Here is a 230,686-nt window from a genome sequence, read left to right on the forward strand (position 1 = left end):
CTTGAGATATCAAGGCAGCAAGTTCAAAAGTTTCTCTCGAAAAAAACAACCAAAGAAAAAGCGGTGCAAGCTGAAAAAGGCGAAACACCGAAAGTGAGTTTAGAGGATAAGTTCAAAGGATTCCTCTAGGGCAAAAGATAAGTAATGCAACCTCGTGCCACCGTAATGCTACCGAAAGCAATCGTATGCAACCACTTGCTACTCAATGCTATCGAAAAGCTACCGTGTGCCACCAAAGAGCCACTCAAAGGCAACCGAGAAAACATTCACACCCAACGCCACGTTAATGGCACAAGGTGAAAAAAAGATAAAAAAGAGGCAAAAATGCTATCAATTGCCAATATGAATAGTGCCCAAGCAGCTCATTATCATGCAAAGGATCAAAACTATTATCAGCAAGATAAAGAGACAAGCGTTTGGGCTGGCAAAGGTGCTGAACATTTAGGCTTGAGCGGTGCAATTGATATTAAACAGTTTGAACGATTGTGTTACGGTATTCATCCAAGTGAAGAACGCACTCTTGTAGATATTAGTGAAAGAGCGGGAACGGATCTAACTTTTTCCGCTCCAAAATCCGCATCGATCTTATGTGAATTAGGTGATGAGCATACCAATCAGCTCATACGTGCAGCACATGATCAAGCGGTGCAAACCACACTAGCATTTGTGGAAGATCATTATGCGCAAACAAGAGAACAAAAAGATGGGCATAGAGAAGCAATCTCAACCGGTAATCTAATCATCGCTAAATTTCAGCACGATACCAGTCGTGAAAATGATCCGTCATTGCATACGCATTGCTTTATCGTCAATGCAACGCAAAAAGAGAACGGTGAATGGCGTGCATTACTCAATGATCAGCTCTTTACTCACAAGATGTTTCTAGGCCAGACGTATCGCAATGAATTGGCCAAAAATCTTCGAGAGCAAGGATTTGCTATTGAGATTACTAATGCTAAAGAAGGATTCTTTGAGATTGAAGGTGTATCTAAAGAGTTGATCCGTGAATTTTCACAACGCCGTGAGCAAGTGCTTGAGAAATACGAGGAGCTAAGACAGCAATATCCTGGGCTCGAGGAAGAGAAGCTCAAAGAGATGGCTACAACCGGTAGCCGAAGCGTCAAAGATAAAAATGCTGATCGCAGTGTCATCAAATCTAACAATATCGAAAGAGCCAAAACCATTCTAGCCGGTAAAGATTTAACCTATCTCAATCAGCTTAATAGTACGCAGCTTCATCCAGAGCAGCAAAAATTGACAGCTAAAGATGCGGTGGATCTTTCGATTCGTATTCAAAGCGAAAAGACAAGTGTATTTAATCGTGAAGATGTGATGAAAAACGCAATGAAGCTTTCGTTAGGTGAGCATTCACTTAGTGCTATGCAGAGTGCTTTTGATGATCATGTCAATGAGCGATCGATCGTGCAACTGGATAAAAATGCTTATTCGACACCGGAGCTTTTGCAAAAGGAGTTCGAGATTGTTGAAATGGCAAAAAACCGCACAGCTCCTTTGATCTCTGTGCAACACGTGGAGCAATATTTAAGCCATACGCCTTATAACCTCACAAAAGGACAACAAGAAGCGTATACGCACATTCTCACAAGTGATGAGGCTATTTCAGTGATCCAGGGCGATGCTGGCACGGGTAAAACGTTTATGCTTAAGGCAGTCAGAGAAACGCTCGAGAGTCAAAAGCAAAGTAGCAATCTAAGAGGACTTGCTTTTACTGGAAAAGCCAGTGAAGAGCTGGAGCGTGAAAGTGGTATCCCCTCTACAACGTTACATGCGTTTTTTGTCAATCCACCGGCAGAAAAAAATATGGTTTATATCGTTGATGAGGCTTCAATGGTCAGTTCGTTACAGATGCACCATTTATGTGAAATTGCCCGTGAAAACCATTCAAAAATCGTGTTTATCGGTGATCAAAAGCAGTTCCAATCTTTAGGTGCTGGCAATATGTTCTCGCAGCTTCAAAAGCAAAGTAATATCCGTATCGTTGAGATGACGGAAAATAAACGTGCGCAAACAGAATTAATGCGATCGCTGTATTCATCTATCAAGAGCAAAGATTTGGAAGAGGCGTTTAGTATTTTGGAAAAGCACCAACGACTTCATGAAACGACAGATCTCGAGAGGATCAAAAACGAATATCTCAAAGATCGTCATGATACGTTACTTCTCGTTGACACGAACGCGAATCGTAGAGCTTTAAACGAGTTAATCAGAGCGGATATCGTCACTCAAAATGAAGTCACACAGTCCCAACTGTTATCTATTAAAGAGGCAATCAATCTAAACGAGATTGAAAAACACTACTCGAGCAATTATCAAGTAGGTCAAATTGTTGTCGCGCAAAACGCGTTTCAAGGATTTAGTGCTGGGCAAGAAGCGATGATCACCGAGATCGATCATCCATCCAATACGATCACTGTTACCAAAGATGATCAAAGGATCAAAATTGATCTAAGTAAAGCTCACGCTCAAGCGATTCAAACCTTTGCTATCAAAGAAAAAGCGTTTGGTATCGGAGACAAGATCGTTTTTACAAAAAACAATCGAAACCTCAAGTTTAGAAATGGTGAGACCGCCGTGATCCAAGCGATTCATGGGAATATCATCAAAGTGCAAAAGGGAAATAAAGAGTTGGCGTTTGATGCTTCCAAATATCCTTATATCGATCATGGATACGTGATTACAGCGCATAAAAGCCAAGGGCAAACAACCAGTAAGGTTATCGCTTTCACGAATGCACAAATGGCCAATTTAAACCGCTTCTACGTGCAAATTACCAGGGCAAAACGTGATGCCTTGATCTATACCAACAGCATAGCAACACTCAAGGAGAATACACAAAAAACGCAAATTAAAACCAGTACCCTAGATTATTTTAGGTCGGCAATGCAGCATGAGGCACATACAAATCATAACTACGAAAGGACATTCAATGAGCAAAAAGAACGAAGAATATCAAGAGGATCAACTCTTTCAATACTGGGAGACTATTGCACAAAGCTCAAAATTGCACTCGCAGATCTTAGCCGACATTTTGGCTTATTTAAAAGAGATCGACGAGAGATTGAAAGCACTCGAGGCAAAGATCAAATGAAAAATATCTTACTTAAAAATGAGCGCGAAAAAGCAGCTCAATCCATAACACAATCACGAGAAAGGAAATAGTAATGTCAACGATTTTATTATGTTTATTGTTTAATGCCGGTGCTTTATGGGTATTTCAAAAGAACCTTCCAATACCATGTGGTGCAGTCTTTGTGCTACTTTGTATTGTAGAGTATCTCGTATGGGCATTTATTTTCAAAAGACAAGAATCGATCAATGGTCGTATCTTTGATGATAAGGCGTGGGTAATGGGAAGTTATCCCAATTACTATGAGCAAACAGAAGGCAATCGATGGACGGCTTCAAAGCGTGTTAAAGAAATTATGTCAAAAGGTGAATTGTTCCTGGATCAGTTCCGGTTTGATCGTATCGTTTTATATCGTTTGTCGCCAGTATATGGATTGGCTAGTAAATTTAATGATTTTGACTGTTATGCGGATCCGGTAGATTTTACGCAATCAGGAATTATATTTGGTGGTATGGGATCAGGTAAAACAGAATTTTACCACTCCATTATTGCACAAGATAAGTTCGATCGTGTAGTCGCGTATGATACCAAAGGTGATCTTGTGCAAAAGCATTATAGTGTGTTGAAAGATATTATCTTAAATCCGTATGATCAACGAAGCCATATTTGGAATCCTTTCGAAGAGGCTAAAACGAGTCCTTTCGTTACGGAGATATTTTTAACCAATCTTTTCAATGCGTTAAGTGGCACACAAAAAGACTTTTTTAGCGCAAGCTCCAAACAACGCTATATGAAGCTTTTTAACGATATCCTTTACAACAACAGTGAGCTTTCATCGAATGAGCAGTTTGATCTTTTTATTCAACAGCTCAAGGAGTATTTCGAAGAAAATAAAAATCATGAAAGACGTAGTGAAGCGGATGTTGCCAGTACGATGCATTTGACGTTTGAATTTTTTGATTATATGAACTTTTGTATTCAAAATGGCAGCCCTACTTTTACGATTAAAGAGTATCTCTCTCGTAAGAGCTGCAAGCTCTTCTTACTCTCAAGGGATGATCAGCGCTCAAAGCTTACACCATTCTTTACTGGCTTTTTGGCCGCTTTGACGGCCGTCATGTTAAGCCAAGAAGATCAAAAAACCTCTCTCACTCTCTTTGCTCTTGATGAATACCTCTCTTTTGCTCAAAACCTCGATAGTGAAACGATCGAGGGGTTACATACCAGGATCAGAAGTAAAGGCGGTTGTTTGCTTCCTGGTGTGCAATATTTCCCAGAGCAAAGTAACAAGGCAGACAGTGCTCAAGGTATTACGCAAAAGATGTTAAACTCAGCAGCCTATTGGTTTTTATTTCAAGGTGTGGATGAGTATACACTCAAAAAGATCAATAGTACGATCGGTAAAGTACGCTATAGAAAAGAGCAGATCAGAGAGCAACTTGTTGCGGATCCTTTGAATCGTAAAAATTACCAAATCGAAGAATCGGATCTGCTAAATACCAGTTTGTTTCAATCGTTAGGCCAAAATTATGAGCATATCACGTTTGTACCGTCGAAACGAATTTTGTATAAAGGGTATACGCCAAGAGCGGAATTGCCAAGTAAAAAAGCGAACTACATACAAAGTGAGAATATCGAAAGATACTATCAAAGAAAATACTAAATGTGCTAGATCGGCAAGAAAAAATAAATTGTCTTGTCGATCTAAAACTTTATAAACAAAGATTTGGCAACAACTTGACAAAATGACAACTTAGGAATATAATACGCCCATGAGAGTGATTTCAAAGAAAACATTAAAAGACTTTTATGATCAAGAGCTATACAAAGATAGTAAAAGCTCTTTAGAATCTTGGCATAAAGAAGCTATTAAGGCAGATTGGGAAACCCCAGTTCAAATTAAAGAGCAGTATCGTAATGCAAGTATACTCAAGAATAATAGAGTTGTTTTTAATATTCACGGCAATAAATACAGATTAGTTGTGAAAATCAATTATCCGGCCAAAGTTGTGTATGTGCGTTTTGTAGGTACACATGAGCAGTACGATGCTATAAACGTAGAGGAGATATAAAATGGAAATTACACCAATAAGAACAGAAAAAGATTATACAGTAGCGTTAAAAAGAATTGATGCACTTATGGATGCAGAGCCTAATACTAAAGAATTTGATGAACTAGATATTTTAGTTACGCTCGTAGAAGTCTATGAAGAGAAACATTATAAAATTGATGCACCGGATCCAATCGCTGCTATTAAGTTTAGAATGGAACAAGAAGGACTCAAACAAAAAGATTTAGTCAGCGCATTGGGTGACGAAACACGTGTATCAAAGGTACTTAAAGGCGAGCGAAGTTTAACAGTTGATATGATACGAAAGCTTCATGATCAATTTAAAATTCCATTCGAAAGTCTATTTGGTAGAGTTGCAAGTTAAGAGAATACACACATGTGCGTAAATTTCGTTATTTGATTTGTAGAGTAAATCCCATTGCATTCATGACCCTAACAATAGTGCTGAATTCCGGATCAGAACCCTTCTGAAAAGTTTTATCAAGGCTCTCTATATCAAGACCGGTTTCTTTTGAAATTTGTGTCATGCCTTTTACTTTTAAAAGATATCCTAATGCTCGTAAAAATTCATCTTGATCTCCGCTCTCAAGGACTTGAGATAAATATTCCATTATTGCTTCTTGGCTATCAAGATATTCTGACATATTAAAATCTGTTAATTTTTGCATTTGAGTGCCTTGTCTTTAATTAAAAAATGTATCCTAAAAGGCATATTTTAGCAAAGAAAATTATAAATTATGGGATGAAAAACACAACTGAATTGACCGCTAAAAGCTAAGTATGTTTTTGTGGTTGTTGGAAATAGGTTGGAAAGAAGCTTTTTTGATTTTTCTTAAATTGCTTTAGAGTATCGATAAAATAGGAGTTTTAAAAGAGTTTAAGGATTAGTGGCCGGGAGAGAGGGATTTGAACCCCCGGAGGTATTACCCTCAACGGTTTTCAAGACCGCCGCATTAAGCCGCTCTGCCATCTCCCGACAGAAAGTTTGTAGATGATATATGATATCAAGGTGGAGGCGACACCCGGATTTGAACCGGGGATCAAGGCTTTGCAGGCCCATGCCTTACCGCTTGGCTATATCGCCACCGTATTTCTCTATATAGAGGTGGTGCCCGGAGCCGGATTTGAACCGGCACACCCAAACGGGCGAGGGATTTTAAGTCCCTTGCGTCTACCAGTTTCGCCATCCGGGCAACGCGTTTCTTTTTAAGATTAAACTAAATGGAGCGGGAAACGAGGTTCGAACTCGCGACCCCGACCTTGGCAAGGTCGTGCTCTACCACTGAGCTATTCCCGCATCTAAAAAAGAGTTGAGAGTATAGCAGTTTTTTTTCGTAATGTAAAGTCATTTGCGTAAAATTATTTACATGTAAGCTTTTTTAGAGCGGTTTTGCTATAATTTAAAAAATTTTTTAAGGAATATTGATGCGAAGTGATCAAGTCAAAAAAGGGTATAACAGAGCGCCACATCGAAGTTTATTTCGAGCGACAGGTTTAAAGGACGAAGATTTTAATAAACCATTTATTGGAGTAGCAAACTCTTATATTGATATTATTCCAGGTCACTTCTTTTTGCATGAGTATGGTGTTATCATTAAAGATGAGATTCGTAAGAATGGTTGTGTACCGTTTGAATTTAATACGATTGGCGTGGATGACGGTATAGCAATGGGACATGATGGTATGCTCTACTCACTTCCAAGCCGTGAGCTGATCGCCAATTCGATTGAGACAATGATGAATGCGCACATGTTAGATGCGATGATTTGTATTCCTAACTGTGACAAAATCGTTCCGGGAATGATTATGGGCGCACTTCGTGTTAATGTTCCAACGGTGTTTGTGAGTGGTGGACCGATGAAAAAAGGTTATACGAAAGAGGGAGCACCTCTTGATTTGAACTCTGCCTTTGAAGCTGTTGGTAAGTTTGAAAAAGGGGATATTACCGAATCGGAACTGACGGATATTGAGTGCAATGCTTGTCCAAGTGGTGGTAGTTGTTCTGGTATGTTTACAGCCAACAGTATGAATACACTCATGGAAGCAATGGGTATTGCTCTTCCTGGGAATGGAACAATCCCTGCTTTGACACCTGAACGTGAAGTTCTTTTACGTGCAGCAGCAAAACGAATTTGTGAAATTGCCGTTGATGATCGTTTTAAACTTAGAAATATCTTGAATGAAAAAGCTGTGCGTAATGCGTTTGCGATCGATATGGCAATGGGTGGAAGTTCCAATACAGTTTTGCACATGTTGGCTATTGCTAAAGAAGCTGGCGTTAATTTTGCGATTAAAGATATTAATGAAATTAGTAAAAACGTTTCCCATATTGCTAAAATTTCTCCTTCTCTATCAACGGTTCATATGGAAGACATCAACCGTGCTGGTGGCATGAATGCAGTTATGAAAGAGGTTAGTCGACGCGATAATGGCATTTTATATTTAGATAATTTAACAGTGACGGGCGAAACTGTTGGTGAGCGCATTGCTAATGCAGAAATTAAAGATACTGCCATCATTCATACCCTTGAAAATCCTTACTCGAAAGTGGGAGGGCTTGCAATTTTGTTTGGTAATTTAGCACTAGAAGGTTGCGTTATTAAAACAGCAGGTATTGTGGGTGCTCGCCAATTTATTGGTAAAGCCGTCTGTTTTGACTCTCAGCAAGAAGCATTAGCAGGCATCGTGGGTGGGAAAGTCACAAAGGGTGATGTTGTCGTTATTCGCTATGAAGGACCTCGTGGCGGTCCCGGTATGCAAGAAATGCTCTCCCCTACGAGCTTAATCATGGGTATGGGGCTTGGCGCTGATGTTGCACTGATTACCGATGGACGTTTCTCAGGAGCTACCAGAGGGCTCAGCATTGGCCATGTAAGCCCAGAGGCAGCTGAGGGCGGTCTTATCGGTCTTCTGCAAGATGGTGATACTATACAGATCGATGTGGATGCCTATACGATTGAAGCACTGATTGATGAAGCAGAACTGGCACGTCGTAAAGCGTCATTTAAACCCAAAGTAAAAGCCATTCAAGGAAGTTGGTTGAAGCAATACCGCCAACTTGTTACCAATGCAAGTAGTGGTGCTATTTTAAAGACTGATGCTTAATGAGTGAATTTTTAAATCTTTTATTACAACATACCATTACAATGATGGCAATTGTTGATCCTTTAGGAGTGAGTGCTATTATGCTTTCACTCCTACCTCAGAGTACAACCAAAGAGCATATTAATAAGATTGCTTGGAAAGCGACAATGACTATCATCGTGGCTTTTTTTGTGGTTTTACTTACGGGTAATTTTTTGCTCAATCTTTTTGGTATTGAAATTGATTCACTTAAAGTAATGGGTGGAATTATTTTGTTGCTTACCGCCATTAAAATGGTTCAAGGCTCGATAGAGTCCAAAAATCAAACCGAAGAAGAACGTGAAGAAGCAATCAAAAACGATGAATTTTCAGTAATTCCTTTAGGTATTCCTATTACTTTCGGTCCTGGTATTTTTGCAACGATCATCATTCTACGTGGGCATAGTGAAGGTATTATTTCTCTTGCAGCACTCATTATTGCTTATTTAATTGTAGCTTTAAGTGTGTATCTTGCTTTTAAAAATAGTATCTATATTCGCCATTATTTAGGGATAACTGGGCAAAAAATTGTCAGTCGTTTAATGGGACTCATCGTAGGAGCGATTGCGGTGCAATTTATTGTGGGTGGCGTGAGTGTCTTGGCAAAACATTATATGTAAGGATTTTTTATGAATCAAGGTGGTTGGACATGCCCTCATGATGTGGAAGGAATCTGTGATATCATCAAAAAAGAGTGTGATCCTGGAGATCGTGGATGTGTCTTATACGGTAAAGCAAAATTTTCATCTGAAAGTTCACCTTCAAGTGAAGCATTTGAAAAGCGAATGGAACGTAAAATGCGTGAAATAATGGGAGAAGATACATTATAGAGTATCTTCAGGTATCAGATAAAAGAAGTCAATTGGTACAATTTTTCAATCGACTTCTTTTATAAGAATTAACTTTCAGTATATTATAGTGATTGTGTTTGGGCTAAATAGACAAAGCCTGCAGCAAATAAAACAGCATTTAGAAGAGTCATAGCCAATCCAACTTTTACAATACTTAATTTTTTCATCTTGGTAGCTCCTTTTTTGTTTTCGGAATTATATATTAACAATACTTAAATAAAAATAAATCAAATAAAAATATTTTCTTTTTATAAAAAATTGGTAACGTTTCTACACTTTATTTTTAATTAAATTAATAATACTAAAAATATAAATTAAGTTAAATATAAGTTAATGTCAGATCTTTGTTTATACTCTAAATAATTCTTTTGGGTGACATACGGTGAAAACATGGGTTAACGCGGCGCTATGAAATATACATTTTAATGATAATAATATGAAAAAATAAAGCTCATGAAAGATTATTGTAATAGGTCTATAGTGACACCTCATAGGAAAAAGAGCAAAATTAAGATAAAATTGCACATTTAAAACCTCAGGAGCGATACAGTGTCAAGTATCTCAAAATATAGCAAAATTAATAGTTTAAAATCTGTAAAAAAGTGTCTTTTCCCTGCAGCGGGTTATGGTACAAGATTCTTACCGGCAACCAAAGCGATGCCAAAAGAGATGTTACCTGTTCTTACTAAACCGCTGATTCAATATGGTGTTGAAGAAGCAGTCAGTGCTGGTATTGATACCATGGCGATTGTAACAGGTCGTGGTAAAAGAGCTATTGAAGATCATTTTGATGTCAGTTATGAATTGGAACACCAAATTAAGGGCACATCAAAAGAGAGTTACCTTACTGAAATTAGAAATTTAATTGATAATTGCACCTTCAGTTATACGAGACAAGTAGAGATGAAAGGTTTGGGTCACGCAATTCTAACGGGTAAAACATTGATTGGCGATGAGCCTTTTGCCGTTATTTTGGCGGATGATTTATGTGACAATAACGATGATGATCCTGTTCTTAAACAGATGGTTGAAGTGTATGAAAAATACCGTTGTTGTGTTGTTGCTATTGAAGAAGTGCCTAAAGAAGATACAAACAAATATGGTGTTATTGATGGCAAAATTGTTGATGGTAATGAGTCAGTTCTTCGTGTCTCAAACATGGTTGAAAAACCAGATCCAAAAGATGCTCCAACCAATTTAGCCATTATTGGTCGTTATATTTTAACACCTGAGATTTTTGAAGTGATTGAAAATACAAAACCGGGTAAAGGCGGTGAAATTCAGATCACCGATGCACTTTTAGAACTCGCGCGTCAAGGCAAAGTTATCGCGTATAAATTTACCGGAAGACGTTTTGACTGTGGCTCTATTGAGGGCTTTGTTGAAGCAACCAATTACTTCCACGATAAAGCAAAATAACACTTTATAATTTTTACATGTAAGCCTCTTAACCCCTCTATAAGGGGCTTATCTCTTCTTTTGATATTTACATTATCACCTTAAGGATAAACCCTTTATTAGCTTATGTTAGCTATAATCTCGCCATTAAATAATAATGAGGCGGAAGAGTATGTCCAATCACGAAACGAAGTATATTTTTATTACCGGAGGTGTTTTAAGCTCTCTTGGTAAAGGCATAGCAGCGGCGAGTATCTCTACACTTTTAAAAAACGTTGGCTTTAAAGTCAGCATCCTAAAAGCAGATCCTTATATCAACGTTGATCCAGGTACCATGAGCCCGTTAGAGCATGGAGAGGTTTTTGTCACCGATGATGGCGCTGAAACCGATCTTGATCTTGGGCATTATGAGCGTTTTTTGGATGAAAATCTTACCCAAGCGAACAATTTTACAACAGGACGCGTTTACTCTGCAGTTATCGAAAAAGAGCGTCGTGGGGATTACCTTGGTAAAACGATTCAAGTGATTCCTCACATTGTTGACGAAATTGCTAACCGTATCAAAGAAGCGGGGCGTGGACAAGATATTCTCATTGTTGAAATTGGTGGAACGGTTGGAGATATAGAAGGATTACCCTTCTTGGAGGCAATTCGTTCATTGAAAAGTGAGCTTGGTAAACGTCGTGCAATGAACATTCATCTCACACTCGTTCCTTTCATCAAAGCGGCAGGTGAGCTTAAAACGAAACCAACACAGCATTCCGTTCAAGAACTTCGCCGTATTGGTATCACACCCGATATGTTAATTTGTCGTTCTGAATACCCTCTTCCTAAAGAGTTGAAAAACAAGCTTGCTTTCTCATGTGGTGTTGAGCGTAATTCCGTGATTGAGTGTTTAGATGCCACGACTATTTATCAAGTACCGCTTAGTTTTCTCAAAGAAAATATTTTAGTTCCTATCTCCGAGACATTGGATCTTGGAGATTTGACACCGCATATGGATGAATGGGATATTTTGGTTAAACGTGTCATTGCCCCTCGTGATGAGTTAATGATCGCTTTTGTTGGCAAATATCTTGACCTTAAAGAGTCGTACAAATCACTGACTGAATCGTTAATTCATGCTGGAGCGAACCTAAATGCGAAAGTAAAAATTCGTTGGGTTGATTCTGAAATGATTGAAGAGAAAGGGTGTGAAGAGATTCTTTCCGATGTTGATGGTATTTTGGTTGCAGGTGGTTTTGGTGAGCGTGGCGTTGTGGGTAAAATGGCGGCAATCCGCTTTGCAAGAGAACATAAAATCCCTTATCTTGGGATTTGCCTTGGAATGCAACTGGCAATGATTGAATTTGCACGTAATGTGCTTCATCTTGAAGATGCTAATTCGGCTGAATTTAATCCTACATGTAAAAATCCGATTATCTATTTGATTGATTCTTTTATGGATGCGAGTGGCCAAAAACAGCTTCGTACGTTCCAAAGTCCTTTAGGTGGTACAATGCGTTTGGGTGGCTATGAATGTGAAACCAAAGAGGGTTCACTGCTCAGGTCAGTTTATGATGGCGCTAAAGTGATTCGTGAGCGTCATCGTCACCGATATGAAGCAAACCCAGCGTATCGTGAAGCCTTTGAAAAAGAGGGGCTTATCGTCAGTGGTGAGAGCAATGGTTTAATTGAAGCGGTAGAGCTTCAAGGTCACCCATGGTTTTTAGGAGTTCAATTTCATCCTGAGTTTACCTCACGTTTAACAAACCCAAATAAAACCATTTTAGGTTTTGCAAAAGCGGCTTTGTTACAACGCCAAAATGGCTAGGTTGCTGAGTAAAGAGGAGATAAAACGGATTCTTCAAAGCAGATTTGAGAACGACGAGTGTACCCGTTTAAATGAGATTCCTAAGCCCTCCTCTTTAAAAGATATTGCTAAGGCATCTAAACGTATTGCTGATGCGATGCGTAACCATGAACGTATTGCCATTGTGGGTGATTATGATGTGGATGGTGTCATTTCTTCCGTTATTTTAAGCCAATTTTTTGATGATCTAGGGGTTGATTACTCCTTGATTATTCCCAACCGTTTTACCGATGGGTATGGCTTAAATCCAGACATTGTTGCAAAACTTGATGTCCATGTGATTATCACCGTTGATAATGGTATTTCTGCGATTGAAGCAGCTCAGATTTGTAAACATCAGGGTATTGACCTTATCATCACCGATCATCATAGTATTCCTTCTATTTTGCCTGATGCGTATGCTATTGTCAATCCCAAACAAGAAGATTGCACTTTTCCTCATTGTGAAATTTGCGGTGCACAAGTAGCGTGGTATTTAGTTGCTGCGCTCAAAGAAGAACTGGGGGTGGACTATAACCTTTCTAGCTTCTTAGATCTCCTTTGTATTGCTATTATGGCGGATATGATGGAGCTTGTAGGGATGAACCGTGTCATGGTTAAAAAAGGTATTGTAGAACTTAATCACTCAAAACGTGCTGCATTTGAGGCAATTAAACAGTATTTTGGTAAAAAAACTTTAGAAGGGGATGATATTTCATTTTTGATCGGTCCTTTGATTAATAGTTCAGGTCGGATGGAAGATGCAATTTTTTCCTATGAATTTTTAAAGTCTAAAAATGTAGACGATGCTTTACAAAAACTTGATTATATTGTGTCCCTGAATGAAGCCCGTAAAGAAGAAGAGCGTCTCCTCTTTGAATCAACATTGCCTTATGTCAAAGAGAATGAAAATATCATCGTTGCATGGGGTGAAGAGTGGCATGAGGGTATCGTAGGGATTGTCGCCTCTAGGCTTTCTAAACGCTTTAAAAAGCCTGCTATTGTCTTTTCTATCAAAGATGAAAAGGCCAAAGGCAGTGCGAGGGGTATTGGTAATGTAGATATCTTAGAGCTTATTCGTTCACAAGAGCCTCTTTTGCTTGGGTTTGGAGGGCATAAGGGTGCAGCAGGTGTTTCGATTGAAATTAAACATTTAGAACAATTTAGAATCAATTTGGTGGAAGCATCCAGTCAGTTTACACAAGAGGCAATGGAAGCTGATAATGATCTCTTAGGAGAAATTAGTGCGGATCAGATTGATTTTGAGTTATTAGAAATTTTAGAGAACCAAGAGCCTTATGGTCAAAAAAATCCTAAGCCAAGCTTTTTATTACGTAATATTGCCGTCAAAGTTGATCGTTTGATTGGTAAAGATGGACAGCATTTAAAGCTTATTTTACAAGAGGGGAGCAATGCCCTTGAAGCGCTCTTTTTTAACTATGATATTAAAGCTAAGCAAGGTGATCGTATCGATATTTTGTTTACGGTTTCCCGCAATGATTATCGTGGGCTCGTAACACCTCAGCTTTTAATCAAACAGATTGTAAAGAAGTATTAAAATTCACGACCATCTTTTACAGGGACAAAGAGGCAGTTATCTAATGCCTCTTTGCGAATGCCCTCTTCCGTTTTTATAAATCGGGTAATAATTTGCTTCTCTCCTTTTTCAATAGGAGCTACCAAAATCCCACCTACTTTTAACTGCTCAAAAAGCTTTTGTGGCACTTCAGGTGTGGAAGCTGAAAAAAGGATACGATCATAGGGAGCAAATTCTCTCCAGCCATTTTGTCCATCGTCAAAGCGTGTGTGTATGTTAGTAATACCTAATGTTTTAAAGCGTTCACGTGCCTCTTTAAGCAATCTTTCAATGCGTTCAATGGTAAAGACACGGCGTATAACTTTACTTAAAATAAGCGCTTGGTAACCACTGCCGCAGCCAATTTCCAAAACACTATCAGCACCTTTACATGTAAGAGCTTCTGTCATTTTTGCTACGGTTAAAGGCGAGCTAATCCACTGGTTTGCAACAAGGGGTAGTGCATCGAGTTTGTAAGCGTGCATACTCATGCCTTGTGGGACAAAAAGTTCACGTTCGCTTTGGCAAAAAGCATCATAAACATTCTGACTTATAGGGCAAATTTTAGCAATTTCGTCTGCCATTTTTTTATGTTTTTGAAAACTAATTTTGGTGTTAAATTGAGCCGTTTGCGGCATTATGGGTTAATCCTATGTCAAGATATCGTCGTATTTTTTTGATTTCATGAAAATCAAAGGTATGCATTATTAGGTTATGGTGATCATCACTGGTGACATCACCCAATGGAGAGATGATAGCACTGCTTTTAGCCATGCTTTCATCGGCACTGTTCGCACAAAGCACATACGCTTGATTGGCAATTGCCAACGCTGTCGTTAACACTTCAAAATGCTTTTTACGAAGTTTGCCCCAGTAGGCAGGTATTAAAATAAGATCTGCCCCTTTGATCTTTTCCCAAAGACTTGGAAAGCGAAGTTCAAAGCAGATAAGTACAGCAATTTTTATTCCGTTAATCTCAACGAAGTTGATTTCTTCGATATTCCCTGCGCTAAAATAGTGTTCTTCTTCGCCTAAGGTAAAAAGTTTTGCTTTTGACTGTGTATAAATAAGTTTCCCATGATGAAAAAGCTTGAAGTTATTGACATACTTTGTATCAATTTTTTCAATCAATGTAAGCCCATATGTTTTGCCGACAGAGAGTTTAGCAAGTTTTGAAAGGATGGTGGCAGAAAATTCTGCCGCTTCTTCCATTTTATCGTAGCTGTAGGCACTTAAACAGAGCTCTGGTGCTAATGAGATACTATTTTGAGGTGTTTGTTCCAAGAGCGCTTGAAGGGTCTCAAAATTCTCTTCAAAGCTTTGACCTTCATAGGCAAATTGTAACGCGCAGAGCATTGGATTAGAAATCATCGAATGAGAGACTTCCTTTGCTGTAATTAGAAACATTGCCTTCAAAGAAATTTGTTTTTTGGTCATTAAATTTCGAGAAGTCATCTACCCATTTAATAGGGTGTTTGGCATTGTAGAGTTTTTCAAAGCCTACTGCCGTTAAACGATCGTCAATCAGATAGTGAATGTACGTCTCAATGATGTCATCCGTAAAGCCCATAATTTGATTTTTGGTGATGTATTTGCCCCACTCAATTTCAAGATCACCTGCTTTTTGGAACATCTCATAGACTTTGGCTTTAAGCTCAGTGGTAAAAAGTTCTGGATATTCTTTTTGAGCTGAATTAATCATGTTTTGAAAGATAAGAAGATGGGTAATTTCATCACGTTGAATAAAGCGAATCATCTGTGCACTTCCTAGCATTCTTCCAGCCCTTGCTAGTGCATAAATAGCCGTAAAGCCAGAATAAAAGTAGATGCCCTCTAGGATTTGATTGGCAAACATTGCAAGAATAAGTTTTTCATCCGTTACATCGCCCGCTAACTCTTCGTAAACACTTGAAATGTAGTCATTTTTGCGACGTAATACCTCATCGTGTTTTTCCATCTCATAAATAAGGTCCGTGTTGTCGCAAATGGCTTCTGCCATAACGGCATAGGATTTAGAGTGGTTTGCCTCTTCATATGATTGGCGAGAAAGACATGCATTTATCTCAGGTGCTGTGATGTAGGGGTTTATGTTGTCGGCTAAGTTGTTAGTTTGAAAGCTATCCATACTAATGAGTTGAGACCAAACGAGATCATACATACGTTTTTCGGCATCTGTTAAGTTACGGTTATAGTCAATGACATCTTTTGTGGTGTCAACTTCTCTAGGAAACCATGTATTGGCTTCCATCATGTCCCAAAGTTTAAGTGCCCATGAGTATTTTGCTTTGGTAAAATTTAAAATTCCGTGTGGGTTTCCCCCAAAAATTTTACGATCTTGAAGACTTTCATCTGAGTTGGGGTTGTAGATTTTTTTGCGCTCCATTGACGTTCCTAATACAATAATATCTAAAAAGATTGTATCAAAAATTTCTTAATTCTATAGGTATGAGAGGGCTGAGCTGGCTCAAATTAAACTGATTTTGTTGCATTTTTGTTTCACCCAATGTGGGCTCTACATGTAAATAATTTTGAAGGTAATAGGTTCCGTGATAACCTTTTACATGTAAATCTTTTATGATGGTGTTAATGTCTATGGGAGTGAGTAAATCACTATGTAGTGTTGTACGAACCTCAAAGGGAATATCACTTTGAATCAGTATTTTTAAACTCTCTTCAAAACGTTCACTATGATGGTAATGTGTTAATGTTTCATACTGATCTAATGGAGCTTTATAATCAAGTGCAATGTAATCTACAAGCTTTTTCATAATTAAATGTGCTAGTAACTCTGGATGGGAGCCATTAGTGTCGATTTTAATCTTATAATTTAATGCTTTAATCGCTTCGCAGAAGGGTTCAAGATTGGGATAAAGGGTACACTCTCCACCACTTAATACAACACTATCCAGACGTCCTTGACGGCTTTGTAAAAATTCTAGGGCAGTTTGGAGGCTAATAGTTCCACTGTCTCGTACGATTTGAGGATTGTAGCAATAGGGACAAGCCATATTGCATTTGGCAAACCAAAAGATAGACGCTAGATGATGGGGATAATCTAGCGTCGTAAATTTCGTAATACTATGAATTGCCTTATCGGCAAGGACATTTTTCAACAAATTGAACGCGCTCTCTGTGCTCGCCAGTTTTTCCAACATTAAAACTCTCTACGGGTCTGTGATAACCCATAACACGGGTATAAACAATACATTTGGTGCGTTTTTCTTTCAACTTCTCTAAAATTTCGGTTTGACTCATGATGCTTCTCCTTTTCTGTAGTGTTCTACTAATTCTTCATCACATTTAGGGCAAAATTCATGCTCACCACTGATGTAGCCATGTTTCTCACACACCGAAAAGACCGGTGTGATTGTAAGGTAAGGCATACGGTAGTTGGTGATCACGTTTCTAACCAACTTTTTACACGCTTCACTGGAACTAATGCGCTCTTTCATGTAAAGATGCAGAACGGTTCCACCTGTGTAGGAGCATTGTAGGTCATCTTGCAGATCCAATGCTTCAAAAGGATCATCGGTAAAATTCGCAGGAAGTTGAGAGGAGTTGGTGTAGTACACATTTTTTCCCGATCCTGCTTGGATGATCTCAGGGTAGCGTTTTTTATCTTCTTTCGCAAAACGGTACGTTGTACCCTCTGCTGGTGTTGCTTCAAGGTTGTAGAGATTCCCCGTCTCTTCTTGATACGTGACCATTTTATTGCGCACAAATTCTAAGATTTCGTGAGCAAATTCCATTCCATATGCATCGGCAATATTGTGTTTATCATCCGTAAAATTGCGAATCATCTCGTTGATACCATTGACACCAATGGTTGAAAAATGGCTGTTAAATCCTGGCAAATAACGTGCTGTATACGGATAAAGTCCGCGGTTGTACATCTCTTGGACAAATACACGTTTTTTCTCTAGCGTTGATTTAGCAAGGTCCATCAGATATTCAAAGCGTTCCATCAACTCTTTTTTATTGCCTTTATAGAGATAGCCAAGTCGTGCCATATTGAGCGTCACAACGCCAATACTTCCCGTCATTTCAGCACTTCCGAAAAGTCCACCGCCACGTTTTAAAAGCTCTCTAAGATCGAGTTGCAAACGACAACACATGGAGCGTACATGGCCAGGTTTATAGGCTTTGGGGTTTTCTACAAGTTTGCCATCAGCATCTCTCACGTATTGGCTTCCGATAAAGTTTTGGAAGTACGATGAACCGATTTTAGCGGTGTTTTCAAACAGTAACTCCGTATTTTCGCCATCCCAATCAAAATCTTCGGTGATGTTAACCGTTGGAATCGGAAAGGTGAACGGTTGACCCGTTTTATCGCCCTCTGTCATCACTTCGTAATATGCTTTGTTAATCAAATTCATCTCTTTTTGAAAATGCTTGTAGGTCATGGCTTCAAGAGAATTGACACCACGTTTTTGTGCCTCTTCCATAAGCTCAGCATCGTTAATTTCTTTAAAAAGATGACGTTGGTTTGATGTTGGAATCTGATCGGCTAAGTCTTTAGGCACGGTCCAGTCAATGGTGATGTTTGTGAACGGACTTTGACCCCAACGAGCAGGAACGTTGAGGTTATAAATAAAGCTACGAATCGCTTTTTTAATCTCTTTATAGGAGATTTTATCTTTAAAGGCATATGGCGCTAAGTAGGTATCAAACGAGCTAAACGCTTGCGCACCTGCCCATTCGCTTTGAAGTATGCCTAAGAAGTTTGCCATTTGTCCAAGGGCTTCACGAAAGTGCATTGGTGGGCGACTTTCAACGCGACCACGAACGCCGTTAAAGCCCTCATCTAAAAGCACGCGAAGGCTCCAACCCGCGCAATACGCCGTTAAACAGTCTAGATCATGGATATGATAGTCACCATTACGGTGGGCTAATCCCTCTTCTTTGGAGTAAATTTTATCAAGCCAGTAGTTAGCAATCACTTTACCTGCAGTGTTGTTGACTAACCCAGCGTTTGAGTAACCGGTGTTAGAGTTTGCTTTAATTCTCCAGTCACTTTTTCCAATATACTCTTCAATTGTTTGTGTGGAATTGACATAGGTCGTATCTTCATTGAGTCCGTAGATATGCTCACGCTGCATTTTATGGGTATGTCGGTAGAGAATAAAGGAGCGCATAACGTCAAAATAACGTGTTTTATAAAGCTCTTGTTCGATCATATCTTGGAAGTCTTCAACCGCTGCTACCCGTTTTTTTTCGATACGCTTGAGTATCTCTTGAAAGATGCTTGCATCGTAGGTGACACCTTCACTTTTAAAGGCTTTTTTAATGGCGTCTTCGATTTTATAAGGCTGAAATTCTTCTGTCGTTCCGTCACGTTTGAGTACTTTGGTTAGCATGGTTATCCTAGATGTAAAAGTAGAGAAGATTATAGTAAGTATAAAATTTAAAGAAACTTAATAATTAAGCTGAAACAATTATGTCACAGTTTAAAATTAAGAGTTTGATAGATTTTTAATTATGGCTATTAATGGCCTTAATTTAAGCATTTATAGCGTATTTTTGCTTTTTATTATTAAAATATAAAATTAATTTATATTTTAAGATATTATTCGTTAAGTGCATGTGTTAGTGCTTCGTTTACATGTAGAATAGTTGTGTCAAAAAGCGGCAAATAAGCGCTTTGTTGATCCAATAAAAGGCCAATTTCCGTGCATCCTAAAATGACAGAATCAATTTGTTCATCATGGCATTTAAGATCGTTAATTATTTTTAAAAATATCTCTTTGGAAGTGGTTTTGATTTGACCAACGCAAAGCTCTTGAAAGATAATTTGGTTGATAATTTCGATTGCTTTTGCATCAGGGATAACCACATCAATGTGGTGGGATTTTAAAACTTCGGTGTAGAATGTTTCTTGCATTGTAAATTGGGTTCCAAGTAGAATGGCTTTATGGGCATCTTGTGCATTGAGCGCTTTAGCAGTCGCTTCTGCAATATGTAAAAAAGGTGTTTTCACATGAGGTGTAATGAGCGGAAGAATTTTGTGCATCGTATTGGTACATAAAAGGATAAAATCCACTCCTGCTCGCTCTAAGGAAAGCGCTGCCTCTTGGATAACAAGCGCAGCCTCTTCCCATTTCCCTTCGCTTTGAAAGCGCTCAATTGGTGCAAAATCAACTGAGTAAAGAAAGATCTTAGCACTGTGAAGTCCTCCTAGTTTCGCTTTGACGCCCTCATTTAAAAGAGTGTAATAGCTCTGTGTGGATTCCCAACTCATGCCACCGATCAATCCTATCGTTTTCATTCTTACCCTTTACATGTAAAGTATTTTATTCACACGATACGCTTATTGACATCCTTCACACTCAATGCTACGATCGGCTACTTCAAGTTTATTCTCAGGTGATTGAGAACGGAGGTAATAGGTTGATTTTATACCGAGTTTCCATCCGAGCATATAGATGTCATTGAGGTATTTTCCGCTTGCCTTATCCAAGGTAATGAAAATATTCAGGCTCTGCCCTTGATCGATCCATTTTTGGCGAATAGCACCTGCTTTAATGAGCACACGTTGATCCAGTTCATATGCAGGGGTATAAAAATTCCAAGTATCAGGACTGAGGTTTGGAACCACAACAGGAATCATCCCTGAGAGGTTTTCCTCAAACCATTTACGTTTGTATACAGGCTCTATTGTTTGTGTGGTGCCGACTAAGATGGAGATAGAGCTCGTTGGTGCGACTGCCATCAGATAGCCATTGCGCATACCATTCTTTTTCACTTTTTCTCTTAAACTCTCCCAATCATACATGTACCCAAATAGCCCACCACGATCTACTAATTTCTTAGCTTCGTCATTGGCCGTGTCTATTGGGAAAATACCTCGGCTCCATTTCGAACCTTGAAATTCAGGATAAATTCCTTTTTCAATCGCAAGATTAGATGAAGCCAAAATGGCATTGTAACTCACTGCTTCCATCACTTCATCGATTTTGCTAAAGTGCTCGTAACTTCCCCATGCGATATGCTGTTCTGCCAGCATTTGCGCTTCACCCATCACGCCTAACCCAATGGCACGTGATTTGAGGTTCGTATGTTTTACTTTGGCATGCGGATAAAAGTTAAGATCAATCACATTGTCAAGCATTCGAATTGCGATAGGAATGGTTCGCTCGATCTCTTCTTTGGTGTGAATTTTGGAGAGATTCACACTGGCAAGGTTACACACAGCCGTTTTACCTTCAACCATCTCTTTTTCAACAATAAAAATATCTTTGCCATTGATACTATCGAGTGCGGTTACTTTCTTAGCTTCTTTCGTTACGCCACTATCAACTTTAACCAAATCACTCTCTTCATAGGTGTCAATCGTTTGATCGTTATAAACAATTTTTACTTTATAGTGATTAGGTGCGGTATTTTGAAAAATTTCGGTGCAAAGATTGGAACTTCGAATAATGCCCGTATGATCATTAGGATTCGCACGATTGGCATTGTCTTTAAAACAGAGGAATGGGCTTCCACTTTCAAAATAACTGGTTAAGATTTTCTTCCACAACTCTTTGGCAGGCACATACTCTTTGGAAATGGCATCATTTTGCTCATAGGCAAGGTAACGACGCTCAAACTCTTCACCATACACTTCCGCAAGATCGCCTGCTTCAGCAGGATCAAAAAGTGTCCACATCGCATTTTCTTCAACACGTTTCATAAAGAGATCATTGATCCAAAGCGCAGGGAAAAGATCGTGTGCACGACGTCTCTCTTCACCAGAATTTTTCTTAAGGTCTAAAAAGTCGGAGATGTCCATATGCCATGGCTCTAAATACACTGCAATCGCACCTTTACGAGTTCCGAGTTGATCAACCGCAATGGCAATATCATTGGTGATTTTTAAAAAAGGTATAACGCCACCTGCAGCATTTTTATGCCCATCAATCATACCACCCATCGAACGTACCAAATTCCAATCCCAGCCAATGCCACCACCAAATTTACTGAGCAGTGACATCTCTTTGTAGGAGTCAAAAATACCCTCGATGTTATCAGGTGTGCTTCCGATGTAACATGAGCTGAGTTGATGACGTGTGGTTCTTGCATTCGAAAGTGTTGGCGTTGCGAGCATCACTTCAAATTTACTGATCACATCGTAAAATTTCTTTGCCCAATCTTGGGAATTGAGTTCATTTTGCGCTAAGAACATGGCAATCGCCATGAACATATGTTGTGGCAACTCAATAGGCTTGCCTTGTCTGTTCTTGATCAAATAACGATCGTGAAGGGTTTTAATTCCAAGATAGGTAAATTGAAGATCACGCTCAGGCTTGAGGTAGGCGTCAAGGTCTTTCAGATTGTATTTAGCTTTCATGCCAAGCGCAATACGCCCCTCTTTTTCTCCACGGTCTAAATACTCTGCAAAACTGCCATACCCTGTAAAACCATTAACCTTATGGTAAAGATCATACAAAAACAGACGTGCGGCAACAAACGTCCAGTTGGGACGATCGATATCGATCTTATCCACTGCCGTTTTGATTAATGTCTTTTGAATCTCTTCAGTCGTAATCTGATCACGAAACTGAATCTTCGCATCGACTTCAAGCTCACTTTGAGAGACGTTGTCCAAACCTTTGATGGCAGAGCTAGTATATTTTTGAATTTTAGAGATATCGAGTGGCTCAATGCGACCATTACGCTTTTGGACGGTTAACATTATTTAAATACCCTTTGAAAAATTTTATCGACATTTTTGGTGTAATAAGCATAGTCAAAACATGCTCTGATTTCTGTTTCGCTGAGTTCTGCTCTTAAATCTTCGTCGCTCAGAAGATTTTGAAGGTACAAACTCTCCCCTTCACTATTGAGTGCTGGTTTGCCATGTTGAAGGTCTTCCCAGACTTTCATGGCGTTTCTTTGAACAATTTTATACGCATCTTCGCGTGATACATTTTTAAGTGGTAACTCAAGTAAGATGCGTTGTGAAAAGACAAGTCCACCTGTTAGGTTAAGATTGCGCATCATGTTTTCAGGGTAAACGACCAGTTTAGAGATAACACTGTTCAGACGATTAAGCATGAAATCGGTGGTGATAAAACCATCTGGCAAGATAAAACGCTCAACGGAACTATGACTGATGTCGCGCTCATGCCATAAAGCAACGTTTTCCATCGCTGGGATCGCGTAGGATCTTATCATACGACACAGACCAGTAATATTCTCACTTAAGACGGGATTGCGCTTGTGAGGCATCGCAGAGCTTCCTTTTTGACCTTTTTCAAAGAACTCTTCACATTCATATACTTCGGTGCGTTGGTAATGACGAATTGCAACGGCTATCTTCTCACAACTGGATGCCAATAAGGCAAGTGCATTCATGAGTGCAGCATAACGATCCCGTTGAATGACTTGGTTAGAAACGGGAGCTGGAGTCAGACCAAGCTCTTCACAGACATACTCTTCAAGCTCAATCGGTGAGTGAGCCATATTGCCCATTGCTCCACTGATTTGTCCGACGGAAATGATATCCATCACGTTTTCAAGATTTTTAAGACTGCGTTTGATCTCTTCGTACCAAATGGCCAAAACCAAACCAAACGTGATAGGTTCGCCATGAATACCATGGCTTCTTCCCACCATCAATGTCATTTTGTGTTCCATCGCTCTGGTTTTCAAAGATTCCATCAATGTTTTAACGTCTTCTATGATTACATGTAAAGAGTCGCGCATCTGAAGTGCAACAGCCGTGTCAATACAATCGGAGCTGGTCATACCATAATGAACCCATCTGCTCTCTTCTCCAAGGCTGTCTGCCACGCTCGTTAAAAATGCAATGACATCGTGACGGGTGACTTTTTCAATTTCATCAATACGGTCAATATTGAACTTGGCATTCTTAACGATTTTTTCACAATCACTATTAGGGATGAGTCCTAATTTGTTCCATGCTTTGGTTGCGGCTTTCTCGACCCTAAGCCATGCGTCGTATTTTGCCTCAATGGTCCAATGCTTTTTCATCTCTTCTCGTGCGTAGCGCTCTACCATTCTCATTCCTTGTCTATTTGTGATTTTTATGTGATAAAATACGGTGAATTTATCTGTAAATTCGTGTTTGATATGATTTTTTATTTTAACAATTTCGGACTAAAAAAGGGTTGAATTTTGGCGTATACTTTGAAAAAGTTTGTTCTTGAAAAACCAACACTTGCCTTTCGCTTCTTAATGGACACCTTTGAAATCAGTATGGGCGAAGCGCAAAAAATAGTGGATAAACGAAGAGTTTTTGTGGAAGGTGAGCAGCTTCTCAAGAAATCATCTTTGATTGTTGGTACTATTAGTGTGGTTGTTTTTGAAGGAGAATCGAAAGGTCTTCAACCTGTTTTTGAGACAGAAGACTTTGCCGTTTTTGAAAAACCTAGTGGTGTGATGATTCATCCTCGAAAACGCAGTGACGGGTATACCTTAAACGATGAAATCAAATCGTTGTATGGGAAAGATGCGAATGCGGCTCACCGTATTGATAAAAGTACCAGTGGGTTAGTGCTGGTGGGCAAACATAAGCAGGCGGAAATCGAGCTCAAACGTATCTTTGCAACAAGACACGTTCAAAAGAGTTATTTGGCTTTGGTGCATGGGAAAATTGATGATGTTCTGATGATTGATGAAAAACTGAAGCGCGATGTTGAAACAAGTCAAATTCGACTTAAAGTCCATGTGGATGAAAGAGGTAAGGCGTCACAAACAAAAATAACGCCCCTTTGCTATTTTGCAGATAAAGATGCAACATTGGTAGAAGCGATTCCCTATACAGGAAGGCAGCATCAGATTCGTGTTCATTTGTTCCACGTGAAACATCATATCGTTGGTGATCCAATCTATGGAATAGACGAAGAAGATGCAGAGCGATATTTAGAGGGCTCTATGAGCGCAGAAGAACAACTTGAAATAACACAAAGTTCACGCCTTCTTTTGCATGCCCAAACGTTAGCATTTGAGTATAAGGGAATTCCTTATAAAATAGAATCACAGGTTGATGCTAAAACACTGTTTTACAATTTAATGAAAGGATAACAATGAAAACAATTATATTAGATGGTCTTAGAGTCGCCCCAAGTAAGGTGGTCTGTGTTGGGAGAAATTATGTTGCGCACATTAAAGAATTGAACAATGAAGTTCCTACTTCAATGGTTTTGTTTATGAAGCCTAACGCTGCTTTAAGCAGTGAGCTTATAACAGGCAAACAAACACCCCTTCATTATGAAGGAGAAATCTCTTTTTTAATCAAAAAAGGAGCCATTGCTGCTGTTGGGTTTGGGCTTGATTTGACTAACCGTGAACTCCAAAGTGAGCTTAAAGGAAAAGGTTTACCTTGGGAGCGTGCAAAGGCTTTTGACGGTGCTGCTATTATGAGCCCGTTTGTCAGTATTGATGCTTTGGATGTTAATTTACTCTCTATGCAATTGTGGATTAATGATGTGTTAGTTCAAGAGGGAAACATTGACCTGATGATCTATAAACCACTCACGGTTATTGAAGAGATCAACTCTTTTTCAACACTGATTGATAACGATATTGTGATGAGTGGAACACCTAAAGGTGTTGGTAGTTATGTTAAGGGTGATAAATTTGTTGGAAAGATTTTTATTGCTGATCGAGAGATTATCTCTCAGGAATGGATAGCTAAATAACCTCAAAGAGCTTTACATGTAAAGCTCTTACTTCTCTTTTAGAAAGAGGACTTTAATCAGTCCTCCTACTCCTACGATCACAACGATTATTAAAAAGCCAACTTGAAATAGGTCAAGCGTTGTCATTATTTTTTTCCTTGTCTTTAAGCTGTCCGCATGCTGCGCTGATATCTAACCCTTTGGATTGGCGAATAGTACACAGTACTCCATGATCAACAAGATACTGTTGAAATGCTATCATATCCTTTTCTAACGGGCGAGCAAATTCGCTTCCAACATGCGGATTGAAATAGATGAGATTAACTTTCGATTTTATGCCATGTAGGAGCTTCACCAGTTTACGAGCACTTTTTTGGTCATCATTTACCCCTTTCATGACCAAGTATTCAAACATGACCCGTTTACGTGCGTCTATAGGGAATGCTTTAACAGCATTAATGATCGACTCAATATTATAGGCTTTGTTAATGGGCATCAGTGTTTGTCTGAGTTCATCATCTACCGCATGCAATGAAATTGCCAACAAAACACCCAATTCCATTAGCCCTAGTTTTTCGATTTGAGAACTAAGTCCACTTGTGGATATGGTTTGTCTACGAGGAGAGATAGAAAGTCCATCAATATCTGTGAAAATGCGCACAGCTTTGCTCACGTTAGCTAAATTGTCCAATGGTTCCCCCATACCCATATAAACGATATTGACACGCCTATTCTCAGCGATAGCATTATCCCTTTTGATCATAAGAATTTGGGATGTTATCTCTCCAGCTGTTAGGTTGCGTTTAAAACCACTTTTCCCCGTGAGGCAAAATGCACATCCAATTTTACAGCCCACTTGAGAGGAGATACAAATCGTATAGCGTGTATGGTGAATTAGCTTCCCTTCTTCATCATTTTGTTCTTGCTTCATAGGCAAAAGAACCGATTCGACAGTGTTGCCATCTTTGAGTGCAAAGAGATATTTTTTACTACCATCCCTACTCTCTTCAACTTTTGCAATCACAAGAGGATCTAAATAGTACTGTGATTCAAGCTGATCTTTGAGCTCTTTGGGAAGATTTTTCATCTCATCAAAGGAATTGACGTATTTTTGATATAACCATTGATAAATTTGTTTCGCTCTGAAAGAGGGTTTGATAATTTCCGATAACTCTTCTTTTGATAGATCGAATATATTCTGTCTTTCCATAATACCTCATATTTTCATATTTTTTTCTACATGTAATGTAATGAGTTCTTTTGCTTGCGCATGATTGTGTATAAAATCACGATGGGCATTTTCATCGCAATAATTGGTCACAACAAAAAGACCAGAACAGGGAATATGGAAGTGATTAGCGACACTCACTACAGAAAAAAATTCCATATTTTCTAGGTCAATATTTTTTTCAATCATTTTATGTGCCAATGTGATATCTGTGGTAATGTAATTACTTGAATTGACAATAGGTGACGGATAGATTGTTCCACGTGAAACATGAACCTTCTCAACTTCGATGGAATTTTGTAAAGGTGTGTAACATTTGTTTTGCAAAAAACAGAGCTCAATATTTGCAGCACTATGACTATGCACAAGATCAAAAGGCTGATATTTACCATAGCTTCCAGCAGTTCCTACAAAAAATAAAAAAGCAGGTTTCTCTTCTAGAATAAGTTTGGTTAGCGTGATGGCACTTTCGATAAGTCCAACACCAATAGGTTTGGCAAAATCGAATGTTTCATTTCTCCCCGCACAAAGAATCATAATCGTACTGCAATTCCCTCATGCGCGAGGTAATGTTTAAGATCCATAATATCAATCTCTTTAAAGTGGAAAATGGAAGCAGCAAGAGCCGCATCAGCACCATTTAAAAAAGCATCTTTAATATGTTCCATCGTCCCTGCCCCACCACTGGCAATTACTGGAATATTCAGCATGGTACTCATTTGTGAAGTAAGAGGAATATCATAGCCATTTTTAGCACCATCGCAATCCATGGAGGTTAGAAGGATTTCCCCTGCCCCTCTTTCTTGAACTTCTTTCGCCCAAGTAAGTGCATCTATCCCTGTATCAATTCTTCCACCATTGATAAAAACATGCCAAGAATCTCCTGTGCGTTTAGCATCAATAGCGACGACAATACACTGTGAACCAAAACGTTTGGATGATTCATCAATAAAAAGAGGATTAGCAATGGCTGGAGAGTTGATACTCACCTTGTCGCATCCTACATGTAAAAGAGCGTAAATATCATCAAGCGTTCGGATACCTCCTCCCACAGTAAGAGGAATAAACACTTCACGTGCAACCTTCTCAACAATATCAACAATCGTACCTCTACCTTCATGGCTAGCCGTAATATCTAGAAATGTGAGCTCATCTGCACCTTCTTCATTGTACCGTTTTGCAATTTCAACAGGATCGCCTGCATCTTTAAGTCCAACAAAATTAACACCCTTAACCACCCGTCCATTTTTGACATCAAGGCAAGGGATAATACGTTTAGCAAAATGCTCCATAAGGCTCTCTTTTTAGATAAATATAGGCTAAAATGATAGCGCAAGAATTAAAAAAAACTTCTGAAAAGTAAAATTAAATCTACATATAACTCTTTTATAAGTAAAGATTAGCTACAATCAATGAAAGTTAAAAAAATAGGGTACAAATTGATAGAGGCAAAAAAGAAATTTGGCCAGAATTTTTTAAAAGATACAACTGTTGTTAGTAAAATCATCCAATCGATGCCCCGAAATGAGCGAAAGCTTGTCGAAATTGGGCCTGGCTTAGGTGATTTGACGCAAGAGCTATTAAAGGTGAAAGCCCTAGTAGCATATGAAGTCGATGAAGACTTGTGCGTTTATTTGAGAAAAAAATATTCGACGAAAATCGATGAGGGTGAACTTACATTGGTGCAAACTGATGTTTTGAAGCAATTTGAAAAAGGATCTCTTTGTGAAGAGCCTTACGATTTGGTTGCAAATTTACCCTATTACATCGCTACGACTATTATTTTGGAAGCCTTGGAAGATCCAAATTGTAAATCAATGACGGTCATGATCCAAAAAGAGGTGGCAGAAAAATTTGCTGCGCTTCCAAAAACAAAAGAGTTTACCTCTTTAGCGATTTTGGCACAAAGTATTGGGACGGCTACAATACTTTTTGATGTATCTCCAGAATCGTTTGAACCACAACCTAAAGTGGTGTCGTCTATTCTCAAAATTGACAAACAAAAAGAGTTTGTTGAAGGAAAATTTTCTGGCCTTTTTGAATCTAATGAACAGTTGCAAAAATTTAAAAAATATTTGCGATGTTCATTCCAAAGTCCAAGAAAAACTTGGTTGAAAAATATCTCATCTGAGTTTGACAAATCGTACATAGAAAGAGTTATGTATGACCAATCCCTTCCCATAACAATTCGTCCTCACGAAATTAGCGTCTTGTCTCATCATCTACTATTTAAAACATTAAGGTTGAATGATGCAAGAAAACGAAGTAACGCAACAACAGAACAGTAACGAAACCTCTAAAGAGAAGATCCCAAATTCTACAGGTAATCCAAAACAACCGTCTCACACTAATACTAAAAAGCAGGTGAGCCAAACACCACAAAATGGTGAAGTTAAAGAGCCTATGTCTGAAGGAGGCGAGAAAAAACCACGAAATAATCGAAGACGAAAAGGCAATAAATCTCCAGCTGCCTCAATTGAAGGTAACGAACTTTGGCAACGTGATATGAAAAAGGCGATTGAAGCCAATCAAAAAATGCACAAAGATAGACTTAATCGTTCTAACTTAATAGACCAATCATCTAAAGGAAAAATTAAAATTACGCCACTTGGCGGATTGGGTGAGATTGGTGGTAATATCTGTGTCTTCGAGACTGATACATCTGCAATTGTACTTGATGTCGGTATGAGTTTTCCTAGTGAAGATATGCATGGTGTTGACATCTTAGTTCCAGATTTCAGTTATTTGCGACAAATTAAGAAAAAAATTGCTGGAATTATTATTTCACATGCACATGAAGATCATATTGGTGCTGTTTCATATCTCTTTAAAGAAATGCAATTTCCACTTTATGCTACCCCTCTTCCTCTTGGAATGTTGGCTAATAAATTCGATGAGCACGGACTCAAGGCTTATAAAAAGTATTTTAGACCTGTTGAAAAACGTAAAATCTATAAAATTGGCGAATTTGAAATCGAATGGATTCATATTACCCACTCAATTATAGATGCCTCTTCCCTTGCAATTACAACGGAAGCTGGAACAATCATCCATACTGGCGATTTTAAAATTGATCATACACCTATTGATGGGTTTGTAACAGATCTTAATCGTTTTGCGGCTTATGGTGAAAAAGGGGTTTTGTGCTTGATGAGTGATAGTACAAACTCTTATAAAGAGGGAATTACGCGCAGTGAAAGTACGGTAGGAAAAACATTTGATTCCATTTTTGCAAAAGCAAAAGGTCGAGTCATTATGTCAACATTTTCATCTAATATCCACAGAGTGTATCAAGCCATCGATTATGGGTTAAAGTATGGCAGAAAAGTTTCCGTTATTGGTCGTTCCATGGAGCGAAATCTTTTTACTGCAATTGAACTTGGTTATATACAACTCGATAAAAGTATTTTTATTGATCCACATGAGGTTAATAAATATCCAGACAAAGATGTCCTTATTGTCACAACGGGAAGCCAAGGTGAGACTATGAGTGCGCTTTATAGGATGGCAACCGATGAACATCGTCATGTCAAAATAAAATCAACCGATCAGATTATTATTTCAGCAAAAGCCATTCCTGGAAATGAAGGCAGTGTTTCTAAAGTTCTTAATTTTTTACTAAAAAGCGGAGCTAACGTAGCATACCAAGATTTTAGTGAAATTCATGTGAGTGGGCATGCTGCACAAGAAGAGCAAAAACTCATTTTACGCTTGGTGAAGCCACGATTTTTTCTTCCAGTCCATGGAGAATATAATCACATTACAAAGCACAAAGAGACTGCAATGCAGTGTGGAATTCCTGAGCGCAATATCGTCTTGATGAGCGATGGTGATCAAATCGAAGTTTGTGCAAAATATATGAAAAAAATCAAAACGGTTAAAACAGGTAAAGTATTTATTGACAATCAGATTAATGAACAGATCGCGGACGATGTAGTGATCGATCGTCAGAAATTGGCCGATTCTGGTCTTGTAATGTTAGTGATTCAGTTAGATAAAGGTGAGCACAAACTCATTTGTAAACCAAAAATTATTAGTTATGGGTTAGTCCCAGATAAGGATGATAAAGCCTTCTCAATTGAAATGGAAGGTGTCATTGATCAATTTGTACTCAACGCTAAAGCGGAGCTTTTGGAAAATACAAGAGCCTTAGAGAATGAGATACGTCAAGTTGTACGTAAGCATATATATAGACAAATGAAAAAATATCCAACGATCGTACCCACGATCTTTATGATGTAGGAAATGGTATGCAAGATTTTAAAGCCATAGCCAAAGAAGTATTAGAACTTGAAGCCAAAGAGCTTCTTAATGCAGCCCTAATAGTTGGTGAAGAGATGTGTGAAGCGACTAACTTAATTGCAGGTATCAAAGGAAAATTGATTGTGACAGGGGTTGGTAAGAGTGGTTTGATTGGAGCGAAGATTGCGGCAACCTTAGCCAGTACAGGAACCAGTAGTTTCTTCCTTCACCCTACAGAAGCTATGCATGGTGATCTTGGGATGGTTGGGAAAGAAGATGCTGTATTAGCCATTAGTTACAGCGGAGAGAGTGAAGAACTCATTAAAATATTACCACACATTAAGCGTTTTGATATCCCACTTATCGGAATGGCACGTTCTCGTGAGTCTTCTTTAGGACATTATAGCGACGTCTTTTTGCCATTACATATCGAAAAAGAAGCGTGCCCGCTTGATGCTGCGCCCACATGCTCTACGACACTCACACTTGCCCTTGGTGATGCGTTAGCTGTTTGCTTGATGAAGAAGAAAAACTTTCAAAAAGAGGATTTTGCTTCATTTCATCCAGGTGGAAGCCTAGGTAAGCGTTTGTTTGTTAAAGTCAAAGATTTGATGCTCACTAAGGAGCTCCCTATCATTCATGAAACAACCAAACTTAAAGAAGCTATCATTAAAATGAGCGAGGGAAGACTAGGAAATGTGCTTATTACCGATCAAAACAATCATTTGATAGCCATTTTGAGTGATGGCGACTTACGCCGCGCATTGATGCGGGATGATTTTAGTATGGATGCAACGGCATATGAATATGCAACAAAAAATCCTAAAAAACTGGACGATGAGACGCTTTTAGCAAGTGATGCTTTGACGTTTATCGAAAAGTATAAAATACAACTGGTCGCCATCACTGATAAAGTCGGTGTGCTTAAAGGGGTGTTACATATCCACGATTTAGTGGAAGCAGGAATAAAATAAATGGAATTAATGAGACTGAATAAAATGATTTCGCATAACACGCACTATTCAAGGCGTGAGGCGGATGAACTCATCAAAGCAGGACACGTAAAGGTGGATGGCGTTGTTGTCCAAGACCTTTCAACACAGGTGAGTTTTAAAAACAAAATCGAGCTAAATGGAAAAGCGCTTTTTGAAAAGCATGGGTATTCTGTGATTGTCTATCACAAACAAAAAGGTGAGTTAGTGAGTAAAAAAGATGATCGTGGTCGTCGAACAATTTACGATACATTACCGGCACAATTTGGACATTACCTCAGCGTAGGAAGGCTGGATTTTGCCAGTGAGGGATTACTGCTCTTGTGTGACTCCCCTTCAGTCGTTTCTGCATTAATGCATGGTGATTTAGAGCGGGTGTATTACGTAAAAATCAATGGTATGATAACGCCAGCAATGGAAAAAGCGATGCAAGAAGGTCTTTTCCTTGAAAATGCACGCAAGGGTGGACATTCGCACAGTGAGATTCGTTCCATGGATTTTGCGCCTTTTGTTGCATATCGTATCATCAAAAATAATCCAACATTTTCAACGATTAAAGTGACCATTAATGAGGGTAAAAACCGAGAGCTTAGACGCTTCTTTGGGTACTTTGATGTGGATGTTGTTGACCTCAAACGAGTGAGTTATGGCAAGGTTGATTTAGGCATGCTACGACCTGGTAAACATCGCTACTTTGATGGCGGTGAATATAATGCCCTTAGAGATTATCTTGAATATATCAAAAAGGATAATGGCAAAATTTCAGTAGCTAACGAGGATGAAGAGGACGATGATCAATAACTTCGCCCTCTTCTTTCGTCCTAAAGTGATAGAAGAGTTAGCTGGGCAAAAGCACTTAAGTGGTGAGAGTAGCCCTTTTCGGAAACTGTTAAAATCAGGATCCATGAGCCATTCTCTTTTCTTCGGCCCTGCGGGTGTTGGCAAAACAACGTTAGCACGTATTGTCGCTAACGAGTTAGAACTTCCTTTTTACGAGTTAGATGCAACCAGTGTTAAGGTGGATGAGATTCGCAAGATTCTCTCCCAACATCGAGGCTCACTTCAAAAACCACTCATTTTTATCGATGAAATTCATCGTCTTTCTAAAACTCAACAGGAAGTCCTTTTGTTACCGATGGAAAACCATGAAGCGATTATCATTGGTGCTTCCACAGAAAACCCCTACTTTGTCCTTAGTTCCGGCATACGCTCACGTATGATGCTCTTTGAATTTTATCCACTTGAAGAAGATGACCTTAGAGCGATTATCCAACGGGTTCGTGAAAAAATCGTGTTTGAGATAGAAGATGAGGCTATAGCCTATTTGATGAGTTCTAGTGCAGGTGATAGCAGAGCTCTTCTAAATTTACTCGAATTTGCGCTTAAAGTAGATTTACATGTAACGCTAGAAACCCTCAAAAATTTGCGTCCCAGTGCCTTAAAAGATGGCGTAAGTTCAGATAACACCCATTACAATTTGATTAGTGCGATGATCAAAAGCGTAAGAGGCTCCGATGTGGACGCAGCGCTTTATTATCTTGCCCGTCTCATTGATGGCGGAGAGAGTCCTGATTTCATCGCAAGAAGGCTTGTTATCCTTGCGAGCGAAGATATTGGCAATGCTAACCCTAACGCACTTAATTTGGCTTCCAGTACGCTTCTAAGCGTGAGTAAAATTGGTTATCCAGAAGCACGTATCATTTTATCGCAATGTTTGATCTATCTTGCCTGTAGTCCCAAGTCTAACAGTGCTTATTTGGCAATTAATAATGCATTAGAGTATGTGAAAAACGAAAAAGGATTGAAAGTTCCAGCTCATCTCAAAAGCCCTTCACCCAAAGGGTATCTGTATCCGCATGACTTTGGTGGTTGGGTAGAACAAAAATATTTAGAGAAGCCTCTACATTTTTATGATAATTTGTCGATAGGGTATGAGAAAACACTTTCTGAGTGGCTGGTGAAAATTAAAACAAAAGATAACAAACAATCGTAAAAAGGTGCATACCATGATAGGGATATTGTAATGGATATTTCTACTACTTCTCTTCTTGCAAATCAACTGCAAACCCTTGATCCAAAAGCGATTGCCAAAGAAAATGCCACAAAAATTATTCAAGAGAGTGCGGATATCCCTCTTTCGATTACAGCCCAAAAAACTACGACAACGCCTAATAATGCCCAAGAAGTCATTGGCCAATTGCTTGGAAGTGCTGTGAGTGAAGCTAAATCTAAAAGTGCTATTTTTGAGATATTACAGAACAATCAGCTTTTCAAAAATATGGGGAATTTTGCAGAAGATATTAAAAATCTAAGTTCTCTTGTTAAGATGGACTCAACCATTGCAAAACCGTTAGCTCTTTTGCAGTTATTTTCAAAAAATATTGAACAGATAGATGTGAAAATGTTACAAGAACAAATTCAAAACTCTGGAATCTTTTTTGAATCAAAATTATCCAATAGTGTAACTCAAAAAGGAGTTCTAGATACGATTCAGACGTTGACTTCTGATCTTCAAGCGCACTTCAGTCAAACCAATACAAAGGCGGTCATTCCACTTTTAAAAGAGATCAATGTCATTATGGATCATTTAAATTCAACGCAAGATATCTCTTCTAAAGAGGGACAAACAAACCTTAAAGCACTTCTTGATCTTTTTCGCCAAAGTGTCAAACAGGAACTTTCCTCTGAGGGTACTTCTGTTTTTAAAGAAGTGTATCAAAATGTTCAAAAGCTTGATTATGCCATTAAACAGATGGATTTAATTGCTTCTAAAGTTGAGAATTATCCACTAGATATGAAGGTTGAAGAAAACTTTAGTACGCAGGTCAAAGTTATTTTAGAGATGCTCAAAGAAAATCTCAGTGCTCTTCAGCTTGATGATCTACAACCTCAGATTGACCAATTACTTACAAAAGAAAGTTTTTTAAAGGAAACTAACAGCGTTGCCCTCCCCTCAAGTGAATTGTTAGTAACACCGCTTAATGTTTCAAAGGATGAAGGAGCTTTAAAAATACCTCCTCAACCTAGTGTTATAAAAGCAGAAGATATGGGGCAACCTATAGAAAAACGGTTAATGGGAAATACTGTAGATGGGATAGATGACCCGACTTCATCAAAGGAAGTGTTACTTAAAACAGAGAGTACGTTACTCTCTTCTGCGGTAGCAACAGCAGTGATGAATAGTAGTGTTACTAAAGCTCCCGAGACGACAGAGGAAGCCTTAAAAATGGTTGTTAATCGTATTAAGCAACAAATCGAGATTCTTGATCCTAAAAGTATTCAACAGTCCGATTTTGTTGATAAGAGCACCGTTTTAGAACAAAAAATTCATGGGCTGATCAAACCAGAGCTTTTTGTTGGTAAAGCGATTGCACAAAAACTCTCACTTGATCCAACGGATGTAGAGTTGCTGAGTGATATGAAAGGTGTGTTGACCAAGCTTAGTGACAATCTTCAAACATCACCTCAAAATAAGGAAGCATTGGAAATTACCAATCGTCTCCTAACGCAAATAGAGTACCATCAGTTAGTTTCCTATGTGAGTAGTTCTACGCATTTATATGTGCCTTTTAGCTGGAATGGGCTTCAAGGCGGTTCTATGATGATGAAACAATCCAGCGACAATAATTTTCACTGCCAAATTGATCTTGATCTTGAAGCCTATGGCAAGCTCAATATGATGTTGGTACTCTCCGGAGAGAAATATATTGATATCTCCATTGCGGTACAAAAAAAAGAGTTAAGCGAAAAAATAACACAGCAATTAAATAATCTTAAGCAAGCATTTAATGAAGTTGGATTGATAACAGGTAATGTCAAAATGCTTGAATACAAAGATGTGAGTACAGTCAAAAATGATTATTTTAGTGGTGAAAAACTTCAATTCGGGATCAATATAACCATATGAATACGCCAACTCCAAAAACACAAAAAGCCGTTGCCCTTAAGTACGATCGTGAAAAAAGTGCTGCACCAAAAGTGGTTGCTTCCGGTAAAGGTGAAGTCGCCAATAATATTATCAAATTAGCCCAAGAACATGATATATTTATTAAAAAAGATGCTGATTTGGTTGAGCTTCTCTCAAAAATAGAGATTAATAAAGAGATTCCACCAATGTTGTATAAAGCAGTTGCCGAAGTTTTTAGTTTTATCTATAAAATCACGAATGATAAACGAAAATAATCTTTACATGTAAAGAAGAGGAGATACTCATGTTTGCTGTTATTTTTAGAGCAACGGTGAAAGAAACTGATAATGAATATAACACAATGGCAAACAAATTAAGAAAATTAGCTTTTGAAACCTATGGTTGTTTAGATTTTATAGCGGTTTGTGAAGGTAATCAAGAGGTCGCTATCTCATATTGGGAAAGTGAAATGGCAATTAAAATGTGGAAAGAAAATGCTGAGCATCTCATCGCTCAAGAACTCGGTCAAAAGCGATGGTATAGCTCTTATAGTGTTCAAATCGTCGAAGTTAAACACGAATATCGGTTTTAAATTCCTCTAAATCTTAAGCTAAATAGTCCCACGTATTCATGTAGTGCCACATAGCTTTTATAAAAAGCATGCGCATTTGGAAGATAGTCCCACTCATCTTTTATTTTGGCATTGATTTTAAAGTTGGTTGCAGCAGGGATAACTTTAAACCCAAAGTGCTCATAGAGACGAATAGAACGCCTCATATGATATGCAGAGGTGACAAGATAGATCGTTGGTTCTTTTAGCCCTGTTTTCTCAAATGCAGCTTTACTCAGCTCTGCATTTTGGTATGTATCAATGCTCTTATCTTCTACATGTAAAGAGAACTCTTTGGTATTAAGGCTTTTAGATGTAGGTGTTGGAATTTCTAAATAAAGTTTGAGCTCTTTGAGGCTATCTAAAAACGCATCACTCTCCAAATACTCTTTACTAGTTCCTCCACCACTAAATAAAAGAGGTAAATTATTTGATTTTGCAATCATTAATCCCCACATCATACGCTTGTAGGCATCGGTACTTAGGGGTAAATTTGCTACTCCTTTGGTATTGCCACCACCTAAGACAATAACGGCATCTACAGATGACTGTTTTTCAAGTGGTTTATTAAAAGGTGCTTCTAAGGGGGTAAGAAGCCAATCGGCAACATAGGTGGTACTCAAAAGATAGAAAATGATAGCATTGACAAGAAAAAAGAGACGAAAACGTTTGGCATAAAATGAGGCCAGTAAAAAGAAGACAATAAAAATACCTGGTGGTAAAACCAGGTATGTAAAGAGTTTTGAGAGAAAGTAAACGCTACTCATTAGAGCATAACGGCACTTTTAGGGCCAACTTTAAGCTCGCCAATCACATAGCCGTCACTGTTCGCAAGGACATCATTGACATTTTCAGGACTGACAACGAGGATCATTCCTACTCCCATGTTGAACGTACGGTGCATTTCACTCTCTTCAACGTATTGACTCATAAAGTCAAAGACAGGAAGTGTTTTGATCTTTGATTTGTAGACGTGTGCTTGGAGCCCTTCAGGAAGAACGCGAGGAAGGTTCTCAACGATGCCACCACCCGTGATGTGCGCTAAAGCGTTGATCTTGGATTTAAGCGCTTTAAAGAGTTTCACATAGATGCGTGTTGGTGTTAAAAGTGTTTCGATAAGCGGTTTACCATCAAATTCAGTATCGAAGGTGTAGCATAGTTTGTCAAAGAAGAGTTTACGTACCAATGAAAAACCGTTAGAGTGAACACCTGAGCTTGGAAGCGCAATTAAAATGTCTCCAGCTTTTACGTGTGGAAGACGATTCATCTCATCTTTTTCAGCAATGCCTACTGCAAAACCAGCAAGATCAAAATCTTTACTGTGGTACATTCCTGGCATTTCAGCTGTTTCCCCACCGATGAGTGAACATTCCGCTTGAATACAACCCTCTGCAATACCTTTAACAATGCTTACCGCAGCATCAATTTCTAGTTTACTCATGGCGTAGTAGTCGAGGAAGAAAAGTGGCGTACCAAAGTTACAGATAAGATCGTTTGCACACATTGCAACTAAATCAATGCCTACGGTATCATAAATACTAGAATCAATAGCAAGTTTGAGCTTAGTTCCAACGCCATCGGTTGCACCTAGAATGACAGGTTTTTGATACCCTGATGGCAACTCATATGCTCCGGCGAATGAACCAATACCTCCAATGACATTTTTATCAAAAGTGGATTTGACCAGTGGTTTTATATTTTCGACAAATTGGTTTCCCGCGTCTATATCGACACCAGCGTCTTTGTAGCTGACTGTGCTCATGGATATGCCTTTAGTGAGGTTATTGTTTAATAGATTTTAACAAAACTATGTTAAAATCGTTATAAAAATAGTTAAAGGTATTAGGATTAAATGGCGTATGAACATGCAATTGTTTTAACAGGTGGGATAGCCACAGGCAAAAGTACTGTTTCGTCGATGCTAAAGTCGCATGGATTTGAAGTGATCGATGCAGACGTAATCGCGAAAGAGGTTTTACCTTTACATGTAAAAGAGGTTGAAACCCTTTTTGGAGATCGTGTTATTCGTGATGGATCAATTGATCGCAAAGCACTTGGTGCACTGATTTTTAACGATAAGAAGGAGCGTGAAAAGCTCAATGCTTTTTTGCACCCGCTGATTCGACAAGAGATTTTCAAGCAATGCGACCAGTTAGAAGAGAAGAAAACACCTTATATCATCGACATTCCACTCTATTTTGAAAGTGATGGGTATGCTTGTAAATTGGTGACGGTCGTGTATGCTCCTGTTGAAGTGCAACGAAAACGATTAATGATTCGAGAAGATTTTAGTAAAGAAGAAGCACAAAAACGAATCGATGCTCAAATTAGCATTGAAGAGAAGAAAATCTTAGCCGATTTTCTCATCAATAACTCTTTTGATATGAAATTTCTAGAGAGTGAGATCGAAAAATTTATTAAATTTGTACGGGGTACGTATGCAAATTGCAAAATATAATGCCAATGGCAATGATTTTATTATTTTTCATACCTTTGTTGAGGTTGATCGAAGTGGATTGGCGCAACAGTTATGTGACAGACAAAAAGGTGTGGGTGCAGATGGCTTAATTGTGTTGCTACCCCATCCTGAATATGATTTTAAATGGCAATTTTACAATAATGATGGGAGTGTTGCTTCTATGTGCGGGAACGGCACACGCGCATGCGCTCACTATGCCTTTACTAACCAATTAGCAGGCGCTTCTATGCGCTTTCTAACAGGGGCTGGAGTCATAACTTCTCTGGTAGAAAATGATGTTGTTGAAACAGAACTCACAACACCTCAAGTGCTCAGTGAGTCATTTGATGAAAATGGTTTAACATGGCATTTTTGCGATACGGGAGTACCTCATCTGGTAACTTTTGTTGATGATACTGCATGCTTTGATAAAGTGATTGCACGTCAAATGCGCTATAAGTATAATGCCAATGTGAATTATGCAATGCTTAAGGAAAATACTTTACATGTAAGAACTTATGAGCGAGGGGTGGAAGATGAAACACTTGCTTGCGGTACTGGGATGGCAGCATGTTTCTACAGTGCTTATCGCCAGAAACTCATAGAAGCAAGTGCAAAAGTCTATCCTATTAGTGGAGAAGAGTTAAATTTACGGATTGAAAATCAAAGACTTTTTTTCAAAGGAAGGGTGCAAAAAGTCTTTGAAACGGTGTTGGAACTTTAAATTCGTGAAATTTTTCTCTACTCTTTTTATCGCCTCCTGCTTGCTTTTCAATGGAGCACTATACGCGGGAGGTTTATCTTCTGAATATTACCAAATTGAAGATGGCCCAAAGCAAAAAGAGGAATTTATCCGCCAGATGAAAGTGCTTGTGGATAAGGGTAATGATGAGATTATAAAAGATCGAGAATTCATTACCAATTTTTTTGCAAAAGCTGTTCCTGGTGCCTTTCGTGGACTCAATCAACAAAATGTAGGTTATCTCATCTCTTTGCGTAATAAATACGGCATCGAATCACTTTTTGATCGAGATGAGTATTTTAAACGTATTGATGTGATTCCTACCTCTTTAGCCCTATCACAAGCTGCATTGGAAAGTGGTTGGGGGAAAAGTCGATTTGCAAAAGAGGCCAATAATCTTTTTGGTCACTGGTCTTATTCAGGTGTTGGTTTGATGCCCCAAAACAGAGCAATAGGTAAAACACATATGATTCGTATTTTTGGTTCATTGCAAAAATCAGTGAATTCTTATATGCTAAATCTTAATACGAATGATGCTTATATCACATTTAGAGAAAAGAGACTGCAATCAAGAAATAATGGGAAAAACTTTGGAGGTATGGAAGCTTCTAAAACGATGAGTAATTATTCTGAGCTCAAAGAGGAATATATCAAAATGATTAAGGAGATGATTGATCAAAACAATCTTCTTATCTACGATAAATAGATTGTTTTTAAAGGTTTGCTTCTTTCATAAGCTCTGTTTGGTAATGTGTAATAATAGGGTCGATAATTTCATCATAAAAACCACCTTCCATAATAGCATCCAAACGATACAATGTAAGCCCTACTCTATGGTCAGTAATACGATTTTGTGGATAGTTGTAGGTACGAATACGAGCACTTCTATCGCCTGATCCAACTTGTGTTTTTCGTGCTTCACTCTCTTTAGCATTGCGTTCTTGCATCTGCATATCATAAAGTTTTGCTTTGAGCACTTTCATTGCAGCATCTTTGTTTTTATGCTGTGATTTACCATCTTGATTAACCACCACAAGACCTGTAGGTAAGTGGGTAATTCTTACGGCACTGTCGGTTGTATTGACTGATTGTCCACCGTTTCCAGAAGACCTCATAACATCAACTTTCAAATCTTTTTCGAGTATCTCGATCTCAACATCATCAACTTCAGGCATAACCGCAACTGTAACTGCTGAAGTGTGTACTCTGCCCTGTGACTCAGTAAGAGGAACACGTTGAACTCTGTGAACGCCACCTTCATATTTAAGACGTGAAAAAGCACCCTGCCCTTTAATAAGCGCGATAACCTCTTTATAGCCATTCAGTACACCTTCACTGAGTGAGACAATTTCAACTTTCCAACCACGATTTTCAGCGTAGCGAAGATAAGATTTAAAAAGGTCTGATACAAAAATAGCGGCTTCATCTCCACCGGTACCAGCGCGAATTTCTAAAAAGATATTGCGTTCATCATTGGGATCTGTAGGAAGCAAGAGAAGTTTAATCTCTTCTTCAATCTCTTCTTTGCGAGGTTCAAGAATCCGAAGTTCGTCTTTTGCAAGTTCACCGAGCTCTTCATCATCGAAGAGAAGTTTATTTTCTTCAATTTGATCAAGTGTTGAAAGATATTCAAGTGTTTTATCTTTGATTTTCTCTAATCCTGACTGTTCTTTGGAAAGCGCTGTCATTTTCTTAATATCTGTAGCGATATTAGGATCACTTAAAAGTGTAGAGAGCTCATTATAACGTTCGAGAAATGGGAGTAATTTATCTTTCAACATGGATGGGAACTAAAATAAAGAGGGAGTTGCCGCAAGTTATGCAGCAACACTACCTAGCGTATTAACGAGTTGTGACAATCTGCTTACACGGCGAGCAGCTGTATTTTTAGTTAAAATACCTTTGCCTGCATAAGAATGAAAGTTTTTATTCACATTTTTCAACGCAACTTCAGCTGCTGCTTGATCACCTGCTTCTACAGCTTCTCTTACAGCACGTGTTAGATTTTTGATTCTAGTTTTATAAAATCTATTTCTTTCAGTGCGTTTTTTTGTTTGTCTAATACGCTTTTCTGCTGACTTGTGGTTTGCCATAGATAAGCCTTTCGTTTTTAAATTTAGGCGTAGATTATATAAAAATAAATATTAAATACAACTTATTTTAAGGGCAATTTAAAATAAAAAAGGCATTGTTTTGCGTAGGTTGATCAATTTTTAATTAATAATATAACGATATATTCATTAGTTCTCTTTTAAAATAATTTTTTATTGTTATGTATAGGGTATGTCAATGATTGATTTTTGACACTAAGTAAATATAGATAACTGTAGAAAATGGGAGGCATACCTTTTTACATGTAAAGATTAGAAAAGTTTTGTTACAATTTCATAAGTATATATAGATTGATTGAATGTATAGATAACATTAGGAAAAACAATGAAACTTTTTGGAACCGATGGGGTTAGAGGTAAAGCTGGAAAAAAACTAAGTGCTTTTATGGCGATGCGTTTGGCGATGGCGGCAGGTATCTATTTTCGTAAAAATTCTATTACGAATAAAATTTTAGTAGGTAAAGATACGAGGCGAAGTGGTTATATGATTGAAAATGCAATCGTCTCAGGCTTAACAGCCGTTGGTTACGATGTAAGACAAATTGGTCCGATGCCAACTCCTGCGATTGCTTTTTTAACGGAAGATATGCGTTGTGATGCAGGTATCATGATTAGCGCATCACATAATCCCTATTTTGATAATGGGATTAAATTTTTCGACTCATTTGGTAATAAACTAGGTGAGACAGAAGAAGCAGCCATTGAAAAGATTTATTATGATGATGCGTTAATTGAAGCAAATCAAAAAATGGAATTTGATATTGGCCGTTCCAAAAGAGTTGATGATGTGATTGGCCGTTACATTGTACAAATCAAGAATTCTTTTCCTAAAACGTTAACGCTTAAAGGATTGCGCATAGTTCTTGATACGGCCAATGGTGCGGCTTACAAAGTTGCACCAACTATTTTTAATGAGCTTGGTGCTGATGTTATTATGATCAATGATGAGCCTAATGGTAGTAATATTAATCTTAACTGCGGAGCATTACATCCTGAAGAACTGGGAGAAGAAGTACGACGTCTTCGTGCAGATTTAGGTTTTGCTTTTGATGGTGATGCCGATCGTTTAGTGGTTGTCGACGAGAACGGAAATCCTATACATGGTGATAAGCTTATAGGAAAAATTGCCACTTTTTTACAAAGTCAAAATAGGCTGACTAACAAAGGTGTCTGTGTTACTGTTATGAGCAATCAGGCGTTAGAAGATTATCTTAATAAATCAGGTATAAAAACCTATCGCTGTGATGTAGGGGATAAAAATGTTTTAGAAACCCTATATAGGGAAAAAATCAACTTTGGAGGTGAGCAAAGTGGGCATATTATTTTATCTGATTTTGCTAAAACTGGTGATGCGTTAGTAGCTGCTCTTGCTGTTATGCACTGTATGCTCACAGAAAAACAAAAAGTGAGTAAACTATTTAGTCCTTTTGAGCTTTATCCTCAACTTCAACAAAACATTAAAGTCGATAACAAAATTCCTCTTTCTGAACTAAAAGGCTATGATAAATTAGTGGCCGAGCTAGAAAGCAAAAAAATCCGAGTTCTTATTCGTTACTCAGGAACAGAAAATTTATTACGTATTTTGCTTGAAGGTCAAGATGAAAAGCTTCTTGAAGATCGTATGGAAAAAACAGTCAAATTTTTTAAAAGTGCCCTGAATGAATAAAAGATGGATTGTTTTTGTTACTTCATTATGTTGTATTTTTTTTGTAGATCAATTGATTAAAACTTTTTTCTTAGAAGGCTTCCGTTGGGAAGGGAGTTTTTTTTCATTGATTTTGACTTACAATAAAGGTGTAGCGTTTTCAATGTTTGCCTTTTTAGAAGAGTATCTAAAGTATATCCAGCTACTTTTAGTTGGTGGTTTAGGTATTTATCTGTTATTTTATAAAGACATTCTTCGAAACTATAGTTTTTCTATAGGGATTATTTCAGGTGCAGCACTGAGTAATATTTACGATCGCTTTATTCATGGTGGTGTTGTAGATTATTTCTTCTGGCATTATGGTTTTGAATTTGCTGTTTTCAATTTTGCCGATGTGATGATTGATTTTGGAGTAATTCTAATTTTATATTATTCTTGGAAAAGCAAAAAAGAAGGTTAAATGCTCTATTTATCTCCTACTGTTATGAAAATAGTTGCATTTTTATTTTTTTTTGGTATAATCTCAGCTCTTAAATTGTGTGGTCGCGTAGCTCAGTTGGTAGAGCACTACCTTGACATGGTAGTGGTCGGAGGTTCGAATCCTCTCGTGGCCACCATATTTTTGTTCTCCCGTCTGTTTGGGAGTTCATACAAGTAAAAGGATCTTATTATGATGAATGATGTTATAGCCTATAAAGAAGGTGCTCTCGTCATTGACACCCAAACTGCTGCTGCCTCCTCAAAGACTTACGAAGACAAAATCTTATTTGATAATTCAAAAGATGCTCTTGAAATAATCCGCCACTCATGTGCCCATTTAATGGCTCAAGCGATTAAAGCTTTATATAAAGATGCACAATTTTTTGTTGGACCTGTCATTGAAGACGGTTTTTATTATGATTTTCGTGTCAATGAAAAGATTGGCGATGCTGATCTTAAAGAGATTGAAAAAAAGATGGCAGAGCTTGCTACTGCTAAATTGCCAATTGAGAAGATTTATACAACTAAAGCGGCTGTTATTAAACGCTTTGAACATGACAATCTTAAACAAGAAGTTTTGCTAAGAATTCCTGATGGTGAAGTATCTATTTATAAACAAGGGGATTTTGAAGATTTATGCCGTGGACCTCACGTTCCCAATACTAAATATCTTAGATTTTTTAAACTGATTAAAGTTGCAGGTGCCTATCTTGGTGGTGATGAGAAACGTGAAATGCTAACACGTATTTACGGTATAGCTTTTGCAGATAAAGAGAGCCTCAAAGATTATATTACTATGATTGAAGAAGCAAAAAAGAGAGATCATCGCAAAATCGGTAATGAACTTAAGCTCTTTACCTTTGATGATGAAGTAGGTGCAGGTCTTCCAATTTGGTTACCCAATGGTGGTAAATTAAGAAGTAAGTTGGAACAACTCCTTTTTAAAGCACATCGCAAGCGAGGTTATTTACCTGTAAGAGGGCCAGAACTTCTAAAATCTGATGCATGGAAAATTAGTGGTCATTACCAGAATTATGGTGAGAATATGTATTTCACTGTCATTGATGAGTCTGAATATGGCATTAAACCAATGAACTGTTTAGGGCATATTAAAGTATTTCAAAGTGAAGTGAGAAGTTACCGTGATTTACCACTTAAATTTTTTGAATACGGTGTTGTACATCGTCATGAAAAAAGCGGTGTACTCCATGGGCTATTCCGCGTGCGTGAATTTACTCAAGATGATGCTCACATTTTCTGTACACCGGATCAAATTAAAGAAAATGTTATAGAAATTTTAAGTTTTGTCGATTCTATTATGAAAACATTTGGATTTAAGTATGAGATGGAAATTTCGACTCGCCCTGAGAAATCAATTGGTGATGAAAAATACTGGGAGGCAGCAACGGAAGGCTTAAAGAATGCACTTGATGAAAACGGCATTCATTATGGCATTGATGAAGGTGGTGGAGCTTTTTATGGCCCTAAAATTGACATTAAGATTACCGATGCGCTTAAACGTAAATGGCAATGTGGAACCATTCAAGTTGATTTTAATTTGCCAGAGCGTTTTGATATTTCCTACATTGATGCAAACAATGAACATGCACGTCCAGTCATGCTACATCGTGCAATTTTGGGTTCATTTGAGCGTTTTATTGGTATTTTGATTGAACATACATCGGGAGAATTTCCATTCTTCCTTGCACCAACGCAAGCCGTGATTATTCCAATCTCAGATGCACATTTGGCTTATGCTAAAACATTAGCAAATGAACTTATGGCTGAAGAAATTGATGTAGAAGTCTCTTCCAAAAATGAGAGCCTCAATAAACGCATTCGCAATGCAGAAACGATGCGCGTGCCAATGATTTTGGTCATTGGTGATGCCGAAGTTGAAGGACAAAGTGTTGCCGTAAGAGATAGACGCGAAAGAACACAGTATAATTTGACAAAAGAAGCATTAATATCAAAAATGAAGGAGAAACTTAGTGAGGTACACTTTTGAGTAAAGACAAAGATGTCATACTGAACGACGAGATCAGGGCAGCTGAGGTAAGATGTGTTGGTGATGATGGTACACAATATGGCATTATTACCAGAAAAGAGGCTCTTGCAAAAGCGGATGAGCTAGGACTAGATCTCGTTTTAATCGCACCTGATGCAAAGCCCCCGGTTTGCAAAATTATGAACTATGGTAAGTTCAAATACCAACAAGAAAAAAAACTGAAAGAAGCACGTAAAAATCAGAAAATTATTGAGATCAAAGAGATCAAGCTTTCTGTAAAAATTGCTGCTAATGATGTTAATTATAAAATCAAACATGCTCGAGAGTTTTTGGAAGAGGGCAAACACGTACGTTTTAGGGTATTCTTAAAAGGGCGAGAGATGTCTAATCCAGAGATTGGAGAGCAGGTTTTAGAAAGTCTTTGGCCAATGTTGGAAGATATTGCTGAGCGTGAAAAAACGCCAAAGCTTGAAGGTCGTTATATTAATATGTTGGTTACTCCTAAAAAATAACCTATAACTCGTCGTAACTTTTCTTTATTTTAATCCTCTCTAAGGAAAATTAAGCTATTATAGCCGTTTTCTAACGCTAGAGGGGATATTTCCTCATTTAGATTTTAGAATAAATATAAGGAGTATGCATGCCGAAAATGAAAACGGTACGCGGTGCCGCTAAGCGTTTTAGAGTAGGTAAGAGCAAGATTAAAAGAGGCGCAGCCTTTAGAAGTCATATTCTTACTAAAAAACCAACGAAAAGAATGCGTGGTTTGAAAGAATCTAAAGTTGTAGATGCACGCGATGAGAAGTCCATTAAATTAATGCTTTGTAAAGCATAGTTTAAAAAGAGTTTTTGACAAGAGTCATTCACCCTACATGTAATGTTCCCCTCATAATGAGGGTAAGTTCCCGAGACGGGACACCGACATTGATTTATTTGGTCAAGGAGACACCATGGCAAGAGTAAAAACAGGTATCGTCAGAAGAAGACGTCACAAGAAAATTTTAAAGATGGCAAGAGGCTTCTTTAGTGGAAGAAGAAAACACTTTAGAAAAGCAAAAGAGCAAATAGAGAGAAGTTTAGTTTATGCATTCCGTGATAGAAGACAAAAGAAAAGAGATTTTAGAAGACTTTGGATCACACGTATTAACGCAGCATGCAGACTTAATGACATTAGCTACTCACGCTTCATCAATGCGCTAAACAAAGCAAATATTGATTTAGACAGAAAGATTCTTGCAGATATGGCGATGAATGACCCTGAAGCCTTTGCAACTGTTGTAAAACAGGCAAAATCAGCGCTTTAATACACTCCACATATAAGACGAATGGTTAGCATGCCATCGTCTTATTTCCTCTTATACTTTCAGAACTTATTCCATTAATATAAAATCTAGGATTTGAGATTGTAAAAAGGAGAAAGTGTATACAAGAGAAGATTTAAACTTCTTATCTTGCATACACAAATAGTATTTTAAGGCTGAACATCACTTCGTTTAGGATAGATAAAAATTGTATGTCGATTAACAATAATCTTTTCCTTTGCATCAACAGCATATGCTTTAATTGTAATTGGCAAATCTTCGCCTTCTTCTCTTAGCTCTTTTGGTGCAGCATTAAGAATAACAACTTTCTTCATTTTTTCACCTGCTTTCAATAAAAAAGGCTCACTTGGTTTATCAATTTTGATATCTTTATTTGAAATTTCAAAATAGTATGTATGATCTTTAGTGTCAGTATTTTGAAATAAGAATGTATAGACATTTTCAACTGTTTTACCATCGTCTGCCATTTTGTAAAGTTGGCTAGTTCTATTAATATTTAAAAGCATATACTCTTTTTGAGTTCCCATAGCAAAGAGCCCGATAAGTGCAATACTAAGGGCAACCATATATGCAATGGTTCTAAAACGAAAATATTGTGTTTTAACACCTTTTTCTGTTGCATTATAACTTGTCCATGTAATGAGAGAAGGTTTACCTAGTTTTTCCATAACAGGGGTACATGCATCTGCACATTCCAAACAGTTAATACACTCTAGTTGCATTCCCTTACGAATGTCAATATGCGTTGGGCAAACTCTAACGCATGCCTCGCATCCTGTACAATCATCGGTTGCTAAAGGTGGTTTGCTACTAAGCTTCATTCCTTTTGCATCATAGATTTGACCACCGCGCTTTACATCATAAATTGTTTGAATGGTGTTTTCATCAAAAAGTGCAGATTGAATACGTGCATAAGGACAAATATAGACACAAAAATTTTCTTTAAGTGCAACGACATCGTAGATCAAAAAAGTAGTAATGCCTATTAAAAAGCCATACATAATTGTGTTATCCAAAGGATGTTGAAGGTAAACAAAAAAATCTTCAGGAGGGATGAAATACCACAAAAAGTTTGATGCTGCGAGAAGCGCTAGACATGCCCAAATAATGATAGCTATAAAGCGCTTTACGATCTGATTTTCAGGTTCTTTTTGTTTATTATGAATATTTTTACGAATTCCTAACAGTTTGGTTTGTATAAGATCACGAAAAATAACTCTAAAAATCGTTTGTGGACATGACCAACCACACCAAACTCTACCCCCGAGAGTTGTAATAAAAAAGATACCTAAGAAAAAAAGCATAATGACAAAAGGCATTAAGTAAAGTTCTTGCATATCGAAAGCAGTAAAGAAAAGGTTTAACTGCTTTTTATCAAAACTAAGCAAAAAGAAGTGTTTACCTTCTATGGTGATAAATGGCAAAACAAGGGATATAAATGTAATAATGCCAAAACTCATATAGCGTTTCAACCTATAATAAGTAGGCTGAGTTGAACAATCGTTGCTACAATTCATGTACGGTTCCTTCTGTGTAATCTACTGGTGGTTTAATGAGTGAACACTCTTTCGCAACAGAAGATTTTAGTGTGAGTGGTTGTTGTTTGGATGATTTAAGAAGTGAAAATTTTGCTTTTACAAGCTCTTTTAGACCTCTAGAATTTACATAGTCTTTTAATGACGTACGACTAACATTTAAAATTTTTGAAATTTCACTAATAGAAGTGTTTTTTTCAAGGAGTTCAATGACATAAGGGCGATGGACGTCAAATTTTGATTTTGACATTCTACCTTTTGGCCTTCCTTGCGTTTTTTCTTTATCAAGTTGTTTATTGAGCTCTCTTTGTTTAACAAGAAGATCAAGTAAAATTAAAGGTTTTGAGTCGACATGAATACAGGTATTGACATCGGCAATATGTATAGAAATGGAACGTGTGAGTAGACATTCGAAGATTTTGACTAACTCTTCAACATTGTTAGAGAAGGTTAAGAGATCAAAGATGAGAATATGATCATTTTTAGAAAGAGATCGCAAGAAGCCTTTGAACTCTTTACGTTCTTCAAGTTCTAATGCCGGATCCGAATTTTCGATCTCAGTAGTATTGATTTCAAGATCATGATGATGAGCATATTTCAAGATCTGTTTCTGTTGAACGACCATTGAAGAGTCATTACTCCTCGCCTTTAAAAGGACAATATTCATAAAAATGTCACCTTTTTATCATTGTTTTATTTGAAAGTATACATTTAATGACGTATAAAGTCAATATAAAATTAGCTTTTATCGTCAATTTTTATATTATAAGCATTAATACAGATAATCAGTGAAATGATTTAAGCTTACATGTAATTGTAGTTAGATAAAATGCATTCTTAAATTCATCAGAAAGGTGGTGGATAGAGTATGCCAGGAATTAAAGTACATCCTAACGATTCGTTTGACGAAGCGTATAGAAAGTTTAAAAAACAAGTTGATCGTAACCTAGTTGTAACTGAAGTGCGTGCAAGACGTTTCTATGAAACAGCAACAGAAAAACGCAAAAAAGATAAAATTAGTGCTCGCAAAAAACAGTTGAAAAGACTTTATATGCTTCGCCGTTACGAGTCACGACTCTAACACACACAGCCAAGAAGTTATCTTCTTGGCTTTTCTTCTTGTCCTTCAAAACAATTTCCTCAAACTAAACTAAACTAAGCTGTGATAACATAAGAACAAATATATTTCTCTTCGTTAGCAAAGGGTCATCAAGATGGATAAAAAACTAACTGTTATTGAGGCAGCAAAGCTTTTAGGCGTGAGCAAAGAGGCTATCTACAATCGTTTGCGACGTGGTTCCTTGCAAAGTATTATTGAAAATGGTGTCAAGTACATTTTACTAACAAAAAGTAGTCTAAAGGAAGGTCCATCGATCCGCAAAATAGACAATGTGGCAGAGAATGCTTATGTTGAGCTTCTCAAAGTACAACTTGAAGAGATGAAACTTAAAAATGAAAAACTTGAGGCGGATAAAGAGCGTCTCATCGCCGATAAAGAACGTTTGTTGATTGAATCAAAAGAAAAAATCGAAATGATCTATAAAGAGAGAGATGAGCAACTTAAAGCAATTCTGACTTTAGCCAATCGACAAATTACACACACAGGGAATGAAGCATCTACTAACACACCTACGACTATCGTTCCTTCTAGTGCTACCACAGCTTCACAAACACCTTTTTCATTTGAAGAAGCAGACGTTTTAGATGAAGATGAAGAGAATAGGGTCGTGGAAGATATGTTTGAGTCTTATAGTGATTGGAGAGATTTGAGAAGTTATCTCAAAGAAAAAGGATTTTCCAAAAAAGAAAAACAACATATCAGTGATAAAATTGGTAAAAAGATAGGTCAACTGAATGATGTTATGGATAAAAATGGCAAACTTTTTATCAAAAAGGGTAAAAAACTTAAAGAAATTCTAGGAGAGTAAAAATCGTGCAGTATATCCGTAAAATTTCAGATTATATGATCGCAGGAGGCATTGGTGTAATGGTTCTTGTAAGTATGCAAGGCTGTGATCAAAAAGATGAGAATAAAAATGCTCTTGCAGATGCAGCAAAAACACAAGGAGCACTTGTCATTGTTGATGAAAGCGCTACAGGAGAGTATAAAATAGCCGAAGAGTATCCAAGTTCAACCACACGTGTTATTGTTCGAAAACCTGATGGAAGCGAGCGGATTTTATCACAAGCTGAAATAGATGCCTTAGTCAAAGAAGAGGCAAAAAAAATTGATAACAACACGTCCCCTTTAACTAATTCAAGTATGAACTCAGGGCAAATGGGTTTGGGTGGTATTCTTCTCTCAAGTATTGCTGGAGGTATGATTGGTAGTTGGATAGGTGGAAAACTTTTTAATAATCCAACCTATCAAAATCAAAGGGCAACCAATTATTCAAGTCCGCAAGCTTATTCTCGCAGTACAACTAGTTTTAACAAACCAATGTCCACCTCTAGCACAAGTAGCACAACGAAAAGCAGTGGCTTTTTTGGTTCAAGTTCTGGCAGCGGCAGTTCATCCAGTAGTACTTCAAGCTCAAGTGTACCCTCAAGTTCAGGAAGTTAATGATGTTACATGTAGAAAAAATAAAACCGTTAAGTAAGGAATTTTTGGAGTCAATTGGTTTTTATTGGCATACAGACGCCGATCAAACATCGTACGTTGTCGATGAATTAGTGTTGGTTAGTACTGCTGAAGTGGAAGCCTATTATGAAGCGGCAAACACCCTTTATGATATGTTTGTTGAAGCAGGACAATATGTGATTGATAACAACCTTTTTCATGAACTGAATATTCCTTTTAATTTAGTAGAGCTCATTAAAAATTCATGGGCTAATGATGTGCATTGGCATCTCTATGGTCGTTTTGATTTTGCAGGGGGCATTGATGGCAAGCCGATTAAACTCATCGAATTTAATGCCGATACCCCTACATCATTGTATGAGACAGCCATTATTCAATGGGCAATGCTTAAGGCCAATGGTATGGATGAAGCCAAACAATTTAATACCGTTTTTGAAGCGCTCAAAGAGAATTTCAAACGCCTTGTGGTTCTGGGTGGTAATACGGAAGATTTTGCAGAATATTACGATGGTTGGAAGATTTTATTCTCTTCGATTCGAGGTAATATTGAAGATGAAAATACTACCAGACTTCTTCAAACAGCAGCGAATGAAGCAGGATTCCATACGGATTTTGCGTATATTGATGAGGTTGGGTTTAATGGAAGTGAAGGTATTTTCAAAGGAGATGAAAATTTTGAATTTTGGTTCAAACTGGTTCCTTGGGAAAACATCGCCATAGAAGAGGGTGATTTAGCGCTTTTACTGGATGAAATTGTACGTGAGCAAAAAGCGATTATTCTCAATCCTGCATATACACTGCTGTTTCAAAGCAAAGCATTTATGAAAATTTTGTGGGATCTTTTCCCCAACCATCCTCTTTTGTTAGAGACATCGTATGAGCCACTCAAGGGCAAAAAACAGGTTGAAAAAAGAGCGTTTGGACGCGAAGGTGCTAACACGATTATTTACGATACAGACATGTCTGTTATGGCAAAAGTTGAGGGCGATTACGGTAACTTTAAACCGATCTATCAAGCGTATGTGGAACTTCCAAAAGACGTTGAAGGGGAATCCTATCAAGCGGGGGTTTTCTTCGCTTATGAGGCTTGTGGGCTTGGCTTTCGAAGAGGAGGGCTCATTATGGAAAACTTCTCAAAATTTGTGGGACACCGCATAAAGGATTAAAAGATGAAAATCGTTTTTTTAGATGCTAGTACCATGGGAAATGATATTGATTTGAGCCTTTTTGAGCAGTTTGGGGTATTTGAAACATTTGCGATGACCGAGATGTTTGAGCGCGTTGAACATATTGGAGATGCTGAAATTATACTCACCAATAAAGTGATCATCGATTCTGTGGTGATGGACGCCTGCCCTGGGTTAAAGCTCATTTGCATTACCGCTACGGGGACGAACAACGTTGATTTAGATTATGCCAAGCAAAAAGGCATTGTCGTTAAAAATGTTGCGGGGTATTCCACGGCATCCGTAGCACAAACAACCATCATGTTAGTGCTCAATCTTTTGAGCCAGTGCGAGTATTATGATCAGTATGTCAAGTCAGGTGAGTGGACCAAAATCTCTATTTTTACCCATATTGATCGTCCTTTTTGGGAAATCAAAGGAAAACGTTGGGGTATTATTGGTTTAGGGACGATTGGAAAAGAGGTTGCTAAAATTGCGACTGCTTTTGGCGCGCAGGTGGTTTATTTCTCCGCTAGCGGAGGACATTACGAGACGCCTTATACGCAAATTAGCCTAGAAGAGATGATGCAAACATGTGATGTGATTTCCATCCATGCACCACTAAATGACAAAACAAAAAACTTGATTGCCAAAGAGCAATTCCATCAAATGAAAAAAGGTGCTATTCTTGTCAATGTTGGACGGGGAGGTATCGTTAATGAAGATGATTTACGTGAAGTTATTGATACCAAAGAGATTTATGTAGGGCTTGATGTATTGGCTATTGAGCCCATGATAGAGGATCATCCCCTTTTACATGTAAAGCATCCTGAACGCTTAATTATTACGCCCCATATTGCGTGGGGGAGCATTGAAGCTAGGCGAGAATTGATGCGTTTAGTAGGCGAAAATATCAAAGAATATCTAAGACACTAAGGAGAATATATGGCAGCAAAAGAGCATAGTTTTGACATTACCGCAGAGATTGATAAACAAAAATTTAAAGACGCTTATGAACAAGCTAAAAAAGTTATCACCAATCGATGGGATTTTAAAGGCATTACGTGCGAATTTGAGCACAATGAAAAAGCCAAGACGGTGACTTTGGTGACAACCACAGATTCTAAAGCTGATGCAATGGTTGAAGCACTTATTTCAGAGGCTATCAAACGTGAGATTTCTTCCAAAGCACTGAAAGAGACGAAACGAGAAGTTGCAGGCGGCAATAAAACCAAAGTAACGGTGAGCATTGTAGATGCGATCTCGAGTGATGATGCTAAAAAAATTGTCAAAGAGATTAAAGATCTTAAACTCAAAGTTCAAGCTTCGATTCGTGGCGATGTCGTCAGAGTTGAAGGTAAAGCGATTGATGATTTGCAAGAAGCTATTAAAGCGATTCGTGGGTGCGATTTTGATTTCCCTGTAAACTTTACAAACCTCAAGTAACCTATGGAGCAAGAAGTTCCTCCTATTATTGAGATCATTCCCAAAATAAAGGGGTTTTGGTGCCGCATAGCAATGTTTAGCCTTTATGGCCTATTAACATTTACGCCATTTCTTGTGGGTAGCTGGTTAGGCTATTCCTATAATATCGTAATAGGAATAGCTTTTTTCCTCTTTTTAACCTTGGTAAGTGGTGTCATAAGTTCAAAAATGCGTGTTTGTTCAATTCCTTTTGAGCAGCGAGAAATGAGTTATTCAACAATGGCAATCGTGAAATGGTATCTCGCAAAAAACATTTGTTTAAAAAACTAAACTATACTTTACATGTAAAACCAACTATCAAGAGAAAATGAATGAAATTTAAAATAACCCGTAATCAGCTTATCGTTGTTGTAGCACTTTTTTTAGTGCTTTTTGACAATATTTCTTTTTTTAAACATGTTACGCAAGTCTATGATGTCTCCATTGCCAATAGTGGCTTTTTACTCTCTTTAGGCGTTGTATTGGTTGCTATTATAACAGTGTTGCTGAGTTTATTCGCCTCACGTTATACTCTGAAACCAGTTGCAATAGCATTTTTATTAATTGCCTCGTTAACAAATTATTTTATGAATACTTACAACGTCATTCTTGATGATACAATGATCCAAAATGCCATGGAAACCAATGCTAATGAGTCATTGGACCTTATAAACTGGAATCTTTTAGGCTATTTCTTTTTCTTGGGTATTATCCCTTCATTTTTAATTTATCGTGTACCTATTCTTCATGGAAGTTTCAAACAAGAGGCTTGGAATAAGGCAAAAAGTATTGGTATTGCTCTTGTTTTGATTGCCGTGATGCTATTTGCCTTTAATCGTTTTTACACCTCATTTTTTAGAGAAAATAAACCTTTACGGTACTATACCAATCCAACTTATTGCCTATACTCTGTAGGAAGTTATATGTACAATAGCTTTTATAAGAAAGAAGCAACACTGAAACAGATTGGACTAGATGCAACAAAAGAAGAAGGTGCTACTCGTAAATTGACCATTGTCGTTGTGGGTGAAGCGGCCCGTGCTAATCGCTTTTCACTGAATGGTTATGAAAGGCAGACCAATCCTTTACTGCAAAAAGAGGATATTATTAATTTCTCAAATGTCTATTCTTGTGGGACATCAACTGCTATCTCCGTACCCTGTATGTTTTCTAATTTAGGACGCCAAAACTACAGTGATAAAGAAGCGAAGTCGACTGAAAATGTTATCGATGTACTTAAACACAGCGGTGTCAATGTATTGTGGCGCGATAATAATTCCGACTCCAAAGGCGTTGCTTTACGGGTAGAGTATCAAGATTATAAAATAAGTCAAAACAATACACTGTGTGAAGATGAATGTCGTGATGAGGGAATGTTAGTTGGATTACAAAAATATGTTGATGCGCAAAAAGGTGATATCGTTATTGTCCTTCATCAGATGGGTAATCATGGTCCAGCGTATTATAAACGCTACCCGAAAGCATTTGAAAAATTTACCCCCGTATGCCAAACCAATCAAGTCGAAAAATGCAGTGCTGAAGAGATCGGAAACGCATATGATAATGCTATTTTATATACGGATTATTTTCTCTCTAAAACCATTGCCTTTTTAAAACAGAATGATCAAAATTTCCAAACATCAATGATCTATATGGCAGACCATGGGGAGTCTTTGGGTGAAAAAGGGCTTTATTTGCATGGGATTCCTTATTTTATGGCTCCTGAAGAGCAGACACATATAGGGGCACTGATGTGGTTTGGCTCTCAAAGCAAGGAACGCATTGATATAGCATCTCTTGAGCAAAGATCATCACAAGAATACTCACATGACAATCTTTTTCATACAATTTTAGGTGTGATGGGGGTTAAAACAGCACTCTATGATCGTACAAAAGATATACTAACCTACAAACATCAATAAAGGCTTAGTGTGAGAAACCAACCTAAATATCATTTTTTTAAAAATACAACCTATGCGCTCAAAGGTTTAAAAGATATGATCGCTAATGAGACTTCATTTAAAATAGAGCTGGGGCTTGTAGTTATTTTACTTCCTGTTCTGTATCTGCTTCCTTTGGATCTTTTATCCAAACTCGTGATGTTTATAGCACTGATGGGCATTCCTATGGCAGAAGCGATTAACAGTGCAATAGAACGTGTGACAGACCTTGTAACGCTTGAGTACCACGAAATGGCAGGACGTGCAAAAGATGCAGGTAGCTCCGTTGTCTTTTTAAGTATCGTTATTTTTGTCGTTGTGTGGGGATTTTCACTTATTAATTTTTACATGTAAAGATGCAAGGCTAAATTTTAGCCTTGCAAACAGCGATAGATAGCCACCTAAAGCGTATTTTTAAAGACAACCACAAGTCCCCACGCGAGAAAAACCAATGCCCAAATAATCGTAATGCCAACCGTAGCATTTGCGAGTTTTGTCACGGTACCATCTGCCGTATAGAGTCCTTTGGTGCGTCCTGCTCTCCACGCTAAAGTCAGCATAAATCCAACGCCCGTAAATCCAACACAGACAAACGTTGAGAGGAACATAATGACCGTTGGCCAGTCGATGTTCATGGGATAATCGTAGATACTATAACCGTATTTGCTCATAATGTTCATGCGAATCACCTCACGAAGCGTTGAAATCAAGAGTGCCGTGACCACTAAAACAAGGGTTGTGATGTAGCTATTGCTCTCTTTGATGACCATGAAAAGTAAAATAAGCACAAAAAGGACAATGGCAAGCACCAATGGATTAAGGAGCATATGGAGTGTAAGTATCCACGCGGCAAAAAGAACAGCACTAACGAGCAATCCCACAATGGCTATTTTTTTACCAAGGTTTTTCACAAACGCAAGATACTCAGCGGTATACCCATCACATTTTGAGGTGTAATCCACGTAATTGAGCAAAAAGATACCTGTAACGGGTGCACTAAGACTAACCATGAACGCTAAGCGAAGAATATCAATGTGTAAAACCGTTCCTGATGTATCGACTACGCCATTAGGTGCGTACCAATTCATCCATTGTTCGGGTTGAATGGATTCGTTAGCAAACGCGTGCATCAAAACACCTGCACCAATGAATGCAACAAAAGAGACGATGCCTATGATCCCTGCCATCGGTGAGTTGTCTCTATTGGCATAGTAGAACCAATACCAAAGAGAGTAGGCCAAAATTAGTATGTAGATGAATGCAACGACCCAAAGACCGGAGATGGTGTTTGTGACGTACCAGTTCGCATCGTAAATGACTTGCGTGAATAAAAGAGGCGCTACGCCTAAAACAATCAGTAAAGAGACACTAATTTTTGCAACTTGTGTCATATGACTGCTCAATATTTTCCAGTTTTCATCAACTGCTTTTTTAGCAGAACCTATCAATGCAAGAGGAATACTTCCTAATGCTAAAAGCACAAAGGCAATATGCAATGCCCATGTTAAAATATACAATGCTTGAAATACAATAGGGTAAAATGGTACGCCAGCAGGATCGCGTAGCGTGTTCAAAACAAGACCGATATCCATAGTTTTCCTCCTCTTAATTTTGCGTAGCAAGCCAAGCTGCTAGCGCTTTTGTTTCATCGGTTGGTAGTTTAATCGGTGGGATATAACTACGAACTCCAGCTGCTACAACATCCGTCAATATGGTCTCAATCGTAGCAGCATCCATTTGTGGGAATCTATCGGGTAATGGTCTAAACTTAGCCCCTTTTTCCAAAGAATGGCAGTTTGAACAGGCAATCTTAGCGATGAGCTTTCCTGCTTCAAGTTGATTTTCAGGCGTGATGGTTCTAAGATGATCGGGAACGAATGGGTCTAGTTTTAATAAACCTTTTTCTGCCACAAGTGCCATTTCAGATTTAACATGTTTGCCTGGGACATCACGGGCAATGAGCTGATTACTATAGATGTAACGACCTGCAACATAAGGTTTGCGCATACTTTCACGCATTTTTTCACCAGGCCAAACACCAATCACGCCAATCACAAGCATCATTACAACGGCTAAAACGGTATTGATGGAGCGAGGAAGTGCAAAGGCTAAAATTAAATAAAGTGCAATAATGCTGACCACAATAATACGCGTCATGCCATCACGTGCCCATAAAACATCGTGGAAAAGATCCCATGCACTTTGAGGCAATGTTTGGATATACCATAAGAAAGACATCATCACCGTAAATCCACCAATCATACCAATAACAGCCAGCTTACGTGTTAGTTCAATTCTGAGTTCTTTTTCTTTGAGATTGCTGCTAATGATGAAGCCAATGATGGCGGACATTACAATCATAAAGCCGATACGTAAGAACATATGTGGGAAGGTATTGATACCAAAGAATGCATCACTGGCTGATCCTGTTTGATACCAGGCTTCTGTTCCTGGCCACATCATGAAGCTGATGATACCGATAATAAGGAAAAGCGTTGAAACGGAAGCCAGCGCAAACATATAGGTCAGTTTAAGATGTGTCTTGCGATCAATTTTCCCAATGGTGTAAATCAGTGTAAAGACGCCAATGACTTCCACAATAAAGAAAACCCATTCGGTTGCCCATACCCACACAAAGTTATGAATCAGTGCACTAATACCTCTTGGGCTTGCTGCTGTGGCAGTGTACCAAATACCAGGTCCCGTAATAGAACCAATCACATAAGAGAAAATAACCAAGAACATACCATACTTTTTCATATAGTCATAAAGCTCTGGTCTATCTTCCTTATACGCCTTGTGTGCTAAAAAAGCAAACAATAAAGCGGCACCCACAGACGTATGTGACGCCATAATGTGAATACTGCCCGTAATCCCCATCAGCCAAGCTGAACCAATTTGCGGAAAATAGAATAGAGGATATAATCCAATGTATTCCACCTAACACCTCCTTAAGATTTTAAAAATGGTTTGCAAAAGCAGAGCCTCTTCATACGTATTATTTTGTGACATAACGTTGCACCAAGAGGGGAGGTATCTCTGCCTTTGCAAACCATTTTTATTATTACATGTAAGAATGTGCTTGTGGTTAACGCAGAAAAAGCTTAGGATTTAAGCCTTGTTTGAGTAGAATTTTCTTGCGTTGCAACAAGCACGTTGTGTTTATCCGATGTAGGTTTGGCGATCAACTCGGGTAAACAGCACTTCAAAACTAAAAGTTTCCTTGCATAAAACAATGACATATCAGTGTTAATTTAATGTTAAATTTAGAGATAGTAAAAAAATGGAAAAACGAAGAAGCTTATAATAGATTTTAGGATAGATTTTGGGCTTGAAATATAGCAGTATCAATAGAGGAGAGAAAATCTCTCCTCTACTAATTATTTGATTGAAGAGATATAGGTAGCGAGTGCTTTTACATCATCCGCACTAAGGTTTTTGACTTGAGCCGTCATTGTACCTTTTAGTACACCACCGTATGTACCTGCTTTGTAACCGTCAAGTGCTGCTGTAATTTTAGCCGCATCCCAACCCGCAATAATTTGAGATTTATTGAGTGCTGATTTTTCAGCTTTTGACCCGTGGCAAGTTGCACAGGTTTTAAAAAGGGTTTCCCCATCAGCTGCAAAAATAGAAGTAGCACATACAAGACCTGCTAAAAACAATATCTTTTTCATCGTAACTCCTTATGTAAATAATAGGATAATTATATAGATTAAAAGTGAATTTATTGTGAAATAAAAAAGTAGTTATTTTAATTTATCAAAAATTTTGTATTGATTCCAATAGGTATCAAGAGCCTCTTGGAGTTGCTCATCACTTAAGGTTGTTTTTTTCTTCACACCAAAGCGGTTAATTAGCCCATCAACTAAAATAGAATTTTCTGCTTTTGGATTTTTAAGATACTTACTCATAGCATGTTTCACTTCCATTTCACTACTGTATTTGAGGAGATAGCGGTAGAAAAATTTATCAATTTTGATTGCCATATCTTCATGACAAGGAATGCAATTTTTCTCATAGACTCCTGTTTTCGCCCAGATAAAAGAGGCTATGATCATTAAAATAACTATTTTTTTTACCATGCAATCCTCACTGCCGTTCCCTCGTGTAGTTTAGAGTCAATGCTTACATGTAAAGTATACTCTTTGGCGATGGCTGCTACGATACTGAGTCCTATACCAAACCCTCCGACCGTATGATCAAACCTCACGTAGCGTTCAAAGGCTTGATTGATTTTTTTGGTTTCGATGCCTCTTCCACTATCGCTGATTTCAATCTGTTTTGGTGTTAAAAGTACATGAATCGTTCCTCCAATTTTATTGTACTTGATAGCATTAGAGAGAATATTATCAATTAGTTTGGCAATTTTCTTACGATCTATCATCAAAAAAATATTTTCTTCAAGCGTAGACGTTAAAGTAAGTTTTTTTGATTCAATGAGAAGTGAAAAATACTCCAATCGCTCTTCAATGATAACTTTAAGATCGACCTCTTCATCATGAGAAATGATGTGATGTGAAAGCACTAAATAGGTAAGATCATCGTAAAGATTTGAGATGGTTTTAGATGCGATCGTAATGCGCTTTATCTTTTTTGCCAAACTTTCATCTAATGCCGTAAGCTCAATCATCTCAATATTAGAGAGAATTGTATTGACAGGCGTGTTCAGTTCATGGGTTGTATCTTTAATGAAGCGATCTAAGAGCGTAATGGTATCTCTCATTGGACGGAGAAGAAGAGCCAGTAAAAAATAACCAATAACAATCAAAATACCAAAAATAATGGCACCATACGTCAAAAGCTTACGGAAAACTTTTTTCTCCCATGAAAGTGGTGCATCAATTTCAATCACAATATACCGAGCACCCAAATAATAAGATTCTAGCTCTTTAACAAAGTAGATATGATTTTTTTTAAGGTAAATATCTTCGTAAAGATTGACTTTATTGGTACTCAATGTTGAAAAAATTTGTTTAAGACTACTGTCGTAAATAGCAGAATTAAATCGTTCATCTCTTGGATACGTTTGCTCTTTTCCAAGGTTTACATGTAAAGATTTGAGACGTGCAATGTGTTCATTTGTAAGATTAGAGAGAGCTTCTCTTTGATTCTGAAGCATTAAATCACGCTCTAAACCATAGTATAAAAAAGCTACAAATCCTAAAATAAGGAGTGCTAAAAAAGCATAGAGAAATAGAAACGATCGAAGCGTTTTTTTCTCACGCGAGCGTAAATTTATATCCCAGTTTTTTAATGCTAACAATACGATCCTTCCCCATAATTTTACGAAGATTTTTGATGTAAGTACGCAGTGTATCGTCACTACCTTGTTCGTCGTATTCCCACAAATGTGCCATAATCATCTCATGGCTGATGATTTCATTTTTCTTTTGTAAAAAGAGTTTGAGTAATTTTGCTTCTTTGTTTTGGAGTTGTACTACTTTGTGATTGACTAACAGTTGGTTATTAAGTGGGTCATACTCAATACCTTCATCAATGCAAATTTTAGGACTTTGAGTATGAAAGAACTCACGTTTTAAAATAGTTTCGATACGAAAGAGAAGCTCTTTAAGCACAAAGGGTTTGCGCAAGTAATCATCGCAACCACTTTCATAACCATGTTCTAAGTCTTCAATAGCATTTAGGGATGTCAAAAAAATGGCAGGGGTTGTATTGTTTTCACGGCGTACGCGTTTAAGGAGTTGAAATCCATTTAAAGAGGGAACATTGACATCCAGTAAAAAGAGGTCATACTGATGTTCATATATCAGTTCTTCTGCGGCTTCACCATCGTAGACAGGCGTAACATGATAGCCTTTAGACTCCAAAAACTCACAGACTGTTTCGCTAAGATTGGTATCGTCTTCCAAAAGAAGAAGTCTAGTTTTGGGCATTGTCTCTTCTCTTTTTATCTTCATCATAGAGCGCTTTTTCTTCTTCACTCATGGTTGTTACACGTTTGTCAAGTTCTTGGTAAAAATGCTCTTCTGCCTTTTGGTCGACATAACCAATAAGCGCTATCAGCTCTTCTGTACTCATTTCACTAAAATCGGTCTTGGCAAATAAGAAACTCATAAGAATTAAACAGCCAAAGAGCACTTTTTTCATTGTTTATTTCCGAAGTTCATTGATCCAGATCGAGAGGCTTTTAATCACATCTTCAGTTGCTGTGTTAAATGCTTCTACGGCACCTTCTGCACCATGGGTATTGGTGACATCTCTTTTAGAAGAAAGTTTAGTACTCCCTAGCACTTCACCTGTTTTGATTTCAACAAGACGAAAACGTATGCTTACATGCACATAAGATGTGCCATCTTCACGAAAAACTTCTTCAAAATTTTGAATAACGGGCTCTAAGACCAGGTTATTCGATGCCATAGAGGTTCCTGAAATAACAGATCCAAAATGATGTTGGTCTTGCAATGCCTCCGTGATGAGGTATTGAAGTTTTAAAGGAGGCGTTTCGCTCCATACACCGTATTTATAAGGCAACATTGCACCCTCTTTTTTATACACAATGGCTCTTGAATTAAGACCACTGGGTGCATCAATATAGGCAACTTTGAGCACGTCCTGATTGGCAACGCTAAATCGCTCTAATTTCATCATAGGCTCTAGAGAATAGTTGTAGGGTCTTTGCGACGTTTCTTTGATGCTACAACCGCTAAGAAGCACAAGTGTGGTAAGCGTTAGAAGTACGTTTTTCATCTTATTTCCTTTATCGTTCATTAGGTGCTGGCTGGATGGTCTCTTCTTTAAAGAGAATATCACTTGGACTGTCTTTGAGATTACTGACAAGATCTTTCGTTTCATTAACCAACACTTGTAAATCTTGAAGTGTTTTTTGAAGTGGCATTAAATTCTCTTTGAGCAAAATATCAACATCAAAGGAGCCTTTTTCTACTTTTTGGTTTAAACCGCCCATGACGACTTTAACGCTTTGTGCAGCATCTCGTACATTATTCATCATATCAATTCCTGTGTTATCAACCGCAGAAGTGAGGGAGTATGACATATTTTTAATGCCCGTAGCAGCATTTGTCGCTTCTTTGAGTAACAGATTGATCTCTTTATTTTGGGCTTCAATATTTGCCATAGTCTTACTGGTTGACTCAGCTATTTTGGCACTATTGGCAATAATGATTTCAAGATTTTTGACGTTTTTTTCACTCATAATACTCTCAGCTCGCTCAAAAATCATTTCCGCTTTTGTACTGAGTGAGGTAATCGTTTTATCAAGTCGTGAAAAAGTAGATGGGCGTGAATAGATGATGCCGTATTCTTCATCTTTATTACTTGTTTTGAGGCTTTTTGCATCATTGGTTCCCCCTTGCAACTGGATATAACTAAGTCCAGTAATTCCTTGTGCCTCAATAACAGCATAGGTGTCTTCTTTGATAGGAGCATTATCTTGAACACGAACCGTCACTAAAACTTCTTCAGCATTATACGGGTTGATGGTAATGCCTCGTACTTCACCAATCTGTACACCTTGAAGTTTGACAGGCGCTTTTTCATTTAAGCCAGAAACAGACTCTTTGGTGGCTATTTTGTAAAATTTGAAATTTCCTTTATCGGAGTAATTGCCCAGCCAAAGAATGGAAAAAACACCTCCAATAAGTAATACAAAGATAAATGCGCCTACTAAAATATAACTTAACTTATTTTCCATTTCAGCCTCAACTTAAAAATTTTTTCAACTCTTCATCGGTCGTTTGCTTTAAAAGCTCCATAGTGCCTTCAAATTGTACTTTTTTATTGCCTAAAATAATAAAACGATCCAGTACATTTGCCATCGTATCTTTATCATGGGTAACCATCACAACGGTAACGCCAAGGGTATCGCGTAAGGTAACAATGAGTTCATCAAAGGCTCTTGCACTTTGAGGATCAAGTCCCGACGTTGGTTCATCTAAAAAAAGTAGTTTAGGGTCAAGCGCGAGGGAACGTGCTAGTCCCGCTCGTTTTTTCATACCGCCACTGAGCTCGGAAGGATACATGTTTGCAACTTTGGGAGGAAGCCCTACGACTGAGAGCTTCATCAATGAAGCTTCTTCAATGAGCCAATCAGGAACCTGCGTATATTCTTTCATGGCAATAGCAACATTTTCTAAAATCGTAAGAGAGGTAAAAAGAGCGCCAAATTGAAAAAGAACACCCCATCGTTGCCTCAATTTTTGAGCTGTTTTTTGAGAAGCAGTTAGAACATTCGTTCCTAGGACAATCATCTCTCCGGAATGTGCTTTTTGGAGCATAATCATCTCTCGAAGGAGCGTTGTTTTACCACTACCACTACCCCCCAAAAGTCCAAAAATCTCTCCTTTTTGGATTTTAAAATTAACACCATCATGAATAACATTGTCTCCAAAAGAGGTGACGATCTCTTTGGCTTCGATGATCACAGGAGTTTTCATAACCCAAGCTCCGTCAATAAGACTGAAATAATCGCATCCATCGCAATAACCCAAAAGATAGCATTGACAACGCTAATGGTGGTGTATTTACCCACGCTCTCGGTACTACTATCAATCTGAAAGCCACGGAAACAGCCAATTGTTGCAATGATACATCCAAAAATAGGTGCTTTAATAAGTCCAATGATCAGATGTTTTAGCGCAACCGTTGCTTTGATACGGTCAATAAATTCGACAAAACTGACATCCAGCTTTGTGGTTGCAATCACCATACCGCCAAAAACAGAGACAATATCTGCAAAGAAGACTAAAAGAGGTAAGGAGATAATCAGGGCAAAAAGACGAGGTAAAACTAAAAAATTCCACGGTGAAAATCCCATAGAGCTCATAGCATCCACTTCATCGGTGATTTTCATAACACCAATTTGTGCAGCATAAGCAGAGGCACTTCGCCCCGCTATGACAATGGCCGTTAAAAGGGGTGCAAGCTCACGTACGGCTGAAATAGTCACCATCTCGACAATAAAAATATTTGCACCAAATTTTTCCAGTTGCGTTGCCCCTTGATAAGCAATAACAATACCGATTAAAAAAGAGGTCAGTAAAATAATGGGGAGAGCCCCAGCGCCACTTTGTTCGACATGATAAAGCATTGCTTTAAGGCGAATTGTCTGTGGCTTAAGAAATGCCGCGAGTACAAAATGCGCAAGTTCACCTGTAAAAGAGAAGAAGGTAGCGAGGGTTTTATAACCTTCAAAGGCAAGTCTTCCAACATTCTCAAGGTAAGAGAGTATAAAAATTTCTTTCGGTTCTTGAATTTTTTCTTTGGGATAGTGCATCTCACAGACGCTTAAAAGCTTTTCCAAAGAGGTGCTTGCTCCAATTTTTTCGACGGTACAGTCCTGTGCTTCAAGTTGTTTTACATGATGCAAAATCAGCATAATTCCATACGTATCAAAATCTTTAATCCCTGCGAGATCAAAGGTATAAGTTGCTTTTGGTTTACATGTAAGCGTGTTTAATGCAAGTTCCAGCTTTTGAATCGATTCTTTGACCCAAACACCCTGCAATGCAACACTAAAATGATCATCATTTTGTGTTATTTGCAGTGAGGGTTCTCTTTTCATTACACCACCCTATTTTTTTGTTCCATTATAACATAATTATATTACTCGAAATGGCATAGAAAGGTTTTAGATCAGGATGTTATAATCATTGAAAAAAGGAGACTCAACATGAAAAAAGCATTTTTTTTAAGTATGGCTCTTTTAATAGTTAATACGCATTTTTTCGCAAAGGAGAATTTGATGAAAACTGAAGTTGCAACACTTGGTGGTGGATGTTTTTGGTGCTTAGAGGCTGTTTTTGAAGAAACACGAGGTGTTGTGGATGTGGTGAATGGTTATGCAGGGGGAGATGTTAAAGCCCCAAGTTATGAGCAAGTCAGTCGTGGTACAACAGGACATGCAGAAGTGGTCCAAATCACGTTTGACCCAGCTATTATTTCCTATGAAGCATTACTCAAAATATTTTGGCTTATTCACGATCCAACTTCTCTTAATCGCCAAGGCAATGATGCAGGAACACAGTATCGCTCAGTTATCTTTTATCACGATGTAAATCAAAAAGAGAAAGCAGAGGCTTCAATCAAAGAATTTTCGAGTAAATTTACCAAACCCATTGTGACTGAAATAAAACCTTTAGAAACGTTTTACAAAGCGGAAGCCTATCATCAAGACTATTTCAAGAATAACCCAAATCAAGGGTACTGTATGTTTGTTGTCTCGCCTAAAGTAGCACATTTTAAGCATGAATATCAAGATTTGGTAAAGTAGCCAAATCCTTTACATGTAAAGATTTTTATCTCAAAATTTTTTCACAAAATGCTACAATTTTTTTATATTACATGTAAAGGTTTTCAATGCAAGCATTACAACAATTTTTTGAAGCAAACGATCGATTTGCAAAGCTTTTAGGTTTTCAAATTGAAGAATTTAATGTTGGTGTGGCAAAAGTCAGTGCTATCATCAAAGCGGAGCATCTTAATGCGGCTAATGTCGTGCATGGAGGATTCTTGTTTTCGCTCGCTGATTATGCGTTTGCACTAGCATCCAATTCTCATAATAAACTCTCTTTAGCCATCAGTGCTAACATTATGTTTCAACACGCAAAGCCAAATGGGAAGCTCTACGCGTATGCTAAAGAGCTTAGTATTGGAAATAAAGTCGCTACGTATGAAGTGCGAATAAGCGATGAAAACGATAGTGTGATTGCAACGTACACGGGGACTGTTTACCGAAAAGATAGCAATGTTATCTAGCTTTTACATGTAAAGCTAAAAGGTATGAATAAGCCCTCGTATACCGTCGATAAACATCTGTACGGACATCATTAAAAGGAGCATTCCCATCAAACGCTCTAAGGCCGAAAGTCCTTTTTCCCGAAGCAGTTTATACAATAGTGGCGAGAGGTACATAATCAGCGCAGAGACCAACCACGCAAGTAAAAGTGCACCAAACAGTTTTCCCGTAGCATCTGCATGAGATTTCCCCAGCACTAAAAGTGTCGCCAGTGTTGAAGGTCCTGCAATGAGAGGCATGGCGATGGGCACCATAAAAGGTTCTTTGGATGAGCCATAAAGTCCACTACTTCCTTCCTCTCCAGGAAAGATCATCTTAATACCAATCACAAAAAAGATCACTGCTCCTGCGATACGTACTGATTCTGTTTCCAGATGAAAGATGTTTAAAAAGAGCTCACCTCCAAAGAGAAAAAGCGTTAAGATAGCGAGCCCAAAGATCATTTCACGGATAATGATCCTTCTTCTTCGTTTGATATCAACATCTTTCAAAATCGAAAGAATAATAGGGACTGCGCCAAAAGGGTCGATCACAAACATTAACAGTATAGCTGTTGAGACAATTGAAAATTCTGCGTTCATTTATTTCATCCAATCATGTTCTAAATTCAGAGAGTTTGAGGTTTAAGGTTTCCGTCATGCGGCTTAAGTGTTCTGCTGCACTAGCGATTTCTTCGACACTTCTAGCATTTTGAGAAGAGATGTCGTTAATTTGAGAAACATTATTAATCATCGACTCAATGTCCGAGCCTGTTTTGAGATAGTTTTCAGCCGTTTTGTCTGAAACTTTTGTTGCATTACCCATGACATGGAACATATTGTTTATTTTTGTTTCAACCTCGCTAGCCGTGGTTGCAAGTGATTCTACTTTTTTAGAATTCGATGTCATTTGATCACTGCTATCTGCAATAGCTTGAACGATCACATTAATCGTTGCATTGATTTCTTGGAGACTCTTTTGGGTGCGTTCCGCAAGTTTTCGTACCTCATCGGCAACAACGGCAAAGCCACGTCCCTGTTCACCTGCACGTGCAGCCTCAATAGCCGCATTCAGTGCAAGTAAATTGGTTTGGTCGGCAATATCCCCAATGACCACTAATATCTCTTTCACTTGGCTTGCATCTGAGCTGAGTTGTTGGACGCGGTGTGCTAGTTCAATTTCGATAGTGGCACTCGTTTGAATATCTTTGGTCAGTTCCAGTATCGCTCTGTTGGCTTCCGTAAGATAGCTATTGGCTTTAAGCAGTTCTTCTTTCCCCGCCTTGGCTTCGCCCATGCCTATATGCATCTCATCTTTCAAGGTATTGGCTTTGGTCGTTGTATTTCCTACTATGTTCATTGAAGTCTCAACAGCTTTTCCTACTTCTAAAGACGTAGAGGAGAGTTCATGGGAAATAGAGGAATTTTCGTTAGAGAGGTTCTTTGCCTCACTGATTAAGAGGCGCACTTTTTCGATAAAACGGTTGATACTATGACTCGCTTGTGCGATTTCATCATTTCCCGTTATCTCAAGTTTTTGTGTTAAATCGCCATCACCACTGGAAAGGTTGTCAGCTTTACTAATCAGATCATTGAGTGGATTTGAAATAGTTTTTTTAATAATCATAGCAGTAGCCACAATGCTAAGAATCACCAGCACTAAAGAAATAAGTAGAAAAGAGCGAATTTGAGAGGCAACATTATCACCAATTTGTGTTTTAAGTTTTCCTACCTCTGCTTCTACATTGTCAACATAAATGCCAGTACCAATTGTCCATTTATAAGGTTCAAAAGGTACGGAATACGCGAACTTCGCAAGCGCTTTGCCATCTTTGACTTTTGGGAAAAAGTATTTAACGAGACCACCGCCTTTTTGCGCTGTTTCTATGAGTTCCTTAACAAAAAAGACCCCGTTGGGATCTTTAAGTGTGCTTAGGTTTTTACCTTGGAGTGATTTATTGGTTGGAAGCATAACATTGGTTCCGTCGGGCTCATAGATAAAAAGATAACCACTCTTGTCATCAAAAAAGCGTAGTCCATCAAGTTGTTCTACAATCGTTTCTTTAATTTTTTCATCGGATGTCCCTTGGGCTTTTTCTGCTTTATAGATTGCATTAGCACTCTGTTGCATCATTTCCAGAATGGTTTTGAGTTCATTTTCATAAAAAGAGTAGGCACTCTTTTCGTAATCGTTTATAAACATGCCAGCATTGTTTTTAGTATTGGTGTAAGAGATACCAATTAAACAGGCACCTAAAATGAGGAGAGAGAGGATAAGAGAGATTAAAATTCGTGTCGAAATTTTCATAATAGTGCCTCCTTGATTTATAAGTGTAACACTTTATTCTATCATAAACAAAGTTTAAATATATCAACGAAAAGCGCTACAATGGCGGCTAAAAGAGTTTAGGAGAAGATATGAACCATTATGGTGAGTTGTTACGTAACAATGCAACACTCCGAAGATTGAGTGTGATTCAGCTCATCTGTTACTTTGGCGCATGGTTTAGCCATATGGCCATTTATACATTACTGATAAGTCTTGACGCTCCTGTTTGGGCACTGAGTACCGCAGCAGCGTTTACATTTTTGCCATCAATGCTTTTAGCTCCTTTTAGCGGAGCGATTATTGATAAAGTCAATACCAAAAAATTTATGCTTTTTTTAACAGCCATTGAGATTTTTACCGTTTTTTGGCTAATGTTTATTCACTCCTTAGATGCATTATGGTTACTGTTAGTGCTAATCCTTATACGAATGGGAACAGGGAGTATCTATTTTCAAACTGAGATGTCATTATTACCAAAGTTACTGAGTGATGATGATTTGAAAACTGCCAACGAAATTCATTCTGTTATTTGGTCAACTTCTTATGCTTTAGGCATGGCCGTAGCAGGTTTTTATATTTACTATTTTGGAACAACCAGCGCTTTTATAGCTGATATGCTGTTGTATTGCATTGGTTTTTACATGCTTTTAGGACTTGATATCCCCTCTCTTGCAAGCAAACATGCTTTACATGTAAAGACAATGATTTGGAGTGGATTTACTTATTTACGGACACATCCCAAGATTATACATATTATTTTTTTACATGCGAGTATTGGCTTTAGTGCGTATGATGCACTCATTGCCCTCTTGGCAGATCATGCGTACAAACATATTTTATCCATTTCGCTAGTTATGGGAGCTATCAATGCGGCACGGGCGCTTTCTCAAATTTTAGGACAGTTAGCGCTCAGCCGTTACATTAATCCTCAAACTCTTTTTTATCTTTTTATAGCACAAGGTGTTAGCATTATAGTTTGGGGTATGTTGCAATATGATTTTTATCTCAGCTTTATAGGCATTTTCTTGTGTGGACTTTTTACAACGACTTTGTGGTCATACACCTACACACTTTTGCAATATGAAACCGATGAGGCATTTTATGGCAGAGTCATCGCGTACAATGATATGGTTTTTATGGGTGCTTGTACATTTGTTTCATTCTCTATCGGGGCACTGTTTGATTTTGGTATCTCTTTATGGCAGATTACCTGTGGGCTAGGAGCAGTTTTTTTCCTTTTTGGTTTTTACTGGAAATGGATACAAAAACTGTGATAAAATAAGCTTTTTGAGTGAAAGGGTTGCGTATGAATATTCGCACTAGGGTTAAAATTAGTTTTGTCCTGATCATAGTGATGCTCCTTTTTTTAGGAATGATTAGTGTTATTATTACGTATCAAATTAAGGAAAATAGTAATTTTAGAGAGAGTATCTCCTCTATTCTGTTGATGCAAGAGGGAATGAATGATATTATTCTTGAGAGTACAAAAACCACAGAAGTTCAAAAATTAGAACAATTGCATGCAGAATTTGCAACCTATGAAAAACGTTTTGAATACTTGCGTACGAAATTATCTCAACATACACATAATTATCTTTCTAATGCACTCCTTCCCAATATACAAAAAGATAAAACAATCAAACACTATCTCAACACTCTTTACACCAACGAGCATCGTCTTGAGCTAATGTATGATGACATTTTTAAACTTGAATGTGAAAAACTAGAATACGTTGCGATATTTAAAGCTCTTTATCCAGAAGAAAATAGTGCGCGTGTTGAAATTCAAGAACATATATTACAGAATAATCGTATAGAACAGATCAAAATACTTAGTGATCTTCGCTATTACAGCAAGGAAATGCTGTATCAGCATGGCAATAATGCCACAATGTTAAAGTGGCTCGCACCTATTGATAAACTGATTGATACAACGAAAAAAGGAACTGGAGATCTTCATGAAAATTTGATTCATTATAAAGAGATTGTACGTACTATTGCCGAAAAAACAATCAAAATTGAAGAAACAAAATTGATTGAACATACAACGATTGATCAGGCTTCCGAAGTTTTGGATGATAACAAAAAAGTCAGTATTTCTTTAGAAGAGATGATCTCAGAACTCTCCAGTCGTTTTCTTGATCAGATGCGTTTGATTCAGCTTCTAGTGGGGATAGTGACCATTCTTTTTATCATTTTGCTTGCTATTAAGGTTTCTCGCAATGTCTCTCTCACTATGGATGAGGTGGAAGCAAAAATAGAAGAGGGACTTGAAGAGGTTAATGCACTCAATCGTGAGATCGAAGATACACAAAAAGAGGTTCTTTTTACGATGGGTTCCATTGGTGAGACGAGGTCAAAAGAGACAGGAAATCATGTCAAACGTGTGGCTGAATATACCAAAATACTTGCCCTCTATTATGGGCTTGATGAAGAAGAGGCTGAAATGCTCAAACTCGCTTCCCCAATGCATGATATAGGTAAAATTGGTATTCCTGATAGTGTGTTAAATAAACCTGGAAGGTTTAATGAAGTAGAGCGGGAAATTATGAATACACATGCAATGCTCGGGTATGAAATGCTTAAACATTCACAAAGAGAACTACTTAAAATGGCAGCTATTGTGGCAAAAGAGCATCATGAGCGCTATGATGGTAAAGGCTATCCTGATCAAAAAAGTGGCGAAGATATTCATATTTATGGACGTATTACGGCGTTAGCAGATGTCTTTGATGCGCTTGGAAGTGCAAGAATTTATAAACCTGCATGGGAAGATGAAAAAATCTTTGCATTATTTAAAGAAGAGAGAGGAAAACAGTTCGATCCAAAGCTTGTTGATATTTTCTTTGAGCATTTAGATGTTTTTTTAGAAACTCGTGAAAATTTAAAAGATTAAATTCACAAATACTTCACGATTTTGTGTTAGGATTTCACTATATAAAGAAAAGGAGTCCCAGATGAAAATCTTAAATACACTATTAATCTCAGCTGTGTTAGTCCTCAGTGGCATCACAAGCGCTCAGGCAATGGGCGATCGAGAACAGGGTGCTCTGATTGGTGCAGGTGCAGTTGTATTACTAGGTAGTTTAATTAATGCATCACAACAACCAACACGTTATGTTGAAAGTCCTGTATATTATGAAACCAGACCAACGGTTGTGTACAGAGAACCTATTTATGTACCAGAGAGGGTTATTTATGTTGACCCACCACGCCATCATCACTATTATGAAGGCGGTTATTACCGTTCTTATAGATAAGCATTAAAAGTTCAAAGTAGAGGTAGCGACACTCATCGCTACCTTTTTTGCAATATCGCTATTCTCTTACCATCCGTTTTCACAACTTCTAACCCACACTGTCGTGCCAAAATTTCAAGTGTTTTTGGAGTATAGAATATAATATGTGTTGGATCTCTTCGATACCACCATGTTAAAAAATGAGCTTTATCATCACTGTGAAAAAGTGTCATTAGTGCAATCATGCCATCAGGTTTAAGATGTTGGGCTAAAAGTTTTAATATTTCATGGGGGTTAGCTAAGTGCTCAAAAACTTCCGTCGAGGTAATGAGATCATAGGTTTGATCTTCAAAGCATTTTATAGGCTGGTAAAACTTATCATAATAATCGACGTGAATACCTCTATTGGTCATAAGTTGGCTCAGGACGGGTGTTGGTCCAGAACCAAAATCAAGGGCTTTTTCTTTACATGTAAGATCATTCCAAAAGAAATCTAAAAAATCCTCGAACATCTTTACGTAACCTTCATTTTCTAACGAATTTCGATGATTGTTGTAGAGACTATGCTCTTTTTCCAGTGTAAGATAATAGGCTGAATCAAGGCAAATACCGTGACAGTTTGAACAGTAGAAATAACGCTTTTGAAGTTGGGTGTCCTCCCATAATTTTATAGGATAATTGCAAATTTTACATTTCATTTTTTAACTCTCTTTCCTATTTTTTCAAAAAAGCTATTTAAGTAAATAATTTTTTACTAATTAAGCATTATTATAAAGAATAGTTGATATTATATCTGCAAAATATTGTGAAAGCTAAAAACAAAGATGCGTAAACTCATCGGAATTCTTCTTTTTGTATCTCTTTTTATGTTGCCATACTTCTTTGCCAATACAAAATTTGAAGGCAATGTGATTCGTTTAGGGATGAGTGGACCTTTTAGTGGTGGGCTTACAAGCGTTGGCAATCAATTTTTACTAGGTGCGGAAATCTATCTTCAAAATTTAAATGATCACGGTGGTGTTTATGGAAGAAAGATAGAAATTATCGCTAAAGATGATCGTTATGAACCAAAAATTGCCATTGAAAATGTTGATGAGCTGATTAAAAAAGATAAAATTTTTGCTCTTTTTGGCATTATTGGCACACCCGTAGCTGAGGCTATTTTCCCCATTGCCATTGAAAAGCGGATACCTTTCGTAGGTGCGTATTCGGGAGCAGAATTTCTACGTAATCCTCCTAATCCCATTGTTCTGAATGCCAGAGCCAGCGATCTCGATGAAATTGAAAAGCTCGTACAATATTATGCGGATGATCTTAAATATAAACGTTTTGCACTCTTTTATCAAAATGATAGTTATGGAAGAACGGGTCTTAGTGGTGTCAAAAATGCTCTTGCAAAACGTAATCTTGTGCTTGTAGGAGAGGGAAGTTATAAACGTAATACACTCTCTGTTGGAAATGCTTTGTACGAAATAGAGCTATGCAATCCTGAAGTTATTTTGATGATAGGCTCTACGACACCAACAGCTGAGTTTATTAAGCGGGCGCGCAAAAGTCAAAAAATCCGTCAAAATATTCAATTTGGTCTCTTCTCATTTATTGAACCTAAACCGCTGATTGATTTTTTACATGGCAATGGTAAAGGGATCACTTTCGCACAAGTTGTACCTTCTCCGTGGACATCTGAAGTGGAAGAGGTAGAAAATTATCGTATGTTGATGCATAAATATTACCCTAAAGAAGAACTGGGGCATGTCTCATTGGAAGGATATTTTGCAGCGCGTATGATTGCTGAAGTTTTTAAAAGTTTAGGAAAAAAGTTTACAAAAGAAGAGTTTATTAAGGCGTTGGGAACATTTTCAAAAACATTAGACGAAACGGCCATTTCTAAAAATAGAGATGAGCGTTGTAAGTGTTTACATCGTGTCCATTTAAGTGAATATGTCGATGATGATTTTTACTCGGTAGGGCAAAACGATGAACACTAATCCTTTGAGTGATTTTATGGGTAGCATCGATGAGATGACGATTGCGAAAAAGACAACGCTTCTTTTTCTCATTATGGTTGTGGGTATGTTTTTTATTGGTAGTTTTGCGCATATGAGTATTAACCGCATTAAAAATAATTTCGATATTTTATACACGAAGCGAATGCTTCCAACCATTCGGCTTGAAAACCTCAAAGATATTTATACCGTTAATGTGTTAGATACGATTCGAGATATTGAAAAAGGCATGATTAGTGCTCAAGAAGGTAAAACAGTGATTGCCCTTGCACAAGAGCTCATTAAAATCGAACTTCAAGAGTATAAAAATAGTTTGAGTATTGACGAAAGTGACTGGCTTATCAAACTAGCGCGCTCATGGGGATTTATGGATGATCCTAGGCATAAACCATTTTTTAAAACTAAAGAGGATGATATTTTAATTTCAAAAATTGAACAAAAAATCCATACGATTGATGGAATTTTGCTCAAAATGTTTAATTATTTTGAAACAAAACAATCGCCAAAAGCAATTGACATATTACAAAATGAACTCTACCCCAGTGTCTATTCGATCAATATTGATCTGACAGGTTTGATCAATCTGAATTTAGACAGTGCGAAAGAGGGGTATGCGCGTACGGAAAAAGTTTATGATAATACATTTGAGTGGATTGTCGTAGCAACGATTGGTACGATTGCTTTTGCGGCACTTTTAGCCATTGTGTTGTTACAAAATATTCGTCTACTTCATGCAAGGCTTGCTAAGATGGTAGATGCTAAAACCTATGAGTTGCAACAGCTTAATCGCAACCTTGAGCTTAAAGTGCAGCATGAAGTGGATCAAAGTCGCCAAAAAGATCAGATCATGTTTCGTCAATCAAGGCTTGCTTCAATGGGTGAGATGATTGGCAATATTGCACATCAGTGGCGTCAACCGCTTAATGCAATTGTACTTATTATTCAAAGCTTTCAGATGAAACGTTTGGCTGGAATCGAATTAAGCGATGAATTTATCGATAGACAGGTCAAAGAAGGCATTGCATTAGCGTCATTGATGTCACATACCATTGATGATTTTCGTAATTTTTTTAAGCCAAATAAAAATGAAGAGCATTTTAGTGTTAAAGACACCGTGGAGTATAGCCTGAAGTTGGTAAAAGCATATTATGCAAAATCAGGTATTGATATTTTTTTAAATTGTACTCAAGATGTACAGATTAGTGGTTATCCCAATGAGTTTTCACAAGTGCTAATGAATCTTTTTTCTAATGCTAAAGATGTTTTAGAAGAGCGAAATATTGAAGAAAAATATATTGAAATCATCATTACAAAACAAGCAAATAACGCAGTAATTAGTGTAATAGATAATGGCGGTGGGATTAGTGAAGAGGTCCAAGATAGAATGTTCGAACCCTATTTTACGACCAAACATAAATCCTCAGGCACAGGTATAGGATTGTACATGTCAAAACAAATTATTGAAAAACAGATGAGAGGCAGTATTATCGGAACGAATATATCGTATGTTTTTAGTAATGGCAAGCGTTACGAAAAATGTGCGATTATAACCATTTTGGTACCACTTGATAAAAAGGAGGATAAATAATATGGATTTTAATGGATTAAAAGATTGTGTGGTGTTATATGTCGAAGATGAAAAATCAGTGCAAATACAAACGCAGATGATTTTAAAAGATTTTGTCAAAGAAGTATATATAGCATCCAATGGAGAAGAGGGGCTTAAAATTGCGCTTGAAAAAGATATTGATATTATTGTAACAGATATTTTAATGCCTGTGATGAATGGTATTGAGATGCTCAAAAAGCTTAAGAATGAGTACCATCGTGATATTCCAGCGATCATTACAACTGCGTTTACTGAAACAGAATATCTCATTGAGGCGATTACGCTTAAAGTTGATGGATTTATTATGAAACCGATTAATGTTAAAGATTTAATCAGTACTATTTATAGTGCGATGCTCCCTAAATTGCATAGTAAAGAGATTCAAGGGTGTTCTTTTATTATTGAAGGACTTGCCGCTCTTATAGGGGGTAAAAAAATTGAGATTTTAAAATATATCATCAGTCATTTGGATGATGATAAAATCTTTAATGGCTCATACCAAGATATTATTGATAATATTGGCGTGAGTAAGCCTACGGTTGTACATATGTTTCAGCAACTTATCAAAGTGGGTATTTTGGAAAAAGTTAAAAATAAGATGTATCGTTTTAGAAACACCAAGCTTGTTGGAGATCAATAGATGAGGAAAATAGTTTTAGTTTTATTGTTAGGGATATGGAGTGCTCTTATGGCAAGTGAGGTTGTTTTTGAAACAACCCAAGGAACGATTGTGTTTGCATTGAAGCCTGAGGTAGCACCGAAAGCATGTGAAAATTTTGAAGGTTTGGTGAAAAAAGGATACTACAATGGCATTACTTTTCATCGCATTATTAAAGGCTTCATGATTCAAGGTGGTGACCCTACGGGAACAGGACGTGGTGGTGAATCCATTTATGGGAAACCATTTGAAGACGAATTTAAACCCAATATTGTATTTAACAAACCGGGAATTTTAGCTATGGCGAATGCTGGTCGCAATACGAATGGAAGTCAATTTTTTATCACAACTGTTCCAACACCGCACCTCAACGGTAGGCACACTATTTTTGGAGAAGTGGTTGAAGGTATGGATGTTGTTCGTAAGCTTGAAAATATTACAACTGATGGTAGAGACATGCCGATGCAACCACAAAAAATTCTCAAAGCGTATTTAAAATAATTTAAGGTAAAATAGTCTCAATTTTGAAACAATAGAGGAGATACCCTATGAAAAAGATCGAAGCAATTATAAAACCGTTTAAACTTGAAGAAGTTAAAGATGCGCTAGCAAGTATTGAAGTCACAGGTATGACTGTGAATGAAGTAAAAGGTTACGGAAGACAGCAAGGCCACTCTGAACTCTACCGTGGAGCAGAGTATGTTGTAGATTTTTTGCCAAAGATTAAACTAGATATTGTTGTTGCTGATGAAAATGTAGACAAAGTAATTTCAACGATTTTAGAAGCAGCAAAGACCGGTAAAATAGGCGATGGTAAGATTTTTGTGAGTGATATTCAAAGAATTATTCGCATTAGAACAGCTGAAGAAAACGAAGATGCTATCTAAACTTTAAGCTTTGTGATTAAATTTTAATCACAAAGCTTTTCCTCTTTCTTGTACAATTATCCGTTACATTTTATTTCACACAAAGGTTATGTGTAATGGATCAATCTCATATGCACTATATTATTGACACTTTCTTCTTACTTTTCTCTTCTGTTCTAATTATCTTTATGGTTCCGGGCTTTGCAATGCTTGAAGCGGGTCTTGTTCGTAGCAAAAATGTTTCGGCTGTACTTACAGGCAATGTCATGCTTTATGCCATCACTTCTTTTATTTTTTTACTCTGGGGTTACAATAACATGTTTGGCGGAAATGGCTTCTTCCTTGAAGGTGTGACTACAGATGGATATAGTCCTTATGCCTATTTTTTATTTCAAATGGCATTTGTGAGTAAAACGGTTTCCATTATGAGTGGAGGCGTTAGTGAGAGAATTCGTATTATTCCTTTTATGATTTTTGCAGTATTAATGAGTGGTTTTATCTATCCTATCGTTGGAAATGCTATTTGGGGTGGAGGATTTTTAAAAGAGGTCCATGATCTTGCAGGGTGTACTGTTATTCACTCCGTGGGAGGTTGGGCATTATTGGCGGGTATCTTGGTTTTAGGTGCTAGACGAGGTCGTTATAGCAAAGAAGGACAGATACGAGCAATTCCTGCTTCCAACATCCCACTGGTAACACTGGGAGGTATGCTTCTTTGGATTGGTTGGTTTGGTTTTAACGGAGGAAGCGCTTTTCATATCTCCAGTGTTGAACATGCTGACCTTGTGGGCTTAATTATCGTCAATACTAATACAGCAGGGCTCGCGGGTGCAATTATAGCTGCAATGATTGTGTATGTACAGTATCGAAAGCTTGATATTACGATGATCCTAAACGGTGCGTTGGGAGGACTTGTTGCCATTACTGCAAGCGCAGACGTAGTTGGCCTTTGGGAGCCAATTATCATTGGTGCTGTTGGCGGAACATTGGTCGTTTTTGCGATTCCTCTTTTTGATAAATTCAAAATCGATGATCCTGTGGGTGCACTTTCTGTTCATTTGGTCAATGGTATTTGGGGCACGATTGCCGTAGCGCTTTTTGCTGATTTTTCACTGGTTACGCAACTCAAGGGAATTGCTATAACAGGGCTTTTTACCTTTCCTGTCTCATACGTTGCCTTTGTAATTATCAAAAAAGTCATTGGGCTTAGAAGTGATGAAGAACATGAGTATGTAGGGCTTGATCTTGAAGAGTGTGGCTTGGAAGCGTATCCAGAATTTATTAAATCAAAAGTCTAAAACAGTGCTATATAGGGAGCTTTGGGCTCCCTAACTTCTTTACATGTAAACTATCCCATCGGGTATAAAATCTCTTTTTGAACTTTTTCACATTCATTTAATACTTCAGGACTGAGCTTAATCTCTAGGGCTTTAAAGCTCTCTTCAAGTTGTGTCGCATAACGTGCTCCAATGATGGTGGAAGCAACAAAATCAAAGTGCATGCTCCAAGCAATGGCAAGTGTTACTGGGCTCATACCGTATTTTTTTGCAATCTCAATATATTTGGCTGTTGCTGATAAGGATTTATCATTGACAAAGCGTTTATACATCGCTTTTTGTCTAGGCTCCCCTGCTTGTAAATATTCTCCAAAACGGCTTTTAGGATCAATAAACGTTTGGTTATATTTTCCACTCAAAACGCCCCCTGCCATCGGCGAGTAGGGAAGAAGCGAAATGCTCTCTTTGCGGCAGACATTTGCAAGTTCGTCTAAGAAGCGGGGATTGAGCAGTGAAAAGTTGTTTTGAATGGATTCAAAACGTGCTAGCTTTTCATATTGAGAGATTGTATTTGATTTCGTTAGCCCATAGGCTGTGTCATTGGATGTGCCGATGTAGCGTACTTTGCCAGATTGAATGAGTTCATCAAAGGCTCTCATCGACTCCTCTTTTGGCACAATTTCATCAGGCCAGTGGACTTGATAAAGGTCGATGTAATCTGTTTTGAGACGTTTTAAACTTCCCTCAACCGCTTTTTGAATATGAAAACGATCGATTGCTGTGTAGCCATGGCGAATGGGTGGCACAAACCAGCCGTTTGCTGCTCCAGCAATTTTAGTTGCTAAAATGATGCTTTCACGAGGCTTTGTTGCAAGCCATTCACTGATAATCTCTTCAGTGACTCCAGCATAGCTCTCTTTGGGAGGAACAGGGTAAAGTTCAGCCGTATCGAAAAAATTAATGCCACGATCATACGCAGTATCGAGTATTTTGAATGATTCTGTCTTATTACTCCAACTACCGAAACTCATTGTACCCATACAAATGGGTGTCACTCTTAGTCCACTTTTTCCGATGTAACGATATTCCATCTCTCTTGCCTTTTCTCTTTTTTCAAAGTATAACATTTTGGCGATGCTTTGATATAATTAAATTTCTTCGAATAAGATCAAAAAGGTTTTGGATGACACATACACTTTTTTCTCCTTTAGATATGCATTTGCATTTACGTGATGAAGCGATGCTCAAAGTGGTTGCTCCACTGAGTGCACACAGTTTTGCGGGCGGTATCATCATGCCCAATGTTGTTCCTCCTATTACGACCATTGAAGCGGTACTTTCCTATAAAGAGCGCATTATAAGCGCTATTGGCAACAATGTATTTGATCCTTTGATGACACTTTTTTTTCGTTCGGATTATACGCGTGAATTTTTAGAAAAAGCAGCTTTACATGTAAAAGCGTTGAAGCTCTATCCTTCTGGCATTACAACCAATTCTGAGGGCGGTGTGGCAAGCATGGATATTGAGACATTGCGCCCTGTTTTGGAAGCGATGAGCGATCTTGGGCTTGTTTTATGTGTGCACGGTGAAACAAATGGTTTTGTAATGGATCGTGAAAAAGAGTTTGGCTCCATTTATGAAAGTTTAGCTTCTGCCTTTCCTCGCCTTAAAATCGTTATGGAGCACATTACCACCAAAGAGAGTGTGGCACTTTTGGACAAATATGAAAATCTTTATGCAACGATCACACTTCATCACCTCTTGATAACGTTAGATGATGTTGCCGGTGGAATGCTTCAACCTCACCTTTTTTGTAAACCCATAGCCAAGCGTTATGAAGACCGCGATGCACTTTTACATGTAAGCCTTAAAGCACATCCTAAAGTGATGTTTGGAAGTGATTCTGCGCCGCATCCGATTCATAAAAAAGAGTGTTGCGGTTGCGCGGCAGGTGTTTTTACGGCACCGATTGCCTTGCAAGCTCTCGTAGAACTATTTGACAAACATAACGCATTAGCTTCACTACAAGCGTTTGTCAGTAACAATGCACAAACAATTTATGGCTATAAACCTCTATATAAAGAGGTTATTTTAGAAAAAGTACCCTTTTACGTCACACACAGTTATGCTGACGTTGTCCCTATGTTTGCTAACGAAACATTGGCTTGGAGTATTACACATGTCGTATAAAATTCTTATTTTAGAAGACAACACACTGCTTCTTCAAACACTGGAAGATTTTTTAGGTGGGCATGATTATATTTGTACTTTGGTTTCAAGCGGAAAAGAGGCACTGAAACAGTGCTATGAAAACAAGTATGATCTTTATCTGTTAGATGTTAAAGTTCCAGATCTTAGTGGGTTCGATTTTTTAAAGGAACTTCGTGCATCGGGCGATCGTACCCCTGCTATTTTTGTGACATCCCTAAGCGATCAAGAGAGCCTTACAAAAGGTTTTATGTTAGGTGGCGATGATTATATTAAAAAGCCTTTTGATCTTGGAGAACTTTTGTTACGCATTAAAGCACTTTTAGCACGTGCAAAAGGGATTGTGGATGATTGGCTCGAAATTGATGATGAGTATAAGCTCAACCTTGCACGTAAACGTCTTTTTCACAATCAAGAAGAGCTTGACATCAATCTCAAAGATTTTGAATTGCTCTATTTGTTGGTCAAAGAGCGAGGTAAAGTTGTGACCAAAGAGATGATCCATGAAAGGCTTTGGAGCAGTAGTGAAGAAATCAATGAAGGATCAATCAGAGTTTACATCAATAATCTGAAAAAGATTTTTGGCAAAGATAGCATTTTAAATATCCGAGGAATTGGGTATCGTTTTGAGAAGTAGTGATAGAATTTTTTTTATTCGCTCCGTTTTAGCTTTTAGTGTTGCTATCTGTTTTGTAGCCCTCTTTGGCATTGCTTTATGGGAATATCTAGGAGAAAGCAAAGTTTGGGTTATTGTACCTTTGCTGGTTACTTCTTTAATCATTGGGTATCTCATCGTCTCTTATACCCTTTCATCTTTGTTTAAAACAAACCGTTTTCTCGATATTTTGCTCAAAGACACACTTCATGAGCTTAACATTCCTCTTTCTGTCATCAATGCAAATCTTCAAATGCTTCAAGCCGATGAGCAAGATGTTAAAAAGCTCAAGCGCTTAGAACGCATTGAATTAGCCAGTAAAGACTTATATACGCTTTATCAAGAGGTGGATTATTACATTAAAAAAGAGATTCAATCCGATGTTCGAGAGAAATTTTATCTGGATGAACTCGTAATGAAAGTCGTTGAAAAACAAAAAGAGATGGCTAATGGGGTGGATATTTTTTATAATGTTTTACATGTAGAGCTCTTTGCGGATAAACATGGTCTAGCCAAAGTCATTTCTAATTTGGTTCATAATGCTTTGAAATACAACCAAAATCATAACCCTCTTTCTATTTTTCAAGAAGAAGATACGCTTATCATTAAAGACCAAGGTATTGGTATGAGTGAGGCAGAGCTCTTTTTGGCATTTAATCGTTATTATCAGGTGGATACGACAAAAGAAGGATATGGTATAGGGCTCAGTCTTGTAAAGGCATATTGTGATGAGTTTAAAATAGCCATGCGTATTAATTCTCAAAAAAATGTGGGTACAGAGGTCATATTGGATATAGCATATCTCTTGAATAAAAAATGATATAATCAATAAAAATCATCATGGACATGACAATGGAAAATGAAGTCGTTTCTCAAAGTGACAAAGAGAAGTTTTTAGCCACATCAGAACTTTTTCTAAAAGAGTTTGAAGAGAAGTTTATAGACTATTTTACCTGTCTGTGTATCAGTTATGATAAGGTAATTACGAAAGAAGAGGCAAAAGAGGTTGCTTTGGCAATCTATCAAGGGCTCTTCAAGTGTGATTATGACATTGGTGAGCTTAGAGAAGATGTTTTTGTACATATGCGTCAAGATGGTGTGATGATAGGGTTTCTTATCAATCGAAGCATGTTTTATTTGATTGAAAATTATATTACCTTTACAAAAATGCATGATATGACACCACAAATTGAGCTTTTAATTGGGTGTGTGAGTAGATTTATTAATCTGATAGAAAGTGAAGTAACGCCTAAAGTATGTAATTTTACTGGAGCATTTGATATGAGCTTTAGTAATGATGTTATGTTCTCTCCAACCAATAATATTATTGAAACATTTAATCAAATGAAACAAGAAAAGCAGAGTGTTGTTTTCCTCAACCTTTATAAAGGTGTCCCTGTTAGCTCAGAAGCAACGGTAGTTGATATTGAAGGTGAAAATGTCACTTTTAAAATTGACCAATTGCAGGAAATTGCAATGAAGCTTGATGGTCAAGCCTTTATTGTCAAAAATGATTATTTTAATAAGCATCTAAAAGCAGATATTGTTTATAGTAATTTTCAAACAAATACAGTAGTGTTAACCAACTTTATTTATTTACTCAATATGCCAGCCCTTCAGCGAGAGTTTATCAGGGTTCATCCTGATATCATTGCTAAAGTTTTTCTACACCAATTTGGTAACCTTCAAACCAGTGGTCGGTTATATGATCTTTCTATGAGTGGTTTAGGTGTTGTAAGTAATGAAAATAATGGCATGTTTATTGGTGCAAAAGTTTTAATAGCCTTTGAATTAAATAGTGCTTTCGTTTCAACAGATGGGGATAGAAAAATTGAAGTACAAGGCGAAGTTATCAATATTATTGAATACAAAGACTCCTATAGATATTGTATGCGTATTTTTCCAGATCGTATTATGAGTGAAAAGATTTTACGTTATATAACGTTGAGGGAGCGTGAAATTCTCGAAGATCTTAATAGTGAGTTAAAAGATTATTTGGTGTAATAATGGCGATGGCATACAAGCTTTAAAGCTTACATACCACCTTGTTTTTTCATTTTCATTTCGATTTTATGTCCGAGTACAGAGAGTGAAAAGGTAATTGCAAAATAAACGGCAGCAATAATCAGCCACGTCTCAAATGGCGAAAAGGTGTTAGCAACGATTTCTCGTCCCACTTTGGTAAGATCGGTAATAGAAATAACAGAAACCAATGAAGAGTCTTTCACAAGTGCTATCATTTCTCCCACTAACGTTGGAAGTGCACGTTTGAGCGCTTGAGGCATGATAATATAAAGCATGGTTTGTGTATAGTTCATTCCAAGTGATTTCGCTGCTTCGTACTGCCCTTTGTCAATAGACTGAATAGCACCACGCAATACTTCTGCTATATAAGCTCCAAAGAAAAGCCCTAATGAAATGGCACCAGCTAAAAAGCGTTCAAGTTCAAATATGGTAGCGATAATAAAATAGAAGATAAAGATTTGAACAAGAAGTGGAGTCCCTCGGATAATAGCAATATAAACCGTTGCTATATCTTTGAAAAATTGATAATTTGAGATACGCATAAAGGCAAGGAGTGCACCTATCGAAAATGCTAAAATTGCAGCAAGTCCTGAGACTTCAAGCGTGACAATTAAGCCTTCAAGTAAAGGTCCTATATGCATTGATGTTTTTTTAGCAAGTGTGTCGCGTTCATAAACGCTATCACCGTCTTTAACGTTAATGGAATAACCATTTTCTATTGCTATCTCTTTACTGTCATCTCGTCCTTGAATGATCAAAGATGTCCCATTGATTTTTATCGTTCCATCGAGTGGCGCGGCTATGGTATCCGTTTTTTCATATGCGAAGTATTTAGGAACACTGGTCCATTTCCAAATATAGTTCATATTGGACGCAGCGACAAAGAGTAAATACCCAATGGCAACATAAAAAGCAACGGCCACTACGTGACCGAATGCTTTATTGTGCAAAAGATTTTGTTTTCCTTTTGCCACTGTTTACATTACCTTTTTTTGCCAAGCGGTATCTGTGAACCATCTGTCATAGATTTTTTTGTAGGTACCGTCATGTTGTGTTTGATTCAAGAAGTTATTAAGCCAGTTAAGGAAATCAGGATCACCTTTTCTGATAGCAAAACCAAGAGGTTCGTATGTAAGCTCTTCATCTAAGTGAACAAGTTTACCAGTAGCACCTTTTTCAGCAAAGAAGATCGCATTGTAAGGTTTGTCATAAACCATTCCATCTGCATTGCCATTAAGGACTTCTTGTGCCGCATCAGCTTCAGTTTCAAAGGTTCTAATTTTAGCTTTTTTGAACATTTTACGCGTTGCAATTTCGCCAGTTACACCAATTTTAGTCACGATTGTATATTCTGGTTTATCTAAATCACTCCATTTTTTACCTGCATGTTTTTTAGATGCAAGAATGGTTTGACCAACGCTAATGTAAGGATTCGCAAAGTTGATTTTGAGGTTTCTCTCTTGGGTAATCGTCATACCAGACATAATAATGTCATATTTACCGGTTAAAAGACCTGCAATGATACCATCCCATGCGGTTGGAACGAGTTGAAGCTTAACACCCATAGCTTTTGCCATTTCATTTGCCATATCAACATCAAATCCGATGATGTTACCTTGTTTGTCTTTCATCTCAAAAGGCATATACCCTGGCTCTAAACCAACGGTTAAGACTCCTTTTTGAATGATACTGTTGAGGGTTGATTTTTGCCATAGGTTGATATCATCAGCCATGGCATTAATGCCAAGCATTACAAGTAATGCTACTAAAAATTTTTTCATCGCTACTCTCCTTAAGGGTTTGTTTTTTAATGTGTTAATATTTCTTGTAAAAATTTCTGTGCGCGTTCTGTTTTTGGATTGGCAAAGAAAGCTTCAGGCGTGGCCTCTTCAATAATGACTCCCTCATCCATAAAGACAATACGATCGCAAACTTCTTTGGCAAAACCCATTTCATGGGTCACGCACACAATCGTAAAATTTTCATGTGCAAGTTCGCGCATAACATCCAAAACACCACCAATCATTTCAGGATCAAGGGCAGAGGTTGGTTCATCAAATAAAATAATTTTAGGTTTCATAGCAAGTGTTCTAGCAATAGCTACACGTTGTTTTTGACCACCACTTAGCTCATTAGGATAACCTTCCGCTTTATGTACTAAGCCTACGCGTTCTAGAAGTTTAAGAGCTGCTTCATTGGCATCATGTTTGCTAATACCTTTGACCTTGCGTTGCGCGATAGTAATATTTTCTAAAATCGTTAAATGGGGAAAAAGATTGAAGTGTTGGAAAACCATGCCAGTTTCGGCACGAACTTGGTTAATGTTAACTTTTTTTGCATAGAGATCAAATCCGTCAATGACGATCTCGCCATTATCAATCTCTTCAAGTTTGTTTATACAGCGAATAAGCGTTGATTTACCGCTACCACTAGGTCCGCAAATCACAACAATTTCACCTTCTGTAACGGAAAAATTAATATTTTTAAGAACATGAAACGTGCCATAATATTTATTGACATTTTCCATGCGAACAATAGCTTGGCTCATTCAAACCTTTCTTGCGTTATGTGGCATAAACCATAATTGTAGCAGTAGAATATAAAAGTAAGATAAAGGGCTTTGATAGTTGAAAAAGACAAAAATTATTAATTACAGGAGGGTACATTTCCACTATCACTGGCAAAAGAGCTCAAAAAATGATATAAATTGGTAAGATCTTTTTCCGTAGTAATTAAAGGCGCATTGGGACATAAAGCTTTAATTGCAAGAGAGAGTTGGTTATTGTCATAAAAGATTTTCCATTCATTAGCGGTATGTTTTTTTCCCATAACGTCACCATTAAAACCACAAACAGGTTTTAAATATTGTGCGTAAAATACTTTCCCTTTTACGGTACTTGCATAAAGAGATGTTGAAAGCAAACAAGTGCCAAAAAATAGGGCACAGATAATCTTTTTCATCGCAATCCTTTAAAGGCTATTTTTGTAATTTTGAGACGTAGTTTGCAATTTCGTTTAAGTCTTCCATATTCATATTCTTGACTTGTTTAGACATGACTAACGTGGTACTGTGGGTTTTAAACTCACTCTCTTTATAAAACTTTAGGCTTTCCATTAGCTCTGCTACACTCTGCCCTGCAATGATGCCACTTTTACCAAAGGCTTTATTTCTACCGTCGGCTCCATGACATCCTGCACACTGTTTAAAAAGGGTTTCGCCATTATTTTGCGCAGATAAAAAAGAAGAGAGAAAAAGAAGAGTGAGAAGGGAATTTTTAATGTTTCGCGCCATAACCAAAAGCCTCCAATATTAAATAAGTATAAAAATATTTTACTAAATTTGATTATATCATGTTATTGTTGGGGAGATAAATAAAATTTTTTTTTTCGTAAGAAATTAATTTGTATGTGCTGTATTTTCACATATCATTTGATACAATGCCCCTTTTATCAAAGTGAGAGGTTAAGAGTGATAAGTAATAAATTTAAAGAGTTAGGCGCAGATTTTTTACTATTAATGGTTGCTGTGGCATGGGGAAGTACATTTTTTGTAGTACAAGCAGCGGTAAATGAAACACCTGTTTATACATTCTTGTTTTGGCGATTTTCTTTAGCGGGTCTTTTAATGGCACTTATTTCATTCAAACAAATTCGTTATCTCAATTTCAAGGTTTTAAAAGCAGGGGCTCTTTTGGGTCTTTTTATGTTTTTAGGTTATGCGTTTCAAACTTTTGCACTTACGTATACGTACTCTTCAACAGTAGGTTTTATCACAGGGCTTAGTGTCATTGTCGTTCCTTTTGTGACATATCTTATTTTTAAACAAAAGGCTTCAATGTTTTCGACATTGGGAGCCATTATAGCTTCAGTGGGACTTTACTTTTTAACACTCAATAATGAATTAGGTTTATCTTTGGGTGAATTTTATGCTTTTGTCTGTGCAATGATGTTTGCATTACATATTGTTTTTACAGGTCACCTCTCACGTCAACACAATATATACCTTTTAGTGATGATTCAGTTTTTAACAGTTGGGATTTGTTCTTTCATTGGAGGTTTTATGATGGAAGATTCAATCATGCCTCCTAACACTAATAGGTTGTTTGTAGATGCCATAGCCATTACGGTTATTTTTGCAACAATTTTTGCCTTTTGGGTACAAACAGCGATGCAACGTTTCACAACGGCAGCAAAAACTGCGATTATTTTTACGATGGAGCCAGTAAGTGCAGGTATTTTTGGTTATTTCTTCGCAAACGAACTTTTAACATTTCCCCAAATATGTGGTGCTGTGATGATTTTAGGTGGCATGCTTACGGCAGAACTTGGCTCATACTATATGGAGCAGTATCGCAGAAGGAATAATGCTATTTAGTGTACAGAATATTAACGTCTTTCATTTTTTAGTTTCAAATACCTCCTTCTGAACTCGTTGGGTGATATATCTAATGCAACTTAGTTGTGACTTAATAGCTTTTTAGATAACATTCACTATTAACTAATGAGGAAAATCATGAGTGAACAAATTAAAACATTGTTTCAAGAACACGACATCAAATTTACAGCCGCACGCTCCTCCATTTTAGAGGTGCTCAAAGAGACGCATCATCCTATGAACTATGAGCAAATTAAAGAGAAGATGAATATTACAATGGATAAAGCGACGTTTTATCGTAATATCGCCAAGTTTGAAGAATTGGGAATGGTGCATAAATTTGAGGCCGATGATCGTAAGTGGTATTTTGAACTTTCTAGTACCACGCATGCCCATTTTATCTGTGAACAGTGTCATCAAATAACCTGTATGAATGTTGATCTTGGTAACGTAGAGGGTGATGTAAAAAGTATTGTACTTAAAGGTACATGTAAGGAGTGTCGCACATGAAAAAACTTTTACATGTAAGCTTTTTAGTGCTATTTTTCTTGAGTGGCTGTGCTGTTAAAAAAAATATTACTACGTCAGAAACGTATGTCATTACAATTAAAAACAAACAGATTGCACTTTCTGATACGGGTTTTATTAATCAAGGGCAAGATTATACCAATGTGCAAATTTTTTCTGCAGGAAGTGTGCTTTTCAATCTTGAAATGATGGGAAATAGCATCTGTTTGGATGGAAGATGTATGGATAAGCTCTCTTTCAATCAGCAGTTCTTTCAAGAAGAACATTATGTAGGGTTAATGGAAGAGATTATTGCGAAACAACCTATTTTTGAAGGCAAAAATTTACATCAAACGAGTCATGGTTTTGAACAAGAGTTAGATTTTCCTCATAGCCATATTATCTATAAAATTGAAGACTCAAATCTCTCTTTTAGAGACACAAAACAGGGTATTCTGATCCGTTTAAAACCATTACAATAAAGGAATTTTATGAAATTTGTTGGAGCGCATGTCAGTGCCAGTGGCGGAGTTTTTAATGCTCCCATTAATGCCACAAAAATTGGAGCAAAAGCCTTTGCTCTCTTTACTAAAAATCAACGTCAATGGGAAGGTAAACCTTTGACACAAGATGAGATTGATCGTTTTAAAGTCGAATTAGAAAAAGCACAGATTTTACCCAAGCATGTTCTACCTCATGATAGTTATTTGATTAACATTGGTCACCCTGAGCATGAAGCACGTGAAAAATCGTTGAGTGCCTTTTTAGATGAGGTAAAACGCTGTGAAGCTTTAGGACTTGATAAACTCAATTTTCATCCAGGGAGTCATTTGAAACAGATAGATGAAGAGGCATGCTTGGAGCTCATTAGTGCATCCATGAATGAGGTGTTACGTCAGACAAGTGGTGTGAGCTTGATAGTAGAGAATACAGCAGGACAAGGAAGCAACATGGGTTACAAAATGGAACACTTAGGCTACCTGATGGATAACTCTATCGATAAAGAACGTGTCGGGGTTTGCATCGATACTTGCCATCTGTTTACCTCAGGTTACGATATTAGAAGTGAAGAGGTATATAGGCAAACGATGGAAAAATTTGCTACAATCGTCGGATTTAAGTATCTCAAGGGGATGCACTTAAATGATTCTAAGCCCGATTTGGGCGCTCGTGTTGATAGACATGATTCTATCGGCAAGGGAAAACTTGGAGTCGAGCCGTTCAGGTTTATTATGAATGATGAACGCCTTAATGACATTCCTTTGGTTCTTGAAACAATCGATGATTCCATATGGGCAGAAGAAATCGCACTGCTTTATAGTCTTGTCAACTAAAAAACCTTAAGGAACCTATATGAAACAAACGGTAAAAGTAGTCACTCTGCTCAGTCTTAGTGCGGCGACGTTACTAGCTTCAGGATACCGTATACCTGAGCAATCTTTAAATTCTGTAGCACTGAGTGCAGCATATGTTGCAGGGGCAAATGGGGCAGATGCCAGTTACTATAATCCCGCGAATATGTCGTTTATGGAAAATGGCGCTTTTACTGAAGTTGCAATGACCTATATTAATTTGCCAAAAGTGAAGTATACCGATGCTCAAAGCAGTACTTTGAACGGTGATTCTAAAGAAGAGCAGTTTTTAATGCCGAATTTGCATTATGTCTCCCCAATGGTAGGTAACTGGCGTTATGGTCTTTCTATTACAGCTCCAGCTGGTCTTTCCAAACGTTGGGATGAAGCTTTCCCAAAAGCTAGCTCAGAAGAGTTTACACTTAAAGTTATTGAAGTGAATCCAACAGCAAGTTATCTTGTTAATGATCAATTTTCACTTGGTTTTGGTGTTCGAGGTGTTTATACGGATGGTGTTGTTAAGAGCAATGCTTCTGGACTTGGATCGCCAGCAAATAGAGACCTTACTGGAGATTCAATTGATTTTGGATATAACTTGGCTCTTAGTTACAAGCCAATTAAAGATTTAACTTTAGCTGCAACGTATCGCTCAAAAGTTGATTTAACGGTTGAAGGTGATGCAACGCTTGTAAGTGGCATGTATAAGGGAGGTGCTTCTGTTACCATTCCTTTACCTGCTTCTTTAGCATTAGCAACTGCCTATACGTATGATAAAACAACCGTTGAATTTGTGTACGAGCGAACCTATTGGTCAGCTTATAAAAATTTAGATTTTAATTATGATGTTGATTTAACAGCTACCGCTATGGCAGCATTTGATAAGCCAATCTTAAAAAATTGGAAAGATTCTAATGCTTATCGTATTGGGTTAAGTCACCAATGTACAGATAATCTTAAAATGATGCTTGGTTTTGCAATTGATAAATCGCCTACTCCAGATAATACTCTTGGTTTCGAGTTACCAGACTCAGATGCAAAACTATACTCGATTGGTTTTGAGTATAAAGTGACTCAAAACCTGAAAGTGGGTCTAGCTTATTTGTATGATGATAAAGAAGATCGAACAATTACAAGTAGAGCAAATTCAACAGCACCGTATGGAACATTTTCAGATTCTGCAGCCCATTTAGTGACGGCATCATTTAAATATAAGTTTTAAACATGCTAACCTATCCGTATCAGAATTTTTATGAGATTATAGAAGCGAATGCTAAAAATGCTCCTAAAAAAACAGCTATATTTATCGATGATCGCAAAGTTACGTATTCAAAGCTCAAGCAAAATATTGATACCTTTGCACGTTTTTTAGAATTTAGCGGGATTAAAAGCGGAGAGAGAGTTGCCATGATTGTTGGCAACTCTGAAGAGTTTGTTGTCTCTTTATTTGCAATTACGAAAATTGGGGCTATTGCAGTACCCCTAAATACTTTTTTGAAAAAAGAAGAATTTGAGTATATTCTGAATGATTGTGGTGCGCGGATGCTTATTTCATCTGCATCATTTGCAAATGAGACAAAAAATTTGCTCAATACAACAAAAATCGAAAAAATTGTTTGGACAGATAAATATCCCTATTTAGATGAGCAAAATTATAGCTTCACTGAAATTGATGCAAATCTAGGAAATCATGAACGTTCACTAAAACGACCACGGTTAGATGATCTTGCTTGTATCGTATACACATCAGGAACAACAGGTAAACCTAAGGGAGCTATGCTTTCTTATCGCAACTTTTTTTCCAATGCTATTGCTGGGTCTATTTCATTTCAAATTACAGAGAAAGATCGCTTCATCGTATTTTTACCAATGTTTCACTCTTTTACTCTCTCTATTATGGTACTTCTTCCAATGTTTACCTGTTCAAGCATTGTCATTGTTCGCTCTGTTTTCCCTTTTGCCAATGTGCTTAAGCAGACATTGCTTAAACAAGTGACAATTTTCTTGGGAGTTCCAACTCTTTATAACGCACTTTTAAAAGCAAAAATTCCATGGTATTTTATGTGGTTTAATAAAGTACGTATTTTTATATCTGGAAGTGCACCTCTCAGTGAACAATCACTCCATGATTTTAATGCAAAATTTAAAAAAGCAAAGCTTTTAGAAGGGTATGGCTTAAGTGAATGTTCACCAGCTGTTTGTGTCAATCGACTTGATCATCAAAAACCACTTTCGGTTGGGCTACCGCTTCCTAGCTATGAAGTAAAAATCGTTAATGAAGAGATGATGGAAGTTAGAACTGGTGAGGTGGGTGAAATTATGGTTAAGGGAGATTGTGTTATGCACGGTTATCTTAACCACGTAAATTCAACAGATGAAACAATTATGAATGGCTGGTTGCTTACAGGAGATTTAGGTAAAAAAGATGAAGATGGCTTTATCTACATTGTTGATCGTAAAAAAGACCTTATTATTTCCAAAGGAATTAATATTTACCCTCGTGAGATAGAAGAAATTATTTATAAATATGAAGGTGTTGATTCAGTTGCAGTGATTGGTGTTAAAGACGAAACCAAAGATGAAGATGTTTTAGCATTTATTCAACCCAAAGAGGGTATTGAACTTCAGGAAATGGAATTACGCCAATATCTTAAAAAACATTTAGCAAATTTTAAGTTACCTAAGCATATTTATTTTGTTGAAGAGCTTCCAAAAAATGCAACAGGTAAGGTTCTTAAGCGTATTTTAAAAGAGAAAGTACAAAGTGGTGGAATATTACGTAAAAAATAGAGATTAACTTTTTCATCAAAGGGTTATTTTATCATCATCTTGTCATTATAAGTTATACTATAATTTTTTTATTTGGATTCAAAGGTTTGTATTGCAGTATTTAGTAGATTTTTTAGAGAGTAAAACGGTTCAAACATCAAAAATTTATGAGCATCTTAAGTGTTCTATTGACGAAGCAAAATTTTTACAAATGATGACCAAAGAGTATGTCTTAGGTTCTGTAGAAATGGGTGTTGCTGATGGTCTTATTAAACTTTTTGGTGATAAAAATTATGCGCATTTACAACAACTTTCCCTTGTTAAAGACATCATTGAACAAGGCTGGATTATTCAGAATAGCTTTCTAACTTCAAAGATTATGGATGTCTCAAATTTAGAACTTTTAAACAGTACTGTTACTTTAAGCTCTGCTTTTTTGAAGCTATTAGAAGAAGGAACACTTGAAGTAGTGTTACCAGATGTTACGCCCTATGAAGATCATCTTGAATATTTAAAAGATCAATTTTTTCGTATTGAACTTTATCAAAAACTCAGCCAAACGAAGCACAATGCTACGGAAAATTCACCGAGTATTGGACGCCTAAAAAATAAACTTGAACTTTTAGAGAGTCGTATTGTTGAGCGTATAAAAGTAACACAAAATGAGATCATTGTAGAGACAATTTTTAAAGAAAATGAGTTGAATGCAAAAGAACAGCTCATTTTCCTAGCACTTTTAAAAGAAGAATATGCGGGAGAGTTTGAAAGTTTACGCGATATGAATACGCTCATAAGTCTTATCAGTATTGATGATTACGAGAAGATTAAAAATCGCTCACTTTTAGAAGAGGGTTCTAAACTCATTGAAAATTTGATAATTGATTACGATGAAATGCTGAGTACTTTTGGTGGTGTGACACGAAGCTTCTTTATTAGTGAAGAGTTTTTGCAAAAGATTATGCATCCTAACAAAGAGAAAAAAAGTAAGAAAATAAAACTCGATATGCTCATCGGTGAGCAGGAACTTTTTGAATTGATCGACCCAAAGACCAATTTGGATGATGTGATTTTACATCCAAAGACCAAAGAGGTGCTTGATAATTTACTGAAACAAATTGATAAAAACGTGGTGAAATTGCTGCGCGAATGGGGAATAAAAGAGAGGCGTAGTGGCATTGATGCTAAGATTATTCTTTATGGTCCTCCAGGAACGGGCAAAACGATGACAGCTCTTTCTTTGGCTAAGTCAATGAAAAAACGTGTCCTTAGCTTTGATTGCTCTAAGATTCTTTCCAAATATGTCGGCGAGAGTGAAAAAAATGTACGCAGTATTTTTGATACCTACAAAGAACTGTGTAAAAAGACGAAAAGTGAGCCATTATTGCTTTTGAATGAAGCTGATCAGTTCTTGAGTGCACGCTCAACCGACAGCGGAGCGAGTGCCGATAAAATGCACAATCAGATGCAAAATATATTTTTAGAGCAGATTGAACGTTTCGATGGACTACTTATTGCAACGACAAATCTTTTGGAGACGATTGATCCCGCATTTTCAAGGCGTTTTGACTATAAAATTGCTTTTGAAAAGCCTGATTTAAAACAGCGAATTGAACTTTGGAAAAAACTCTTACCTGAAAATGCGACCTATGAAGAGGGATTGGATATTGAAAAACTCGCTTCGTATCCACTGACAGGTGGCCAGATTAAAGTGGTACTTAAAAATACAGCTTTAAAAGTGGCTACTAAAGTAAAGCCTCTGTTTACCTTTGAGGATTTCAAACTTGCCATTGATCGTGAAACCAAAGGTGCCTTTGGTGATGCTAAGTCGGTTGGATTCATGAACTAAAAAGGCATAAGCAAGCCTTTTTGAGTGTTTACATGTAAACATTCAGATGGATTTGTTGTGAAGTTATCTTTTTTGTTCATTAGAGGCAAGTTTTTCGAAGAAACATCTTTGTCTGGTACATTTGTGGTTAACGTAGTTTTTGTGTTTTTACTCAAATAGCATTATAAAAAAATGAAGGAATGATGATGACCCCTTTGTCGCATATGGATTTTGCACATCCTTATTTTGGAGCTTTTTTTCTCCTAATCTTTGGTGCTGTTGTTTTTTATGGTATCACCGTGTTAGCACGCTCGATCAGTCGCAAGATGGCACGATTGGATACCGAAAAACTCAAGCTCGGCATTTATGAGTGTGGTCCTGAAGTCACCAAACAACCCAACAAAATTTCTGCACATTTTTATCTTTTTGCCGTTTTGTTCATTCTGTTTGATGTTGAAATTATTTTTATGTTTCCTTGGGCAGTAGATTTTAAAGTCCTAGGAATGTTTGGGTTTACTGAAATGATTTTATTTGTCATCGTTTTAACCATTGGTTTTGTATATGCATGGAAAAAAGGAGCGCTCGAATGGCACAGCATAAGATAAATTACCTTCAAGAAGCGGGGCTTCCTGTGGCGTTGACTACAGTGGATAAGCTCGTTCAATGGGGTAGAAGTAATTCATTATGGCCACTCACCTATGGGCTTGCTTGTTGCGCGATTGAGATGATGGCAACGGGTGCGAGTCGTTACGACTTTGACCGTTTTGGAACGATTTTTAGAGCGAGTCCTAGACAAGCCGATGTGCTTGTGATTGCAGGTACACTTACTAAAAAACATGCACCGTTTATGCGTCGATTGTACGATCAAATGCCTGATCCAAAATGGGTGATTAGTATGGGAAGTTGTGCCAATACGGGTGGTATGTTTAATACCTATGCAACCGTTCAAGGAGCAGATCGCATCGTTCCTGTGGATATTTATCTCCCAGGTTGTGCTCCACGACCTGAAACCCTTCAATATGCCCTTATGCTTCTACAAAAGAAAATTCGAACGGAAAAAGCATCACGCAGATTAGAACCTAAAAGGTTGGTATGATGAGAAGTTATAGCGATAAACAAAATGTTCAAAAAAAGCCTTATTTTAGTGATCGTTACTTCGTTGCACCACAGATTCCGAAAGATATTGTCGAAAGTGATGAAATTTTTACCAATGATTTGAGCGTACTAAAAGCAAAATTTGAAATTAAAGAAGCCTATATTCAAAGAGGGCAGTTAGTTGTTTATATTGATCCTAAAGATAATGTAGCGGTGCTCAAAACACTTCGAGACGAACTCTCCTATAACTTTTTAACTGAACACAGCGCTATTGATTGGTTAGCAAAAAGTGGAGAATTTGAAATTTTTTACCAACTCCTTTCGACATTTAAACGCAAACGCTTACGCGTTAAATGTTTTATCAAAGAAAAAGAAGTGCTCAAAAGTGTCAGTAGCCTCTATGCGAGTGCGAATTGGGCAGAGCGTGAGATGTACGATATGTTCGGTGTCATCATCAGTGGGCATCCGTATATGAAACGTCTTTTGATGCCAGATGATTGGTTTGATCATCCTCTTCGTAAAACTTATCCATTGCATGGTGATGAAGTGGCACAGTGGTATGAAATCGATAAGATTTTTGGCAAAGAGTATCGTGATATCATAGGACCAGAAGAGCGTGATAGTGCACGTATTGATGTGAACGATACCTATCGTTTCGCGCACCTTAATCATGAAGTTCCTTTTGGGGCTGAACCAAGCCAAGAAAAAACGTTCACTGATTATCAAGAAGAGGGTGGCGTATTTATCGTGAAAAAGCTCAAAAAAGAAGATGCTAAAATCGTGAAAGAGAGATACTAATCATGCAAAAAGTCAACAGACTTAAACCCTTTTTTGAAAATGTGGTCTTTGAGCGTGAAGATAACCACATGATCGTAAACTTTGGACCACAGCATCCAAGTTCGCATGGACAGTTACGTCTGATTTTAGAACTGGATGGCGAGAAGGTTTCAAAAGCAACCCCTGATATTGGTTACTTGCATCGTGGTATGGAAAAGATGGCTGAAAATATGATCTACAATGAGTTTTTGCCAACGACGGATAGAATGGATTATATCGCTGCAAGTGCGAACAATTATGGTTTTGCGTTAGCGGTGGAGACACTCATTGGTCTTGAAGTCCCAAGACGAGCTAAAGTGATTCGTATGATGATACTAGAGCTGAACCGTATCTCTTCACACCTTTTCTGGCTTGCAACGCACGCGCTTGATGTGGGAGCAATGACTATTTTCCTTTATGCTTTCAGAGAAAGAGAATATACCCTCGATTTGATTGAAGATTATTGCGGTGCTCGTTTGACGCACTCTTCAGTAAGAATTGGCGGTGTGCCTCTTGATCTTCCACAAGGCTGGATTGCAGGACTCAACAAATTTATTAACCATTTACCCCTTGATATTGGTGATTATGAAGGGTTGTTAGACCAAAACCGTATTTGGAAAATGCGTTTGGAAGATGTTGGTGTCGTGACACCTGAACAAGCGCAAAGCTGGGGCTGTTCTGGTCCGATGCTTCGAGGCTCTGGTATCGCATGGGATATTCGTAAAGAAGAGCCTTATGAACTTTATAATGAAGTGGAATTTGATGTGCCAGTGAGTACAACCTGCGATAGTTACGGTAGGTATAAACTGCATATGGAAGAGATGCGCCAAAGTATTCGCATCCTTAAACAGCTTATCCCGATGTATGAGCAAACTTCTCCTGAGATCATCGCCCATGCTCCAAGTTATGTTTCTGCCCCTAAAGAGCAGATTATGACGCAAAATTATTCGTTGATGCAGCATTTTGTGTTAGTAACACAAGGTATGCGTCCACCTGTGGGTGAAGTGTATGTGGCTACTGAATCACCTAAAGGAGAGCTTGGTTTTTATATCAATTCCCAAGGCGATCCATACCCGTACCGATTGAAACTGAGAACACCAAGTTTCTTCCACACTGCATTTTTACAAGAGTTGTTAGTGGGTGAATATCTTGCCGACGTTGTTGCGATCATTGGTAACGCAAACATCGTTTTTGGCGAAATTGACAGATAGGAGAGAGAATGCAACGTTATGATTTACGCCATTTGGGCGATGATTTTTACGGACGTATGCTTGAGATCATTGATGAGACTTCCTTGGGTGAGGTTTCTATCTTTATGTTTGAAATCGGTGATTTCTCTCCTATTCAAAAAAGCGCGGATGTGATTAAAGAGGCAGGCTGGACACTGATGAACTCTTTGAAGTTTAATGAAGCCGACTGGACGATTGTTGTTAAAAAAGTAAAAAGTGAAGTAGCGTAATGGCAACGAAGCAATTTATAAAGGGCTTAAATCAATCCAATAATGAGCAATTTGCATTTACATGTAAAGGATTTGATCTTATTATCTGTGTGGGAACACTGCCTTCCCGCTATGATGCAACACTTTTTGAAAACTTACGTGCTAGTGATGCTCACATGGTCTATCTTTTTACGATGGAAGACCCAACCTTGGTTGCAAAAAGTGCTTTCTTTAGCCGTTATGAAGTAGGTTCAGAAGAGGGTGTATTTGCACTTTTAGCAAAAAGTTTTCTTTTACATGTAAAGATTCCAGAGCATATCAAAAACTATTTTGAAGAGCTTGATGAAGGGTATATCAGCGCTGAGAGTAATCTTGGTGAAGAAGAAATTGAAGAGATTGAAGCGTTGTATCAAGAGGCGAGTCATGTGTTGTTAGTGTTAGGAGAGGATCTTGTATGTCATCCAAGAGCTTCTGCTATAGCGCACCTTGCAGGATTAATCGCAAAGTATGGCAAAGCAAAGTTATTGGTTGTAGGTAGCACACCTGAAATGATCGTAACATCTAAGAGTGAAACTGCATTAGATGAGGTTGCAGAGTTAAAAAGCTTTGATGGGGTTGTTGTCTATCAATGCCCTATAACAAAAGCGGATGAAGAGCAACTTCTCATAGGTTCCGCCCAGTTTCAAATGGCAGCCAAAGTACAAAATAGCGATAAAATCAGTGTGACTATCAACCAAGAGGTCTATCCTCGCACCTTTGTACGCGACGATAGTTTAAAAGGCGTGATCGCTTTAATGCCCTGTGCGAAAGCGGATTCGAGCTATCCCTACCATGTAGTAAAAATAGTGAAGGCAGAAGTGCAATGAGCGATGTTTTAATAACCATAGATGGAAAACAGTGTACCGCCCAAGAGGGTGAATACGTTTTAGGCGTTGCGCGCAGAAATGATATTTTTATTCCCGCGCTCTGTTATGTGACCAACTGTTCGCCAACGCTTGCATGTCGTTTGTGTTTGGTGGATATTGATGGCAAAAGGGCGTACAGTTGTAATGCGCGTGCTAAAGAGGGTATGAACGTTATCACCAAAACAGAGGAAATAGAAAAAGAGCGTCGTGCGATTATGGAGATCTACGACATTAACCACCCATTAGAGTGTGGTGTGTGCGACCAAAGCGGTGAATGTGAACTTCAGAACTACACCTTGCATATGGGTGTAGATAGCCAACATCACTGCATTGCCGACACACATCGCCCGACGAAACAGTGGGGTAAAATCCATTATGACGCATCGTTATGTATTGTGTGTGAGCGTTGTGTCACGGTCTGTAAAGACATGATCGGCGAATCAGCGCTTAAAACCGTTCCTCGCGGTGGGGCTGAGCTTGATAAGGCATGGAAAGATAAAACCGAAAAAGACGCCTATGCGATGTGGAATAAACTTCAAAAGTCCATCATCGGGATCGCCAGTGGCGCTGAAACCTTAGACTGTACGCAGTGTGGCGAATGTACCGCCGTATGCCCTGTGGGTGCACTCGTAGGTTCAGACTTCCAATACACTTCCAACGCGTGGGAACTGAAAAAAATTCCAGCGTCCAATCCTCACAGTTCAGATTGTTCACTTCTTTATTACGATGTCAAACACACGAGTATTAGTAACCCTTCGCCAAAAATTTATCGCGTCAATAGTGACCATAATTACGCACCGCTTCATGCGGCAGCACGTTATGGCTTTGACTTCCAAAATGAGGTTACATGTAAAGATGAAAACACCTTTACTAAAGCAGTTGAACTGCTTCAAACCAAAGTCGACACCATTGTTTTTGATAGTTACATGACCAATGAAGAAGCACTGATTTTACAAAAACTCAAAGAAAAATTTGGCTTTAAATTAATCAATGAAGATGCCAAAGCGTATCAAAACTTCCTCAAACATTTTGCAAGCACTGCGGGCACAAGCTTGTACGGTGGTGATTTAAAAAGTATTGCTGAAAGCAATTTTGTGGTGAGTTTTGGGACAGCGATTAAAACCGATAGCCCCAATGCGGGTTATGCGATGAACAATGCGATTGGTATGAACAAAGGTGCTGGAATTTATTTCCACCCTGTGGCTGATCCTATCGTTGCGGGTTATTCTAAAAACCTACTCAGCATCACCCATAAAATTGGTGCTGAAGAAGCCATTGCTTACCTCTTACTTGATCTTTTTGGAGACAAAGAAGCGATGCCAAAAAGTGTTGTGGAATATTTGGCAACTTTTCACACTATAGAGACAAAAACCATTCAAGAGAGCGTCAAAGAAGAGATCAAAGAGATGGTCAAAGACGAAGAGAGTGGTGAGGAAAAAGAGGTTGTTAAGACCATCACGAAAATGGTGGATAAAGAGATCGAAGTTGACACCAATGCGCTGGTTGAAATGATTGGCGCGGAAGCGGATTTGGTTGAAAAAATTACCAAGCTTTTGGATAAAAAAGATAGCTTTAGTTTGATCGCGGGTGAAGATTTGTACAACCATCCACGAGCGGAAAATATCGCCAAACTGTTAGGCTTGATCGAGCGATTTACCGCATTTAAATTGGTCATTATCCCATCACGTACCAATACACTCGGTGTTTCACTGATTTGTGATTTAGATGAACAAAAAGGTAACTTTACACTAGGTTACAATGTTAAAGGCGACTTTACTCTAAGCGCTCTTGGTAAGGGTGATTTGGATATGCCAGCCCTTAATCAACAAGAGGGAACGTTTACATCGATGAATAAACGCGTGGTCCCAACCAATGCGGCATTGCCATTTAAAGGCTATTGTCTCAATGATATTGCCAACGCTTTGGGTTTAGAAACAGAGTGGACGATTGATTACACGCCGTATTTGCCTCTTGACAAAGGTTTTAAAGCAGAGAAATTTGATGCTTTACCCAATCGTTTTGAAAACGATGGCACTGAAAATCGTGGCTACGTATTGACTGCGCAAACCTTTACATGTAAAGATGATGTAGCGCCAATAGAAAGCTTTACATGTAAAGAGGGCGATGTGGTGTACAGAGCTAACCCAGTGCATCAGTTTAGTGCCTTTACGAACAAAGCGCATCAACTTAATGAGGCGGGTGCACTGTATGTATCTACAGCTTTCTTAGAAGCTAAAAATCTTCACGATGGTGCGATAGTGACATTGGAAAATGATGAAGGTATAAAATTGCCAATTGCCATTAAAGAAGAAAAAATGATTGATGGACTCATTGCCTACCTTCCGACATTTGATACAAAAATTGATACCGCGCCGTTTTTTAAAGAGGGTTACCGCTTTGCTCACGTCGCGATTAAAGGAGTTGAACATGCTTGAAACAGCCGTTGTGGTTGAAACCATTGTCAAAGCCGTAATCGTTGTGTCCATTGTGGCAGCTATGGCAGGATTTGCGACGTTTATTGAGCGAAAAGTCTTAGCCTTTATGCAACGACGTCTTGGACCTATGAATGTGGGACCATATGGTTTGTTACAACTTGCCGCCGATGGTATTAAGCTCTTCACCAAAGAAGACATTATCCCACAAAATGCAGTTAAGCCCATCTTTATGATTGCGCCTGTCATTGCAGCAGTCACAGCATTCGTAGCAATGGCTGCAGTGCCTTATTTTCCAGAATTTACGCTTTTTGGCTATGTGATTCATCCGATTATCTCAGACATTAACGTAGCGCTTCTTTATGTTATGGGTGTGGCATCGGTGGGAATTTATGGACCGCTACTTGCTGGTATGAGCAGTGCCAACAAATGGTCACTTTTAGGTGCTGCACGTGCCGTAGTACAGATGCTTTCGTTTGAAGTCGTGAGTGGTTTGTCGGTGCTTGCTCCGATTATGCTGATAGGTTCTCTTTCTTTAATCGATATCAATGACTATCAAGTCGGGGGCATGAGCCATTGGCTGATTTGGAAACAACCTCTAGCCTTTATTCTTTTTGCAATGTCAGGATTTATGGAAACGAATCGTGCACCCTTTGATACAATAGAATTTGAAGCTGAAGTCGTTGCAGGCTATGCAACGGAGTATTCAGGAATGCGTTGGGGTCTCTTTTTTATTGGAGAATATGCCAATATGATTACGATTTCGGTACTCGTAAGTATCGTCTTTATGGGTGGTTACAATCCGATTTGGTTTATCCCTGGCTCTCTTGCAATGCTCGTGAAAGTTTCTCTATGGATTTTTATTTTCTTGTGGGTAAGGGCAGCATGGCCACACATTAGACCCGATCAATTGATGTGGGTCTGTTGGAAAGTGTTGATGCCTTTAGCCGTAGTCAATATCTTGATTACGGGCTTTGTGCTGATTTAGGAGGCGAGGATGGAACTAAAAGATTTTACACAACGAAATTGTGCCCCTGGATATATCTTTTTTGAGGGTGAAAATGTACCTGAAAATGGTTGGCAAGCTTTTAAGAAAGTGGTAAAAAGAAGCCTAAAAGGTGAGCTTTTTGTGGGGCTTTGGATTGTATTTCGAGAGATGATTCGTTTTGATATTCATACGATTCAGTATCCTGCCCAAAAATATGAGATGAGCCCACGTTATCGTGCTATTCATCGCTTACTTCGCCTATTTGAAAGTGGCAGTGAACGCTGCATCGGGTGTGGGTTGTGTGAGAAAATTTGTATTTCAAATTGTATTCGCATGGACACACACATTGATGAAAAAAGCCGTAAAGTGGTGAGTGAGTACAGCATTAACTTCGGGCGGTGCATCTTTTGCGGGTATTGCGCTGAAGTGTGTCCTGAACTTGCGATTGTACACGGGGTAGAGTATGAAAATGCCAGCGAGCAACGAGCTCATTTTGGCCTTAAAGAGGATATGTTAACACCACTTGATACTTTTAAAGCCAAACAACAAAAAGAGTTTCCAGGATTTGGTGCATTAAGTGATAATGCCGATGACAATGTAAAACAAACACCATTAGCGTATTGAGGTAGCCATGTATGAAATTATAGCGTTTTATGTTTTTGCCACACTCACCATCGGTATGTTTGGAATTGTGGTGATGAGCTCTAACGCACTCTATGCCATGAGTGCCTTAGCCGGTGGAATGATTTTTATCTCAGGTTTCTTTTTTATTTTAGATGCCGAGTTCTTAGGAGTGGTTCAAATCGTCGTTTATTCGGGTGCGATTATGGCTCTGTACGCATTTGGTATGATGTTTTTTGATACAACTCGTGATGTCAGTGAAAAAATGCGTTCCAAAAAAATTGCCTATACGCTTTCTGTAATCAGTGCAATTTTAGTCGTGACGATTTTGTGTGCACCGTTAGCATCTGAAGAGATTGAAGCCATGTATCCATCCATTGACACTGTTGGTAATGTACAAATGATCGGTGTGGTTCTCTTTACCAAATATTTAGTTCCATTTGAGTTAGCGGCTATTATGCTTTTAGTAGCAATGATTGCGGGTATTGTGCTTGCGAGTAAGCGCATGGATGAATACTTAGCTATGGAAGAGAATGAAATCGAATATCCAAAGGAGACTAAATGATCACCTTAACACATTACCTTGTATTAGCAGGTATTTTATTTTCCATTGGGCTTGTCGGTGTGATGCGACGAACCAACCTTTTAATGCTTTTCTTCTCAACAGAGATTTTATTGAATGCCATTAATGTTGGCTTTGTAGCAGTTTCAAAATACTATGGAGATCTTACCGGACAAATGTTCGCTTTTTTTATTATTGCGGTTGCCGCAAGTGAAGTAGCTGTTGGTCTTGGACTTCTGATTTTGTGGTATAAACGCAACGGTTCAGTAGATCTTAATAACCTTCAGACGATGAAAGGCTAGGTATGGAAAACTATCTTTATACAGCACTTTTTGCCCCTTTAGTAAGCTCTTTGTTTGTGGCTCTTTTTGCGGCACGTCCAAAGATGCTCATTACGGGAATTATTGCTTCTTTACTTATTGCTACATCAATGGTTGCATCTTTTGTTTTATTGATCAATGTGAACACCTATGGCCCTTTACATGTAACGATGATGGACTGGATTGCAGCTGGTAATCTAGAGGTTCCTTTCGGCTTTGTTGTAGACGAAGTTTCCGTGATTATGATGGTGACTGTAACCTTGGTTTCAACCATTGTTCATGTTTATTCAATTGGATATATGGATCATGACAAAAGTTTTAACCGTTTTTTCTCTTACCTGTCAGCCTTTGTTTTTTCAATGATGATTTTGGTTATGAGTGATAACTTTGTAGGTCTTTTTATCGGATGGGAAGGTGTGGGTCTTTGTTCATGGTTACTCATTGGTTTTTGGTACGAAAGGCACTCCGCTTCTTGGGCAGCTAATGAAGCATTTATTATGAACCGCATCGCCGATCTTGGAATGCTTATGGGGCTTTTCCTGATTTATTGGACTGTTGGCTCATTTCAATACGATGATGTTTTTGCGAGTGTCAAAACGATGGATCCGGTACTTCTTGCAACGATTGGATTATTTTTATTCATCGGTGCAATGGGTAAATCAGCGCAGTTTCCACTCCATACATGGCTTGCCGATGCGATGGAAGGTCCAACGCCAGTTTCTGCTTTGATTCATGCGGCAACGATGGTAACAGCAGGTGTTTATTTGGTTATTCGCTGTGGTGAAATGTATACATTGATTCCAGATGTTGGCTTTGCCATCGCATCTTTAGGCGCTTTTGTAGCCGTTTTTGCCGCATCCATGGCACTTGTCAATAATGATCTTAAACGTATCATCGCCTACTCAACCCTTTCACAGCTAGGGTACATGTTTGTAGCAGCAGGATTGGGTGCTTATTGGATTGCACTGTTTCATTTAATGACACACGCTTTCTTTAAATCGCTGCTCTTTTTAGGTGCAGGTAACGTTATGCACGCGATGCACGATGAATTGAACATCAAAAAGATGGGTGGTTTGTATGGTTCCATGAAAGCAACGGCTATCTTAATGAGTGTAGCTTCTGTAGCATTGGCAGGAATTTACCCATTTGCAGGATTTTTTTCCAAAGATAAAATTTTAGAAGTTGCCTTCAATGAAGGTGCATATTTTTTATGGTTTGCACTCTTTATAGGAGCGGGATTGACCGCCTTTTACAGTTTTCGTTTAGTAATGCTCGTTTTCTTCGGAGAGAAAGAGTATGTGAAATACGGTTTACATCCACATGATGCACAACCCTTTGTTATTTATGCGATGCTTCCATTAGGACTTTTAGCGGTTGTTGCAGGCTTTTTAGAGCATACCTTTGAAGGTTTTGTAACTCGCCTTTTAGCACAGTATGAAATTCACATTGCACACGGGACGGAAGCACTGCTAATTGCTGGAACATTAGGCATTGCCCTTAGCGGTATTGCCTTTGCTGTTTTTATGTACAAACGTGGAGGTTTTCCAAAGTCATGGGAAGGGAGTATAGGTTATAAGTTACTCAGTAATCAATACTACATACCTAAACTATATGAACTTTACATTATGCGTCCTTTTACTTCTATTGCACGATTTGCATGGTTGAAAATAGATACAAAGATTGTGGATTTTACAGTGGATTTAATTGCTAAAATAGTGTATTCAACAGGGCAAAATGCCAGGAAAATGCAAAGCGGAAATCTTTCTGATATGCTCAGATGGATGGTTGTAGGTATGGTTGTTTTACTTGCTCTTGCACTTTTTTATAGACCAATGGTGTAGGGAGTAGGGCATGGAACATATTTTATCGCTTCTTGTATTTTTTCCAGCGATGGCAGGACTCTTAGGCTTTTTGGTCACAAAAGAGAGTATTAGGGCGTATGGCATCAGTGTTAGCGCCATTGAATTTTTTCTTTCCATCGTTTTATGGATTGGCTTTGATAGTTCAAACGCAGGCTATCAGTTTGTGGAGTATTATCCTTTTGTACCAAGTTTTGGTATGAGTTATTATCTCGGAGTGGATGGTATTTCGCTTTTCTTGATTATTTTATCAACGTTTATTACGATGATTGCATTTATAGCGCTGAGTATTAAAAATGAGATTAAGAATTTAATTATCTCCGTTCTTTTCTTAGAGATGACGATGGTGGGTGTTTTCGTGATCTTAGATGTTATTTGGTTTTATGCCTTTTGGGAGCTCTCATTAGTACCAATGCTCTATATCATTGGCGCATGGGGAAGTGTGAACCGCGTGTATGCCGCTATCAAGTTTTTTCTTTATACGTTTGCAGGTTCTGTTTTAATGCTGGTAGGCATATTGTATATGGGCTTTTTATACCATGAGGCGACAGGCATTTGGAGTTTTGCACTTCCTGATTGGTATTTATTGCAAGTCCCCTTTGAAACACAATTATGGCTCTTTGGAGCATTTTTCTTAGCCTTTGCGATTAAAGTACCTATGTTCCCCTTTCATACATGGTTACCCTATGCACATGGACAAGCGCCAACCATTGGTTCGATCATCTTAGCCGCGGTACTTTTAAAAATGGGAAGTTATGGTTTTGTGCGTTTTTCACTTCCGCTTTTTCCAGATGCTTCAGCCTATTTCTTAATACCAGTTGCAACTATTTGTATCATTATGGTCATTTATGCTGCGATGATTGCATATGCACAAGAAGATATGAAACAAGTTATTGCATATAGTTCCATCTCTCATATGGGAATTGTTATATTAGGAACATTTGCAATGAATGCGGAAGGTATCACTGGCTCAATTTTTCTAATGCTCAGTCACGGTATTGTGAGTGGTGCACTGTTTATGCTAGTAGGCGTTATTTATGATCGCCGCCATACAAAAATGATGCGTGATTTTGGTGGACTTGCGTCGGTAATGCCAAATTTTGCAACAATTTACGGCATTATGCTTATGGCTTCAGTAGGGCTTCCTTTGACAATTGGCTTTGTTGGCGAATTTTTATCCTTAGCAGGATTCTACCGTATCAATTGGATGATGACACTTTTTGCAGGAACGGGTATTATCTTAGGGGCTATTTATATGTTGGTTCTTTATAGAAAATCCTTTTTTGGTCCAGTTGTTCATGAAGAGAATAAAACGCTTAACGATCTCAATGGTAAAGAGCTTACAGCATTGATTCCTCTAGTAGCGCTTGTAGCAATTTTAGGTGTTTATCCAAAACCGGTCTTAAATGTCATTGATATGAGTGTACAAAAAATGCTTGTTTTAATGGAACAAAAAGCGGTGGAACAAACAACAAAAGATCTTATCATTAAAGCCAATACTATAGGAGGAACACACTAATGTTAGAGCCTATTTCGATTGATATGGCAAGCCTCAATCTCCCAGCACTTCTTCCTATGGCAATTTTAACGATAGGAGCCCTTGCCGTTATTTGTATTGATTTGGCGGTCAAAGGGTTAAACCGTAGTTTTTTAACAATGTTTACAATTCTTTTCATCATATTAGATTGTGGTGCCGTTCTTGGTTATAATGGACCAGCGCGTGGCTTTTTTGATGTAATGCTTGTCGATGGTATCTCCATTATTGCACAAGTGATTATTCTTGTCGCATCTGCATTTTTCTTGCCCCTTTCGCTTAGCCATCGACATTTTAAAGAATTTAGAATGGCAGAGTTTTATGCTCTCTTCATGTTTATGATTGTAGGTTTCCAATTTATGGTGGTAAGTGATAACCTTATATTGATTTTTATCGGTCTTGAAACTTCAAGCCTTGCTCTTTACACTTTGATAGCAATGCACAATCGTGCAAAAGCATTTGAGGCAGCTATTAAATATTTCACCATGGGAGCATTAGCCGCAAGTTTTTACGGTGTTTCAGCGCTTATCTTTTATGCCTTAACTGGCAGTATTGAGATTAATCAAATTGAAAAAATTTTAATGCAAAGAGAGTTTGAACCACTCATTGGTGTACTCGCAGCAACGGTATTTATGTTAGGGGCGCTTGGATTTAAACTTTCCCTTGTGCCGTCCCATACATGGACACCCGATGTTTATGAAGGGAGCTCAGCTCCACTCGCAGGATATATGTCTGTTGTACCAAAAATTGCAGGTTTTGTTGTTGCTATACGTTTGTTTGAAATGCTTGTAAGCTCAGGCGTTGTTTGGTTAGAAAACATTTTATATATCACTGTTGTTTTAACGATGACACTGGCAAACTTGACAGCACTGGTGCAAGATGATGTCAAAAGAATGCTAGCATTTAGCTCTATTTCACATGCTGGATTTATGATGGCAGCGATTTTAATTGGTACGACTCAAGCCAATACAGCGCTCTTCTTATACTGGATTTTGTTTATGTTTACCAACTTGGGTGCATTTACAATGCTTTGGATTGTCAGACACCCAAAAAACCTTTGGGATGAGCGTTATCAACATCCGTATGCGAAGTTCTCAGGTTTGGTTAAAATCATGCCTACAACAGCAACGATAATGGGTATTTTTATGTTTGCCCTTGCGGGTATGCCTCCATTTTCTGTCTTTTGGGGTAAGCTTTATCTTGTTAGTGCAGCCATTAACAGTGAGTATATTTCATTAGCCATTATTATTGTCCTTAATAGTGCTATTGCCATTTATTATTATATGAAGTTAGTCATCTATATGTTTTTAAAAGATCCAGATCCTGTTAGAGCTGATGCCGCACTTTATGCAACGAATGCCTCAACACCTCTTAAAGTTATTGTAGGTGTTGCCGCTATTATCACAATGTTTGCTATTGTATTTGTAGAACCTTTATTAATAATTATTACCAAATACGTTACTGCCAGCGGTTTTTAAATAAGGGGTGAAAATCCCCTTATTTTGCTATAATATAGGCATGAAATACATATTAATCTTCCTTTTAGCATCAGTACAACTTCTCGCACTGGATATTGTTTTAAACAGTGGTAAAGAGAACAAATCAAATTATGCTATTTTACATGTAATTGATGCAAAGCCCTTTCTCTGCCAAACTATACCGGATGCTCTTGATAAAAAACACTATATTTGTAAAATAAGCCGACCTATTAATAAACCCATAGAATCAAAAAAAATGAAGCTTGCGGAACTTGATTTTTACGAGAAAGATGGTGACTTTTATATTACGATAGATCCTAAAGTTGATTCAAAATTAGTGCCTGTTGAAGAGAGCTTATACGATACCAGTGAAATTTTAAGTAAACCTACAGAAACATTATATTCCCACTGGACAATTTTATTGCAAGAAAAACCTTTATATCAAGAAAAAGAGGTTTTAGATGGACTGGATTTCCCTGTAGAATTTCCTAAATATCAAAAACCTTATATAGGGGCACTTGATCTTAATGGTGCACCTATTTCTTATGCGCAAAGTAAAGATATTCAACTTTATTTAGATATTAAGCAATCGTATGAGAGCGGTGATTATGACAGTGTTGTTAAAGATGTGAAACGTGTTTTAACACTGTTCCCTAACTCCATTTTTCGTAGTGAATTAGAACTTTATCAGATGCGCTCTATGGACAAGGTCTTAAGTGCAAAAGGCGAAGATAAAACGGATACTTTATCCTTTAATGAAAATGACATTATTAATGTCGCGAAAAGGTGGAGTAAAGAGTTTGCTAGCGATGAAAATATTCCTGAAGTTTTAATGTTGATGACAAAAGCCTATTTGAAAACGAATTCGAAATCAGATGCAAATTATGCGCTTGATATTTTAGTAGGAGAACATTCCGATAGTCCTTTCACCAAACGTGCAATTTTACTGTATGCTGATAATCTTTTCCTTAAAAAAGAGAAAGATAAAGCGATGAAACTTTACTTAGATGTTCTCTTCAGCGCACAAGATTTAGACATTGCTTCAGAAGCAGCGATTCGTTTGAGTGACCACCAAATGGATGCGGGTAAAATGAAAGAAGCCAAAGAGTATTTGCTTAAAGTGCTCAATGTGAATGCCCAATATTTACTCAAAGATAAAGAGGCAAGTTATAAATTAGCACGAAGGCTTTTTGAACATCACCTTTATGATTTAGCGGCTAAGATTACAGATTTGTTGTTAGAAAATACCCCTAAAAAAGCAGATAATCGAGAGTTGCTTCTTAAGGAGAGTGGGGATTGGCATGCCAAAGCCAATGAAGTAGAAGTGGCTCATGCACGCTATCAAGAGTATTTGGCAGATTATAAGAATAGTGGTGAGTATGTTCAAGAGGTAACAGAGAGTTTGGATGAACTCTTTTTTAAACTGAATGAAAACAATGAAACAAAACTGGCTAATTATTATGATAAATTAATTGAGACGTATAACAATGAAATTGGGCAAAAAGCATTGTTAGAAAAAGCAAAATTACTGCTCAAACAAAAACGTTATGAAGAGGTATTAACGTTACAAAAAGATCTTGAGAAGCTACCCGATCGTTATGAAATTAAACCTGAAGAGTTGATTTATGAAGCGGCAAAATCTCTTGCGTTGCAAGAGCTCCTCAAAGATGAGTGTCAAAATACAGTTGGACTTATAGAAGAGTATAAACTTCAACTCAATGAACCGCAATATGAAGAGAAATTGTTTCAATGTTTTATGCGTGTTTCACGTTATGATCGAGCCAAAGAGATTTCAGATACACATCTTAAAGATGCACAACTAATCAGTCGTTACGCATGGTCACAAAAACAGGTTCAAGTGCTTTTTAAAATGGGAAAATATCAAGATGCTCTTGCCTTCAAAGAAGATCTGAAAACACTTTCCTTTACATTGCGAGAAAAAATTGGGTTGGAGACAATTCGTGACCTCTTCTTCTCGTTGACAAAACTTAAAAATCTAGAAGGTGCAGCCTCACTTGCTGAGAGTATTAAAATTCTCTATCCTGATGAATCAAGCAATTTGGATATTTATTACGAAATTGTCAAAATGGCCAATGATGCTAAAAATGATCTTCTTCTTGTGACATATGCACAAACGAGTATTGAAATGCAAAAGAAGTTTAAATCCAATGCTCTTAGCCCAGAATTGGAGTTTATGTACATAGATGCACTCAAACGATTGGGACGCGACCAAGAAGCACTCACGCTTGCGGAAGGACTCTTGCCACAGTCTTTAGTCCCCAAGGATAAAATACGACTTTTCTATCAAGCAGGAGAGTTAAGTTTAAAATTACAAGATTCGAACAAAGCCAAATCTTACTTTACACAATGTGTCTCTATTAACGATAACAGCTCATGGAAGAATATCTGCCAACAAAATCTTGATCTCATACCATAAGAGAAGGTATTAAAAAAGGATTGATTTTATCTCGCAGAATGCATCCATGGAGTATTTCCCCCCCATTCTTCCAAGTCCTGATTGTTTCATACCACCGAAGGGAGGGGTTTTTGCTTTGGATGTAGCAGTATTGATCAAAACTCTTCCCGTTCGTATATGATTAGCAAATGCAAGTGCTTTGGTCTCATCGTTAGAGAAAACATACGCGGAAAGTCCAAAAATAGTATTATTGGCTATCTGGAGAGCTTCTTGCTCATTTTCATAAGGCAGAACACATAAGACAGGACCAAATATCTCTTCTTGAACGATTTTCAATGTCTCGTCGGTGCAGATAAAAACAGTTGGTTTGACAAAATACCCTTTCTGAAATCCTTCCGCTCTTCCAAGACCACCACACAGAAGTTTTGCACCATCTTCAATACCACTCTTGATGTAAGATTGTACGGTATTAAACTGTGTTTGATTGATCATAGGACCAATTTGTGTTTCTTCCCGTTTTGGGTCTCCAATTTTGAGCTTTTGAATATTTTGAAGGAGTAAATTTTCCACTTCTTGAAGTTTTGATTTTGGAACTAACAGCCTACTCCCTGCATGGCAAGCTTGACCGCTATTGCTATAGGCACTGCTTAAAACCTGGGGGATAACTTCTTGTAAATTAGCATCCTCTAAGAGAATGGTTGGAGATTTTCCACCTAGTTCAAGGGTCATTCGTTTAATAGTTTTAGAGCAGTTTTCAAAGATTTTTTTTCCTGTTTTCGTACTGCCAATAAATGAGATGGCATTTACAAGCGGATGTTTCGTTAAAACTTCACCTACAATCTCACCGGTTCCTTGGATAACATTGACAACGCCTTTGGGAATCTTAGCTTTATGTAAACACTCTAAAAACGCTTGTGTCTCTAGGGCATTAAATTCACTGGGTTTAATCACAAGTGTACAGCCAAGCGCAATTGCAGGAGCGATATTGCTACACAAGTGAGCGAGATTTGCATTCCAAGGAATAATAACACCAATAACCCCCACTCCTTCTTTTCGTGTCAAAGAGTAGGCATCTTTTTTGATAAAGTCATAATTTTTAAGTTCTTCTTTAATAACTAAAAAGAGATTGATCGCGTTTTTAGTTCGTCTGCGTGTGGTTGTTATGGTTGCACCAAATTCTAAAACAGCTAAGTCAATCAATGTTTCTTCATGTTTGATGAGTTCATCATGGATACGTTGTAAAATTTCCATTCGCTCATCAATCGATGTTTGTGAAAATGATTCAAATGTTTTGGAGGCACATTCAATGGCTTGATTCATTTCAGAGGGAGTGCTTAAAAATATTTGAGCAATTTCTTGCTCCGTTGTAGGGTTTTTGAGTGTTAATTTCTCATTTGAATCAATGTTGATAAATTCACCATTGATGTAGTTGTGATTGATTATTTTCATTTATTTTACCTATATGATTATGATTTAAAATACGCTTCAATGGCATTAGAAAGATGCTTGATATCGCCTTGGGTATGAGGTGGAAATTGTGAAGCATTAAAGGTGCGTTGGCGTTTGGCTAGATGCAATGTATTAAAGGTGATGCGCTCTTCAAGCCCAGAAATTTTGAATCTACCATCAAAATAATCCAGTACCTCTTTAATCCCAATAGCTTTCATACATTGTGGTGCTCTTGTGTAATGTTTTTCTAAGCCAAAAACTTCATCAATGAGTCCAGCTTTGATCATTAGTGCTGTTCGTAAGGCAATCTTTTGAGCTAAACTTTCTTTGGGTGTTTCTATCTCATATAAAGCAATATCTTTAATAAGGGGTTCTTGTTTAGCATTTAAAAGGTAGAGTGAAGGTATTTGCTTTGTGGTTAAAAATATTTCTAGCCATTTTTCAATACGGTAACGATCACTGGAGGAAATTTTGTTTGCATAAGCCCGGTCATACTCAAGTATCAAAGCATACGAAGCTTCTAAATTTAATAGATGTTGGTCAATTTTTTCTTTTACATGTAAAGATATTTCAGGTTTTAAACTGAATCCGTCCATCATGGCTTTGAGATAAAACCCTGTACCACCTACGATAATAAGGTTTTTCCCCTCTCGCAAAGAAGCTTCATGTGCCTCTTTGTAAAGATCAAAAAACATGGTTACATCAAAATGCTCACTAGGAGATAGGACATCCATGCCATAATGATGAACTCCTTGACGTTCATCAAGGCTTGGTTTAGCAGAAGCAATATCAATTTCTTGGTAAATACTCAGAGAATCAAGCGATAAAATATGTGCGTTATATTTCAGAGCAAATTCTATGGAAAGAGCAGTTTTACCTGAAGCTGTTGGTCCTAAAATAGCGATGGTTTTCAATGAGTTTCTCTTACATGTAGTCTTGGCACAACTGGTACTTTTACGCTTTTTAGCGGTACTGTGCGTGCAATTATAACACTTTTAAAGGGTTTTGTTGTAAAATCAAGCTATCTTAAATGTAAAGGTTAGTATTGCAACAACTCTGGCTCAAACTCAAAGATATTAGTGATTTAATCGTCTTTAAACACTCCGTTTTTGCACTCCCATTTATTTTTGTGGCGATGATCGTCTCTTCCAAGGCACAGAGTGGTACTCTATGGTTTGGATTTAAACTTTTAATTTTAGGGCTTTTAGCCGCTGTCAGTGCACGTAATTTTGCGATGGCTTTTAACCGTTATGCCGATCGTGATATTGATAAATACAACCCAAGAACGGCGGATCGCCCAAGTGTTGATGGCAGAATAGGTAGCTTTAATATGCAACTTTTTATTGCACTCAATGCTGCAATTTTTATTGCGGTAGCGTACCTGATCAATAATCTGGCTTTCTATCTTAGTGTGCCTATTTTGATTATTTTAGGTGGTTATTCGCTCTTTAAACGCTTTTCGCCTTATGCGCATTTGGTGTTAGGTCTTTCGTTAGGGTTAGCCCCTATTGCAGGTGTGGTAGCAATTCAAGAATCTATCCCTTTATGGTCCATTTTGCTCTCTATTGGCGTAATGTATTGGGTAGCAGGGTTTGACCTTCTCTATTCGCTTCAAGATATGGAGTATGATACAGCCAATGGACTTTTCTCTATTCCTTCACGTTTTGGTAAAGAGGCGACCTTTTTTATTTCACGTCTTTTTCATGGACAAACGATTCTCTTTTGGTTCTTATTTGCACTCAGTGCCAATCTTGGTTTTTTTGCGTATCTCGGTGTTTTGATCGCCGCGATTGTACTCTTCTTTGAGCATCGCATTGTACAAAAAGATTTTTCAAAAATTGATCGTGCATTTTTTACGCTGAATGGTTATTTGGGCATCATCTTTTTTGTATTTGTCTTTTTAGATAGGATTTAAGATGGAAGACATTCGCTTTGTACCTGCATTTTTAAAAATAGTGTACGAGCCAGGTAACGTTGAAAATACAGCGTTTATGCAAGAGTATTACACTCTTTTACAGCTGAATGATGACCCTTTGGGTCTTTGGCTTAAATCCTCTAAAGTGCGTAAGGAATCGGAACAAAGTGATCAAGTTTTGCTCACACTTTTGGTTGAGTTACATCGTAAAATTGATAAATTGACCCACTTAATTACCAGTGACACACCTTTGCATCTACCGCTTGCCTTAGAAGGCAATTTGAAGGCAATTGGACATGGATACATTGAATTTGATAGTAATGTATTAAAACCGGATGAAAATTATTATGCAAGAATTGATATGCCGACGTTTCCGAAACGGCAAATGCCTCTCTTTTTTGAAGCGTTAAATGAAAGTATTGGGAAGATTGTAATGATGCATGAAGATGATGAAAAGGATTGGAGCACTTATATGGTGGCATGCGAGCGTGTGATGATACGCCAGATGAAAGGAAATCAAAATGAGTATTGAAACATTGGCTTTTATTGCACTAGCGGCTCTTGTCGTGATCATTTTTTTAATGGTGTATATTCGCGATGTTGAGGTCAATAAAAAGTTGCTCATTTATGAAAAAAGTATTGAAGAATTGAATTACCAAAATCATGTCCTCAATAAAACATTAGGTGAATTAACATCTACTGCAAAAGAGCCTGCTGTAGATATGAAAGCACTTGAAAGTAAGATATTGGGACGTGTAAAAGAAGAGATTCAGCAAAGTGTTTTTCCTCTGGTTGGATCGCTTAAGGATGTTGAAAAAATTATGCAAAATTTTCGGGATGAACAAAGTTCTCGTATTGATCGTTTGGAGAGTCGAACGAAAGAGATGAGTTTTGCTTCTTCTTCACCTTCAAGTTCCAATGAAAAAGTGATCGTTTCGCAATATGCAAAAGGTAGAAGTGAAGCAGAGATTGCTAAAGATTTGCGTATTGGTATTGGCGAAGTGGATTTAGTCTTAAAATTGGCTAATTTGAAATAGTGTTCTTGCAAAATTCAAACGGCTTTACATGTAAAGCCGTTTGAGTGACTTATTTTCTCGTAGAACGACACTCTGAAGCGGATTCTTGAATCATTTGATCGAGTAAACTAAAGAGCGTTGTGCTGGCATTTTCCATCTTTTTGAAATTGTTGATAAAGAACGCAAGCGTATCGGCATTATAGCCATTTTGAAGGTGTTGCATATTATCAGCCACCGATTGATGGACGGTTTTATGGGGTTCTGCAAGCAATGTATAGGCTTTTGTGTTATGAAAGTGTTCTTGCGTTATAGCATCTTGATACCATTTCCCAAGCCTACAATTTTCATGGTTTGCAAAGTTGGCATCGGTTTTTTCATTGAGCACCGCAGAATAAGCATTGGTTTTATAAACGATATGATCGATTTTGGCAAGAATAGTAAAGATTTTATTTTCAAGTTTATAAGAGATATCCGCAGTATCATTTGCATCTTTGTTAAAGGCTTTAAGCGCTTCTTCGAAATGGACAACATTGTCTCCGCTGGCGTTGGCAATCACGCTAATACGATCAGAATTAGAATGAATACCATTGGTTTCTTGCTGAAGTGTCTGAATCGTCATGGCGATCTCTTGGGTTGCTTTTTGCGTACGTTCAGCAAGCTTACGCACTTCATCCGCCACAACAGCAAATCCGCGTCCATGTTCCCCCGCACGCGCTGCTTCAATGGCGGCATTGAGGGCTAAAAGATTGGTTTGATCGGCAATATCTTTAATCAGATTGACAACAGAAGATATTTCTGAAGTGCGTTCACTGAGCGACGTAATAGCTTCATTGGTACTGGTGAGAAGCTCTAAAAGCTCCTGAATCCCTGATGAGAGTGCTGAAACTGTATCTAAGCTATCATTTGATTTTTCAGCTGTCATATTTGAAACTTTGGTAATTTGCGTCATCTCTTTTATGCTATTAGAAAGGTCTTGCTGAATGCTTAAAACACCGTTATTTCCATTTCCAAGGTCTGAAAATGCTGAAGAGAGAACACCTCTTGCTTTACCTTTTTGCCCTTCTATAATGCCTTTAACACCTTCTGAAATGTAGTGTGCATTGATGGCAAAAAGGCCACGGAAGCCTTCATTAAAGATATTGCGATAAGTTTTACCTTGACTCGCAGACTCGATGGAGGTTTTGGTTTCTCGCATCAGTGCTTCCATTTGATCCAGCAAGTCATTAATTTCGAGAGCAATCTTTCCCATCGGTTTGTTGGGATCAATGTTGACAACACGAGGTTCTAAGTTACCGTGTGCAGCTTCTCGAATGACATTGAGAGTCTTTTCATAGAGCTCTGTATCGCATTCCATCGTTTTGCGATTGCTAAAAAATGAACCCGCGGCTACACCAAAAAGAAGTGATGATGTGACAATGCCTTCGGTCGCATTCGCATAACATATGCCTATTGTAACACCCAAAAATAGGGCAAAAAGTGCTAGTTTAGAGTCGTTGTAGCGTGTTAGAAAATTCTTCATAACTGGCTCCTTTTTGGTTTAATAGATCGGTAAGATAGGCAAAAGAAGCTTCCATCCCGCCTGTTTTTTCAAGCTCCAATAATTTAGCATACAGTGGTTCAATGATCGCGAGTGCTTTAGGATTGGCTTTACGCCTTACCGAGTAGTAACCGATAATCGCACCGGATTGATTGGTTGAAGCGGTGATATTGGCATAGACCCAGTAGTGCCCACCATCGAAGCTTAGATTTTTAACATACGCAAAAATCTCTTCTTTATTTTTGACTTTATCCCATAAGAGTTTGAAAATAATTTGAGGCATATCGGGATGTCTGATAATATTATGCGGTTTACCAAGAATCTCTTGTTCACTCGCACCTACAATTTTGATGAAAGGTTCATTGCAGTAAGTAATTTTGCCATGGGTATCCGTTTTAGAAACCAAAAACGCATCAGCACTTACACTGTGTTCCTTGTTATTAGGGATAGGTTTTTGCATACCTACAACTCCTTGCAAAGGTTTCTTAAGATAATGTTAGATACATTTTATCCCAATACTTTTTAAAAATAGCTTCAAAGTGACATTTTATGTATAATGCTTCAACGACTTAATAAATTGAGGAAAAAAATGCTTGTAGATGGATTTGGAAGGAATGTAACATACCTTAGGGTTTCAGTAACTGAACGATGTAATTTTAGATGTCAATATTGTATGCCTGAAAAACCTTTTTCATGGGTACCTAAAGAGAATTTATTGAATTTTGAAGAGCTATTTCTATTTGTAAAAGTTGCTATTGATGAGGGAATAACCAAAATTCGTATTACAGGAGGAGAGCCTCTTTTAAGAACAGATTTGGATAAATTCATTGCGATGATTAATAATCATAAAAGTGGACTTGATCTTGCCCTTACGACAAATGGCTTTTTACTTAAAGAGGCTGCTTCTAAACTTAAAAAGGCGGGGCTTCAGCGTGTTAACATCTCACTTGATAGCCTTAAAGCTGATGTCGCTGCGAAAATGGCACAAAAAGATGTTTTAGCTAAAGTGCAAGCAGGAATTGAAGAAGCACTCAAGGTAGGTCTCAAAGTAAAAATTAATATGGTACCTATCAAAGGAATTAATGCAGATGAAGTTTTAGATGTCTTGGAGTATGCCAAAGCACGGGGAATGTCGATTCGTTTTATCGAATATATGGAAAATACGCATGCCAAAGAAAAACTTCAAGGACTTAGTGGTCAAGAAGTACAAGATATTATTGCTACAAAATATCACTTTAACGCGATTGGACGTGTAGGACCTAGCCCTGCGCACCTATTTGAGTTGGATGATGGTTATATCTTTGGTATCATTGATCCTCATAAACATGATTTTTGCGAGGATTGCAATCGTATTCGACTGACTGCAGAGGGTATGCTCATTCCTTGTCTCTATTTTGATGAAGCTATGAGTATCAAAGATGCTGTCCATAAAGGTGATGTTGCTGGCGCAGCCGAGATTTTAAAAGAGGTATTGCGCAATAAACCTGAAAAAAATAAGTGGAGCGATGATGATCAAAATGAGACATCAACACGCGCTTTTTACGAAACAGGTGGATGAGTAAAATAGAAGAAGGGAATTTCTCTTCCCTCTTCAATACTCTCTTGATCTTCCATCAGGGTATACCCATTACATTGGCTTAAAATATTGAGCCTTCCTGCCTCATAATAAGGAGCACATATAAAGTTCCTCCCATCGCTGTACCCTGGTATAGCACTCATACAATTATCTTTACATGTAACGCGTTTTTGATTGATACACGTAATAAAATCAGGAATAATGCACAGTTGATGTTGTAATTGTCTCAGGAGTGGAACCCCAAGCATTTCAAAACCGAGCATACATCCAAGGGGAAGACCAGGAAGATGTAAAATAGGTTTGTTCTCAAGTAAGGAAAGGGCACTAGGTTTTGCTGGGGCAATGCGTACATGATGAAAAAGCGGTGTTACTGTTTTTGTTTCCAATAAATAACGCATTGCATCATGCCGACTCATCGCTCCAGTCGTAATCACGCAGTCTGATTTTTGAACGAATATTTTTAATTTCTCTAAAATTTTTGTTTCATCTTCTTCACAAATCTCAATTTCATCTACTTTTCCACCAAGTTCAATAATCCTTGCTGCCAAACTCATCGCATTGGAGTTGTGAATTTCCCCTGAGGCGAGTTGATTGCCGATGCTTAAGATACTAACAGTTGTTTTTTGGAATGTTTTAATTTGAGTGATACCTTGTGAAGAGAGAGCGGTAATCTTTTGGGCACTAATACGTTCACATTTCTTAAGCAATAATTCACCTTTGGCGATGTCTTCGCCCTCTTTTTTGATGTGCTGTGTTTGCGTTACATGTAAAGGAATTTTGATGCAATTTTCTTGCTCAAGCACGACATCTTCTTCAGCAATAATGGTATCAGCTCCCTCTGGAATTCTTTCTCCTGTGGATAAACTGACTCCATACCCCAAAGGAATAGGGTTTGGATAGGGAGGAGAGAGTAGGGTATAAACTGTTTTATCCATAGAAAAAGCGATGCCATAGCCCTCTTTAAGACTCATAGAATATTTGGGAAGCGCAAATTTGGCAAAAACATCAGCACTTGCAATATGATTAATTGCCTTAAGAAGTGGCAACGTTTTGTTTACATGTAAAGGTTTGATGTGCGTCTGAATAATCTTTAACGCTTCTTGATAAGAAATAGGCATTGATGAACCTTATGATTTATGGGGAATATTATACTAAGAATGATAGAATTTTAGATTATTTTTGTGAAGGATTTTTCATCATGGATGAGCTAATACGACTATCAATCCAACTGCATTTACTTTTTATCATTCTTTTAGTGGTACTAATTGGATTAAATATTTATCTTTTAAAAAGTGACAAAACATTTCTCAAACTTTCAAAAAGGCTTGAATTAATTGCCCCTCAATATTACATCGTACTCTCAGCTATTTTCTTTACAGGTATTATTGTGATGGCAGTCCAACAGTTTAACTTCTCTTTTTCTGTATGGATTATGATTTTAGTATGGCTTCTTATCGTTGCTTTTGGTATCAGAGGGCATAAACTTTATAAAAGAATTGAGCGAACAGAAGAGTCTCAAAGTGCTTATAAACGCTATGCTATTAAAAAATATAGTATAGATTTGCTTGCTGTCATTGTGATAAGCATTCTTTTTTACGTGGTACATTAAAATGCAATTTGTTTACCATCCCAATGCAGGTGTTCAAACACTGAGTGTGGATATCAGAGAGTATGAACACATCTTTAAAGTACGGCGTATGAGTGTAGGAGAGAAGCTTCAATGGCGCAATTTAAAAGATGTATTTCTTTATGAATATGAAATTTCTACGATAGGCAAAAAAGAGGCAGAACTTGATCTGATAGACAAAAAGGAAGGGCCACTTTTACCTTCAAAAATTTTACATGTAGGATGGAGTATCATCGATCCTAAGATTATTGAGAAGACGCTTCCGATGCTCAATGAACTAGGAGTTTCTAAGATTAGTTTTGTTTATGCCGAATTTTCACAAAAAAGCCACAAGCTTGATTTGGAACGTATGAAACGGATTTTGATTAACTCATCCCAACAATGTGGGCGTAGTTTACTGATGCAGATTGAAGTGTTTCCAACGCTACAAGACTATATTGTGGCATACCCCAAAAGCTATATTTTAGATTTTTCAGAAACAAAACTGAATGAGACCGAAAAAATTTCTTCCATCTTGATCGGACCAGAGGGTGGTTTGAGTCAAAAAGAGCGAATGTTACTTCAAAATCAGTCAATTGTGGGTCTTACATGTAACACAATTTTACGAAGTGAAACGGCTGTTGTCGCTGCGGCTTCCAAAATATTGGCATGACTTGAAATAATGAATCTTTTGTGCTATAATTTGCACCCTTTGGCAAGCTGTGTCAAATAATAGATTTTATTTTTATGAATAATTAAGGAAAAACATTATGAAAAAAGATATTCATCCTGAATATGTACCATGCGTTGTAACTTGTGCATGTGGAAATAGTTTTGAAACTATGTCTAACAAAGCAGAGTTAAGAATTGATATTTGTAGTTCATGCCACCCATTCTTCACGGGCAGTGAGAAGATCGTGGATGCTGCAGGTAGAGTTGAGAAATTTAAGAAAAAATATAGCTTAAAATAGTTCTTAAAACCATTGATCTATTTCATTCCTACCCCCATAGGAAACTTAGATGACATCTCCGTTAGAAGCCTTAAACTTTTAGCGGAGTGTAAAACATTGTTCTGCGAAGACACCCGAATCACTAAAAGACTTCTCTCTCTTCTGTCGCAAAAACATAACCTTGAATTTCAAATTAAAAATTTTATTTCCATGCATTCACATAATGAAGATACTGTTTTATCTACCATTGATAAAAAAATATTTGAAGAGACTGTAGGGTATCTTAGCGATGCAGGAATGCCAGGTATTAGTGATCCTGGAGCTGCTCTAGTGCGCTTTTGCCAAAACAATGAACTCTCCTATGAAATTCTTCCAGGATCGAATGCAGCCTTACTAGCGTATGTCACCAGCGGTATTGAAACGCATCAATTCTTGTTCTATGGTTTTTTATCCCACAAAGGAATGGATCGCCAAAACGAGCTGTTTGAAGCACTCAATTCTCCTTATGCTGTTATTGTGTATGAATCTCCCCATCGTATTGAAAAACTTTTTGAAGAGTTAGCACAATTTGCGCCTAATCGTCAAATATTTGCAATCAAAGAGGCAACAAAATTGTACGAAAAACGTTTTCTAGGAACAGCTCTTGAAGTACAAGAGGCATCCAAAAAAGCCAATCTCAAAGGGGAATGGGTGATTGTCATTGCACCTGAAATTCATCTTGGCGGTGAAGCCATTACCAAAGAAGATTTGATTGACCTCGACGTACCTCCTAAACAAAAGGCCAAACTCCTTTCGAAACTGACAGGTGAAAGTATTAAAGAGTGGTACACGAAACTTCAAAATTAATATCTCTATTTTGTTACAGGGGATCTCCTAAAAATCGTGTTTTATAGTAAAACTAGTGTTATTTTAAGCCAGTTTGGATACAATATTTGCCATGATAATCTATGGAAAACAACTCTTTTTACATCTGTTAAATCACTATCCTTCAAGGATCGAGACGGTATTCTTACCCAAGAAGTGTGACCCTAAGCTTTTTTCACAAATTGCGCGAGTCACACAAAATATCTGTACGATTGATGAGCGAAAAGCACAAGCCTTGTGTCATGGTGGAAACCATCAAGGTTTTATTGCGGAGATTAAAGATCTTGAACTTGTTTCGTTTAATGAAATTAAGCATGGCTCTTTTTTGGTGATTTTAGATGAAGTAACGGATGTAGGCAATATTGGTGCCATTGTCCGTAGTGCCTATGCGTTTGGAGCAGATGGTTTGATTTTAAGTGGTATGAAAACCTGTAATTTGGAAGCTATTTTGCGTACGAGCAGTGCCGCAGCATTTGAATTGCCCATTGCATTATGTCCTTCCACACGTGATATGCTCAACGAGCTGAAACAAATAGGGTTCACGCTCTATGGGGCAGATATGGGTGGTATAGATGTTAAAGAAGTGACTTTCGCACCTAAACGTGTTTTGATTATGGGAAGCGAAGGCAAGGGTTTATCGCCTAAAGTAAAAGAGCGATTAGATACAATAGTTTCAATCAAAATGGCAAGAGCATTTGACTCTTTAAATGTGAGTGCGGCAGCGGCTGTACTGTGTGATAGGATTGCCAATGGATAATGATATCAGGGTCTTAGAAAAAATTGGTTTGCAAGAGGTTTGTAAAAGAACCCACATTGAAGTCAAGCAACTAGAGTATATGATCAACAATCAGTATGACAAACTCAATAAAATTAACACATTAGGTTTTGTTAAAATTCTTTCCCGTGAGTATAAGCTTGATTTGACCGATTGGCTTGAAGGATTTTACGATTACTGGGCTGCACATAAAGCTGAAGATGACTCCCACAAAGAGAAAATATTTATTCATGTTAAAAGTGATCGACCTTATAAAAAAGGGGCATGGATTTTTTTAGTGTTGGTTTTAATATCAGGCGTTTTTGGTCTTTTTTCAATTTTTAAAATAGATATTAATTTTGACATTATGAATCTTCTTGATAAAACAAAAATTGAAACTAATCAGACGAGTGCTTTCCAAAGTACTCCAGTCGTACAAGCAACGGCCACTTCTTTGGGCGTTAAAGTAGAAGAGCGCGTTGTTGATACTAATAGTAGCAACAGCACAACAGAAGCCGTTGTAGTGAGTATTGATGAAAACTTGACACGCAAAACAGAATCTAATGATACCAATAGTGCTGTTTCATCACCTATCCCAACACTGATTGAAAGCAATACAACATTAGTAAAAGATGTTCCTAAAAACAGTGCAATTATAATCCCAACTAAGCGTATTTGGGTTGGTTTTGTGAATCTTGAAACATTTACGCGCAAAGAGAGCACAAGTGATCAAAATATCACGATTGATTTAACAAAACGTCAAATTATCAAAACAGGGAATGGCTTTTTTAAACTCTCTTACGATGGGAGTGTAGAAGACTTTACCGAACAAGGATCAACACGTTTTTTAGTTGAAGAAGGAACAATGAAAAAGATTTCTGAAGAAAAATTTATAGAGCTTAATCGAGGCAAAAACTGGTGAAAAAGCTACTTATTATCCTAATCCTTTCGCTCTCTTTATTTGGTGCACAAACGCTACAAGATAAAATTAAAAGTTTTGTAGGCCCCACTAAATATGAAACACAAAAGAACTTAATTCAAGTTCTTTTTGCACAAAGCAGTAATTTTACAAAGCCTAACGGTGAAGTTGATAGTGTAAAAGTGATCTCTGTTCTGAAAAAAAATGGTTTATTGCAACTTTTATACGATAAACCAATTCAGTTACGATTGGCTTTTCGTACACAAAGTGATCCACTTATTTTTCTTAAAATAATCAATGAGTCGCTTGAAGCAATGGGATATAACTATTTTTTAACTAGTAATGCATTGCGTGATAGTGCTGGGTTTGTTTGGGAAATTTATCTTCAAACGGAACATATCGTTGATCCTGAATCTTTTGCAGGAGCCCTTGTGGCTAGAGGATGCAACATAACAAATATCGTAAAAAATGATGACAATTACTGGTTCTATGACATTGATTCAAGTAATGCTTATTTAGGGGCAAAAAAACTAGAAAGTGGTGTAACAACGCCACTAGGTAAACCTTTAAAGCCTTATTGGATTGATGTTAAAAACCTTAAAGAGATCACAGTAACGGTTCATTCAGGGATAGATGGTTTCCAGATGTAGTCTTTTTTGATGAAAATTTACATCTTTTAAGTGATGTAAAATCTGAAGAATCGACACGAACACTTAAGCTAAAAGTTCCTAGTAACGCAGCTTATTTGAAGATGAGCGATGCTTTTATGCTTGAAAATATAAAGCACGGATTATCTTTACAGGTAAAAGAGTAAAAGAGGAGAAAAAATGTTTGATGAAATTAGATTTAATACAATTGATAGATTACCAGGATATGTTTTTGCTGAAATTAATGAATTAAAATTAGCTGCCCGTCATGCAGGGGATGATATTATCGATTTTTCAATGGGTAACCCTGATGGAAGGACTCCACAACATATTATTGATAAGCTCGTTGAGTCAGCCCAAAAGGATGGCACGCATGGCTATTCTGTAAGTAAAGGTATTTATAAACTTCGTCTTGCCATTTGTAATTGGTATTTACGTAAATATGGAGTTACTTTAGATCCCAATACAGAAGCAGTTGCAACACTAGGAAGTAAAGAGGGTTTTGTGCATTTAGCACAAGCTATCATGAATCCAGGTGATGTTGCGGTTGTCCCAGATCCTGCTTATCCAATCCATGCCTATGCCTTTATGATTGCAGGTGGTAATGTTCATAAATTTGGGATAGATTATAATGAAAAATATGAACTTGATAAAGTACAATTTTTTGCAAAATTGAAAAAAGTATTTAAAGAATCAGCCCCAAAACCAAAATTTGTGGTCGTCAACTTTCCGCATAACCCTACGTGCGTTACAACGGATGTTGCTTTTTACGAAGAGTTGGTTGCGTATGCTAAAGAGGAACGTTTTTACATTATCAGCGATATCGCATATGCTGATCTCTCTTTTGATGGGTATGAAACACCTTCTATCTTCCAAGTGGAAGGTGCTAAAGACGTTGCTGTTGAGTGCTATACTCTCTCAAAAAGCTACAATATGGCAGGTTGGCGTGTTGGTTTTGTTGTGGGTAATAAAAAACTTGTGGGAGCCCTTCAAAAAATCAAATCATGGTTTGATTATGGTATGTTTACTCCGATTCAAGTTGCTTCAACTGTTGCCCTTGATGGTCCACAAGAATGTGTTGATGAAATCAGAGAGACGTATCATAAACGTCGCGATATTTTGGTTGAGAGTTTCAACAATGCAGGTTGGCCGATGGAAAAACCAAAATCAACCATGTTTGTATGGGCAAAAATTCCTAAAGTTGCTGCACATTTAGGAAGTATGGAATTTGCAAAACAACTACTTCAAGAAGCAAAAATTGCCGTGAGCCCAGGTATTGGTTTTGGCGAGAGTGGTGAAGGATATGTCAGAATTGCCCTCATTGAAAATGAGAATAGAATACGCCAAGCAGCACGTAATATTAAGAAGTATTTGAAGAGTTTAGAAGGTTAGCGAATGATCAAAGTTGGAATTATTGGTGTAGGAACTGTTGGTAGCCACGTTATTAAAATTTTACAAGAAAATGAAGATATTATCACTGCTCGTAGTGGCAAAAAAATTGTTCCTATTATGGGTGTCGTAAAAGATATAACCAAAAAAAGGGATGTTAACATCCCTTTAAGTAGTGATGTTAATGATATTTTAGAAAATCCTGACGTTGATATTGTGGTCGAATTGATGGGTGGTGTGGATGAAGCTTATAAAATTGTAACGCATGCTCTTAAAAATAAAAAAGCGGTTGTGACAGCGAATAAGGCTCTTTTGGCATACCACCGCTATGAACTACGCGATCTTGCAGGTACTATACCTATTGGCTACGAAGCAAGTGTTGCTGGAGGTATTCCTATTATCAAAGCTCTTCGTGAGGGGTTAAGTGCCAACCATATTGAAGCAATTAAAGGTATCATGAATGGTACATGTAATTTCATTTTAACGAAGATGATGAATGAAAAAGCAGAATTTGCAGATGTTCTGAGGGAAGCCCAAGCATTAGGGTATGCCGAAGCTGATCCAACGTTTGATGTGGGTGGATTTGATGCTGCGCATAAGCTACTCATTTTAGCGAGTATTGCCTATGGAATTGATGTGAAGCCTGAAGAGATTTTGATCGAAGGAATCGAACATATCAATAGTGAAGATATCTATTTTGCAAAAGAGTTTGGCTATAACATTAAATTGCTTGCAATTGCTAAAAAAAGTAGCGACAAAGTTGAACTTCGTGTACATCCAGCATTGGTACCTATCAAGCAGATGATTGCCAAAGTTGATGGTGTCATGAATGGCATTAGTGTTATTGGAGATCGTGTAGGTGAGACAATGTATTATGGGCCAGGTGCTGGCGGAAGTGCCACTGCAAGTGCTGTTGTTTCTGACCTCATTGATATTGCTCGGCATACACAAAATTCGCCAATGCTAGGCTTTATTAAACCACTTGAGAAAAGTGGTTTAACATTGATGAATAAAGATGAAATTTATACACAATATTACATTCGAGTTACAGTAGTAGATAGAATTGGTGTCCTCTCTAAGATTTCTGAAATTTTAGGAAAGCATTCTATTTCAATTAGTAGTTTTTTACAAAAACAAGTTGCTTATAAAAATGAGAGTGCAGTATTACTCTTTTCGACTCATATCTGTAAAGAAAAAGATATTCAAAAAGCAATTCAGGAACTAAGTGAATTGCCATTTGTTGAATTAAAACCAGCGATGATACGCATTGAGTCTTAATGGGTTTGCAAGAAGGGCTAGAGGCTGAAAACAAGGCCTCATTCTTTCTAGAAAAAGAGGGCTACACGCTTCTCGCACGCAATTTTCATTCAAAATTTGGTGAGATTGATATCATTGCGCTAAAAGACAACATTCTCCATTTCTGTGAAGTTAAATTTTCGGAAAAATATGACCCTATCTTAAGAATAACTGCCACAAAAATGACAAAAATCATTAAAACAATTAAGTATTATTTATTGCGGCATCCCAATTCTTATGATTATCAAATTGATGCTATTCTCGTTACACCTGAAAAAATAGAAATAATAAAAAATATTAGTTACTAAAAAAATAACTTTAACTGCTATGGTAATTTTAAAGTTAGAGTGAGTATAATTGAATATATATAAAATAACGTTTTAGGGGAAAAAAATGGGAAAATACATAGAGTTGAATGCATCAAATTTCGATAGTACTGTAGCTGATGGTGTAGCATTAGTAGATTTTTGGGCACCATGGTGTGGACCTTGTCGTATGATTGCTCCAGTGATTGAAGAATTGGCCAGTGATTTTGATGGTAAAGCAAAGATTTGCAAAGTAAATACTGATGAAGAACAAGATGTCGCAATTAAATATGGTATTCGATCAATTCCAACTATTCTTTTCTTTAAAAATGGTGAATTAGTAGATCAAATGATTGGTGCATCATCCAAACAAGTTTTAGCTGATAAAGTTAATTCACTTCTTAAATAAAATTTCTCAAGGAAGTCATTGACTTCCTTGGCTACAAAACCTCTTTTAGACTAAAATATGATTTGTATCTGTTAAATAGGCATTATATCATTCAAAAAGTTTAAAAAAAGATAAGGAAAAATCATGTTAGATCTAGCAATTATTGGCGGAGGTCCTGCTGGACTTAGTGCCGGATTGTATGCAACACGCGGTGGTTTAAAAAATGTAGTAATGTTTGAAAAAGGACTTCCTGGTGGACAGATCACTAGTAGTAGTGAAATTGAAAATTATCCAGGAAGTGCAGAAATTTTAAGTGGATTAGATTTTATGGCGCCTTGGTCAGAACAGTGCATGCGTTTTGGCTTAAAACATGCAATGGAAGAGGTCACTCGTGTTTCTAAAAATGAAGATGGTACATTTCAGATTGATTTAGCAGGTGGTAAAAGTGAGCAGGCTAAAAGTGTCATCGTTTGCACAGGAAGTACTCCCAAAAAAGCTAATTTTGAAGGTGAAGCTGAATTATTTGGTAAAGGTGTGAGTACCTGCGCAACGTGTGATGGATTTTTTTATAAAAACAGAGAAGTTGTCGCTTTAGGCGGCGGTGATACTGCTTTAGAAGAAGCACTTTATCTCTCTCATATCTGTTCAAAAGTCTATTTAGTTCACAGGCGTGATACATTTAGAGCAAGCCCCAGTACGATTGAAAAAGTGAAAAATAACCCTAAAATAGAACTTGTATTAAATGTTACAGTGAAAAAAGCCTATGGCGATAAAATGGGTTTAAATGGTATTATTGTCGTAGATAATTCAGGGAACGAAAGAGATATTGTTGTTCCCGGTGTATTTGTTTTTGTTGGGATGAATGTCAATAATACCATTCTAAAGCAAGAAGATGGCAATTTCCTATGCGAAATGGATGAGAACGGTAATGTTGTTGTAGATCTTAGCATGAAAACATCTGTAAAAGGACTTTTTGCAGCAGGTGATTTAAGGACCAAAGCTTCAAAACAAGTGGTATGTGCAGCAGGAGATGGCGCGACAGCTGGTATCCAAGCTTTAGAATATGTGAACCATTAAAAAGAAGGAAAATTTAGAATGATACATGTTGGAATTCACGGCTCAACGGGTAGGGTAGGCAGGTTGCTTATTGATAATCTGATTAAAGATAAAGAAGCAAAACCGTATGTTTTACATGCCATAGAAGAGTTTAGTTTTACTCCTCCGAAGGATGCAGTTGTTACGGATGACGTACTTACTCTTTTGCAAAAGAGTGATGTGGTCATTGATTTTACAATCTCCATTGGTACAGAAACATTGCTTGAAAATGCTTTAAAACATCCAACGCCCCTAGTGATTGGTACAACAGGATTAAATGAACACCAACATAATCTTTTAAAAGAAGCTGCCAATAATATGCCTATTCTTTATTCTACCAATATGTCTTTAGGAGTGGCTGTTCTCAATCGTTTAGTTGAGCTTGCTTCTAAAAGCCTCAGTGATTTTGATATTGAGATTGTAGAACAGCACCATCGTTTTAAAAAAGACGCACCTAGTGGTACAGCATTAACTCTTGGTGAGCATGCTGCGCGTGGACGAGGTCTCAATTTAGATGATGTTCGCATCAGTGGGCGCAATGGTCTTATTGGGGAACGTAGCAAAGATGAGATTGCCATAATGGCGCTTCGTGGTGGTGATATTGTAGGTCGTCATACGGTAGGATTTTACAATGATGGCGAGTTTATTGAAATGAATCATACTGCAACTAGTCGTGATACCTTTGCCAAAGGCGCAATTAAAGCCGCAAAGTGGATCATCAATCAACCTAATGGTCTTTATACGATTAGTGACTGTTTAGGTCTTTAAAAAAAGGTGATATGAACTTATGTGCGCAATTGTTGGTGTATTTGATGTAAAACATGCTTCTAAGATAGCCTATTATGCTTTGTTCGCGATGCAACATCGTGGACAAGAAGCAACAGGTATCAGTGCCAGTGATGGCAAGAAAATTCGTACCATTAAAGACAATGGATTAGTCACCGAAGTCTTTAATGAAGGAAAACTGGCTTTCTTACACGGGGATATGGCAATAGGTCATAATCGTTACTCTACGGCAGGAAGCGACTCAGTGAAAGATGCTCAACCCGTTGCAGCAAGTTATAAATTGGGTGATATTTCGATTGTTCATAATGGTAACCTCATTAATAAGCATGAAGTAAGAAGTAAACTTGTTGAGCAAGGTGCTATTTTTCAATCTTCTATGGATACAGAAAATATTATTCATTTAATTGCACGCTCTCAACAAGGTAAACTTAAAGACCGTATTGTGGAAGCACTGAATGTGATCAAGGGTGCTTATTGTCTTTTAATTCAAAGTAGATCAAAAATGTTTGCGATACGTGATCGTTATGGTGTCCGTCCTTTGTCGATTGGTAAAATGAAAGAGGGTGGTTATATCGTTGCAAGCGAAACGTGTGCACTTGACCTTGTAGATGCAGAGTTTGTAAGAGATGTACGACCTGGTGAGATGGTGATTTTTCAGCAAGGTAAAGAGGAGTTTGAAAGTATTCAGCTCTTTGAGCCAGATCCCCATATCTGTGCTTTTGAATTTATCTATTTTGCGAGACCTGATAGTGTAATTGAAGGTAAGAATGTCTATGCAGCGCGTAAAAAAATGGGTATGAAACTGGCAGAGCTTGCTCCTGTCGAAGCAGATCTTGTTATTCCTGTTCCTGATAGTGGTGTGAGCGCAGCTTTAGGTTATGCTCAAGCTAGTGGCATTCCTTTTGAAATGGCAATTGTTCGAAATCATTATGTTGGAAGAACATTTATTGAACCTACGCAAGCGGTGCGTGATCTCAAAGTGAAACTTAAACTCTCTCCTATTCATAAAATTTTAGAAGGTAAAAAAATTGTTGTGATTGATGATAGTATTGTAAGAGGTACTACTTCGAGACAAATCGTTAAATTATTAAAACGTGCAGGTGCTGCTGAGGTACACATGCGTATTGCTTCTCCAACAATTGAACATCCTTGTTTATATGGTATTGATACGCCAAGTTATAAAGAGTTGATTAGTGCCAATAAAAGCGTTGAAGAAGTTAGAGAATATATTGAAGCAGATTCATTGGCATTTTTAAGTATAGATGCACTTAAAGAGAGTATTGGAAACGATATGAATTACTCATTGGTGAGTTTTGATGGAAATTATTTTATTAAATAATGCGCGAGATTTTGACAGCGGGGCGGTATTTTAGAGGAAAATTTGGGGAGACTATTTATAAAATTCCTGTCTCAATCTCTGGATTTACCTGCCCTAATATTGATGGTACCGTCGCCAGGGGCGGTTGCATTTTTTGCGAAAATGAGTCTTTTAGCCCCAATCTAGAGCACAAGCAACCTAAGCGTTTTTACTTACACCCAACTTCTGAAAATCCTTATTTAGAGTTCCAGCTCATTCAACTTGAAGCACAGTATAAAAAGACAAAGAAAGTATTGTCAAAAAAATTTGGTGCACAAAAATTTATTATCTATTTTCAATCTTTTACCAATACTTATGCACCCCTTGCAACACTTAAAACACTCTATACAAAGGCTTTAAGCTTTGAAGGCGTTGTAGGCTTAAGTATTGGAACACGTACTGATAGTGTGACAGAAGAGGTGATTGCTTATTTAGCGGAACTTTCAAAAGAACGTGAAATTTGGCTGGAATATGGTGTGCAATCTTCTTCTGATGAAACATTAAAACGAATCAATAGAGGGCATGATAGTGCCAATATTGAAAAATACATTACTTTATCGCGTCAGTATGGACTTAAAATATGTGCTCATGTTATCTTTGGACTACCTGGTGAGACACCTGAGATGGCTTTAGAAAGTGTTAAATTTGCACTTAGGCTAGGTGTTAAGTCTTTTAAATTTCATCCTTTATATGTTGTTAAACGAACAGCGTTAGCCAATGATCTTAATAGAGGAGACTTTATTCCAATTTCTGAAGAGTCTTACATTCAAACGATTATTAAAGCCATCAAACTTTTACCAGAAGGCGTTATTCTTCAACGGGTGAGTGCAGGCATTGAAGACGCTACTCTTTTATCTCCATCATGGTGTTACACCAAACATCAACAAATGTTTAATATTCGTGAAGCTCTTAAAAAAGAGGGACTTCTTTACTAGAAGCCATCAATGGAATTAGTGACAAAAAAGCTCATAGCGTATATATGGCTTTGAAAAAGATGGAGGGTATCGCATAAAGACAGTAAAATTGCGCATTTCATTTTTATGTAGATTCTCTGCAATGACAAATTCTTTAGTTGTATCTACAGAACTGCTAGAATCTTTGCTAAAAAGATTGTCAAAAGCTGATTTTGGTTCAAAAACAATAGATCCAGATCCTGCAGAGTCACCAAGTTCATTAGAAATTTTAACTTCTAAAATGCATTTACCTATTTGAAAATTGCCAATATTACGAATTTGTCCTGAAATAGAAAAAGATTCATTAATCAACACTTTTTTCTGTGTGATGTTTTCTAATCGAGCAACTTTAGTATATTTATCGAGTCCATAAATGGCAAAAAAAGCAAAAATAGCCATAATAAAGATATTAGCTATAATCGGCGCAAATAGAGAAGATTTACCATCATGATTACGAATAGTTAACATGAGAATAAGAGAAAATATAAGAAGAATAAGAATAAGAATAAACCAATGAAGTAGCGTAAAATAGGTCACAGTTACTCCTTTAGTAGCACTCTGCTTTTAATGTTGCAAATACATCGCCATTATATTCAAAACCATCAAAAACAGCTTGATATTCCATACTATCCTCTTTTAAAAGGTCCTTTGTAATTAATATCGACTGATTAGATATTGGTTTTAGAGAATTGAGATATGCTTTGAACCCTTGTGCCCCTGTTTGTTTAAAAATAGAAGTGCGAATCAAACAAAGCGAAAAATTTTTAGTTGATTTATTGTAGATATTTCCTTCAACAATAAGTGATGCTGAAAAGGTTAATTTCTTGACCATAGTGATTTCGGTTGTTGTTGTTCTGAATGTTTCTTCTAGTTTTTCTTTAATAAAGAAAGGTGAAATGACAAGAAGGAGAAGAGCAAAGATAACTAAAAGAAGAGACGCCGTAGAAGAGCGTCTCGCCACTAAGCTTGCTAAGATTATTAAAATAATAAAAGTAAAAAACAACCAACTAAATGCCAAATAATCATAAAGACCAAAGTGTTTAATATAGGTCAATAGTGATAATTTGAGTGCATCAGTGTTCATTACGGCTATTTTTCTCCTCTATCCCGCTGAGTCCAAAGCGCCTTTCAAGCTCTTTGGAGATCAGTGATGGATGAATGTTCTTAGCTCCCAATGCAACAAGAGCATGGAACATAAGATCGGCTGCCTCATAAATGATCTCTTTGTTATCATTGTCTTTGAAGGCAAAACAAAATTCACCTGCTTCTTCGACAACTTTTTTCAAAATACTATTGTCACCTTTGTGTAGCAGTGATGCCACATAAGAGGTTTTAGGATCAGCTTTTTTGCGTTCTTGTATAATATGATAAATTTTATCGCTAATAGAATAAGCCGCAATTTCTTGTGCAGGCTTTTTAGGTGTTTCTTCAACATCTATACGGTTAAAAAAGCATGACATGCGCCCCGTATGACATGCCACACCTTCTTGCTCAACTTTGAGCAGTAACGTATCGCTATCGCAGTCCAAATAGGCCTCTTTAACATGTTGTACATGACCACTCGTTTCACCCTTTTTCCAGAGGCTTTGGCGGCTTCTGGAATAGTAGTGAGCAAGTCCTGTTTGAAGTGTTAAAGAGAGCGCTTCTTGGTTCATATATGCGAGCATTAAAACCTCACCACTCTTGACGTCTTGTGCAACGACAGGCAAAAGTGGTGAAGCGTTCCAGTCGATGGAATGAATTAGTGTTGAACTCATTTGCTTATACTGACCGCTTTTTGGCTATCTTTGGTATCGACCCAAATATTAGGGGTTGAACCACCGGGTGTTAGGAAAATTTTTGCATCTTTATTTTCTTTAAGTGCCTCGTTAAACTTTCCTTGGACTTCAATTTGGCGAAGTTTTAAGAGTGGATCAGAAATGCTTTCACTGATTTTTTTATTAGCATAGGCATCTGCATCCGCTTCAATTTTAACAGCGTTTGCTTCACCTTGAGCATTGATTTGTCTCGCTTTTGCTTGACCTTCCGCTTCAGCAGCACGTTTAAGGGCTTGTTGATTGGCTATTTCTACTTCATACCTTGTTCGCTCAACCTCTTGCTTCGCTACTTGAACTTTTTCAATTTGTTCTTTAATTTTTGCAGGAAGTAAAATTTCTCTGAGTTGCATGGTAAGAAGTTCTACAGGTTTGCCTGGTTGTGCGTCAATCGCTTTGCGAATACCTTCTTCGATATTGACAGCAATCTCATTACGTCTTTGTGGTAACTCTTCTGCATTAAACTTACCTACAACAGCTCTTGTGACATCTCTGACAACTGGGTTAATAATTTTATCTTCCCATGCCATACCCCATGTTGCGATCGTTTGTGGTGCAGTTGTTGGTTCTAACTTATATTGAACTGTAAGTTCAATTGAAACAGGTAAGCCTCTTGCATCAAGAACAGAAATAGCTGCATTTTTTTTGATGCCAGATCCTCTTTGTAAGACTTCACCTAAGTCTTCGCTTGAAGAGTAGTTCATAATACGCACTTTAGTATCAACAATAAAAACTTGTTGAATAAAAGGAATAAAAAGATGAAATCCTGGTTCCATCGGGATCGGCTCAAATTTACCAGTCGTTGCTTTAATTCCCATTTCGCCTGAATTAATAATTACAAAAGGTTTGGCAATAACAGCAATGACGATGATTGCAATAAGCACATAAAGGATTCCTGCCTTTTTACCAAGGTTTTTCATAAAATCGGGAGGTTCGATATTAAAAGGGGTGCGATTGTCATTATCGCCATTACTACTGCTTCCTCCCCCATTTTTCTTTTTAAAATAGTCGTTCAAATCTGCTGGCATAATCTTCCTTTGTTTCAATTATAAAATACGGTTTCAAGCAAAGCCAAAACTGTGCTTGGCGCTAAAGCTTGCCTCTTTCGAGGCAGGAATTTAGATAAATGTTAAGAAATGTTTGTATTTTGGATTGCGTCCGTAGACCACATCAAAATACGCTTCTTGAAGTTGTTTGGTGATAGGACCACGTTTACCATCGCCAATAATATAATTATCGATATCTTTGATTGGAGTTACTTCTGCGGCAGTGCCTGTGAAGAACGCTTCATCAGAGATATACGCTTCGTCACGTGTAATGCGTCTGCGCTCAATAGGAATGCCTGCTTCGCGCGCAAGCTCTAATACGGTTGCTTGAGTGATACTCTCAAGAGATGTGTCGTTTGGTGGAGAAATCAGCTTACCATCTCTGACGATAAAGAAGCATTCTCCACTGCCTTCAGCGATAAATCCATCTTCATCCAAAAGTAACGCTTCTTCATAACCCGCTTCGAGTGCTTCGTATTTTGCCATTTGTGAGTTGAGGTAGTTTGCAGCTGCTTTGGCTTTTCCCATATTGGCACTCACAGGGTTTCTCGCAAATGAAGAGATTTTAACGCGAATGCCGTTTTCAATGCCATCATCGCCAAGGTAGCTGCCCCATTGCCATGCCGCAATCGCTGTATTCACCGGTGCTTGTGCAAGATTAAGCCCCATAACGCCGTATCCTAAATAAATCAGCGGTCTAATATAGACGTTGGAAGTAAAGTTGTTTGATTTGAGAAGTTCAATATGAGCTGCTTCGAGTTCTTCCTGGGAATAGGTCGCTTTAATGCGAGTAATTTTGGCAGAATTGAGCAAGCGTTTGGTGTGCTCTTTAAGCTTAAAAATAGCCAGACCATTGTCCGTCATGTACGCACGAGTACCTTCAAAAACACCATTACCATAGTGAAGTGTATGGGTCAAAATATGTATTTTTGCATCATCCCATGCAACGAGTTTGCCGTCCATCCAAATGTATTTTGCTTTATCCATTTTTCTACCTTCTTAAAAGTCGTTTTCTAAAGAGATACTATGGTAGCCAAAAATTGATTAAAGATAGTTTTAGTATGAAAAGTTGCGTTATACTTCAATTTGAATACGTCTTTAAAGCAAAGCTCTAAAGACTACGTTAACACTGGGTTCTCAAAGACAGAGTGCCCACGCACCTTTGGTGCTTTGAATCACAAAAGAAGGAGTAAAATTATGAAAGCAAAGCTCTATTTTGGTTCTACATGTAAGGATAAAAAAGAGTGCAAAGAGGTGTGTTCACCGTATGATGGACGCGTGGTTTCAAGCTTTTGCCTTTGCGATGCAACCGATGCCAAAGAAGTTTTAGAAATAGCACGTACAGCAGCTTTACATGTAAAACAGATTCCACTGCATCAGCGCACCAATTGGCTGTTGGATGTGGCGCAAAAGCTGGAAATTGAGCGTGAGCGTATAGCGCTTTGTATCACCGATGAGGTGGGAAAACCGATTGCTTTTTCACGCGTTGAGGTCGATCGCTGCATCGAGACGATTAAACTCTCCGCCAATGCGATGTTACATGTAAACGGCGAATCGTTTGATACCACTGCAATGCCCAGTGGTAAAAAGAGTTTGTCCTTTTATAAACGCGAACCTGTAGGCGTGGTGTTAGCGATTACACCGTTTAATTTTCCGCTCAATTTAGTCGCGCACAAAATTGCCCCAGCATTGGTTGCGGGTAATGCCGTCATCTTGAAACCGACTTCACAAGCGCCACGAACTGCGTATGAACTGGTCAAACTTTTCATCGAAAGTCCGTATGCGCCAAAAGATGCGCTCAGTCTCCTTTACAGTGGTGAAGGAGTGAATGAAACGCTTATCACCAGCGAAATTCCTCGCGTCATCAGTTTTACCGGCAGTGTGAGTGTTGGACGTGAGATCACGCAAAAAGCGGGGATCAAAAAAGTATCTTTAGAGCTGGGTGGGAATGCTGCGACGTATATTGATGCTTCTGCTGATCTTGTCCTTGCGGCTAAACGATGTGCGGTGGGTGCATTTATTAATTCAGGTCAAGTGTGCATCTCATTGCAGCGCATTTACGTGCATGAAAGCATTTATGAGCCGTTTGCACAAGCACTTGTAGAAGAGACAAAAAGCTTACATGTAGGTTCACCGTACGATGAAAAAACTTTCATTGGCCCGATGGTCAATGAAGCAGCGGTGCTCAAGGCAAAACGATGGATTCAAAGTGCCATAGACGAGGGGGCAAAACCTTTGTGTGGTTTTACATGTAAAGCTCTTTTGTTTGAGCCAACGATTATGGCAGATGTAAGTGAAGCAATGGCGATTGTGTGCGAAGAGGTCTTTGCGCCGATTGTTTCACTGATCAAAGTGAAGGATTACGAAGAGGCAAAAACCAAAATGAACGCTTCAGATTATGGACTTCAATATTCCATTTTTTGTAATGATCTCTCCATAGTTCAAAGAGCAATTGATGAGCTTGAAGCGGGTGGTATTGTTATCAATGACATTCCCACATTGCGATTCGACCTTCAACCCTATGGCGGCATCAAACAAAGTGGCGTTGGAAAAGAAGGTCCTTATTTTGCGCTTTTAGATGACTATACTCAGATAAAATCTGTGGTAATATGCTAAAAAATATCAACAAAGGAATTTAGATGATAAAAATAGGTGATAAAGCCCCCGCTCTTAGTCTTCCCAATCAAGACAATGTAGAAATATCCCTGCGAGATTTAGAGGGCAAATGGATCGTGCTTTACTTCTACCCTAAAGACAGCACACCTGGATGCACCACCGAGGCGTGTGATTTTACAGCAGCACTTCCAAGTTTAGAAGGTTTAAATGCTGTTGTTTTAGGCATTAGTCCTGATAGTACAGCATCGCATCAAAAGTTCATTGCCAAACAAAAACTAGAGATAACACTGCTCTCTGATGTGAGCACTGAAGTAGCACAACGTTACGGTGTGTGGCAGTTGAAAAAGTTTTGTGGTAAAGAGTATATGGGCATTGTGCGCTCAACCTTTTTAATCGACCCAAGTGGAAAAATCGCTAAATTGTGGTCGAATGTTAAAGTCAAAGATCACGCCAGTGAAGTGAAAAAAGTTTTGGAAACATTGATTTGAGCGACAACAGTGGAGCGTTCTGAACCGTATGATTTTGAACGCTCTCATAGTAAAATAAATTTATTTTAGAACATAATCCATGCAGTCAAGAATACGTTATTATTGTCTTTTGCGTTTCTCCCCGCTCCATCGTAATTATCTTTCGCTCCGTTAAATTTATCGTACATCGTATATTGCAAAGAAATTTTAACTTTTTGAATAGGCAGATAATCGAGCTCGAAAATTTTTCCAGAGCTGTCAGGTAAGCCATTACTACTTCCATAAAGCGTAGCATCAGCAGTGCCATCTGTGGTAAATGCACCAACGGTTGCGCCATATTTTTGATCATAGTAATAACTGATTTTTCCTCTGGTTGTTGTTAGTGTATTGTTTAGATTATCACTTAAGGAGCCAAAGGAATTATTGAGTGTTGTTTTTTCTCTAATTCTTGTTGCCATCACCGTTACCATATTGCTTCCATTGGTATAACTATATTGTGCATCGATAGCCTTGTCATCGTAGCGATCATATAAGCCTGTAGGAGCTGTAACATCCGGATCCATTTTTGAATTGAGTGTGTATCCGCCAACCATGAAGAAATGCTCACCGATGGTTTTTTGCAATGCTACTCTTGTATAAAGTGCCGTACCATGAACCTCATTTGTATCTGAGTAGAGTGGATTATAACGAAGAATATGCAGAGGTCCACCTGATCGATTAGACTGATAACCTGCAACTTCAGCGTAAAGGAAGTCATTAAGCATAGCATACACTCCAAGTCCAGCAACTTTTTGACCTAGTCCCCCATCAATAAGAGTAGACACAGGTGAATTGACATTGGCAGATGATGAGTATGGAAATGTCCAAGTTGGGGTTGTATTGTAAATATCTTGCATACTTGGATTGTTATTCAGTGTTAATCCAACGAGTAAATCATTTTCCCCTAGTGTAAAATCTTTAACGTATCTAATGTCAACATTATCAGCGACTATATGATGTGCCACATCATTGGTGCTTTGGCTCCCTATCAAATTTGTTCCATCGTAGGTTACTTGAATAAAAGCACCTAAATCATCAATGATTTTACCACCATAAAAGAGACTGGCTTGATCAAGAGATAGTTTTTTATCTTTAGCAGGGTCAATTTGGTCAGGGTTTGTTGTGGTATTGGCATTTTGAGTATAACTCAATTGTACCATTCCTGATAAATTGTCAAGAGGACTTGTTTTTTGATCATTGGTCATAGTATAGCCATGTAGTTTGAAATATCGTCCTGTTGGAGTTAGTTCAGGAAATACGGTATGGCATTGTGCACAATCTAAGCCCGTTTGCCTAGCAAAGCTAGGGATTGCATATGCCGAAGTCATTCCAAACGTAAGAAGAAATATGACGGTACAAACCGTTTTATGTAGTAGTTTATTCATGAAAACCATCCTTTTGTTTTATGAAAAAATCCTACTACAGTTGTTTCAAGTTTTCTTCAATTTTATGCAATTTTAAAGAATATAGTAAAAATACTTCCATTTTGAGTAGATTGAATTTTATATTTCAGAGTATGAAGGTTTAAAATCGCAATAATAAGCCTCATTCCAATGCCATTTTTAATGCCATCTTGATCATAAATTGATTTCGAAAACATTGAACTTTCAGCAGTCATGATCACCTCCTCGCTAATACCTTCTCCTTGATCTCGTATTTGCAAGATTGCTGTTTTTGGATCAATACATTTTAGAATAAGGTGTATCTCTTTTTCTTCAGGAGTATATTTTATGGCATTATCCACAATATTAAAAATAGCTCTGTATATTAATCCTTTATCTCCAACGATAAAAATTTGATTTGAAATTTCTGATGTGAAAACTTTGTTTTGAGACTCTGCTAGATCTGTAAAAAATTGACAAAGTTCATGTGCTAATTCACTAAGATTAAAGCGGATACTTTTAGGAATAATCGTTTTATCCTCTAGTCTTGTGAGCAACATAAGTCTGTGAATAAATTGATTTAATTTAGATATTTGTTCCAAGTCATTTGAAAATTTTTCCTTCATCACAAGAGGAATATCTTCCCTTTCTATGGCATTTTCAATATGATTTTTGATAACAGATAGAGGTGTTTTAAGTTCATGTGACATAATGGACAAAAAATCTTTTTGATAGGTGAAATGATTTCTAAGCTTCTCGAACGTAAGATTGATGCTTTCTATTAGAAACCCAATTTCATCGTTAGATTCTTGTACCAATCCAAGAGAAAATTTTTCTTGACTTAACCTTCTGAGGGTTAAAGAAATACTCACCAATGGTTTCAGCAGAAAATTAACCAAGTAATAAAAAAGAGCTGAAATAATGATAAGGGTAATAATAAAAATTGTGGCAAGTTTTTTCTGATTTTGTTTGATGCTGTTATCCATTGAAATGCCAAGAATAATAGTGGTACCATCGTCATAGTGTTTAACGTGTAGTCTGAATATGACATCATAGTCAGCAGTAAAATTGATCTGATTGGTTTTAACGGTGAGTGTTGTCCTATCCGCAATTTTTTCAGGAGGGATGGCAATAGAATTGGCTATATCGCTAACGTAAAGTAGCGTATCATTTTTTGTTATTTTGAGCCAGTATTCTTCAAATAAAATGCGTTTTAAAGATGTGCTACTGTAAATATTATTGTCTAAAAGAAATTTTATTTGCTCAGAGTCCTCAGTGAGATGTTCATCAAGCATGTTTTCTAAGTCTTTTTCATACGATGAATAAAGATAGATCGATAAAAATAACGTTAGTAATATAGTTGATGATAAATAAAAAAAAGATATTTTTGAACTAATTTTCAACTGTTAAGCCTAAAACCTACACCACGGATTGTCTCTATGATAGTTTGATTTTGAAGTTTGGTGCGAATGTTTTTGATATGCATATTAATAATATGAGAAGATTTGTCAAAATAATCAGTGTAGATATGTTCAGCAATTTGTGTTGGCGTGAGTATACTATTTTTGTTGTAGAAAAAAAGTTCAAGTATGGAAAATTCTTTAGGGGTGAGATTTATTTCAGTATCGTCCTTTAAAACTTTTCTTTCAGCTATGTTGATTTCGATATTGTTAATGTGCAGTTTGATTTGCTTATTGGTTGAGCTTCTTCGTAATATGGCTCTAATTCTTGCTTTTAGCTCTACCATAGAAAAAGGTTTTGCAAGATAATCATCTGCTCCAGCATCTAATCCTATGACCTTGTCTTCAAGTTCATATTTAGCGGTAAGAATAAGTACGTGCACAGATGGAACTTTTCCCTTTCGGATTTTTTCTAAAATATCAATCCCATCCATATCGGGTAAATTTAAATCTAACAATACAAGATCAAATACATCTTCCGTATATTTTTGCAATGCCATTTTGCCAGTTTGCGCTGTTACAACTGTGAAGCAATCCTGTTTTAAACTGTCTGCTAAATTTTTTAGAAGCTCAATATCATCCTCTATTATTAAGATTTTCATAGTTAATTTCTAACAGTGATTTCACATCCTACCCACTCATCACGAATAGCATCGCTGGCTTTAGGCTCATTTTTTATCAATCTTGCAGGTGCTATTTTATGCTTTGTAATCATCGTTTGTATGATAGTATCAGAGCGTTTAAGTGCTAGATTTTGAAGTGCTTCTGGCGCTATGATAATGTTCTCAGCAATTTTTGAAATCAAATTATCATTGATAGCACCAATATCCAAATTTTCATCTTTATAGGATTTTAGAAGTTTATTGTAATCATCACTAGAGTATTTTTGAATAAAGAGTTTTTTGATTGCTTTGCTATAACTATCATCTTCTTTACTCTTTTTAGGAGTCATTGCTTCTATTTGTGCAGTTACATTTTGCTCTTGAAGTGCTTTGGTATCAAGCGTTTCGTTGAAACTTGGAGTAACGATAAGATTGAGCTCACTTCTTTTTTCCAAAATTTGTTGGTATTGCGCCATCTTTTCCTCTTCTGAGTCAATAAGCGCATATTCTCCTGCTGCAAAATCAATACTTTTAAGATTTTCAGTTTCGATGCCGAGGATGGAACCTAAGAGTTTAAATGGAGAGGTTGCAATACTTCCGATGAGATTTCCAATGGCTTTCCACACAATGCTTCCATAACGAAATTCAGGGTCATTAAGATCGCCACTGACGGGAAGATCAATGTCAATTTGCCCTTTAGAATCTTTTAAAATAGCAATGGCAAGTCCTAGAGGAAGATTGGTCGCATCTGCACTTTCAATTTTATCACCCAGTGTGAGCGAATCTAGGTTAATCTTATTAGCGCCTTCCATCAATCCCTTTTTAATCTTATAGTTTAGATCCATAGAGAGTTTTCCCTCTTTGATCGCATAGCCTACAAATTTTCCAGAGTAGGGAGAAAGAGAAGGCATATCAATGTTTTTAAAGAGGATTTTGAGATTGGCTCTATTTTTTAAATCAAAAGGTAAAACTGATCCATCAATTTTTGCGTAGCCATATTTGTCAACTTTCCCTTCCAATTTTAGCACAGAAGGCTTGGTGTTTTTTGTATCGAGTGTTGACATTGATCCATTTAGACGGTCGGCAAAAGTCGCAAAAGGAAGCAGTAAAGAGGCATCTTTAAAATGGGTAGTTCCTCGTTTAAGTACGATATTCCCAATGAAGATAGCCATAGCCTCATTTTTTGCTGGTGATGTTTTTTTCATTTTAGAAGGTGCTTTTGATGGAGTTGACGAGGTTTTCAAGAGATTGGAAAAATTGGTCGTGCCATCTTTTTTGATATCAAGATTGATATAGGGTTTATCCAGAGCAATATTTTGAATACTTAATGTTGAAGGAGAAAGCGTGTAGGAAAAATTGGAAAAATTGAGTGTTTCCCAAGCAACAAGAGAATTTCTAAATTTATCTGCAAGTGAAAATTTAGAGACAGTTGCATCACCTTCAATTTTGAAAGTTGTTTGTTTGTCAAAAGAAGCTTTAATCTTAGAATTGAGTGATAATGCGCCATCTTGAATAAGGGTAGTTGTATAAAGTGCAATATAGGGTTGCGCTTTTTCTAAAGAGAGTTTATTAGCATTAATGGCTATATCTAACGAAGCAGTTGCGGGAATAAAAGTCCCTTTGAAGTTTAAAGTAGCAGTCGTATCCAGGGTACTGTTAAAATCATAGGTAATAGGATTGTTCATATCTTGCGTGATATTTTGAGCGGTTAATTTTAAGGGAGCAAAATGAGCAGGTGCACTTTTCACATTTTGATCACGCACATCAACAGTTGCCTCCTTAACTTCTAATGTTTTAAGGGCAAATTTCCAAGTGTTATTGGTCTCTTGTTTGGCGGATGATTGCACTTTTACTTGAGTTGATGGGCTTTTAGGCGTAAAAAGACGTACTAAATTAAGCGTGTAATCTTTTTCCAATTGAATATCTACAAAAGGCTTGGTAATCGTGGCTTTTTCGATGCTAATATTGGAGGTTTGCAAGTCAAAATCAATGGTTTCAAGATTAAAGGAAGGTACTTCAATAACGGGTTTATTCTCATTATCTACCAAGCGGACACTGTCTAAGGAGGCAGAAGCTTTTTCCAATGAAACAAGTGGTTTTTCTTTGCTAAGATCAATGGAAAAAGGAACTCTAAGTGAAAGTTCTCCTTGTGTAAGTGTTACTGGAATGGTTGGTAATGCGTATTTCCAAAAGTTTGAGAGAGGGAGACGCACAATATTGAGCTCGCCGTAAAACTTGAGTGGTTCAAAAGAAGCGCTACTTGCAATGGAGATTTTTTCTTCGTTTTGAAACATTACTTTAAGAGCATGAATGCTAAGGTCATCTTTATAAAAACTGAGGTTGTTGACCGTGTAATTTATAGGGCCTATGTCAAATTTAAAAGGAATGTTTGGACGTTCATCTGTAAATGTAGATTGAGCATTTTGGATTTCAACATGTTCAATGATAAAAGGCATGACAAGACTATTATCATGCGTAGTAAGGTTGTCATCCGTGCTACTCTTTGGAAAAATACTTAGAAGGGCTAGGTTACCATTAGGGTCAATTTTTAGATCAACAAAAGGCTTGTCGAGGAGCAATGATTGGATAAAAAACTCTTTTTTGAACAAAGAGGTTGGCTCATAATTAACATACAAATGCTCTAAAGATACAACACTACTTCCATTGGTATCATGGAGCGCTAAATTATTTACATGTAATTCAAACGTGAAAGGGTTAAAGAGTACTTTTTCAATTGAAATTGAAAGACCCAGTTTCTCTTGAAGAAGAGTAGGTAGCTTTGTTTGTGCCCACCATGGAAGGATAATAAAACCGCTCAGTGTATAGAATGCGGGAAGAAAAATTAACCAGAATAGAACACTTTTAAGACACTTTTTTAGCATCGTACACTCCTTTTTAAGGGCTTATTTATTATACAATAAATTGAAACATTTCTATTTAAAATCCATATTAGTTTTATAAGGATAGATGGATTATATGTTACCTATGTTATACTTTTTGAAAATTTTTACTCTATAAAGAAATACTATGCTCGTTCATATTTGTTGCTCCGTAGATAGCCACTTTTTTTTGCAAAGACTTCAAAAAAGTTATCCTGATGAGACGTTAATTGGCTTTTTTTATGATCCTAATATTCATCCTTTCAGTGAGTATAAATTAAGGCTTTTGGATGTCAAACGTAGTTGTGACAAGTTAGGAATTGCCTTACATGTAGGCGATTACAATTACGAAGGGTGGCTTGAAGCGGTTCGAGGTCTTGAAAATGAGCCAGAAAAAGGCAAACGTTGTTCAGTGTGTTTTGATAACAGGTTAGAAGAAACTGCACAAAAAGCTCTAGAAATAGGTGAAAAAACAATAACAACAACGTTACTAACAAGTCCTAAAAAATCATTAGAGCAGTTAGAAAAAGCTTTACGTGTCATTGCTCAGAAATATGAACTTGAAATCGTTGCACCTGATTTTAGAAAAGGTGGTGGTACACAAGAACAGTTTACACAAGCAAAAGAGGCAATGCTATACCACCAAAATTATTGTGGTTGCCTGTTCGCTTTGGGTGTGCAAAGAGAGCAACAACAAAAATGGGCAGATGAACTGAGTTCACCTCTACGCCCTCAAATACTTCCTGCTTCTATTGAGGAACGTATTGTTTTGTATGAAAAAGTGATAGAGCTTGAAGCAAATGAGACTCCTTTTAAATTGGTGCGTGAAAAGTTTTTAAACTATAGATTGCTTCGCGCATGGGTAAAGAATAGTGACAAAAAGATTATTCCTAGTTATGTCTTATTTTACTCTACATGTAAAAAAGAGTTTACTAAAACAAATGTAGAGTTTGTAGCACAAGGCGTTGGATTTTTAGCAAAAGAAGAAGCACGTTTTATTTCGCTTAAAACGTTTAATACGCTAGCCAATACAGACTATAAAACACTCAAAGAGATGCTACAAAATCCCCCAACGGTAGAAATAGAAATAGCTTTTAGAAACACCTACCTAAAGTCGATAGTTGCTTCATTAACTCCACTTGTTGTATTGGATGAGGTTAAAATGGACTCTTATGAACTCTTCATTCAGAGCAAAACCTATCAAGACATTAGAGAAAATTTAGTATTAATTGGCTAAAATATTAGAATTTTGTTAGAAGGTTTCAAAGATGTTAATTGATGTTGTAGAGATTCAAAAAATACTTCCCCATCGCTTTCCTTTTTTACTCGTGGATAGAATTACCGCACTTACGCCAGGCGAGTCTATTGAAGGATTTAAAAATATTACAATAGGCGAACAGATTTTTCAAGGACATTTCCCAGATCATCCCATTTACCCGGGTGTTATGATTATTGAAGGTATGGCACAAGCGGGTGGCGTTCTTGCGTTTAAAAGCATGGATGAAGAGAAGCAAGAAGATACGAAAGAAAAAGTGGTTTATTTTATGAGTATTGATAATGCGAAATTTAGAAGCCCTGTAAAGCCTGGAGATCAGTTAGTGTACAAACTTAATGTTCTAAAACACAGAGGTAATATCTGGGTTTTAGATGCCAAAGCTTATGTTGACGACAAGCTTGTCGCGGAAGCAGAGCTTAAAGCTATGATAGTGGACAAATAACATGCCAAACATTCATCCAACTGCCATTGTTGAAGAGGGAGCGAGTTTAGCAGACGATGTAAAAATCGGAGCTTATGCTTTTGTATCCAAAGATACCATACTTAAAAGTGGTGTTGAGGTGATGCAAGGAGCACAAATCTATGGTGTAACTAAAGTTGGCGAGGATACAAAAATTTGTCCTTACGCCGTTATTGGTATGCCACCACAGGATATTGGGTATAAACCAGAAGATGACGTACGCGTTGAGATAGGTCGTAATGTCATGATCCGTGAATTTGTAACGATTAATGCAGGAACTAAAAAAGGTGGTGGTGTTACACGCATTGGTAATAACTGTTTTATCATGATTTACTGCCATATCGCACATGATTGTCAAGTTGGCAATAATGTTATTATGGCCAATAATGCAACACTCGCAGGCCATGTACACATAGGTTCTTTCACTGTCATTGGTGGTATGACTCCGATTCATCAGTTTGTTCATATTGGAGAAGGTGTCATGATCGGAGGAGCAAGCGCTATTAGCCAAGATATCCCACCTTTTTGTTTAGCAGAAGGAAATCGTGCGGTTGTTCGAGGCCTTAACAGCGTTGGGTTAAAACGTCGTTTTGAGCGAGAAGATATTACCGCCATTCAAAGTGCGTATAAACAACTTTTTAGAAGTGAAAACGCTATTAAAGAGACAGCGGCTAAATTATTAGTGAGCGAAACAAACGAAAAAGTGTTGCAAATGTGCAACTTTATTATGGAATCCACACGAGGTATTCCATTCGAGAGGAAAAATAATGGTCAATAGAGAGTGTAGTTTTTGTGGCACCAAAGAGAGTAATGACACCCGTTTAATCGCAGGCGATGATGTTTTTATCTGCGAACATTGTGTTATTTCTGCCCATAAAATCTTTTTTGGAGAAATTCCAGAGCCTTCTGTGAGTAGTAGTGAAGAGGCTTTTGATCAAGAACTTTTAGCTCCAAAAGAGTTAAAAAAAGTGCTTGATGATTTTGTCATTGGGCAAGACCAAGCTAAAAAGATTTTTTCAGTCGGTGTGTATAACCACTATAAGAGAATTTTCAAGCAAAGTACCATTCAAGATGATACCGAAATTTCTAAATCTAACATTTTACTCATTGGACCAACAGGTAGTGGTAAAACATTGATGGCTCAAACTTTGGCACGTTTTTTAGATGTACCAATCGCAATCTCAGATGCAACCAGTTTAACCGAAGCGGGTTATGTGGGCGAAGATGTTGAAAATATTCTCACAAAATTGCTTCAATGTGCCAATGGAGATATTAAGAAAGCGGAACAAGGTATTGTCTTTATTGATGAGATTGACAAAATTGCGCGTATGAGTGAGAATCGCTCGATTACCAGAGATGTTTCAGGTGAAGGCGTTCAACAAGCACTGCTTAAAATTATTGAAGGCAGCATTGTTAACATTCCACCAAAGGGCGGGCGAAAACACCCAAATCAAGATTTTATTCAGATTGATACCACCAACATTTTGTTTGTCTGTGCTGGAGCCTTTGATGGCTTGGAAGAGATTATTAAACGTCGTATTGGTAAAAATGTCCTTGGCTTTGAGCAAGAAAAACGTACAAAAAGCCAAGATGCAGGACTTTTTGATCTTGCAGAACCGGATGATTTAGTCCATTACGGGTTGATTCCAGAGCTGATTGGACGTTTACATGTAACGGCAAAGCTTTCACCGATTACTAAAGAAGATATGGTGCGTATTTTGACAGAACCTAAAAATGCAATTTACAAACAATATCGAAAACTTTTTGCGATTGATAATGTTGAGCTCTCTTTCGAAAAAGAGGCATTGGATTCTGTAGCTGAGCTTGCGATCAAACGTAAGACGGGAGCGAGAGGACTTCGAAGTATTATCGAAGATATTATGGTTGATGTGATGTATGAACTTCCAGAACTAAGTGGCTATGAAGTGGTGATTACAAAAGATGTAGTGACAAAAGGTGAAAAACCACTTTATATCAAAAAAGATAAAAAAAGTGCGTAAAAAAGGAATAGAGAGATGATTTTGGACAAGATAATAGGATTCTTCTCAAGTGATATGAGTATCGACCTTGGAACGGCGAATACCTTGGTATTGGTCAAAGGTAAAGGTATTATTATCAATGAGCCTTCCGTCGTCGCTGTACAACGCAACCGCTATGGTAAACAAAATATCTTAGCAGTGGGTAAAGAGGCAAAAAATATGGTGGGTAAGACGCCAGGTGACATTGAAGCGATCCGCCCAATGCGTGATGGCGTTATCGCTGATTTTGATATGACGGAGAAAATGATTCGTTATTTCATTGAAAAGGCGCATCGAAGAAAAAGCTTTTTACGACCCCGTATCATCATCTGCGTTCCTTATGGTTTGACACAAGTAGAACGTAAAGCGGTACGTGAATCTGCAATGAGCGCAGGGGCACGTGAAGTTTTCCTCATCGAAGAGCCTATGGCAGCAGCCATTGGTGCAGGACTCCCTGTCCGTGAGCCACAAGGAAGTTTGGTTGTTGACATCGGCGGTGGTACAACTGAAATCGGCGTTGTATCTTTAGGTGGGTTGGTTATCAGTAAATCCATTCGCGTTGCGGGTGATAAGATTGATATGGCTATTGTCGATTACGTTAAGAAAAAATATAACTTATTAATTGGTGAGCGAACGGGGGAAGAGATCAAAATCGCTATTGGTACAGCTGTTCCTATGGATGAACCTATCTCTATGGTGGTTAAAGGGCGCGATCAAGTGAGCGGACTTTTGAGCCGTATTGAACTGACCAGTGAAGATGTACGAGATGCCATTAAAGAACCACTCAAAGAAATTGCCGACGCGCTTAAAGATGTCCTTGAAGTGATGCCTCCAGACCTTGCAGGGGATATTGTTGAAAACGGTGTTGTTTTAACCGGTGGTGGAGCTTTGATTCGAGGCTTCGATAAATACCTTTCAGACATCGTGAAGTTACCTGTTTTTGTTGCCGATGAACCACTTTTAGCGGTTGCAAAAGGTACAGGAAAAGCACTCGAAGAGATTGAACTTTTACAACAATTGTCGAATGAGTAAATTTAAAATCATTATTTTGCTTTGCATCTTTGTGTTTGTATCGTTTCGGTACAGCACAGATGCAAGGCACATTATAGGTGGCATTAATACAAAAATTCTTGCTTCTTATGGTGATATGAAAATGCAAATTGAAGCTAAGATCAATGAACATTTTGCTCAACAAGAAGAGATTCAGCGATTACGTACCGAAAATCAATCATTACAAAAATCAGCCGTTCTTTCCATTGCTTTTGCAAGTAAACTGAGCGATATGCTTAAGGAACACAATGTTACAGCATACAATCCTCGTGTGAGTATGATTCAATCCATTGGGTATACCAATTTGAATGATTATGGCAAAGTATGGTTAAAGTTCGATGACTTTAATCAAAGTAAAATTTATGGACTCTTACAACAAGGATACGCAGCAGGCATTGTTGTCTCGAACGATGGGCACCCTCAAGGGTTACTTTTAAGTGATCCAAAATCCATATTTGCTGTCTATATTGGAAATCAAAAAATGCAAGGTGTTGCGCAAGGTAACCGCAAAGAAGTGCTAGTCAAATATATTTCTCAGTGGTTACAGCCACAAGTGGGAGATGAAGTTGTCACCAGCGGACTGGATGGAATTTTCTTTGAAGGTATAAAAGTGGGAGTCGTGACGGAAGTCATTGATGAAGAGTCTTCAAAAACGGTGGTCGTAAAACCCTATGCAGCGCCACATGTACCAGCGTATATGCATGTCATTATGCAAAACTAGTCTTGAATCCACTGCCTTTGAGGCATTGGGTTGAATACTACATGTAGATTAAAGGAAAGAGATGCCAAAACGTCAAGATATTAAAACCATATTATTAATCGGATCAGGTCCTATTGTAATCGGACAGGCATGTGAATTTGACTATTCAGGAACGCAAGCAGCAAAAACTTTAAAAGAGCTTGGATACAGAGTTGTGCTTGTTAACTCCAATCCAGCGACCATTATGACAGACCCTGAATTTGCAGATCGCACTTATATTGAACCTATTACACCTGAAGTGATTGCCCGTATTATTGAAAAAGAGAGAGTCGATGCTATTCTTCCAACGATGGGTGGACAAACGGCACTGAATGTCGCGATGACGATGCATGACCAAGGAATGCTCAAAGATATTATATTTTTAGGTGCCAATCCCGCAGCGATTAAAAAAGGTGAAGACAGACAAGCCTTTAAAGAAGCGATGCTTAAAATTGGGATGGATTTACCAATCAGTGCCTATGCCTATAATTTAGAAGATGCGTATGCGGCAGCAGATAAAATTGGATTTCCACTGATTATTCGTGCCTCTTATACCTTAGCAGGTGGTGGTAGCGGTGTTGCCTATAACATTGATGAGTTCAAAGAACTTGCCATGGCAGGGCTTGATGCCAGCCCGATTAATGAGATTTTGATTGAAGAGTCTCTGCTGGGTTGGAAAGAGTACGAGATGGAAGTCATCCGTGATCATGCCGATAACTGCATCATCGTCTGCTCCATCGAGAACTTTGATCCGATGGGTGTTCACACGGGGGATTCCATTACCATTGCACCAGCTCTAACGTTGACTGATAAAGAGTACCAACGTATGCGAAATGCTTCATTTGCGATTCTTCGTGAAATTGGTGTGGATACGGGAGGAAGTAACGTACAGTTTTCCATCTGTCCGCAAACAGGAAGAATGACCGTTATTGAGATGAATCCACGTGTCAGTCGTAGTTCTGCACTTGCATCTAAAGCGACAGGTTATCCGATTGCCAAAGTGGCAACGCTTTTAGCGGTTGGCTTTACCCTCGATGAGATTAAAAATGACATTACAGGAACGGCGGCAAGCTTTGAGCCAGTCATTGACTACATCGTGACGAAGATTCCTCGTTTTACGTTTGAAAAATTTCCATTGGCAGATTCAACGCTGACCACTTCAATGAAGAGTGTGGGCGAGGTTATGGCGATTGGTCGTACGTTCAAAGAGTCATTCCAAAAAGCACTTTGCTCTCTTGAAACCAATTTAAGTGGATTTGAGAGCCTTAAAGTAGACGAAGATAAACTCAAAAATGAGATCAGAAGACCAAACTGCGATAGAGTGCTCTATGTGGGTGAAGCATTCCGTCGAGGTTATAGCGTTGAAGATGTATTTAATCTAAGTAAAATTGATCCATGGTTCTTAGGTCAAATTAAAGAAATTATTGATTTTGAGACAAAAATTGATATGTTTATTCTCAACGATGAAGAACTGTTACGTAAAGCTAAAACAATGGGTTTCTCAGACAAAATGATCGCAAAACTGATCAACAAAGAAGACAACTTAGAGCTCACAACCAATGACATCTACTTTGCACGTAATAAACTCGGCATCGACTTTGAATACAATGAAGTTGACACGTGTGCGGCGGAATTTAAAGCTCTGACACCGTACCTTTACTCCACGACCAATGTGACCAAATTACCTTTACATGTAAAAGAGAAAGAGACACAGAAAAAAGTCATGATCATCGGTGGAGGACCAAACAGAATTGGTCAAGGCATTGAGTTTGACTACTGTTGTGTTCACGCGGCATATGCCTTAAATGACATGGGTGTTAAAACCATTATGTACAACTGCAACCCAGAAACCGTTTCAACTGATTATGATACGAGCGATATTCTCTACTTTGAACCGATTGATTTTGAACATGTTAGAAGTGTGGTTGAAAAAGAGAATCCAGATGGCGTTATCGTTCATTTTGGTGGACAAACACCTCTTAAATTGGCTAAAAAACTCACTGTTATGGGTGCAAAAATCATTGGCACAACAGCGCGTGTGATCGATATGGCAGAAGATAGAGAAAAATTTTCGAAATTTATCACTGAAAATAATATCAAACAACCTCATAATGCAACCGCAACGAGTGAAGAAGAGGCGATTGAAAAAGCAAAAGAGATTGGATATCCTGTTCTTGTGCGCCCAAGCTACGTTCTAGGTGGGCGTGCAATGCGTATCGTTTACAATGAGAGCGAACTACGTACCTATATGAATGAAGCAGTGAGCGTGAGCCATAATTCACCTGTATTAATTGACCAATTCTTAGATCGTGCTATTGAAATGGATGTTGATGCTATTTGTGATGGCAAAGAGGTTTATATCGGCGGTATTATGCAACACATCGAAGAAGCGGGTATTCACAGTGGAGATAGTGCTTGTTCATTACCTTCTATCAGCCTTAGCGATGCACTTTTAAGTAAAATTGAATCTCAAACCAAACAAATCGCGCTAAACCTTGGTGTTGTAGGTTTGATGAACATTCAATATGCGATCTACCAAGACGATGTCTATATGATCGAAGTTAATCCTCGTGCTAGCCGTACCGTCCCCTTTGTCAGTAAAGCGACCGGTATTCCAATGGCAAAAGTTGCGACACGTGTTATGTTCCAAGGAAATCTCCGAGAAGCGCTTTCTTTTTACGACAAATTTGACGTGGTACGCGAAGGCAATGGCATCTTAAAACCTAAAAAATTTGATCATGTTGCAGTGAAAGAAGCGGTATTCCCGTTCAATAAACTTCAAGGCGCAGACCTTATTTTAGGACCTGAGATGAAATCAACGGGTGAAGTTATGGGCATTAGCCGCAACTTCCCTGCTTCATTTGCTAAAAGCCAAATCGCTTCAGCGAACGTACTACCCAAAAGCGGTTCAGTCTTTATCTCGTTAGTAGACATCGACAAATCCTTTGCCAAAGAGATCGGGACGAAATTTGAAGCGCTTGGCTTTAAGGTCATCGCAACAGGTGGAACGCACAAAGCCTTGCAAGAAGCCGGTGTGAATGCAGAGTTTGTTTATAAAATCTCTGAAGGTCGCCCTAATATCGAAGATAAACTCAAAAATGGTGACATTGCCCTTGTGATTAACACGAGCGATAATAAATCCAGCAAAGACGATGCAAAGAAAATTCGCCAAGCCGTGCTTCGCTTTAAAATCCCTTACTTTACCACTGTCTCTGCGGCATCTGCTGCAACGACAGCGATAGAGTACATTCAAGACAAAAGTGCGCTTGAACCACGTGCTTTACAAGATTATTTAAACTAGAAAACCATGAACCCCAACCTTGTTTATCTTGCGCAAACAGAGACAACGGTGGGGTTCCTTTCCCAAAATGCTGAAGCACTCGCTCGCACAAAAAACCGCCCCCAAGGTAAACCTTTTCTCATTAGTGTTGATTCACTGAACACCCTTCGTTCCTTTACCAGAGTTCCCAAACATCATAAAAACCGTGTTCGAAGAGTCCAAAAAACGACTTTTGTTTACCCATGCGGATTGGCGATTCGTGTTGTAAAATATGAAGAGCATTTGCAGTTTTTGAAAAAATTTAAATGGAGCTACTCCACCTCGTCTAATCCTAGTGGAAAGGGCTTTGATGAAGCATTTGCAATCGAAAAAGCGGATGTCATTGTTTTTACATGTAAAGGTTTTTTTGAAGATAAACCCTCAACTATTTACAAACTTGGAAAACGAAAATTAAGGAAATTACGGTAATGAATCTGCAAAAACTTAAAGAGGCAGAAGCCTATTTTTTGGAACTCTATCCGCAAGGTTTTGAGGATGTAGGACTTTTACCCATCATCAAACGACATAATACCGCCAAAATTGGCGAACACGTCCGTGAGCTATTTGCCAAAGAGAACTTCACACAGCCTGAGCTCATCTGCGAAAACTTCACCAAAATCGTCTCAAAATCGACCCTAATCTCACTCTTTGAAAAACCAAAAGTAAGAGATATGATTAAGTCGATGCGCATGGAGCGAAGAGATATGCTCAGTATTGGTCTGTATGAACTGCTTTATGGTGACCCAAAAGAAGGCTTTGAGACGTTGGTAGAAGTGCTCTCGTTTTATAGTTTGGCAAAGTGGTCGATCGTAACACTTATACCGTATTATTTCTACCGAGATAAAGAGTTTTTCATCAAGCCTACAACAACGAAAAATATTATCAATTTTTTTGAGATAGAAGGTTTAGTCTATAAGCCAAAACCGAGCTATGAATTTTACGTGAAGTATAAAAAAGTTTTAGAAGGTATGAAAGTAAACGTTGGTGAGAAGATAAGCCACGATGACAATGCCGCCTTTACAGGCTTTTTGATGATGGCGATGGAAGAATGATTAAATATTGTTAAAAAGGAAAAAGTTATAGATTACTTTTTCCTAGATTACATTTTGAACATAGTGTTTGCAAGTTTTCATAAACTGTATCTCCGCCTTTGCTCCAAGGCATAATATGATCTATATGTAATTCAACGGATGGATTTTTAGCAGGGCTAGCACCACATTGAACACATGCAAAATTATCTCGTCTTAAAACTTGAAATCTCAATCTTAAAGACACATCTCTCCCATTTTTTGGTTTCACGCTTAAGTTTTGATTTTCTTTAGGAGCTGATAGCTCTTCATCATTTGCCCAGATTACAAATAATTTTAAAGCATCTGTCCATGATTTAAAACGTCTATTATAGGGGCTTTGTGAAAATTCTGAAATTTTATTATCTAAATCTCGCCTTGTTGGTTGTTTTCCAAGATGTTCCCATAAATTCAAAAGGTTTTTAAAAAGGCGTTCATCTGAAATATTAACTTCATTTGAAAGTTGAAGTCCTGCGAGTTTCAATGCTTTATTCCAAGTGCCAAATCTACGGCTAACCGTTGTACAATCATATTGTCCATATTGAGTATAAATTTTTTGAGTTAAAGAGATGACATTGAGTTTTTGAACAACATTTTTTAAATCATCAAGAATCATATCATCTGTTATTAATTCATTTTTAGCAGGGCTAAATTCAAATTTTTGCTTACTTGACATGAAAACCTTTCAACAAATTAAATTTTAAAGTTTCCCAGTAATCTTCCGAATTGCCAACGAAGCAAGCGTCAAACCAAACGAAGCGGTCACACACATTAAACTTCCCATCTCTTTACAAATCGGTTTTTCATCTGAAAATACCGTTAAAAAAGTTCCTTGAAAGCCCGTTTTTTTAAGCCCATCTCTAAAGCCTTTTGCCAGCATATCGCCATATGTGTCCCAAATAGGGGCGTAATGAATTTTAGTAGGATCGATTTTTTTAGCACCACCAGCGGAGCTTAGGAGTTTGGTGTGGGCTTTGTGGGCTACGGCGATTTTGGCTTCCATATCATCGATCGCGTCGATAACGATGTCATAGGGTTCAAAGTTAAAACTCTCAACCCATTCAGGGGTGACTTTTGCCTCAATAGGGGTGACGCCTTTATAAAGGCTTGCCATATGTAAAACTTTGACTTCTCCCACGGCTTCTGAGCCCAGTTGTCTGTTTTGATTGGTTACGTCGTAGCGGTCAAAATCGACGATGGTGATGTCGCTAATGCCCGTGCGGTATAAGGCATCTAAACATGGACTTCCGACTCCACCAATACCTAAAAGAAGGACTTTTGCCTTTTGGAGTTTTTCAAAATCTTCACCAAAAACTCTTCTGACACGTGAGTAACGATCTTCCATTATTGTATCCATTGTTTTAAATTTTCAAGTTCATCATGAGCGGTCATGTCGAGTTTGATCGGTGTGATGGAGACATAGCCTTCATCAATGGCGCTGAGGTCACAGTCATCTGCCTCACCTTTTTTCCACTCCAGCGTATGAACACCAAGCCAGTAGTACTCTTCACCTCGTGGATTGCGGTGCAGATGCGCGTCATTGCCGTACATGCGATACCCTGCACGGGTGATCTTATAGCCCTTGCACTCTTCGGGTTTGAGGGCTGGGATATTGACATTTAAAAAGCGACGTTCCGCGAGAGGGAAAGAGCCCTCTAAGATGCGTTTAGAAAGATCGTACACGGTTTGCTCTGCAAGATCATAGCCGTGCGTGAGTTCAATGTTTTGAGGCCCACCCGTGTAAACTTGCGAGATCGCAATGGCAGGAACACCATGCAAGGCCGCTTCCATTGCAGCACTCGCTGTACCACTGTAGGTGATGTCTTCGCCTAAATTAGAGCCTTTATTAATGCCACTGACGACCAAATCAGGTTTGGAATCACCTTCAAAAAGAGCGTTGAGTGAGAGATAAATACAATCCGTGGGCGTGCCATCATCCAGTTTGTAAAAATCATCGCCAATCGCAACAAAGCGAAGGGGTCGTGTGAGCGTAAGGGAGTGTCCGCAGGCGGATTTTTCAGAAGTAGGTGCTACAATGGTGACTTGTCCTAAAGGACGAAGTGCACGAGCAAGAGCGTGAAGTCCCGTGCTTTCAAAGCCATCGTCATTGGTAATTAAAATACGTTTCATTGAAATGCCTATTTTTTAGTTACATTATAACGAAAGAGGCTTATAGTAGACTTCCTTTTTAGCTCATAAACGAAGTCTATTTTTAAGAGATTTTTGTATAGACTTCGTTTTAAAGAATAGACTTTTTTGATAACCTACTATAAAAGGTACGATTTTGAAATTACTTGTTTCCGCTCTAGAGCCATCCGCCAATTTACACTTAGAACCTCTTTTAAGTGCGCTGGAGCAGTGTGAATTGTATGGTATCTTTGATGAGCGTTTTGGAAAGCCGTTGCTACCAAGCAAAGCTTTTTCAATCATGGGGTTTTTAGATGCATTGCCTAAAATTCGTAAAGCCAAAAGAGCCATTAAGGTGATGGCACGAATGAGCTTTTTTGTGGATAAAGTGCTACTTATCGACTCGCCAGCGTTCAATATTCCTTTGGCAAAAGCCATTAAAACGATCAATCCTAATGTCGAAATTATCTACTATATCTTGCCACAAGTCTGGGCATGGAAGCCTAAACGTGTTGCAAAAGTGGAAAAATATTGTGATGTACTGGCATCTATTTTGCCTTTTGAACAGCAATTTTATACGAAGGCAACCTATGTTGGGAATCCTCTGTTGGATGAAATTCCACTTTTTAAACTCAGTGCGGAAGAGACTGGGGTGATCGCCTTTTTGCCCGGTAGTCGCAAAAGTGAGATCCGAAGTCTCTTTCCTATCTATAAAGAGGTTGCTTCTCGCATAGAAGGTAAAGAGAAGTTGCTGGTGATTCCTCCACATTTTGACTATCGTGAAATTGTGGATATTTATGGTGATATTCATGACTTTAAAATTTGTCGCAATACCTATGAAGCGTTTGAAAAAAGTGAGTTTGCGTTTGTATGTTCTGGAACGGCAACGCTGGAAGCGGCACTTGTCGGTGTGCCTTTTGTATTGGCGTATAAAGCAAAAGCGTTTGATTATTGGGTTGCCCAGCAATTTGTAAAACTCAAACATGTAGGACTTGCCAATATTATTTTCGATTTTGAAAAGATGGAACCGTTACATGTAGAGTTATTGCAAGAAGATGTTTTTGCCGATAATCTACTCAAAGCCTATGAAAATATGGACAAAGAGGCATTTTTTAACCATGCCAAAAAACTTCGAACAATGCTAAGCCACGGTAGTCAAGAGGCAATGATAAGCATAATGAAGGTATAATGTAAAGATATAAGGAGTTAAAAATGAGTACTAAAGAGCCGATGACCGAATACGGTTATCAAAAATTAACGAATGAATTATCTGACTTAAAAAAACGCCAACGACCTGAAACAGTCATTGAACTTGATATTGCACGAAGTCATGGTGATCTCAAAGAGAACTCAGAATACCATGCTGCGAAAGACCATTTGGCATTTTTAGATGGGCGCATTGGAGAACTAAGTGATCTTGTCTCTCGTGCACAAGTTATTAATCCAAATTCCTATGAGCATGATAAAATCCGTTTTGGCTCAACCATTAAATTAGAAAATACGGAGACGGGCGATGAACTGACCTATACCATCGTTGGGAGCACAGAGAGCAATCCTGATAGAGGGCTTATCTCCTATCATACGCCCTTATCTCAACAGCTTTTAGGGCATGGAGAGGGTGAAGAAGTCACCATTAAGTTACCTTCTGGTCAACAGATTTTTGAGATTTTAGAAGTTATTTATATCGAGATTCAATTCGAGGAATAAAGTATGGCAAAAATAGATGTAGCAATCATTGGTGTAAGCGGTTACACGGGCTTAGAGCTGATGAAAATTTTGATCAATCATCCTCATTTTAACATTACTTACATAGCAACGACGGAAGGTGGAATGAAAGCGACAGAACTACATCCTAGTTTATTGGGTGTTTTTGAGCAAGAGGTGTTAAAAGCCGATGCGAGAGATGTTGCCAAGCATGCCAAACTTGCTTTTTTAGCGCTTCCCCATAAAGCGGCGATGGGTTTTGCGAAGGAGCTTTTAGCGTTACATGTAAAGGTAGTTGACCTTTCAGCAGATTACCGTTTAGAGCTTGAGGCATATGAGGAGCACTACTGTGAACATGAAGATAAAGAAAATTTAAAAGAGGCTGTTTATGGGCTTCCAGAAATCAATCGTGCCAAAATAAAACAAGCGAAGTTGGTTGCCAATCCAGGATGTTATCCTACGGCTTCGATTTTGGGGATTTTACCGTTTTTGAATTATCTTAAAAAAGATGCACCCATCTTTATTGATGCAAAAAGTGGAGTCTCAGGTGCAGGTAAAAAACCGACATCTACAGCACATTTTGTGAGTATCAATGAAAATATCTTTGCTTACAATCCTTTGAAACATCGCCATGAGCCAGAGATCGCTGAGAAATTACGTTTGGTAAGCGGTCATCCGTTTGAAGTGAATTTTGTACCGCATTTATTGCCTGTAAGTCGTGGTATGTTGGTGAGTTCGTATTTGCAAACGAATGATATAATTGACGCGAAAGCCGTGCTTCAGGACTTTTATAAAAATGAGCATTTTGTGCGTATTCGTGAAGTGCCTGTCGATATTAAATCAACAGCTGGAACAAACTTTTGCGATATTTTCGTGAGTCAAAAAGGAAAGTCCCTCTTTGTTTCATCCAGCATCGACAATCTTTTACGTGGTGCTTCAGCACAAGCGGTGGTAAATGCCAATTTGATGTGTGGCTTCGAAGAGTCCGCAGGAATTCCTATTATCGCCTATGTCCCCTAATCTTATCATCCAAGAAGGAGCGCTTTTTATTGCTGACGCTCATGACTCAGCTGAGCGCTCTTTCTTTTTTGATTTCCTTTTACATGTAAAACAAAATCCTCCACCCCAACTCTTTTTAATGGGCGATATGTTCGACCTTTTAGTGGGTAGTGTTGACTATGGTGTTAAACAGTATCAGCGCTATATTGACCTGATTGACGAGATTGGAAAATGCTGTGAAGTCTACTATTTTGAGGGCAATCATGACTTTGATCTCTCTAAACTCTTTCACTATGTAAAGGTGATACCGATTGCTGAACAACCTTTTACATGTAAACTTCCTAGTGGCAAAAGCTGTCTTTTATTGCACGGCGATAAATATGGAGGCTTTATTCATCGGTGCTATACAAAGATGATTCGCAATCAAGGTGTCTTAAGCGTCCTGAATGTATTAGATGGATTACTTCAAGGTTTTATCTCTCAAAAGATTCAAAATAACCAGCGCAAAAAAATGTTGTGCAAGCCAATTGAGCATTTTGCAACGCTTATACAACGCAAGCTACATTTTTATCCAAAAGTGGATGTCATTGCAGAGGGACATTACCATCAAAACACTGATTTTATGGTAGTTGGGACACATTATATCAATTTTTCTTCTTTTGCGTGCAATCAAAGCTATTTTAGTGTACAATCTTCGCCAGAGACAGAATTTGCGCAAAAGCAACTAAGGGGCTGCAATGGCTAAAGAAAGTATTTTAAAAGTAGGCTCCAATGAGATGGAGCTGGTGGACTTCCGTATTTTTAAGAAGGAAGCGAACGGTGTTTATGAGGGAATTTATGGTGTTAACGTTGCAAAAGTACGTGAAATCATCAAAATTCCTAATTTGACGGAACTTCCAGGTGTTCCTGAATACATCGAAGGTATTTTTGATCTTCGTGGTATCGTTATTCCTGTTATTAACCTTGCCAAATGGATGAACATCAAAGAGCCTGATGATGGATCGATTAAACCTCGTATTATCATCACGGAGTTTAGCGACATCTTGATCGGTTTTGTGGTGCATGAAGCCAAACGTATTCGCCGCATCAGCTGGAAAGATATTGAGCCAGCATCATTTGTTGCTGGTATGGGTTCACTGGATAAAAGTCAAATTACAGGTGTAACACGTATTGAAAATGATGAGGTACTTTTGATTTTGGATCTTGAAAGCGTGGTGCAAGCACTCGGTATTTATCAACCTAAAATTGATGTGGAAGACAATGCTATTATCAAAGTAGATGGTACAGCCTTGATTTTGGACGATAGTATGACCGCACGAAAGCTCGTCAGCGATGCGCTTAAAAAGATGGGTATGCGTGTAATCGAAGCGAAAGATGGTTCTGAAGGTTTAGAGCGCTTAAACGATCTTTATACAACCTATGGTGAACATCTAACCGATGAAGTCAAAATTATTATTAGCGATGTTGAAATGCCTCAGATGGATGGATTTCACTTTGCCGCTAGTGTGAAAGAAGATGCAAGGTTTAAAAATATTCCGATTGTCTTTAACTCTTCCATTAGTGACCATTTTAGTGAACTTAGGGGCAAAGAGGCGGGCGGTGAAGCCTATTTAACGAAATTTGATGCAGGTATCTTTTACAAAGAAGTTTCTAAAGTCATCAAATCACACGTGAAAACAGCACAATAGGGGTAGAACGATGGAAGATATTCAAGAAATTTTAGAAGATTTTTTGGTTGAAGCGTTCGAACTTATTGAACAACTTGATCAAAATTTAGTGGAACTAGAGGGCAATCCAGATGATTTGGAACTCCTCAATAGTATTTTTAGGGTCGCACATACGATAAAAAGGTCGTCATCCTTTTTAAATTTCGATATTTTGACTGGCTTAACCCATCACATGGAAGATGTTCTTAACAAAGCACGCCATGGTGACTTAAAACTCACACCAGAAGTTATGGATGTTGTTTTGGAATCTATTGACTTGATGAAAAGCTTGCTTCATGCCATTCGTGATAGTGGCAATGATACTTCCGCAGGTATTGACATTACAGACATTTGTCGCCGTTTAGACATTATCTCTAATGGTGATGTGGCTCCAACAGCCGTTCAAGAACTTGTAGATGAGTCCCCCGTTCCAGAGTCAGAAGAGAATGATAATACAGACTACTCAAAACTCAGCGACAAAGAAGTTGAAGACGAAATCGAACGTCTTTTGAAAATGCGTAAAGAAGAAGATCGTAAGCGAAGAGAAAACAATGGTGCACCAAAAGCAGCAGCTGCTGTTTCGACGCCATCCTTTGAAAGCTTAAAAGATCATGACGAAGACGATGACGTACCCAAAGTTATAGAACCAGTCGTTACAAAACGAGCCACTGCAGAAAATGCACCTGCTAAAAAAGAGTCTGCAAGTTCTATGGAGCAAACCATCAGGGTCGAGGTTAAACGACTGGATCACTTGATGAACTTAATCGGTGAACTTGTTTTGGGTAAAAATAGATTGCTCAAAATTTACGATGATGTTGAAGAACGCTATGAAGGTGAAAAATTCTTAGAAGAGTTAAATCAAGTGGTTTCATCTATTTCCCTTGTTACCACCGATCTTCAAATTGCGGTTATGAAAACAAGAATGCTTCCTATTGCCAAAGTCTTTAACAAATTCCCACGCATGGTACGCGATCTTTCACGAGAGCTTGGAAAACAGATTGAGCTTGAAATTTCAGGTGAAGAGACTGAGCTTGATAAATCCATTGTTGAAGAGATTGGTGATCCTCTTGTTCACATTATTCGTAACTCATGTGATCATGGTATTGAAGATGGGGCGACGAGACGTGCTCAAGGTAAATCGGAGATGGGACTTATTCAGCTCAAAGCGTACAATGAGGGAAATCACATTGTTATTGAAATTACCGATGATGGTAAAGGGCTTGATCCTGATTTACTTCGCACAAAAGCGATTGAAAAAGGCATGATTACTGAACGTGAAGCTGATGCAATGAGTGATAAAGAAGCGTATGCGTTGGTCTTTAGACCATCCTTCTCAACCGCTAAAGTTGTCACCAATGTTTCAGGTCGTGGTGTTGGTATGGATGTTGTTAAAACGAATATTGAAAAACTCAACGGTATCATTGATGTCGATAGTGAAATCGGTCATGGTACGGTTATAAAACTTAAAATTCCTCTAACGTTAGCGATCATTCAAGCCTTGTTAGTCGGTGCTCAAGAAGAGTACTACGCCATTCCATTAGCATCGGTTTTAGAGACGGTTCGTATTCCTTTGGATGAGATTTATACGATTGAAGGTAAAAATGTTCTCAGACTTCGTGATGAAGTTCTTTCACTTGTCCGTCTTTCCGACATCTTTGGTGTCAAACAGGTGTATGAAGGTGGCGAGCATACGTATGTCGTTGTCATCGGACTTGCTGAGTCAAAACTAGGTGTTGTTGTAGACACGTTGGTCGGTCAGGAAGAGATTGTTATTAAATCTCTTGGTGATTACCTCTAAGGCATTGAAGGCATTGCCGGTGCAACTATTAGAGGCGATGGACGCGTAACACTCATTGTGGATGTTGCAGCTCTTATGAATCTTGCAAAAGGCATCACCGTTGATATTCGTGCGAGTGCAGAAGCGGTGGTTAAAACAAAAACAGTTCCAAGTGACTACATTGTCTTAGCGGTTGATGATAGTGCCATGGATCGTAATATCATGAAAAAATCGATGGAACCCATTGGCGTTAAAGTCCTTGAAGCCAGCAATGGTCAAGAAGCACTCAATATGCTCAAATCGGCTGAATACAGCATTGATGCGGTCTTAATTGATATTGAAATGCCACGTATGGATGGATATACCCTTGCGGGTGAAATTCGTAAATACTCGAAGTATAAAAACCTTCCATTGATTGCGGTAACATCACGTACATCAAAAGCTGATAGGCTAAGAGGCGTTGAATCAGGCATGAGTGAATACATCACCAAACCATACTCTCCCGAATACCTCGAGAGTGTCGTGCGAAAAAATATAAAACTATAAGTGGGGCAGAGCGATGAACGATAAACTAAATCAAATTCTTCAAAAACAGCAACAACAAGTTGATGAGCCACACAAAAAAGAGGATGATATTATTCAATTGGTTGGATTCATTATAGGTCAAGAAGAGTATGCCGTGCCAATTTTGAGTATTCAAGAGATTATCAAACCGATCGAATATACCAGAGTACCTAGTGTACCGACGTATATTTTGGGTGTTTTTAATCTAAGAGGGAGTGTTATTCCTTTGATTGATCTAAGAAGCAAGTTTAAGATGGATCCTTCAAAAGTAACTGAAGATACACGCTACATAGTCATGAAAGGTTCAGATAACACTGCAGGCTTCGTGATTGATCGTTTGACCGAAGCGATTCGTATTAAAAGTAGCCGCATTGGACCACCACCTGAAACGATTCACGCGGAAAAAGGGATGGTTTATGGAATTGGTATGAGAGATGAGAATATCTTAACCATTCTAAAAGTAGAGCAACTTTTAAAAAGAGATTTTTAAATCAAGAAAGAGGTAGCCAAAAAAGATTTGGCTACCTTTACATGTAATGTTAAGACTGCAATAAATCTGCGACTAACTCAAAATTGTTAGCACTCATCATATGAATTTTTGGATGTACTTTTTTAAGTGCTAAAAAAGCGTTGCGCGAAAGTTCAAATCCTACTTTTTTTTCTTCCTCTTCACTGATTTTTTTAGCCTTTGCTAGCTTTTCCATCCAAAGAGGTGGGACATAAATACCTGGCACATGAGCAGCTAAAAATTGAGCTGTACGTAGTTTTACAATCGGGAAAAATCCTAAAATAAGTTGTGTGTGACTCTGCTCTTTATTAGCGGCTGATTTGGCATCTTTTAGAAGTTCTAAAAGCATGGTTGCATTTTCAACACTGTAAACCGGTTGTGTGATAATTCCTACTGCTCCGTGCTCAATCTTTGTTGCCATTTTTTTCATCAAATTTTTAGGAGTATTGGCGTGTGCATTGCAGACGGCAAAAGGGTAGATAGGTTTAGGCTGTGTTTTAAATGGCTTTCCAGAGTAGTCTATTCCTGCATTAAAACATTGAATAATCTCCAAAAGAAGGGTGCTATTGCCTTCAAAAACACCTTTAACAGCTGGCTGATCACTAGCACTTGCAGGATCCCCTGTGAGGCATAAGATCGTTCGTAAATCATAGGCATTTGCCCCTAAAAGATCAGATTGCAAAGCAACTTTATTGCGATCTCTCATGCTCATCGTAGTAATGACAGGTTTAGTAAAACGAGTTTGAAGTTTAAGTGCACCGAAAAAAGCATTAAATTTAAGCCGCGCGAGAGGGTTATCTGTAGTACTAAAACCATCTACTTTTTTATCCAGTCCAAACTGAGCTATCTTTTCAATAATAGGTTCGAATGTCGGCTCGTGCATAGGTGTTGTTTCAAGTGTTAAGAACGTGTCGTATTTGAGTTTTTCAATAAAAGAATCAATCATTTTTTTTCCATAGGTATGAGCTTTTGTGTATTATAACTTAAACAGGGTGCAAAATACTACACTAGTTTACAATCCATTAATCTCTCTGGAGTACAATTTTTCTTTGAAACAGCCATCTTTTACAAAGAAAAAGGTTTGTTTTAAAATTTAAAAGAGGAGTATTCCTGTGAAAAAAATAGTGCTTATGCTAGGTGGTTTATCGATTTTAGGAGCAACGATGTTTGCTGATACCGCTACTGACTTGAAAGCTGATAAACAGAAATTAGCAGCAGATAATCAACAAATCAAAGTGGATGAAAAACAACTCAAAACGGATAAAGTGAATAAGAACAAAGAAGCCATTGAAACAGATAAACAAAAATTAGCGACGGATAAACAACAAAAACAGACAGACAAAGCAAAATTAGAAGCGGATAAAGCTCAAAAAAAAGCAGAGAAAGCTTCCTCTAAACCACCTGTAAGTAATTAATATACACTCAAGGCTAGTTTATCACTAGCCTCCCCCTCTTTCCTTCTCCTCCCCTATAAACTTCACTAAGCAAGATATTGCTATAATTGACCAAAGATAATACATTACAAAAGGATAATCGTGAAGTTGTGCGTTTTCGATTTTGACTCGACACTGATGAATGGCGAAACCATTGATTTTTTGGCAAAAGAGCACGGTGTTGAGAAAGAAGTCTCGATGATAACGGAAGCTGCCATGCGAGGAGAGCTTGATTTTTTTGAGAGTTTAACCACCCGTGTTGGGCTTTTAAAAGGTATGAATGCAAGAAAAGCTGAAGAAATTTGTGCGTCATTGCCGCTGATGAATGGTGCTAAAGAGGCGATTGTGGGGCTGAAAGCAAAAGGGTATACTGTAGTTGTTTTTAGCGGGGGCTTTCGTATTGCAACGACACCAGCAAAGGCAATATTAGGATTTGATGCGGATTTTGCCAATGTGCTACATGCTCGCGATGGTCATTTAAGTGGTCTTGTGGGTGGTGATATGATGTTTGGTTTTTCAAAAGGTGATATGCTAAAACGCGTGCAAAATCTTTTACATGTAAACTATGAAAATACCATTGCGGTAGGGGATGGGGCGAACGATATCTCCATGTTTGAGTGTGCGGCCAAAAAAGTGGCATTTTGTGCCAAACCCATTTTAAAAAATGCGGCCAACGTTGTGATCGATGAGAAAGATATGCGTCATCTTCTCCAATTTATTTAAAAGAGTGAACTAATGTATAAGAATGATATTAAATTTTCATTATGGTGTGATTTTGTTGAGCGAAGTTTTTTAGAGGGTGAATTTGGTGATTTGATTGAGAAAAAGATTGTTAATGCGGCCACCAGTAATCCTTCAATTTTTAAGTCTGCTTTTTTAGGCTCACCTGCGTATGCGGAGGATAAGGCAAAGCTTCATGGCAAATCTGCTAAAGAGATGTATGAAGCACTAGCGATTGGAGATATTCAACGTGCAGCTAAAAAGCTCTTGCCTCTTTATGAAAAAGATGATGATGGTTTTATCAGCATTGAGGTTGATCCTTTCTTATGTGATGATGCAGAAGCAACCATTGAAGAGGGAAAACGTCTTTTTAAAGCCATTGGATATCCGAATGTTATGATCAAAGTTCCCGCAACAGAAGAGGGTTTTATTGCGATGGAAGTACTCTTAAGCGAAGGGATTAACGTCAATGCAACATTGATTTTTTCTGACATCCAGACGAAATATTGTCTAGAGGCATTTACGCGTGCGAATGAAACTTTAGTAGACATCTTGCAAAACTCATTTGTATTCCACAGCAAAACCACGGTCAAAGTTGATTAATCCACATATCAAATTAAAGCGTAGATTGAATCGTTTTCTTCTGTTTCTGTATTTTTGGGTGAGTATCTGAAATGTTTTGATTTTAGCATTCACATGTTCAACACATATTCTAGCACTTGCTTTTTGTCTGTTTTCCTCTTTTTGCTCCTCACTCAAAGGATGAAGTTTGGAGGCTTTATGGGGAATTTGACAATGGCTATGTTCTTTGGCAATACCCAGATATCCCAAATCAACATAAACACAGGTCTTGGGCATCAAGGGGAGATTAGATTCTTGAAACAGTCTAAAATCATGTGTCGTACCTTTAGCGGTATGCACACACATAATCCTCTCCTCTTTATCAATCACAATCTGTCCTTTAAGGGTATGACGCTTTTGCTTACCTGAGTAGTACTCTCTTTGCTTTTTTTGGGTCTTTGACAAGGCGTTTCTGTCGCATCAATGACAACAAAAGAGAGGGCAACATCACTTTTATAGAGTTCTCTCTTGCTTGGCAATGAAAATCTACCAGACTTAATCAACACTTCTTCTACTTCACATACAATCCTTGAAGCCGTTGATTCACTCACACCATAATCAAATCCAATATGTTCAAGGGTGCGATACTCACGATAATAGCCAAGCATCAAAAGTACTTTATTTTCTGGTGAAAGAGATCTCCTCCCTCCTACACCTAATCCTTTTTTACGATTCTCATCGTATTGCCTAAACACCTCTATCATTGCGTTAAATGTCTCTTCATTAACGCCAATATGGCGCTTAAAATCTTTGGGTTTATGCTTTTGCATTTGTTCATATTTTTTCATGCCTCTTGCCAAGCATTTTTAGTGCCTTTTATTTGAGTTTTGCAAGATGTCTAGTAAAAAAAGGGACTAAAAAACTTCCTCAAGCGGTGATTAGTATCTTTGTGAGTCGATTTGATCGCAAACTGGATGAACACTTCAAAAAAATTGATTTTGTTCTTTCACGCGTGGGGATTATGAACGCAATGAGAGCATATGAGCTTATTCAAAATGCACAGTTGCCAAATGTAAGAGCATTGTTTGCTAGCACCGGTGTTAAAGGTGATGAATTAAGCCCTGATTATTATATTCGCGAATTATTGCTTCCAAATTCGATTAATACAGCACCATTAGGAACGATTAAAGCTTTTATTGGCTCTTCTAAAGAGTGTGAATCTATTGAATTACGTTCTGATTGGATTGAAAACTTTTTTCACTCACTTGCAGCAAATGGCGTTGATATGAATGCCGTATGCGATGAGTTAATGGATGAAGGGTTAAGTGCCTTTAAAGATGCTTTTGTGGAGATTTTAGACGAACTAAAATAGCAAGGAAATCCGATGCAAAACGGGGTAAATGTTAGCGAACTTACGTTTGAGATGACCAAAAAGCTCAAATTTTATTTGAGTAAATTGGTAGAGCATCGCGGAAGTGATTTACATGTAAAAACGGGAACGACGATTCGCGGGCGAATCAACGGTGAAATTGTCTCTTTTTCTAGAGAGGTTCTTGCGTATCAGGATGGTCTTACATTAGCAAAAGAGCTTCTTCGAAGTCGTTTCCCTGAATTGGTTGAGAAAAAAAATATTGACTTTACGTTTAAACTCAACGATGAGTACCGATTTCGTGTCAATATGTTTTTTCAAGTAGATGGTGTCTCAGCGGTTTTTAGAACAATTCCGATGGTACTTCCAACCATAGAATCCCTTCATTTACCTACTATTATTAATACACTTTGTGATCTTCCTCGTGGACTTATCTTAGTGACAGGTCCTACGGGATCAGGTAAAACAACCACACTGGCTTCCATGATTAATCGCATCAATAAAACACAAAAAAAACATATTATTACGATTGAAGATCCTGTGGAGTTTATTTATAAAGACGAACTATGTGTGGTGAACCAACGTGCGATTGGTCAAGATGCTATTTCGTTTTCGGATGCTTTACGTGCAGCACTGCGTGAAGATCCCGATGTTATTTTAGTCGGTGAGATGAGAGACCTTGAAACGATTGAAACAGCGATGCATGCGGCAGAAACAGGTCACTTAGTGCTCTCCACGTTGCATACGGTGGACGCAAAAGAGACTATAGGACGTATTATTGGTATGTTTCCGGGAAGTGAACAAAACCGCATTAAGATGTCATTAGCATCTGTTTTACAAGGGGTTATTGCACAACGGTTGGTTAAAACAGTCGATCATGGACGAACTGCTGCCGTTGAGATCTTGGTCAAAAATGCGAGAATTGAAGCACTGATTTTAGAAGATCGAGAAGGTGAAATCCCTGATGCTATTAAAGAGGGGAAAGATGTTTATAAAACACAAACATTTGATCAAGCTCTTTTAGGATTATATGCAGAAGGCAAAATTGCGCGTGAAGAAGCCATCCAAAGTTCTACCAGCCGCAATGATATTACAATGGCTTTGGATTTTTACGATGCCGATAAAAGCCAAAAAGAGACACGCAAAGAAACTGTAAGGGTCAGTCTTAAAGAGCTTAAAGAAAATGATAAAGACATTATTGGTTTAAAACAATAAAAGATTTATACATCTTTTAGGTTCAATTTTGTACAATTAGCCCCTTATTTTTTATAAAGGAAAACTATGTTAGAAGGCATCATTAGAGATAGTATCGAAAAAAAGGCTACTAAAGCGCTTCGTAGAGATGGATATCTAATTGCTAATATTTACGGTAAGGGTGAACAAAACATCAATGCTGCATTTAAAGCAAACGAATTCATCAAAGCAGCAAAGAACAAAGAGACTCTTATTTTCCCAGTAAAAGTTGCTGGTAAAGAGTACAATGTTGTGATCCAAGATTATCAAAGAGACCCTGTAAATAGCAACCTTTTACATGTCGATTTACGTATTGCACTCCCAGGTGTTTTAAGTAAATATTTAGTCCCTGTTCTTCTTGAAGGTATTCCCGTAGGTACAAAAAACAAAGGTGTTCTAATCCAATCTAAAAAACGTTTAGCCGTTAAATGTACAGCTGAAAACTTACCAAATAGTTTTATTATTGATGTAAGTAATCTTGATGTAGGCGCGACTGTTTTGGTCCGTGATATTCCCGTTCCAGCAAACGTCACCATTATGGATGAGACACGTGTTTCTGTTGCCGGAGTTATTAAAGCGAAGTAACGCGAACTCATGACACTGATCGTAGGGCTTGGGAATCCAGACTTACAGTATAAAAATAATCGACATAACGTCGGTTTTATGGTCATCGATGCATTGCTCGATGACCAGTCTTCATGCGAAAAAATCACCAAAGCCAATTTCAAAGGCGAGCTTTTTAAAGCCCCCTCCATGCTTCTTCTTAAACCAGCAACGTATATGAATCTTTCTGGAGAGAGTGTACGTGCCGTGGATGACTACTTTAAGCCCGATCAAATTATTGTTATTCATGATGATTTAGACTTACCCTTTGGAACACTTCGCTTTAAGATAGGTGGTGGGCATGGTGGACACAATGGACTTCGCTCTATTGATGCTCATATAGGACCTGAATACATTAGGGTACGTATTGGTATTGGGAAGCCCTCTTTAAAAAGCGATGTAGCCAAGTATGTACTCTCTGATTTTTCAGCGTGTCAAAGAGAATTTTTACCTGGAATTCTTTTACATGTAAAAAAAAGCGTTAAAGCATTACTCACCGGGGATTTAAAAGAAGTTTCGCTACAATACTCGCTTAAACAAACTCTATGTGATGAGGATAAGGCATGAAACTTTTTGAGAAATATATTATTCAAAATTATCTCAAAAACTTCTTCGTTATATTCATTGCACTCGATCTTTTCTATGTGGGCGTTGATCTTCTAACCAACTACAACAACATTCCTGATTCTGCAAATTTACAGATTCTTTATGCACTTTTTCAAGGCATGAATGCTGTCAATTACGTGCTTCCTCTTTCTATCGTTTTTGGTATGATTGTAACTTATTTTGGCATGATTAAGTCAAATGAACTTATCTGTATGTATGCTTCAAGTATTAGTAAACGTTCTCTTGTTAAACCGTTTTTTATTACTTCCTTAGTCTTGACACTTTCTTATATTGGACTCAATTGTACAGAATTTGCATACGCTTATGAATATAGTTCTAATCTTAAAAAATACAACAGTATTTCCAATAGCGCCGAAGATCTATTCTTAAAAAACAACAATCAATATATTTATTTCAAAAAACTTGATCCTCTAAAGCAAGTAGCGTATGATGTGACTATCTTTGAAGTTGATAACGTTGATTTAACGAAAGTAATTCGCGCTTCCGTAGCTACTTTTGTTGATAATCATTGGATTTTGGAACATGTGAGCATTACCCATAAGCCCAAAGTTTCTTCATTAGATGACGAAGGTTTTCGTATTGAAAATGTTGAAAAATTGAAAATGATGGAAAATTTTAAACCTAAAATTATGGATAATGTATATCAAAGTGAATATGCCCTTTCTATTAGCGATGGTATAGATGCCTTACGTTTTTTTGATAACCAAAATGTCAATACAAGTAAAATCAAAGCAACACTTTTTTATCAGCTTTTCTTCCCATTTTTTGCTCCTTTCTTAATCGTTGTTTTGTATTATAAAGCGCCAATGATGGGGCGTTATTTTAATATGGCACTTGTTGCTTCTTCTTTCGCTTTTGTAACTCTCGTTGTCTGGAGTGGACTCTTTTTATTAAGTCGTTTAGCGGCTAATGGCGTTATACTCTCCGAAATTGCTATTTTATTTCCTATAATACTTCTTGTTGGTATTGCCGCTTATTTTTATTCCAAACGCTAAAAAGGTTTAATTATTTTTTGTTAAACTTTTTGATAGAATAGATAAATAGTGTTATCTAATGGGTCTTCTTTTGCAATACCCTCATTTAAGGTTTAAAATGACGAAATTCTCTGCATTAGCACAAAAATATGGTACTCCTTTATACGTTTATGATTTTGACACAATTGCTCAAAAGTTTTTATTACTAAAAGAGTCCTTTAAAGCACGCAAATCTCTCATCTGTTTTGCTGTAAAATCAAACTCTAATCTCTCTGTGTTGAAACATATAGCAAGCCTAGGTGCAGGATGTGATTGTGTTTCTATAGGCGAAGTTAAGCGCGCTTTAGTTGCCGGTATCCCAAAATATAAAATTATTTTTAGTGGCGTGGGTAAACGAGACGATGAAATCGAAGAGGCACTTCAAAATGATATTTTGATGCTGAATCTTGAGAGTGAAGAAGAGATGAATCGTGTTGAGATGATTGCATCCAAACTAGGGGTGGTTGCACGCATTAGTATCCGTGTCAATCCTAATATTGACCCAAAAACACATCCGTATATTTCAACGGGTCTTCATGAAAATAAATTTGGTGTTGATTTGGAAAGTGCAAAACGGATGTATATTTATGCCAAAAATAGTAGTTCACTTGACCCTGTCGGTATCCATTTTCACATTGGAAGTCAAATAACAGAAGTGGAGCCATTTAAAGAAGCAGCTCTTGTTCTGGCTAACTTGCTTCGTAACCTTAAAGCGCTCAAGATTGATATTAAGTTTTTTGATGTGGGTGGTGGAATTGGTATTCAGTACAAAGATGAAACAACGGTTCCACTTTATGAGTATGCGCAGTCAATTTTTAGTGCGCTGAGCGGTTTAGATGTGACACTTGTATGCGAACCAGGACGTTATTTGGTTGGAGAAAGTGGTTACTTCTTAACACGCGTATTGTATGAAAAAAACAATGGCTTTAAACGCTTTGTCATCGTAGATGGTGCGATGAATGATCTAATTCGCCCTAGCCTTTACCATGCCTATCATGCGATTGATGTGGAAGGGAAAGAAAACAAAGCTACAACAAAGTGTGATGTGGTTGGGCCTATTTGTGAAAGTGGTGACTTTCTTGCTAAGGATATTGAATTACCCGCTCTTGAACATGATGATCTCTTAATTGTTAAAAGTGCGGGAGCGTATGGCTTTACGATGAGCAGTAATTATAATACACGCTCACGTGTTGCAGAAATTGCACTTCAAAATGGCGAAGATCGCTTAATTCGCCAACGTGAAAGCTTTGAAGATGTGATTGCTCTGGAGAAAGCATATTTATGAATGATTTAAGATTTGACATTTTTCAAAATAATTCGTTTAAGTTGTTGAAGGCATCAGAAAAAGCTTTACATGTAAAAGTATTTAGTGCCAACCATTGGGCATAGAAAAGGCAAATTATGCAAACAATAGAACACTATAGAAAAAAGATTGATCATATTGACGACCAGATCTTAAAATTGCTCAATGAACGTATGGAACTGGTCAAAGAGATTGGTCGTGCCAAACAAACGAGTGGAACAGCGATTTATCGACCTGAGCGCGAAAAAGAGATATTAGATCGTCTTAAAGGACTCAATGAAGGTGCTCTCAATCCTAAAGCGATCGATGCCATCTTTTTAGAAGTTTTTGCGGTCAGTCGTAACCTTGAGTTTCCTGAGAAAATTGCTTTTATGGGACCTGAGGGAAGTTATACGCATCAAGCGGCAGAGAGTCGTTTTGGCGCAATGGGCAGTTATATTGAGCTAAGCTCCATTGAAGCAGTCTTTCACGTCTTGGAAAATGGTGAAGCCAAATACGGTGTCGTTCCAGTAGAAAACAATACAGCCGGTGCGGTAGGGACAACACTGGATTGTTTAGGAAAATTTAACTCAAAAATTGTGGCAGAACTTTACATGGATATTCATCACTCTTTTGCTACGGTATGTGAAGATATTAAAAAAGTGAAACGTATCTATTCGCATCCGCAAGGTTATAATCAGTGTCGAAAATTTTTAGAAGAACATATGCTTTTAGGGGTGGAATTCATTCCAACCAAGTCAACGGCAGAAGCAGCCAAAAAAGCAAGTGAAGATTATGATGCTGCGGCAATTTGTTCTCATATTGCTGCTAAATTATCGAATCTGCCCGTCTTATTTGAAAAAATTGAAGACAATATGGCTAACCAAACACGCTTTTTGATTTTGAGTGATTTTAAAAATAAAAAAGGGATTCATAATAAAACCTCCATTCTAGCAAAAACGGATGATAAGCCAGGTGGGTTGGTTGAGTTCTTGCAAACATTTCAAGATCAGAAGGTCAATCTTACCAAGATTGAATCACGCCCAACGAAAGAGAAAGGGTTTCAGTCCATTTTTTATATGGATTTTGAAGGACACATTGATGATGAAAATGTCCAAAAAGTGATCGAAGAAAATAGAGATAGATACGATATTAAATGGCTTGGAAGCTATATTTGTGGAGGATGAGAGATGCAATTTAACGGTGTTTTAGACAATTTGAAAACGTATGAAGCGGGCAAACCTATTGAACTTGTGGTACGAGAGTATGGTATTGAGCCCCAAGATGTTATTAAGCTTGCAAGCAATGAAAATCCAAGAGGCTGTAGCCCTAAAGTAATTGAAGCTGTACGTGCGGAAGCCATCCACATGAACCGTTATCCTGATGATAGTATGTATGAACTCAAAGAGGCTTTAGCGCGCAAGTATCATGTCGAAGATAAAAATATTATTATAGGCTCAGGAAGTGATCAAGTCATCGAGATGGCGATTCATGCCAAAGCGAACGCTAACAGCAAAGTTTTGATGGCAGGCATTACGTTTGCAATGTATGAGATTTATGCGCTTCAAACCGGTGCAAAAGTACTCAGGACTCCCTCCTCTCAACACAATCTTAAAGAGATGCTTGAAATATATAAAGCGAATAAAGATATCTCCATTATTGTTCTTTGTATTCCCAATAACCCACTTGGTGAATGTTTGGATGCCAAAGAAGTGTATGCCTTTTTAGAGCAGATTGACAAAGAGACATTGGTGATCGTTGATGCTGCTTATTTGGAATATGCGCGCGTTAAAGATCCTGCTAAAAATATCGATGCACATGATTTGATCACGAAATATCCAAATGCCATTTACACAGGAACATTTTCTAAAGCCTATGGATTGGGCGGTATGCGTTGTGGATATGGCATTGCTCAACCTGCGATCATTCAAACCTTTTTGAAACTACGTGCACCTTTTAATATTACAAATTTGACTTTGAAAGCTGCGATTGTGGCTCTTAGTGATCAAGCCTTTGTGGATGCTTCTGTGAAAGAAAATTTTGAAGAAATGAAAGTGTATGAGGTGTTTGCAAAAGAGCTTGGATTTAGTATTATTGAGAGTTATACGAACTTTATTGTTTTAGCATTTGATGCCAGTAAAAACGCAGGAGTCATTGCACAAAAGTTGATGGAAAAGGGTATAATCGTTAGAAATTTAGGATCGTATGGTATGAATGCTATTCGCGTTACGATAGGAACACCTGAGCAAAACGTACGCTTTTTTGAACTCTTTAAAACAATTTATAAGTAAGAGAAAATAAATGGAGCTTAGAACACTTTTAAATCAAATAGCGACACTGATACAAAACTTGACACTACGTCAAAGGATTGTAGCAGCAGTTTCGATTGTTGTTCTCATCGGTTTTTTAGTGTTCCTGACGCTCTACAAGAATTCAACTTCTACTAAAGGCAGTGGTTATAGTGTTCTTTTTGAAAATACAACCGCTGGTGATTCTGCTCTAATTATTCAGCAACTCGAAAAAGAGAAAATCCCATATAAGGTAGTTAATGAAGGTACGATTGCCGTACCAAGTGATGTTGTCCATAAAGAGCGTATAGCTATTGCTGCCCTAGGAATTCCAAAAAACAGTAAAGTTGGTTTTGAAATTTTTGATAAAGCTGAATTTGGTGCCACTGATTTTGAGCAAAAGATAAAATATGTTCGAGCTCTTGAGGGGGAATTGGCGCGTACAATTGAAAGCCTTGGACCCATTGCCAATGCGAGTGTGCATATTGCCATTCCTAAAGAAACTGTATTTGCACAAAAACAAGCCACCCCTACAGCTTCGATTGTTTTAAATATTCGCCCAAGTATGAATCTCTCCGCTAAACAAATTATTGGTATTAAAAATCTTGTTGCAGCTTCTATTTCTAATTTGACTGCTGAAAATGTCTCTATCGTGAATCAAGACGGTGAACCTTTGGGAGATGATCAGAATAACATGTTCCAAGGCGAATTGGTTAAAAGTCAAATGCGCTATAAAAAAGAGTTTGAACATAATGTTGAGCAAAAAATTATCAATGTTTTAGCACCTGTTATTGGTGGAGTTGATAAAGTGAATGCAAAAGTAACCATTGATTTTGATTTTTCACAACAAGATTATGTCAGCGAAACGTATGATCCCAATTCTGTACCTCGAAGCGAGCAGAGTGTTGAAGAAAAACGTGAAGGGAAAGAACCGCAAGACGTTGGCGGAGTACCAGGTGCTATAAGTAACATCGGTCCTGTGCAAGGATTAGAGAGTACTAAAAAGGCTGAAACGTATCAAAAAAGCTCTACTACAACGAATTATGAGATTTCTAAAAAAGTCGTTAATTCTAAAGATGAGTTTGCTAAAATTAAACGTTTAACAGCGGCTGTCGTTGTAGATGGCGCCTATAAATATGGTGTAGATAGTAATGGAAAAAAGAAAAGCGAATTAGAATATGCTGCACTTAGCAAAGAACAAATGGATGCTATTCGTGATGTTGTGAAACAAACGGTAGGATATAATCAAACAAGGGGTGATGAGGTTACAGTGAGTAACTTTGAGTTTAAACCACTCTCCAGTGATGGTACTCGCGCTCCTACGAAAGATTTGATGGATAAAGTTTCTAATTATATGGGACCATTGGTTCCATTGCTTAAATATATCATCGTTGGTATCTTACTCTTTGTATTTTACAAGAAAGTCATTATTCCTTTCAGTCACAAAATGGTGGAAACAAAACTGGATGATTTTGAAGATGAAATTGAGCCAATGGCTGCACCAGAAGAAGAGGGCGCTGAGGATACTTTAGAGAAATTTAGACAAGCACGCAAGAAAGTTGAAGATCAATTGGGTATTGGTCAAGACTTTAATGAAGAAGCGTTGAAGTATGATGTTTTATTAGAAAAACTAAAACATTTGGCAGAACAAAAAAGTGAAGAATTTGCATCGCTTTTACAGTCTATGATTCGCAATGAAGGCGATTATGATGGCGGTAAAAATAGCTCTAAGGATCTATCATAATGAAACTTACCGAAGAACAAAAAACCCTTTACAATGAACTTACGATGGCTGAGAAGGCAGCAATTTTGCTCATTCAGTTGGGTGAGGATTCCACGGCTAATCTTTTTTCTCATATGGAGATAGACGTTGTAACCGATATTTCTAAATTTATAGCAACCGCAAAAAATATTGATAAAGCTGTAGCCAATGCGGTACTTGAAGAGTTCTATGTTATTTTACAATCTAACCAGTATATTAGAAGTGGCGGTATGGAGTATGCGAAAGAGATTTTGTACCGTACTTTTGGTGCTGAGGGAGCTCAAAAAATTCTTGATAAACTCTCTAAATCCATGGAAAATTCTCAAAGTTTTGGTTATCTCTCCCAAATTAAGCCTCAGCAGTTAGGTGATTTTATTATTAATGAGCACCCACAAACAGTTGCTCTTATTTTAGCGCATATGGACGCAACCAGTGCGGCCGAAACACTCTCTTTCTTCCCCGATCAACTCAGAAGTGAAGTGACAATTAGAATGGCAAACCTAGGTGAAATCTCACCTTCGGTTGTAAAAAGAGTATCGGCTGTTTTGGAAAATAAACTTGAATCGCTAACGTCTTATAAAGTTGAAGTAGGCGGTCCTCGTGCTGTGGCTGAAATCCTCAACCGTTTAGGTCAAAAAGCTTCTAAAACCACTATTGCGTATATTGAGCAAGCAGATGAGAAACTAGCCTCTGTCATTAAAGATATGATGTTTACGTTTGAAGATATTATGAAACTCGATGGTAATGCAGTCCGTGAAATTCTCAAAGTTGCCGATAAGCGTGATTTGATGGTCGCGCTCAAAGGTTCAGCAGAGGAGTTAAGGAAAAAATTCTTTGAAAATATGTCACAACGTGCACAAGAAGCGTTTGTGGAAGAGATGAATTTCTTGGGAGCTGTACGTGTTAAGGATGTGGAAGAGTCTCAACGAAAGATTGTTGAGGAAGTTCAAAAATTAGCAGAACAAGGCATTCTCCAAATCGGTGAAGCGGAAGAGATGATAGGTTAACATGGTAACAGAAAATATTATCGATAAAGATAGAGTGGATGACCATTCCGTCAAGCCGTATCGATTTAAGGTATTAGGTTCAACACCAGAAGCTTCTGCTGTTCCTTTACATGTAAACGAAGAATATACACAAGAAAGTATGTATGACCCAGAGTCAATGCCTGTGAGTGATGAAATAATCAATATTGCACGCATCGAAGAAGGAACCCAAAATCAGTTTATTGAAGAGTTACTCAAAAAGACAGATGAGTTAACCACAAATGTGGTTAAACTTCAAATTCAGATTGAAAAACAAGAACAAGATTTTAACAACAGACTCAACGAAGAGCTTACCCGAGAACGTGAAAATGCTTATGCACAGGGATATCAAAAAGCTAAAGATGAGGCTGAAGTTGCTGTTGCAGAAATGAAGACACGTTATTTGAAATCAATTGGCCATTTAGATACACTCTATAAGAGTCTAGAAGAGCGATTAGCTAAGGTTGAGACAGATATGAGTGTTACCGCTTTTGAAATTGCCAAAGAAGTCATAAAAAAAGAGGTGAGCATATCAAGTTCTAAAATTGCAGCTTCACTTTCAAAAGCACTCCTTCAAGAGGTAAAAGATGCAGTCAAAATTGAACTTAGGGTAAATCCAAAAGACTTAGAGGCGCTCAAAGAGCTTTATGCAGAAGATGAAAAGATAAAAATAACTGCAGATGATGCCATAACCTTAGGTGGTGTAGTCATCTTAAGCGATGTAGGCAATTTGGATGGCAATTTAGCAATGCGCTTAGAAAAAGTAAAATATCTATTACAAGAAAATTAAAAAGTACTGGAAGCCATGAAACAATTAAGAGAATGTTCTATTGAAGAATTAAACGAATATTGTGAACAAATTAGGCAAAAAATTATTCAAACAGTTAGTAAAAATGGGGACATCTCAGTAGTAATGTGGGTGCCGTTGAGCTCATTGTTGCGATGCATTATGTATTTGATGTAAAAAATGATCCTTTCATTTTTGATGTCAGTCATCAAGCCTATACCCATAAATTAATTACAGATCGTTGGGATCGTTTTGATACACTTCGCGAATTGGATGGTATTAGTGGCTATACGCGACCTGATGAATCACCTTATGACTATTTTGTTGCAGGTCACAGCTCAACTTCAATTTCGCTGGCTGTAGGTGCAGCAAAGGCAATAGCGCTTAAAGGTGAACAATACAAACGTGTGCCAGTGGCATTAATTGGGGATGGATCTCTCAGTGCAGGAATGGTTTATGAAGCACTTAATGAGTTGGGAGATCGCAGATACCCCGTTATCATTATTCTAAACGATAATAAAATGAGTATTTCAAAACCCATTGGCGCCATTAGTAAATTTTTATCCAGTGCCATGGCAGGTGATTTTTATCAAAAGATTAAAAAAACAACCGAACAGATTTTACAGTATTTACCAGAGAGTGCGACGTATATGGCGAAGAAGTTCGAAGAGAGTTTTAAATTGATTACGCCAGGTATTTTGTTTGAAGAACTGGGGATTGACTATATTGGTCCCATTGATGGGCACAATTTAGAGAGTCTTATTCGTGCAATGCAATCGGCAAAAAGCTTAAAAAAACCCGTCATTATTCATGCGCAAACGCTTAAAGGGAAAGGCTATGAAATGGCCGAAGGATACTATGAAAAATGGCATGGTGTCGGCCCTTTTGATGTAGCCAGCGGAGAAGCTCTCAAAAAAGGTGTGAGTAAAAATGCAACCACGATGTACTCAGAGGCGCTTATGGATTTAGCAAAACAACATGAGAATGTTGTAGGCGTTACGGCTGCTATGCCAAGTGGAACAGGACTAAGCCCACTCATTCAAGCCTATCCTAATCGTTTTTGGGATGTAGCCATTGCGGAACAGCATGCAGTAACATCTATGTGTGCAATGGCAAAAGAGGGATTTAAACCTTACATTACGATTTATTCTACTTTTTTACAAAGAGCTTACGATCAAGTCATTCATGATGCATCTATTTTAAATTTAAACGTTGTTTTTGCGATTGATAGAGCAGGTATTGTAGGCGAAGATGGTGAAACACATCAGGGCGCTTTTGATATCTCCTATTTGAGTGTTATTCCCCATATGACACTGATGGCACCCAGAGATGAAAAAGCAATGCATGCAGCAATTCGATATTCTTATAGTCATCAAGGACCTTTGGCCATTCGTTACCCTAGAGGAAGCTTCTTATCATGTGACGCATTTGAATCCAAACCTTTTGAATATGGCAAGGCACAGCTTCTCAAAGAGGGAAAAAGTAAAATACTGCTTTTAGGCTATGGTAGTGGTGTTGGTAAAGCTGTTGCTACATCAAAAATTTTATCTGAACAAGGGATAGATGTAGCTATCGTCGATTTACGCTTTGCAAAACCTTTAGATGAAGCTTTGTTGCTTTCATTAGCGCTTAAATATGAAACATGGTATGTCTTTAGTGATAGTGCAAAAATAGGTGGTGTTGGCTCCCTTTTGATGGCATTAAAAGAGAAAAATACTTTACATGTAAAGATCAAAACATTTGAGTATGATGATGCTTTTATTACACATGGAGCAACACATTTAGTCGAAGACAGATTGGGCATTACCATCGAACAATTAGCAGAAAAAATTTTGCAAGAGATGAAGAGATAGAGTAATTAATAAAAAATATTAGTTAATTTATTTTCGGGAAAATTGATCTATAATATGGAATCATTCAAAAAAGATTATAAAGGGAAGGGGGGAATAGAGTATGAATGATTTTATCAATCTTCTTAAAACCAAAGAGCTTAAAGCAACACCCCAAAGAATATCTGTTCTTAAAGAGTTAGATAAAAAGGGACATCCAACCATTGATGATCTCTATAATGCACTTAAAAAAGAGAATCCATCTATGTCTTTAGCGACAGTGTATAAAAACCTTGCAACGCTTAAAGAAAAAGGTGTGGTCATTGAGGTGAATACTGCTGAGGGGAAAATGCGTTATGACATCTATTCTAAGCCGCATATTCATCTTGTTTGCCAACAGTGTGGTTCCATTGAAGATGTTGATTATGACCAAAGTTTATTTGAATATCAAACGATATTAGAAACTAATAAGCATGTTAAAATTGATCGAATGGATGTGATTGCAACAGTAAAAGAGTGTTCTGTTTGTAAAAAGAAGTAGTTATCAAAAAAATAAAGAGAGGAGAGATAATCTCTCTTCTCTTTGTCGATTAAAGTTTATCGGAGTTATGTGCTAGATAATCAGCAACACCTGCCGTGCTGGCTGTCATTCCTTTGTCGCCTTTTTGCCAACCTGCTGGGCATACTTCACCATATTCATTGGTAAAGAGCATTGTATCAATCATTCTTAACATCTCATCAATGTTTCTTCCAAGAGGTAAATCATTGATAACAGCATGTCTTACAGTACCATCTTTATCGATAAGAAAAGAACCGCGTAACGCAACACTGCCATTTAATAAAACATCATAATCGCGAGAAATTTGTTTGGTAATATCAGCTACTAAAGGAAATCTTACTTGACCAATTCCGCCTTGATTAATAGGAGTGTTTTTCCATGCAAAATGTGAAAATTGTGAGTCGATAGATGCACCAATAACATTAATACCACGGTTTTTAAACTCTTCTAGTCTTTTATCAAATGCAATGATTTCAGAAGGACATACAAATGTAAAATCAAGTGGATAGAAGAAGAGAACAGTCCCTTTTGATCCAAAGTTTTCATAGAGATTAAAATTATCGACAATTTGATTGTCACCCAAAACAGCAGTTGCGGTAAAGTCAGGAGCTTTATTAGTTACTAACATAATTATCCTTTTATTGAGAATTTTTATTGATACAGAAATTATACAATTAAATAGAAAAAAATATTTTAATTAATAAGACTAATTTTACCCAGTAAGCTTTTATCCAAATTAAGTTCGGAATTCTCCTAACTTATGATTAAGGTTCTCAGTCATTTTACTGAGATGTTCAGCAGCGCCTGCAATTTCTTCAACGCTACGGCTATTTTCCATTGAAATTTTGTTAATTTCTCCTATCTTATGAATCATGATTTCAATCTCATCTCCTGTTTGAAGATAACTATTAACAGTATTCTCTGTAATTTTGGTCACTTCATTAATAATGACAAAACTTTCTTGGAGGCTATTTTCAACTTGTTGAGCGGTATTGGCTAATTCTTCTATTTTTTCTGAATTATGACTCATTTGCTCACTGGAATTAACGATAGATTGTACAATAACATTAATGGTTGCATTGATCTCTATAAGACTTTTTTGAGTGCGTTCTGCAAGTTTACGTACTTCATCTGCGACAACCGCAAAGCCACGCCCATGTTCACCAGCACGTGCTGCTTCAATAGCGGCATTGAGTGCTAAAAGATTCGTTTGATCCGCAATGTCACTAATCACTGTTAAAACACTTCTAACCTGCTCTGCATCGGTACTTAGTTGATTAAGTTTTTGTGCAAGCTCAATCTCTGTTACGGAACTTTTTTGTATCTCTTCTGTTAGGGCAATAACAGCATTACTAGCTGTTTTAAGTGCACCATTCGCTTTTGTCATATCTTCTTTACTGTTCTTGGCTTGATCAATAGAAATAGTCATATCTTCACGTACTCGATTAGCTTGGTTTGTTGTATCCAAAACAATAGTCGTTGATTTTTCAACAAGTTTTTCAACTTGTAAGGAAGTTGTGGATAATTCATGTGAAATGGAAGAATTTTCGCTAGAAAGTGATTTAGCATTACAAATGAGAATACGCACTTTTTCAATAAAATGATTAATTTGTTCGCTTGCTTGTGCTATTTCATCATTGCCTTTAATTTCTAAATGGCGTGTAAGATCGCCATCGCCACTAGAAAGATCTCTTGCTTTTTCTATGAGGTTATTAAGAGGTTTTGTGATGATTTGATTAATAAGTGTCCAGATAATAAACACAATAATAAGTGTCATAATAAAAGAAGTGATAATAAGATTGTTTCTTAGCTTGTCATTAGCAGCTTGAAAATCTTTTTCGTTCGCTTTTGCAACCAATATCCAATTCCATTTATTAAAGGGTTGGAAGCTGACAATTTTTGCTTCACCATCTTCTTGAATGTGTAGCATCCCCTGTTTTTGTCCTAAAATTTGTTTATCAAGGTCAAAAGTAATCTTGGAATTATCAACTTTTGGATGAATATCATATGACTCACTTTTGGTATTGATCGCATAAAAATAACCATTTTCTCCAATTTTCATACTATTGATTTGTTGTTTCAATGCTTTAAGGCCATCTGTGAAGTTATAGCCAATAAATAAAATTCCTACAATTTTATCATTTTCAATAATCGGTGAATAAACGGTGATATAATTTTGACCAAAAAGCCTCGCACTTCCAATATATTTTTGTTTTTTCATAATAGGTTCATATGCTGGGCTTGTTTTCCCTAACATGGTTCCCATAGCACGTGATCCATCTTCTTTTTTTAGTGAAGTGGAAACACGAACAAAATCATCACCATGAAAAGCGAAAATAGTAGCAACAGCGCCCGTGAGGTTCGTAAATGTATCTACTTTTACGAAATTATTATTTAATGTATGACCATCAGCTGCAATTAAAGGTGTTTCAACACCATGAACCATAATTTTTTCACTCGCATTTATATGAAAATTACTAAATTCTGATTCAAAAACAGTAAAAAGCTTGATAGCAGTATCCTCAAGTGCACTATTATAAACGTTTACAGTTTGCTCTAATCCCGTAAGATTTGCAGTAATCTTTTGTTCAGTTTCTTGTTTAATATAGCTACTCAAATAAATATTGATGTAAAAGATAAAAGCAAAAATTGCAAAAGAAACGATTAATACCTGTAAAATAGTTACTTTTTTAGCTAATGAATTCATTTATATCTCCATATATAATGTATATTTAAATATATAGTATGAAAAAAACCCTTTGGAAAAGTTAAATAGGAAACATAAAGTTAAACATTTGTTTACCTTTTAATAAAATAAACATTGATGAATGATTCAATAAGTTAGATCTATCTAGAAATTTTTATTTAACCTGATTTTTTTAATCTAAGCTATTTTCATGCTACGAACTTAATGTAAGATTTCTTTGATAAAAGATTTTGATACAAGGCGTCTTGGTTAGAAAGAAGGTTCCAGTTCAAACTGGCTAAATTAAACCGTTTGTTAGTTTTTAACTAGTAATTTGGGTTTAATATCAATTTTAATTTAGTTTGGATATAGTTTTTCGTTAGTATAAAAACCAATTGAGGAGAAATTATGGCAGTAAAAATTACTGATATTTGTATTGCATGTGGCGCCTGTATTGATGAGTGCCCGGTAGAAGCAATTGTAGACGATAGTGATAACCCAACAGGTGCAGATATCTATTATGTCTATGCTGACAAATGTGTCGAGTGTGTAGGACATCATGATGCCCCAGCATGTGCTGAAGCTTGCCCAACTGAAGGTTGTATTGTATGGGATGCTCCATATGCAGGACAACCAAGTCGTGACGAGATCAGTGCAGATATGCGAAAAGGTACAACGCCTTGCGCTGAATAATAACTACAAAGAGGGGAAACCCTCTTTGTCTTTCTATATTTAAAAATAGTATTTAATTGATATTAAAAAAAAATTCTGCTATACTCCCACGTTCTAATTCCCTACAAAGTTATGAAATTCAATTATATATAGGAGAGGATTGTGGAGAACACATTATCCATTATTAAACCAGATGCAGTAGCAAAAAATGTTATTGGTAAAATTGTTGACAGATTTGAATCAAATGGGTTAAAAATTGCAGCGATGAAAAAAGTCCAACTTAGTCAAGCAGATGCTGAGGCTTTTTATGCAGTTCATGCAAGTAGACCATTTTTTGGTGATCTTGTTAAATTTATGATTAGTGGACCTGTTGTGGTTATGGTTCTAGAAGGCGAAAATGCCGTTCTTAAAAATCGTGATCTTATGGGTGCAACGAATCCTAAAGAAGCAGCAAAAGGTACTATTAGAGCTGATTTTGCTGATAGTATTGATGCAAATGCAGTTCATGGTAGCGATAGCTTAGAGAATGCAAAAATCGAAATCGATTTCTTTTTTGCCAGAAGAGAAATTCTCTAATTTCAATGAAAGTTGAATTCAAAAAAGTTCCCACAACTGGGATTCATTTTGAAACATCTTTGGATGAAATTAGATTTTTTGGTGAGGCGTTAAAAATAGGCAAGACAATGGTGAGATGTACAGGTCAATTGGAAGGGACACTTCCTCATCTGTGCGACCGATGTGGCGAAAATTTTGAGTTAACGGTTAATGAGCGTGTTGAAGTCTTTGCACAAGAAGGTCTTTACGAAGATCAAGAAGGTGAAGAGCTTTTAAATATAATAGAATTTTTTGATGGTTCGATTGATCTTGATTCAATACTTCAAAGTGAAATTGAAGCTTTCAAAAGCGATTACCACTATTGTGGACAATGTGAACAACTAAAAGGAGAATAAAATGGCTGTACCTAAGAGAAGAGTGAGTAAAACCAGAGGCGCAAAAAGAAGAACACACTACAAAGTAACACTTCCTATGCCAGTTAAAGACAGTGATGGAACATGGAAAATGCCTCATAGAGTGAACAAAACAACAGGCGAATATAAAAACTAAATGCTAACCATAGCAATTGACGCGATGGGCGGAGACTTCGGTCCCGCTCCTATTGTTGAAGGTACGCTTCAGGCGCTTAAAGAGCGTCAATTTAAAGCACTGCTTGTCGGGGACATTAATGTTCTCAAACCTCTTATCCCTCAAGAATACTTAGCTAAAATCTCTTTTGTTGAAGCATCAGATATTTTAGATATGCATGAAGCAGCCACAAATGCTCTCAAACGCAAAGAAACATCTATTTATAAAGCTGTTGATCTTGTCAAAGATAAAGTAGCCGATGCTGTTGTTTCGATGGGGCATAGTGGTGCAACAATGAGCTTAGCAACGCTTCGTATTGGAAGGCTCAAAGGTGTTTTACGTCCTGCCATTGCTACAATTATGCCAACAGCAGTGCCTGGAAAGCTTAGTCTTGTATTAGATGTTGGCGCCAATGTTGACTGCAAAGCAGAGCATTTAGCACAATTTGCTATTATGGGTGAAACCTATGCTAAAGATGTTTTGAAAATTGCTAAGCCAAAAGTTGGACTTCTTTCTAATGGTGAAGAAGAGAGTAAAGGCAATGAGATAACAAAAGAGGCGTTTGCAATCCTGAAAAAAATTGAGAGTTTTGTCGGCAATGTTGAGGGCAATAATGTTTTTGATGGTTCCGTAGATGTCATTGTTTGTGATGGTTTTGTAGGAAATATTTTGCTGAAAGCAAGTGAAGGCGTGGCAGATTCTATTACAAAAATTATCAAACAAAATGTACGTCGCTCACCATTAGCAATTGCAGGGGCAGTGCTTATGCGTAAAGTTTTTAAAGTGCTTAAAAAGCAAGTTGACTATGCAGAGTACGGCGGTGCTCCACTTATTGGAATTAATGGGTGTGCCATTATTGGCCATGGTAAGAGTAATGCAAAAGCAGTCAAAAATGCTATTTATCAAGCGATTAATTTCTCAAGCTCTGGTATTAACACAGATATTGAACAAAAACTAGTGCTATTAGAGCAATAAAGGATTAATGTGTATGCATCTTTAAAATCCATCGGAGGCTATGCCCCTTCTCGTGTTTTGAGTAATTTAGACCTTGAGAAGATGGTTGAAACAAGTGACGAATGGATTGAGAAGCGTACAGGTATTAAAGAACGACGTATTGCATCAGTGGAAGAAGCAACGAGTGATCTAGGAGTGAAAGCGGCTGAGAAGGCTATTGAACGCGCAGGCATAACTAAAGAAGAGATTGATCTGATCATCTGCGCGACACTCTCCCCTGATTATTTTTGTATGCCTTCTACTGCATGTGTGATTGCTGGAAAACTAGGTATTAATGATGTCATGGCATTTGACATTAGTGCTGCATGCAGTGGATTTGTCTATATGCTTTCAATGGCCAAAGCTTTTATTGAGTCAGGTGCAAAGAAAAATATTTTATTGATTGGTGCCGAAAAAATTAGTAGCGTGGTTGATTATACCGATCGTGGTACGTGTATTCTTTTCGGTGATGGTGCGGGTGCTGCCATTATTGGTGCAACTGAAAATAAAAATGAAGCTATTTTAGATATTCACGCTTCGGCTGACGGTCGTTATGGCGACCTTTTAATTACTCCAGGGTGTGGCTCAAAATACCCTTGCTCTCAAGAAACACTGGATAATAAACTGAATTACATCAAAATGCAGGGTAACGATGTTTATAAAGTAGCAGTAAAAACACTCACAAACGATGTGATTGAGATTTTAGAAAAAAACAATATCACTGCTTCACAGATTGATCATTTTATACCCCATCAAGCGAATATGAGAATTATTGAAGCTGTCCGTGCAAAGCTTGATTTCCCTCTTGAAAAGACTATTTTAACCGTTGCAAAATATGGCAACACCTCGGCAGCCTCAATACCGATGGCAATTAATGACGCCTATGAAGAGGGACGTATCAAGAAAGGTGATTTAATGCTTTTAGATACTTTTGGTGGTGGTTTTACATGGGCTAGTGGTCTTGTAAGGTTTGGTGGTAACTAATATTCTTTGATACCTTCATAAAGGTTAACGATTATGGAAGTCTTACACGCATTAAAGTCTGAAATTTCAAAGGTAATCGTTGGTCATTCGAAGCTCATTGACTCGCTGATTATTGCACTGCTCTGTGATGGGCATGTTCTGATTGAAGGTGTTCCAGGACTTGCTAAAACAACAACGATCAATACGCTTGCAAAAGCATTAGGACTCTCCTTTGGCAGAGTTCAATTTACGCCCGATCTTCTTCCGAGTGATATTATAGGCGCCGAAATTTATAACCCAAAAAGTGGTGAATTTGTGGTCAAAAAAGGACCTATTTTTACGAATCTTCTCTTAGCCGATGAGATCAATCGTGCCCCTGCAAAAGTGCAATCAGCTCTTTTAGAGGCGATGCAAGAGTACCAAGTTACGATTGGAGATCAGAGCCTTAAGCTTCCACGTCCTTTTTTCGTGCTAGCTACCCAAAATCCTATCGAATCAACAGGAACGTATAGTTTACCAGAAGCGCAACTAGATCGCTTTATGATGAAACTACTGGTGGGTTACAATACCAAAGAAGAAGAGATACTCATGGCACGCAATGTGGCACTTGGAATACACGAGTCTATTGCGACTGTTTTAAAAAGTACAGAACTTCTATCACTTCAAAATCAACTCAAATCAATTCACATTGATCCACAGATTGAAAACTATATTGCCGATCTTATTTTTGCTTCACGCAAGCCAAAAATGTATGGATTGGTCAAATTAGAAAATTTCATTCGTTTTGGAGCAAGTCCTCGTGCCACGATTGATTTACATAAAGCATCAAGAGCCCATACACTGCTTTTAGGCAGAGATTTTGTAACGCCTGTTGATGTGGCAAGTGTGTGTAAAGAAGTCATGCGTCATCGTATTATTCTCAGTTATGAAGCAGAAGCACAAGGCATCAGTACCGATTCGGTTATTGATACACTGATAGAGACAATTCCTCTTCCTTGATCCGTGCAAACACTCAGCTATAACACCATTATTGCGCGCAGCAAAAAGCATCTCTTTGGCGAGATGGTTGGTTCTAACCCTTCCTCTAAAGAGGGGGATGGATACGACTTTTCACAAATTCGCCCTTACATGTACGGTGACAATGTCAAACGTATTGATTGGAAACAAAGTACCAAAACGGGGCAGATTCAACTTCGTAGTTTTTTTGAAGAAAAAGAGATCACTGTTTATGTTCTAGGCTTAATGAGTGGAAGTATACATTTTGGCATTGACCGTATGAAACAAGAAGTAATGGCAGAAGTAGTTGCACTTTTGGGGTTTAGTGCGATTAAAAATAGCGATTTTTTTTCATTAGCTCTTCTGTCAGACAAACTTTTGTATGAGAGTTTACTCTCCAAAAAAGAAGCAATGATTAGAGAAGCGACCTATAAAACACTTCAAAGTCCCGTAATTGCTCAACAACTGAATTGGAATTTCATCCAACATTACGCACTTCACAGAATTAAAAAACCTTCTTTACTTTTTATCCTCAGTGACTTTTTTGAAATGCCTATCTTGGATGCCATAGCCAAAAAACATTCAGTTGTGGTGATAAAAATACGAGATCATTTTGAAGAAAAACCTACTGCTTTAGGCTCGCTTTCCATTAAAGACCCGACAAGTTTACGTGAAGAAAAAGTTATGCTTGATGCTGCAATAATCAAAGCATATACGGTAAGACAAGAACAATTTGATCAGCACTTACAGGGCTATTTTAAAAAACAAGGCATTGCGCAAATAAGTCTCTATACAAACGAAGATCCCTACATTAAGCTTTCCTCCATTTTAAGGGAAATGTGATGGAATCACTCAAAGATATTAAAGGCTTAGTTTCCATTCCTGATTTTTCATGGATGGTCTTGTTGATTATCATACTGTGCATTTTAGGAATTTTTGGTTGGTTTCTTTGGAAAATAAAGTCTTCTCAAAAGGTATTGACACCCAAAGAGGAAGCTTTAGTAGTTTTGAAAACAGTGAATATGGAAGATGCGAAGGAGTGTGCCTATGCCTTGAGCCAATGGGGAGCTTTGATAGTTGATGATACCAATAGAGCACAGTTTGAAATTTTGCAAGACGAACTTTCCTACTATAAATATCGCTCTTATGAAGCACCCTTAAAGGTGAAAGAAAAAGTGTTGTGGCAAGCGTTTTTAGGGATGAATGATGTTCACGTTTGAGTATCCTTATCTCTTTCTAGGGCTTCTTGTTTTTATCGTTTGTGCCTTTACATGTAAAGAAAAACACAGCACTATTTATATGCCTCATTTACTTTCATTGCCTTTACATGTAAAGACCAATCACTTACACGCTATCCTTAAATGGTTAGGAATAAGTATGCTTTTTACGGCACTTGCTTCACCGGTCATTCAAAGTAAAGAGGAACAATTACGCTTGTCACATTCAATTTTGCTTCTGTTGGATGTGAGTGAATCCATGCATAAAGAGATGTTTGATCGAACAATGATGAAGAGTAAATTTGTTCTCTCTAAGGAATTGGCAGCATCTTTTATTGAAAAGCGAAAGATGGATAACATCGGGGTTATTGTCTTTGGTGATTTTGCCTATGTTGCAACACCTTTGACATACGATTATGAGAGCGCCTCAATGATTGTTCAAAATCTAGAAGAAGGGATTGCAGGAAAAAAAACGGCCATGTATGATGCGCTTTTTTTGGCGACAAGGCTGCTTCAAAACAACAGTGCCAAAGAAAAAGTGGTGGTATTGCTAACCGATGGCTTTAACACGACAGGAAACATCCCTCTTGATGCTGCCTTAAGAGCACTGGAGAGTGAAAAGATCAAAGTGTATGCCATTGGAATTGGACGAGAAGGTGAGTTTGATGAAGGTGTATTGAGCTTACTCGCACAAAAAAGTGGAGGTGCTTTCTTTAAAGCCAATAATGCCAAAACGCTTGAAGAGATTTATACAAAAATTGATGCAATGGAGCAAAGTTTACAACATTCATCAGGAAAATACCACTATCAGTATCTTTACATGTATCCCCTTTTAATAGCTTTTTTGGCACTTTTGGGTTACGGTAAACTTGCATTTAGGCAGAATGTATGCAATTAGAATCACCGTATTTTTTACTTCTTTTGCCACTGTTAGTGCTCTGGTGGAAAATACTTCACAGTCCCAAAGAACATGCCATCTTTTCACAAGAAATTCTTGAGAAGCTATTGGTCGAAAAAAAGAGTGCCTCTCAACAACCTAAATTGTTTTTGGCAGCCCTTATTTTGATGGTAATTGCGCTTGCTCGTCCGACTTTACATGTAAACAAAGAAGCAGCGATTCAAATGCATGTTACGAGTACTTTAGCCATTGCAATCGATATTTCAAATTCGATGCTAGCGCGTGATATTTATCCTTCTCGCTTAGACTTTTCCAAGGTTGCTGTTCAGAAGATTTTTGAGAAACTTGATGGTTTTAAATTTGCACTTCTTGCCTTCTCGAATGATGGCTATTTGGTAGCACCACTCAGTGAAGATAGGGCAAGTTTAAATTTTTTGCTCAAACATCTCAGCACCGAAACATTGAGTAGCGAAGGTAGTTCCATTCCTTCGGCGATCCTTTCTGCACAAAAAATATTTGTTCCTTTAAAAGAGGGTAACAAAGAGCTTTTGATCATCACGGATGGTGCTGATGGTGATAAAATTGAAGAGGCGATTGCGCTTGCCAACGATGAGCAGATACATGTTTATCTTCTGCTCGTTGGTACAACACAGGGTGCTGTGATTTATAGGGCAAAAGATAAAGGTGAAGCACTCAAGGATCAAAAAGGCAATATTGTCATCACCAAGCGTGCAGACAGTATGAAAGAATTGGCGCTCAAGACAGGAGGCGCTTACGTGACAACCAGTGGTGATCTGAGCGAAATACCATGGTTGTCTGAGCAAATTGCACTGAAAGCTTCCAAACAAAGCGTTCAAAAAGAGCAACCTTATGAAGCGATTGAGCTTTTTTATTACTTTTTGGGGATGGCGTTAATGTTGCTTTTTTTTGCATTTCACGCTTTACATGTAAAACGCTTAATGCCTCTTATTATGCTATTGTTAGGTACTTCTCCTGCACACAGTGGTATTTTGGATTGGTGGGAAATTGAACAAGCTAAAAATGCCTATGAAAAAGGCTCTTACGATAAATCTGTACGTTTGTATGAAAATGTGAAAGCTGCCAAACAGAGTGATGCTTCTGCTTACAATCTTGCCAATGCTCTGTATAAAGCGAAACAATATGAGCAGGCGCTACATCTTTATGAAGGGATTCAGGAGGAGACACTGCAACGCCAAGTATTACACAACCAAGGCAATTCCTTGACGCAATTAGGACGAATTGATGATGCGATCAAGGTCTATGAAAAAGCATTAAGTATAGAAGAAGATGAAGATACACGCTATAATTTAGAGTACCTCAAGCAACAAAAAGATCAAAAGTCGCAAGAACAAAATCAGTCAGAAGAGTCACCGCAACACGAACAACAAGAGCCTCAAAAAGAGAATCACAATAACGAAAAAAACAAAGATAAAATTTCACCTAAACCTATGGATGAGCAAGAAGCCAAAAAATGGGAACGAGCACTGATGCAAAAAGAGCCTGTAACCAAACCAGTCATACTGTATAAAAGCAATAAAATGGAGAACAATAATGCGATTGCGTGGTAGTTTAGGGCTGTTTTTTATCTTAACACTTGAGCTTTTTGGAGCACATGCTTTTTTACTGCAACCTTCTATTGAACAAGGAGAAAGTGTCACATTGGTGTTAAGCGCTAAGGGGGAGAGTATTAAATTTCCTACGATAGATCAGATTGATGGTTTTACAGTCGTTTCGCATCAAAATCGCCAAAGTATTGAACTGAATAATGGAGTTGTTACGAAACAGCTTGATCACTACGTGACATTTTATCCAGATCGCAATGTTACAATTCCTGCATATGAGGTTATCGTAGATGGCAAAAAAGAGTTGACAGAGTCACTTCACTTACCGTTCGTACAAAAAGTTGTCACAAGCGCGCACAAAGAACCTTTTTCTTTCGAAATGAAAGTTTCCAATACAACACCTATGCGTCATGAAGGGGTGAAACTCTCTTTTATTTTCAAACGTAACAAAAATGAGAATTTAGTGGATATGCGCTTTTTAAAGCCGACATTGGAAGGATTTTGGGTCAAAGAGGTGGGTAAAGATAATCCACACGTTGAAGGTGATGATGTCGTGCATACCGTTCAATATATGATTTATCCGCAAAAGAGTGGAGAGCAACACATTGTCCCAGCAAAAATTGAGATTGCAAGGCAGGTTGCTTCACGTGAGATGTTTATCAATCAAATTCAGTGGAAGAGCATTAGCTCAAACGATCTTACATTACATGTAAAGCCTCTGGAAGGTGCGGATCTTTTGGGCGAATTCGCGATGGAGATGCAAATTGATAAAGAAGAAATTACCTCCAATGAAGCGCTAAATGTGATTGTAAAGATTACAGGAGAGGGCAATTTTGATGATATTGAACCTTTTACACTCAATCTTCCCAATGCAACGGTTTTTAGCGATACCCCAAAGGTAACAACATGGATGGAAGGCGAAAAACTCAAAGGTGAATTTGTTCAAAAATTTGCCATTAATGCGCAGAAATCTTTTGAAATTGCACCATTACAATTACGTTTTTATCATCTTTCAAGAAAGCATATTGAAAGTGTTGCTACAGATGCTAAAATTATTAAAGTTCTTGGAGAAACAGTTTCTTCTCCATCAGAAAAAGGTGTTGCTGAAGAAGAAAAAATTTATACGGAGATGCCTATAAAATGGCAATTTGATCTACGTAGCTTTGCTTTTGGTCTAGGAGGCGCTACATTAGTGGTTCTATTGGTAGGAGTTTTATATCGGTTTAAAAAAATTAAAATTATCCCTCGCAGAATGCAGCAAAGAGATGTATTGCAAAAATTATTGAAATATCAAAGTCAAAATGAGGCAGTCGATTGTTGGATAGAAAAACTGGAAGCCAATCTTTACAGGGGTGGGAAACACCCCATTAATCGTAAAGCTATTGATACGTTATTAGAGGATCTTGTGTAGGGTCGTGGCTTTACTCATCCACGCCTCAAGCCCTCTCCAGTCCTCTTCTTCAATCATTTTTTTTGACTTTTCGAGCTCTTGTTCAAAGACCTCAATAGAACTTAAAAGGTTGGTTTTGTTTTGTCTAAAAATATCAGACCACATTTGAGGCGAGCTTTTTGCCACACGACTCATATCTCTAAAACCACCAGCGGCGAGGGCTAAAATACTCTTAGGATCTTCTTGTCCCATAACACTATTTGCCAACGCATAACTAATAACATGGGGAAGATGCGATATAAACGAAGCATGCGCATCATGTGAAATAGGATCCATAAAGACAATTTTCATGCCAATATGTGAGAACATCTGAATGGCTCGGTTTTTATGCAGGTCATTGCTGTTATCCGTGTCGCATAAAACAACGACTTTATCATGATAGAGATTTTGAATAGCAGCGCTTGGACCAAACTTCTCCGTTCCTGTCATGGGGTGTGCAGCAATAAAATTAGAGCGAATAGACTCAGGAACAGAAGCTACAATTTCCGCCTTGGTGCTTCCTAAATCAATAATCGTTGTTGTATCCTGCACATCTTTCAAGTCTTGAAGTGCTTTGATAATCCCTCCAACAGGAATAGCAAGAAAAATAACATCACAGGTTTTAATTTCTGCAAAAGAGACAATATCGTGAACGAGTCCTAGTTTTAATGCCTCTTCACAGTGACTCAAGTTATGGTCAAATCCGACAATTTTAGAGACCAGTTTTGTATTTTGAAGTGCTAATCCTAAAGAGCCTCCCATTAACCCTAATCCAACAATTCCAACAACCATTTTTAATCCTTATTTTAGACATCTTGATGTATCAAAGAATAGCCTTATTATGGGTTTAATAGGCACTTAATTCTAGAGATGGTATTATATTCAAAATATCTAAAAAAATAAATTTTAGGGCTAATCAGTATGAAAAAAATAACTGCGTTGTCTCTTGTCGTTGCGACTTCATTGTTCGCAGCTCCGTTAAAAAGCCTCCAATTTGATGGTTTGATCCACCTCTCTCCTGAGATGGCTTCAGAAATGATCGACATGAGAGCAGGTGATTCTGTCGACATGGAAAAGATCGATAAAGCGGTTAAAACGCTTTATAAACAAAATTATTTCGAAGATGTTTGGATTGAAGAGGTAGGCGAAGGCGCTCTTGTTGTTCACGTCAAAGAAAAACCTGTCATTGCAAAAATTGATCTTGTAGGCATTAGTGATAGTGATAAAGATGAAATAAATAAACTTATTGGTATCAAAAAAGGTGAAGTATATGATGTTGAGCGTGCAGAAGCTTCAAAACTAAAAATTATCAAATTTTACGAAGATAAAGGCTATTTTGATACTGTTGTTGAGTCTAAAACAACGCCACTTACTGAAAAACTTTCGATTTCCCTTGACTTTGTTATTAATCGTGGTGAAAATGTAGTGATTAAAAAAGTAACTTTATGCGGTTCAAAAGCTCTTAGCTATAACGATGTTGAGCCAAATATTGCCAATAAATCTGAAGAGTGGCTACCTTGGATGTGGGGCTTTAATGATGGAAAGCTTAGAACAAGTGATATAGAGCATGATTCCGCACGTATTAAAGATACCTATATGCAAAAAGGTTATCTTGACTGTGATGTAAGCCAACCGTTCTTAAAAACATATTTGGATAGTTATACGGCTGATTTGGTTTACAATGTTAATGAGGGTGAACAGTATAAAGTGGGTACGATTGGTATTGAAATTCCGGAAGGATTTATTGATGTCCAAGCGGTCATTGCAGAGATGAATCTTCAAAATGGTAAAGTCTTTAATGTATCAAAATTACGTAAAGATATGACGTTGATTGAAACTAAGGTAGCAGACCAAGGTTATGCCTTTGTAAAAATTGTTCCTGATGTCAAAAATGACAAAGAAAACCATATTGCTAATATTACCTATCGTGTTATGCCTGGTGAAAAAGTTTATATCAATAACGTCAGAATTTCAGGAAATAGTAGAACAATCGATAGAGTTGTTCGACGTGAAATTTATTTAGCGAATGGTGATATGTACAGCCGAACAGATGTCGATGATACAAAAAAAGCACTCAAACGTACAGGCTATTTTGAAGATGTAGAGATTAAAGAAGAGCGTATTAGCAAAGATAGAATGGATATTGTTGTTAATGTTAAAGAAGCTTCCACAGGATCGATTGGTGGTGGTATTGGTTATGGTTCATCCGATGGACTTCTTTTAAGTGCAAGTGTTTCTGATGGTAATATTTTTGGATCAGGCTTAAGAGCTGGTATTGATGTAGAACGATCTGATAGTGAGCTTAACGGTGCAATTTCTTTAGCCAATCCACGTCTATTTGATTCCGTCTATAGCCTTAGTGGAAAGATTTACGGTGCGGACAATACCTATTACTATTACGATCAAAAGAAATATGGTATCAATGTTGTTTTAGGTCGCAAAATCGCTCGTAACTGGGGAGTATCACTCGGCTACATCATAGAACAGGATAAACTTTCAAATCTTACCAATGAACTTCAACCCTACAAAAATATTTTATGGACAGATGAAACAACGATTAAAAGTTCTGTTGTCCCTGGTATCTCTTTTAACAATACGGATGATTATTATCTTCCACGTAGTGGTATATCAGCAAGTTCAAGTTTAGAGATTGCTGGACTTGGCGGAGATGAAAAGTTTATGAGCAGTGTCAATAAATTTGCAACCTATTATGGTTTGCAAGATCTGATTGATTATGACCTTATTTTACGTTATAAAGCGCAGTTTAAATACCTTGCTATTAACTCAGCGGATGAAAAATACTCTTATGGTGAAAAATACTATATGGGTGGTATCCGAACAGTTCGTGGATACGAGTCAAATTCACTTTCGCCAAAACTGAGTGGTACAGATATCTTAATTGGTGGTAATACGATGTTAGTTAATACCGTAGAAGCCAGCTTCCCTTTGGTTGAGAGACTAAAGATGCGTGGAGCAATTTTCTTTGACTATGGTATGATTGGTGAAGATAATCTCGATATCAAGCGCGGTGGTACGGGTGTAGCCTTAGAGTGGATTTCACCACTAGGTCCTATTGGATTGGTATTCTCCCAACCCGTTATGGATGAGACAGGTGATAAAAAAGCTTCCTTTGAATTTACAATCGGACAAAAATTTTAATCTAATAATATAACGGGAGTTCAAAAACTCCCGTTAATCTTCATAACTACTTCAAATACTTTTTTCTACTTAATAATGATTGCAAAAGAGGCAGGTTTTATAAGCTGTTTGATCTGCTCATGTGCTAAGAAAAGTTTTTTTTCTGCTTGAATAGTCAGTGTATGATTTTGATAGCTAAAGACGATTTTACTACGACTCATATCGCTATTGATTGCTTTTGAAAGAGCCAGTAGAAAACTAAGCCATTGTACCGTTTGAATATCTGGTAAAAGCGCTTTATACGTATTCATATCTTCTTCACTTGGAAGCTTATTAACATGGTATTTGACAAGCATTGCAATGAGTATTTTTTGTTCGTGTGAAAAGCCATAGTTGAGATTATTGAGAATAAAATAAAAACTATGCATTTGATTTTGATAGAAACCCAATTTGATACCAATATTTAAAAGTTCTGCTGCAACACTAAGTTCCCATTTATATTTTGCAGGTATATTATGGATAGGAGATAGCGTATCAAAAAGAAGGTTTGCAACTTTTTTAATATAGAGATTCTCGTCTTCTACAATTGAAAAACGATCCTTAAAACTTCGAAGACTGAGTTTGAAGTCAGGATTGAATTTATGCTTAGAAGAGCGTAAAAGATCACATAAATAAGCACCTTCCCTAATACCTGCACCACTTGTAATCATTTTTTGGCATCCGAGTTTTTGGAGAATGGATTGAAAAATGATACATCCTTCACGCATCGTATCGTATCGATCTTTACGCACTCCTAGAACTTTTAGTCCTAAGACATCAGAACTCACAATGGCATTAACAAAAGAGGCGTGAGTAGCTATGTCATACTCAAAGCCATGTACCGTTTTAAGAGGGTAGTTAGTGCGTTCCATAATGATTTTAGAAAGCGACCGGAGAGTCCCACCTATGCCAATCATATCATTACATGTAAAGTGTTCAGGAATTTTTTCAAGCTCTTTATAAATAAAAGAGCGAATATCTGTTAGTGGAATTTTTTTATCAAAAAAGAGTTCTTTAAGTCTAACGGTACCAATATTAAGAGAAATTGTATCAACAATGATGCCATTTTCAATTCTGGCAAGTTCTGTTGAACCTCCACCGATATCAATTGTGACAGCATCTTTCATTTCTTTAAGGTAATTGAGCGCACCAACTGCACCATAATAAGCCTCTTTTGTCCCTTCAATAACTTTAATATTAATATTAAGCTCGTTATGTATTTGATTGATAAAGGTGCTTGCATTGGGAGCGTCTCTGAGTGCTGATGTTGCAATGCAGAGAACTTTATTGCACTTAAACCCTTTGATAATATGGCCAAACTCTTCAAGTGTTGTAAAAGCACGCTTCAGAGCAGGCTCTTGCAACACACCACCAAAATTATAGGCACCTTCACCAATACGGACACGACTTTTCGTCTCGTCAATGAGGTGGAAAGCAAAACGGCTACTTTTCTCAAAGATTGCCATTCTTGCAGAATTAGATCCTATATCAATGATGGCTGTGCGTTTTGACATTAATTGTCGCTGCTGAGCTGTTCGTATTTTAGCTTTAACTCTTCAACACTTTCAATATTGTCAGGATCTGCAACAATGCATTCAACTGGGCATACAGAAATACAAGCTGGTTCATCATAGTGTCCTACACATTCTGTACAAACATCGGGATCGATGATATAAATAGGATCTGACTCCTCAATAGCACCATTTGGACACTCATCGCGACATGCGTCACAAGCGATACATTCATCTGTAATCATTAAAGACATGCTTATTTTCCTTCATTTAAAGTAAAATTTATTGACGAGTTTATACACTAAAAATACTTTAACGAAATTTAAAGCGAGCGTTTACGAAGAGGAAGTAGTAATGTGGCAATGGTTCCTTTGGTATCTTCTCTATTTTTAAGAGTTATTTTTGCTCCTAAAGCATCAGCTGCATTTTTAGCAAGGAAAAGCCCAAGTCCTGCACCTGTCTGATTTCCATAACGTTTAAAAGGCGCAAAAAGATCTTTACTCTCATCAATACCAATGCCTTCATCAATGACACAGACAAAGAAACCTTCTTTTGTTAGGTAGGCTTGAATCGTAATATTTCCTTCTTTAGGCGTAAACTTGATGGCATTTTGAACAAAATTTTGTAAAATATGCATAAGAAGTGTCGGCTGAATCGTAATCTTATAGCTTATGGGAACAATATCTTCAATGATATTTTTTTCTTCCATTTTGGCTAAGATAGTATAATTATTGATCTGTTCTTTTAAAAAGGCGATCAGGTCAATTTCTATAGGTTTCTCAAATTGTGCACCTTCTTGTCTTCCAATCTCTAAAATATTGCTAATCATTTTGTTCATATCATTAATTGTTTGGTTATTACTTTTGAGGGTATCAATATACTTTTCATTCTCTCTTGGCTTTAAAAGGGTTACTTCATTTTTGGTTTTCATAACAGCCAATGGGGTTTTAAGTTCATGCGCAGCACCAATGAAAAGTTCTTTCTGAGAATTGACAAAGATTTGAATTCGCTCAACCAATTTATTGATACTGACACCTAACGGTTGAAATTCACTTGGCAATTTTTGGGTATCGAACATTTGTAAAAAATTTTCATTCATGCTTGCTAATTTATTAGTTAAAGAACGTATGGGTAAAACGAGCATACGTGAGAGAAATAGGGCATAAAAGAGGATCAAAAAGATAGCGGTTAGGTTAATAATAAGAATATTTTTAAGAATTTTATTGAGCAAAATATCGGTATTGGAAATATCTTTAGTGATGGAAATAAAATAATGTTCGCGTTTTTCTAAAGGATAATAGATCGTCAGGAATTTTTGGTCATCTTTTTCACTGTGCTCGAAGGACGGGACATTGCCTTGATTAACACGAATGGCTATGGTAACTTGTACATCATTAGGATTATTAATTGAACTTAATGATGGATCAAAAATATTGATACCCATACGCTCAATGGAGCTGGTACGAGATGTAGCAATAATTTGGGCTTGTTTGGTAAGTTCTTGTGTAATATCTTCAAAAATAGAAATTTTGATGTAGTTGTAAAGAATGACGGAGAAGATTACAATCAGTGTCGCCGAAGCGGACACCAATTGTAATATAAAACTTTCTCTTATACTTTTTTGGGAAAGCAAAATCTATAACCTCTTCGTCTTACTGTCTCAATGGTTGAGATTTCTAATGGTTTGTCCATTTTTTGACGAATTTGGTTAATTGCAACTTCAATAACATTCGGTGTTACAAGCTCGGGCTCTTCCCAAATAGCATCAAGGAGTTGTTCTTTGGAAACAATTTGATCGCTGTGACGAGCAAGGTGCGTTAGCACTTCAAATGGTTTACCTTTAAGTTCAATCTCTTGACCTTTGTAGGTAATTTTTTCTTCATCAGGATCGATGGTAAGATCATCAATTTTGATCACATTGGTACCACCAAAACGAAGACGTGCTTCGATACGAGCGACTAAGATATCAAAATCAAATGGTTTACGGATATAGTCATCAGCACCTGCTTTAAGGGCTTTGATTTCGCTCTCTTTGTCATCTTTTGCAGAGATAATCACTGCAGCCGTTCGAGGAGATTTTTGTTTAATGAGGTTGATAAGATCAACACCATCACCATCTGGAAGCATCCAATCTGTTAAAACGAGGTCATAATTACGAATACCAATGTAGTATTCTGCATCTTTGTAATTTTCAGAGCTGTCGGTTTGGTACCCGAACTCTTGTAAGCCTTCAGCAATGGTCTTATTGAGGGTTACTTCATCTTCAACGATTAAAATTCGCATTATAAATTCCTTAGTTGCTAAAATTTAAACGGGATTATAGCATAATTTTAGCTAGATTTAAAGTTTTTTTAATTAAATTTTAATTTTTGGTGTAGTCAACCGTGTGAGAAACCCCAACCATCGCATTTGACAAAATATCAGGTTTAAAGATTTTTAATTTAATTTTAGACATTTGAGGATAGAGAATTTTGAGTTTTTGACTTAAGTCTATGAGCGCATCTTCCAGTAAAAGATAGCGCAGTTGATTCATTTCCGTCTCTAAAAAAGCAGAAACTTTGGCATAATCAATCACATTATTACCATCGTAATCATACGAAATCTTTACATGTAAAACAACTTTTTGAGACGTGTGGCGCTCTTTTTCAAGAATCCCCACGATCGTTTCAAACGTTAGATTTTCAATAATAATTTGCATTAGATCACTTTAGATTCTTTGCCCTGAAAGAGTCTAATAATGTTAGGAATATGCTTGTACACAATCAAAAAAGCGATGATAAAAATAGGTGCATGCGTTTTAATGCCTTCAAGCTCTGGATGAATAATAAATGAGGCAACAATCAAAGCCACAAGTGCGAGCAAGGATGATAACGAAGAGATTTTAAGCACTTTGCCCACGACAAACCATGTTACAAAAGCAATCGCAGTTTCAATAGGCAACATCACAAACAGCACTCCAGCACCTGTTGCAACGCCTTTTCCCCCTCAAACTTTAGATAAGGACTATAACAATGTCCAATAATAGCAAAAATTGCAATCGCCCAAAGTGTCTCAATGCTTAGACCAATGAATTTACCGACTAGAAGTAAAGCAATGCCTTTTAATGCATCTAAAACAACCGTTGCAATAGCCAATTTTTTCGCCAGCTTCGGATTGGATTCTTTTAAAACGCGAAGTACATTGGTTGCCCCAATACTTCCACTTCCTGCCTCTCTGATGTCTTGACCTGTAAAAAGTTTTGCAAGCAATAAACCAAAGGGAATACCGCCAATAAGATAGCTTAAAATATAAAATTGAACGTTGATATTAAAGAGAAAGTCCACCCAGTATCCTTCATTAAAGTTGACACAGTATAGCAATAATTTTGTTATTATTCCTTTAACGCTATAATGACTTTTTCCGATAGAACGAAAGGAATTGAGATTGGATAATCACACATTAAAAAAAGAAATTTTAAAACTCAAACACGAGTTACATGTAAGTATTGTGGCACACTTTTACCAAAAAGATGAAGTTTTTGAACTAGCAGATTTTTCTGGAGATTCTCTTCAACTTGCTCAATGGGCAGCAAAAGATACCAATCCTTATTTGGTCTTTTGCGGCGTAGGATTCATGGGACAGAGTGTTAAAATTTTAGCACCTGAAAAACGTGTATTCATGCCTAAAATTGCTTGTTGTGCAATGGCGCGTATGATAGATGTGGATTATTTCGATCAAAATGTGGCTCTTTTAGAAAAAGCAGGCATTAAAAAAGAAGATATTTTACCCGTCACATACATTAATTCCTCTGCTGATGTTAAAGCAGCTGTCGGTAAAATGAACGGTTATGTGTGTACCAGTTCTAATGCTAAAAAAATCATTATGAAGGCGCTTGAGAGTCATAAAAAGATTTTATTTGTTCCTGATCGTTGTTTAGGACAGAATATAGCCAAAGAAATGGGGCTAAAATCGTGTGTAGTAGGTGATGGAAATGATCCTAAAGAGGCCGATATTTTATGTTATAACGGATTTTGTTCCGTCCATCAGCTCTTTGATGTGGATGATATTGCTTTTTACCGTGCGAAATACCCTGATATTTTAATCGTCACACATCCAGAGTGTAAGCCTGAAGTATGTGATCTCTCTGATTTCGTGGGATCTACCAGCCAGATTATTGATTATGTCAAAAAACTCCCAAGTGAACAAAAAGTGGCCATTGGAACCGAATACAATATGATTAAGCGATTACGCACAGAAAATACGTATGTACTCTCCTCCTCAAAACCCGAATGTCCAACAATGAATGAGACGACGTTGCAAGATGTTTACAACGTCCTTTTAAGCATCAAAGAAGAGCGCTTTGAAAATGAAATAACGATTTTAGAAGAGACCCGAAAATGGGCGCATACTGCTTTGAATAGGATGTTTGAATTATGATTAAAAAGTTTGTTAAAAAAGCACTTGAAGAAGATGTTGGCAGAGGTGATCTTTTTTCATTGGTGGGAAAAGATAGCTTTGCAAGTGCTAATATTATCTGTAAAGATAGGGGTGTTTTTGCGGGAAAGCCTTATGTTAAGGCACTGTGTAAGATGAATAAACTGGATGTCACCTTTTATTTTGAAGATGGCGATACGCTTCAAAAAGGGGATGTGGTTGCTTTAATTGAAGGGAAATCTAAAAATATTTTGCGTTGCGAACGTACGATTTTGAATCTCATGCAACATGCAAGCGGTATTGCAACCAATGTGGCACGTTATAAAAAAATGCTTGAAGGTTATGCGCTTAAACTGTTGGATACACGCAAAACAAGACCACATTTGCGAATTTTTGAAAAATATGCGATTCGTTGCGGTGGAGGAAATAACCACCGAATGGGCTTAGATGATTGTTTAATGATTAAAGATACGCATCTTAAAACGATTGATGATTTGAAAATTTTTATTGTGGAAGCTAGAGAAAAACTTCCCTTTACATGTAAAATCGAAATTGAGTCTGAAGATGTTGAATTTGCGAAGTTTGCAATGCAATGTGGCGCTGATATTGTGATGTGTGACAATATGTCGCATGAGGACATTCAAGCCGTTGTTGCTTATAAAAATAACCATTTTCCGCATGTACTTTTGGAAGCTAGCGGCAATATTACCCAAGAAAACATCGTAGCGTATGCTAAAACAGGTGTGGATGCGATTAGCAGTGGAAGTTTGATTCATCAAGCGGTTTGGCTTGATTTTTCCATGAAAATTACCCATAAAACCGTGATCTAACCTAGGAATAGTGCACTGTGGCTGATGATCAAGAAAAGACCGAAGAAGCCAGTTCCAAAAAGATAGAAGATGCCAGAAACGATGGCAATGTCCCCAAAAGTCAAGATACAAGCGCTTTTATAACGCTCATTGTCGCGTTGGCTGTTTTTTTAGTGATGTTTCCATGGATAGAATCGCGCACCGTGTATCTTTATCGTTATTATCACTCTCTTATGGGCGTTGAAATTACCAAAGAGGTGACACTTCAGCTTTCCATCATCTCCTTTCGAGAAATTATTTTTATGGTGATTCCTTTAGCCTTAGCCGTTTCCGTGGCTGGAGTTTTAGCCAATGTTTTACAAACGGGTCTTATTTTTACAACGAAACCCTTGATACCAGATTTTAGCAAGATTGACCCTATGAAGGGACTAAAAAACCTTTTTTCGATGAAAAAATTGGTTGAGACGCTGAAAATTATTATTAAAGTAGGAATGATATTGTGGGTTTGTTATTATTTTCTACTTTCGTTTACCAAAGAGCTTCCAACCGTTATAGCGTTCCCTTTGTATGAACAAATGGGATGGTTAAAACATAAAATGATTATTCTCATTTCCGTCATTTTAATTCTTTTCCTCGTTTTAGCACTGGCCGATCTTTTGTTTGTCCGTTTTTCTTATTTTAAGAGTTTACGTATGAGTAAACAAGAAATGAAAGATGAGTATAAGCAAATGGAAGGTGATCCTAAGATTAAAGCTAAGATCAGACAAATTCAAATGCAAATGACCAAAAAAAGGATGATGCAAGAAATCCCACAAGCCGATGTTATTATTACAAATCCAACCCATTACGCTATTGCAATTCGGTACAATCAAGACAAGGAAGCTGCTCCAAAAGTCATTGCTAAAGGGACGGATTTTATGGCTTTGCGTATTAAAGAGATTGCGATGAATTACAACATTCAAATTGTTGAAAACCCACCACTGGCAAGGGAACTCTATAAAAAGTGCAATTTGGGTGATATTATTCCTGAAAATCTCTATAAAGCAGTGGCTGAAGTATTGGCGTTTGTTTATAAAAGTTCGAATAAATCGCGCTAAAGAACATCAATAACTTTTCAGTCAAAATTAAGTATAATCAGCGCTTTATTACTAGGTGGAGTTGTAATGTATCAAGAAGCGTGGAAGCGAATGCTTGAGGCCGATCACATTGTTATTGTCTCTCATGTTCATCCCGATGGCGATACATTAGGAAGTGCTTTAGCTTTGTATGACGTGCTAACACGTGTAGGAAAAAAAGTAACGCATTACAATAAAAACAGCGAACTGCCACAGTCCTATGACTTTTTGCCAGGCTATTCGAAAATTAAACATATCTTGCCAAAGAGTTTTGATTTGGTTGTCAGTTGCGATTGTTCGACACGCGATAGACTCAAAATTCCTGAAGGGGATTATGACATTATCAACATTGATCATCATGTAACCAATCATTATTTTGGGTATATGAATCTTGTCATTGATCGTTTTACAAGTGCGGGTATGGTCGTGTATGAGCTTCTTAAAGCCAATACCATTGAGATAAGTAAAGAGTGCGCCATTTGTCTTTATACGGCTATTGCGGATGATACAGGCTTTTTTCTTTATGGTGATATGGACGAAGCGACCTTTAAAATTGTAGCGCAGTTGGTTAAATGTGGGGCAAATCCCCAAGAAATTGCTTCAAAAGTAAAGCGAAGAGAGCCGCTTTCAAAAATACGACTTTATGGCTATATGCTGAATCATTTTGATTTGTATGAAAATGGACGCATTGCCACGATTATTTTTGATAAAGCAACGCTTGAAGCGACAGGAGCGAGAAGGCATGATACAAAAAATATCGTGAATATGCTCAGGAGCATTGTTAATGTAACGATTGCCATTATGATTTTAGAGGAAAAAGAGGGAGGCTACAAAGTCTCATTGCGGAGCAAAGACATTAATGTCTCAAAGATCGCTTTAGCATATCAAGGTGGTGGTCATAAAACTGCCGCGGGATTTGAAGTCTCTACGTGCGACCCTAAAGCACTTCGAGATGAAATTGTAGAAAAAATCAAAAGGATAGATAAAGAATGAAACAGCAAAGAAAATCTTCAATAGCAGCCTATACGCTAGGATTTATTTTTCTCGTTTTAGTGGGTGGAGTGACTTATTTGTATAACTCAAGTTTATTTGAAAGAGAAACTCCTAAAATTACGCTTGTAAAAGAGATCGAGTGGAATTTGAAAGACCCTATAAAAGTACAAGTAGAGGACAATAGCGGACTTCGATTTGTACGTGCTTCGCTTTTTGATGGAGAAAAAAGCGTTGTATTGGATACAAAAGAGTTTAAAACGCCAGAAAAAGTCATTGATTTAAATCTTACGTTTCCAAAAACAGGATTTGGTGCCAATAAAAAAGCATTTGAGTTAACCATTGAAGCTACCGATGCCAGCAAATGGAACTTTTTTGCAGGTAATAGTGTGAGTGAAAAGTCTATTATTAAAGTCGATACCAAAAGACCTGAGGTTAATGTCATTGGAAGTTCGTATAAAATTATGCGAGGTGGCGTTGCTACCGTAATTTTCAAGGCACAAGATGAGGCAATGAAATCGCTTTATATTGAGACAAACTTTGGAAAGAAATTTTATCCAACACCTTTTTACAAAGATGGGTATTATATCTCATTGGTTGCATGGCCAACACATATTGAAAGTTTTAGTGCTTCTGTGGTTGCCATTGATCGTGCTGGAAACTTGACCAAAGCGCATATTCCTTATTTTTTGCAGGATAAAAAATATAAAACGTCAACCATTGCTCTTGAAGATCGATTTTTAGATGGCAAGATCGCTGATCTTATTTCAGAAGTGGCACCAGAAAGGTCTTCGCTTAACAAAATAGAGAAATTTAAATTTGTCAATGAAGATATGCGTAAAGGAAATGAAGCCAATATTTTAAAAGTAACATCAGATGTTCCCAAAGAGTTGGTTAGTGGATTTTATCTTAAAGCTTTTTACCCTTTACGTAATGGCAAAGTGGTTGCAAGTTTTGGCGATCACCGTTTTTATGAGTATGATAAACAGCCCACCAGCGAATCGTATCATTTAGGTTTGGATCTTGCAAGTAATGCACAAGCGACAATGTTAACCTCTAATGATGGAGTGGTTGTCTTTGCCCGTGAAAATGGGATTTATGGTAATAATATTATTATCTCTCATGGTTTAGGTGTTTACTCGCTTTACGGGCATTGTTCTAGTTTTATGGTTAAAGAGGGCGATGTCGTTAAGGCAGGGGAACCTATTGCTAAAACAGGAATGACAGGCTTGGCACTTGGTGATCATCTCCATTTTGGTATGTTTGTTCAAGGTGTAGATGTTAGACCTGAAGAGTGGATGGATGATGTATGGCTTAAAGAAAGCGTCTTTAATGTAATAGAATCAGCAAAGAAGATTATGGATAGATGAAAGTAACGCAAAAAAATGTGAGAGTGTTTCATATTGAAATTGATGATGAAGCCTCTTTCTTAGAGTATTTTAGAAAAAATACACTTCTTTTGAAGGAATTCTTTTTGCTTGTTGAAGGGAGTATAACGAAGAATATTGCTTTTGTTTTAGAGCAAAGCGGGGTTTGTTATAAAGAAATTAACAACTGTACTATTCGTTTTGGTGGAATCAAAAAAGAAGCGCCTTTAGTTGAAGAAGAGCCTAAGAAAGAGGTGATTTCAGAAGTCCTGTCAGAACCTCAACAACTGCCAAAACTTAAACTTTATGATCGACCTATTCGTTCTGGAGAAGAAATTATTGAGAGTCTTCCTATTGTAATTTTTGGTCGTGTCAACAGTGGTGCAAAAGTTTTTTGTGAAGAGAGTATGAGTATTTATGGTATTATTGACGGATTAGTGCAGTGCGATGGTGAATATATTGTGCTCAGTGGTATCAGCCCGAGAGGTCATCTCATTTTTAATGGGGAGATTGTGGATAGAGAGAGATTGAAACAAAATGTGCTTCAAAAAATTATTGTGCGCGATAATGTTATTGAGATAAAGGACGTTGGGTGAAACAAACCACATTAGCCAAGGCAGTTAGCGGTGTTGGAATAGGACTTCATAAAGGCACACCTATTCAAATACATTTAGAACCACTTGAGGCAAATAGCGGTATTATTTTTTACCGAAGTGATGTAGGACTTTTGGTTCAAGCGTTACCTCAAAATGTTGTCAATACTCAAATGGCAACTGTCATTGGAAATTCGAGTGCTTATATCTCAACGATTGAACATCTTCTCTCTGCTGTGTATGCGTATGGTATTGATAATATTCGTGTCGTATTAGATGGGGCAGAAGTACCTGTTATGGATGGGAGTAGTGCTAGTTTTTGTATGATGCTTGATGAAGCAGGCATACGAAAACTTGAAGCAACGAAACAAGTGTTGATTATCAAGAAAGAAGTTGAAGTTCAAGATGGGAAAAAATTTGCACGTGTAACACCTAGTTTAAAACCAACGTATCATTTTATGATTGAGTTTACCCATCCTTCCATTGGTAAACAAGAGTATAGTTTTGAGTTTAGTAAAAAGAACTTTATTGAAGAAATATCACGTGCACGCACCTTTGGTTTTCTTAAAGATGTACAGATGCTACGTTCTCGTGGGCTAGCACTTGGAGGATCACTTGACAATGCCGTTGTTATGGATGACAATAAAATTCTTAACCCTGAAGGATTACGTTTTTCAAATGAGTTTGTAAGACATAAAATTTTGGATGCTATTGGTGACCTCTCTTTATTAGGAGCCCCTTTTGTTGGGGATTATACCTCATATGCTGGTAGCCATAATCTCAATCATGAACTCACAAAAGCAATTTTAAGAGACCCAAGCAATTATGAAATTAGAACATTGAGTATAGAAAAAGCACAAGAGTTTGAAAAGGTTTACGCATAAAAACAGCTGTTGATATTGTTGTTATTACACTTACTTCGCCTTTACATGTAGGCATTTATCAAAATAGTCAATTGATGAGAACCTTTGATGCAATGGAACAGACCAGTGAGGCATTGCCTTTATTATTTGAAGAAATTTTAAAAGAATATACTCCAAAGCGACTTTTTTTTGCAAAGGGTCCTGGCAGTTTTATGGCCATTAAAATTACCTACATTTTTTTGAGAGCACTGAGCATCGCACTTGCAATTCCACTTTTAGCTTGTGATAGTTTTGTTTTTAATAAAGGAAAACCGATTCGAGCAATGCGTAATCTTTACTTTATTAAAGAGGCTAAAGAAATTAAAACAATACGTCTAGATAATCCAGTTGAACAGATTTTTACCTTGCCGCAAGTTTTAGATGAAGCGCTTTTTTCCTATGAAAATGAACCACTCTATATGTTACCAGCAGTTTAGGAGCGATGTGTGAAGATAAAAATACCCGCAACCAGTGCTAATTTAGGACCAGGATTTGATTGTCTTGGACTTGCTATTGCACTGTATAATGAAGTGAGCATTAAGCCATCAAGTTATCAGAGTATCTCTGTGAAAGGAGAAGGCGAAGAAAATGCAAAGCTTAAAAAAAATAATATTTTTGTCTCTATATTTTATGACATTTATCAAGAATTGGTAGGTAAAAAAGACCTGTTTCGTTTTGAGTTTTATAATAATATTCCTTTTTCACGGGGGTTAGGTAGTAGTTCTGCCGTTATTGTAGGGGCTATTGCAAGTGCGTATGAAATGGCAGGTGTTAAAGCAAGTAAAGAGAATATTTTAAATAAAGCTATTTTATATGAAACCCATCCAGACAATATTGCACCTGCTGTTTACGGGGGATTTACAAGTTCCATAGTGGAGCATGGGAAAGTAAAAACACTCAGAAAAGAGTTGAGTGCCAAATTAAAAGTAGTGATGGTGATCCCAGATCGTCCTATGTCAACAGCGCAGTCACGAACATTACTTCCGAAATCATATTTAATGAAAAATACGGTTTACAACCTTTCACGTGCATCTTTACTGACAGCAGCTTTTTTTAGTGAAAACTGGGAGTTTTTAAAGGTGGCATCGAGAGATTGTATGCATGAGCATCGCCGTATGAAGCAACTCAAAGAACTTTTTGAAGTGCGTGAAATTGCTTTAAAAAATGGTGCATTGATGAGTACACTCTCAGGGAGTGGTTCATCATTTTTTAGCCTTGTTAGGGCTGAAGATGCTCAAAAAGTTGCAACAGCTCTTAAAAACGCATTTGGAATGTTTAGAGTGGAAATCTTCGATTTAGATAACAATGGTTTTGAAATCGTAAAAAGCTGAAAAACAGCTAAAATTTGATATAATCAGGCGCAAAAATGAGTCAACCCATACGAATGTGCATTGTTTGTAGAGAGAGATCTTTACAAGGAAGTTTACAAAGATTGCAGATTGTAGACGGAAAGCTCGTGCTCTTTTCCAAGGTAGGAAGGAGCTTTTATATCTGCAAGGCATGTATGACAAACAATGAAAAGAAAGTTGTAAAAATACTCAACAATAAATGCAAAACAAATCACAAAGCAATGATGGAATTTGGTAAAATTTTTAAGGAGATAGGGTCGAATGGATAAAGTTCGTATAGCAGAAATAGCAAAAGAATTGGGCATGAAAAATAAAGATATCATCGAAAAAGCGATGGGTATTGGTTTGGATGTCAAAGGACATGCAAGTGCAATTACTACAGAAGATGCCGAAAAACTTATAAACTATATTTTAGGTGGAGAAAATGCACAAGCAAGTAAACCATCTGCTCAACCTAAAACTCCAGAAATTAAAAAAGTTGAAGTTGTAGAGATACCACCACTACCTGTCGTTGAAAAACCCATAGTACATGAAGTAATAACGCCTAAAACGAAAACTTTAAAAGAAAAAGAGCTTGAAACAGGGGTCATTGCTAAAGCAGTCCTTCACGATGATGAAATTGCTAAAGTCGCACTAGAAGCATCTGGTGATGCAGAAGAGGATATGGAAGAAAAATTAGATCCAACAAATGTACGCAAGCGCAGAGGCTTGGTAATTGTTAAAAAGAAACGACCAGATGTAAAAGAAGTCGAAGTTCAAGAGAAAGAAAGTCCATCCTCTTTTTATGGCTCACGTGAAAATACACCTTCACGAAGCATTGAGTCTATGTTTTCCTCTTCAAATGCTGCCAGTGAATTACAAAAGAAGAAAAAGAAAGTAAAAAAAGTACCTGCAGAGAAAAAAGCAAATGCAGAGAAATTAGATCTTACATTGAATATTGAAATGGCAGATACGAATATTGATACGGAAGAAGAGGATATGATTGTTCTCCCCGATCTTAATGTTGGTATTACCATTAATGAAGAAGCTAAAAAGAAAAAACAGATTGATCCAAGTCAAATTAGAACGACGAAGAAAACCAACTTTGTGATGCAAGGAATTCAGAGAGTGGGACGTAAACGCAGACGTCGCCCTTCCCAAGTTCAAGAAGTTGAAGCCATCAGTGCGATTGAAATCCCTGAAGAGATTAGAGTTTATGAGTTTGCGGAAAAAATCAATAAATCGGTCAGTGAAGTCATTAAAGAGCTTTTCTCGCTCGGTGTAATGTTCACTAAAAATGACTTTTTAGATAAAGATTCGATTGAAATTTTAGCGGACACTTTTGGCGTTAATGTGACAACGGTCAATGATCAAGAAGCCTTTGACTATGTTAAAGCCTACGATGAAGAGGGAGAGGCGGGTGAACAACATCTTGTTGAACGTGCACCTGTTATTACGATTATGGGTCACGTTGATCATGGTAAAACTTCACTACTTGATTATATTAGAAGTGCCAAAGTAGCCGCAGGCGAGGCGGGTGGTATTACGCAACATGTGGGTGCTTACATGGTTGAAAAAAATGGTAGAAACATTACTTTTATTGACACTCCAGGCCACGAAGCTTTTACGGAGATGCGTTCACGCGGTGCAAAAGTTACCGACATTGTTATTGTTGTAGTTGCTGCCGATGATGGTGTTAAACCTCAAACGAAAGAGGCAATTGAGCACGCTAAAGCAGCAGGCGTTCCTATTATTATTGCTGTCAATAAAATGGATAAAGAAGCCGCTAATCCGGATCTTGTCAAGGCGCAACTCGCAGAGCTTGGCATTACACCTATTGATTGGGGTGGAGAGCATGAGTTTGTTCCGGTATCTGCCAAAACGGGTATGGGTATCGAAGACTTGCTTGAAACTATTTTATTACAAGCGGATCTTCTAGAGCTAAAAGCCGATCCAAGTAGAGAAGTTAAAGCAACGGTTATTGAAAGCTCCCTTGAAAAAGGACGTGGTCCTGTAGCTACTGTTGTTATCGAAGATGGTACGATACGCGTGGGTGACATTGTTGTTGCAGGCATTGCTTTTGGAAAAGTAAAAGCATTGTTGAATGATTTAGGTCAGTCTGTTAAAGAAGCACTCCCAGGTGAGCCCGTTGTTGTGCTAGGTCTGAGTGAAGTTCCTGGTGCTGGCGAAACATTGATTAGCGTTAAAACGGATAAAATTGCACGTGAATATGCGAAGAAAAAAGCAGAATACCTCCGTCAAAAAGAACTCTCAAAAACAACAAAAGTAAGCCTAGATGATTTGAGCGCCATGATTGCAGAAGGTGCTTTAAAAACATTACCAGTTATTATTAAAGCAGACGTTCAAGGTAGTCTTGAAGCGATCAAAGGTAGCTTAGAGAAGATCAGAAATTCTGAAACAAAAGTTCATATTGTTAGTGCAGGCATTGGTGGAATTACTGAGAGTGATGTAGCACTTGCGAGTGCCAGTTCAGATTGTATCATCTTAGGTTTCCATGTACGTCCAACAGGTATCGTGAAAGAAAAGGCTCGCAGTGCGGGTGTTGAGATCAAAACTTATAACATTATTTATGATTTGATTGATGATGTCACAAACTTAGTGACAGGTCTGATGGCTCCTGTTATTCGTGAAGAAAATATTGGTCAAGCAATCGTTAGAGAAGTCTTTGCTGTTCCTAAATTAGGTCATATTGCGGGTTGTATTGTTACCGATGGCACGATCAATAGAGGTGTCAAAATTAGGGTTATTCGTGATGGTGTTATCATCTATGAAGGCAGTGTTTCTTCTCTTAAACGTTTTAAAGATGACGTTAAAGAGGTTGGTAAAGGCTATGAATGTGGTGTGGGCATTGAAGGCTACACCGATATTAAAGTAGGCGATTATATCGAGAGCTTTAAAGAGGTTGAAGAAAAAGCGAAACTATGATAGACAAAAGTATTAAAATTCAGAGAACCCAAAGCGTTTTAAGAGAGCTCATTCCTGAAGCACTTTCCACTTTAGAAGACGAGATGCTTCGTGGTGTTTGTGTGATTGATGTCGAGTGTAGTCGTGGAAAGTACGATGCAATTGTTTATTTAGATGGTTCAGTTTATGATGAGGCAGAAAAGCGTTATATTCTCTCTCATCTCGATCGCGTTCAGCGTCATATCCAAACACACTGCATGCAAGCGGAAGGTTGGTTTCGCTGTCCGAATTTTAGATTTCGTTTTGATGATAGTTTAGAGCGCCAAAATAAGATGGATGCGCTGTTTGCAAAGGTTGAAGAAGAGCTCAAAAAAGGTAAAAATAACGATGCTTGATAAAGAACAGATGGTCAAAATTGTTGAGAGCTGCGGCGTCTCCTTGTATGACACCGAAGTAGTTAGTGAATTTGATAAAAGAATTTTTCGCCTTTACATCACTTCCAAAGAAGGCATTAGTCTTGATAAATGTGTCGAAGTGAGTCGCATCTTATCGCCTATTTTTGATTTAGAGCCACCCCTTGAAGGTGAATACCTTTTTGAAGTCAGTTCTCCTGGAATTGAGCGCAAATTGACAAAACCTGAACATTTTACAGCTTCTATTGGCGAAAAAGTCAAAGTAAAACTGAACAGTAAAGAGAAGTTTATTGGTCTTCTTGAAGCCTTTACTCACAACGTCGCTTCTGTGCGTGTTGAAAATGAGCTCAAACAGATTTTGCTGGATGAGATTGAAAGTATCCGAACTTATTTTGAATGGTAAGTGCATTTGATACTGTTTTAATGCAAAAAGCACTGGATGCCGCTTGGGCCTATCAAGTGCTAACCTTCCCAAACCCTGCAGTGGGTGCGGTTGTCAGTAATGGCCAAGGTGATGTTTTAGGTATTGGCGCACATCAAAAAGCGGGAATGCCTCATGCAGAAGTGCTTGCACTTAAAGCAGCGTATGAAACACTCACCGAAGATAGACGCATCCACACTATAGAAGACGCAACGGAGCTTCATACATTTTTAAAAGAACACCATAACTCTCTTTTTCACAATCTGACATTACATGTAACGTTAGAGCCATGCCATCATTTTGGTAGAACACCTCCTTGTTCAGGATTAATCGACGCTTTAGGTATTAAACGTGTCGTCATTGGTTCCTTTGATGAGAGTAACACTGCCAAGGGTGGTGGTGCTTTTTTACAAGAGAAAGGGGTTAATGTTACATTTGGGGTACTGAAAGAAAAATGTGATCTTCTACTCACGCCTTTTACATGTAAAGAAAAAAAACGCTCTTTTATTTTTTTTAAACTTGCAGTGAGTAGCAATGGCGTGGCAACTGGAGGGATTATTACCTCTCTTGACTCGCGAAAAATGGTACACAATTTGCGAAATTGCTGTGATCTTTTAGTGATTGGTGGCAATACGGTACGAACCGATAGACCTATTCTTGATGCACGATTGTGTCATGGTAAAGCACCCAATATTCTTATCTTTTCCAAACAAAAATCATTTGATGTAACGATTCCCCTTTTTAATGTTCCCCATCGTTCTGTGATGATTGAAGAGACACTGGATAAAATCAATGACTATTCAATGGTTATGATCGAAGGGGGGCAACGTATGCTTGACGCTCTTTCAAAAGAGGTTAAATGGTATTTAATTTTTGAATCACCCCGTGCAAAAGAGGGCGAAGCAATTATTTTACCTCGGGGGCTCCAGAAGATTTTTTCTCAAAAAGTAGGTGAAGATACTATGAGTTGGTATTACATGCATGGAGAATGATTTTTTTATCTTTGAAATTCTGATAGTCTTGCTAGCAGGATTCTTTCATGGTATTGTCGGTTTTGGCTTCCCTATGATTGCCACACCACTCTTTGTTCTTTTCCTAGACCTCAAACAAGCTGTTTTATACACGCTTTTTCCTACACTGGTAACCAATGTTGTCAGTCTTAAAAAAGCAAACTCTTTTAGTGATATCTGGCAAAGATTTTGGCTGTTGATTCTTTCAGTCATGATAGGAAGCATTGTTGGAACGTATTTACTGGTAGCCTATTACAGCCATTATTACAAATTGATTTTAGCGGGAGTCATGCTCTTATATCTTAACAAGGAGCGCTTACATCTTTCTTTAACACGCGCTGTTGCGGAACAAAAAAATATGACGACCATTATCATGGGAGTTCTAAGCGGTTTGGTAGGAGGTATGGCGAATATCATGTCCCCCGTGTTAATTATGTTGATCTTAGAGTTTAAATTGGACAAAAAACGTGCTATTGGCGTGATGAGTTTCTGTTTTATTGCCAATAAAACTTTGCAAATACTCATTTTTGGTTACCATGGCAGTTTTAATATGGAAAATAGTGCACTGATTATGCTTTTTGTCTTTATTTCACTGATAGGTTTTTGGATAGGAAATAAAATACATGAGCGTATCGATGAAAAGCTTTATACAGCTATTTTAAACAAGATACTTTGGGTAATTTCATTTTATCTGATTTACTCTACCTTTTACATGTAAAGATTTTTTTTCGCTAACAGTAATTTTTGAGCTTCTTCGTAGCGTGGTTTAGCCAAGGATAGAGTCTTTGAAATTAAGGGCGCATATTTTTCATAGGTTTGCCATACTTGAAGGGCTCCTTCCTTTTTGCCTTTGCAGGCAAGCGCTAAGGCGGTGGAAGCGTTAATAAGACCTTTGAGGATTTTGGCTTCATCTGCATAGTCTGGGAGTTTTTTAAGACGATGCCACTCTATTTCTAATACTTCATGACCCTCAACAAATTGCTCTTTCGAAACGACCTTTATAAATTCTTCTATGGCAATCATATTACTTCTTTAGTTTCGGTTTAGGTGAAGGCTCATGCAAATAAAATCCTTGTCCAAATTCGATACCAAGTTCTTGCACTTTTTCTAAAATATCTTTATTGTGTATAAATTCAGCAACGACTAAAATACCAAGGTTTCTTGCAAAATGAGCGATCGTTTTAACCGTCGCATAGGCATTATCATCTGTATCGAGATGTTTAATCAGCGAGCCATCAATTTTGATAAAATCAACATTTAAACGTAAAAGGTATTCAAAGTTAGAGTATCCTGATCCAAAATCATCAATCGCGAGTAAGCAGCCATGCTCTTTTGCTTGCTGTAGAAATGTTTGAACTTCTGCTGAGTTTTCTAAGCCTTCTGATTCAACCAGCTCAAGGGTGATATGTCCTTTGAGAGAAGGATACTGTTTGAGTAGATCGAAGAGCAGTTGAACTGTATCTGACGTTAAAATATCTTCTTGTGTAATATTGATTGAAATATCACAATATAGCTCAACAGCAGCTCTAAATCCCTCTTGCATAACAAAACGCGTCAGTTGGTCATACAGATGGATACGCTTAGAAAGGTCAATAAAATGGTAGGGAGAAATAATGTTGCCTTTCGCATCAATGAGACGAATGAGCACTTCGTATTTTTTACGTGATGGTTCCTTTACATGTAAAGGAACAATTTCTTGGAAGAAAATAGTAAAGCGATTTTCTTTAAGGGCACTCATCAGTGTTTCATTCCATTGGATATCTTTTTGAAGGCGCTCTTCGAAGCCTTTGTTGTCATCGTAAATAACGAAAGCTTTATGCGATATTCGTGCTTCTTTCATCGCAATTTCAGCGCGATTGTAGAGATAGCTCGCTCCATTTGCAATACCACAACGAAGGGAAAGAGGATAAAATGTATTTTGGATCAAAAGTCCCTCATGATTTAGAATCGTCAGGATGTGGTGGCACTCATCGTTAAATGTATTGTCGGGGATAGACGTGTCACAATAAAGGGCAAATTCATCACTATGCAGGTGAAAAAATTGCCATGACTTAGACATAAGTTGTTTGATAGTGATGGCTAAATGGCGCAAGTAAAGATCACCAAAGGCTTGTCCATGCAAGGTATTGATGTCACGAAAACCAGAAATATTTAAAATGGCTAAATGGGGGTTACTAGCGTGTTCAATGGCTTCTAGGAGCACTTTACGGCTTGGTAATTCAATAAGTTTATCTTTGCGCAGATGATCCACCTGCTCAAAAAGTTCACTTACATCATAACGAATAGCAATGTACTCTTGAATATTTCCTTGATCGTCAAACAGAGGCATAATCACTGATTTAACATAGTAGGCGGTTCCATCTTTGCGTCTATTTTTCACAACACCTTTCCATGTTTTCCCTTCTTTGAGTGTTGTCCACATCTCTTTAAAAAAACTAGGAGGGTTATCGGGGTGACGCACAATATTGTGGGGCTTACCTAAAAGTTCGGACTCGTTATAGCCAGAAATAGCGATAAATTGTTTGTTAGCATAGGTAATAATACCTTTGGTATTGGTCTTTGAAACGATGGTATTTTCATCTACGGCCTCTTTGTAGTGTTCTAGAAGGTTCGTCTGTTTCTCATGATCATAAATGAGATGTGCAATTTCGCCCAATTCATCTTTTTGGCGTGAGAGAGCTGCAATATAATTAAGGTTATGGCTTTTAAGTGCCATAGAGATACGCTTAATCGGTATAAAAATAATGTGTTGGGTGAGGAAATAAAACAGCACTATTGCACTGAGAATAATAATGAACCCTATCAATGCCGTAGTGTTTTGAAATTCATTCATAAAAAGCAAAAGTGAAGGGGAATAGTTAAAATCGAGATAGCCAATCACTTCATTTTGTAAGGAGAAAAGTGGAAGTTCAAAATGCTGATCACCAAAAGGGTGATTTTCTTTTTGAAACAGCGTGGCGTATCCAAGCGTCATATGTTCCATATTTGTGAGGAACGCTTGATCAAAAAGACGTCCTAAAAGCAAAAATCCTATGGGATTGCCTGCTTGTACTAAATGGGATGAAGCATAAATGGGAGTTAAAAAAAATTGAACAAATGTTCCATTTTCAAAGTGATAAAACTCTCTTAATGAAGAAGATGAGGCATTAAATGAAGATAAATCAAGATTTATGTTTTGTACTTCATCACTTTTATGGGTATAAACCTGTTTTTTTGAAGCATCCAATATAAAAATATAATGGAGTCCAAATGTAGAGAGTAGAGGTTCTAAATGATCCTTGCTTTTGGCCAAATCTGGGGTATTGATAAATGCCTTTATTTCATCCAAACGTGAGTAGTTAAGACTTATTTGCCTTAACACACTCTTTTCAAGATTTAAGACAGCTTTATAGCGCTCAAATACGCTACTTTGCTCTTGTACAATCTGACTTTCTTCTTGCGTTTTTTTGACAAACCAGACACTCGTAATGAAGATGAGTGTGAATGAAAGGATGATTGTGCTGTAAAGTGCGTATGTTTTTGCTATTTTCATGCTCTAGTATAGTTAAATGAGATTTAAATTTGCTTTATTTTAAAAAATAAGATAAACTATTTTCCTAGAAAGATGAGGTTCGAGTTCATCTTTGGTAGTTTTTTGATACGTGACCTTTAGTTAGCATCCTAAAATACTCCAAAAATACTCAATTTTCTACTTTTCGATACTTATTACAGGAGCATACGATGGCTTTATTAGAGGGAACCGTTAAATGGTTTAACAATGAAAAAGGTTTTGGTTTTATCCAACCAAATGATGGCGGAAAAGATGTATTCGTACATTTTCGTCAAGTTAATAGATCAGGTTATGGTCGTGTTTCTTTGGCAGAAGGCCAAAAAGTTACTTATGAACTAGGCGAAGGTCCAAAAGGCCCACAAGCTGAGAACGTAACAGCACTATAATTCTTCGGGGGAGATTCTCTCCTCCACCTCTTTTTTAAACCAATAGCTAAAAACACTTCCTTTTGCTTCTTCTGATTTCACTTCGATCACAATATTATATTTATCACAAATACTTTTGACAATACTTAGACCAATTCCAAAGCCACCTTTATAGATATCGCCTCGGTAATGACGCTCAAAAACTTTTCCAATCTCTTTAATTCCTACTCCTTGATCTTTGACTTGAAAGAAAAGCTGTTGATTTTCTTCTTTGAGTAGGACATGAATAGTGGTTTTAGGTGGAGAATATTTAATCGCATTGGTTACATTGTTATCAATAATGCGTTGAAGTTCAATACGGTTGATACAGACATACTGGTCAGGATCAATGTGTGCGACAATGCTAATCTCTTTTGAAAAGCTCAATGCTTCAAAATATGCAATACGATCTTCTAAAAACGTCGAAAAATTGAGCACTTCGGTTGTGTAAGTAATGGTTTTGTTTTTGATGAGGTATTCAAGATCATCATAGAGTGTTGAAAGTGTCGAGAGTGCCGCAAGGGTTCGACTGAGGCGTTTATCTTTGTATTTTTGTACCAAGCCTTCTATGTTGAGTTGCATAATGCCTAAAGGCGTTTTAAGCTCATGCATCACATCGGTAAAAAAGAGGTTCATCCGTGTGGACGTTTCGATGTAGGGTTTGAGAAGTAGTTTTAAAAGAAGGTACGAAAAGAGTAACATTCCGACTAAAACAATACCTATAATCACTAAAATATCAAAAATAACTTGCGAATGGGAGATCTCTTTTTGCACGATTAAAAACTTTACATGTAAAGCATTGGGTGCAAGAGGCTGTTTATAAAAAAGAGAAGAATTATTTTTAAAAAACTCATCGTTAAAACTAGGGATAGGCTCTTCGATCAGTGAAAAAACAATGTGGTTGTTGGCATCTAAAAGAGCGCTTTTAAAGATGATGGAGCGTGGAAACAGAAAGGTTTTTTGCAAAGGAAGAATACTCTGAATGGTTGATTCAATCTCTTTGGCGTAAGAGCGCAACTGGACTTCTTGGTTGACTTGACTCAGGCGCAACGAAACGGAGAGGTAGTTTAAAATCGGAAATGAGACCAGTAAAAGGGTAAGAAGGGTGAGAATAATAGCAAAGATAAACGCATTTTTGGTTTCACTTTGCAATTTTATATCCTATCCCTTTAGCCGTAATAATAAAATCTTTATCGGTCTTGTCACGTAGTTTTTTAATGAGCATGCGTATATCGTTTTCGCCCACCTCTTTGCCTTCCCAGACGTATTCATGAATGAGCTCGATGGAGATAAAATTCCCTCTATTCTTGACTAAAACAAAAAGAAGTTTTCGTTCATAATTACTCAAATTAACCTGCATCTCTTCAAACCAAAGAGTCTGGTCATTACTGTGGTAAGAAAAGCCATGTGTGAGTGGTATGACATCAAGTGTGCTATGAAGGTGGTAACTTTTAAGCGTTTGCGAAACACGGTATTGAAGCTCTTTGAGTGAAAAAGGTTTGCGTAAATAGTCATTGCACCCCAGCTCATAACCTAAAGAGAGGTTGTTAATGTCGGTGAGTGAGGTAATAAAAATGATGGGTAGATCAAGTTTGGCTTTACGAATCTCTTTTAAAATTTCATAGCCATCCATATGAGGAACACGTATGTCTAAAAGGGCCAGATGGTACTGTTTTTCAAAAAGTGCATCAAGGGCGAGAAGTCCATCTTCAAAGGCATCTACATCGTAGCCCATCTCCTCAAGAGAATCTTTAATACTCTCATTATAAGTGTGGTCGTCTTCAAGAAGTAAAATCTTCATCGAATGAGTACCTCACGTTTTTCGGAGTTTTGAATCGCAGGCTCTAGCGTTTTTACATGTAAAGGTGTTGTATAGGGTGTCAGAGAAGCACGAAGGAGCAAAGACTCCTTCAGTAAAGCTTCCCCAAACCAGATACCAATATAGCCAACCTGTTTGGCTTCGATGTCAAAGAGGGGTGTAAAGCCAAAGAGTACACCATTTTGTCTTGCAAAGCCTTTCTCTAAAGTTGAGGTAGAGATGATGGTACTTAAGGCATTGATGCATCCGCTAGGGCAGCTATTGCTCACAATGACATAGTTATCAATTTGATCCAGTTCTTTCATCCATTCACCAACTTCTAAAAGTTCTTTATCCATCAAAACAACGAAATTAATCTTTTTTGCATTGAGCTTTTGGGCAACTTCATCAAAACTAATGATAATCTCTAATGAACCTATAAACGTCTCTTTCGCATAAATAGGGCACAGTGCTTTAATGTTCAAACGTTTACCAAGTTCAATGGCAACGAGAGGCATTTTGGTTTGTTGAAGTAGTGCTATCCCTTTGCGAAACGTTGAAAGGTCATCTCCATAATCATCAAAATCCCAACTTCGCACATAGGCTTTTGCATCTTTAGTATGAAGTTGTACTTCAAGATTTTCAATTTGGAGATACTGTTTTATTTTAGCAATTTCGCTCTGTAATGTTTCAAAAAGTAACGCCCTGTCGTTGCTGAGGTAACCCTCTTTAAGTGTTTCATTTTGAGAGAGCATCAGTGCTATACTTAAAGCAAGTTGTTTTTCATTTGAAATGAGCTCTTGAGTGAGTCCTAGAACACTCTCCACACTGTTTTTAGCATCTTCGATATAGAGGTTATGGTTAGCGCGATAGATCAAAAAGCCAAGGCTGAGTACTAACGCGAAAAAGAGTCCAAAAAAGAGTGCAAAGATGCGAAAATTTTTGATGACAGATCCTTTTTAATAGAAACCATTGCCAAATTATACCTTAAAAGTACAATGGAGAAATTGACGATAAATTGACATGAGAAGCGTATGATAATCCCATGAATTATTCTAAAGGAGGCTTTTATGAAGGTAGATTTGATGCTAAAATTGGCATTGGTCGCATCCTGTGCAAGCGGGCTTTTTGCATTTGATGTCGGTGAACTTGCGAAACGAGGTGACCAAGGTTTTAAGCCAGTGGTGGTCAAGGATTGGCAAGCGCCTGATGAAAAAACGATTCCCAACAATCAATTTGGCAATGATGTGCGCTATGGTAAAGCATTAGTGCAAGAGACCTATAAGTACATAGGTCCTGAAGTTGCCGATAAAAAAATGCGATATGCTGGTAATAACCTTGCGTGTAATAGCTGTCACTTGGATGCAGGAACTAAAAAATACTCTGCAGGATTTATGGGTGTATTTGCTTCCTTTCCTCAATACAGTGCACGCGAAAATGCTGTCGGTACGATCGAAGAGCGCATCAACGGCTGTATGCAACGCAGTATGAATGGTAAACCATTGCCTGAAAGCTCTAAAGAAATGAAAGCAATAGTAACCTATATGTATTGGCTTGGGCAAGGTATTCCTGTAGGTGCGAAAGTGGAAGGAAGCTCTTTAACCAAAGTCGATCGTAAAATGATTATGAGTCGTGCAGCCGATCCAATTGCGGGTGAAAAAGTGTACAAAGAGATGTGTGCATCCTGTCATGGGGACAATGGACAAGGTGTTAAACGTGAAGGCAAAGCGATGGGCTATGAGTTTCCACCACTGTGGGGCAAAGATACCTACAACACGGGTGCTGGTATGTTTAGACTGATTAAAGCAGCGGACTGGATTGTGGCAAATATGCCTTTAGGTGCAACCAGCGATGCTAAAATTTTGAGCGACGCTCAAGCCTATGATGTCGCAGCGTATATCAACAATTACGACAAAGAACGCCCAATCAAAGCCAATAAAGACAAAGACTTCCCTGATCTTAAAGTCAAAGCCGCCGATAGCGATATTGGACCTTATGATGATAACAAAACACGACTTCAACATAAAGTGGGCCCTTATCAAGGCATTATTATCCCTGCTAAAAAAGCAGAGTAAGTACCCTGTGGCAAACTTCGGTTTGCCACTACTTCATTAAAGATTCTCTCAAAAGCACCTCACCCTTTTACATGTAATGATTTTTTGTTTATACTATTACTTTATAATAAACCTATTCCATTTAAAAGAGATCACATGACTAAAGAAAAACTGATTTCCGATACGAAAACCTTGCATCGCTTTATTCAGCTGCATTGCGATAAAAAGCATCAAGATGTTTCTAAAAAAAAAGGAGTCTTAGAAGTAAGTTTTAAAGAAGAGTCTTTATGTGAATTGCCATACCATATCTGTGAAGAGTGTGAAACATTGTTTGTTTATGGCTATGGAAAGCTTAAAAATTGTCCACATGAGCATAAACCAAGCTGTCGTAAGTGTCCTGATCCGTGTTATGAAAAACCGATGTGGAAAAAGATGGCACAAGTGATGAGTTACAGTGGTATGCAATTAGGTCTTACAAAACTGCGTAAACTTTTTTCCAAATAATGCTGCCGTATCTTAGCCATAAAGCGCACATGCAACGCGTGTATGGCGAAGCGCTTTTTAGTATCCCTGTCAATGTGGAGTTTGGCTGTCCTAACCGCGAACGCGATGGTAGTGGTGGCTGTTCCTTTTGTCCCGAACACGGTGCTCGCGCAGCTCAAATTGCGGATGCAAAGAGCGTGGAGGAGCAGATACAAAAAGCGCTCTCCTTTGCCAAAAGACGCTACAACGCTAAAGCGTTTGCACTTTACATTCAAGCCTATACCGGAACATTTGCTTCCCTTATCAAACAAAAAGAGACATATGAAAAACTGCTTGCTTTTTATCCCTTTCGCGCGTTACATGTAGGTACCAGACCTGATTGTTTGAGCGAATCGACACTGAGCTACTTAGCAGAACTGAATCAAAAAATTGATGTCGTAGTGGAATTGGGCGTGCAAACTTTACACGATGCGAGTTTAAAACGCATCAACCGAGGGCATGATGCCGCTTGTTCACTCGAAGCCATCAAACGGTTACATGTAAAAGGGTTGAAAGTCTATGCGCACCTTATTATCGGCTTGCCATATGAAACACCACAGATGTGGAAAGAGAGCGTGCAAGGATTGGTGAATGCAGGCATTGATGGCATTAAATTTCACAATCTGCACATCATTCAAAACACTGACTTGGCACGTGAGTTTTCGCACACTCCTTTTCCTCTTTTAAGTGAATACGAATACGCCGAAGCGCTGATTGAGCTGTTGCGTTATGTGCCCTCGCACATTCCTATTTTACGCCTTGCCACCGACACGCCTGAGCGTGAGCTGATCGCTCCCAAATGGCATATGGCCAAAGGGCAATTTGGTGAGTATGTGGCACAAACAATGCGTTACCGTGGCATCAAACAGGGCAACTTAGTTGAAAAAGAGCTCGAAGAAAGTGATGAAATACCACAGAAAATAAATTTAGAAGATGGAAGTACGACTTTATGGAATGAAATCTACCATGACTATTACCATCCTAAAGCAGGAGCAATCCGTCAAGCCCAAGAGCTCTTTCTGGCACACTCTAACCTTAAAGAACGTCTTGAAAAAAGTGATGTCAAACTTTTGGAGATCGGTTTTGGCATGGGGTACAACACCTTTTCTGCTGTGCAGTTAGCACAAACAGTGGCTCAAAACCGTTTACATGTAAAAGCCATCGACCAAGATCGTATGCTCTTACAAAAGGCTTCGGTTGTCATTTCGGATACTTTACATGTAAAGATGTTGGATGCTCTTTTTACATGTAAATGTTACGATGATGATTTTGCCAAAGTTGAGTTTCTAAATGCCGAAGCACGCTATGTATTGCGTCTTTTAGACGAGCAATTCGATGTCATCTTCCTCGATCCCTTTATCGAGAGCAATAACGCTTCGCTTGTCACCTTAGAATTTTTCCAACACCTGCGCAACCTTCTCAAACCGGATGGCGTTTTAGTCGCCTCAACCGCTTTACAGGTAAGCCAAGTGGGGCTTAACCTTGCTGGCTTTGATGTGATGGTCATCAAAGATGCCACGAGCGACATTCAAGGTGTTGTCGCCACACTTTCATCGTCACACATTTTACATGTAAAAGAGCCCTACCGTGATATCTACGGCATATATAACGATAAGCAAATCGAAACACTGCATCAAAAATCGTCTAACTAAATCCAAAATAAACTTCATAATTTACATAAAATTTACATAGGAGGACTAAGATAGTCATACTTAAATCTTAGATAAAGGATAAAAGATGACTCAAATGCTTAGCCGAAGAGGATTTTTAAAACTCTCTTCTACCGCTGCTGCAGTTGCTAGTCTCTCAAGCATCCCAGGAACACTGGGTGCAATGGAAGAGAGTCAAAAGCACTACAAAGGCAATGCCAAATTTACACCCAGTATTTGTGAGATGTGTACAAGTTCGTGTACCATTGAAGCACGCGTGGAAGATGGTAAAGGTGTATTTATTCGTGGCAATCCAGCTGATAAAGGAAGAGGCGGAAAAGTCTGTGCTCGTGGTGGTTCAGGGTTCAATCAACTTTACGATCCACAACGATTAGTCCATCCTATTATGCGTGTGGGTGAGCGTGGTGAAGGAAAGTGGAAAGTGGTCAGTTGGGACGAAGCTTACACTTTTATAGCCAAAAAATTGGATGAAATCAAACAAAAACATGGTGCACATACCGTAGCGTTTACGGCACGTAGTGGCTGGAATAAAACATGGTTCCATAATTTAGCACAAGCGTACGGTTCTCCAAATCTTTTCGGACATGAAGCAACCTGTCCATTGGCGTACGATTTGGCGATGGATGATATTTTTGAAAACGGTGTTAGCCGTGATTTTGCCAAAGCAAAATACATCATTAACCCAAGCCATAACGTCTTTGAAGGTATTGTTATCTCCTATGCACGTCAATATATGGAAGCGTTGGAACACGGTGCAAAAGTGATTTCACTCGATCCAAGACTTTCAACGATGGCTGCAAAAGCGAGCGAATGGCATCCGATTAGACCAGGCCATGACCTTCCGTTTGTCCTTGCTTTCATTCATACGCTCATTAACGAAAACCTTTACAATAAAAAATTCGTTGAGAAATACTGTGAAGGGTTTGATGAACTCAAAGCGTCTGTAGCTGAGTATACCCCTGAGAAAATGGCGTTGGAGTGTGATATATCTGCTGATACGATCAAACGCATGGCACGCGAATTTGCCAAAGCAGCACCCAAAGCGATTTTTGATTTCTGTCACAGAGTCACCTTGACACCTCAAGAGTTAGAACTTCGTCGTGCGATTATGATGTGTAACGTTTTAGTCGGTGCCGTAGAGCAAGAGGGTGGTTACTATCTGAACAAAGGTGCTGGTTTTTACAATAAATTTTTAGGCGAAGGCGATGCTAAAGCGCCGGTACTTAAAAAGCCAAAAATTCCTGCCTATCCAAAAGTAGAATTTCCAAGAATTGATCGTATTGGTGAAAAAGACAGTGAATTTTTCTTGGCCAAAAAAGGCAATGGCATCGTTACATTGATTCCTAAAGCGACGTTAGAAGATCTTCCAGGAGTTCCTTATCGACTTCATGGCTGGTTTATCGCACGTAACAATCCTGTTATGACACAAAGCAATACCGAAACAGTCATTAAAGCTATTAAAGCGATGGATTTGGTTGTGGTTATGGATATTCAAGTCTCTGATACAGCTTGGTATGCTGACATCGTCCTTCCTGATACTACTTACTTAGAGAGAGATGAAGAGTTCAATGCAGGTGGAGGCAAAAATCCAAGTTATGATGTCGGTCGACAAAAAGTGGTTGAGCCTATCGGCGAATCACGTCCTGGTTGGAGAGTTGCCAAAGAGTTAGCGGAAAAAATGGGTTTAAGTGCTTATTTCCCTTACAAAGACATTGAAGATTATCGTTTGCAACAAGTGGGTGATAATATCGATCTTTTGGCAAAACTTAAAGCAACAGGTATGGCAAGTTTTGGTGTGCCTCTTCTGCTTCAAGATAAAAAAAGTGTTGCAGAGTTTGTGAAAAAGTATCCGAGTGCGGCCAGCAAAGTGAATGAAGAAGGTACGATTGATTTCCCACATAAGATCAAGCTGTTTAGCCCAGAACTCGAAACGGTTTCTAAAAAAGGTGCTTTGAGCTACGAGCCTTATAAATACAAAGAAGCCGATGAACTCTATTTTATCAATGGAAAATCAGCGGTTCGTACCAACGGACATAATGGTAACAACCTTTGGCTCAATAATCTCTGTGATGATGCAAGCGTATGGATTCACCCTAAAACGGCGGAACGCCTTGGCATCAAAAATGGTGATAAAATCGAAGTCTCTAACAAATATGCGACACAAAAAGGCAAAGCGCTTGTCACCAAAGGCGTACGTGAAGATACCGTATTTGCTTACTTTGGGTTTGGTCACATCAGTAAAGAGCTTAAACGAGCTTATGGTAAAGGTGTTAACAGCAATACGCTTTATTCGCCTTTGGTATCGCCAAATTCAGGTATGAACCTGCATGTGGTTGGCGTCAAAGTCAAAAAAGCGTAAGGGGAGGAAAGAACAATGGCAAAAAAATATGGAATGATCCACGATAATAATCTTTGTATCGGTTGTCAAGCATGCAGTATCGCGTGCAGGTCTGAAAATGAAATACCCGAATCCGTGTACCGTTTACAGGTTTGGGTTAAAGAAGAAGAGTATCCAAATGGCACGCTTGGCTATGAGTATCACCGCCAATCCTGTGTTCAATGTGAAAATACTCCTTGTGTGGGTGTCTGCCCTACCAAAGCTTCACATATCACGGAAGAGGGCATTGTGTTAGTGGATGTTGATTTGTGTGTAGGTTGTTTGTACTGTGTTGCAGCATGCCCTTACCAAGCACGTTATGTCCATCCTGTGACCAAAGCACCTGATAAATGTACGTTCTGTCATGATACACGCTTGGCTCGTGGTGAAGAACCAGCCTGTGTAACTGTATGTCCAACAGACGCGCTTATTTTTGGTGACTTGAACGATCCAAAAAGTAAGATCAACCAAGCGCTATCATCTCGTGTCACGTACCGTGAAAAAGAAAAATTGGGAACGAACCCAAAAATGTTTATTGTACCTAACCATAAAGGAGGGATCAACTCATGAACCAAATCTGGGGCTCAATAGAGCAATATAACACAGTCGTATGGCATTGGCCGATTGCGGTCTATCTTTTCCTTGCAGGTCTCTCTGCGGGAGCGATTATTTCAGCGATCGTGATTAAATGGATGAAAGGCAATGATGTCTCTCCAAGCGATGGTATTATTAAAGCGGGTTCTATTTTAGCGCCGGTGACCATTGGTGCAGGTTTGCTCCTTTTGATTACCGATCTTACGCGTCCGCTTCATTTTTGGAAATTGTTAATTCACTATAACTTTGGCTCTGTGATGACACTGGGTGTTTTGGCACTGTTTGCATATTTTCCCGTTGTTATTCTCTTTTTCATGGGTGTCTTTAAAAAAGAGCTTTTTGAAACGGGACCACTTCAATTTTTAGCACCGCTTGCTAATCTTGCGTTGGCATACGCTAAATTGATCGAAAGTGTGACACTCATTTTAGCTGTAGGTGTTGGTGCCTATACCGGTTTCTTGCTTTCAGCAATGAACAGTTATCCCTTGTTTAATACCCCTGTTTTACCAGCACTTTTCTTGGTATCAGGTGTCTCAGCAGGTATTTCAGCCAATTTGGTTGTTGGACTTCTTTTCTTTAAGAGCAGTACCAAAGATGGCAACGTCAGTTACCTTCATGGGTTAGATGTCAAAGTGAGTTTTGTCGAACTTTTCTTCTTATTCATTCTTTTTGTAGGAATGTTTTACCAAGGAGGATCTGCTGCGCATGTCGCACATGCAGCGCTTAGTACCGGTGGGCTTTCAACACTGCTTTGGTTGGGTGTTATCGGTTTAGGGTTGGTGTTGCCTATTGGACTTAATTTTGCATTACCTCATGGGGTGAAACACTCTCATGGTTTTGTTATCTTCAATTCACTGATCGTTCTTATTGGTGTTATGTCACTTCGTTACTATATTCTCTACGCAGGTCAAGTCTTCGTAGGATAAATCTTCGTTACCCAATAACTCCCTCTCAGCGAGGGGGTTTTTCTTTTTAAATTAAATATGCAAAATTTGCATATTATGATAAAATAATCTTTTTATAAAAATTAGTACTATCAGGTAAATATTAGCTTACTTTACTAATAAGATTTAAAAAGAAGGCATTAATGTGAAGTCTATTAATTATAAATACGAGACACTTGAGGAATTAGAGAAGTTTTCTAGAGCAAACTTTAGTCCTAATGATCATCTCTTTATTCAACTTTTTTGTGGTGACTTTGACAAAATAAAAATTGCCTCTATTCTTCATTTTTTAAAATTGACTTTTCCCAAAAGTGTTATTGTTGGTAGTAGTACTGCTGGTGAGATTCAAGAGGGTCATATTCAAGATAATACTATTTTACTTGCATTTTGTTGGTTGGAAAAAAGTGTTGCCAAAGCCTATTATTTTGCCGATGTAAACTTTGAAAGTGGTCAAAAAGCGGCTACTTCCATTCTAAGTAAAGAGACAAAGGTGTGTATTGCGCTAGCGCATCCTTTTGGCATGGATGACAGTGAAGATTTTCTGAAAGGATTTAATAGTCTAAGAGCTGATATGCCTCTGTCTGGCGGAAATGCTGCTGATAAATTTTTATTTCAAAGTGCTTTTATTATTTGTGAGGATCAAATTTTAGAGCAAGGTATTGTGCTTGCAACATTAAGCGGTAAATCTTTACATGTAAACAGTGCGTATTCCCTTGGTTGGACGCAAATTGGTCAAGAACTGACGATTACTAAAGTCCATAAAGGGGCTCTTTATGAGGTTGATCATCAACCGATCCAAAAGATTTACCAACACTATTTAGGGAATGATATTTTGCACAATATCCCTAGCAGTGGTATGGAATTTCCTTTTATAAAAACGTGTGATGAAATAGAAGTATGTCGCTCATTGATTGGTTCTAATGAAGATGGTTCTTTGATCTTTTCAGGGCATTTAGATGAGGGGGAAAAGGTGCATTTTTCGATTGGAAATGTCGAAGAAATTATAGATAAAGCAGCGCACATACAAGAGCAGATCAATGAAAAACCTGTTGAAACCATTTTTGTCTATTCTTGTGCAGTTCGCAAACGATTTTTGCAAAAACAGCTCAATTACGAATTTGGACTTTTACAGCAAATTGCTCCAACATCTGGGTTTTTTACGTATGGTGAATTTTATCATTCCAAACATAAAAACCAACTCCTTAATGTCACGACTACTGTGTTGACATTGAGTGAATCAGACTATATTATCTCTCATCCTTTGGGTAAAAAACCAGACGTGGACGGCTCAACGCTTAAATCCTTAACCCATCTTGTCAATACAACCCAACATGAACTTGATGTCAATATGAATTTTCTTAATCAGTATAAAATGATTTTAGATGAGTGTTGCATTGTCTCTAAATCCGATATTGATGGATGTATTACGTATGCAAGTGAGCCTTTCTGTAAGGTTGTAGGGTATACGGAAGAGGAGTTGTTAGGGAAAACACATCGTATGTTTAGGCCAAGTGATGCTGATCCCGCTCTTTATGCAAATCTTTGGGAAACACTCAAACGTAAAGAGATATGGAAAGGAATTGTTAGGGTTGTTATTAAATCGGGTAATGTACATTATCTTCAAAATACCATTATGCCTATTTTTGATGAGGCAGGCAATACGTTGGAGTATCTTTGTGCTCATTTTGATATTACAGATTTAATTGTTAAAGAGCAGTTGATTGAACAGCATTTCAAAGATGAACTCACTGGTTTTGGAAACCGTGAAGCACTTTTTCACCGTCTTCGTTTAGATCACAACACAAAATTATTAATTTTACTCAATCTGATTGGTTTTTCGGAGATTAATGATTATTTAGGGTATGACGTAGGTGATGAGCTTTTAAAACAAATAGCTCATTTTTTAATGAAGAGTTTTAACAGTCATGCTGATGTTGTTTTTCGTATTAATGGTGATGAGTTTGCGGTTTTACTGACAAGTCAAGATATTAAAATGATCTCAACGGCTCGCGATAATATTAAGCAAATGATTCATAGCCTTGAAAAAAAAGTCTTTATAATCAAAGGCTATGAGGTGGTTGTTCGGATTAATGTTGGTGTAGCCAAAGGAAGTTCCGATGAGATTTATATGCAGTCCCACGTGGCACTGAAAGAGGCCAAAACACACAATCAAGCGGTCGTCTTTTATGAAGCTAACGAAATATTGAAAAACAAAACAAAGCATAATATTCAAATTATTCAAAAAATAAAAACGGCCATTGATCATGATTGCATTGTGCCCTTTTTTCAAGGTATTTATGACAACAAGCAACATAAAATTACTAAGTATGAAGTACTGATGCGGCTTCAAGAAGAGGATAGACATTATCTCAGCCCGTACTCCTTTTTAGATCAAGCTAAAAAGACACGGTTATATGGGAAACTTACGAAGATTATGATCAATAAGTCTTTTGAATACCTCAAAGATTTTAAGGTAGATTTTTCAATTAACCTTACGAAAGGCGATATTCTCTCGACTTCGGTGAAAGAGTGTTTGTATGACAATATCAAAAAATATCAGTGTGCCCATCGGGTCATTTTGGAGATCGTAGAGTCAGAAGGTATTGAAAATTTTAGCGAGATCACAGCATTTATTCGTGAAGTCAAACAGCTTGGGTGTCGCATTGCCATTGATGATTTTGGAACAGGTTACTCCAATTTTGCTTACTTGGTTAAATTGGAAGTGGATATAATTAAAATTGATGGTTCATTGATTAAAGACATTGATACGAATGAAATAAGTGCAATGACGGTAGAAACGATTATCTCTTTTGCACA

The 230,686-nt window shown here is 37.7% G+C and carries 234 protein-coding genes, 5 tRNA genes and 3 pseudogenes (2 of these 242 running past the window's edge); 165 read left to right on the top strand and 77 right to left on the bottom strand.

Going from position 1 to position 230,686, the window contains the following annotated elements:
• The 6 genes from SJPD1_RS00325 to SJPD1_RS00345 all read left to right on the top strand — a co-directional run.
• Window positions 1–129, top strand: partial view of a hypothetical protein gene (locus SJPD1_RS00325; protein WP_096045461.1) — the 3' end only. Its footprint begins 144 nt before the window's first position; 129 of the gene's 273 nt are visible here — the last part of the coding sequence; its start codon lies off the left edge, out of view; the stop codon is at window positions 127–129.
• 15 nt (window positions 130–144) lie between these two features.
• Window positions 145–300 (top strand): hypothetical protein, encoded by a 156-nt coding sequence (locus SJPD1_RS14465; RefSeq protein WP_168171301.1) that lies wholly within the window; start codon window positions 145–147, stop codon window positions 298–300.
• 24 nt (window positions 301–324) lie between these two features.
• Window positions 325–3,180 carry a MobF family relaxase gene (gene mobF / locus SJPD1_RS00330; RefSeq protein WP_096045462.1) on the top strand — a complete coding sequence of 952 codons (2,856 nt, stop codon included), beginning with the start codon at window positions 325–327 and terminating at the stop codon, window positions 3,178–3,180.
• Between the two features lie 2 nt (window positions 3,181–3,182).
• On the top strand, window positions 3,183–4,751 hold the full coding sequence (locus tag SJPD1_RS00335) for a type IV secretory system conjugative DNA transfer family protein (RefSeq protein ID WP_096045463.1): 1,569 nt from the start codon (window positions 3,183–3,185) through the stop codon (window positions 4,749–4,751).
• Window positions 4,752–4,860: 109 nt separating this feature from the next.
• Window positions 4,861–5,160, top strand: a complete 300-nt coding sequence (locus tag SJPD1_RS00340) for a type II toxin-antitoxin system HigB family toxin (RefSeq protein WP_096045464.1) — start codon at window positions 4,861–4,863, stop codon at window positions 5,158–5,160.
• Between the two features lies 1 nt (window position 5,161).
• Window positions 5,162–5,524 (top strand): helix-turn-helix domain-containing protein, encoded by a 363-nt coding sequence (locus tag SJPD1_RS00345; RefSeq protein WP_096045465.1) that lies wholly within the window; start codon window positions 5,162–5,164, stop codon window positions 5,522–5,524.
• A gap of 28 nt (window positions 5,525–5,552) precedes the next feature.
• Here the strand turns inward: SJPD1_RS00345 and SJPD1_RS00350 are convergent, their stop codons facing one another.
• The 5 genes from SJPD1_RS00350 to SJPD1_RS00370 form a co-directional block, all read right to left on the bottom strand.
• Entirely contained in the window at window positions 5,553–5,828 is a 276-nt protein-coding gene (locus SJPD1_RS00350; protein ID WP_096045466.1) for an addiction module antidote protein, read from the bottom strand.
• A gap of 220 nt (window positions 5,829–6,048) precedes the next feature.
• Window positions 6,049–6,136, bottom strand: a tRNA-Ser gene (locus tag SJPD1_RS00355).
• A 34-nt stretch (window positions 6,137–6,170) separates the two neighbouring features.
• Window positions 6,171–6,244, bottom strand: a tRNA-Cys gene (locus SJPD1_RS00360).
• Window positions 6,245–6,266: 22 nt separating this feature from the next.
• Window positions 6,267–6,353 (bottom strand) — tRNA-Leu (locus tag SJPD1_RS00365).
• A 29-nt stretch (window positions 6,354–6,382) separates the two neighbouring features.
• Window positions 6,383–6,457, bottom strand: a tRNA-Gly gene (locus SJPD1_RS00370).
• A gap of 128 nt (window positions 6,458–6,585) precedes the next feature.
• On the opposite strand from SJPD1_RS00370, the gene ilvD reads away from it, so the two are divergent.
• From ilvD to recJ, 6 genes are all read left to right on the top strand, one after another.
• Window positions 6,586–8,265, top strand: a complete 1,680-nt coding sequence (gene ilvD, locus SJPD1_RS00375; protein ID WP_096045467.1) for a dihydroxy-acid dehydratase — start codon at window positions 6,586–6,588, stop codon at window positions 8,263–8,265.
• Window positions 8,265–8,903 carry a MarC family protein gene (locus SJPD1_RS00380; protein WP_096045468.1) on the top strand — a complete coding sequence of 213 codons (639 nt, stop codon included), beginning with the start codon at window positions 8,265–8,267 and terminating at the stop codon, window positions 8,901–8,903. The genes ilvD and SJPD1_RS00380 overlap by 1 nt, the downstream gene beginning before the upstream one ends.
• Before the next feature lie 9 nt (window positions 8,904–8,912).
• On the top strand, window positions 8,913–9,113 hold the full coding sequence (locus SJPD1_RS00385; RefSeq protein WP_096045469.1) for a hypothetical protein: 201 nt from the start codon (window positions 8,913–8,915) through the stop codon (window positions 9,111–9,113).
• A 570-nt stretch (window positions 9,114–9,683) separates the two neighbouring features.
• Complete coding sequence (gene galU, locus SJPD1_RS00390; RefSeq protein ID WP_191342061.1) at window positions 9,684–10,553, top strand: UTP--glucose-1-phosphate uridylyltransferase GalU; 870 nt, start codon at window positions 9,684–9,686, stop codon at window positions 10,551–10,553.
• 151 nt (window positions 10,554–10,704) lie between these two features.
• On the top strand, window positions 10,705–12,345 hold the full coding sequence (locus tag SJPD1_RS00395; RefSeq protein ID WP_096045470.1) for a CTP synthase: 1,641 nt from the start codon (window positions 10,705–10,707) through the stop codon (window positions 12,343–12,345).
• Entirely contained in the window at window positions 12,338–13,921 is a 1,584-nt protein-coding gene (gene recJ / locus SJPD1_RS00400) for a single-stranded-DNA-specific exonuclease RecJ (RefSeq protein ID WP_210394389.1), read from the top strand. Before SJPD1_RS00395 ends, recJ begins: the two co-directional genes overlap by 8 nt.
• Here recJ and SJPD1_RS00405 read toward each other — a convergent pair.
• The 9 genes from SJPD1_RS00405 to purB all read right to left on the bottom strand — a co-directional run bounded on the left by SJPD1_RS00405 (window position 13,918) and on the right by purB (window position 23,941).
• Entirely contained in the window at window positions 13,918–14,577 is a 660-nt protein-coding gene (locus tag SJPD1_RS00405) for a protein-L-isoaspartate(D-aspartate) O-methyltransferase (protein WP_096045472.1), read from the bottom strand. The genes recJ and SJPD1_RS00405 overlap by 4 nt on opposite strands.
• Entirely contained in the window at window positions 14,555–15,310 is a 756-nt protein-coding gene (locus tag SJPD1_RS00410; protein ID WP_226372215.1) for a nitrilase-related carbon-nitrogen hydrolase, read from the bottom strand. Before SJPD1_RS00410 ends, SJPD1_RS00405 begins: the two co-directional genes overlap by 23 nt.
• Window positions 15,300–16,322, bottom strand: a complete 1,023-nt coding sequence (locus tag SJPD1_RS00415) for a ribonucleotide-diphosphate reductase subunit beta (protein ID WP_087437388.1) — start codon at window positions 16,320–16,322, stop codon at window positions 15,300–15,302. Before SJPD1_RS00415 ends, SJPD1_RS00410 begins: the two co-directional genes overlap by 11 nt.
• Window positions 16,323–16,359: 37 nt before the next feature.
• The gene (locus tag SJPD1_RS00420; RefSeq protein ID WP_226372216.1) at window positions 16,360–17,094 is read right to left on the bottom strand and encodes an anaerobic ribonucleoside-triphosphate reductase activating protein; all 735 of its coding nucleotides are present in this window, start codon (window positions 17,092–17,094) and stop codon (window positions 16,360–16,362) included.
• Window positions 17,030–17,194, bottom strand: coding sequence for an anaerobic ribonucleoside-triphosphate reductase (gene nrdD / locus SJPD1_RS14795; protein WP_121494809.1), 165 nt, complete (start codon window positions 17,192–17,194; stop codon window positions 17,030–17,032). Before nrdD ends, SJPD1_RS00420 begins: the two co-directional genes overlap by 65 nt.
• Window positions 17,191–19,296: a ribonucleoside triphosphate reductase gene (locus tag SJPD1_RS00425; RefSeq protein ID WP_096045474.1), complete on the bottom strand. Its 2,106-nt coding sequence runs from the start codon at window positions 19,294–19,296 to the stop codon at window positions 17,191–17,193. The genes nrdD and SJPD1_RS00425 overlap by 4 nt, the downstream gene beginning before the upstream one ends.
• A gap of 209 nt (window positions 19,297–19,505) precedes the next feature.
• A complete protein-coding gene (locus SJPD1_RS00430; RefSeq protein WP_096045475.1) occupies window positions 19,506–20,204 on the bottom strand; it encodes an aspartate/glutamate racemase family protein in 699 nt (232 codons plus the stop codon).
• 42 nt (window positions 20,205–20,246) lie between these two features.
• Window positions 20,247–22,613 carry a ribonucleoside-diphosphate reductase subunit alpha gene (locus SJPD1_RS00435; protein WP_096045476.1) on the bottom strand — a complete coding sequence of 789 codons (2,367 nt, stop codon included), beginning with the start codon at window positions 22,611–22,613 and terminating at the stop codon, window positions 20,247–20,249.
• A complete protein-coding gene (purB, locus tag SJPD1_RS00440; protein WP_096045477.1) occupies window positions 22,613–23,941 on the bottom strand; it encodes an adenylosuccinate lyase in 1,329 nt (442 codons plus the stop codon). The genes SJPD1_RS00435 and purB overlap by 1 nt, the downstream gene beginning before the upstream one ends.
• A gap of 117 nt (window positions 23,942–24,058) precedes the next feature.
• Here purB and SJPD1_RS00445 point away from each other — a divergent pair, with 117 nt between their 5' ends.
• A complete protein-coding gene (locus tag SJPD1_RS00445) occupies window positions 24,059–24,967 on the top strand; it encodes an RluA family pseudouridine synthase (RefSeq protein ID WP_096045478.1) in 909 nt (302 codons plus the stop codon).
• Between the two features lie 2 nt (window positions 24,968–24,969).
• On the top strand, window positions 24,970–25,584 hold the full coding sequence (locus SJPD1_RS00450) for a fumarylacetoacetate hydrolase family protein (protein WP_096045479.1): 615 nt from the start codon (window positions 24,970–24,972) through the stop codon (window positions 25,582–25,584).
• A gap of 112 nt (window positions 25,585–25,696) precedes the next feature.
• Here SJPD1_RS00450 and rlmN read toward each other — a convergent pair whose 3' ends face one another.
• Genes rlmN through hisF form a run of 3 tightly spaced genes read right to left on the bottom strand, consistent with a single transcriptional unit; the run spans window position 25,697 to window position 28,083 of the window.
• On the bottom strand, window positions 25,697–26,773 hold the full coding sequence (rlmN, locus tag SJPD1_RS00455) for a dual-specificity RNA methyltransferase RlmN (protein WP_096045480.1): 1,077 nt from the start codon (window positions 26,771–26,773) through the stop codon (window positions 25,697–25,699).
• A gap of 6 nt (window positions 26,774–26,779) precedes the next feature.
• On the bottom strand, window positions 26,780–27,328 hold the full coding sequence (locus SJPD1_RS00460) for a phosphorylase family protein (RefSeq protein ID WP_096045481.1): 549 nt from the start codon (window positions 27,326–27,328) through the stop codon (window positions 26,780–26,782).
• A complete protein-coding gene (gene hisF, locus SJPD1_RS00465) occupies window positions 27,325–28,083 on the bottom strand; it encodes an imidazole glycerol phosphate synthase subunit HisF (protein WP_096045482.1) in 759 nt (252 codons plus the stop codon). Before hisF ends, SJPD1_RS00460 begins: the two co-directional genes overlap by 4 nt.
• A 120-nt stretch (window positions 28,084–28,203) precedes the next feature.
• On the opposite strand from hisF, the gene rsmA reads away from it, so the two are divergent.
• The 8 genes from rsmA to SJPD1_RS00505 are packed head-to-tail and all read left to right on the top strand — an operon-like array spanning window position 28,204 to window position 36,524.
• Window positions 28,204–29,079, top strand: coding sequence for a 16S rRNA (adenine(1518)-N(6)/adenine(1519)-N(6))-dimethyltransferase RsmA (gene rsmA, locus SJPD1_RS00470; RefSeq protein ID WP_096045483.1), 876 nt, complete (start codon window positions 28,204–28,206; stop codon window positions 29,077–29,079).
• A complete protein-coding gene (locus tag SJPD1_RS00475; protein WP_096045484.1) occupies window positions 29,042–31,033 on the top strand; it encodes a ribonuclease J in 1,992 nt (663 codons plus the stop codon). The genes rsmA and SJPD1_RS00475 overlap by 38 nt, the downstream gene beginning before the upstream one ends.
• A gap of 8 nt (window positions 31,034–31,041) precedes the next feature.
• Window positions 31,042–32,007, top strand: coding sequence for a KpsF/GutQ family sugar-phosphate isomerase (locus SJPD1_RS00480; RefSeq protein ID WP_096045485.1), 966 nt, complete (start codon window positions 31,042–31,044; stop codon window positions 32,005–32,007).
• 9 nt (window positions 32,008–32,016) lie between these two features.
• Window positions 32,017–32,826 carry a pseudouridine synthase gene (locus tag SJPD1_RS00485; protein ID WP_226372272.1) on the top strand — a complete coding sequence of 270 codons (810 nt, stop codon included), beginning with the start codon at window positions 32,017–32,019 and terminating at the stop codon, window positions 32,824–32,826.
• Window positions 32,816–34,018: a replication-associated recombination protein A gene (locus SJPD1_RS00490; RefSeq protein ID WP_096045487.1), complete on the top strand. Its 1,203-nt coding sequence runs from the start codon at window positions 32,816–32,818 to the stop codon at window positions 34,016–34,018. The genes SJPD1_RS00485 and SJPD1_RS00490 overlap by 11 nt, the downstream gene beginning before the upstream one ends.
• Window positions 34,019–34,048: 30 nt before the next feature.
• Window positions 34,049–35,932, top strand: coding sequence for a flagellar hook-length control protein FliK (fliK, locus tag SJPD1_RS00495; RefSeq protein ID WP_096045488.1), 1,884 nt, complete (start codon window positions 34,049–34,051; stop codon window positions 35,930–35,932).
• Window positions 35,929–36,207 (top strand): EscU/YscU/HrcU family type III secretion system export apparatus switch protein, encoded by a 279-nt coding sequence (locus SJPD1_RS00500; RefSeq protein ID WP_087437405.1) that lies wholly within the window; start codon window positions 35,929–35,931, stop codon window positions 36,205–36,207. Before fliK ends, SJPD1_RS00500 begins: the two co-directional genes overlap by 4 nt.
• Window positions 36,208–36,236: 29 nt before the next feature.
• Window positions 36,237–36,524, top strand: coding sequence for an antibiotic biosynthesis monooxygenase family protein (locus SJPD1_RS00505; protein WP_096045489.1), 288 nt, complete (start codon window positions 36,237–36,239; stop codon window positions 36,522–36,524).
• On the opposite strand, the gene SJPD1_RS00510 is transcribed toward SJPD1_RS00505, so the two are convergent.
• Both SJPD1_RS00510 and purM read right to left on the bottom strand, forming a co-directional pair.
• Window positions 36,521–37,309, bottom strand: coding sequence for a YdcF family protein (locus SJPD1_RS00510; RefSeq protein ID WP_096045490.1), 789 nt, complete (start codon window positions 37,307–37,309; stop codon window positions 36,521–36,523). The genes SJPD1_RS00505 and SJPD1_RS00510 overlap by 4 nt on opposite strands.
• Window positions 37,309–38,304 carry a phosphoribosylformylglycinamidine cyclo-ligase gene (gene purM, locus SJPD1_RS00515; RefSeq protein WP_096045491.1) on the bottom strand — a complete coding sequence of 332 codons (996 nt, stop codon included), beginning with the start codon at window positions 38,302–38,304 and terminating at the stop codon, window positions 37,309–37,311. Before purM ends, SJPD1_RS00510 begins: the two co-directional genes overlap by 1 nt.
• 90 nt (window positions 38,305–38,394) lie before the next feature.
• Between purM and coaE the strand changes: the two genes are divergently transcribed.
• The 3 genes from coaE to SJPD1_RS00530 are packed head-to-tail and all read left to right on the top strand — an operon-like array spanning window position 38,395 to window position 40,448.
• Window positions 38,395–39,000 (top strand): dephospho-CoA kinase, encoded by a 606-nt coding sequence (gene coaE, locus SJPD1_RS00520; RefSeq protein ID WP_096045492.1) that lies wholly within the window; start codon window positions 38,395–38,397, stop codon window positions 38,998–39,000.
• The gene (gene dapF, locus SJPD1_RS00525; protein WP_096045493.1) at window positions 38,981–39,724 is read left to right on the top strand and encodes a diaminopimelate epimerase; all 744 of its coding nucleotides are present in this window, start codon (window positions 38,981–38,983) and stop codon (window positions 39,722–39,724) included. The genes coaE and dapF overlap by 20 nt, the downstream gene beginning before the upstream one ends.
• Before the next feature lie 4 nt (window positions 39,725–39,728).
• Window positions 39,729–40,448 (top strand): glucosaminidase domain-containing protein, encoded by a 720-nt coding sequence (locus tag SJPD1_RS00530; protein WP_096045494.1) that lies wholly within the window; start codon window positions 39,729–39,731, stop codon window positions 40,446–40,448.
• Window positions 40,449–40,455: 7 nt separating this feature from the next.
• On the opposite strand, the gene prfA is transcribed toward SJPD1_RS00530, so the two are convergent.
• Both prfA and rpsT read right to left on the bottom strand, forming a co-directional pair.
• Window positions 40,456–41,523 carry a peptide chain release factor 1 gene (gene prfA / locus SJPD1_RS00535; protein WP_096045495.1) on the bottom strand — a complete coding sequence of 356 codons (1,068 nt, stop codon included), beginning with the start codon at window positions 41,521–41,523 and terminating at the stop codon, window positions 40,456–40,458.
• 36 nt (window positions 41,524–41,559) lie between these two features.
• The gene (gene rpsT, locus SJPD1_RS00540; protein ID WP_025343336.1) at window positions 41,560–41,835 is read right to left on the bottom strand and encodes a 30S ribosomal protein S20; all 276 of its coding nucleotides are present in this window, start codon (window positions 41,833–41,835) and stop codon (window positions 41,560–41,562) included.
• A 343-nt stretch (window positions 41,836–42,178) separates the two neighbouring features.
• Here rpsT and glmM point away from each other — a divergent pair, with 343 nt between their 5' ends.
• From glmM to rplT, 7 genes are all read left to right on the top strand, one after another.
• Window positions 42,179–43,519 (top strand): phosphoglucosamine mutase, encoded by a 1,341-nt coding sequence (gene glmM, locus SJPD1_RS00545; RefSeq protein WP_096045496.1) that lies wholly within the window; start codon window positions 42,179–42,181, stop codon window positions 43,517–43,519.
• Window positions 43,512–43,958: a signal peptidase II gene (gene lspA, locus SJPD1_RS00550; protein ID WP_096045497.1), complete on the top strand. Its 447-nt coding sequence runs from the start codon at window positions 43,512–43,514 to the stop codon at window positions 43,956–43,958. The genes glmM and lspA overlap by 8 nt, the downstream gene beginning before the upstream one ends.
• Before the next feature lie 81 nt (window positions 43,959–44,039).
• Window positions 44,040–44,115, top strand: a tRNA-Val gene (locus tag SJPD1_RS00555).
• Window positions 44,116–44,168: 53 nt separating this feature from the next.
• Complete coding sequence (thrS, locus tag SJPD1_RS00560; protein WP_096045498.1) at window positions 44,169–45,986, top strand: threonine--tRNA ligase; 1,818 nt, start codon at window positions 44,169–44,171, stop codon at window positions 45,984–45,986.
• Window positions 45,983–46,498, top strand: a complete 516-nt coding sequence (gene infC / locus SJPD1_RS00565; protein ID WP_088437167.1) for a translation initiation factor IF-3 — start codon at window positions 45,983–45,985, stop codon at window positions 46,496–46,498. Before thrS ends, infC begins: the two co-directional genes overlap by 4 nt.
• 128 nt (window positions 46,499–46,626) lie before the next feature.
• A complete protein-coding gene (rpmI, locus tag SJPD1_RS00570; RefSeq protein WP_087437414.1) occupies window positions 46,627–46,821 on the top strand; it encodes a 50S ribosomal protein L35 in 195 nt (64 codons plus the stop codon).
• 115 nt (window positions 46,822–46,936) lie between these two features.
• Window positions 46,937–47,290 carry a 50S ribosomal protein L20 gene (gene rplT, locus SJPD1_RS00575; protein ID WP_087437415.1) on the top strand — a complete coding sequence of 118 codons (354 nt, stop codon included), beginning with the start codon at window positions 46,937–46,939 and terminating at the stop codon, window positions 47,288–47,290.
• Between the two features lie 167 nt (window positions 47,291–47,457).
• On the opposite strand, the gene ccoG is transcribed toward rplT, so the two are convergent.
• A complete protein-coding gene (gene ccoG / locus SJPD1_RS00580; RefSeq protein ID WP_096045499.1) occupies window positions 47,458–48,825 on the bottom strand; it encodes a cytochrome c oxidase accessory protein CcoG in 1,368 nt (455 codons plus the stop codon).
• A complete protein-coding gene (locus tag SJPD1_RS00585; protein ID WP_096045500.1) occupies window positions 48,815–49,510 on the bottom strand; it encodes a recombinase family protein in 696 nt (231 codons plus the stop codon). The genes ccoG and SJPD1_RS00585 overlap by 11 nt, the downstream gene beginning before the upstream one ends.
• Before the next feature lie 201 nt (window positions 49,511–49,711).
• Here SJPD1_RS00585 and rpsU point away from each other — a divergent pair, with 201 nt between their 5' ends.
• The 8 genes from rpsU (at window position 49,712) to SJPD1_RS00630 (ending at window position 56,348) form a co-directional block, all read left to right on the top strand.
• A complete protein-coding gene (gene rpsU / locus SJPD1_RS00590; RefSeq protein WP_025343347.1) occupies window positions 49,712–49,924 on the top strand; it encodes a 30S ribosomal protein S21 in 213 nt (70 codons plus the stop codon).
• Window positions 49,925–50,057: 133 nt separating this feature from the next.
• Window positions 50,058–50,771, top strand: a complete 714-nt coding sequence (locus tag SJPD1_RS00595) for a helix-turn-helix domain-containing protein (RefSeq protein ID WP_096045501.1) — start codon at window positions 50,058–50,060, stop codon at window positions 50,769–50,771.
• Window positions 50,772–50,776: 5 nt separating this feature from the next.
• Window positions 50,777–51,406, top strand: coding sequence for a UPF0323 family lipoprotein (locus tag SJPD1_RS00600; protein WP_096045502.1), 630 nt, complete (start codon window positions 50,777–50,779; stop codon window positions 51,404–51,406).
• 2 nt (window positions 51,407–51,408) lie between these two features.
• On the top strand, window positions 51,409–52,590 hold the full coding sequence (locus SJPD1_RS00605) for a glutathionylspermidine synthase family protein (RefSeq protein ID WP_096047759.1): 1,182 nt from the start codon (window positions 51,409–51,411) through the stop codon (window positions 52,588–52,590).
• Between the two features lie 3 nt (window positions 52,591–52,593).
• The gene (locus SJPD1_RS00610) at window positions 52,594–53,526 is read left to right on the top strand and encodes a D-2-hydroxyacid dehydrogenase (protein ID WP_096045503.1); all 933 of its coding nucleotides are present in this window, start codon (window positions 52,594–52,596) and stop codon (window positions 53,524–53,526) included.
• Window positions 53,527–53,535: 9 nt separating this feature from the next.
• A complete protein-coding gene (locus SJPD1_RS00615) occupies window positions 53,536–54,036 on the top strand; it encodes a YajQ family cyclic di-GMP-binding protein (protein ID WP_096045504.1) in 501 nt (166 codons plus the stop codon).
• Window positions 54,037–54,386: 350 nt separating this feature from the next.
• Window positions 54,387–55,976: a phosphoethanolamine transferase gene (locus SJPD1_RS00625; protein WP_096045506.1), complete on the top strand. Its 1,590-nt coding sequence runs from the start codon at window positions 54,387–54,389 to the stop codon at window positions 55,974–55,976.
• A 9-nt stretch (window positions 55,977–55,985) separates the two neighbouring features.
• A complete protein-coding gene (locus SJPD1_RS00630) occupies window positions 55,986–56,348 on the top strand; it encodes a diacylglycerol kinase (protein WP_096045507.1) in 363 nt (120 codons plus the stop codon).
• Window positions 56,349–56,395: 47 nt separating this feature from the next.
• On the opposite strand, the gene SJPD1_RS00635 is transcribed toward SJPD1_RS00630, so the two are convergent.
• The 11 genes from SJPD1_RS00635 to SJPD1_RS00685 all read right to left on the bottom strand — a co-directional run bounded on the left by SJPD1_RS00635 (window position 56,396) and on the right by SJPD1_RS00685 (window position 65,538).
• A complete protein-coding gene (locus tag SJPD1_RS00635; RefSeq protein ID WP_096045508.1) occupies window positions 56,396–57,586 on the bottom strand; it encodes a hypothetical protein in 1,191 nt (396 codons plus the stop codon).
• Window positions 57,587–57,599: 13 nt separating this feature from the next.
• Complete coding sequence (locus SJPD1_RS00640; protein ID WP_096045509.1) at window positions 57,600–58,934, bottom strand: cytochrome C; 1,335 nt, start codon at window positions 58,932–58,934, stop codon at window positions 57,600–57,602.
• A gap of 440 nt (window positions 58,935–59,374) precedes the next feature.
• Window positions 59,375–59,671 (bottom strand): c-type cytochrome, encoded by a 297-nt coding sequence (locus SJPD1_RS00645; protein ID WP_096045510.1) that lies wholly within the window; start codon window positions 59,669–59,671, stop codon window positions 59,375–59,377.
• A gap of 72 nt (window positions 59,672–59,743) precedes the next feature.
• Window positions 59,744–60,079: a hypothetical protein gene (locus SJPD1_RS00650; protein ID WP_096045511.1), complete on the bottom strand. Its 336-nt coding sequence runs from the start codon at window positions 60,077–60,079 to the stop codon at window positions 59,744–59,746.
• The gene (locus tag SJPD1_RS00655) at window positions 60,073–61,260 is read right to left on the bottom strand and encodes a sensor histidine kinase (RefSeq protein WP_096045512.1); all 1,188 of its coding nucleotides are present in this window, start codon (window positions 61,258–61,260) and stop codon (window positions 60,073–60,075) included. Before SJPD1_RS00655 ends, SJPD1_RS00650 begins: the two co-directional genes overlap by 7 nt.
• A complete protein-coding gene (locus tag SJPD1_RS00660) occupies window positions 61,217–61,891 on the bottom strand; it encodes a response regulator transcription factor (RefSeq protein ID WP_096045513.1) in 675 nt (224 codons plus the stop codon). Before SJPD1_RS00660 ends, SJPD1_RS00655 begins: the two co-directional genes overlap by 44 nt.
• Entirely contained in the window at window positions 61,878–62,105 is a 228-nt protein-coding gene (locus SJPD1_RS00665) for a DUF1104 domain-containing protein (protein ID WP_096045514.1), read from the bottom strand. The genes SJPD1_RS00660 and SJPD1_RS00665 overlap by 14 nt, the downstream gene beginning before the upstream one ends.
• Before the next feature lie 3 nt (window positions 62,106–62,108).
• Window positions 62,109–62,705 carry an ABC-type transport auxiliary lipoprotein family protein gene (locus SJPD1_RS00670; protein ID WP_096045515.1) on the bottom strand — a complete coding sequence of 199 codons (597 nt, stop codon included), beginning with the start codon at window positions 62,703–62,705 and terminating at the stop codon, window positions 62,109–62,111.
• A gap of 10 nt (window positions 62,706–62,715) precedes the next feature.
• Complete coding sequence (locus SJPD1_RS00675; RefSeq protein WP_096045516.1) at window positions 62,716–63,669, bottom strand: MlaD family protein; 954 nt, start codon at window positions 63,667–63,669, stop codon at window positions 62,716–62,718.
• Between the two features lie 7 nt (window positions 63,670–63,676).
• A complete protein-coding gene (locus SJPD1_RS00680) occupies window positions 63,677–64,399 on the bottom strand; it encodes an ABC transporter ATP-binding protein (protein ID WP_226372273.1) in 723 nt (240 codons plus the stop codon).
• Between the two features lie 8 nt (window positions 64,400–64,407).
• The gene (locus SJPD1_RS00685) at window positions 64,408–65,538 is read right to left on the bottom strand and encodes an ABC transporter permease (protein WP_096045518.1); all 1,131 of its coding nucleotides are present in this window, start codon (window positions 65,536–65,538) and stop codon (window positions 64,408–64,410) included.
• Window positions 65,539–65,718: 180 nt separating this feature from the next.
• Here SJPD1_RS00685 and msrA point away from each other — a divergent pair, with 180 nt between their 5' ends.
• Both msrA and SJPD1_RS00695 read left to right on the top strand, forming a co-directional pair.
• A complete protein-coding gene (gene msrA, locus SJPD1_RS00690; protein WP_096047760.1) occupies window positions 65,719–66,246 on the top strand; it encodes a peptide-methionine (S)-S-oxide reductase MsrA in 528 nt (175 codons plus the stop codon).
• Between the two features lie 86 nt (window positions 66,247–66,332).
• A complete protein-coding gene (locus tag SJPD1_RS00695; protein ID WP_096045519.1) occupies window positions 66,333–66,731 on the top strand; it encodes a PaaI family thioesterase in 399 nt (132 codons plus the stop codon).
• Window positions 66,732–66,746: 15 nt separating this feature from the next.
• Here the strand turns inward: SJPD1_RS00695 and SJPD1_RS00700 are convergent, their stop codons facing one another.
• A complete protein-coding gene (locus tag SJPD1_RS00700; protein ID WP_096045520.1) occupies window positions 66,747–67,352 on the bottom strand; it encodes a YhgN family NAAT transporter in 606 nt (201 codons plus the stop codon).
• 13 nt (window positions 67,353–67,365) lie between these two features.
• Entirely contained in the window at window positions 67,366–69,057 is a 1,692-nt protein-coding gene (locus tag SJPD1_RS00705) for a methyl-accepting chemotaxis protein (protein ID WP_096045521.1), read from the bottom strand.
• 110 nt (window positions 69,058–69,167) lie between these two features.
• Here SJPD1_RS00705 and SJPD1_RS00710 point away from each other — a divergent pair, with 110 nt between their 5' ends.
• The 3 genes from SJPD1_RS00710 to SJPD1_RS00720 all read left to right on the top strand — a co-directional run bounded on the left by SJPD1_RS00710 (window position 69,168) and on the right by SJPD1_RS00720 (window position 72,338).
• Window positions 69,168–70,352: an MFS transporter gene (locus SJPD1_RS00710; protein ID WP_096045522.1), complete on the top strand. Its 1,185-nt coding sequence runs from the start codon at window positions 69,168–69,170 to the stop codon at window positions 70,350–70,352.
• 32 nt (window positions 70,353–70,384) lie between these two features.
• Window positions 70,385–71,974 (top strand): HD-GYP domain-containing protein, encoded by a 1,590-nt coding sequence (locus tag SJPD1_RS00715; protein WP_096045523.1) that lies wholly within the window; start codon window positions 70,385–70,387, stop codon window positions 71,972–71,974.
• Between the two features lie 61 nt (window positions 71,975–72,035).
• Window positions 72,036–72,338 carry a hypothetical protein gene (locus SJPD1_RS00720; RefSeq protein ID WP_096045524.1) on the top strand — a complete coding sequence of 101 codons (303 nt, stop codon included), beginning with the start codon at window positions 72,036–72,038 and terminating at the stop codon, window positions 72,336–72,338.
• A gap of 38 nt (window positions 72,339–72,376) precedes the next feature.
• On the opposite strand, the gene SJPD1_RS00725 is transcribed toward SJPD1_RS00720, so the two are convergent.
• Window positions 72,377–73,015 (bottom strand): class I SAM-dependent methyltransferase, encoded by a 639-nt coding sequence (locus SJPD1_RS00725; RefSeq protein WP_096045525.1) that lies wholly within the window; start codon window positions 73,013–73,015, stop codon window positions 72,377–72,379.
• A gap of 126 nt (window positions 73,016–73,141) precedes the next feature.
• Here SJPD1_RS00725 and SJPD1_RS00730 point away from each other — a divergent pair, with 126 nt between their 5' ends.
• The 6 genes from SJPD1_RS00730 (at window position 73,142) to SJPD1_RS00755 (ending at window position 78,754) form a co-directional block, all read left to right on the top strand.
• The gene (locus SJPD1_RS00730; protein ID WP_096045526.1) at window positions 73,142–74,305 is read left to right on the top strand and encodes an ABC transporter substrate-binding protein; all 1,164 of its coding nucleotides are present in this window, start codon (window positions 73,142–73,144) and stop codon (window positions 74,303–74,305) included.
• Window positions 74,295–75,911: a sensor histidine kinase gene (locus tag SJPD1_RS00735; RefSeq protein WP_096045527.1), complete on the top strand. Its 1,617-nt coding sequence runs from the start codon at window positions 74,295–74,297 to the stop codon at window positions 75,909–75,911. The genes SJPD1_RS00730 and SJPD1_RS00735 overlap by 11 nt, the downstream gene beginning before the upstream one ends.
• Before the next feature lies 1 nt (window position 75,912).
• Entirely contained in the window at window positions 75,913–76,572 is a 660-nt protein-coding gene (locus SJPD1_RS00740; RefSeq protein ID WP_087437444.1) for a response regulator, read from the top strand.
• Entirely contained in the window at window positions 76,573–77,091 is a 519-nt protein-coding gene (locus tag SJPD1_RS00745) for a peptidylprolyl isomerase (protein WP_096045528.1), read from the top strand. It begins immediately after the preceding gene.
• Window positions 77,092–77,138: 47 nt separating this feature from the next.
• Complete coding sequence (locus tag SJPD1_RS00750) at window positions 77,139–77,477, top strand: P-II family nitrogen regulator (protein ID WP_087437446.1); 339 nt, start codon at window positions 77,139–77,141, stop codon at window positions 77,475–77,477.
• Between the two features lie 95 nt (window positions 77,478–77,572).
• The gene (locus SJPD1_RS00755; protein ID WP_096045529.1) at window positions 77,573–78,754 is read left to right on the top strand and encodes an ammonium transporter family protein; all 1,182 of its coding nucleotides are present in this window, start codon (window positions 77,573–77,575) and stop codon (window positions 78,752–78,754) included.
• 50 nt (window positions 78,755–78,804) lie between these two features.
• Here the strand turns inward: SJPD1_RS00755 and SJPD1_RS00760 are convergent, their stop codons facing one another.
• Complete coding sequence (locus tag SJPD1_RS00760; protein ID WP_096045530.1) at window positions 78,805–79,824, bottom strand: aldo/keto reductase; 1,020 nt, start codon at window positions 79,822–79,824, stop codon at window positions 78,805–78,807.
• Window positions 79,825–79,916: 92 nt separating this feature from the next.
• Between SJPD1_RS00760 and pyrC the strand changes: the two genes are divergently transcribed.
• From pyrC to SJPD1_RS00780, 4 genes are read left to right on the top strand one after another with little or no spacing between them, the layout of a single operon-like run.
• Complete coding sequence (gene pyrC, locus SJPD1_RS00765; protein ID WP_096045531.1) at window positions 79,917–80,924, top strand: dihydroorotase; 1,008 nt, start codon at window positions 79,917–79,919, stop codon at window positions 80,922–80,924.
• On the top strand, window positions 80,914–81,579 hold the full coding sequence (locus SJPD1_RS00770) for a response regulator transcription factor (RefSeq protein ID WP_096045532.1): 666 nt from the start codon (window positions 80,914–80,916) through the stop codon (window positions 81,577–81,579). Before pyrC ends, SJPD1_RS00770 begins: the two co-directional genes overlap by 11 nt.
• A complete protein-coding gene (locus SJPD1_RS00775) occupies window positions 81,569–82,417 on the top strand; it encodes a sensor histidine kinase (RefSeq protein ID WP_096045533.1) in 849 nt (282 codons plus the stop codon). The genes SJPD1_RS00770 and SJPD1_RS00775 overlap by 11 nt, the downstream gene beginning before the upstream one ends.
• 32 nt (window positions 82,418–82,449) lie before the next feature.
• Window positions 82,450–83,601, top strand: a complete 1,152-nt coding sequence (locus SJPD1_RS00780; RefSeq protein WP_096045534.1) for a PilZ domain-containing protein — start codon at window positions 82,450–82,452, stop codon at window positions 83,599–83,601.
• 29 nt (window positions 83,602–83,630) lie between these two features.
• On the opposite strand, the gene SJPD1_RS00785 is transcribed toward SJPD1_RS00780, so the two are convergent.
• From SJPD1_RS00785 to SJPD1_RS00805, 5 genes are all read right to left on the bottom strand, one after another.
• Entirely contained in the window at window positions 83,631–84,596 is a 966-nt protein-coding gene (locus SJPD1_RS00785) for an amino acid ABC transporter permease (protein WP_096045535.1), read from the bottom strand.
• Between the two features lie 3 nt (window positions 84,597–84,599).
• Window positions 84,600–85,403, bottom strand: a complete 804-nt coding sequence (locus SJPD1_RS00790) for a transporter substrate-binding domain-containing protein (protein WP_096045536.1) — start codon at window positions 85,401–85,403, stop codon at window positions 84,600–84,602.
• A 26-nt stretch (window positions 85,404–85,429) separates the two neighbouring features.
• A complete protein-coding gene (locus tag SJPD1_RS00795) occupies window positions 85,430–86,170 on the bottom strand; it encodes an amino acid ABC transporter ATP-binding protein (RefSeq protein WP_096045537.1) in 741 nt (246 codons plus the stop codon).
• A 98-nt stretch (window positions 86,171–86,268) separates the two neighbouring features.
• Window positions 86,269–86,583 (bottom strand): cytochrome C, encoded by a 315-nt coding sequence (locus SJPD1_RS00800; protein WP_096045538.1) that lies wholly within the window; start codon window positions 86,581–86,583, stop codon window positions 86,269–86,271.
• Between the two features lie 16 nt (window positions 86,584–86,599).
• The gene (locus SJPD1_RS00805) at window positions 86,600–86,914 is read right to left on the bottom strand and encodes a c-type cytochrome (protein ID WP_096045539.1); all 315 of its coding nucleotides are present in this window, start codon (window positions 86,912–86,914) and stop codon (window positions 86,600–86,602) included.
• Between the two features lie 177 nt (window positions 86,915–87,091).
• Between SJPD1_RS00805 and SJPD1_RS00810 the strand changes: the two genes are divergently transcribed.
• From SJPD1_RS00810 to SJPD1_RS00915, 22 genes are all read left to right on the top strand, one after another.
• Window positions 87,092–87,997 carry a DMT family transporter gene (locus SJPD1_RS00810; protein ID WP_096045540.1) on the top strand — a complete coding sequence of 302 codons (906 nt, stop codon included), beginning with the start codon at window positions 87,092–87,094 and terminating at the stop codon, window positions 87,995–87,997.
• A 138-nt stretch (window positions 87,998–88,135) separates the two neighbouring features.
• Window positions 88,136–88,507 (top strand): Fur family transcriptional regulator, encoded by a 372-nt coding sequence (locus tag SJPD1_RS00815; protein WP_096045541.1) that lies wholly within the window; start codon window positions 88,136–88,138, stop codon window positions 88,505–88,507.
• On the top strand, window positions 88,504–88,986 hold the full coding sequence (locus SJPD1_RS00820) for a hypothetical protein (RefSeq protein WP_096045542.1): 483 nt from the start codon (window positions 88,504–88,506) through the stop codon (window positions 88,984–88,986). Before SJPD1_RS00815 ends, SJPD1_RS00820 begins: the two co-directional genes overlap by 4 nt.
• A gap of 9 nt (window positions 88,987–88,995) precedes the next feature.
• Entirely contained in the window at window positions 88,996–89,838 is an 843-nt protein-coding gene (nfo, locus tag SJPD1_RS00825; protein ID WP_096045543.1) for a deoxyribonuclease IV, read from the top strand.
• Window positions 89,839–89,857: 19 nt separating this feature from the next.
• Window positions 89,858–91,075: an OmpP1/FadL family transporter gene (locus SJPD1_RS00830; protein ID WP_096045544.1), complete on the top strand. Its 1,218-nt coding sequence runs from the start codon at window positions 89,858–89,860 to the stop codon at window positions 91,073–91,075.
• A gap of 2 nt (window positions 91,076–91,077) precedes the next feature.
• The gene (locus SJPD1_RS00835; protein WP_096045545.1) at window positions 91,078–92,643 is read left to right on the top strand and encodes a fatty acid--CoA ligase; all 1,566 of its coding nucleotides are present in this window, start codon (window positions 91,078–91,080) and stop codon (window positions 92,641–92,643) included.
• A gap of 91 nt (window positions 92,644–92,734) precedes the next feature.
• Window positions 92,735–94,468 (top strand): ATP-binding protein, encoded by a 1,734-nt coding sequence (locus SJPD1_RS00840; RefSeq protein ID WP_096045546.1) that lies wholly within the window; start codon window positions 92,735–92,737, stop codon window positions 94,466–94,468.
• Window positions 94,469–94,662: 194 nt separating this feature from the next.
• Window positions 94,663–95,052, top strand: a complete 390-nt coding sequence (locus SJPD1_RS00845; RefSeq protein ID WP_096047761.1) for an NAD(P)H-quinone oxidoreductase subunit 3 — start codon at window positions 94,663–94,665, stop codon at window positions 95,050–95,052.
• On the top strand, window positions 95,034–95,543 hold the full coding sequence (locus SJPD1_RS00850; RefSeq protein ID WP_087437461.1) for a NuoB/complex I 20 kDa subunit family protein: 510 nt from the start codon (window positions 95,034–95,036) through the stop codon (window positions 95,541–95,543). Before SJPD1_RS00845 ends, SJPD1_RS00850 begins: the two co-directional genes overlap by 19 nt.
• Window positions 95,540–96,340 (top strand): NADH-quinone oxidoreductase subunit C, encoded by an 801-nt coding sequence (locus tag SJPD1_RS00855; RefSeq protein ID WP_096045547.1) that lies wholly within the window; start codon window positions 95,540–95,542, stop codon window positions 96,338–96,340. Before SJPD1_RS00850 ends, SJPD1_RS00855 begins: the two co-directional genes overlap by 4 nt.
• A 2-nt stretch (window positions 96,341–96,342) precedes the next feature.
• Window positions 96,343–97,569 carry an NADH dehydrogenase (quinone) subunit D gene (gene nuoD, locus SJPD1_RS00860; protein ID WP_096045548.1) on the top strand — a complete coding sequence of 409 codons (1,227 nt, stop codon included), beginning with the start codon at window positions 96,343–96,345 and terminating at the stop codon, window positions 97,567–97,569.
• An 8-nt stretch (window positions 97,570–97,577) separates the two neighbouring features.
• Window positions 97,578–97,817, top strand: coding sequence for an NADH-ubiquinone oxidoreductase subunit E family protein (locus tag SJPD1_RS00865; RefSeq protein WP_096045549.1), 240 nt, complete (start codon window positions 97,578–97,580; stop codon window positions 97,815–97,817).
• Window positions 97,817–98,662, top strand: a complete 846-nt coding sequence (locus SJPD1_RS00870; protein WP_096045550.1) for a hypothetical protein — start codon at window positions 97,817–97,819, stop codon at window positions 98,660–98,662. The genes SJPD1_RS00865 and SJPD1_RS00870 overlap by 1 nt, the downstream gene beginning before the upstream one ends.
• Window positions 98,659–101,136, top strand: coding sequence for an NADH-quinone oxidoreductase subunit G (locus SJPD1_RS00875; RefSeq protein ID WP_096045551.1), 2,478 nt, complete (start codon window positions 98,659–98,661; stop codon window positions 101,134–101,136). The genes SJPD1_RS00870 and SJPD1_RS00875 overlap by 4 nt, the downstream gene beginning before the upstream one ends.
• On the top strand, window positions 101,129–102,121 hold the full coding sequence (gene nuoH, locus SJPD1_RS00880) for an NADH-quinone oxidoreductase subunit NuoH (RefSeq protein ID WP_096045552.1): 993 nt from the start codon (window positions 101,129–101,131) through the stop codon (window positions 102,119–102,121). Before SJPD1_RS00875 ends, nuoH begins: the two co-directional genes overlap by 8 nt.
• A 9-nt stretch (window positions 102,122–102,130) precedes the next feature.
• Complete coding sequence (nuoI, locus tag SJPD1_RS00885) at window positions 102,131–102,745, top strand: NADH-quinone oxidoreductase subunit NuoI (RefSeq protein ID WP_096045553.1); 615 nt, start codon at window positions 102,131–102,133, stop codon at window positions 102,743–102,745.
• A gap of 7 nt (window positions 102,746–102,752) precedes the next feature.
• The gene (locus SJPD1_RS00890) at window positions 102,753–103,307 is read left to right on the top strand and encodes an NADH-quinone oxidoreductase subunit J (RefSeq protein WP_087437469.1); all 555 of its coding nucleotides are present in this window, start codon (window positions 102,753–102,755) and stop codon (window positions 103,305–103,307) included.
• Window positions 103,304–103,606 carry an NADH-quinone oxidoreductase subunit NuoK gene (nuoK, locus tag SJPD1_RS00895; RefSeq protein ID WP_087437470.1) on the top strand — a complete coding sequence of 101 codons (303 nt, stop codon included), beginning with the start codon at window positions 103,304–103,306 and terminating at the stop codon, window positions 103,604–103,606. Before SJPD1_RS00890 ends, nuoK begins: the two co-directional genes overlap by 4 nt.
• Window positions 103,607–103,608: 2 nt before the next feature.
• Window positions 103,609–105,465 carry an NADH-quinone oxidoreductase subunit L gene (gene nuoL, locus SJPD1_RS00900; protein WP_096045554.1) on the top strand — a complete coding sequence of 619 codons (1,857 nt, stop codon included), beginning with the start codon at window positions 103,609–103,611 and terminating at the stop codon, window positions 105,463–105,465.
• A 10-nt stretch (window positions 105,466–105,475) separates the two neighbouring features.
• On the top strand, window positions 105,476–107,002 hold the full coding sequence (locus SJPD1_RS00905) for an NADH-quinone oxidoreductase subunit M (RefSeq protein ID WP_096045555.1): 1,527 nt from the start codon (window positions 105,476–105,478) through the stop codon (window positions 107,000–107,002).
• Complete coding sequence (nuoN, locus tag SJPD1_RS00910; protein ID WP_096045556.1) at window positions 107,002–108,495, top strand: NADH-quinone oxidoreductase subunit NuoN; 1,494 nt, start codon at window positions 107,002–107,004, stop codon at window positions 108,493–108,495. The genes SJPD1_RS00905 and nuoN overlap by 1 nt, the downstream gene beginning before the upstream one ends.
• A 40-nt stretch (window positions 108,496–108,535) precedes the next feature.
• Complete coding sequence (locus SJPD1_RS00915) at window positions 108,536–110,932, top strand: DUF7494 domain-containing protein (RefSeq protein ID WP_096045557.1); 2,397 nt, start codon at window positions 108,536–108,538, stop codon at window positions 110,930–110,932.
• Between the two features lie 9 nt (window positions 110,933–110,941).
• Here SJPD1_RS00915 and SJPD1_RS00920 read toward each other — a convergent pair whose 3' ends face one another.
• Entirely contained in the window at window positions 110,942–112,360 is a 1,419-nt protein-coding gene (locus SJPD1_RS00920) for an aldehyde dehydrogenase family protein (protein ID WP_096045558.1), read from the bottom strand.
• 17 nt (window positions 112,361–112,377) lie between these two features.
• Entirely contained in the window at window positions 112,378–113,274 is an 897-nt protein-coding gene (gene miaA, locus SJPD1_RS00925) for a tRNA (adenosine(37)-N6)-dimethylallyltransferase MiaA (RefSeq protein WP_096045559.1), read from the bottom strand.
• A gap of 131 nt (window positions 113,275–113,405) precedes the next feature.
• Between miaA and mqnP the strand changes: the two genes are divergently transcribed.
• Genes mqnP through SJPD1_RS00940 form a run of 3 tightly spaced genes read left to right on the top strand, consistent with a single transcriptional unit; the run spans window position 113,406 to window position 115,312 of the window.
• Entirely contained in the window at window positions 113,406–114,275 is an 870-nt protein-coding gene (mqnP, locus tag SJPD1_RS00930; protein ID WP_096045560.1) for a menaquinone biosynthesis prenyltransferase MqnP, read from the top strand.
• Window position 114,276: 1 nt separating this feature from the next.
• Window positions 114,277–114,807, top strand: coding sequence for a hypothetical protein (locus SJPD1_RS00935; protein WP_096045561.1), 531 nt, complete (start codon window positions 114,277–114,279; stop codon window positions 114,805–114,807).
• Window positions 114,797–115,312, top strand: coding sequence for a DUF6115 domain-containing protein (locus tag SJPD1_RS00940; protein WP_096045562.1), 516 nt, complete (start codon window positions 114,797–114,799; stop codon window positions 115,310–115,312). Before SJPD1_RS00935 ends, SJPD1_RS00940 begins: the two co-directional genes overlap by 11 nt.
• A 49-nt stretch (window positions 115,313–115,361) precedes the next feature.
• On the opposite strand, the gene SJPD1_RS00945 is transcribed toward SJPD1_RS00940, so the two are convergent.
• Both SJPD1_RS00945 and SJPD1_RS00950 read right to left on the bottom strand, forming a co-directional pair.
• Window positions 115,362–116,810, bottom strand: a complete 1,449-nt coding sequence (locus tag SJPD1_RS00945; protein ID WP_096045563.1) for a methyl-accepting chemotaxis protein — start codon at window positions 116,808–116,810, stop codon at window positions 115,362–115,364.
• Window positions 116,776–117,288 carry a PAS domain-containing protein gene (locus SJPD1_RS00950; protein ID WP_210394390.1) on the bottom strand — a complete coding sequence of 171 codons (513 nt, stop codon included), beginning with the start codon at window positions 117,286–117,288 and terminating at the stop codon, window positions 116,776–116,778. The genes SJPD1_RS00945 and SJPD1_RS00950 overlap by 35 nt, the downstream gene beginning before the upstream one ends.
• A 129-nt stretch (window positions 117,289–117,417) precedes the next feature.
• On the opposite strand from SJPD1_RS00950, the gene moaA reads away from it, so the two are divergent.
• Complete coding sequence (moaA, locus tag SJPD1_RS00955; protein WP_096045564.1) at window positions 117,418–118,386, top strand: GTP 3',8-cyclase MoaA; 969 nt, start codon at window positions 117,418–117,420, stop codon at window positions 118,384–118,386.
• On the opposite strand, the gene SJPD1_RS00960 is transcribed toward moaA, so the two are convergent.
• Window positions 118,368–119,522, bottom strand: a complete 1,155-nt coding sequence (locus SJPD1_RS00960) for a molybdopterin molybdotransferase MoeA (RefSeq protein WP_096045565.1) — start codon at window positions 119,520–119,522, stop codon at window positions 118,368–118,370. The genes moaA and SJPD1_RS00960 overlap by 19 nt on opposite strands.
• Before the next feature lie 80 nt (window positions 119,523–119,602).
• Here SJPD1_RS00960 and SJPD1_RS00965 point away from each other — a divergent pair, with 80 nt between their 5' ends.
• The 15 genes from SJPD1_RS00965 (at window position 119,603) to mnmL (SJPD1_RS01035) (ending at window position 131,695) form a co-directional block, all read left to right on the top strand.
• Complete coding sequence (locus SJPD1_RS00965) at window positions 119,603–120,013, top strand: hypothetical protein (RefSeq protein WP_096045566.1); 411 nt, start codon at window positions 119,603–119,605, stop codon at window positions 120,011–120,013.
• A 1-nt stretch (window position 120,014) separates the two neighbouring features.
• Window positions 120,015–120,683 carry a 16S rRNA (uracil(1498)-N(3))-methyltransferase gene (locus SJPD1_RS00970; RefSeq protein WP_096045567.1) on the top strand — a complete coding sequence of 223 codons (669 nt, stop codon included), beginning with the start codon at window positions 120,015–120,017 and terminating at the stop codon, window positions 120,681–120,683.
• Between the two features lie 97 nt (window positions 120,684–120,780).
• Window positions 120,781–120,981 (top strand): 50S ribosomal protein L31, encoded by a 201-nt coding sequence (rpmE, locus tag SJPD1_RS00975; RefSeq protein WP_025343427.1) that lies wholly within the window; start codon window positions 120,781–120,783, stop codon window positions 120,979–120,981.
• Window positions 120,982–120,993: 12 nt separating this feature from the next.
• Window positions 120,994–121,806: a 16S rRNA (cytidine(1402)-2'-O)-methyltransferase gene (gene rsmI, locus SJPD1_RS00980; protein WP_096045568.1), complete on the top strand. Its 813-nt coding sequence runs from the start codon at window positions 120,994–120,996 to the stop codon at window positions 121,804–121,806.
• Window positions 121,807–121,897: 91 nt separating this feature from the next.
• Window positions 121,898–122,581 (top strand): 23S rRNA (guanosine(2251)-2'-O)-methyltransferase RlmB, encoded by a 684-nt coding sequence (gene rlmB, locus SJPD1_RS00985; protein ID WP_096045569.1) that lies wholly within the window; start codon window positions 121,898–121,900, stop codon window positions 122,579–122,581.
• The gene (locus SJPD1_RS00990) at window positions 122,574–123,500 is read left to right on the top strand and encodes a hypothetical protein (RefSeq protein ID WP_096045570.1); all 927 of its coding nucleotides are present in this window, start codon (window positions 122,574–122,576) and stop codon (window positions 123,498–123,500) included. Before rlmB ends, SJPD1_RS00990 begins: the two co-directional genes overlap by 8 nt.
• Window positions 123,497–124,147, top strand: coding sequence for a hypothetical protein (locus tag SJPD1_RS00995; RefSeq protein ID WP_226372217.1), 651 nt, complete (start codon window positions 123,497–123,499; stop codon window positions 124,145–124,147). Before SJPD1_RS00990 ends, SJPD1_RS00995 begins: the two co-directional genes overlap by 4 nt.
• 177 nt (window positions 124,148–124,324) lie before the next feature.
• Window positions 124,325–125,536: an LL-diaminopimelate aminotransferase gene (locus SJPD1_RS01000; protein WP_096045571.1), complete on the top strand. Its 1,212-nt coding sequence runs from the start codon at window positions 124,325–124,327 to the stop codon at window positions 125,534–125,536.
• Window positions 125,537–125,539: 3 nt separating this feature from the next.
• A complete protein-coding gene (locus SJPD1_RS01005) occupies window positions 125,540–126,811 on the top strand; it encodes a homoserine dehydrogenase (RefSeq protein WP_096045572.1) in 1,272 nt (423 codons plus the stop codon).
• On the top strand, window positions 126,811–127,137 hold the full coding sequence (locus SJPD1_RS01010) for a YraN family protein (RefSeq protein ID WP_096045573.1): 327 nt from the start codon (window positions 126,811–126,813) through the stop codon (window positions 127,135–127,137). Before SJPD1_RS01005 ends, SJPD1_RS01010 begins: the two co-directional genes overlap by 1 nt.
• 85 nt (window positions 127,138–127,222) lie before the next feature.
• Complete coding sequence (trxA, locus tag SJPD1_RS01015) at window positions 127,223–127,543, top strand: thioredoxin (RefSeq protein ID WP_087437491.1); 321 nt, start codon at window positions 127,223–127,225, stop codon at window positions 127,541–127,543.
• A gap of 123 nt (window positions 127,544–127,666) precedes the next feature.
• Window positions 127,667–128,599 carry a thioredoxin-disulfide reductase gene (gene trxB, locus SJPD1_RS01020; protein ID WP_096045574.1) on the top strand — a complete coding sequence of 311 codons (933 nt, stop codon included), beginning with the start codon at window positions 127,667–127,669 and terminating at the stop codon, window positions 128,597–128,599.
• 18 nt (window positions 128,600–128,617) lie between these two features.
• On the top strand, window positions 128,618–129,385 hold the full coding sequence (dapB, locus tag SJPD1_RS01025; RefSeq protein WP_096045575.1) for a 4-hydroxy-tetrahydrodipicolinate reductase: 768 nt from the start codon (window positions 128,618–128,620) through the stop codon (window positions 129,383–129,385).
• Window positions 129,386–129,404: 19 nt separating this feature from the next.
• On the top strand, window positions 129,405–130,742 hold the full coding sequence (gene purF / locus SJPD1_RS01030) for an amidophosphoribosyltransferase (RefSeq protein ID WP_096045576.1): 1,338 nt from the start codon (window positions 129,405–129,407) through the stop codon (window positions 130,740–130,742).
• A complete protein-coding gene (gene mnmL, locus SJPD1_RS01035) occupies window positions 130,742–131,695 on the top strand; it encodes a tRNA modification radical SAM protein MnmL/YtqA (RefSeq protein ID WP_096045577.1) in 954 nt (317 codons plus the stop codon). Before purF ends, mnmL (SJPD1_RS01035) begins: the two co-directional genes overlap by 1 nt.
• A gap of 15 nt (window positions 131,696–131,710) precedes the next feature.
• Here mnmL (SJPD1_RS01035) and SJPD1_RS01040 read toward each other — a convergent pair whose 3' ends face one another.
• The 5 genes from SJPD1_RS01040 to SJPD1_RS01060 all read right to left on the bottom strand — a co-directional run bounded on the left by SJPD1_RS01040 (window position 131,711) and on the right by SJPD1_RS01060 (window position 135,560).
• Window positions 131,711–132,250 (bottom strand): DUF2393 family protein, encoded by a 540-nt coding sequence (locus SJPD1_RS01040; RefSeq protein WP_096045578.1) that lies wholly within the window; start codon window positions 132,248–132,250, stop codon window positions 131,711–131,713.
• A gap of 10 nt (window positions 132,251–132,260) precedes the next feature.
• The gene (locus tag SJPD1_RS01045; protein WP_096045579.1) at window positions 132,261–132,797 is read right to left on the bottom strand and encodes a DUF2393 family protein; all 537 of its coding nucleotides are present in this window, start codon (window positions 132,795–132,797) and stop codon (window positions 132,261–132,263) included.
• A complete protein-coding gene (gene hisIE / locus SJPD1_RS01050; protein WP_096045580.1) occupies window positions 132,787–133,470 on the bottom strand; it encodes a bifunctional phosphoribosyl-AMP cyclohydrolase/phosphoribosyl-ATP diphosphatase HisIE in 684 nt (227 codons plus the stop codon). Before hisIE ends, SJPD1_RS01045 begins: the two co-directional genes overlap by 11 nt.
• Window positions 133,467–134,555, bottom strand: a complete 1,089-nt coding sequence (locus SJPD1_RS01055) for an SPFH domain-containing protein (protein WP_096045581.1) — start codon at window positions 134,553–134,555, stop codon at window positions 133,467–133,469. The genes hisIE and SJPD1_RS01055 overlap by 4 nt, the downstream gene beginning before the upstream one ends.
• 90 nt (window positions 134,556–134,645) lie before the next feature.
• On the bottom strand, window positions 134,646–135,560 hold the full coding sequence (locus tag SJPD1_RS01060; RefSeq protein WP_096045582.1) for a branched-chain amino acid transaminase: 915 nt from the start codon (window positions 135,558–135,560) through the stop codon (window positions 134,646–134,648).
• Between the two features lie 210 nt (window positions 135,561–135,770).
• On the opposite strand from SJPD1_RS01060, the gene SJPD1_RS01065 reads away from it, so the two are divergent.
• Complete coding sequence (locus tag SJPD1_RS01065; protein ID WP_096045583.1) at window positions 135,771–137,189, top strand: aldehyde dehydrogenase family protein; 1,419 nt, start codon at window positions 135,771–135,773, stop codon at window positions 137,187–137,189.
• A 23-nt stretch (window positions 137,190–137,212) separates the two neighbouring features.
• The gene (gene bcp, locus SJPD1_RS01070; protein WP_096045584.1) at window positions 137,213–137,677 is read left to right on the top strand and encodes a thioredoxin-dependent thiol peroxidase; all 465 of its coding nucleotides are present in this window, start codon (window positions 137,213–137,215) and stop codon (window positions 137,675–137,677) included.
• Window positions 137,678–137,742: 65 nt separating this feature from the next.
• Here the strand turns inward: bcp and SJPD1_RS01075 are convergent, their stop codons facing one another.
• The 4 genes from SJPD1_RS01075 to SJPD1_RS01090 form a co-directional block, all read right to left on the bottom strand.
• Window positions 137,743–139,080 (bottom strand): cytochrome C, encoded by a 1,338-nt coding sequence (locus SJPD1_RS01075; protein ID WP_096045585.1) that lies wholly within the window; start codon window positions 139,078–139,080, stop codon window positions 137,743–137,745.
• A gap of 62 nt (window positions 139,081–139,142) precedes the next feature.
• A complete protein-coding gene (locus SJPD1_RS01080) occupies window positions 139,143–140,372 on the bottom strand; it encodes a HAMP domain-containing sensor histidine kinase (RefSeq protein ID WP_096045586.1) in 1,230 nt (409 codons plus the stop codon).
• Between the two features lie 104 nt (window positions 140,373–140,476).
• Window positions 140,477–141,139, bottom strand: coding sequence for a response regulator transcription factor (locus SJPD1_RS01085; RefSeq protein ID WP_096045587.1), 663 nt, complete (start codon window positions 141,137–141,139; stop codon window positions 140,477–140,479).
• A 2-nt stretch (window positions 141,140–141,141) separates the two neighbouring features.
• On the bottom strand, window positions 141,142–144,021 hold the full coding sequence (locus SJPD1_RS01090) for a DUF748 domain-containing protein (RefSeq protein WP_096045588.1): 2,880 nt from the start codon (window positions 144,019–144,021) through the stop codon (window positions 141,142–141,144).
• 145 nt (window positions 144,022–144,166) lie between these two features.
• On the opposite strand from SJPD1_RS01090, the gene SJPD1_RS01095 reads away from it, so the two are divergent.
• The 9 genes from SJPD1_RS01095 to SJPD1_RS01135 all read left to right on the top strand — a co-directional run bounded on the left by SJPD1_RS01095 (window position 144,167) and on the right by SJPD1_RS01135 (window position 153,932).
• Window positions 144,167–145,255, top strand: coding sequence for an epoxyqueuosine reductase QueH (locus SJPD1_RS01095; protein ID WP_096045589.1), 1,089 nt, complete (start codon window positions 144,167–144,169; stop codon window positions 145,253–145,255).
• A 31-nt stretch (window positions 145,256–145,286) separates the two neighbouring features.
• Entirely contained in the window at window positions 145,287–145,736 is a 450-nt protein-coding gene (gene fabZ / locus SJPD1_RS01100) for a 3-hydroxyacyl-ACP dehydratase FabZ (protein WP_096045590.1), read from the top strand.
• Between the two features lies 1 nt (window position 145,737).
• Window positions 145,738–146,532, top strand: coding sequence for an acyl-ACP--UDP-N-acetylglucosamine O-acyltransferase (gene lpxA / locus SJPD1_RS01105; protein WP_096045591.1), 795 nt, complete (start codon window positions 145,738–145,740; stop codon window positions 146,530–146,532).
• A complete protein-coding gene (clpX, locus tag SJPD1_RS01110) occupies window positions 146,522–147,754 on the top strand; it encodes an ATP-dependent Clp protease ATP-binding subunit ClpX (RefSeq protein ID WP_096045592.1) in 1,233 nt (410 codons plus the stop codon). Before lpxA ends, clpX begins: the two co-directional genes overlap by 11 nt.
• A gap of 15 nt (window positions 147,755–147,769) precedes the next feature.
• Entirely contained in the window at window positions 147,770–148,804 is a 1,035-nt protein-coding gene (locus SJPD1_RS01115; protein WP_087437507.1) for a rod shape-determining protein, read from the top strand.
• Complete coding sequence (gene mreC / locus SJPD1_RS01120; protein ID WP_096045593.1) at window positions 148,797–149,543, top strand: rod shape-determining protein MreC; 747 nt, start codon at window positions 148,797–148,799, stop codon at window positions 149,541–149,543. Before SJPD1_RS01115 ends, mreC begins: the two co-directional genes overlap by 8 nt.
• Window positions 149,544–149,604: 61 nt before the next feature.
• Window positions 149,605–152,862 carry a carbamoyl-phosphate synthase large subunit gene (gene carB / locus SJPD1_RS01125; protein WP_096045594.1) on the top strand — a complete coding sequence of 1,086 codons (3,258 nt, stop codon included), beginning with the start codon at window positions 149,605–149,607 and terminating at the stop codon, window positions 152,860–152,862.
• Between the two features lie 6 nt (window positions 152,863–152,868).
• Window positions 152,869–153,309, top strand: a complete 441-nt coding sequence (locus SJPD1_RS01130) for a Sua5 YciO YrdC YwlC family protein (RefSeq protein ID WP_096045595.1) — start codon at window positions 152,869–152,871, stop codon at window positions 153,307–153,309.
• Window positions 153,309–153,932 (top strand): hypothetical protein, encoded by a 624-nt coding sequence (locus SJPD1_RS01135; protein WP_096045596.1) that lies wholly within the window; start codon window positions 153,309–153,311, stop codon window positions 153,930–153,932. The genes SJPD1_RS01130 and SJPD1_RS01135 overlap by 1 nt, the downstream gene beginning before the upstream one ends.
• Window positions 153,933–153,957: 25 nt before the next feature.
• On the opposite strand, the gene SJPD1_RS01140 is transcribed toward SJPD1_RS01135, so the two are convergent.
• From SJPD1_RS01140 to surE, 3 genes are read right to left on the bottom strand one after another with little or no spacing between them, the layout of a single operon-like run.
• On the bottom strand, window positions 153,958–154,623 hold the full coding sequence (locus SJPD1_RS01140) for a homing endonuclease associated repeat-containing protein (RefSeq protein ID WP_096045597.1): 666 nt from the start codon (window positions 154,621–154,623) through the stop codon (window positions 153,958–153,960).
• A gap of 24 nt (window positions 154,624–154,647) precedes the next feature.
• Entirely contained in the window at window positions 154,648–155,292 is a 645-nt protein-coding gene (locus SJPD1_RS01145; protein ID WP_096045598.1) for a tRNA threonylcarbamoyladenosine dehydratase, read from the bottom strand.
• Complete coding sequence (gene surE, locus SJPD1_RS01150; RefSeq protein ID WP_096045599.1) at window positions 155,292–156,077, bottom strand: 5'/3'-nucleotidase SurE; 786 nt, start codon at window positions 156,075–156,077, stop codon at window positions 155,292–155,294. The genes SJPD1_RS01145 and surE overlap by 1 nt, the downstream gene beginning before the upstream one ends.
• Before the next feature lie 154 nt (window positions 156,078–156,231).
• Here surE and lpxB point away from each other — a divergent pair, with 154 nt between their 5' ends.
• The 7 genes and pseudogenes from lpxB (at window position 156,232) to SJPD1_RS01185 (ending at window position 163,314) form a co-directional block, all read left to right on the top strand.
• Window positions 156,232–157,263, top strand: coding sequence for a lipid-A-disaccharide synthase (gene lpxB, locus SJPD1_RS01155; protein WP_096045600.1), 1,032 nt, complete (start codon window positions 156,232–156,234; stop codon window positions 157,261–157,263).
• 23 nt (window positions 157,264–157,286) lie between these two features.
• On the top strand, window positions 157,287–157,781 hold the full coding sequence (gene greA, locus SJPD1_RS01160) for a transcription elongation factor GreA (protein WP_088437179.1): 495 nt from the start codon (window positions 157,287–157,289) through the stop codon (window positions 157,779–157,781).
• Between the two features lie 3 nt (window positions 157,782–157,784).
• Window positions 157,785–158,798 (top strand): N-acetyl-gamma-glutamyl-phosphate reductase, encoded by a 1,014-nt coding sequence (gene argC / locus SJPD1_RS01165; protein ID WP_210394392.1) that lies wholly within the window; start codon window positions 157,785–157,787, stop codon window positions 158,796–158,798.
• Entirely contained in the window at window positions 158,788–159,522 is a 735-nt protein-coding gene (locus SJPD1_RS01170; protein WP_096045601.1) for a UDP-2,3-diacylglucosamine diphosphatase, read from the top strand. Before argC ends, SJPD1_RS01170 begins: the two co-directional genes overlap by 11 nt.
• Window positions 159,515–160,465, top strand: coding sequence for a chemotaxis protein (locus SJPD1_RS01175; protein WP_096045602.1), 951 nt, complete (start codon window positions 159,515–159,517; stop codon window positions 160,463–160,465). Before SJPD1_RS01170 ends, SJPD1_RS01175 begins: the two co-directional genes overlap by 8 nt.
• Before the next feature lie 10 nt (window positions 160,466–160,475).
• Window positions 160,476–162,806: pseudogene (locus SJPD1_RS01180) on the top strand (hybrid sensor histidine kinase/response regulator).
• 13 nt (window positions 162,807–162,819) lie between these two features.
• Complete coding sequence (locus tag SJPD1_RS01185; protein ID WP_096045603.1) at window positions 162,820–163,314, top strand: chemotaxis protein CheW; 495 nt, start codon at window positions 162,820–162,822, stop codon at window positions 163,312–163,314.
• A gap of 49 nt (window positions 163,315–163,363) precedes the next feature.
• On the opposite strand, the gene SJPD1_RS01190 is transcribed toward SJPD1_RS01185, so the two are convergent.
• Window positions 163,364–164,278, bottom strand: a complete 915-nt coding sequence (locus SJPD1_RS01190) for a methylenetetrahydrofolate reductase (RefSeq protein ID WP_096045604.1) — start codon at window positions 164,276–164,278, stop codon at window positions 163,364–163,366.
• A gap of 166 nt (window positions 164,279–164,444) precedes the next feature.
• Here SJPD1_RS01190 and SJPD1_RS01195 point away from each other — a divergent pair, with 166 nt between their 5' ends.
• From SJPD1_RS01195 to SJPD1_RS01205, 3 genes are all read left to right on the top strand, one after another.
• A complete protein-coding gene (locus tag SJPD1_RS01195; protein WP_096045605.1) occupies window positions 164,445–164,747 on the top strand; it encodes a hypothetical protein in 303 nt (100 codons plus the stop codon).
• A gap of 120 nt (window positions 164,748–164,867) precedes the next feature.
• Window positions 164,868–165,488 carry a phosphoserine phosphatase SerB gene (gene serB / locus SJPD1_RS01200; RefSeq protein WP_096045606.1) on the top strand — a complete coding sequence of 207 codons (621 nt, stop codon included), beginning with the start codon at window positions 164,868–164,870 and terminating at the stop codon, window positions 165,486–165,488.
• 12 nt (window positions 165,489–165,500) lie between these two features.
• Window positions 165,501–166,088, top strand: a complete 588-nt coding sequence (locus SJPD1_RS01205) for a transaldolase family protein (RefSeq protein ID WP_096045607.1) — start codon at window positions 165,501–165,503, stop codon at window positions 166,086–166,088.
• Here the strand turns inward: SJPD1_RS01205 and SJPD1_RS01210 are convergent.
• On the bottom strand, window positions 166,047–166,511 hold the full coding sequence (locus SJPD1_RS01210; RefSeq protein ID WP_084613060.1) for a transposase family protein: 465 nt from the start codon (window positions 166,509–166,511) through the stop codon (window positions 166,047–166,049). The two genes, SJPD1_RS01205 and SJPD1_RS01210, sit on opposite strands and share 42 nt — an antisense overlap.
• Window positions 166,433–166,894, bottom strand: coding sequence for a transposase family protein (locus tag SJPD1_RS01215; RefSeq protein ID WP_025343414.1), 462 nt, complete (start codon window positions 166,892–166,894; stop codon window positions 166,433–166,435). The genes SJPD1_RS01210 and SJPD1_RS01215 overlap by 79 nt, the downstream gene beginning before the upstream one ends.
• Before the next feature lie 101 nt (window positions 166,895–166,995).
• Here SJPD1_RS01215 and SJPD1_RS01220 point away from each other — a divergent pair, with 101 nt between their 5' ends.
• The 13 genes and pseudogenes from SJPD1_RS01220 to SJPD1_RS01280 all read left to right on the top strand — a co-directional run bounded on the left by SJPD1_RS01220 (window position 166,996) and on the right by SJPD1_RS01280 (window position 180,405).
• A complete protein-coding gene (locus tag SJPD1_RS01220) occupies window positions 166,996–167,418 on the top strand; it encodes a transaldolase family protein (protein WP_245391475.1) in 423 nt (140 codons plus the stop codon).
• A 12-nt stretch (window positions 167,419–167,430) separates the two neighbouring features.
• Window positions 167,431–168,630, top strand: a complete 1,200-nt coding sequence (locus tag SJPD1_RS01225; protein ID WP_096045609.1) for a type IV pilus twitching motility protein PilT — start codon at window positions 167,431–167,433, stop codon at window positions 168,628–168,630.
• Between the two features lie 66 nt (window positions 168,631–168,696).
• The gene (locus SJPD1_RS01230; RefSeq protein ID WP_096045610.1) at window positions 168,697–169,233 is read left to right on the top strand and encodes a 50S ribosomal protein L25/general stress protein Ctc; all 537 of its coding nucleotides are present in this window, start codon (window positions 168,697–168,699) and stop codon (window positions 169,231–169,233) included.
• 9 nt (window positions 169,234–169,242) lie between these two features.
• On the top strand, window positions 169,243–169,818 hold the full coding sequence (pth, locus tag SJPD1_RS01235; protein ID WP_096045611.1) for an aminoacyl-tRNA hydrolase: 576 nt from the start codon (window positions 169,243–169,245) through the stop codon (window positions 169,816–169,818).
• Entirely contained in the window at window positions 169,815–170,873 is a 1,059-nt protein-coding gene (locus tag SJPD1_RS01240; RefSeq protein WP_096045612.1) for an LptF/LptG family permease, read from the top strand. The genes pth and SJPD1_RS01240 overlap by 4 nt, the downstream gene beginning before the upstream one ends.
• Window positions 170,874–170,970: 97 nt before the next feature.
• Window positions 170,971–172,176 (top strand): diaminopimelate decarboxylase, encoded by a 1,206-nt coding sequence (gene lysA / locus SJPD1_RS01245; protein WP_096045613.1) that lies wholly within the window; start codon window positions 170,971–170,973, stop codon window positions 172,174–172,176.
• Window positions 172,177–172,292: 116 nt separating this feature from the next.
• A complete protein-coding gene (gene pheA, locus SJPD1_RS01250) occupies window positions 172,293–173,360 on the top strand; it encodes a prephenate dehydratase (RefSeq protein WP_096045614.1) in 1,068 nt (355 codons plus the stop codon).
• 3 nt (window positions 173,361–173,363) lie between these two features.
• Complete coding sequence (gene hisC / locus SJPD1_RS01255) at window positions 173,364–174,464, top strand: histidinol-phosphate transaminase (RefSeq protein WP_096045615.1); 1,101 nt, start codon at window positions 173,364–173,366, stop codon at window positions 174,462–174,464.
• Window positions 174,465–174,474: 10 nt separating this feature from the next.
• Window positions 174,475–176,205, top strand: coding sequence for a flagellar basal-body MS-ring/collar protein FliF (gene fliF / locus SJPD1_RS01260; protein ID WP_096045616.1), 1,731 nt, complete (start codon window positions 174,475–174,477; stop codon window positions 176,203–176,205).
• Window positions 176,202–177,230, top strand: a complete 1,029-nt coding sequence (fliG, locus tag SJPD1_RS01265; RefSeq protein WP_226372275.1) for a flagellar motor switch protein FliG — start codon at window positions 176,202–176,204, stop codon at window positions 177,228–177,230. The genes fliF and fliG overlap by 4 nt, the downstream gene beginning before the upstream one ends.
• A gap of 1 nt (window position 177,231) precedes the next feature.
• On the top strand, window positions 177,232–178,038 hold the full coding sequence (gene fliH, locus SJPD1_RS01270; RefSeq protein ID WP_096045617.1) for a flagellar assembly protein FliH: 807 nt from the start codon (window positions 177,232–177,234) through the stop codon (window positions 178,036–178,038).
• Window positions 178,039–178,053: 15 nt separating this feature from the next.
• A pseudogene (dxs, locus tag SJPD1_RS01275) lies at window positions 178,054–179,888 on the top strand (1-deoxy-D-xylulose-5-phosphate synthase).
• Between the two features lie 100 nt (window positions 179,889–179,988).
• A complete protein-coding gene (locus SJPD1_RS01280; RefSeq protein WP_096045618.1) occupies window positions 179,989–180,405 on the top strand; it encodes a Fur family transcriptional regulator in 417 nt (138 codons plus the stop codon).
• A gap of 49 nt (window positions 180,406–180,454) precedes the next feature.
• Here SJPD1_RS01280 and SJPD1_RS01285 read toward each other — a convergent pair whose 3' ends face one another.
• Together SJPD1_RS01285 and SJPD1_RS01290 are read right to left on the bottom strand one after the other, a co-directional pair.
• On the bottom strand, window positions 180,455–181,051 hold the full coding sequence (locus SJPD1_RS01285) for a peroxiredoxin (RefSeq protein ID WP_087437535.1): 597 nt from the start codon (window positions 181,049–181,051) through the stop codon (window positions 180,455–180,457).
• Window positions 181,052–181,159: 108 nt separating this feature from the next.
• On the bottom strand, window positions 181,160–183,130 hold the full coding sequence (locus SJPD1_RS01290) for a methyl-accepting chemotaxis protein (protein WP_096045619.1): 1,971 nt from the start codon (window positions 183,128–183,130) through the stop codon (window positions 181,160–181,162).
• A gap of 387 nt (window positions 183,131–183,517) precedes the next feature.
• Between SJPD1_RS01290 and SJPD1_RS01295 the strand changes: the two genes are divergently transcribed.
• The 12 genes from SJPD1_RS01295 to SJPD1_RS01350 all read left to right on the top strand — a co-directional run bounded on the left by SJPD1_RS01295 (window position 183,518) and on the right by SJPD1_RS01350 (window position 192,964).
• On the top strand, window positions 183,518–183,802 hold the full coding sequence (locus tag SJPD1_RS01295; RefSeq protein ID WP_041956163.1) for a DUF362 domain-containing protein: 285 nt from the start codon (window positions 183,518–183,520) through the stop codon (window positions 183,800–183,802).
• A 141-nt stretch (window positions 183,803–183,943) separates the two neighbouring features.
• The gene (ndk, locus tag SJPD1_RS01300) at window positions 183,944–184,357 is read left to right on the top strand and encodes a nucleoside-diphosphate kinase (protein ID WP_096045620.1); all 414 of its coding nucleotides are present in this window, start codon (window positions 183,944–183,946) and stop codon (window positions 184,355–184,357) included.
• 5 nt (window positions 184,358–184,362) lie between these two features.
• Complete coding sequence (locus tag SJPD1_RS01305; protein WP_096045621.1) at window positions 184,363–184,731, top strand: DUF177 domain-containing protein; 369 nt, start codon at window positions 184,363–184,365, stop codon at window positions 184,729–184,731.
• A gap of 1 nt (window position 184,732) precedes the next feature.
• Window positions 184,733–184,885, top strand: a complete 153-nt coding sequence (rpmF, locus tag SJPD1_RS01310; protein WP_041956166.1) for a 50S ribosomal protein L32 — start codon at window positions 184,733–184,735, stop codon at window positions 184,883–184,885.
• Window positions 184,886–185,878, top strand: a complete 993-nt coding sequence (plsX, locus tag SJPD1_RS01315; protein ID WP_096045622.1) for a phosphate acyltransferase PlsX — start codon at window positions 184,886–184,888, stop codon at window positions 185,876–185,878. It abuts the gene before it with no gap.
• Window positions 185,879–185,887: 9 nt separating this feature from the next.
• Window positions 185,888–186,880: a beta-ketoacyl-ACP synthase III gene (locus SJPD1_RS01320; RefSeq protein WP_096045623.1), complete on the top strand. Its 993-nt coding sequence runs from the start codon at window positions 185,888–185,890 to the stop codon at window positions 186,878–186,880.
• Window positions 186,881–186,910: 30 nt separating this feature from the next.
• Entirely contained in the window at window positions 186,911–187,858 is a 948-nt protein-coding gene (locus SJPD1_RS01325; protein WP_096045624.1) for an AAA family ATPase, read from the top strand.
• 3 nt (window positions 187,859–187,861) lie between these two features.
• Window positions 187,862–188,698 carry a DUF58 domain-containing protein gene (locus SJPD1_RS01330; protein WP_096045625.1) on the top strand — a complete coding sequence of 279 codons (837 nt, stop codon included), beginning with the start codon at window positions 187,862–187,864 and terminating at the stop codon, window positions 188,696–188,698.
• A complete protein-coding gene (locus SJPD1_RS01335) occupies window positions 188,698–189,075 on the top strand; it encodes a hypothetical protein (RefSeq protein ID WP_096045626.1) in 378 nt (125 codons plus the stop codon). The genes SJPD1_RS01330 and SJPD1_RS01335 overlap by 1 nt, the downstream gene beginning before the upstream one ends.
• On the top strand, window positions 189,062–189,970 hold the full coding sequence (locus SJPD1_RS01340; RefSeq protein ID WP_168171303.1) for a VWA domain-containing protein: 909 nt from the start codon (window positions 189,062–189,064) through the stop codon (window positions 189,968–189,970). The genes SJPD1_RS01335 and SJPD1_RS01340 overlap by 14 nt, the downstream gene beginning before the upstream one ends.
• Window positions 189,961–191,559 (top strand): VWA domain-containing protein, encoded by a 1,599-nt coding sequence (locus SJPD1_RS01345; RefSeq protein WP_096045628.1) that lies wholly within the window; start codon window positions 189,961–189,963, stop codon window positions 191,557–191,559. Before SJPD1_RS01340 ends, SJPD1_RS01345 begins: the two co-directional genes overlap by 10 nt.
• The gene (locus SJPD1_RS01350; RefSeq protein ID WP_096045629.1) at window positions 191,543–192,964 is read left to right on the top strand and encodes a BatD family protein; all 1,422 of its coding nucleotides are present in this window, start codon (window positions 191,543–191,545) and stop codon (window positions 192,962–192,964) included. The genes SJPD1_RS01345 and SJPD1_RS01350 overlap by 17 nt, the downstream gene beginning before the upstream one ends.
• Here SJPD1_RS01350 and SJPD1_RS01355 read toward each other — a convergent pair.
• Window positions 192,947–193,774: a prephenate dehydrogenase gene (locus tag SJPD1_RS01355; RefSeq protein WP_096045630.1), complete on the bottom strand. Its 828-nt coding sequence runs from the start codon at window positions 193,772–193,774 to the stop codon at window positions 192,947–192,949. The genes SJPD1_RS01350 and SJPD1_RS01355 overlap by 18 nt on opposite strands.
• Before the next feature lie 129 nt (window positions 193,775–193,903).
• Here SJPD1_RS01355 and bamA point away from each other — a divergent pair, with 129 nt between their 5' ends.
• A complete protein-coding gene (gene bamA, locus SJPD1_RS01360) occupies window positions 193,904–196,141 on the top strand; it encodes an outer membrane protein assembly factor BamA (protein ID WP_096045631.1) in 2,238 nt (745 codons plus the stop codon).
• A gap of 65 nt (window positions 196,142–196,206) precedes the next feature.
• Here the strand turns inward: bamA and SJPD1_RS01365 are convergent, their stop codons facing one another.
• The 6 genes and pseudogenes from SJPD1_RS01365 to plsY form a co-directional block, all read right to left on the bottom strand.
• The gene (locus tag SJPD1_RS01365) at window positions 196,207–197,673 is read right to left on the bottom strand and encodes a Ppx/GppA phosphatase family protein (protein ID WP_096045632.1); all 1,467 of its coding nucleotides are present in this window, start codon (window positions 197,671–197,673) and stop codon (window positions 196,207–196,209) included.
• Window positions 197,673–197,924: a YfhL family 4Fe-4S dicluster ferredoxin gene (locus tag SJPD1_RS01370; protein ID WP_087437548.1), complete on the bottom strand. Its 252-nt coding sequence runs from the start codon at window positions 197,922–197,924 to the stop codon at window positions 197,673–197,675. Before SJPD1_RS01370 ends, SJPD1_RS01365 begins: the two co-directional genes overlap by 1 nt.
• Window positions 197,925–197,992: 68 nt before the next feature.
• Window positions 197,993–199,303 carry a sensor histidine kinase gene (locus tag SJPD1_RS01375; protein WP_096045633.1) on the bottom strand — a complete coding sequence of 437 codons (1,311 nt, stop codon included), beginning with the start codon at window positions 199,301–199,303 and terminating at the stop codon, window positions 197,993–197,995.
• Window positions 199,282–199,953 (bottom strand): homeostatic response regulator transcription factor HsrA, encoded by a 672-nt coding sequence (hsrA, locus tag SJPD1_RS01380; protein WP_012856039.1) that lies wholly within the window; start codon window positions 199,951–199,953, stop codon window positions 199,282–199,284. The genes SJPD1_RS01375 and hsrA overlap by 22 nt, the downstream gene beginning before the upstream one ends.
• 79 nt (window positions 199,954–200,032) lie before the next feature.
• Window positions 200,033–200,368: a dihydroneopterin aldolase gene (locus SJPD1_RS01385; RefSeq protein WP_096045634.1), complete on the bottom strand. Its 336-nt coding sequence runs from the start codon at window positions 200,366–200,368 to the stop codon at window positions 200,033–200,035.
• A pseudogene (plsY, locus tag SJPD1_RS01390) lies at window positions 200,368–200,993 on the bottom strand (glycerol-3-phosphate 1-O-acyltransferase PlsY). Before plsY ends, SJPD1_RS01385 begins: the two are co-directional and overlap by 1 nt.
• 94 nt (window positions 200,994–201,087) lie before the next feature.
• Here plsY and nadA point away from each other — a divergent pair.
• From nadA to SJPD1_RS01465, 14 genes are all read left to right on the top strand, one after another.
• Window positions 201,088–202,086 (top strand): quinolinate synthase NadA, encoded by a 999-nt coding sequence (nadA, locus tag SJPD1_RS01395; RefSeq protein ID WP_420855352.1) that lies wholly within the window; start codon window positions 201,088–201,090, stop codon window positions 202,084–202,086.
• Window positions 202,083–202,913, top strand: coding sequence for a carboxylating nicotinate-nucleotide diphosphorylase (nadC, locus tag SJPD1_RS01400; protein WP_096045636.1), 831 nt, complete (start codon window positions 202,083–202,085; stop codon window positions 202,911–202,913). Before nadA ends, nadC begins: the two co-directional genes overlap by 4 nt.
• Window positions 202,914–202,930: 17 nt before the next feature.
• Window positions 202,931–203,989 carry a flagellar biosynthesis protein FlhB gene (gene flhB / locus SJPD1_RS01405; RefSeq protein WP_096045637.1) on the top strand — a complete coding sequence of 353 codons (1,059 nt, stop codon included), beginning with the start codon at window positions 202,931–202,933 and terminating at the stop codon, window positions 203,987–203,989.
• 66 nt (window positions 203,990–204,055) lie between these two features.
• Window positions 204,056–205,000, top strand: a complete 945-nt coding sequence (locus SJPD1_RS01410) for a DHH family phosphoesterase (RefSeq protein WP_096045638.1) — start codon at window positions 204,056–204,058, stop codon at window positions 204,998–205,000.
• A complete protein-coding gene (gene pgp6, locus SJPD1_RS01415) occupies window positions 204,997–206,367 on the top strand; it encodes a peptidoglycan metallopeptidase Pgp6 (RefSeq protein ID WP_096045639.1) in 1,371 nt (456 codons plus the stop codon). Before SJPD1_RS01410 ends, pgp6 begins: the two co-directional genes overlap by 4 nt.
• On the top strand, window positions 206,364–206,960 hold the full coding sequence (locus SJPD1_RS01420) for a septum site-determining protein MinC (RefSeq protein WP_096045640.1): 597 nt from the start codon (window positions 206,364–206,366) through the stop codon (window positions 206,958–206,960). The genes pgp6 and SJPD1_RS01420 overlap by 4 nt, the downstream gene beginning before the upstream one ends.
• Window positions 206,957–207,841: a UDP-3-O-acyl-N-acetylglucosamine deacetylase gene (lpxC, locus tag SJPD1_RS01425; protein ID WP_096045641.1), complete on the top strand. Its 885-nt coding sequence runs from the start codon at window positions 206,957–206,959 to the stop codon at window positions 207,839–207,841. Before SJPD1_RS01420 ends, lpxC begins: the two co-directional genes overlap by 4 nt.
• Window positions 207,842–207,915: 74 nt before the next feature.
• A complete protein-coding gene (locus SJPD1_RS01430; RefSeq protein WP_226372219.1) occupies window positions 207,916–208,296 on the top strand; it encodes a hypothetical protein in 381 nt (126 codons plus the stop codon).
• 9 nt (window positions 208,297–208,305) lie between these two features.
• Window positions 208,306–209,190, top strand: a complete 885-nt coding sequence (gene thrB / locus SJPD1_RS01435; RefSeq protein WP_096045643.1) for a homoserine kinase — start codon at window positions 208,306–208,308, stop codon at window positions 209,188–209,190.
• A 279-nt stretch (window positions 209,191–209,469) separates the two neighbouring features.
• Window positions 209,470–212,133: a translation initiation factor IF-2 gene (gene infB / locus SJPD1_RS01445; protein WP_096045644.1), complete on the top strand. Its 2,664-nt coding sequence runs from the start codon at window positions 209,470–209,472 to the stop codon at window positions 212,131–212,133.
• Window positions 212,130–212,507 carry a 30S ribosome-binding factor RbfA gene (rbfA, locus tag SJPD1_RS01450; RefSeq protein WP_096045645.1) on the top strand — a complete coding sequence of 126 codons (378 nt, stop codon included), beginning with the start codon at window positions 212,130–212,132 and terminating at the stop codon, window positions 212,505–212,507. The genes infB and rbfA overlap by 4 nt, the downstream gene beginning before the upstream one ends.
• Window positions 212,500–212,928, top strand: coding sequence for an LSm family protein (locus SJPD1_RS01455; RefSeq protein WP_096045646.1), 429 nt, complete (start codon window positions 212,500–212,502; stop codon window positions 212,926–212,928). Before rbfA ends, SJPD1_RS01455 begins: the two co-directional genes overlap by 8 nt.
• Window positions 212,922–213,938 carry a bifunctional diaminohydroxyphosphoribosylaminopyrimidine deaminase/5-amino-6-(5-phosphoribosylamino)uracil reductase RibD gene (ribD, locus tag SJPD1_RS01460; RefSeq protein ID WP_096045647.1) on the top strand — a complete coding sequence of 339 codons (1,017 nt, stop codon included), beginning with the start codon at window positions 212,922–212,924 and terminating at the stop codon, window positions 213,936–213,938. Before SJPD1_RS01455 ends, ribD begins: the two co-directional genes overlap by 7 nt.
• Window positions 213,928–214,674: a sulfite exporter TauE/SafE family protein gene (locus tag SJPD1_RS01465; protein WP_096045648.1), complete on the top strand. Its 747-nt coding sequence runs from the start codon at window positions 213,928–213,930 to the stop codon at window positions 214,672–214,674. The genes ribD and SJPD1_RS01465 overlap by 11 nt, the downstream gene beginning before the upstream one ends.
• Here the strand turns inward: SJPD1_RS01465 and SJPD1_RS01470 are convergent.
• Both SJPD1_RS01470 and SJPD1_RS01475 read right to left on the bottom strand, forming a co-directional pair.
• Entirely contained in the window at window positions 214,665–214,979 is a 315-nt protein-coding gene (locus tag SJPD1_RS01470; protein ID WP_096045649.1) for a DUF309 domain-containing protein, read from the bottom strand. The two genes, SJPD1_RS01465 and SJPD1_RS01470, sit on opposite strands and share 10 nt — an antisense overlap.
• Window position 214,980: 1 nt before the next feature.
• Entirely contained in the window at window positions 214,981–217,488 is a 2,508-nt protein-coding gene (locus tag SJPD1_RS01475; protein ID WP_096045650.1) for an EAL domain-containing protein, read from the bottom strand.
• Window positions 217,489–217,676: 188 nt separating this feature from the next.
• Between SJPD1_RS01475 and SJPD1_RS01480 the strand changes: the two genes are divergently transcribed.
• Window positions 217,677–217,892 (top strand): cold-shock protein, encoded by a 216-nt coding sequence (locus SJPD1_RS01480; RefSeq protein ID WP_025343528.1) that lies wholly within the window; start codon window positions 217,677–217,679, stop codon window positions 217,890–217,892.
• Here the strand turns inward: SJPD1_RS01480 and SJPD1_RS01485 are convergent.
• Genes SJPD1_RS01485 through SJPD1_RS01495 form a run of 3 tightly spaced genes read right to left on the bottom strand, consistent with a single transcriptional unit; the run spans window position 217,887 to window position 220,586 of the window.
• A complete protein-coding gene (locus tag SJPD1_RS01485) occupies window positions 217,887–219,062 on the bottom strand; it encodes a sensor histidine kinase (protein ID WP_096045651.1) in 1,176 nt (391 codons plus the stop codon). The two genes, SJPD1_RS01480 and SJPD1_RS01485, sit on opposite strands and share 6 nt — an antisense overlap.
• Window positions 219,052–219,711 (bottom strand): response regulator transcription factor, encoded by a 660-nt coding sequence (locus SJPD1_RS01490; protein ID WP_096045652.1) that lies wholly within the window; start codon window positions 219,709–219,711, stop codon window positions 219,052–219,054. The genes SJPD1_RS01485 and SJPD1_RS01490 overlap by 11 nt, the downstream gene beginning before the upstream one ends.
• Window positions 219,708–220,586, bottom strand: coding sequence for a cache domain-containing protein (locus SJPD1_RS01495; RefSeq protein WP_167750041.1), 879 nt, complete (start codon window positions 220,584–220,586; stop codon window positions 219,708–219,710). The genes SJPD1_RS01490 and SJPD1_RS01495 overlap by 4 nt, the downstream gene beginning before the upstream one ends.
• A gap of 192 nt (window positions 220,587–220,778) precedes the next feature.
• Between SJPD1_RS01495 and SJPD1_RS01500 the strand changes: the two genes are divergently transcribed.
• The 7 genes from SJPD1_RS01500 to SJPD1_RS01530 all read left to right on the top strand — a co-directional run.
• The gene (locus tag SJPD1_RS01500) at window positions 220,779–221,783 is read left to right on the top strand and encodes a c-type cytochrome (protein WP_096045654.1); all 1,005 of its coding nucleotides are present in this window, start codon (window positions 220,779–220,781) and stop codon (window positions 221,781–221,783) included.
• A gap of 135 nt (window positions 221,784–221,918) precedes the next feature.
• Window positions 221,919–222,266, top strand: a complete 348-nt coding sequence (locus tag SJPD1_RS01505; protein ID WP_096045655.1) for a nitrous oxide-stimulated promoter family protein — start codon at window positions 221,919–221,921, stop codon at window positions 222,264–222,266.
• Window positions 222,267–222,295: 29 nt separating this feature from the next.
• Window positions 222,296–223,936, top strand: coding sequence for a tRNA modification radical SAM protein MnmL/YtqA (gene mnmL / locus SJPD1_RS01510; RefSeq protein WP_226372220.1), 1,641 nt, complete (start codon window positions 222,296–222,298; stop codon window positions 223,934–223,936).
• Between the two features lie 85 nt (window positions 223,937–224,021).
• Window positions 224,022–226,313 (top strand): thiosulfate reductase PhsA, encoded by a 2,292-nt coding sequence (gene phsA / locus SJPD1_RS01515; RefSeq protein ID WP_096045657.1) that lies wholly within the window; start codon window positions 224,022–224,024, stop codon window positions 226,311–226,313.
• Window positions 226,314–226,328: 15 nt separating this feature from the next.
• Window positions 226,329–226,901: a 4Fe-4S dicluster domain-containing protein gene (locus SJPD1_RS01520; protein ID WP_096045658.1), complete on the top strand. Its 573-nt coding sequence runs from the start codon at window positions 226,329–226,331 to the stop codon at window positions 226,899–226,901.
• Complete coding sequence (gene nrfD / locus SJPD1_RS01525; protein ID WP_096045659.1) at window positions 226,898–227,851, top strand: NrfD/PsrC family molybdoenzyme membrane anchor subunit; 954 nt, start codon at window positions 226,898–226,900, stop codon at window positions 227,849–227,851. The genes SJPD1_RS01520 and nrfD overlap by 4 nt, the downstream gene beginning before the upstream one ends.
• A gap of 163 nt (window positions 227,852–228,014) precedes the next feature.
• Window positions 228,015–230,686: the 5' portion of an EAL domain-containing protein gene (locus SJPD1_RS01530; protein WP_096045660.1), read on the top strand. It continues 133 nt past the right edge of the window; only the first 2,672 of its 2,805 coding nucleotides appear in the window; it begins with the start codon at window positions 228,015–228,017; its stop codon lies off the right edge, out of view.

Origin of the sequence: Sulfurospirillum diekertiae, from assembly GCF_002309535.1 — a bacterium.
GTDB classification, from domain to species: Bacteria; Campylobacterota; Campylobacteria; order Campylobacterales; family Sulfurospirillaceae; genus Sulfurospirillum; species Sulfurospirillum diekertiae.

What these genes read in the sequence shown, in the direction of transcription:
- SJPD1_RS00660 (WP_096045513.1), bottom strand. Translation starts at nt 61,891, where the DNA reads ATGCCCAAAACTAGACTTCTTCTTTTGGAAGACGATACCAATCTTAGC.
- SJPD1_RS00850 (WP_087437461.1), top strand. Translation starts at nt 95,034, where the DNA reads ATGGCACAGCATAAGATAAATTACCTTCAAGAAGCGGGGCTTCCTGTG.
- purF (WP_096045576.1), top strand. Translation starts at nt 129,405, where the DNA reads ATGTGCGCAATTGTTGGTGTATTTGATGTAAAACATGCTTCTAAGATA.
- SJPD1_RS00700 (WP_096045520.1), bottom strand. Translation starts at nt 67,352, where the DNA reads ATGAACGCAGAATTTTCAATTGTCTCAACAGCTATACTGTTAATGTTT.
- rpmE (WP_025343427.1), top strand. Translation starts at nt 120,781, where the DNA reads ATGAAAAAAGATATTCATCCTGAATATGTACCATGCGTTGTAACTTGT.
- argC (WP_210394392.1), top strand. Translation starts at nt 157,785, where the DNA reads ATGGCAAAAATAGATGTAGCAATCATTGGTGTAAGCGGTTACACGGGC.
- SJPD1_RS01085 (WP_096045587.1), bottom strand. Translation starts at nt 141,139, where the DNA reads ATGAAAATCTTAATAATAGAGGATGATATTGAGCTTCTAAAAAATTTA.
- nuoK (WP_087437470.1), top strand. Translation starts at nt 103,304, where the DNA reads ATGATCACCTTAACACATTACCTTGTATTAGCAGGTATTTTATTTTCC.
- SJPD1_RS01205 (WP_096045607.1), top strand. Translation starts at nt 165,501, where the DNA reads ATGTATAAGAATGATATTAAATTTTCATTATGGTGTGATTTTGTTGAG.
- SJPD1_RS00750 (WP_087437446.1), top strand. Translation starts at nt 77,139, where the DNA reads ATGAAAAAGATCGAAGCAATTATAAAACCGTTTAAACTTGAAGAAGTT.
- SJPD1_RS01500 (WP_096045654.1), top strand. Translation starts at nt 220,779, where the DNA reads ATGAAGGTAGATTTGATGCTAAAATTGGCATTGGTCGCATCCTGTGCA.
- SJPD1_RS00965 (WP_096045566.1), top strand. Translation starts at nt 119,603, where the DNA reads ATGGATGAGCTAATACGACTATCAATCCAACTGCATTTACTTTTTATC.
- SJPD1_RS01090 (WP_096045588.1), bottom strand. Translation starts at nt 144,021, where the DNA reads ATGCTAAAAAAGTGTCTTAAAAGTGTTCTATTCTGGTTAATTTTTCTT.
- SJPD1_RS00335 (WP_096045463.1), top strand. Translation starts at nt 3,183, where the DNA reads ATGTCAACGATTTTATTATGTTTATTGTTTAATGCCGGTGCTTTATGG.
- plsX (WP_096045622.1), top strand. Translation starts at nt 184,886, where the DNA reads ATGCTAACCATAGCAATTGACGCGATGGGCGGAGACTTCGGTCCCGCT.
- msrA (WP_096047760.1), top strand. Translation starts at nt 65,719, where the DNA reads ATGAAAACTGAAGTTGCAACACTTGGTGGTGGATGTTTTTGGTGCTTA.
- SJPD1_RS00615 (WP_096045504.1), top strand. Translation starts at nt 53,536, where the DNA reads ATGGCAGCAAAAGAGCATAGTTTTGACATTACCGCAGAGATTGATAAA.
- SJPD1_RS01285 (WP_087437535.1), bottom strand. Translation starts at nt 181,051, where the DNA reads ATGTTAGTAACTAATAAAGCTCCTGACTTTACCGCAACTGCTGTTTTG.
- SJPD1_RS00805 (WP_096045539.1), bottom strand. Translation starts at nt 86,914, where the DNA reads ATGGCGCGAAACATTAAAAATTCCCTTCTCACTCTTCTTTTTCTCTCT.
- SJPD1_RS01355 (WP_096045630.1), bottom strand. Translation starts at nt 193,774, where the DNA reads ATGGTTGTTGGAATTGTTGGATTAGGGTTAATGGGAGGCTCTTTAGGA.
- SJPD1_RS00855 (WP_096045547.1), top strand. Translation starts at nt 95,540, where the DNA reads ATGATGAGAAGTTATAGCGATAAACAAAATGTTCAAAAAAAGCCTTAT.
- SJPD1_RS00715 (WP_096045523.1), top strand. Translation starts at nt 70,385, where the DNA reads ATGAATATTCGCACTAGGGTTAAAATTAGTTTTGTCCTGATCATAGTG.
- nfo (WP_096045543.1), top strand. Translation starts at nt 88,996, where the DNA reads ATGAAATTTGTTGGAGCGCATGTCAGTGCCAGTGGCGGAGTTTTTAAT.
- hisF (WP_096045482.1), bottom strand. Translation starts at nt 28,083, where the DNA reads ATGGAGCATTTTGCTAAACGTATTATCCCTTGCCTTGATGTCAAAAAT.
- SJPD1_RS00645 (WP_096045510.1), bottom strand. Translation starts at nt 59,671, where the DNA reads ATGAAAAAGATATTGTTTTTAGCAGGTCTTGTATGTGCTACTTCTATT.
- SJPD1_RS00830 (WP_096045544.1), top strand. Translation starts at nt 89,858, where the DNA reads ATGAAACAAACGGTAAAAGTAGTCACTCTGCTCAGTCTTAGTGCGGCG.
- SJPD1_RS00475 (WP_096045484.1), top strand. Translation starts at nt 29,042, where the DNA reads ATGCAAGAAAACGAAGTAACGCAACAACAGAACAGTAACGAAACCTCT.
- SJPD1_RS00945 (WP_096045563.1), bottom strand. Translation starts at nt 116,810, where the DNA reads ATGAAGAATTTTCTAACACGCTACAACGACTCTAAACTAGCACTTTTT.
- SJPD1_RS01335 (WP_096045626.1), top strand. Translation starts at nt 188,698, where the DNA reads ATGGAATCACTCAAAGATATTAAAGGCTTAGTTTCCATTCCTGATTTT.
- fliK (WP_096045488.1), top strand. Translation starts at nt 34,049, where the DNA reads ATGGATATTTCTACTACTTCTCTTCTTGCAAATCAACTGCAAACCCTT.
- SJPD1_RS00920 (WP_096045558.1), bottom strand. Translation starts at nt 112,360, where the DNA reads ATGAAAATAATCAATCACAACTACATCAATGGTGAATTTATCAACATT.
- SJPD1_RS00950 (WP_210394390.1), bottom strand. Translation starts at nt 117,288, where the DNA reads ATGCAAAAACCTATCCCTAATAACAAGGAACACAGTGTAAGTGCTGAT.
- SJPD1_RS01385 (WP_096045634.1), bottom strand. Translation starts at nt 200,368, where the DNA reads ATGCAAATTATTATTGAAAATCTAACGTTTGAAACGATCGTGGGGATT.
- ilvD (WP_096045467.1), top strand. Translation starts at nt 6,586, where the DNA reads ATGCGAAGTGATCAAGTCAAAAAAGGGTATAACAGAGCGCCACATCGA.
- pgp6 (WP_096045639.1), top strand. Translation starts at nt 204,997, where the DNA reads ATGAAACAGCAAAGAAAATCTTCAATAGCAGCCTATACGCTAGGATTT.
- dapF (WP_096045493.1), top strand. Translation starts at nt 38,981, where the DNA reads ATGCAAATTGCAAAATATAATGCCAATGGCAATGATTTTATTATTTTT.
- SJPD1_RS01455 (WP_096045646.1), top strand. Translation starts at nt 212,500, where the DNA reads ATGCTTGATAAAGAACAGATGGTCAAAATTGTTGAGAGCTGCGGCGTC.
- SJPD1_RS00870 (WP_096045550.1), top strand. Translation starts at nt 97,817, where the DNA reads ATGGCAACGAAGCAATTTATAAAGGGCTTAAATCAATCCAATAATGAG.
- SJPD1_RS00915 (WP_096045557.1), top strand. Translation starts at nt 108,536, where the DNA reads ATGAAATACATATTAATCTTCCTTTTAGCATCAGTACAACTTCTCGCA.
- SJPD1_RS00815 (WP_096045541.1), top strand. Translation starts at nt 88,136, where the DNA reads ATGAGTGAACAAATTAAAACATTGTTTCAAGAACACGACATCAAATTT.
- fabZ (WP_096045590.1), top strand. Translation starts at nt 145,287, where the DNA reads ATGTTAATTGATGTTGTAGAGATTCAAAAAATACTTCCCCATCGCTTT.
- carB (WP_096045594.1), top strand. Translation starts at nt 149,605, where the DNA reads ATGCCAAAACGTCAAGATATTAAAACCATATTATTAATCGGATCAGGT.
- rpsT (WP_025343336.1), bottom strand. Translation starts at nt 41,835, where the DNA reads ATGGCAAACCACAAGTCAGCAGAAAAGCGTATTAGACAAACAAAAAAA.
- SJPD1_RS00380 (WP_096045468.1), top strand. Translation starts at nt 8,265, where the DNA reads ATGAGTGAATTTTTAAATCTTTTATTACAACATACCATTACAATGATG.
- SJPD1_RS01080 (WP_096045586.1), bottom strand. Translation starts at nt 140,372, where the DNA reads ATGCTTGATGAACATCTCACTGAGGACTCTGAGCAAATAAAATTTCTT.
- SJPD1_RS00740 (WP_087437444.1), top strand. Translation starts at nt 75,913, where the DNA reads ATGGATTTTAATGGATTAAAAGATTGTGTGGTGTTATATGTCGAAGAT.
- SJPD1_RS01010 (WP_096045573.1), top strand. Translation starts at nt 126,811, where the DNA reads ATGGGTTTGCAAGAAGGGCTAGAGGCTGAAAACAAGGCCTCATTCTTT.
- SJPD1_RS01175 (WP_096045602.1), top strand. Translation starts at nt 159,515, where the DNA reads ATGGCTAAAGAAAGTATTTTAAAAGTAGGCTCCAATGAGATGGAGCTG.
- lysA (WP_096045613.1), top strand. Translation starts at nt 170,971, where the DNA reads ATGACGAAATTCTCTGCATTAGCACAAAAATATGGTACTCCTTTATAC.
- SJPD1_RS01280 (WP_096045618.1), top strand. Translation starts at nt 179,989, where the DNA reads ATGAATGATTTTATCAATCTTCTTAAAACCAAAGAGCTTAAAGCAACA.
- SJPD1_RS00960 (WP_096045565.1), bottom strand. Translation starts at nt 119,522, where the DNA reads ATGCCTATTTCTTATCAAGAAGCGTTAAAGATTATTCAGACGCACATC.
- glmM (WP_096045496.1), top strand. Translation starts at nt 42,179, where the DNA reads ATGAAACTTTTTGGAACCGATGGGGTTAGAGGTAAAGCTGGAAAAAAA.
- SJPD1_RS00415 (WP_087437388.1), bottom strand. Translation starts at nt 16,322, where the DNA reads ATGGAGCGCAAAAAAATCTACAACCCCAACTCAGATGAAAGTCTTCAA.
- SJPD1_RS00405 (WP_096045472.1), bottom strand. Translation starts at nt 14,577, where the DNA reads ATGCCGCAAACGGCTCAATTTAACACCAAAATTAGTTTTCAAAAACAT.
- nuoL (WP_096045554.1), top strand. Translation starts at nt 103,609, where the DNA reads ATGGAAAACTATCTTTATACAGCACTTTTTGCCCCTTTAGTAAGCTCT.
- SJPD1_RS00480 (WP_096045485.1), top strand. Translation starts at nt 31,042, where the DNA reads ATGCAAGATTTTAAAGCCATAGCCAAAGAAGTATTAGAACTTGAAGCC.
- SJPD1_RS01490 (WP_096045652.1), bottom strand. Translation starts at nt 219,711, where the DNA reads ATGAAGATTTTACTTCTTGAAGACGACCACACTTATAATGAGAGTATT.
- SJPD1_RS00410 (WP_226372215.1), bottom strand. Translation starts at nt 15,310, where the DNA reads ATGATTTCTAATCCAATGCTCTGCGCGTTACAATTTGCCTATGAAGGT.
- SJPD1_RS00650 (WP_096045511.1), bottom strand. Translation starts at nt 60,079, where the DNA reads ATGGTAAAAAAAATAGTTATTTTAATGATCATAGCCTCTTTTATCTGG.
- SJPD1_RS01065 (WP_096045583.1), top strand. Translation starts at nt 135,771, where the DNA reads ATGAAAGCAAAGCTCTATTTTGGTTCTACATGTAAGGATAAAAAAGAG.
- coaE (WP_096045492.1), top strand. Translation starts at nt 38,395, where the DNA reads ATGGCGTATGAACATGCAATTGTTTTAACAGGTGGGATAGCCACAGGC.
- moaA (WP_096045564.1), top strand. Translation starts at nt 117,418, where the DNA reads ATGCTTGTAGATGGATTTGGAAGGAATGTAACATACCTTAGGGTTTCA.
- purB (WP_096045477.1), bottom strand. Translation starts at nt 23,941, where the DNA reads ATGGTAGAGCGCTACGCACGAGAAGAGATGAAAAAGCATTGGACCATT.
- mobF (WP_096045462.1), top strand. Translation starts at nt 325, where the DNA reads ATGCTATCAATTGCCAATATGAATAGTGCCCAAGCAGCTCATTATCAT.
- SJPD1_RS00890 (WP_087437469.1), top strand. Translation starts at nt 102,753, where the DNA reads ATGTATGAAATTATAGCGTTTTATGTTTTTGCCACACTCACCATCGGT.
- recJ (WP_210394389.1), top strand. Translation starts at nt 12,338, where the DNA reads ATGGCTAGGTTGCTGAGTAAAGAGGAGATAAAACGGATTCTTCAAAGC.
- SJPD1_RS01370 (WP_087437548.1), bottom strand. Translation starts at nt 197,924, where the DNA reads ATGTCTTTAATGATTACAGATGAATGTATCGCTTGTGACGCATGTCGC.
- SJPD1_RS00595 (WP_096045501.1), top strand. Translation starts at nt 50,058, where the DNA reads ATGGATAAAAAACTAACTGTTATTGAGGCAGCAAAGCTTTTAGGCGTG.
- rbfA (WP_096045645.1), top strand. Translation starts at nt 212,130, where the DNA reads ATGATAGACAAAAGTATTAAAATTCAGAGAACCCAAAGCGTTTTAAGA.
- pth (WP_096045611.1), top strand. Translation starts at nt 169,243, where the DNA reads ATGACACTGATCGTAGGGCTTGGGAATCCAGACTTACAGTATAAAAAT.
- trxB (WP_096045574.1), top strand. Translation starts at nt 127,667, where the DNA reads ATGTTAGATCTAGCAATTATTGGCGGAGGTCCTGCTGGACTTAGTGCC.
- SJPD1_RS01055 (WP_096045581.1), bottom strand. Translation starts at nt 134,555, where the DNA reads ATGCCAGCAGATTTGAACGACTATTTTAAAAAGAAAAATGGGGGAGGA.
- rpmI (WP_087437414.1), top strand. Translation starts at nt 46,627, where the DNA reads ATGCCGAAAATGAAAACGGTACGCGGTGCCGCTAAGCGTTTTAGAGTA.
- SJPD1_RS00345 (WP_096045465.1), top strand. Translation starts at nt 5,162, where the DNA reads ATGGAAATTACACCAATAAGAACAGAAAAAGATTATACAGTAGCGTTA.
- bcp (WP_096045584.1), top strand. Translation starts at nt 137,213, where the DNA reads ATGATAAAAATAGGTGATAAAGCCCCCGCTCTTAGTCTTCCCAATCAA.
- nrdD (WP_121494809.1), bottom strand. Translation starts at nt 17,194, where the DNA reads ATGAGTCAAACCGAAATTTTAGAGAAGTTGAAAGAAAAACGCACCAAA.
- SJPD1_RS00605 (WP_096047759.1), top strand. Translation starts at nt 51,409, where the DNA reads ATGTTACATGTAGAAAAAATAAAACCGTTAAGTAAGGAATTTTTGGAG.
- SJPD1_RS01290 (WP_096045619.1), bottom strand. Translation starts at nt 183,130, where the DNA reads ATGAATTCATTAGCTAAAAAAGTAACTATTTTACAGGTATTAATCGTT.
- SJPD1_RS00875 (WP_096045551.1), top strand. Translation starts at nt 98,659, where the DNA reads ATGAGCGATGTTTTAATAACCATAGATGGAAAACAGTGTACCGCCCAA.
- dapB (WP_096045575.1), top strand. Translation starts at nt 128,618, where the DNA reads ATGATACATGTTGGAATTCACGGCTCAACGGGTAGGGTAGGCAGGTTG.
- ccoG (WP_096045499.1), bottom strand. Translation starts at nt 48,825, where the DNA reads ATGAATTGTAGCAACGATTGTTCAACTCAGCCTACTTATTATAGGTTG.
- SJPD1_RS01240 (WP_096045612.1), top strand. Translation starts at nt 169,815, where the DNA reads ATGAAACTTTTTGAGAAATATATTATTCAAAATTATCTCAAAAACTTC.
- hsrA (WP_012856039.1), bottom strand. Translation starts at nt 199,953, where the DNA reads ATGCGAATTTTAATCGTTGAAGATGAAGTAACCCTCAATAAGACCATT.
- mnmL (WP_096045577.1), top strand. Translation starts at nt 130,742, where the DNA reads ATGCGCGAGATTTTGACAGCGGGGCGGTATTTTAGAGGAAAATTTGGG.
- SJPD1_RS01340 (WP_168171303.1), top strand. Translation starts at nt 189,062, where the DNA reads ATGTTCACGTTTGAGTATCCTTATCTCTTTCTAGGGCTTCTTGTTTTT.
- SJPD1_RS00735 (WP_096045527.1), top strand. Translation starts at nt 74,295, where the DNA reads ATGAACACTAATCCTTTGAGTGATTTTATGGGTAGCATCGATGAGATG.
- rlmN (WP_096045480.1), bottom strand. Translation starts at nt 26,773, where the DNA reads ATGGAAAGACAGAATATATTCGATCTATCAAAAGAAGAGTTATCGGAA.
- SJPD1_RS00665 (WP_096045514.1), bottom strand. Translation starts at nt 62,105, where the DNA reads ATGAAAAAAGTGCTCTTTGGCTGTTTAATTCTTATGAGTTTCTTATTT.
- SJPD1_RS00970 (WP_096045567.1), top strand. Translation starts at nt 120,015, where the DNA reads ATGCAATTTGTTTACCATCCCAATGCAGGTGTTCAAACACTGAGTGTG.
- SJPD1_RS00420 (WP_226372216.1), bottom strand. Translation starts at nt 17,094, where the DNA reads ATGTTGGAAAAACTGGCGAGCACAGAGAGCGCGTTCAATTTGTTGAAA.
- SJPD1_RS01305 (WP_096045621.1), top strand. Translation starts at nt 184,363, where the DNA reads ATGAAAGTTGAATTCAAAAAAGTTCCCACAACTGGGATTCATTTTGAA.
- clpX (WP_096045592.1), top strand. Translation starts at nt 146,522, where the DNA reads ATGGTCAATAGAGAGTGTAGTTTTTGTGGCACCAAAGAGAGTAATGAC.
- SJPD1_RS00800 (WP_096045538.1), bottom strand. Translation starts at nt 86,583, where the DNA reads ATGAAAAAGATTATCTGTGCCCTATTTTTTGGCACTTGTTTGCTTTCA.
- SJPD1_RS01420 (WP_096045640.1), top strand. Translation starts at nt 206,364, where the DNA reads ATGAAAGTAACGCAAAAAAATGTGAGAGTGTTTCATATTGAAATTGAT.
- SJPD1_RS00585 (WP_096045500.1), bottom strand. Translation starts at nt 49,510, where the DNA reads ATGAATATTGTCCTTTTAAAGGCGAGGAGTAATGACTCTTCAATGGTC.
- SJPD1_RS01130 (WP_096045595.1), top strand. Translation starts at nt 152,869, where the DNA reads ATGAACCCCAACCTTGTTTATCTTGCGCAAACAGAGACAACGGTGGGG.
- mreC (WP_096045593.1), top strand. Translation starts at nt 148,797, where the DNA reads ATGAGTAAATTTAAAATCATTATTTTGCTTTGCATCTTTGTGTTTGTA.
- nrfD (WP_096045659.1), top strand. Translation starts at nt 226,898, where the DNA reads ATGAACCAAATCTGGGGCTCAATAGAGCAATATAACACAGTCGTATGG.
- rpmF (WP_041956166.1), top strand. Translation starts at nt 184,733, where the DNA reads ATGGCTGTACCTAAGAGAAGAGTGAGTAAAACCAGAGGCGCAAAAAGA.
- surE (WP_096045599.1), bottom strand. Translation starts at nt 156,077, where the DNA reads ATGAAACGTATTTTAATTACCAATGACGATGGCTTTGAAAGCACGGGA.
- SJPD1_RS00770 (WP_096045532.1), top strand. Translation starts at nt 80,914, where the DNA reads ATGTCGTATAAAATTCTTATTTTAGAAGACAACACACTGCTTCTTCAA.
- rlmB (WP_096045569.1), top strand. Translation starts at nt 121,898, where the DNA reads ATGATAATCTATGGAAAACAACTCTTTTTACATCTGTTAAATCACTAT.
- SJPD1_RS01185 (WP_096045603.1), top strand. Translation starts at nt 162,820, where the DNA reads ATGAACGATAAACTAAATCAAATTCTTCAAAAACAGCAACAACAAGTT.
- SJPD1_RS01095 (WP_096045589.1), top strand. Translation starts at nt 144,167, where the DNA reads ATGCTCGTTCATATTTGTTGCTCCGTAGATAGCCACTTTTTTTTGCAA.
- SJPD1_RS00460 (WP_096045481.1), bottom strand. Translation starts at nt 27,328, where the DNA reads ATGATTCTTTGTGCGGGGAGAAATGAAACATTCGATTTTGCCAAACCT.
- ribD (WP_096045647.1), top strand. Translation starts at nt 212,922, where the DNA reads ATGGTAAGTGCATTTGATACTGTTTTAATGCAAAAAGCACTGGATGCC.
- SJPD1_RS00340 (WP_096045464.1), top strand. Translation starts at nt 4,861, where the DNA reads ATGAGAGTGATTTCAAAGAAAACATTAAAAGACTTTTATGATCAAGAG.
- SJPD1_RS00795 (WP_096045537.1), bottom strand. Translation starts at nt 86,170, where the DNA reads ATGAGCCAAGCTATTGTTCGCATGGAAAATGTCAATAAATATTATGGC.
- SJPD1_RS00505 (WP_096045489.1), top strand. Translation starts at nt 36,237, where the DNA reads ATGTTTGCTGTTATTTTTAGAGCAACGGTGAAAGAAACTGATAATGAA.
- SJPD1_RS01430 (WP_226372219.1), top strand. Translation starts at nt 207,916, where the DNA reads ATGAGAACCTTTGATGCAATGGAACAGACCAGTGAGGCATTGCCTTTA.
- SJPD1_RS00780 (WP_096045534.1), top strand. Translation starts at nt 82,450, where the DNA reads ATGGAAAATGAAGTCGTTTCTCAAAGTGACAAAGAGAAGTTTTTAGCC.
- SJPD1_RS00790 (WP_096045536.1), bottom strand. Translation starts at nt 85,403, where the DNA reads ATGAAAAAATTTTTAGTAGCATTACTTGTAATGCTTGGCATTAATGCC.
- SJPD1_RS01480 (WP_025343528.1), top strand. Translation starts at nt 217,677, where the DNA reads ATGGCTTTATTAGAGGGAACCGTTAAATGGTTTAACAATGAAAAAGGT.
- SJPD1_RS00760 (WP_096045530.1), bottom strand. Translation starts at nt 79,824, where the DNA reads ATGGAATATCGTTACATCGGAAAAAGTGGACTAAGAGTGACACCCATT.
- SJPD1_RS01000 (WP_096045571.1), top strand. Translation starts at nt 124,325, where the DNA reads ATGTTTGATGAAATTAGATTTAATACAATTGATAGATTACCAGGATAT.
- rpsU (WP_025343347.1), top strand. Translation starts at nt 49,712, where the DNA reads ATGCCAGGAATTAAAGTACATCCTAACGATTCGTTTGACGAAGCGTAT.
- pheA (WP_096045614.1), top strand. Translation starts at nt 172,293, where the DNA reads ATGCAAACAATAGAACACTATAGAAAAAAGATTGATCATATTGACGAC.
- SJPD1_RS00710 (WP_096045522.1), top strand. Translation starts at nt 69,168, where the DNA reads ATGAACCATTATGGTGAGTTGTTACGTAACAATGCAACACTCCGAAGA.
- lpxA (WP_096045591.1), top strand. Translation starts at nt 145,738, where the DNA reads ATGCCAAACATTCATCCAACTGCCATTGTTGAAGAGGGAGCGAGTTTA.
- nuoN (WP_096045556.1), top strand. Translation starts at nt 107,002, where the DNA reads ATGTTAGAGCCTATTTCGATTGATATGGCAAGCCTCAATCTCCCAGCA.
- SJPD1_RS00435 (WP_096045476.1), bottom strand. Translation starts at nt 22,613, where the DNA reads ATGTTAACCGTCCAAAAGCGTAATGGTCGCATTGAGCCACTCGATATC.
- SJPD1_RS00430 (WP_096045475.1), bottom strand. Translation starts at nt 20,204, where the DNA reads ATGAAAACGATAGGATTGATCGGTGGCATGAGTTGGGAATCCACACAG.
- SJPD1_RS00625 (WP_096045506.1), top strand. Translation starts at nt 54,387, where the DNA reads ATGAAATTTAAAATAACCCGTAATCAGCTTATCGTTGTTGTAGCACTT.
- SJPD1_RS00935 (WP_096045561.1), top strand. Translation starts at nt 114,277, where the DNA reads ATGGAAGACATTCGCTTTGTACCTGCATTTTTAAAAATAGTGTACGAG.
- SJPD1_RS01345 (WP_096045628.1), top strand. Translation starts at nt 189,961, where the DNA reads ATGCAATTAGAATCACCGTATTTTTTACTTCTTTTGCCACTGTTAGTG.
- SJPD1_RS00730 (WP_096045526.1), top strand. Translation starts at nt 73,142, where the DNA reads ATGCGTAAACTCATCGGAATTCTTCTTTTTGTATCTCTTTTTATGTTG.
- SJPD1_RS01045 (WP_096045579.1), bottom strand. Translation starts at nt 132,797, where the DNA reads ATGAACACTGATGCACTCAAATTATCACTATTGACCTATATTAAACAC.
- lspA (WP_096045497.1), top strand. Translation starts at nt 43,512, where the DNA reads ATGAATAAAAGATGGATTGTTTTTGTTACTTCATTATGTTGTATTTTT.
- fliF (WP_096045616.1), top strand. Translation starts at nt 174,475, where the DNA reads ATGGAGCTTAGAACACTTTTAAATCAAATAGCGACACTGATACAAAAC.
- SJPD1_RS00695 (WP_096045519.1), top strand. Translation starts at nt 66,333, where the DNA reads ATGCAAGCATTACAACAATTTTTTGAAGCAAACGATCGATTTGCAAAG.
- SJPD1_RS01410 (WP_096045638.1), top strand. Translation starts at nt 204,056, where the DNA reads ATGTATCAAGAAGCGTGGAAGCGAATGCTTGAGGCCGATCACATTGTT.
- SJPD1_RS01470 (WP_096045649.1), bottom strand. Translation starts at nt 214,979, where the DNA reads ATGATTGCCATAGAAGAATTTATAAAGGTCGTTTCGAAAGAGCAATTT.
- SJPD1_RS01060 (WP_096045582.1), bottom strand. Translation starts at nt 135,560, where the DNA reads ATGGATAAAGCAAAATACATTTGGATGGACGGCAAACTCGTTGCATGG.
- SJPD1_RS01170 (WP_096045601.1), top strand. Translation starts at nt 158,788, where the DNA reads ATGTCCCCTAATCTTATCATCCAAGAAGGAGCGCTTTTTATTGCTGAC.
- SJPD1_RS01140 (WP_096045597.1), bottom strand. Translation starts at nt 154,623, where the DNA reads ATGTCAAGTAAGCAAAAATTTGAATTTAGCCCTGCTAAAAATGAATTA.
- SJPD1_RS00685 (WP_096045518.1), bottom strand. Translation starts at nt 65,538, where the DNA reads ATGAAAAGAGAACCCTCACTGCAAATAACACAAAATGATGATCATTTT.
- SJPD1_RS01505 (WP_096045655.1), top strand. Translation starts at nt 221,919, where the DNA reads ATGACTAAAGAAAAACTGATTTCCGATACGAAAACCTTGCATCGCTTT.
- trxA (WP_087437491.1), top strand. Translation starts at nt 127,223, where the DNA reads ATGGGAAAATACATAGAGTTGAATGCATCAAATTTCGATAGTACTGTA.
- infB (WP_096045644.1), top strand. Translation starts at nt 209,470, where the DNA reads ATGGATAAAGTTCGTATAGCAGAAATAGCAAAAGAATTGGGCATGAAA.
- SJPD1_RS00635 (WP_096045508.1), bottom strand. Translation starts at nt 57,586, where the DNA reads ATGGATATCGGTCTTGTTTTGAACACGCTACGCGATCCTGCTGGCGTA.
- SJPD1_RS00385 (WP_096045469.1), top strand. Translation starts at nt 8,913, where the DNA reads ATGAATCAAGGTGGTTGGACATGCCCTCATGATGTGGAAGGAATCTGT.
- SJPD1_RS01365 (WP_096045632.1), bottom strand. Translation starts at nt 197,673, where the DNA reads ATGTCAAAACGCACAGCCATCATTGATATAGGATCTAATTCTGCAAGA.
- SJPD1_RS00395 (WP_096045470.1), top strand. Translation starts at nt 10,705, where the DNA reads ATGTCCAATCACGAAACGAAGTATATTTTTATTACCGGAGGTGTTTTA.
- SJPD1_RS00350 (WP_096045466.1), bottom strand. Translation starts at nt 5,828, where the DNA reads ATGCAAAAATTAACAGATTTTAATATGTCAGAATATCTTGATAGCCAA.
- SJPD1_RS00490 (WP_096045487.1), top strand. Translation starts at nt 32,816, where the DNA reads ATGATCAATAACTTCGCCCTCTTCTTTCGTCCTAAAGTGATAGAAGAG.
- SJPD1_RS01520 (WP_096045658.1), top strand. Translation starts at nt 226,329, where the DNA reads ATGGCAAAAAAATATGGAATGATCCACGATAATAATCTTTGTATCGGT.
- SJPD1_RS00820 (WP_096045542.1), top strand. Translation starts at nt 88,504, where the DNA reads ATGAAAAAACTTTTACATGTAAGCTTTTTAGTGCTATTTTTCTTGAGT.
- nuoI (WP_096045553.1), top strand. Translation starts at nt 102,131, where the DNA reads ATGGAACTAAAAGATTTTACACAACGAAATTGTGCCCCTGGATATATC.
- SJPD1_RS01115 (WP_087437507.1), top strand. Translation starts at nt 147,770, where the DNA reads ATGATTTTGGACAAGATAATAGGATTCTTCTCAAGTGATATGAGTATC.
- SJPD1_RS00835 (WP_096045545.1), top strand. Translation starts at nt 91,078, where the DNA reads ATGCTAACCTATCCGTATCAGAATTTTTATGAGATTATAGAAGCGAAT.
- SJPD1_RS00610 (WP_096045503.1), top strand. Translation starts at nt 52,594, where the DNA reads ATGAAAATCGTTTTTTTAGATGCTAGTACCATGGGAAATGATATTGAT.
- SJPD1_RS00500 (WP_087437405.1), top strand. Translation starts at nt 35,929, where the DNA reads ATGAATACGCCAACTCCAAAAACACAAAAAGCCGTTGCCCTTAAGTAC.
- SJPD1_RS01475 (WP_096045650.1), bottom strand. Translation starts at nt 217,488, where the DNA reads ATGAAAATAGCAAAAACATACGCACTTTACAGCACAATCATCCTTTCA.
- SJPD1_RS01350 (WP_096045629.1), top strand. Translation starts at nt 191,543, where the DNA reads ATGCGATTGCGTGGTAGTTTAGGGCTGTTTTTTATCTTAACACTTGAG.
- prfA (WP_096045495.1), bottom strand. Translation starts at nt 41,523, where the DNA reads ATGTTGAAAGATAAATTACTCCCATTTCTCGAACGTTATAATGAGCTC.
- nuoH (WP_096045552.1), top strand. Translation starts at nt 101,129, where the DNA reads ATGCTTGAAACAGCCGTTGTGGTTGAAACCATTGTCAAAGCCGTAATC.
- SJPD1_RS00725 (WP_096045525.1), bottom strand. Translation starts at nt 73,015, where the DNA reads ATGAAATGTAAAATTTGCAATTATCCTATAAAATTATGGGAGGACACC.
- SJPD1_RS00940 (WP_096045562.1), top strand. Translation starts at nt 114,797, where the DNA reads ATGAGTATTGAAACATTGGCTTTTATTGCACTAGCGGCTCTTGTCGTG.
- SJPD1_RS00905 (WP_096045555.1), top strand. Translation starts at nt 105,476, where the DNA reads ATGGAACATATTTTATCGCTTCTTGTATTTTTTCCAGCGATGGCAGGA.
- bamA (WP_096045631.1), top strand. Translation starts at nt 193,904, where the DNA reads ATGAAAAAAATAACTGCGTTGTCTCTTGTCGTTGCGACTTCATTGTTC.
- SJPD1_RS14465 (WP_168171301.1), top strand. Translation starts at nt 145, where the DNA reads ATGCAACCTCGTGCCACCGTAATGCTACCGAAAGCAATCGTATGCAAC.
- SJPD1_RS01215 (WP_025343414.1), bottom strand. Translation starts at nt 166,894, where the DNA reads ATGAAAAAATATGAACAAATGCAAAAGCATAAACCCAAAGATTTTAAG.
- SJPD1_RS01145 (WP_096045598.1), bottom strand. Translation starts at nt 155,292, where the DNA reads ATGGAAGATCGTTACTCACGTGTCAGAAGAGTTTTTGGTGAAGATTTT.
- SJPD1_RS00720 (WP_096045524.1), top strand. Translation starts at nt 72,036, where the DNA reads ATGAAAATCTTAAATACACTATTAATCTCAGCTGTGTTAGTCCTCAGT.
- pyrC (WP_096045531.1), top strand. Translation starts at nt 79,917, where the DNA reads ATGACACATACACTTTTTTCTCCTTTAGATATGCATTTGCATTTACGT.
- nuoD (WP_096045548.1), top strand. Translation starts at nt 96,343, where the DNA reads ATGCAAAAAGTCAACAGACTTAAACCCTTTTTTGAAAATGTGGTCTTT.
- SJPD1_RS00675 (WP_096045516.1), bottom strand. Translation starts at nt 63,669, where the DNA reads ATGGAAAATAAGTTAAGTTATATTTTAGTAGGCGCATTTATCTTTGTA.
- SJPD1_RS01005 (WP_096045572.1), top strand. Translation starts at nt 125,540, where the DNA reads ATGATCAAAGTTGGAATTATTGGTGTAGGAACTGTTGGTAGCCACGTT.
- purM (WP_096045491.1), bottom strand. Translation starts at nt 38,304, where the DNA reads ATGAGCACAGTCAGCTACAAAGACGCTGGTGTCGATATAGACGCGGGA.
- SJPD1_RS01230 (WP_096045610.1), top strand. Translation starts at nt 168,697, where the DNA reads ATGTTAGAAGGCATCATTAGAGATAGTATCGAAAAAAAGGCTACTAAA.
- SJPD1_RS00705 (WP_096045521.1), bottom strand. Translation starts at nt 69,057, where the DNA reads ATGAAAATTTCGACACGAATTTTAATCTCTCTTATCCTCTCTCTCCTC.
- greA (WP_088437179.1), top strand. Translation starts at nt 157,287, where the DNA reads ATGAGTACTAAAGAGCCGATGACCGAATACGGTTATCAAAAATTAACG.
- SJPD1_RS01295 (WP_041956163.1), top strand. Translation starts at nt 183,518, where the DNA reads ATGGCAGTAAAAATTACTGATATTTGTATTGCATGTGGCGCCTGTATT.
- mnmL (WP_226372220.1), top strand. Translation starts at nt 222,296, where the DNA reads ATGCAACGCGTGTATGGCGAAGCGCTTTTTAGTATCCCTGTCAATGTG.
- fliH (WP_096045617.1), top strand. Translation starts at nt 177,232, where the DNA reads ATGGTAACAGAAAATATTATCGATAAAGATAGAGTGGATGACCATTCC.
- SJPD1_RS00425 (WP_096045474.1), bottom strand. Translation starts at nt 19,296, where the DNA reads ATGCTAACCAAAGTACTCAAACGTGACGGAACGACAGAAGAATTTCAG.
- SJPD1_RS00510 (WP_096045490.1), bottom strand. Translation starts at nt 37,309, where the DNA reads ATGAGTAGCGTTTACTTTCTCTCAAAACTCTTTACATACCTGGTTTTA.
- SJPD1_RS00865 (WP_096045549.1), top strand. Translation starts at nt 97,578, where the DNA reads ATGCAACGTTATGATTTACGCCATTTGGGCGATGATTTTTACGGACGT.
- SJPD1_RS01225 (WP_096045609.1), top strand. Translation starts at nt 167,431, where the DNA reads ATGCAAAACGGGGTAAATGTTAGCGAACTTACGTTTGAGATGACCAAA.
- SJPD1_RS00755 (WP_096045529.1), top strand. Translation starts at nt 77,573, where the DNA reads ATGGATCAATCTCATATGCACTATATTATTGACACTTTCTTCTTACTT.
- SJPD1_RS00450 (WP_096045479.1), top strand. Translation starts at nt 24,970, where the DNA reads ATGAAAACAATTATATTAGATGGTCTTAGAGTCGCCCCAAGTAAGGTG.
- SJPD1_RS01135 (WP_096045596.1), top strand. Translation starts at nt 153,309, where the DNA reads ATGAATCTGCAAAAACTTAAAGAGGCAGAAGCCTATTTTTTGGAACTC.
- SJPD1_RS00670 (WP_096045515.1), bottom strand. Translation starts at nt 62,705, where the DNA reads ATGAAAAACGTACTTCTAACGCTTACCACACTTGTGCTTCTTAGCGGT.
- phsA (WP_096045657.1), top strand. Translation starts at nt 224,022, where the DNA reads ATGACTCAAATGCTTAGCCGAAGAGGATTTTTAAAACTCTCTTCTACC.
- rplT (WP_087437415.1), top strand. Translation starts at nt 46,937, where the DNA reads ATGGCAAGAGTAAAAACAGGTATCGTCAGAAGAAGACGTCACAAGAAA.
- hisC (WP_096045615.1), top strand. Translation starts at nt 173,364, where the DNA reads ATGCAATTTAACGGTGTTTTAGACAATTTGAAAACGTATGAAGCGGGC.
- SJPD1_RS00745 (WP_096045528.1), top strand. Translation starts at nt 76,573, where the DNA reads ATGAGGAAAATAGTTTTAGTTTTATTGTTAGGGATATGGAGTGCTCTT.
- SJPD1_RS01190 (WP_096045604.1), bottom strand. Translation starts at nt 164,278, where the DNA reads ATGATTGATTCTTTTATTGAAAAACTCAAATACGACACGTTCTTAACA.
- SJPD1_RS00990 (WP_096045570.1), top strand. Translation starts at nt 122,574, where the DNA reads ATGGATAATGATATCAGGGTCTTAGAAAAAATTGGTTTGCAAGAGGTT.
- SJPD1_RS00485 (WP_226372272.1), top strand. Translation starts at nt 32,017, where the DNA reads ATGAGACTGAATAAAATGATTTCGCATAACACGCACTATTCAAGGCGT.
- thrS (WP_096045498.1), top strand. Translation starts at nt 44,169, where the DNA reads ATGATGAATGATGTTATAGCCTATAAAGAAGGTGCTCTCGTCATTGAC.
- nadC (WP_096045636.1), top strand. Translation starts at nt 202,083, where the DNA reads ATGATTAAAAAGTTTGTTAAAAAAGCACTTGAAGAAGATGTTGGCAGA.
- rsmA (WP_096045483.1), top strand. Translation starts at nt 28,204, where the DNA reads ATGAAAGTTAAAAAAATAGGGTACAAATTGATAGAGGCAAAAAAGAAA.
- SJPD1_RS01075 (WP_096045585.1), bottom strand. Translation starts at nt 139,080, where the DNA reads ATGAATAAACTACTACATAAAACGGTTTGTACCGTCATATTTCTTCTT.
- hisIE (WP_096045580.1), bottom strand. Translation starts at nt 133,470, where the DNA reads ATGAGTTCAACACTAATTCATTCCATCGACTGGAACGCTTCACCACTT.
- SJPD1_RS01465 (WP_096045648.1), top strand. Translation starts at nt 213,928, where the DNA reads ATGGAGAATGATTTTTTTATCTTTGAAATTCTGATAGTCTTGCTAGCA.